Below are 224,117 nucleotides of genomic sequence, written 5' to 3' on the forward strand. Positions count from 1 at the left end.
CCACCCGGCCGAGCATCGCCCAGCCCACGCCCCTCCAGTCGACATCGCGGTGCTCGCGCACCACGGCGAGCAGCGCGTGACCCGAGGCGAGCAGGATGAGCGGCACCGGCACGAACGCCGGCTCCACGAGCGCGAGCAGCGGCGCCGCGATGAGGTTCATCCCGTAGCCGACCGCACCCTGCACGAGGGCTCCGAGCACGATCGTGAGCCCGGAGAGCAGGATCGCGAGGGTCACGGCGCCTCCTCACCCGGCAGCCTGCGACCCGTTCCCCACGCAGGCCGCGGGGAACGGGTCGGAGGCCACACGAGGCAGGGGATCAGGAGGTCATCTTCCGCAGGACGTACTGCAGGATGCCGCCGTTGCGGTAGTAGTCGGCCTCGCCCGGAGTGTCGATGCGCACCACGGCGTCGAACTCGGCCGTGGAGCCGTCGGACCGGGTGGCCGTGACCCTGACGGTGTGCGGTGTCCGGCCCTCGTTGAGCTCGGTCAGGCCGGCGATGTCGTAGGTCTCGGTGCCGTCGAGGCCCAGCGACTTGGCCGACTCACCCTCCGGGAACTGCAGCGGCACGACACCCATGCCGATCAGGTTCGACCGGTGGATGCGCTCGAACGACTCCGCGATCACCGCCCGCACGCCGAGCAGCCGGGTGCCCTTGGCCGCCCAGTCGCGCGAGGAGCCCGAGCCGTACTCCTTGCCGCCGAGCACCACCAGCGGAATGCCCGCGGCGGCGTAGTTCTGCGCGGCGTCGTAGATGAACGCCTGCGGAGCCCCGTCCTGCGTGAAGTCGCGGGTGTAGCCGCCCTGCACGTCGTCGAGCAGCAGGTTCCGCAGCCGGATGTTGGCGAACGTGCCCCGGATCATCACCTCGTGGTTGCCGCGCCGCGAGCCGTAGGAGTTGAAGTCCTTGCGCTCCACGCCGTGCTCGGTGAGGTACCGGCCCGCGGGCGAGTCCGCCTTGATGGCGCCGGCGGGGGAGATGTGGTCGGTGGTCACCGAGTCACCCAGCAGCGCCAGCACGCGGGCGCCGGAGATGTCCTCGACGGGCGCGGGCCGCGCCGCCATGCCCTCGAAGTACGGGGGCTTGCGCACGTAGGTGGACTGCGGGTCCCACTCGAACGTCTTGCCCTCCGGCGTCGGCAGTGACTTCCACCGCTCGCCGCCGTCGAAGACGTCGGCGTAGTCCTTGGTGAACATGTCCTGGGTGATGGACCGGTCGATGGTCTCCTGGATCTCCTGCGGCGTGGGCCAGATGTCGCGCAGGAACACGTCGTTGCCGTCGGCGTCCTGGCCGAGCGGCTGGGTCTCGAAGTCGAAGTCCATCGTCCCGGCCAGCGCGTAGGCGATCACCAGCGGCGGGGAGGCCAGGTAGTTCATCTTGACGTCGGGGTTGATCCGGCCCTCGAAGTTGCGGTTGCCGGACAGCACCGACACCACCGTCAGGTCGTTGTCCTGCACGGCGGCCGAGATCTCCTCGGGCAGCGGGCCGGAGTTGCCGATGCAGGTGGTGCAGCCGTAGCCGACGAGGTGGTAGCCCAGCTTCTCGAGGTAGGGCCACAACCCGGCCTTCTCGTAGTAGTCGGTGACCACCTGCGAGCCGGGCGCCATCGACGTCTTGACCCACGGCTTGGCCGTCAGGCCCTTCTCCACGGCGTTGCGCGCCAGCAGTGCGGCGCCGAGCATCACGGAGGGGTTGGACGTGTTGGTGCACGAGGTGATGGAGGCGATCACCACGGCGCCGTGGTCGAGCACGAACTCGCCGCGGTCGGCGGCCGAGACCTTCACCGGCTTGCTCGGGCGGCCGGACGCCCCGTTGGCGGCCGAGTGCGCCGGCACGGCGTCCTCGTCGGCGAAAGACAGTGACGGCGAGTCGCTGGCCGGGAACGACTCCTCCGAGGCCTCGTCCATCTTGGTGTGCGGGACCGGGTAGTTCTCCTCGACGTAGTCGTGCAGCGACTTGCGGAACGAGGACTTGGCGTCGGTGAGCTCGATGCGGTCCTGCGGTCGCTTCGGGCCCGCGATCGACGGGACCACAGTGGACAGATCGAGCTCGAGGTACTCGGAGTACTCCGGCTCGTGGCCGGGGTCGTGCCACAGGCCCTGCTCCTTGGCGTAGGCCTCGACCAGGGCCAGCTGCTCCTCCGAGCGACCCGTCAGCTTGAGGTAGCGCAGGGTCTCGTCGTCGATCGGGAAGATCGCGGCGGTGGAGCCGAACTCGGGGCTCATGTTGCCGATCGTGGCGCGGTTGGCCAGCGGCACGGCACCCACGCCGTCGCCGTAGAACTCGACGAACTTGCCGACCACGCCATGCCTGCGCAGCATCTCGGTGATGGTGAGCACGACGTCGGTGGCGGTGGCGCCCGGCGGGATCTCACCGGTGAGCTTGAAGCCGACCACCCGCGGGATCAGCATCGAGACCGGCTGGCCGAGCATCGCGGCCTCGGCCTCGATGCCACCGACGCCCCAGCCCAGCACGCCAAGGCCGTTGACCATCGTGGTGTGCGAGTCGGTGCCCACGCAGGTATCGGGGTAGGCCTGGCCGTTGCGCGCCATCACCGTGCGCGCGAGGTACTCGATGTTGACCTGGTGCACGATGCCGGTGCCCGGCGGGACGACCTTGAACTCCTCGAAGGCGTTCTGCCCCCAGCGCAGGAACTGGTAGCGCTCGCGGTTGCGCTCGTACTCGATCTCGACGTTGCGCTCGAAGGCGTCGGCGCGGCCGAACACGTCGATGATCACCGAGTGATCGATGACCAGCTCGGCGGGCGCGAGGGGGTTGACCTTGTCCGGGTCGCCGCCCAGCTCGGTGACGGCCTCACGCATCGTGGCGAGGTCGACCACACACGGCACGCCGGTGAAGTCCTGCATGATCACCCTGGCTGGGGTGAACTGGATCTCGATCGACGGGTCGGCCTGGGGGTCCCAGTCGCCGAGCGCGCGGATGTGCTCGGCGGTGATGTTCGCGCCGTCCTCGGTCCGCAGCAGGTTCTCGAGCAGGATCTTCAGGCTGTACGGCAGACGCTGGGAGCCTTCGACCTTGTTGAGGCGGAACACCTCGTAGGAGGCGTCACCCACCTTCAGCGTGTCTCGAGCGCCGAAGCTGTCCTTGCTGGCAGGTGCAGTCACGTCTAACTCCATGCGGCGGTTCGTTCGGGTATGAGGGCGAGTCTCGCGCACCCCCGTCGCGCCCGCAGAGGTGGGCTCGTTGACGCCCTGCTCGCCACAAACAGTACGCGTGTCCTTTTTTCGATTCAAGGGGAGGTGCCGCGAGGCCCGGCACCTTCACCGTGGTACCGGGCTCCGCGACGTGCCGCGCTACCCGGCGGACTCGAGGAACGCCTTCAAGTCCTCGGGTTGCATGCTCCGCAGGAACGTCATGCCCAGTTCGGTGAACGTGCGGAACGGGCTGACGTAGTGCGCGCCGTCGACCTCGGTGGTGACCACACCGAGGCCCTGCCGCATCACCCCGGCACCGAGGTTGGCGACGGCCTGCCGCGCCGCGGGCGGGATCGAGTCGTCGGCCTGGCCTGCCGCCATGGAGGCCAGCTGGTCGCCGCAGACCCGCTCGGTGGCGCCGTCGATCGTCGCCTGGTAGCAGTCGCCCTCCTTGCGCAGGGAGACCGTGCCCTGGCCGGGAATCTGCAGCTCCAGTGCCGTGACGGTCGCCCGGGTGCCGCCGGTCACCTCGCTCGTCTCGGTCTCCAGGCTGGTGATCTTCACCCCGCTCGGTTCCGGGTCACCCGCCGCGCGCAGCAGCACGGGGCCCACGTCGTGCAGCACGGCCAGCTCGTCCGGCGGCAGCAGCTCGATCACCCTCCGCAGGTCGCCGTCGAGCGCGGCCTGCACCGTCTGCTGGACGGCGGCGTTCGGCGAGTCGGCGCCCCTGGCGGGCAGCGGCTCCCTCGGCCACGACAGTCCCTCGGCACGCAGGCCGTAGTCGGCGATGCTGTAGAAGAGGCTCGGGTACCACTCGCCGTCCACCTGGACCGTGGCGATACGCACCGGCTCGCCGCCGGCGCGCACCATCTGCGAGATGTCGAGGGTCCTGCTCTGCCCGCCCTGCGGGAGGCCCTCCACATCGGCCTCGTCCAGCAGCGCGTCGAGATAGTCCTCGGTGAACGGCATGGCGGCCACGTCGGCGCTGACGGTCAGCGTCCCGCCGGTGAGCTTGGTGATGGTGAGGTGGTCGTTGACGCGCTCGGCCTGCTGCTCGTCGAAGCGCAGGTCGCGGGTCGTGACCTCGAGGCCGGTCAGCGCCTTCGGGTCGGCGTCCGGCTTGAGCACGCCCAGGCGCTTGAGCTCCTCGGTCGACTCCGCGACCGGGTCGGTGAGCAGGGCCGCCTCCGCGGGCGCCAGCGTGCTGAGCAGCCCCACGACGTCGCCGCCGCTCAGCGCGTTGGCGAGGTTCATCGCCGCCTCGTTGGGCGTGGCCGCGCCCGAGGCCGCCGAGTCGCTCTGGAAGAACGCGAACCAGGTGCCCACGCCCCCGACGGCCACGACCAGAGCCACGACGAGCCCGATCACCAGCCCGCGGCGGCTGCGGCGCGGCGGCGTGGGCGGCACGGGGTAGGCGCCCGGCGGCGGGCCGTACCCGCCGGGGCCCTGCGGTGCTGCCGCGCCCGGCCGCGTGGCGTACCCGGGCTGGGCGCCGTACGCGGGCGGGCCCGGGTACGGCTGCTGCTGCTGCGGTCCCCCCGGGTACTGCTGCGGCGGCCCTGGCGGCGGGTAGCCGCCGGGCTGCTGGGGCCACTGGTCTCCAGGGCCTGGCTGGGTCACGGTCACACACCTGCTCTTCCGGTGTCCTGGTCGTCCCGGCGCGCGGTGCCGAGCACCGTGAGCGCGCCGAGCAACGCGATGGTCATGCCTGCGGAGGTGACGGCAGGGCCCGTGGGCGTGACGCCCACGACCTCGCTCGCACCGGGGCCTTGGACGAGCACGACCACCCCCACGGTTCCCACGAGCAGGGCCAGCACGGCGGCGAGCGCCGCTCCGGTCCGCCGCCACCCCAGCACCAGCAGGCCCACGCAGGCCACGGCCAGCAGCGGCACCGTCAGCCACGCCCGCAGCAGCGCGCCCGCGAGCGCGTCGTCGCGCAGGACGAGCTGCTCGGCGATGCCCACGGCCTGGTAGCTGTTGCGCTCGGCCGCCCCCGACCGCAGCCACGGCAGGAAGGTGCCCGCGACCGCTGTCAGCAGACCCGCCGCGCAGGTCCCGGTGGCGGCGGACCGCGCCGCCGAGCGGGTGAGCGTCATCGGTGTACCCCCAGGTGTCGAGTGTCCGCCTGCCGATCCTCGCCGAGCCCTCCCGTGACCCCTCCGGTATCCCCCGGTACGGGGAAATGTGGCAGAAGATGCCCGGGTTTCGCCTGTGACATGTGGTGACGCTGTGGTGCAAGTGGCACAGTCTGATTGGACCAAAAGGGGAGGTGGAGGCTGTGCCGAACACGCGCATCGCGTCGCGCCGGCCCGCCGCGACATCCCGGCTCGCGGTGGGGACGCGCCGAGGGCTGGCCATCGGGGTGCTGGCCATGGTCGCCCTGCTGGGGACCGCCGGCGCCGGTGTGGCCGTCCCGCCGCCGCCGCCGAACCCGAGCGACTCGGAGCTGCGCGAGAGCCGCGAGGCCGCCGACGCCAAGGCCAGCGAGGTCGGCCAGCTGACCAGCCGCCTCGCGGAGGCGGAGTCCCGGCTGGCCGCGCTGCAGACCCAGGTCGAGCTGAAGATGGAGGAGGCCAACAAGGCCCGCGTCGACATGCTCACGGCCCGCGACGCGGCCGCCGAGGCCGAGCGCGAGGCGCAGGCCGCGCGCGTCGAGGCCGACGCCGCGGGTGCCGCCATCCGCAGGGCAAGGGGCCAGCTCGACCGGTTCGTCGCGGGCAGCTACCAGCAGGGCAGCACGATCGGCTCCCTCAGCGCCTACCTCGGCTCCGAGAGCCCGGACGACCTGCTGTCCAGGGCCCAGCTGCTGGAGGCGGTCAGCAGCAGCCAGCTCGACGCGCTCGAGGCGATGCAGCGGGCCCAGGTCGAGAAGTCCAACAAGGACGCGGCCGCCCGCAAGGCGCTCGAGGTGGCCAAGCAGCGCAGGGCCGAGGCCGAGCAGGCCAAGATCGCCGCCGACGAGGCCAGGGCCGCCGCGATCCAGGCGCGCGCGGGCCAGGCCTCGCGCACCAGCGAGCTGGAGGCCGAGAAGGAACAGGTCGAGCAGCAGCTGTACGAGGCGCAGTCGCAGGTCGACGGGCTGGAGGGCCAGCGCGCCCGCTACCAGAACTGGCTCGAGCAGAAGCAACGCGAGGAGGAGGAGCGCGCGCGCAGGGCCGCGATGGCCGCCGCGGCCAACAGCGGCGGATCGTCGGCCCCGGCGCCGGAGTCGCGGCCCTCGCCCTCGGCGAGCGCGACGGTGGAGGGCGTGATCGCGCGGGCGATGTCCCAGCTCGGCGTCACCTACGCGTGGGGTGGCGGCAACGCGTACGGCCCGACCTACGGCATCCGTGACGGCGGGGTCGCCGACAGCTACGGCGACTACATGAAGATCGGCTTCGACTGCTCCGGCCTGATGATCTACGCCTTCGCCGGGGTGCAGGCGCTGCCGCACTACAGCGGCTACCAGTACACCGCGGGGCGGCAGGTGCCGCTGTCGCAGATGCGGCGGGGCGACATGCTGTTCTGGGGGCCGAGCCGCGTGCACCACGTGGCGCTCTACCTCGGCAACGGGCAGATGATCGAGGCGCCCTACTCCGGCGGCTACGTCCGCATCGCGCCGGTACGCTACGGCGACATCATGCCGTACGCGACCCGACTGATCGGTTGACCGCCGCGCTGGCGGGCATCGTGCTCGCCGGTGGTGCCGCACGCAGGCTCTCCGGCGCGGACAAGCCCATGCTCGTGGTGGGCGGGACGACGCTGCTGCAACGCGCCGTCACCGCTCTGCGCGACGCCGCGGACATCGTGGTGGTCGGGCCCCGCCGCGACGCGGTCGGCGGCGTCCGCTGGTGCCGGGAGGACCCGCCGGGAGCCGGTCCCGTGGCGGCACTCGCGGCCGGGCTGCGCGACGTCGGCGCCGAGCAGGTCGCCGTGCTCGCCGCCGACCTGAGCGGCGTCACGCCTGACACCATCGCCCGGCTGCGTGCCGCCCTGGGTCCCGGAGCCGACGGTGCCGTGCTCGTCGACGACGAGGGGCGCCGGCAGTGGCTGATCGGCGTCTGGCGGACGGCGGCGTTGCGGGCCGCGCTGCCGGAGGAGCCCGCGGGAGCCTCCCTGCGCGCCACCCTCGGCGGGCTGTCCATTGTGGAGGTGGCGGCGGTGCCGGGAGAGGCCGCCGACGTCGACACTCCCGGCGATCTGCCTCCGGGTTGGCGGTGACGGCACCTTCACAGGGGTCATACCGGGCGGGCGGTTTGCTGGAACACACGGTCGCGATCAACCGTGCCCGGCCCAGCGGGTACGGTCACGCAACGTGGAGCGAAGCTCACCAGCGAGGAGGTTAGGTGTGACCGAGCCCGGCTACTCCGACGGCGCGGCGGCCCCGGCGCAACCGGGCACCCCGGCACGGGACGCGCAGCTGCTGGAGCGCACCGTGTTCGAGGTCAAGCGGGTGATCGTCGGACAGGACCGGCTCGTCGAGCGGATGCTGGTGGGTCTGCTGGCCAAGGGGCACCTGCTGCTGGAGGGTGTGCCCGGCGTGGCCAAGACGCTCGCGGTCGAGACCTTCGCCCAGGTGGTCGGCGGCTCCTTCTCCCGCGTCCAGTTCACCCCCGACCTGGTGCCCGCCGACATCCTCGGCACCCGCATCTACCGGCAGGCCAGCGAGAAGTTCGACGTCGAGCTCGGCCCGGTGGTCGCCAACTTCGTGCTCGCCGACGAGATCAACCGCGCGCCGGCGAAGGTGCAGTCGGCGATGCTGGAGGTCATGGCCGAGCGGCACGTCTCGATCGGCGGCCAGACCTTCCCGATGCCCGACCCGTTCCTGGTGCTCGCCACGCAGAACCCCATCGAGAACGAGGGCGTCTACCCGCTGCCGGAGGCCCAGCGCGACCGGTTCCTCTTCAAGATCGTCGTGGAGTACCCGACGGCGGAGGAGGAGCGCGAGATCGTCTACCGCATGGGCGTGACCCCGCCCGAACCGCACGAGGTGCTCAGCCCCGCGGAACTGGTGCGGCTGCAGGGCGTGGCCGCGCAGGTGTTCGTGCACCACGCGCTCGTCGACTACGTGGTGCGGCTGGTGCTGGCCACCCGCACGCCCGGCGAGCACGGCCTGACCGACGTCGCGGGCTGGGTGTCCTACGGCGCCTCGCCCCGGGCGAGCCTGGGCATCATCGCCGCCGCGCGGGCGCTGGCCCTCATCCGGGGCCGCGACTACGTGCTGCCGCAGGACGTCGTGGACGTGGTGCCCGACGTGCTGCGCCACCGGCTCGTGCTGTCCTACGACGCGCTCGCCGACGGTGTGCCGCTGGACCACATCATCAACCGCATCCTGCAGACCGTGCCGCTGCCGCAGGTGTCGGCCCGGCCGCAGGGCGGGACGGGACAGCCGGTCGCGGCAGGTGTGCCCGGCAGGTAGTGCCCGGTCATGAGTCCGATCAACGACGCGGGCGGACCCCGGCCCAGCTGGGCGCCGCCGATCCTGCGGGGCGATCGCCTCGACGCGGGCCTGCGCACCCTGGAGCTCGAGGTCCGGCGCCGCCTCGACGGCCTGCTGCAGGGCAACCACCTGGGCCTGGTGCCGGGACCCGGTTCCGAACCGGGGGAGGCCCGGCCGTACCAGCCCGGCGACGACGTGCGGCGGATGGACTGGGCGGTGACGGCCCGCACCACCACCCCGCACATCAGGGAGAGCATCGCCGACCGCGAGCTGGAGACGTGGGTGGTGGCCGACCTGTCGGCGAGCCTCGACTTCGGCACCGCCCTGTGCGAAAAGCGGGACCTGGTCGTGTGCGCGGTCGCCGCGGTCGCCCACCTCACCGGTGGCGGCGGCAACCGGCTCGGCGCGCTGCTGTCCAACGGGGCCGACACGGTCCGGCTGCCCCCGAGGGGCGGGCTGGCCTACGCGCGCAACGTGGTGCGTAAGGTCGCGGAGCTGCCGCGGGCGGCCGAGGGCACCCGTGGTGACCTGACCGAGCTGATCGAGCAGCTGCGCCGCCCGCCGCGCCGTCGCGGGCTGGCTGTGGTGATCTCCGACTTCCTGGGCGACACGACGTGGGAGCGTCCGCTGCGGGCGCTGTCGGCCCGGCACGACCTGGTCGCCATCGAGGTGCTCGACCCGCGGGACGTCGACCTGCCCGAGGTCGGCACCGTCGTGCTCGCCGACCCGGAGACCGGCAGGCAGCGGGAGGTGACCGCGAACGCGCTGCTGCGCAGGGAGTTCGCCGCCGCCGCGCAGGCGCACCGCGCCAAGGTCGCCAGGGCGGTGCGGCAGGCTGGCGCCGGGCACCTGGTGCTGCGCACCGACTCGGACTGGATCGCCGACATCGTGCGGTTCGCGGTCGCCCGCAAGCGCGGCTGGTCGGGGGCCGCCTCGTGAACGTGACCGGGTTCAGCTCTCCGTGGTGGTTCCTGCTGCTGCTCGTGGTGGCCGCGGTCGTGGTCGGCTATGTGCTTGCGGCGCGGGCCCGCCGCAAGCGCACGTTGCGCTTCTCCAACCTGGCGATGCTGGAGCGGGTGGCTCCCCGCGGGCAGGGCTGGGTCAAGCACGTGCCCGCCGCCCTGCTCGTGGTGTCGCTGCTGCTACTCACGTTCGCGCTGGCGGGGCCGACGGCCGAGCAGAAGGTGCCGCGCAACCGGGCGACCGTGATGCTGGTGATCGACGTGTCGCTGTCCATGGAGGCCACCGACGTGCAGCCGTCGCGGCTCAAGGCCGCGCAGGAGGCCGCGCGGTCGTTCGCCGCGGGGCTGACCCCCGGCGTGAACCTCGGGCTGATCTCGTTCGCGGGCACGGCGACGGTCCTGGTGGCGCCCACCACCGAGCGCGACGGTGTGGTCAAGGCCATCGACAACCTCAAGCTCGCCCAGTCCACGGCCACCGGCGAGGGCATCTTCGCGGCGCTGCAGTCGATCGAGAGCTTCTCGGCGGTCGTCGGCGGCGCCGAGGGACCGCCGCCCGCGCGGATCGTGCTCATGACCGACGGCAAGCAGACCGTGCCGCAGGACGAGTACGCGCCGCGTGGCGCGTTCACGGCCGCCGGGGTGGCCAAGCAGAAGGACATCCCCGTCACCACGATCTCGTTCGGCACCTCCCACGGCACGGTGGAGATCGAGGGCAAGCAGGTGCCCGTCGAGGTCGACGACGAGTCGATGCGGGAGATCGCGCGGCTGTCCGGCGGCGACTTCTACAAGGCGGCCACCGCGGGCGAGCTCAAGGAGGTCTACGCCAGCCTCGGCGAGCAGATCGGCTACGAGACCAAGAACGTCGACTCGAGCAAACCGTGGGTGCTGCTGGGCACCATCGCGCTCATCGGAGCCGCGGGAAGCTCGCTGTTCATCGGCCAGCGGTTGCCGACCTGAGCCCTGGCCCCGGCGGCCCGCCTCGCCGGGTCAGGCCCCGGCGAAGCCGTGCTGGCGCCACGCCTCGTACACCACGATCGAGGCGGTGTTGGTGAGGTTGAGCGAGCGGGACGTGGGCAGCATCGGCAGCCGCAGCCGGTCGGTGACCCTCGGGTCGGCCAGCACCGGTTCGGGCAGCCCGGTCGACTCGGGGCCGAACAGCAGCACGTCGCCCTCGGTGTAGGCGACGTCGGTGTAGCGGCGGGCGGCCCTGGCGGTGAAGGCGTACACCCGGGCCGGGTTCAGCGCCTTCCACGCTGCCTCCAGGTCGGCGTGCACCTCGACGTGGGCGAGGTCGTGGTAGTCGAGCCCGGCGCGGCGCAGGTGCTTGTCCTCGAGGGTGAAGCCGAGCGGCTCCACCAGGTGCAGCTCACAGCCGGTGTTGGCGGCCAGCCGGATCGCGTTGCCGGTGTTCGGCGGGATCTCGGGCTGGTAGAACACTACCCGGAACACGGTATTCGATCTTCTTCCGTTCACTCGTCGGTCGCTCACGCGCCCCGCGCAGGCCATGTGGGGAAACAACCATCGTGCCTGGTTCCCGAATCCCCACCCCGGAGGTGTCCATGGTCGCGCGACCCCACCCTGTCTCCCGCAGAAGGTTCCTCGGTTGCGGCGGCGCCGGAGCCGCGGCCGTGCTGCTCGGCACCGGCGCGTGGAACGCCGCGGGCAGCTTCGCCGCGCCGGCTGGCCAGACTAACCCGTTCACGCTCGGCGTGGGCTCGGGAGACCCCGTGTCCGACGGCGTGGTGTTGTGGACCCGCCTCGCTCCGGACCCGTTCGCCGAGGACGGCACCGGCGGCATGCCGCGCAGGCCGGTGCGCGTCGAGTACGAGGTGGCGGTCGACGAGCGGTTCCGGGGCGTGGTGCGCCGCGGCAGCGTCGTGGCCACCCCGGAGCTGGGCCACTCGGTGCACCCGGAGATCCGGGGCCTCGCACCGGACCGCGAGTACTTCTACCGGTTCCGCGCCGGGTCGGAGCTGTCCATGGTGGGCCGCACGCGGACCACGCCGGCGGTGTGGGCGCAGCCGAGGGAGCTGAACTTCGCGTTCGCCTCCTGCCAGGCATGGCAGGACGGCTACTACACCGCCTACGACCACATGGCCGACGAGGACCTCGACCTCGTCGTGCACCTCGGCGACTACCTGTACGAGTACAGCGTGGCCCGCAACCGGCGGGGCGTGACCACGGACCCGAAGTTCCACACCGAAACCGTCGACCTGGCCCGCTACCGGCTGCAGTACGGCCTGTACAAGGCCGAGGAGCCGCTCCAGCGCGCCCACGCCCGCTTCCCGTGGATCATGACGATCGACGACCACGAGGTGGAGAACAACTGGGCAGGCGACGTCTCGGAGAACGACGAGGACCCGGCGACCTTCCGGCAGCGCAGGGCCGCGGCGTTCCAGGCGATGTACGAGCACATGCCGTTCCGGCACGCGCAGCTGCCGTCCGGGCCCGAGGTGCACCTGCACCGCAGGCTCTCCTACGGCAGGCTGGCCGACTTCACGATCCTGGACACCCGCCAGTACCGCGACGACCAGCCGTGCGGCGACGGCGCGTCGGCGTCCTGCACCGAGCGGCTCGACCCGGACCGGACCATCCTCGGCGCCGAGCAGCGGGACTGGGTGCTGGAGGGCTTCAGCCGTTCCCGGGCGCGCTGGCAGGTGCTCGGCAACCAGGCGCCGATGGGGCAGACCGACCGTGACCCCGGCCCCGCCACGGAGGTGTGGCTGGACCCGTGGGACGGCTACGCCGCCGAGCGCGACCGCGTGCTCGCCGAGGCGCAGGACCGTGGGGTGCGCAACCTCGTGGTGATCACCGGTGACCGGCACCAGAACTACGCGTGGGACCTCAAGCGGGACTTCGGCGACTCCGGTTCCGCCACGGTCGGCAGCGAGTTCGTCGGCACCTCCATCACCAGCGGCGGCAACGGCGCGGACATGACCGACCAGGGCCGCGCCTTCCTCGCCGCCAACCCGCACCTGAAGTTCTTCAACTCCCAGCGCGGGTACGTCCGGGTCAACGTCGACCGGCACCGGTGGCGCAGCGACTTCCGCGTGCTGCCCTACGTCACCACACCCGGGGCGCCGATCAGCACCCGCGCCAGCTACGTCGTGGAGGACGGAAGGCCCGGCGTCCAGGAGGCGTGACCGGCGCGCCTCCCCGCAAGCTCCCCAATGCCACATTCGTAGCGCTCAACGCTACGAATGCGGCATTGGTGGCGTTCAACGCCACCAATGCCGCATTGGGGAGTTCGGGGGAGTGGTGGGGTGGGTCAGGCCGTCGCGGCGTCGCGGGCCTTGACGAGCAGGTCGCGGATGTCGTCGCCGGGCCGGGTCGGCCGGTAGGCCGTGGTGTCCACCCACACGTAGCGGTTGCTGCCCTCCAGCACGAGCTCGGCGCCCCGGTGGATGCGGATGCCGAGCACGAGCGAGGTGGTGCCGATGTGCTCGATGGACAGGCTCACCACGAGTTCGTCCTCGAACCGGCACGGCCGCAGGTAGCGCAGTCCCGTCTCGGCGACCACCATGTCGACGCCGCGGTCGGTGATGTAGTTCGTGGAGCCGAACACCACCTTGTAGAACTCGAACGCCGCCATGTCGGCGTAGGCCAGATAGTTGGCGTTGAACACGATGCCCTGCTGGTCGCACTCGTGGTAGCGCACGGTCAGCGGCATCCGCACCACCGGCGCGTGGTCCTGATCAGCCATGCAGCGCACGGTACGCGGCCGCGGCACCCGGATGCAGCGGGACCGGCCCGGTGCCGATGAGACTGCGCACGTCGAGGTACTGCGTGCCCGCGGCCTGCGCGGGCACCAGATTCGCCGCCCTGCCCACCAGCACCCGCGTGACCGCGCCCGCGACGTCGGCGGGCAACCTCGGCGCGCACACCAGCAGGTTGGCCACGCCGATCGTCGCCACCGGGCCCACCCCGGCGTAGGCGCCACCGGGAACGTCCACCCGCTGGTACACCGCTCCGTAGCGGGCGCGCAGCGCGGGCAGCACACCGTCCAGCGGCAGCAGCGCTATCGGCACGGTCCGCGCCAGCTCGGCCAGTGCCGGGGTGGGCACGCCGCCCGACCACAGCAGGCCTTCGATCCGCCCGGTGCGCAGCGCGGCGACGGCGTCGGCCAGTGGCAGGTGCCGCACCCGCGCCGTCAGGTTCGCCTCGGCCAGCAGCCGCCGTCCGGCCACGGCGGCGCCCGACCCGCCCGCGCCGAGCGACACCCGCCGCCCGGCGAGGTCGGCGACCGTGCGCACCGGCCCGTCGGCGCGCACCACGAGCTGCAGGTAGTTCTCGTAGACGCGGCCGATGGCCCGCAGCGGGTGCACCCGCGTGAACGGGTCGCCTCCCGTGACGGCCGCCTGCGCCACGTCGGCCAGCGTGAGCCCCAGGTCGGCCCTGCCGTCCTCGACCCGGCCGATGTTCACCACGCTGGCCTCCGTGGCGACCGCCCGGCAGCGCAGGCGTGGTTCGACGCGGGTGATCTCGCCCGCCAGCAGCTCGGCGAAGGCCAGGTAGAACCCGCCGCGTTCCCCGGCCGCGATGGTCACCGGCCGCTCGGAGCCGTGGTAGTGACCGCCCGTCGCGCAGCCGGCCAGCGCGCCGGCGAGGCCGGCGAACCCGGCCAGTGCGGTCCTGCGGGTGAGCGTCACGGGTGCGCCCCCGGCAGCAGCAGGTGCACGGCCAGCCCGTGCGGGGTCACCGGTCGCAGCTCCAGACCGCCGTCGCGGGCCGTGAGCAGGCTCGACGCGATGGCGAGCCCGAGGCCGGTGCCGCGCGGCGCCGCCTCGCCACCCGCGCGCCAGAACCGCTCGGTGGCCCGTGCCAGTCCTTCGGCGTCGAGGCCCGGCCCGTCGTCGGCGACCACCAGCCGCACCCGCCCGTCCTCCCGCGTCGCACGCAGGGTGACCGTGGCGCCGTCGCCCGCGTAGTGGATGGCGTTGTCCAGCACCACGTCCAGCACCTGCGCCACGTCCGGCTCCGGCACCCCGGCAGGCAACGGTCCACCGCCGGGGTGCACCAGCCGGACGCCGGCCAGCTCGGCGGAGGGCTGCCAGGCGTCCACCCGGTCGGCGATCACGCCCCGCACGTCGCACGGCTCGGCCCGCTCCCCGCCCGCGGCCAGCCGGGTCGCGGTGCTCTCCGCCACCGCCAGCGCGAGCAGCCCGTCGGCCAGTGACTCGAGGCGCTCGACCTCGCCGACCGTCGCCTCGTAGGCGCGCCTGCCCTCGTCTCGCACCGCGGGCGCGAGCGAGTCGACCCGCAGCCGCAGTGCCGCCAGCGGGTTGCGCAGCTGGTGCGAGGCGTCGGCGACGAGCCTGCGCTGCTGCTCGGCCGACTCGGCCACCGCGTCGGACATCCGGTTGACCGAGACCGCGAGCGAGCGCAGCTCCTTCGGGCCGGCCTCGGCGGGCACCTCGGCCCTGCGGCCCGCGCTCACCGCCCGCACGCCGCGCTCCAGCGCGTGCAGCGGGCGCACCACCCACCGGGCGAGCAGCAGCGCCAGCAGGACGAACCCGACCGCGGCGGCCAGCGCGCCCGCGGTGATCGCCGCCCAGCTCCGGCCGACGTCGGCCGCGGCCGCCTCGACCGAGGCGCGCAGCACCACCGCGCCCGCCACGCGCGTGCCGGTGCCGACGGGACGCGCCAGCAGCACCGACCCGGACGACCACGGGGTGAGGGTCGCGGGCCGGGGCCCCGGCTGGTTGCGCAGCGCACCCTCCACGAGCGCGGGCACGCCCGCATCGCGCACCGACAGCCCCGCCTCGGCCAGCGGGCGGCGGCGGGCGTCCACCACGAGCACGCCCTCCCCGTACAGCTCGGCGTAGCGGCGTGCCTCGGCGGCCAGCGCGGAGGCGTCGCCGGAGTCCACCGCCTGCTGGGCGAGCACGACGAACCGGTCGATGTCGCCGTCCCGGCCGATGAGCAGCTGCTGGGTGCGCTCGGCGGCGGTGCTGGCCAGCAGCGGCGCGGCGAACGCGGCGACGGCGGCCAGCGCGAACCCCGCGAGGACGAGCGAAAGCCGGGTGCGCATCCTCAGCTGCCCAGCCGGTAGCCGAAGCCGCGGATGGTCGCGAGCAGGCCGGGCCTGCCCAGCTTGGCGCGCAGCTGCGTGATGTGCACGTCCAGCGAGCGCGACACCGCCAGGTAGGCGTCGCCCCACACCTCGTCCATGATCTGCTGCCTGCTCACCGCCGTGCCGGGCCGGGCGGCGAGCACCGCCAGCACCGCGAACTCCTTCGTCGTCAGCGGCACCTCCGCGCCGCCCGCGACGACCCGGCGGGCGCCGAGGTCGATCTCCACGTCGCCGACCCGCACCGGCCCGCCGTCTGCCTGCGCGCTCGCGCCCGCGCGGCGCAGCACGGCGTCCATCCGCGCCAGCAGCTCGGCGAGCCGCACCGGTTTGGCGAGGTAGTCGTCGGCGCCGAGCCGCAGTCCCCGCACGACCGAACGCTCGTCGCCGCGGGCGGTGAGCACCACGATCGGCACCGGCGACACCTGCCGGATCTTGCGCAGCACCTCCAGCCCGTCGGTGTCGGGCAGCCCGAGGTCGAGCAGCAGCAGGTCGGCGTCGCGGTGCCGGGTCAGCGCGTCGGAGCCGCGTGCCGTCCTGGTGACGCTGTGGCCGTGGGTCTGCAGGCTCTCGGCGAGCGCGCCCGCGACGCCCTCGTCGTCCTCGACGAGCAGTACCCGCACCCCGCACCTCTCCCGCTGTGTCGAACGCCATCCAGGGTTACCTGACAGTATCCGTGCGGCCCCCGCGACCCGAGCGCGCCGAACGGATAACCTCACGGCGGCAACTGCGAGGAGTTCGGCACGAGGAGTGTGACGTGGGACGGTCCGTACTGGTCACCGGGGGCAATCGCGGCATCGGGCTGGCGATCGCGCGCGGGCTCGCCGACGCCGGGCACCAGGTGGCGGTGACGCACCGGGGCTCCGGCGCACCCGAGGGCCTGTTCGGCGTGCAGGCGGACGTCACCGACTCCGAGCAGGTCGACGCCGCGTTCAAGCAGGTGGAGGAGCACCAGGGCCCGGTGGAGGTGCTGGTGTCCAACGCGGGCATCACCGACGACACGCTGCTGATGCGCATGAGCGAGGAGCAGTTCACCCGGGTCGTCGACGCGAACCTGACCGGCGCCTACCGCGTCGCCAAGCGCGCCTCCCGCAACATGCTGCGCGCCAAGTGGGGCCGCTTCGTGTTCATCTCGTCGGTGATCGGCCTCTCCGGCGGCGCGGGCCAGGTGAACTACGCGGCCAGCAAGGCGGGCCTGGTCGGCATCGCGCGCTCGCTGACCCGGGAGCTGGGCTCGCGCAACATCACGGCCAACGTCGTCGCCCCCGGCTTCATCGTCACCGACATGACCAACGAGCTCACCGACGAGCAGCGCGCGGCGGCGCTCGCGCAGATCCCGGCAGGCCGCTACGGCGAGCCGGAGGACATCGCGAACACCGTGCGGTTCCTGGCCTCCGACGAGGCCGGCTACATCAACGGTGCCGTGCTGCCGGTCGACGGCGGCCTCGGCATGGGCCACTGAGACCGACACCCGATCCACGACGTTTCTGGAGGACTTCTTGTCCGGACTGCTCGAAGGCAAGCGGCTGCTGATCACCGGCGTCATCACCGACGCCTCCATCGCGTTCCATGCGGCCAGGGTCGCGCAGGAGCAGGGCGCGCAGGTGGTGCTCACCGGCTTCGGCAGGCTCTCGCTCGTGGAGCGCATCGCCAAGCGCCTGCCCGAGCCCGCGCCGGTGATCGAGCTGGACGTGCAGAACACCGAGCACCTGGACACGCTGGCCGACCGGGTGCGCGAGCACGTCGACGGCCTCGACGGGCTGCTGCACTCGATCGCGTTCGCGCCGGCGAGCTGCCTGGGCGCACCGTTCCTGGACGCGCCGTCGGAGGACGTGGCCAAGGCGGTGGACGTGTCGGCGTACTCGTACAAGGCGGTCGCCAAGGCCGTGCTGCCGCTGCTGTCGCGCGGTTCGTCCATTGTGGGCATGGACTTCGACGCGCGCGTCGCCTGGCCCGCCTACAACTGGATGGGCGTGGCGAAGGCCGCGCTGGAGTCGGTGAACCGCTACCTGGCGCGCGATCTCGGCGAGCGCGGCATCCGGGTGAACCTCGTGGCGGCGGGTCCGGTGAAGACGATGGCGGCGAAGTCGATCCCCGGCTTCGAGGAGCTGGAGAACGGCTGGGGCGACCGCGCGCCGCTCGGCTGGGACACCACCGACCCGACCCCGGTCGCCAGGAGCATCTGCGCGGTGCTCTCGGACTGGCTGCCCGCCACCACCGGTTCCATGATCTGGGTCGACGGCGGGGTGCACGCCACCGGCCAGTGACCGGACGCGGCAGGGCTCACGGGACGGGCGCGGGAGCAGCCTCCGGCACCGCGCGCCGCTCCAGCAGGCGGGCGGCGGCCACCGCGGCGAGCGCGGCCACGGCGAACCCGGCGCTGACCCAGGCCACGCTCGGGTAGCCGAGGCCCGCGTCGATGGCAAGGCCGCCCAGCCACGGCGCCACGACGATGCCGGTGTTGAACGCGGTGACGTTGGTGGCGCCCGCCAGCGTCGGCGCCGCGCCCGCGAGGGTGAAGACCCGCGTGTTCAGCGACGGGTTGGTGAGGAAGCCGAGCAGCCCGAGCAGGAACACCGCGGGCACGGTCAGCACGGCGCTGGAGGCGCCGAGGGCCAGCGCGGCGAGCACCACCAGGCTGGCGATGAGTCCGGCAGCCAGCGTGGCCAGGGGACGGCTGTCGGCGAGCCGCCCGCCGACGGCGATGCCGATCAACGCTCCGAGGCCGAAGACCGCGAGCACCACCGGGACCCAGCGCGATGCCAGGCCCGTGACGTCGGTGAGCAGGGGAGCGAGGTAGCTGAACGTCGCCATCGTCGTCGCGCACGTGAGCGCGGTGATGCCCAGGGCGAGCCCCAGCGCGCCGCGGCGGTAGGCGCGGAGCTCGGCCCGCAGGTCCGGCCGCTGGGCGGCGCCGCCCGCGCGGGGCACGAAGGCGAGCACCCCGGCGAGCGCGAGCGTGGCGAGCGCGGCGACCGCCCAGAACGCGGCGCGCCAGCCGCCGCTCTGCCCGAGCGCGGTGCCCAGGGGCACGCCGAGGACGTTCGCGGCGGTGAGCCCGCCTGCGACCACGGCCATCGCGCGGCCCCGGCGATCGGCGGGCACGAGGCTGATGGCGGTGACGGCCGCGACAGCCCAGAATCCCGCGCAGGCCAGGGCGCACAGCACGCGGGTGGCGAAGAGCAGCCCGTAGCCCGGCGCGAGCGCGCCGATCACGTGGCCGAGGGCGAACACACCGAGCATGCCGAGCAGGGTGAGCTTGCGCGGCAGCCGGAGGGTGGCCGCCGCGAGCAGCGGGGCGCCGACGAGCATGCCCGCGGCGAACGCGGAGACGAGCAACCCGGCGTCGGGGATGCTGACGCCGAGATCGGCCGCCAGCGGTGGCAGCAGTCCGGCGATCATGAACTCCGACGTGCCCAGGGCGAAGACGCTCAGCCCGAGGACGAGGACGGCTGGTGGCACGGCGCTGGCCTCCTTGTTATGGATCGAACGGTTCAATATGTGGGCAGGGGTACGGGCCGGAGTGCGGCCGGGCCGGGTTCAGAGGGCTTGCAGCGCCACCGCGGCGACGTTTTCCAGTGCCGCGCGGCCGGATCCGTTACGCGACATCACGCGCAGGCCGCTGATCGTGGAGTGCACGAACTGCGCGAGCGCGAGGGGATCGGCGTCGCCGTCGATCTCGCCGGCGCGCTGGCCTTCCAGGACCACCTCGCGCAGCGCCTCGACGAACGTCGCGGTGTCGCGGCGCAGGTCCTCGGTGATCTCGGCGTCGCGCCCGCCGAGTTCGGCCGCCGTGTTGACGACGAAGCAGCCCCGGCGTCCCGGCGTGCACTCGTCCTCGACGACCCTGGCGAGCAGGTCGTGCAGGCGCTGCCGGACCGGGCCCTGCTGCCGCAGCAGCTCGATGTTGCGCCGCGTCGCCTGGGACATGTACTGGCGCAACGACTTCTGGAAGAGGGCGTGCTTGCTGGCGAAGGCGTTGTAGATGCTGCTGCGCGACAGCCCGGTCGCCTCGCACAGCTGTTGCGTCGACGTGGCCTCGTAGCCGTTGTCCCAGAACAGGTGCATGGCACGCTCGACGGCGGCGTGCTCGTCGAACTCCCGTGGCCGCGGCATGGCGTCACCTTATCAGGTTATGGACTGATCCATCCAAAACGATGGCCCGGATCTGCGTGGGGGCCGCCACAGGGCGAAGATGGAGACCGTGAACTACGACGCGCTGCTGTGGCTGTCCTTCGGCGGGCCCGAGGGCCCGGACGACGTGATGCCGTTTCTGGAGAACGTGACCAGGGGCAGGGGAGTGCCGAGGGAGCGGCTGGAGGAGGTCGCCGAGCACTACCGGCATTTCGGCGGCGTCTCGCCGATCAACCGGCTCAACCGGGAGGCCATCGCGGCGGTGGAGAAAGAGCTGGCGGCGCAGGGCATCGCGCTGCCGGTGTACTTCGGCAACCGCAACTGGGAGCCGATGGTCGAGGACACCGTCGCCCGCATGGCCGCCGACGGCGTCCGCCGGGCGCTCGTGTTTCCCACCAGTGCCTACGGCGGCTACTCGGCCTGCCGCCAGTACGACGAGGACATCGAGCGTGCGCGGGCCGCCCACGGCGAGGGCGCGCCGGAACTGGTGAAGCTGCGGCAGTTCTTCGACCACCCGCTGTTCGTCGGGGCGGTAGCCGATGCCGTGCGTGCCGCGCACGCCGAGCTGGGGCAGGACACGGGCGCGCGCACGGTGTTCACCGCGCATTCCGTTCCCACCAGCGCCGACGCGGCGTCCGGCCCGCCCGGCTCCGGAGGGCACCGGTACTCCCGGCAGGTCGCCGAGGCCGCCCGGCTCGTCGCTGCCGGGGCCGGTGTGGACGGCTACGACGTCGTGTGGCAGTCCCGGTCCGGCCCGCCGCAGGTGCCGTGGCTGGAGCCCGACATCGTCGACCACATCGACGCCCTGCACGCCGACGGTGTCCGCGCCGTGGTGGTGTGCCCGGTGGGGTTCGTCTCCGATCACCTGGAGGTGATCTGGGACCTCGACAACGAGGCTGCCGACCGGGCCCGCGAGCTGGGCATGGGTTTCGCCCGCGCCGCGACCCCGAACGGCGACCCGCGTTTCGCCGAGCTCGTGGTGGAGCTGGTCACCGAGCACACCGCGGGCGCGCCCGCGCGCAAGCTGTCGGACTTTCCCGCGGCCGGATGCACCGTCAACGGCGCCCCGTGCGCCGTGGGCTGCTGCGAGCCGGTCCGGCGCCCCTCGCGGGCCGGGTGAGCGGGCGCTACGACGACCGGTTGGCCTGATCGGCGAACGTGCGCACGGCCTCGTTCACCGCGGCGCAGCGCGCCGTGCGGATGGCGTCGGCAAGGGGCCGCAGCGCGTCCGCGCGGCGGTTGACCGCCGACGCCGACAGCGCGCCGCCCGGTTCGTCGGCGTGGGCGAGCCTCAGGATGGCGCCGACCTCCTCGGCCCGCTGCAGCACCCGTAGCGAGCGGGCAGGCATCCCGGGCGGCCAGTCCGGCCGTGGCCGGGAGCGCAGCGCCGCCGACAACTCGGCGCGCACGCCGGGCCGGTCGCTGGCCACGTCGAGCGTCTGCAGGGCGCCCGCGCTGTCGCGGATGGCGTCGGTGAGGCCGTGTTCGGCCTCGGCGAGCGACACGTGCTCGGGCGCCGGCTCGTTCGCCAGGCCGTAGACCGTCCAGCGCACGAGTCCCTCGGCGATCGGCTGGGGCACCAGCCCGTGCCGCAGCCCCGTGAGCACCACCGCCTCACCGGCACGCACGGCCGCCTCGGTGAACGGGCCACCACCACCGAGGCCGCGGACGTCGCCGGGCACGGGCAGCACGAGCCGGGCGCCGGTGGCGCCGGACCCGCGCAGCACGGCCAGCAACCGGGCGGGCGCCGCGGGCACGTTGCCGGTCACGGGCAGGTCGAACGACTCGCCCGCCGCGGCATCGGCGGCCACCACCTCGTGCGCCTCGCCCCACGCGAGCAGGGCGTCGAGCGCGTTGTCGGCTGCGGCGGCACCGTGCAGCCACGCCGAGGACCAGACGGCAAGGGTCGCGCTGGGACAACACACAGCGATCGAGAGTACCTGGAGCAGGTCCACGTCGACGTCGGCCGGATGTGTCAGTAGCGTCGAACACGTGACCGCTTCGCCACCCGCACCGCCGTCGGACCTGCCCCGCACCGCAGGCGCCCTGCGCGCCGCGGGCCACACGCCGCGCGGCATCCGCACCGAGATCCACGACAACCTGCTCGGCGCCCTGCGTGCGGGCGAGAACCCGTGGCCGGGCATCGTCGGCTTCTCGCGCACCGTGCTGCCCCAGTTCGAACGTGCGCTGCTCGCGGGCCACGACGTGGTCCTGCTGGGCGAGCGCGGCCAGGGCAAGACCCGGCTGCTGCGCACCCTGGCCGGGCTGCTCGACGAGTGGACCCCGGTGATCGAAGGCTCCGAGCTGGCCGAGCACCCGCTCGCGCCGATCACGCCCGCCTCCCGCCGGCGCGCCGCCGAGCTCGGCGACGACCTGCCCGTGTCCTGGCTGCACCGCAGCGAGCGCTACACCGAGAAGCTCGCCACGCCCGACACCTCGGTCGGCGACCTCATCGGTGACGTCGACCCGGTCAAGGTGGCCGAGGGCCGCAGCCTGGGCGACCCGGAGACGATCCACTTCGGGCTCGTGCCGCGTGCCCACCGGGGCATCGTGGCCATCAACGAGCTGCCCGACCTGGCCGAGCGCATCCAGGTGGCGCTGCTCAACGTCATGGAGGAGCGCGACATCCAGGTTCGCGGCTACACGCTGCGGCTGCCGCTGGACGTGCTGCTCGTCGCCACCGCCAACCCCGAGGACTACACCAACCGGGGCCGGATCATCACGCCGCTCAAGGACCGCTTCGGCGCCGAGATCCGCACCCACTACCCGCTGGACGTCGCCGCCGAGGTCGACGTCGTGAAGCAGGAGGCGCACCTGGTGGCCGAGGTCGGCGACCCGCTGCTGGAGGTGCTGGCGCGGTTCGTGCGCAACCTGCGCGAGTCCGCGGTCGTCGACCAGCGCTCCGGCGTGTCCGCCCGGTTCGCCGTCGCGGCCGCCGAGACGGTCGCCGCCGCCGCGCTGCGCCGTGCCGCGCTGACCGGGGAGCAGCCCGCCGTGGCCCGTCCGGTGGACCTCGACGCGGTGCCCGCCGTGTTGCGCGGCAAGCTCGAGTTCGAGCCGGGGGAGGAGGGCCGCGAGATCGAGCACCTCGTGCACCTGCTGCGCCGCGCGATCGCCGAGACCGCGCGCGAGCGCTTCGCCGGGCTCGACCTGCGCCCGCTGGCCGAGGCCGTGGCCGACGGCAACCTCGTGGCCACGGGCGAGCGGGTGCCCGGCAGGGACGTGCTGTCGGCACTGCCGGAGCTGCCGGTGCTGCACGAGGTCGCCCAGCGGGCCGGGGTGTCGGCCGACGAGCCGCCGGGCCGCATCGCCTCCGCCGTCGAGCTGGCGCTGGAGTCGCTGTACCTGGCGCGGCAGCTCGCCAAGGACGCCGACGACACCACGACGGTGTACGGGCCATGACCTCCCTGCCCGAGGGCTACAGCTACGGGCCGTACCACGACGGGCCCGACCCGCTCGCCTCGCCTGCCGACCTGCGCGAGGCGATGGACGAGATCGGCCGGGACGTCATGTCCGGGTCGTCGCCGCGCTCGGCGCTGGAGGAGCTGCTGCGCCGCGGCACCGCCCGCACCGCCGGGCTCGACGAGCTGACTCGCCGGGTGTGGCAGCGGCGCTCGGAGATCCAGCGCAGGCACTCCCTCGACGGCACGCTGCAGGAGGTGCGGCGGCTGCTCGACGAGGGGCTCGACGCCGAGAGGGCGGCACTGTTTCCCGACCCCTCCGACGACGCCCGGTTCCGCGAGGCCCAGCTGGACGCGCTGCCGCCGGGCACCGCCGCCGCCGTGCGCGACCTCGCCGGCTACGACTGGACCTCCGAGACCGGCAGGCAGAACTACGAGCGCATCCGCGAGCTGCTCGGCCAGGAACTGCTGGAGTCGCGGTTCGAGGGCATGAAGCAGGCGCTGCGCGGCACCACGCCCGAGGACGTCGAGCGGGTCAACCAGATGCTGGCCGACCTCAATGCGCTGCTGTCGGCGCACGCGCAGGGCTTCTCCGACGTCGACGAGCGCTTCGCCGAGTTCATGCGCCGCCACGGCGAGTTCTTCCCCGAGAACCCGCGCACCATCGACGAGCTGATCGACGTGCTGGCCGCGCGCTCGGCCGCCGCGCAGCGCATGCTGAACTCGATGACGCCCGAGCAGCGGGCCGAGCTGGCCGAGCTGTCGCAGCAGGCCTTTGGCGACCCGCGCCTCGCGCAACAACTGTCCACTCTGGACTCCCAGTTGCGGGCCCTGCGGCCGGGTGAGGACTGGACGTCCTCGGCGCGGTTCCGGGGCAACGACCCGCTCGGCCTCGGCGAGGGCGTCCAGGCGATGACCGACCTGGCGGAGCTGGACGCGCTGGCCGAGCAGCTGTCGCAGGCCTATCCCGGTGCCCGGCTGGAGGACATCGACCTGGAGGCGCTGGAGCGCCAGCTCGGCGACGACGCCGGCGTCGACGCGCGCAGGCTCGCCGAGCTGGAGCGTGAGCTGCGCGCGCAGGGGGTGTTCGAACGGGCTCCGGACGGCTCGCTGCGGCTGTCACCGAAGGCGTTGCGGCGGCTGGGGGAGACCGCGCTGGCCGACGTGGTCCGCACGCTGCGGGGCCGCACCGGCGAACGCGACACGACCTCGGCGGGCGCGGCGGGTGAGCCGACCGGCTCGACCAGGGCCTGGCAGTTCGGCGACACCCAGCCGTGGGCGGTGTCGCGCACCGTGCGCAACGCGGTGCTGCGCACGGCCACCGAGGGCAGCAGGGGTTCGGTGCGGCTCGACGTGTCCGATGTGGAGGTCGTGGAGACCGAGCACCGGTCGCGGGCGGCGGTGGCGCTGTGCGTGGACACCTCGTGGTCGATGGTGCAGGAGGGGCGCTGGCTGCCGATGAAGCGCACCGCTCTGGCGCTGCACCAGCTCATCTCGACCCGGTTCCGGGGGGATGCGCTGCAGCTCATCACGTTCGGCCGCCACGCGGCGCCGGTGGAGCTCAGTGAGCTGGTGGGGCTGGAGGGCGCGTGGGAGCAGGGCACCAACGCCCACCACGCGCTGCTGCTGGCCGGGCGGCACCTGCGCAGGCATCCCGACGCGCAACCGGTGGTGCTGATGGTCACCGACGGCGAGCCCACCGCGCATCTCGAACCGGACGGGCACGCGGAGTTCGACTACCCGCCGAGTCCGCGCACCCTGCTCAAAACGCTGTCCGAAGTGGACAGGATAGCGAAGCTCGGCGCGGCGCTGACCGTGTTCCGGCTCGGTGACGATCCCCGGCTGGCGCGCTTCGTGGACCTGCTCGCCCGCCGGTCGGGCGGCCGCGTGGTCACCCCCGACCTGGACGGCCTCGGCGCCGCCGTGGTGGGCGACTACCTGCGCACCCGCCGCCGCTGAGCCCGCCCCCCCACGCTCCCCAATGTGGCATTCGTAGCGCTGAACGCTACGAATGCGGCATTGGTGGCGTTCAACGCCACCAATGCCACATTGGGGAAACGCAAGCGCTCGGGAGCCGATCCGAAAGCAGCTACTTTCGTTACCTTCCCGTTGCTTGATCTTTTGGTTTCAGAGTGACTACCGTCACGCCGCACCAGGTGAACGGCCACCCGGGGGTTGGAGCGGTGAGGCAGGCGATGGCGGCTGTCAGCGAGTACGAGCGCGAGCAGGAGATCCTGCGCAGGCTCGAGGCGTCCGCGCGAGTCACCGTCGCCGACCTGGTGGACGTGTTCGACGTGTCGGCGGTGACCGTCCGCAAGGACCTCGACCTCCTGGAACGCCGGGGTCTGCTGCGCCGCATCCGGGGTGGCGCGGTGAGCGTCACCAACTCCGACGAGGGCGCCTTCGCGCTGCGCCTGCGCCACGCGCGCCGCGAGAAGCTCGCCATCGCCCGCGAGGCCGCCCGCCTCGTCGACGACGGCGACGTGATCGCCCTCGACAGCAGTACCACCTGCTACTACCTGGCCGCCGAGATCGCAGGCAGGCGCAACCTCGTGGTGGTCACCAACGGCCTCACCACCGCCATGCTGCTGCAGGAGCAGTCGAACGCCACCGTCGTGCTGCCCGGCGGCGTGATCCGCAGGGCATCGTCGTCGCTGGTCGGGCAGCTCGGCGACGTGCTGGAGGGCCGCGGCGCCATCCGCAAGGGTTTCTTCGGGCTACGCGGGCTGTCCACCGTGTACGGCCTGCTGGAGCTCGCCGAGGACGAGGCGTCGGCGAAACGCTCGCTGGCCGCCGTGTGCCTGCAGCGGTTCGGCCTGTTCGACTCGGGCAAGGTCGACCGCTTCGCCCCGTACCCGTTCGTCGCCCCCGCCGACATCACCGGGCTGATCACCGACGACGCCGTGGCGCACAGCACCGTGACCGCGTGGCGCGAGATCGGTGCCGAGGTCCACGTCGTGACCCCGGACGAGCAACCATGACGCCCCCATCCGCCCGCCGTTCGAGGAGGATTCCGTGACCCGTTCCCGCCGCCACGCAGGCCGCGCCGTGAAGGTGCTCGCCGGCGCGTCCGCCGCACTGCTCGCCCTCGCGGGCTGCACCCAGAAGAACACCGGCGGAGGTTCCGGCGGCGACGGCGGAGGGGGCGGCGGTGACGCGGTGCGCGTCGCGTTCGTCCCGAAGATCCAGGGCATCCCGTACTTCGAGGCCATGAACACCGGCGGCAAGCAGGCCGCGCAGGACATCGAAGGGCTCGAATGGGTCTACAACGGACCGACCAGCGCCGATCCCGCGTCGCAGACGCAGATCGTGCGGACGCTCATCCAGCAGCAGGTGGACACCATCGTCGTCGCGCCCAACGACCCGAACTCCATGGCGCCCGTGCTGCAGGAGGCCAAGAACCAGGGCATCACCGTCATGACCTCCGACACCGACGCGCCGGACTCCGTCCGCGAGGTGTTCGTCAGCCAGGCCAGTACCGAAGGCATCGGGCAGGCGCTGACCGACCAGCTGATGGAGGCGATGGGCGGTTCCGGCAAGTACGCCATCGTCTCCTGCGGCGAGACGGCGGAGAACCTCAACTCCTGGATCGAGGTGCAGAAGTCGTACACGGCCAGCAAGTACCCGGACGCCGAGATCGTGGACATCGTCTACGCCGGTGAGGACCAGGCCAAGGCCACGGCGATGGCCAAGGACCTGATGAACGCCAACCCCGACCTCAAGGGGCTGGTGGGCGAGTGCACGACGTCCGCGCCGGGCGTGGCGCAGGCGGTGGCCGAGGCCGGCAAGATCGGTGAGGTCTCCACCGTCGGGCTGGGCACCCCCAACAGCATGGCCGAGTACCTGAAGTCGGGCGCCTCGAGCGCGAGCGTGCTGTGGGACGTCGAGAAGCTCGGCTACCTCACCGCGTGGGCCGGCTACCACGTCAACCAGGGCAACGACCTGTCCGCGGAGCTGAAGAACGCCTCCGAGCTGGAGGGCGTCAGCTACGACTCGCAGTCCAAGGTCTTGCTGCTCGGCGACCCGCTGGTGCTGACCGAGCAGAACGTCGACGACTACGACTACTGATGGCCGCACAGCAGGGGGACGTGCTGCTCGACGTCGAGGGGCTCAGCAAGAGCTATGGCGCCGTGCGGGCGCTCGAGCAGGTGAGCGTGCGGGTCCGGAAGGGCAGCGTGCACGCCGTGGTCGGGGAGAACGGGGCCGGCAAGTCCACCCTGATCAAGATCATCTCCGGGGCGGAGCGGGCCGACGCGGGCACGCTGCGCTTCGCCGGGGAGCCGGTGACGGTGCCGGGCACGAACCAGGCGATGGACCTGGGCATCGCCACCGTCTACCAGGAGCCGCAGCTGTTCGCCGACCTGACCGTGGCCGAGAACATCTTCCTGGGCAGGGAGATCCGCCGCGGCGGCCGCATCGACTGGCGGGCACAGGCCGAGCGCGTCCAGACACTGCTGGACGAGCTCGGCCTGCCGAGGCACTACGCGCGACGGCAGGTGGGCGAGCTGTCCGTGGCCGCCAAGCAACAGGTCTCCATCGCCAAGGCCATGGCCCGCGAGGCGCGGCTGCTCATCCTCGACGAACCGTCGGCCATCCTCACCGACAACGAGATCGAGATCCTGTTCGATCTGGTGCGCAGGCTCGTCCAGCGCGGCGTCGCGGTCATCTACATCAGCCACCGGCTCGACGAGCTGTTCCGCATCACCGACACGGTCACGGTCATGCGTGACGGGCAGGTGGTGGGCACGTTCGGCACCGAGGACCTGTCGGTGCGCCAGATCGCCGAGCTGATGGTCGGCCACGAGCTGGACAACGGGCGCACCCACCGCGACCCGCCTGCGGGCGAGCCCATGCTGAGCCTGCGCGGCCTCGGCAGGGGTGAGGCGTTCCGCGACGTGGACGTCGACGTGGCGGCGGGGGAGATCGTCGCGCTGTACGGGCTGGTCGGCAGCGGCGCCGACGAGATCGCCGCGACGCTGTACGGCATCAAGCCCGCCACCGCCGGTTCGATCACCATCGGCGGCACGCCCGCGCGCATCCGCAGCCCGCGCGACGCGCAGCGCCACCGGCTGGCCATGCTGCCCGCCGACCGCAAGCAGCACGGTGTGTTCGCCATCCAGGACGTCGCGTTCAACATCACCACCGGCCATGCCCGCGGGTTCCGCCGGTTCGGCTTCCTCATGGACCGCGCCAGGGAGAACCGGGTCGTGCGGGAGCTGATGGAGCGGCTCGCGGTCAAGGCACCCGGGCCGCACACTCCCGTCGATGCCCTCTCCGGCGGCAACCAGCAGAAGGTGGTGCTTGCCAGGCAGCTCGTCGACCGGCCCTCCGTGCTGGTGCTGGAGGAGCCCACGCAGGGCGTCGACGTCGGCGCGAAGGAGGAGATCCACCGCCTCGTGGCCGACCTCGCCGCGCAGGGCACGGCGGTGCTGGTGGTCACCGCGGACCTGCCGGAGGCACTGCGCGTGGCCGACCGGATCGTCGTGGTGCGGCAGGGCACCACCACCGTCGAGTTCGACCCGGGCGCCCGCCAGGCCGACGTGCTGGCCGCCGCCGCGGGCGAGCTCAGCCAGGAGGGAGCGGGATGACCGCGCTCGACGAGCGGCCCCGGACACCGCGGCGCGGGCCCACCGGAGCGCTGGGCGGCCGGATCACCGGCCAGGAGCTGGTCCTCATCGGGGTGATCGCCGGGCTGTGGCTGGTGCTCGGCCTGGCGACCGACACGTTCTTCCAGGCGGGCACCCTCGGCAACCTCGCCTACGTGGTGGCGCCCATCGCGCTGGTCGGCATCGGCATGACGGTCGTCATCGCCAGTGGCGGCATCGACGTCTCGGTGGGCAGCGCCGTCACGGTGGTCACCGTCATCGTGGCCAAGCTGGTGCGCGACCAGGGTGCGTCGTTCGCCGTGGCGCTGCTCGTCGCGGTCGGGGCCGGCGCCCTGCTCGGGCTCACCAACGGCCTGCTGATCTCCCTCGGCCGCGTGCACGCCATCATCATCACCTTCGGCACGCTCAACCTGTTCCGCTTCATCGCGCTGCGCATCTTCGACTCCGAACAGGTCGCGGGCGTGCCCGGCACGCTGGCGTTCCTCGGCGGCGGCGGAGCGGGCCGGACGTGGAACGTCCCGCACGCGTTCCTGCTGATGCTGCTGCTGGCGGCGATCACCTGGTGGTTCATGCGCAACACGCCGAGCGGGCGGCACTACTACGCCATGGGCGGCGACCGCGCCGCGGCCCGGCTCGCCGGGGTGAACGTGCGCAGGCAGGAGATCCTGGCCTACGTGCTGACCGGCGTGCTCGTCGGGCTCGCCTCCACGGTGATCATCGGCGGCGGCGGGCTGATCGGGCAGAACGTCGGCGTCGGTATGGAACTGCAGGTGATCGCGGCCGTGGTCATCGGCGGCACCAGCATCATGGGCGGTCGCGGCACCGTGCTCGGCACCGTGCTCGGCGCGCTGCTGGTGGGCACCGTCAGCTCCGGCGTGACGATCCTGCACTGGCCCAGTCAGCTGACCAGCCTGTTCGTCGGCGTGTTCATCCTCGTGGCCGTTGGCACCGACGTGCTGCGTGAACGGGCGAGGAGGCGCGCATGAGCACCACCCGGACCGGGCAGGCGCCGGGGCGCGCCGGCAGCGTGCCCGCGCGGCTGCTGCGCGCCCTGGTCACCCAGCGGCTCGTGCTGCTCGTCGTGCTGCTGGCCGGGCTGATCGTCGTGATGAAGCTGCTGGAGAACGGTGGCTACCTGCTCGCGCCGTACAGCAGTGACTATCTCGCCGCGGCACTGATCGACGCCGTCCCGCTCGGCCTGCTCGCGCTGGCGGAGCTGGTGGTGATCGTGTCCGGGCGGGGTGGCATCGACCTGTCCGTCGGCTCGATGGTGAGCCTGACCGGGATGACGTTCGGCTTCGCGGTGGGACAGTGGGGCTGGCCGTTGCTGCCCGCCGCGCTGCTGGCCCTGCTGGCCGGCGGGCTGCTCGGCGCCGTCAACGGGTTCTTCGTCGCCGCGCTCGGCTTCCCGCCGCTCATCACCACGCTGGCGACCTACTACGCCTACAGCTCGCTGGCGCTGGTGAGCAACGGCAGCGCGCCCATCTCGACACCACGCATCCAGGAGCTGACGTGGCTGACGCAGCCGGTGGAGCTGCCGCTGTTCGGCCGGTACGTGCCCGACTTCCCGATGGGACTGTTCCTGTTCGCCCTGCCGGTGATCGTGCTGCTGTGGCTCAACGTCACCCGTGGCACCTACGGCCGCCAGCTCTACGCGATCGGCACCAACGACACCGCGGGCCGCTACGCGGGCGTGCCGGTGGCGTGGGTGCGCTTTCGCGCCTATCTGGTGTCCGGGCTGATCTGCGGGCTGGTCGCCATCGTCAACGTCTCGCAGTTCGCCTCCGCCCGGCCCGACGCGGGCACGGCGGGCAACGGCATGGCGCTGCCCGCGATCACGATCGCGGTGCTCGGCGGGGTCGCCATCACCGGCGGCATCGGACGCGTCGTCGGGGTGGTCGTGGCCACGGTGCTCGTGGTGTGGCTCAACGCCGGGATCCTGCTGTCGTTCGAGGGGTCCGAAGGCTCGCAGTACCAGCTGCTCGCGCTCGGCGGGGTGCTGGTCTTCGCCGCCGTGCTCAACGGGTTCGCGACCCGGCGCTACGGCGGCACGTCGTGACCGGGGCGGCGGTGGGCGTGAGCAACCCGGTCGGGGTGCACGGCCTGGTCTGGGTCGGAGGCTGGTCGCCGGAGCAGGCGCGGCGCGCGGTGGCGGGCTCGGCGGAGGCGGGGTTCGACCTCATCGAGCTGCCCGCGCTGGATCCGGCGTCGTTCGACGTCGCGCTGACCTCCCGGCTGCTGGCCGAGCACGGACTGTCCGCGGTGGCGAGCCTCGGGCTGGACGACGCCACCGACGTGTCCAGTGAGGACCCGGACGTGGTGCGGGCGGGCAGGCGCCGACTCGGCCACGCGCTGGCGCTGGTGCGCGATCTCGGCGGCGACTATCTCGGCGGGGTGGTGTACTCCAAACTCGGCCGCTACACCGCGCCGGTCACGGCCAGGGGGTGGGCCCACAGCGTCGAGAGCATCGCGTGGCTGGCCGACCGCGCCCGCGAGTCGGGCATCACCGTCGGCGTCGAGATCTGCAACCGCTACGAGACCAACGTGCTCAACACCGTCGAACAGGCCTTGGCCTTCATCGCCGAGACCGGGCGGTCCAATGTGGTCGCCCATCTCGACACCTACCACATGAACATCGAGGAGCGCTCGATGCGCGAACCCGTGCTGGCCGCCCACCGTGCGGGCCTGCTCGGCTACGTGCACGTCGGCGAGAGCCACCGGGGCCGGCTCGGTACCGGCACCGTCGACTGGGACGCCTTCTTCGGCGCCCTGCGCGAGGTCGGCTACCCGGGCGCCATCACGTTCGAGAGCTTCTCCTCGGCGGTGGTCCATCCCGCGCTGTCGTCGGCGCTGTCGATCTGGCGGGACACGTGGGACGACGGCATGCTGCTGGCCCGCGAGGCACGGGAGTTCCTGCGGCAGCGGCTCGGTCAGGACGGCTGAGCGCGGCGCGGGGTCGCGACGATCCGCGCGCCCCTGGCGGGCACCAGGGTGATGTTGCGGGCCTTCGGCCGCTCCGGCGCGGGGCGATCGGGCGCGATGTGATGACGGCTGAGCACGGCACGCAACACGATCGTGGCCTCCAGCAAAGAGAACCCGGCACCGAGGCAGCGCCGCACGCCTCCGCCGAAGGGGAACCACGTGCCCGCGGCCGGGCCGCCGTCGAGGAAGCGCTCCGGGCGGAAGGCCTGCGGATCCGCATGGTGGGCCGCATCGCCGTGGACCAGCGCGATCGACGGCATCACGGTGTGCCCCGCGGGGATACGGTAGCCACCGATCTCGATGTCGCGCGTAAGCTTGCGCGCCACCTCGGAGATCACCGGGTGCAGCCGCATGGACTCCTTGGCCACCGCCTCCAGGTAGGTGTCGTCGCCCTCGTCGGCGGCGCGGGTCGCGGCGGCGAGGAGCCGCGGGTCGCGGGCCAGCTCGTGCAGCGCCCACGCCAGTGCCGTCGCGGTGGTCTCGTGCCCGGCCAGCAGCAGGGTGATGAGCTGGTCGCGCAGCTCCGCGTCGGTGAGCCCGTCACCGTCGCCGGGCGCGGTCAGCAGCCGCGACAGCACGTCGCGCCGCTCGGCCAGGTCGCCTGCTGCACGCCGCTCGGCGATCTCGGCGTAGAGCAGGTCGTCGACGCGGCGCTGGGTGAGGGCGTAGCGGCGCCACGGTCCGTACCGCTGCAGCCGGGGGTTGTGCCAGCCGAGCAGGTCGACGGGCCCGACGTCGACGATGCGCCGCAGCAGGGTGCGCAGCTCGTCGAGCCGGGGGCCCTCGGCCACCCCGAACACCACGCGCAGGATGATCTCCAGCGTCACCGCCTGCATCCGGGTGTGCGAGGAGAACGGGGTGCCCGGCGGCCAGCGCCGCGCCTCCCGCGTGGCGAGGTCGGTCACGAGGTCGCGGTAGCCGCGCAGCGCGGCGCCGTTGAACGCGGGCATGAGCAGCTTGCGGGCCCGCAGGTGCACGTCCTCGTCGGTGAGCAGCACCGAGTGCGCGCCCATGGCGGGTTTGAGGATCACGTTGCCCTCGCCCGCGTGGAAGATCGCCGCCGAGCCGCCGAAGACGGCCCGGATGTGCTCGAGGTCGGCGAGCTGCACCACGGAGCGTTCCGGATAGATGCGCAGCTTGACGACATCGCCGTAGCGGCGGCGCAGCCGGGGCATCCAGCGGTGCCGGAACGAGCCGAACAGCACGGTCTGCACGGCCAGCGGCAGGCGCGGACCGGGTGGCGGCTGGGTCGCGGTGACCTGCTCGGTGCGGACGGCTGGCGGTGCGGCGTCGGTCGTCATCGGCCCTCCCCGGATCTACACGTCCGTTTTATACGCGCGTATAGATCGTGTGTCCACCCCCGCGATCGCACGGGTACGCTGAGCGCGTGAGCCATCGGGACGACCTGCTCGCCGCCGCGCGGCGGCTGCTGGAGGAGCAGGGGTACGCGCACATCACCACGCGCGACCTGGTGGCCGCCTCCGGCACCAACCTCGCCTCGATCGGCTACCACTTCGGGTCCAAAGCCGGCCTGCTCAACGCCGCCATCGGCGAGGTGTTCGAGGAGTGGACCGAGCAGCTGGCCGAGCTGGCCATGGCCGACCCCACCGCCTCGCCCGTGGAACGCGGGCACGTCGCCTGGGCGGCGATGCTCAACAGCCTGGCCAGCAAGCGCAAGCTGCTGCTGTCCTACGTCGAGGCCCTCGCACAGGCCGAGCGGGTGCCCGACCTGCGGGAGCAGTTCGCCGAGCAGTACCGGCGCTGCCGCGCCCGCGTCGCCGAGCTGGTGGCCGAGTCGCTGGGCGACGGCACGCCCGCCGAGGACCCCCGCTGCCGCGCGGTCGCCAGCTTCGTCATCGCGATCTGCGACGGGCTCTCCGTGCAGTGGCTGCTCGACGCCGACGGCGCGCCCACCGCGGAGGAGCTCATGGCCGGGCTGGCCGCGATGTGGTCGGCGTCCTTCCCACCAGCCGGGAAACCGGGGGAGCAGCGCGCTTAGGGTTGGGGTATGCAGACTTGGTCCTCGATTGCCGTGCCCCGTGTCCCCGGAACGCCCCGCCCGCTGCGGCTCTTCGACACCGCGAGCGGGCAGGTGCGGCCCACGGCGCCGGGCAGGGTCGCGAGGATGTACGTCTGCGGCATCACCCCCTACGACGCGACCCACCTCGGGCACGCGGCGACCTACCTGGCCTTCGACCTGGTGCACCGGCTGTGGCTGGACGCCGGGCACGAGGTGCACTACGTGCAGAACGTCACCGACATCGACGACCCGCTGCTGGAGCGCGCCGAGCGCGACCAGGACGACTGGGTAGTGCTCGGGATGCGCGAGACCGCGCTGTTCCGCGAGGACATGGAGGCACTGCGCGTGCTGCCGCCGCAGGACTTCATCGGAGCCGTGGAGGCGATCCCGGAGATCCTGGAGGTCATCGGCAAGCTGCTCGCCTCGGGCGCGGCCTACCGTGCCGACGACCCCGAGTACCCCGACATCTACTTCGACCGCTCGTTCACCGGCCGGTTCGGCTACGAGTCGCGCTACGACGCCGAGACCATGGCCGCGTTCTTCGGCGAGCGGGGCGGCGATCCCGACCGGCCGGGCAAGCGCGACCCGCTCGACGCCCTGCTGTGGCGGATGGCGCGGCCGGGGGAGCCGTCCTGGGAGTCGGAGTTCGGGCTGGGCAGGCCGGGCTGGCACATCGAGTGCAGCGCCATCGCCGCCAACCGGCTCGGCCTCGGCTTCGACGTCCAGGGCGGGGGCTCGGACCTGGCCTTCCCCCACCACGAGTTCAGCGCCGCGCACGCCGAGGCGCTCACCGGCGAGCACCCGTTCGCCCGGCACTACGTGCACGCCGGGATGATCGGTCTCGACGGCGCCAAGATGTCGAAGTCGAAGGGCAACCTCGTGTTCGTGTCGCGGCTGCGGGCCGACGACGTCGAGCCCTCGGCCATCCGCCTCGCGCTGTTCGCCGGGCACTACCGCAGCGACCGGGAGTGGACTCCGGAACTGCTCGGTGAGGCGCAGGCCCGGCTGGCCCGCTGGCGCCAGGCGGCGGCCCTGCCCTCCGGCCCGGCGGCCGAGGACACCATCGCCCGCGTGCGGGACCACCTCGCCGACGACCTGGACACCGCGCGGGCGCTGGCGGCACTCGACGCCTGGGCCGCCGAGGCGCTGCGCGGCCAGGGCGCCGACTCCGCCGCCCCCGCCCTGATCCGCGACACGGTGGACTCCCTGCTCGGCGTGGCGCTGTAGCCGTCCCTTGCCGGCGGATCCGTCAGCGCGTCCTCGGCAGATCTGTTAGTGCGTTGCTCGCGGTTCTGTTAGCGCGCTGTTCGCCCTGCCGCTGCCGGCCATGTGGCACCACCGCGCGTGACCGCGGCTCAGCCGAGCGCCAGTTCGGTGCCCTCCCATCCCCGCCGCAGCCAGCGGTCGTGCGAGGCCACCACCACCGCGCCGGGGGCCTCGGCCAGCGCATCGGACAACTCCTCCGCCAGCGCCAGCGAGATGTGGTTGGTCGGCTCGTCCAGCAACAGCACGTCCGGCGGGTCGGCCGCCAGGATGGCCAGGGCGACGCGGCGCCGCTGGCCGACCGACAGCGCCCCCACGGGACGGTCGAGGTCGCGGGGCGCGAGCAGGCCGAGCGCGTGCAGCGGCGGCGCCTGCGCGCCGGCCGCGGCGGCGTAGAGCTGCCGGGGTGAGCGGCGCGGGTCGGCGAACTCGACGTCCTGCTCCAGCAGACCCACTCCGATCCCGGGCGCGCGATGCACGGTACCCCTGGCAGGCGCGAGCCGCCCGGCCAGCACGGCGAGCAGCGTCGACTTGCCCGCGCCGTTGGGGCCGGTGACCAGCAGCCGGGCCGACGGCCCGACGTCCAGCGCGCCGAGCCGGAGCCTGCCGGGCACCTCCACGTCGCGCACGGACAGGGCGAGGCCGTCCTCGGGCGGGCGCCCGGTGAGCCTGGCCGCGAAGCGCAGCGGCTGCGGCGGCTTGCGCACCTGGGTCCGTTCCAGCTCGGCCAGCCGCTGCTGCGCGTTGCGCACCCGGCGCGAGATCTGCCGCTGCACCCGCCCGCCCTTGAAGTCGTAGGCCATCTTCGCGTTGTCGCGCGGCCCCCGGTGGTGGTTGATGTCGCGGGCGGTGACAGCCACGTCGTGCCGCAGCCGCCTCAGCTCCTCCTGCTCCTCGGCGTAGCGTTGCTCCCAGCGGGCGCGCTCGGCCCGCTTGGCCTCCAGGTAGTCGGAGTAGCGGCCGCCGTAGCGGGCGGGCCCGCCGAGCGCGGGATCCAGATCGACGATGTCGGTGCACACCGCGTCCAGGAACACCCGGTCGTGCGACGCGAGCACCACCACGCCGGTCAGCGCGGACAGGTGCCGCTGGAGGAACTCCATCGCCGCGTCGTCGAGGTGGTTGGTCGGCTCGTCGAGCAGCAGCGTCTCCGGCCTGCGGATGAGCAGCGCCGCGAGCGCGAGCCGGGCCCGCTGCCCGCCCGAGAGCCCGCCCAGCGGGCGGAACGGCTCGATGTCACCGAGCCCGAGTCCCGCGCACACCAGCTTGGCGCGCCGGTCGGCGTCCCACAGGTCGTGCGCCTGGGCCCACTCCAGCACGCGCCCGTACTCGGCGAGCGCCGCCTCGTCGCCGGGCTCCTCGGCAAGCCGCTCGGTGAGCGCGTCGAGCCGGGCAGCGGCCGTGCGGAACTCGGCCAGCGCGTCGTCCACGACGTCGCCGAACCGCGCGGAGGCGGCAAAGGGCAGCTCCTGGCGGAGGAACCCGACGTCCCCGCCGCCCTCGATGGTGCCCGCCTGCGGCTCGTCGAGCCCGGCCAGCAGCCGCAGCAGCGTGGACTTGCCCACGCCGTTCTCGCCGACGAGGCCGAGCCGGTGCCCGGCACTGGCGGTGAGATCGAGACCGGAGAACACGACGCGGTCGCCGTAGCCGAAGGCGAGATCGTGAACACGCAGATGCACAGCAGAACTCATGAAGCGACACCGACCCCAGGTAGCGAAAGGGACACCCGCCGGGCGATCGCCTCGGGCGCGGGTGAGGGCTCGGTGTCAGTGCTTCATGATGCCGCCAGGCTAGCGCGGGCCCGTCGCGGCGCGCCACCGGTTTTCTCGGACGCCCCGACGCGCGGGATACCGTGGACGGCGTGCCGAACCTGTACGCCACCAGCGACCTGCACGTGACACACCGCGGCAACGCGCCGCACGTGGAGAGCATCCGGCCGCAGACGCCGCAGGACTGGCTGCTGGTGGCCGGCGACGTCGGCGAGCGCATGGGGGCCGTCATCGACACGCTGGCGACCCTGCGCGACCGGTTCGCGACCGTCGTCTGGGTGCCCGGCAACCACGAACTGTGGACCACGGCCAAGGATCCCGACCAGCACCGTGGCCAGGCCCGCTACGACGAGCTGGTGCGCCGCTGCCGCGAGATCGGCGTGCTCACCCCGGAGGACGCGTTCCCCGTGTGGGAGCACGGGCCGCGCCCGCTGACCATCGCGCCGCTGTTTCTGCTCTACGACTACAGCTGGCGCACACCCTCCGCGCACGGGCAGCCACTGGAGGAGGCGATGCGCCAGGCCAGGGACGCCGGCATCGTGTGCACCGACGAGTACTTCCTGCACCCGGAGCCGCACGACAGCCGCGCCGCGTGGTGCGCGCAGCGGCTCGAGCTCAGCGAGAAGCGGCTCGCCGAGATCCCCGCCGACCACGGCACGGTCCTCCTGTCGCACTGGCCGCTGCACCGGCACCCCACCGAACCGCTGCGGCATCCCGAGTTCGCCATGTGGTGCGGCACCGACGAGACCGCCGACTGGCACGTGCGCTTCCGCGCCGAGATCGCCGTCTACGGCCACCTGCACATTCCCCGCACCACCCACCGCGACGGCGTCCGCTTCGAGGAGGTCTCCCTCGGCTATCCCCGCGAGTGGCGCAACCGCTCCCGCGGCGCCGTGCCCGTGCGCCGCGTCCTGTAGGCACCGCCGCGCAGCGCGAGCGCCGCCGGGGCCACCAGCACCAGCAGCGCGGCGGGCAGCAGGAAGCCCAGCGCGGCACCGTGGTGGTAGGGCGCGGTGAACAGCGCGGGCGCCGCCGACATCCCGAGAAACCGCATCGCCTGCACGATGGAGATCGCGCCGCCCCGGCCCCGCTCCTCACCGGCGAGCACACTGCTGTTGACGCCGACGATCACCAGCTGCGCGCACACTCCCGCCAGTGACCACGTCGCCGTGGCCACCGCCGCCGAGCCGCTCAGCCCGGTCGCCGCCACCAGCACCGCACCGCCCAGCAGCCCGGAGGCCGCCGCCCAGCGCGCTCCGTAGCGGTCGCACACCGCGCCGACCAGCCGGGCGGTGAGGAAACCGGCGATGCCGAACCCGGTGAGCGCCACCCCGCGCAGGCCCGCGCCGAATCCGAAGGCGTCCTGCAGCCGCAAGGCCACCAGGAACGTGATCCCGGACAGCGCCGCCCAGCCGACCAGCGCGACCAGGCCCGGCAGCACGATCGAGCGGCGCCACGAGTCCCGCAGCCGCGCCGGGGCACCCTGCGGCGGTGTGTCGGGCGGCAACGGGCACGCCGCGAGCACCGCCGCGACCACGGCGATACCGACGAACGCCCACCGCCAGGACGCCTCGGCGGCCAGCCCGCCCGCCAGCGGCCCCGACGTCTGGCCCAGCGCCTGCATCGCGCCGAACAGGCCGAGCACCCTGCCCAGCCGCTCCGGCGGCGTCGTGGCGCTGAGCTTGGCCATGAGCAGCGGCATCGTGAACGCGTTCGCCGCTCCCTGCAGCCCGCGCGAGCACTGGAACAGCCAGAACCACGGGGCGAGCGCCGCCGCCAGCGACGACACGGCATACACCACGTAGGCGACGCGCACCGTGCGGGCGGGGCCCCACCGCTCGCCGAGCGTGCCCGACACCAGCATCAGCGCGGCGAACGGCAACAGGTACACCGTCAGCGACGACGCCGCCGCGGCGGCCGACACGCCGAAACTGGAGCCCAGCTCGGGTAGCACCGGGGCCACGACGCCGCCGCCGAACGGGCCCAGCAGCGCGCCGACGTACAGGGCGGACCGGGTGCGCCGCGACCCGCCTGCCCCCGCGCTCAGCGGCCCGTGGAGCCGGGGCCGCCCGGCCTGCGGCGCCTCAGGTAACGCTCGAACTCGGCGGCGATCTTGTCCCCGCTGGCCTCGTCCAGGGTGATCTCGGCGTCGCCGCGCTCCTCCAGGGTGCGGACGTAGTCGCTGATCTCCTCATCCTCGTTGGCCATCTCGGTGACGGTGCGCTGCCACTCGTCGGCCTGCTCGGGCAGCGCGCCGAGCGGGATCTCCACGTCCAGCACGTCCTCGAGCTTGTGCAGCAGGGCCAGCGTGGCCTTCGGCGACGGCGGATGCGACACGTAGTGCGGCACCGCCGCCCACACCGACACCGCGGGAACGCCGTGCTGCACGCACACGTCCTGCAGCACGCCGGTGATGCCGGTGGGCCCCTGGTAACGGCTGCGCTCCAGCCCGTACCGGGAGGCGGCCTCGGCGTCGTAGGCGGTACCGGTGACCGGGACCGGGCGGGTGTGGGCGGTGTCGGCCAGCAGCGCGCCCAGCGTGACGACGGTGGACACCTCCAGCTGCTCGATGTGCTCCAGCAGCTCGGCACAGAACTTGCGCCACCGCATGTTCGGCTCGGGACCCTGCACCAGCACGATGTCGCGGTCGAGACCCTCGGGGCGGCAGACCGACAGTCTCGTCGTCGGCCACTCCACCCTGCGGGTGACGCCCTCCACCAGGCGCACGGTGGGCCTGGACACCTGGAAGTCGTAGTAGTCGTCCGGATCGACCTCGGCCAGTGGCTTGGCGTCCCAGTTGAGCTGGAGATGCTCGAGGGCCGTGCTCGCCGCGTCGCCCGCGTCGTTCCAGCCTTCGAACGCGGCCACCATCACCGGTTTCAACTCGGGCCGGCCGTCTGTCGCTTCGTCGGAGGGCGTGCTCACACAGCCCAGCCTACGACCCTCCGGCGGCGAGCGCGTACGCCGTAGGCTGGGTCCATGCCCACCCCTTTCACCTCGCCGTTGCTGGACGCGCTCGCGACCCGCGTCGTGGTCGCCGACGGCGCGATGGGCACCGCGTTGCAGGCGCGGGACCTCACACTCGACGACTTCGCCGGGCTGGAGGGGTGCAACGAGATCCTCAACGTGACGCGGCCCGACGTGGTGCGCGCCATCCACCGCGGCTACCTGGCGGCAGGCGCGGACGCGGTGGAGACCAACACCTTCGGGGCGAACTTCGCCAACCTCGCCGAGTACGGCATCGCCGAGCGCATCTTCGAGCTGGCCGAGGCGGGCGCCCGGCTGGCCAGGGAGGCCGCGGACGAGTTCGCGACCGCGCAGGCGTCCCGGTTCGTGCTCGGGTCGGTGGGGCCGGGCACGAAGCTGCCGACGCTGGGCCACGCGCCGTTCGCCACCCTGCGCGACGCCTACCTCGAGGAGGTGCGCGGGCTGCTCGCCGGCGGCGTCGACGCCGTGATCGTCGAGACCACCCAGGACATCCTGCAGACGAAGGCGTCGATCATCGCCGCGCACCGGGCGATGGCCGCCGAGGGCCGCCGGGTGCCGATCATCGCCTCGATCACCGTCGAGACCACCGGAACGATGCTGCTGGGCACCGAGGTGGGTGCCGCGCTGACGGCGCTGGAACCGCTGGGCATCGACGTGATCGGCCTCAACTGCGCCACCGGCCCGGCCGAGATGAGCGAGCACCTGCGGACCCTGTCCCGGCACGCCAGGGTGCCGCTGTCGGTGATGCCCAACGCCGGCCTTCCGGAGCTGGGCCCGGACGGAGCGGTCTACCCACTGGGCCCCGAGGAGCTGGCGGAGGCACTCACCGGCTTCGTCGACGAGTTCGGTGTCGGTCTCGTCGGCGGCTGCTGCGGCACCACCGACGAGCACATCCGGCAGCTGGTGGCGGCGCTGGCGCGGCGGCGGGCGGCGCGCCGCGACCCCACACCGGAGCCGGGCGTGTCGTCGCTGTACCAGGCGGTGCCGTTCCAGCAGGACGCCAGCGTGCTGGTGATCGGCGAACGCACCAACGCCAACGGCTCGAAGGCGTTCCGTGACGCCATGCTGGAGGGCCGCTACGAGGACTGCGTGGAGATCGCGCGGGCGCAGACCCGCGACGGCGCCCACCTGCTGGACCTCTGCGTCGACTACGTGGGCCGCGACGGCGCGGCCGACATGGCCGAGCTGGCCGGGCGGCTCGCCACGGCCTCGACCCTGCCGATCATGCTCGACTCCACCGAGCCCGAGGTGCTGCGTGCCGGGCTGGAGCGACTGGGCGGGCGGTGCGTGGTCAACTCGGTGAACTTCGAGGACGGTGACGGCCCCGGCTCCCGCTACCGGCGGGTGATGGAGCTGGTGCGCGAGCACGGCGCGGCCGTGGTGGTGATGTGCATCGACGAGGAGGGCCAGGCGCGCACCGCCGACTGGAAGGTCCGGGTGGCCTCCCGCACCATCGACGACCTCACCACCAACTGGGGCATGCACGTCGGCGACATCATCGTGGACTGCCTGACCTTCCCGATCTCCACCGGGCAGGAGGAGGTCCGCCGCGACGGCATCGAGACGATCGAGGCCATCCGCGAGCTGAAGCGCCGTTACCCGGGCGTGCGGACCACGCTCGGCATCTCCAACATCTCCTTCGGGCTCAACGCCGCCGCCCGGCAGGTGCTGAACTCGGTGTTCCTGCACGAGTGCGTCGAGGCGGGCCTGGACACCGCGATCGTGCACGCCTCGAAGATCCTGCCGATGGCGCGCATCCCGGACGAGCACCGGCAGGTCGCGCTCGACCTGATCTACGACCGGCGCCGGGAGGGCAGCGACCCGTACGACCCGCTGCAGGAGCTGATGCGGCTGTTCGAGGGCAAGACCGCGGCCTCCAGCCGGGCCTCCCGGGCCGAGGAGCTGGCAGGGCTGCCGCTGTTCGAGCGCCTGGAGCGGCGCATCGTCGACGGCGAGCGCAACGGCCTGGAGGCCGACCTCGACGCGGCGATGGCGGAGAAGCCGCCGCTGGAGATCATCAACGACACGCTGCTGTCCGGCATGAAGACGGTCGGCGAGCTGTTCGGCTCCGGCCAGATGCAGCTGCCGTTCGTGCTGCAGTCCGCCGAGGTGATGAAGGCCGCCGTGGCGCACCTGGAGCCGCACATGGAAAAGCAGGACTCCGGCGGCAAGGGGCGCATCGTGCTCGCCACCGTCAAGGGCGACGTGCACGACATCGGCAAGAACCTGGTGGACATCATCCTGTCCAACAACGGCTACGAGGTCATCAACCTCGGGATCAAGCAGCCAATCACGGCGATCCTCGACGCGGCGCAGGAGAACGGCGCCGACGCCATCGGCATGTCCGGCCTGCTCGTCAAGTCCACGGTGATCATGAAGGAGAACCTGGAGGAGATGAACTCGCGTGGCGTCGCGCAGCGCTGGCCGGTGCTGCTCGGCGGCGCGGCGCTGACCCGCACCTACGTGGAGAACGACCTGTCGGAGGTCTACCAGGGCCAGGTGCGCTACGCCCGGGACGCCTTCGAGGGCCTGCGGCTGATGGACGGCATCATGGCCGTCCGGCGTGGCGAGGCCCCGGTCGCCGACCCGCAGGAGGAGGCCAGGCGCGCCGAGCGCAGGGCCCGCCGCGAGCGGTCGCTGCGCATCGCCGAGAAGCGCAGGGCCGCGCAGGCCGAGCAGGAGCCGCTGCCCGGCGGCCGGTCCGACGTCGCCACCGACGTGCCGGTGCCCGTCCCGCCGTTCTGGGGCACCCGCGTGGTCAAGGGCATCCCGGTGGCCGACTACGCGAGCTACCTCGACGAGCGCGCCACCTTCCTCGGCCAGTGGGGACTCAAGGGCGTCAAGGGCGGGGCCGGGCCCACCTACGAGGAACTCGTCGAGTCCGAGGGCAGGCCCCGGCTGCGGTACTGGCTGGACCGGCTCGCCACCGACGGCATCCTCGCCCACGCCGCCGTGGTGTACGGCTACTTCCCGTGCGTGGCCGAAGGTGAGGACGTGGTGGTGCTCAGCGAGCCGCGCCCGGACACCGGCGAGGTGACGCGGTTCACCTTCCCACGGCAGAAGCGCGACCGGCGGCTGTGCCTTGCCGACTTCTACCGGCCCCGCGACCTGGCCGCCTCCGCCGGCCAGGTGGACGTGCTGCCGCTCACGCTGGTGACGATGGGTCAGCCGATCGCCGACTACGCGAACGATCTGTTCGCCCGCGACGCCTATCGCGACTACCTGGAGGTGCACGGCCTCGGCGTGCAGCTCACCGAGGCGCTGGCGGAGTACTGGCACCGCCGCGTTCGCCAGGAACTGCGTTTCGCGACCGGCTCCGCCGTTTCCGACGAGGACCCCGCCGATATCGAGGAATTCTTCCGCCTCGGTTACCGTGGCGCCCGGTTCTCACTCGGTTACGGGGCGTGCCCGAATCTGGAGGATCGCGCGAAAATCGTGGATCTGCTGCAGCCGGGCAGAATCGGCGTGAAATTGTCCGAGGAATTCCAGCTGCATCCGGAGCAATCCACCGACGCCATTGTCGCCCACCACCCCGAGGCCAAGTACTTCAACACGTGAGGAGAGACCGTGACTGAGCCGTCCGCTGTGGACGGTCCCGCCGCCGTGCTGTGGGACATGGACGGAACGCTCGTCGATTCCGAGAAGCTGTGGGATGTCGTGCTCTACGAGGCGGCGGGCTGGCTCGGCGGCGAGCTGGCCGCCGAACAGCGGGCCTCGCTGGTCGGTTCGAACATGGACACGACCGCCCGGTACCTGCTCGCCCACACCGGCAGGACGGTGACCGACGGCGCGATCGGCGAGGTGTCGGAGTGGATGCGCCGCCGCACCGCCGCGCTGTTCTCCGACGAACTGCCGTGGCGGCCCGGCGCGCGCGAGGCGCTGGTGTCGGCGCGCAGGGCCGGGTTGCCGTGCGCGCTGGTGACCTCCACCGAGCGTTCGCTGACGGAGCTGGCGCTGAACACGATCGGCCGCGAGTTCTTCGCCGTGACGGTCTGCGGCGACGAGGTGGACGGCCTCAACAAGCCGCATCCCGAGCCCTATCTGCGGGCCGCCCGGCTGCTCGGCGCCGACCCGGAGTCCTGCGTGGCGGTGGAGGACTCCCCGGTGGGCGCCGAGTCCGCGGTGGCGGCGGGCTGCACGGTGCTGGTGGTGCCCGGCGAGGTGGCCGTGCCGCCCGGCGTGCGGCGCACGTTCCGCACCTCGCTCGTCGGCGTGGACGCCCACACGCTCGCCGAGCTGGCCCGCGCGGTCTGACGGGCTCAGGGCAGCAGTTCCTCGCCGATGTCGGCCTGTTTGGTGCCCACGAGCGCCACGTAGTGCAGCGGGTTGCCGCGCACGTCGAGCCGGTGCCGGTAGCGCTCGGTCGCCCGGACGTGCAGCACGCCCGCGTCGCGGCACGCGGTGATGAGCCGGGCGAACCCGGAGGTGTCGTCGTCGGAGAGGAACCGGTCCTTGATGGTGAAGGCGATCCAGCCGCCGTCGGCGACGAGGTTGAACGCGGCGCGGAACGCCCGCGGTGGGATGTCGGCGTAGCCCAGCGCCGCGACGCACGACAGCGCGTTGAACCGGCACGCCAGCAACGTGTCGTGCTCGGCGGGCGACAGGGCCGTCAGGTCCGCCACGTGGTAGTCGTCGTAGACCTCGGGCCGGTCGCGCAGGGCCGCCTGTTTCGCCTCGGGCAGGATGTCGACGCCGACGAGGAAGCCCGCACCCACGGTGCGCAGCTGCTCGCCGACGAGGCCGTTGCCCGCGCCCAGATCCAGCACCCGCAGCGACGAGGCGGTGACGCCGTCCTGCTGGATCTGCTCCTTCAGGAGCTTGCCGACGACGTCGGGGGAGCGACAGTCCAAAATGTCATGGAAAAGCTGCTCGTAGAGTCCCGGAACCGCGAAGATCCGGTCGTAGTCGTGGAAGCGCATGCGCCGCCACTCGCCGTCGAGCAGAACGGAGCAGTACTCGGAATCCTGGTCGAACACGTCCGCCCGCTCGGGCAGCCGGATTTCGAGTTTCGTGCGATGCCGGATGGAAGGGCCGTCGTTTCCGTCGGGTAACTTCCTGTTGGCCATATCACAACCTTCCCGTGCTCGATTCGGTGCTGGGCCTTGCCAATTCAGCAAAGTGCATTCCGCGGGCCAAGTCAACCGATCCGGTGAGCAGCATGGGCCGCGGCGAACCCGGAGGCCAGCGGGTTACCGGCAGATGGAAGGATTCAGGCTCGTGAAGACCTTCGACGAGCTGTACGCCGAGCTGGCCGAACGCGCACGCACCCGTCCGGCGGGTTCCGGCACCGTCGCGGCGCTGGACGCCGGGGTGCACGCCCAGGGCAAGAAGGTGCTGGAGGAGGCGGGCGAGGTCTGGATCGCCGCCGAGCACGAGTCCGACGAGCGGCTGGCCGAGGAGATCTCGCAGCTGCTCTACCGTGTGCAGGTGCTGATGCTGGGTCGGGGAGTCTCGATCGAGGACGTGTACCGCTACCTGTGAGGGAGCGGGCAGGAAGAGGAGAGGGAGTCATGCTGCGTGTCGCGGTGCCGAACAAGGGGGCGCTGGCAGGTCCGGCGTCGGAGATGCTCGGTGAGGCCGGGTATCGCCAGCGGCATGAGCAGCGCGACCTGACCGTCCTGGACCCGGTGAACGAGGTCGAGTTCTTCTTCCTGCGCCCCAAGGACATCCCCATCTATGTCGGCTCCGGCGAGCTGGACCTGGGCATCACGGGGCGCGACCTGGCGCTGGACTCGGGCGCGCCGGTGGAGGAGGCGCTGGCGCTCGGTTTCGGCGGCTCGACGTTCCGGTACGCGGCTCCGGCGGGCCGGGACTGGAAGACCGAGGACCTGCGGGGCAGGCGGCTGGCCACGTCCTACCCGCGGCTCGTGCGGGACGACCTGGCCAGGCAGGGCATCGACGCCGAGGTGATCCGGCTCGACGGCGCCGTGGAGATCTCGGTGCAGCTCGGGGTGGCCGACGCGATCGCCGACGTGGTCGGCTCCGGCCGGACGCTGCGCCAGCACAACCTGGTGGCCTTCGGCGACCCGATCTGCGTGTCGGAGGCCGTGCTGGTGCACCGGGCGGGCAGTGAGGAGTCGAAGCCGGCGACGCAGCTCGCGGCCCGCCTGCAGGGCGTGGTGTTCGCGCAGCAGTACATGATGCTGGACTACGACTGCCCGCGGGAGCTGCTGGAGCAGGCCATGGCCATCACGCCGGGCCTGGAGTCGCCGACGGTGGCGCCGCTGGCACACCCCGACTGGGTGGCCGTGCGGGCCATGGTGCCGCGCAAGCAGGCCAACTCGATCATGGACGAGCTGGCCGCAGTGGGCGCCCGCGCGGTCCTCGCCTCGGACATCCGCTCCTGCCGCCTGTAGCTCCCCAATGTGGCATTGGTGCCGCTCAACGTGACCAATGCGGCATTCGCTCCATCCAGTGGAGCGAATGCCGCATTGGGGAGCTTGGGACTTGGGGGAGCGGGTCAGCGCGGGCGGGGGCGTTTGGGGAGCAGGTCGTAGAGCTTGCGGCGGGAGCCGTTGTCGTTGGCGCTGCGCGTGTCGGACACCTCGGCGATGAAGTCCTCGAAGATGAACTCCTGCTCCGCCTGCGGGGGCGGGCCGGTGACGTGGTTGCCGGTGATCGAGTCCAGCACCTGGGCGATCTGCCGGAACGCCACCGCCTGGATGGTCTGCGGCGCGAACGTCGTCACCGGGATGCCCCTGGCCGCGGCCTCGTTCATCACCACGCCCAGCGGCACGTGGGGCAGCACCGGGATGCCGAACTCGTGCAGCTCGTTGAGCGCGGCCACCGCGTAGCCCGAGATCGGCCTGCGATACAGCCCGGGAACCAGCCCGTAGTAGGCGATCGGTTCCCGCTGCACGGCCGACTCGACGTAGCTGATCTGCTCGCGCATCAGCCGCAGGGCCCGGATGCTCGTGCGATCGGGCTGCACGGGTACCAGCAGGCCGTGGGTGGCCACCAGCGCGTTGTTGGTGAGCACGTCCAGCGCCGGCGGGCAGTCGATGATCACGTGGTCGTAGTTGGCGAACTGGATCACCCGCGCCAGCTGCCAGCCGGGCACCCGGAACTGGTCGAGCCTGCGCACCAGATCGAACATCCCCGGCGCCGTCGGGATGACGTCGAACGCGCCGCCCGCGCCGATGTTGCTGCGCGGGTGCGACACGATCAGTTCCTCGACCGGGCCGCGCCACGTCTTCGTCAGGGCCTTGGCGAGGCTGGGCGCCTCCGGCGGGGCCTCGGGCAGCCCCAGCAGCTCCGTGGTCGCGTGACCCTGGGGGTCCAGGTCGATGAGCAGCACCCTGCGGCCGCGCTCCGCGAGCGCGGCGGCGGCGCCGACACTGAGCGCGGTCTTGCCGACCCCGCCTTTCTGGTTGACCACCGAGGTGATCTGCACTGTGCGCCAGCTCCCGGTCCTCGTCGTTTGCGAGCAGGTTAGTAGATCAGCGACAGCCACGCAGGGACGCGTGTCTCGCGCGTTTCACCGCCGCCGGACGAGCAGGGCCTGCGAGCCGTTGGCCACCTGCCCGGCCGCGTCGTGCAGGGTGCTGCGCGCCGTGCCCACCCCGTGCGGGCCGATCACGGTGGCGGCGTCGAGGCCGATCCACTCGCCGGAGGGCTCCCGCTGGACGTGCACGGTGAGCTCCGAGTTGATGAACAGCCAGGCCCGCCAGTCGAGCCGGTTGGACACGCCGTTGCCGGAGTCGGCCACGGTGAACAGCCGCTGCAGCGGGCTGGGTTTCTCGCCGTCGACGAGCGGCACCCGCTGCCGTGCCCAGACCGTGGCCGGACCCGGCCGGGCGATGTCGGCATCACCGGCCGAGCGCCACTCCATCGCGTCGAGATAGCCGCTGCCCCAGCCGGAGGGCCACGCGGCCTGCGGGCAGTCCTCGGCGGGTGGCAGCGCCGGCGCCGAGCCCGCGGCCTGCTCACTGGTGTCGGCCGTGGCCAGCCGCCACGCCGCCGCGCGCGCGACCGGCCTGCCGCCCGCGGTGAGTTCGGCCGACAGCAGCTCCACCGAGCGGCCGGGCCGCTCCGTCACCGCCCGCACGGCCAGCTCCGCCAGCGGGGCGGGCCCCAGGATCTCGATGGTGACCCTGGCCAGCATCGTCTCCCGCTCGGCCGGCAGCTCCTCCAACGCCCTGACCAGCAGCGCCGAGGGCGGCCCGAAGTGCTGCGCGTCCGGCGACCACGGCCCGGACGTGTGCTGCGTCGGCTGGAAACGGCCGCCGCCCAGCGGCAGGTAGAAGGCATCGGTCATGAATGGCTCCTCGGTGCCGGCCGGAGACGTCCCGGATCGGCGTTCGTCGATTCTGCTCCACCGGCCCCCGTGGTGGTACACGGCAAGCGGGCTCGCTCGGTGGGGAACACGCGCGCCGGGCGAGGGATTCCCTCAGTCCGCGCGGTCGAGCACGGACTCCTCGCCCGGATCGGGTTCGGGCCAGCCCGGGTACTCCGGCGGGGTGCCCCCGAACGAGGGGCAGCGCGCCTGGTGTGAGCACCAGCCGCACAGCTTGCTCGGGTTCGGCCGGAAGTCCCCGGTCCTTCCCGCCTTGAGGATCGCCTGCCAGATCGCCTCCAGCGTCCGCTCGAAGCGCACCAGCTCCGCCTCGTCCGGCGTGTACGCCAGCGCCTGCCCGTCGGTGAGGTACATCAGCTTCAGCTGCCGCGGCACGACGCCGCGCAGCCGCCAGAGCACCACCGCGTAGAACTTCATCTGGAACATGGCCTTGGCCTCGCCGATCTGCCTCGGCGCCGCGCCCGTCTTGTAGTCGACGACCCGGATCTCCCCGGTCGGAGCCACGTCGAGCCGGTCGATGTAGCCGCGCAGCAGCACACCGGAACTCAGCTCTGTCTCCACATGCAACTCGCAGGCCTCCGGTTCGAGCCTGCGAGGATCCTCCAGTCCGAAGTAGGCATCGACGAGCTCGCCGGCCGAACGCAGCCACGACTCCACCTCGCCGTCGTCGTCGCCCTCGAACAGATCGGTCCACTCCGGACAGTCGGAGGCGAGCTCGGTCCAGACGGGCTCGAGCAGCTCCTTGGCGCGCTCCGGCAGCCGCTGTTCGCGGGGCAGCGCGAACAGCCGCTCCAGCACGGAGTGCACGAGCGTGCCCCGCACCTGCGCCTTGGTGGGCACCTCGGGCAGCCGGTCCACGGCGCGGAACCGGTAGAGCAGGGGGCACTGCTTGAAGTCGCTGGCTCGCGACGGCGACAGGGCGGGGCGCCGCACGGGGACGGCGTCCTGCGCGGGGTCGGTGGTGGCCGGTGGTTCGGCGGTCGCTGTCGTCCTCGTCGCGTCTGCCATGCCCGGGAGCGTAGCGGTACGGTCCGACAACTCCGGGTAACCCGGTGGGCGGGTGGCGCGAAACACCCGGGCCCGGCACACGAGCGTCCCACACCCGACGTTCTACGCTCACCGGGTGGACGCGACGAGCGAGTACTCCCGGTCCACGTCCCGGCGCTCCCGGGCCGTGGACGGTGGCCTGCTGCTCTTCCGCGTCGACGGCGTGCCCGTGCTGCTCGCACCGTCCTGGTGGATCGGCTCGCTCATCATCGTCGTGCTCTACCAGCCGCTGGTCGGCAGGCTCCTGCCCGAGGCGAGCGCGGTGATGTCGTGGGCGCTGGCCGCGGCCTTCGCCCTGCTGCTCGGCCTTTCGGTGCTCGCTCACGAGCTCGGGCACTGCGTCGTCGCCCTTCGTCTCGGCATCCCGGTGCGCAGGCTGCGGCTGTTCCTGCTCGGCGGGCTGTCGGAGGTGGCGCGAACGCCGCGCAAGCCCGGCGAGGAGGGCCTGGTCGCGGTGGCGGGCCCGGTGGTGTCGGTGCTGCTCGCCGTGTTCTGCGGGCTGCTGCTGCTCGCCGTGCCGCCCGGCGGCCCGGTCTGGCTGCTCGTCGCGCAGTGCGCCGTGGCGAACCTGGCCGTCGGCCTGTTCAATCTCCTGCCGGGGCTCCCGCTGGACGGCGGCAGGCTCCTGCGGGCGGGTGTGTGGGCGGTCACCGGAACGCGCACCAAGGGCACGAAGGCGGCCGTGTTCGGCGGCGGCCTGGTGTCGGTCGGCCTGCTGGTGTGGGCGCTGTGGGGGCTCGCCGACGGCAGCGAGGACCGCTGGCTGCGGCTCGGCGTGTGCGTCGTGACGGCGTGGTTCGTGGTGCTCGGCGCCACCAGCGAGGTCGCTGCCGAGGGCAGGCGCAGCTGGCCGGAGGGCCTCAGCGTGGGCGAGGTGATGCGGCCGGTGCTGCAGCTGCCCGCGGAGAGCCCCGTGTCGGCGGCGCTGGCGGCGTCGGCGGGCAGGGGAGTGGTGCTGGTCCGCGCCGACGGGGTCGCGGCGGGACTGCTCGACGAGGCGGCGGCCGAACGGCTCGCGGGCGGCACGCCGAACGCGCCCGCAGAGTTGGCGGCGCAACCGATCCGGGCCGAGACCGTGTTGCTGCTCTCGGAGCCGGGCGAGGACATCGCCGAGCGGGTCCGCGAGGTGCCGACCTGGCAGTTCCTCGTGGTCGACGACGAGGGCAAACCGGCAGGGGTGCTGCACAGGGAGGACCTGCGGGCCGCGCTGTCGGCGCGCGGGAGGCGGACCGCCTGACGCGGCGTGGCGCGCGTCTGCGACGATCTCGTGTCGGCGTTCGTCGTGAGCAGGAGGTTCGGTGTCAGCAGGGCCGTTTCGTGCCGGTGACCGGGTGCAGTTGACCGATCCGAAGGGACGGCACTACACGATCGTGCTCGCCGAGGGCGCGGAGTACCACACCCATCGCGGGGCGCTGGCGCACGACGAGCTCATCGGCAAGCCGGAAGGCTCCGTGGTGACCTCGGCGGGGGGCACCACGTACCTCGCCCTGCGCCCGCTGCTGCCCGACTACGTCCTGTCGATGCCGCGGGGCGCGCAGGTCATCTACCCGAAGGACGCCGCACAGATCGTGATGTGGGGCGACGTCTTCCCCGGAGCCAGGGTGCTGGAGGCGGGCGCCGGTTCCGGCGCGCTGACGTGCTCGCTGCTGCGGGCCGTGGGGCCCGGGGGCAGCGTGACCTCCTACGAGGTGCGCGAGGACCACGCCGAGCACGCGGTGCGCAACGTCGAGCGGTTCTTCGGCGAGCGGCCCGCGAACTGGACGTTCGAGATCGGTGACGTGGCCGCGCACCGCGGCGAGGTCGACCGGGTGGTGCTCGACATGCTGTCGCCGTGGGAGGTGCTGCCCACGGTCGCGAAGAACCTGGTGCCCGGCGGAGTGCTCGTGGTCTACGTCGCGACGGTGACGCAGCTGTCGGCGGTGACGGAGGCGCTGCGTGAGCAGCAGTGCTGGACCGAGCCGCAGTCGTGGGAGACGCTGCTGCGGCCCTGGCACGTGGTGGGGCTCGCGGTGCGCCCCGACCACCGGATGGTCGCGCACACGGCGTTCCTGCTCACCGCACGGAGGCTGGCCGAGGGTGTGACGACGCCCCGGCCGCGCCGCAGGCCCAGCAGGGGCTAGTCACCCCGCGGGCCCGCGGCGCGCGGGGGTGGTCAGCCGGAGATGCACCAGCCACTGGACTTCTTGCTCGCCGAGTAGTCGCCCTCGCTGGTCCGGCCGCCCGCCGTGACCTTCATCGGGATCGTGGCGGTGTCGCCCGTCACCGTCACGTCCCCGTTGCGGGCGAAGTTCGCGTCCTGCGGCATCTGGCCCATGTCCACCGAGTCCGGCTTGCAGGCGACCGCTCGTGCCGCGTCCTCGTCGCGGTTGTTGAGCGCCTCGACGGTCCTGTCAGCGAGGTCCTCGACCGCGGCGATGTCGTCGGAGGACGCATCCCCGCCGGAGTCACCGGAGTCGCCGGAGCCGGGAACACTGACGGAGGGGTCCGGCACGCTCTGGCCGGGCACCTGGCCGCCGGGCTGGCTCGTCGAAGGCGACCCGGACTGGTTGCCGCCCTGGGCGTCGGCCTTGTCCTCGTCGTCGCCGCCCAGGAACAGGATCAGGGCGATCACGCCGCCGATGACGGCGACGGCGGCGATGGAAAGGCCGACGATCAGGCCGGTCTTCTTCTTCGGCGGAGGGCCTCCAGGGCCGCCGGGGCCTCCAGGGCCGCCGGGGAAGCCGCCCTGCTGCGGCCCGTACGGGCCGGGTTGGCCAAATTGTTGCGTTGGTCCCTGCCCGGGAAAGCCGCCCGGCTGCTGGTGTGGTCCACTGGGTGGGAACGGCCCTCCCGGTGGGCCCTGCGGGCCGGGTCCGCCCCACGGGCCCGGCTGCGGCCCGTACGGCCCTGGCTGCCCCGGCTGCCCGGGCTGGCCCGGCGGCTGCGGTGGGTAGGTCATCAACTGCCCCTTAGCGGTCACTTCCTGCGGAAACCCCAGGTCCACGAGGTGGACGAGGCACCGATCGTAACGGGCGTGCCACGGCGCCCGCTGGCGTCTCGCGCGAACGCCCGGTATGTCCGGATCGGAGACCGTGCACGCGGCGGAATTCGCGTCCCTGAGCGGGTTCCGAGTCAGCGGCCGGACGTGTGGGTACTCCCTCGCAGCCGCGCGACGCGCCGATCCTGTGATGCGGATAGGGCTTTTCATGTCGGTGATCGCCGGTACCGTGGATAAAAAGCATTCCGAGGAGGTGCCGAAATGCAACACGACCTTCCCGGAGGTCGGCACGAGGAGGCCGACTCTTCAGAACCGAGTGGGACCGGACCGGCGGGAGGCCCGACGAGCGAGCAGGCGCGGCAGATTCGTTTCCTCGAGGAGGAAGTCACCCTGCTCCGCCGCAAGCTCACGGACTCACCCCGGCAGAACCGAGTGCTCGAGCAGCGGCTCGCCGAGGCGACCGAGCGCGTGAGTCAGCTCACCGAGCGCAACAACAAGCTGGTCGAGACGTTGCGCGAGGCACGGAGCCAGCTGCTTGCCCTGCGGGAGGAGGTCGACCGGCTCGCGCAACCGCCGAGCGGGTACGGCGTGTTCGTCGCCGCCTACGAGGACAACACCGTGGACGTCTACACCGCGGGCAGGAAGATGCGGGTTTCCGTGTCGCCCGCGGTGGAGCTCGAGTCGCTGCGGCGGGGGCAGAGCGTCCGGCTGAACGAGGCGCTGACCGTCGTCGAGGGCGGCGGCTTCGAGAGCACGGGCGAGGTGTGCGCCCTGCGTGAGGTCCTGCTGCCCGACGCCGAGGGCGGCAGCTCGCGGGCGCTGGTCGTCGGACACGCCGACGAGGAGCGCGTGGTCTGGCTGGCCGACCCGCTCGCCGAGCAGACGCTCAAGCCGGGTGACTCCCTGCTGGTCGACTCCAAGGCCGGCTACGCGTACGAGCGGGTGCCGAAGGCCGAGGTCGAGGACCTGGTGCTGGAGGAGGTCCCGGACGTCCGCTACGAGGACATCGGTGGTCTCTACCGGCAGATCGAGCAGATCCGCGACGCGGTGGAGCTGCCGTTCCTGCACTCGGACCTCTACCTGGAGTACCAGCTCAGGCCGCCGAAGGGCGTGCTGCTCTACGGTCCTCCCGGTTGCGGGAAGACGCTCATCGCCAAGGCCGTCGCCAACTCGCTGGCGAAGAAGGTCGCCGAGGCGCGCAGCGGCGGCGACGCGGCGGACGCCAAGTCGTACTTCCTCAACATCAAGGGTCCGGAGCTGCTCAACAAGTTCGTCGGCGAGACCGAGCGGCACATCCGCATGATCTTCCAGCGGGCGAGGGAGAAGGCGTCGGACGGTACCCCGGTCATCGTCTTCTTCGACGAGATGGAGTCGATCTTCCGCACCCGTGGCAGCGGCGTGTCCTCCGACGTGGAGACCACGATCGTGCCGCAGCTGCTGTCGGAGATCGACGGCGTCGAGGGGCTGGAGAACGTGATCGTGATCGGCGCCTCCAACCGCGAGGACATGATCGACCCGGCGATCCTGCGGCCGGGCCGCCTCGACGTCAAGATCAAGATCGAGCGGCCGGACGCCGAGGGCGCGAAGGACATCTTCTCGAAGTACCTCACGCCCGAACTGCCGATACACGCCGACGACCTGCTGGAGTTCGGCGGCGACCGGCAGGCCACGATCGACGCGATGATCCAGCACACCGTCGAGCGGATGTACGAGGAGACCGACGACAACCGGTTCCTGGAGGTCACCTACGCCAACGGTGACAAGGAAGTGCTCTACTTCCGCGACTTCAACTCCGGCGCGATGATCCAGAACATCGTGGACAGGGCGAAGAAGTCGGCGATCAAGTCGGTGCTGGAGACCCAGCAGCCCGGTCTGCGGGTGCAGCACCTGCTGGACGCGATCGTGGACGAGTTCGCGGAGAACGAGGACCTGCCCAACACGACCAACCCCGACGACTGGGCGAGGATCTCGGGCAAGAAGGGCGAGCGGATCGTCTACATCCGCACGCTTGTCACCGGCAAGAACCAGGAGTCCGGCCGCGTCATCGACACGGCGACCAACACCGGCCAGTACCTCTGACGGCAGGGGAGTTCGAGACGGGGGCCGTTCCGGGCGCGACGCGCGGGAACGGCCCCCGTTCTCATGCCCGGTCGTAGGTGAGCACGAGCGTGCCGCTGTCGAGCGTGCGGGTCCCGGTGAGCGTGAACGGGGTGGGGGAGAACCCGGCGCTGAACAACGGAACGCCCGCGCCGGCGACCACCGGGTAGACCTTGAGCACCAGCCGGTCGATCTCCGGCAGTAGCGAGCCTGCCAGGCGGGCGCCGCCGATCAGGTAGATGTCCCTGCCCTGCTCGGCCTTGAGCGCGCGGACGTGCTCGGCCACGTCGCCGCTCACCAGTTCCACGGCCGGATCGGGTTGCTCGGCCAGTGTGCTGCTGACGACGTACTGACGCAGGTGGGGGAACGGGCTGGTCACGCCGATGCGCAGCGCGGGCTCGTAGGTCGCCCGGCCCTGGATGCCGACGTCGAAGTGCCGGTTGGCCGCGGTGACGCCCAGTTGCTCGCGCACGTGCGTGGGCAGCGTGTCGGGGAACTCCTCGGAGATGAAGCCCACGACGTCAGGGGTGACGGGAAAGAAGTCGGCGCTGCCGTCGGGGGCGGCGATGAACCCGTCGAGGGACATGCCGACGTAGTACACGAGCTTGCGCATCCGGATCTCCGTCAGTCAAACCACTCTAACCGTAGTGCTGTGAATGTAGTACTATGTCCGTAGTGGTGTCAACGGAGGTTCGGGAGGCTCGGGATGCGGCACAATCCCGCCAGGAGAGCAGCTCTGCTCGACGGGGCCATCGAGGTGCTCGCCAGGGAGGGCGCCCGCGGGCTGACGTTCCGGTCGGTGGACACGGAGGCGCAGGTCCCCCACGGCACGGCGTCCAACTACTTCGCCAACCGCGACGACCTGCTGATCCAGGTCGGACACCGCTGCTACGAGCGACTGGAGCCGGAGCAGGACGTGGTGGCGGCGGCGCTGGAGGGCCCGCGGGACCGCGGCCGGGTCACCGAGCTGATGCGCGACATCGTGGAGCGGTTGAGCGAGTTCCGTTCGGGCTACCTCGCGTTGCTGGAGCTGCGGCTGGAGGCCACGCGCAGGCCGGAGCTGCGCAGGCTGCTGACCGAGCGGATCCGGGCCGACGTGGAGGCCAACATCGACTTCCACGACCGGGCCGGGCTTCCGGGCGACGCGACCACGGTGGTCGTGCTGTACCTCGCGCTGAACTGGCTGGTGCTCGAGCGGCTGACGCTGCCGGGCGTGTTTCCCGAGCGGCCGGGCGAGGACCTGATCGCCGCCGTGGTCGAGCGCCTGCTGCCCGATCCGGCGCGCGAGTCAGATGTATAACGACCTATACTGCGCGGCATGACTGATGCGTCTCCGGAAACCCTGCACGCGCCGATCACCGCGGCCGACATCCTGGCCTGGCTGGAGAATGCCGCACTCGCCGTGGCGGCGGGGGAGGTGCCGGCGGACGAGCTGATCGCCTTGCTGGGGGAGCTGCGGCAGGCCTCGACGGCGTGTGCCAATGCCTCGGACTGGGCGTTGCTCGCCGCCAGGGAGGCGGGGGCGAGTCTGCGCCAGATCGCGCCCGTCTTCGGCAAGGGCTACGTCCGCGCGCCCGCGGCCCGCCTGGAGAAGCTGCACCGCGAGGTGCTGAGCTCCGAGCAGTTCCTCGAGCTCATGCGCCGTCGTCACCAGGATGTATAACGACCTATACGGCGCGGCTATGGGCGACGTGCCCGCCGCCCGTTACCGTGACCTTCGATGAACAACATCGCACGGACGGCGGTGGGCCTCGCCGCTCTCGGCAGACCTGCGTACATCAACGTCGGCAGGGTGGGGGAGCTGCCTGCCCAGCGGAATGTCGGCGCCATGCGGGCGGCGACGCATGCGGTGCTCGACGAGGCGTACGCCCGCGGGGTGCGGCGCGTCGACGCCGCCCGTTCCTACGGCAGGGCCGAGGAGTTCCTGGCGGACTGGCTGTCCGCGCGCGGGCACGGCGACGTGGTCGTGTCCAGCAAGTGGGGCTACGCCTACGTCGGCGACTGGCGGCCGGACGCCTCCGTGCACGAGGTCAAGGAACACTCCCTGGCGCGCTTTCGCGCGCAGTGGCGGGAGACGACGGCGCTGCTGGGCGGCGTGCTGTCGCTCTACCAGGTGCACTCGCTCACCGCGGACAGCCCGCTGTTCACCGATGAGCCGCTGCTGGAGGCGCTCGCGGGCCTCGCCGACGAGGGCGTGCGGGTCGGCTTCTCCACCTCGGGACCCGCGCAGGCCGACACCATCCGCAGAGCGCTGACGCTGGAGGTCGCGGGCAGGCGCGTGTTCACCGCCGTGCAGTCGACGTGGAACCTGCTGGAGCCCTCGGCCGGGCTCGCGCTGGCCGAGGCGCACGACGAGGGTGTGCTCGTGCAGCTGAAGGAAACCCTGGCCAACGGCAGACTCGCCGTGGAACCGCCGCCGGCCGTGGCCGCGCTGGCGAGGACCCGGCGCGTACGGCCGGACGCCATCGCGCTCGCCGCGGCCTACGCCGAGACGTGGGCGGACGTCGTCCTGGTCGGCCCCGCGAGCGTGGCCCAGCTCGCCGCCAACCTGGCGGGCGCCGAGCTGGAGCTCACCGACGCCGAGCTCGAGACGCTGGCCGAGCTGCGCGAGAGCCCGGAGGCCTACTGGGCCCGCCGCTCGGCGCTCGCCTGGCGATGACTAGTGTCTGGGCCCTGCCCGGAGCCGTTCGAGGGGACAAACAGGGGTGCGTCCAGCACGCAGGGTGATCATCGTCGCGGCGTTCACGGTGGCCGGCCTGACCGGCTGCGCCGATCGGCCGAACGACCTCGACACCTACTACGACGAGACGACGACCAGGGCCGCGCAGCCCCGCAGCGCGCCGTCCGCCACGGCGTCCCGGCCGGGGACGGAACCGGCGCCTGCCTCGCCGACCGTCGACGAGGTGGCGCTGGCGGAGACGGCCGGTGCCGCCGTGCTCACCGCCGAGGACGTGGCGGCGGAGGGCGTGCGGCCGGCGGCGCCGGCTCCGGTCGCCTCCGGCTGTCTCGCCGAGGTGCCTCGCGGGCTGTCGCCTGCGGGCAGCCGGGACGCCCGCTGGGAGTATCCGACGGGCTCGGCTCTGGAGCAGCTGGTGAGCGTGTATCCGGACGCCCGCGCGGCCGACGTGCTCGCGGCCCGCGTGCGCTGCGCGGGGCAGGAGCTGGCCGTGCCCGCGCAGCCCGGCATCGACGGCCAGAGCGCCTGGTGCGAGGGCGCGACCTGCGCCGTGCTGCTCGCGGGCGGCACGGTGCTCTCCGGCATCCAGGTGACGGCGGGCGACGCGCAGCGGGCGGCCGAGGCCGTGCGGCGACTCGCGCCGGTGGCGGCGGCGCGCCTGGCCGACAGCGCGGCCAGCCCCTGATCCGCGTCCGGCTACCTCTGCCTGCGGAACCACTCCAGGATCGCGAGCCTGCCGTCCGGGACCAGGGGACCGTCCGGGTCCTCCGCCCACTCGCGGAGCCGCTCCAGCGGCAGCCACTCGCCGCCGACGATCTCCTCCGGCTGGTGGACGACGGGGCCGTCCCAGCGCACCTCGAACGTGAAGTCGTGGCAGCGGATCGGCGGACGGCGGAACACCACCCGGAACAGCGGCCGCAGCGGGACGTCCCGGATGCCCAGCTCCTCGGCGAGCTCCCTCGCGGCGCACTGCTCCGGGGTCTCGCCGCTGGCGACCACTCCGCCCGCCCAGCAGTCGCACGCGGACGGGAACACGTCCTTGTCCGGCGCCCTGCGGTGCACGTAGACCCGCTCGCCGTCACCGGAACGGACCAGCACCATCGACGCGGCGTGCCACAGCCCCCGTGCGCGCATGTCGGCGCGGGTCGCGCTGCCGGTCACCGCGCCGTGCTCGTCGTAGATCGCAACAAGCTCGTCACCGCCCACCGGGGGATGGTCGCACGATGCACCGTAGGCTGGAGGACATGCGGCGGATCATGGGAACCGAGGTGGAATACGGGATCGCGGTCCCGGGCGACGCGACCGCCAACCCGGTGCTGACCTCCACCCAGGTGGTGCTTGCCTACGCGGCGGCCGCGGACATCCCGCGGGCCCGCAGGGCGAGGTGGGACTACGAGGTCGAGTCCCCGTTGCGTGACGCGCGCGGCTTCGACCTCGCGGGGCCGGGCCAGCAGGGCCACGACCCGGACGTGGAGGATCTGGGCGCCGCCAACGTCATCCTCACCAACGGGGCCCGGCTCTACGTCGACCACGCCCACCCGGAGTACTCGGCGCCGGAGGTCACCAACGCGCGCGACGGCGTGATCTGGGACAAGGCGGGGGAGCGCGTGATGGAGGAGGCGGCCATCCGGGCCGCCACCGTGCCCGGGCAGCCGCCGCTGCAGCTCTACAAGAACAACGTAGACGGCAAGGGCGCGAGCTACGGCACGCACGAGAACTACTTGATGGCCCGCTCCACGCCGTTCACCGCGGTGATCGCCGGGCTGACACCGTTCTTCGTCTCGCGCCAGGTCATCACCGGCTCCGGCAGGGTCGGCATCGGCCCGCAGGGCGAGGAGCCCGGCTTCCAGCTGTCCCAGCGCTCTGACTACATCGAGGTCGAGGTCGGCCTGGAGACCACGCTCAAGCGCGGCATCATCAACACGCGCGACGAGCCGCACGCCGACGCGGACAAGTACCGCAGGCTGCACGTCATCATCGGCGACGCGAACCTCGCCGAGTACTCGACGTTCCTCAAGCTGGGCACCACCGCGCTGGTCATCGACCTGATCGAGGCGGGGGTGCGGTTCGACGACCTCAAGCTCGACGAGCCGGTGCGTGCCGTGCACCAGATCAGCCACGACCCGACGCTGAAGGTGAAGGTCGAGCTGGCCAATGGCCGCAAGTACACCGGGCTCGACCTGCAGTACGCCTACCACGAGATGGTGGCGGCCCACCTGGAGCGGGAGGGCGCCGACGAGCAGTCGAAGGAGGTGCTGCGGGTCTGGGGCGAGGTGCTCGACGCGCTGGCGAGGGACCCGGCCGAGTGCGCCGACCGGCTCGACTGGCCCGCGAAGCTGCGCCTGCTGGAGGCCTACCGCGAGCGCGACCAGCTCGGCTGGGCCGCGCCGCGACTGCACCTGGTCGACCTGCAGTATTCGGACGTGCGCCTCGACAAGGGCCTGTACAACCGGCTGGTGACGCGGGGCTCGATGAAGCGGCTGGTCAGCGAGGAGGAGGTGCAGGCGGCGATCACGACCCCGCCGTCGGACACGCGCGCCTACTTCCGTGGCAGGACGCTGGAGAAGTACGCCACCTCCATCGCGGCCGCCTCGTGGGACTCGGTGATCTTCGACGTCGGCAAGGAGTCGCTGGTGCGGATCCCGACCCTGGAGCCGCTGCGGGGCACCAAGGCGCACGTCGGCAAGCTGCTCGACGAGGCCGCGACCGCGGAGGAACTGGTCGAGGCGCTGACCAGTTCCGAGTAGGCAGCCGGGGGCCGGGAAGATCACCGGAGGCCAACGAAACCCCCGAACGTCGGGGGCTCTAGGTAGGCTAGGACGTACCAGCCACACCGGGAGGCGAGTATGGCTCAGGAGAAGGTAGAGAAGCACGGCGGCGGCGACTCCGACGAGGATGTCGAGGCCGGCGCGCCGGCAGGCCAGGAACGCCGCGAGAAGCTCGGTGAGGACGTCGACACGATTCTCGACGAGATCGACGACGTGCTCGAGGAGAACGCTGAGGACTTCGTGCGTGCGTACGTGCAAAAGGGCGGTGAGTGAGCGGGGTCGGCCGATCCCATAAGCTTGCTGACCGGATTGCAGTCCCGCACCCTTCGTCGATGGGAACTACGAGCACGCATGGAACACACTCCGCGCAACTCGGGCTTCGCGCTGCCCCACGCCTACCTGTCGTCGACGACCTCGTCCTTCGTGGACTTTCTGCGCGTGCAGGCGCCTGACCTGCTGCCGAGCAAGCGCCCCGAGGGCGGCTTCGCGCCCGGCAGCGGGCTCGAGCCGCCGCACGGCACCACGATCGTCGCGTCGACGTTCAACGGCGGCGTGCTGATCGCCGGCGACCGCAGGGCCACCAGCGGCAACACCATCGCGTCGCGTGACATGGAGAAGATCCACGTCACGGACGCGTACTCGGCCGTCGGCATCGCGGGCACGGCGGGCATCGCGCTGGAGCTGGTCCGGCTCTACACCGTGGAGCTGGCCCACTACGAGAAGATCGAGGGCGTCTCGCTGTCGCTCGACGGCAAGACCAACAAGCTCGCCAACATGGTGAAGGGCAACCTCGACGTCGCGATGGCGGGCCTGGCGGTGCTGCCGCTGTTCGTGGGCTACGACATCGACGCGAGCGACCCGAAACGGGCGGGCCGGATCGTGTCGTTCGACGTGACCGGTGGCCGGTACGAGGAGCACGCCGGATATCACGCGGTCGGCTCGGGCTCGCCCTATGCCAAGTCGGCGCTGAAGAAGCTCTACGACCCCGAGGCCGACGCGGAGTCGGCGGCGCGCGCGGCGATCGAGTCGCTCTACGACGCGGCCGACGACGACACCGCGACCGGCGGGCCGGACCTGGTGCGCAGGATCTACCCGACCGTCGTCACCATCACGGCCGAACACGGCGCTGTGAAGATGCCCGAGGAGGAGACCTCGGCGATCGCGCAGACCGTCGTCGAGAACCGGGCCGAGCGGCCGGGCAGGCTCGGCTAGCGCCCGGACCGGCGGAGAAGAAGCCAGACCACCCTCGATCAGCACAGAGCGGAGCCAACGCCAGTGACGATGCCGCTGTACGCCTCGCCCGAGCAGTTGATGCGCGAGCGTTCCGAGCTTGCCAGGAAGGGCATTGCCCGGGGCCGGAGCGTCGTCGTGCTCAAGTACCGGAACGGGGTGCTGTTCGTCGCGGAGAACCCGTCGCCGACGCTGCACAAGGTCTCCGAGATCTACGACCGGATCGGCTTCGCCGCGGTCGGCCGCTACAGCGAGTTCGAGAACCTGCGCAAGGGCGGGATCCGCTACGTCGACCTGCAGGGTTACCAGTACGACCGCAGGGACGTCAGCGCCCGCTCGCTGGCCAACGTGTACGCCCAGACGCTGAGCACGATCTTCACCGAGCAGCTCAAGCCGTTCGAGGTGGAGCTGTGCGTGGCGCAGGTGGGCGCGAACACCGACGAGGACGAGCTGTACCGGCTCACCTACGACGGCTCGATCGTGGACGAGCCGAGGTTCATCGTGATGGGCGGGCAGGCGGACGCCATCAGCAGCAAGATGAAGGACACCTACGAGGCCGGCATGGAGCTGGCGGCCGGCCTGCGCGTGGCGGCGGAGGCTCTGCGTGCCCCGTCGAGCAACAGCTCCTCCGGCGGCAACGGTGACGGCGAGCCCGGCAAACTGGAGGTCGCCATCCTCGACCGCGATCGGCCGGGGCGGAAGTTCCGGCGGATCACCGGTGCGGCCCTGGACGCGCTCATGCCTGCCAAGACCGAGAAGGCCGCGTCGTCGGAGTCCGCCGAGCCCTCGTCAGGGGCCGAGGGCAACGGCGAGGAGCCCGGAAAGTCCGACGAGCAGGGCGGCGGCTCCTCGGCGGAGTAGCTGCTCACAGCCGGTAGATCGTGAGGGCGCTGGGCCGGGAGCGGAACCGGAACAGGGTGCCGAGCGGGCCGACCTCGCCGTCGGTGGCGACCCGGCGGTTGCCGTCGAGCAGTTCGACATCGAGTGCGGGCAGGTCGTACTGCCGGTAGACATGGCTGGCGTGGAGCGTCTTGGTCAGCACGGCGAGGACGAACCGGGCGCGTGAGTACGGCACGTCGGCGCGCAGATAGCGCACGTCGAGCAGGCCGGTGTCGAGTGCGGGGCGGCGGGACGGCCAGAATCCCTTGGGCGCGTAGGTGCCGTTGCCGACGAACACCATCCAGACGAGGCGTGGCTTGCCGTTCAACCGGACCCGCAGCGGGCGCGCGCGGCGCAGGGTGCGGATCGTCGCGATGGCCGCCGAGGGCCATTTGGGGTGCCGCTGCTGGATTTTCTCGCGCAACCGCACCATCTCGGGGTAGCCGCCGAGGCTGGCCGTGTTGACGAACCAGCGGCGCACCCGCTGGCCGTTGCCGGTGATCTCCACCTCGCCGAGGTCGATGCCGACGGCGGCGCCCGCCTCGGTGGCGGCGTCGGCGGCGGGCATCGAGCGGACGCCGACGTCGCGGGCGAAGTGGTTGAGCGTGCCGGCCGGGATGAGCGCCAGGGGCAGCCCGAAGTCGGCGGCGACGGCGGCCACCGAGGCGACGGTGCCGTCGCCGCCGGCGACGCCGAGCGCGCGCACGGAGCCCTCGCGGCGGCGGATCTCGGCGGTGAGCTGGCCTCGGATGTCCACGCCCTGGTCGGGGTAGAGCAGGGTGGCCTTGGGCCAGGCGAACCGGACCTCGGCGGTGGGGTCGACGTCGGCGTTGCCGGAGCCGGGGTTGACCACGGCGAGCATGTCCTCGCCGTCGCGCATGACGGGTGCCTCGGCGCGGTGCGCGGTGCGGCCCGGTGTGTCGGGGTGCAGGGGCCACCAGTGTTGGGTACCCAGACCTGCGGCGACGCCGAGCAGCGCGCCTGCGCCGACGTCGCTGGGCCAGTGCACGCCGGTGTGCACCCGGGAGTAGGCGACGGCGGCGCCGAGTGGCGCGAGCAGGGCTCCGGTCAGGGGCGATTCCATCGTGACGGCGGTGACGAACGCGGCGGCGGAGGCGGCGTGCCCGGACGGGAACGACGACGAGGTGGGCCGTTTGAGCAGCCTGCGGTGCTCGGGCACGGCCTCGGCGGCGGGTCGCCTGCGCGGGAACAGCGGCTTGCCGAGCAGGTTCGCGGTGGCGCTCGCGCCCGCGATGGCGGCCACGCCGCGCAGCGCGCCGCGCCGGGTGGAGCCCTTGCGGGTGGCCAGCACGGCGGCGACCGCCCACCAGAGGCGTCCCTTGTTGGCGGAGCGGGACAGCCTGGAGAGGGCGGCGTCGGCGCGCGAGGGCGGCAGCGCGGCGCTGCGGGCCATGAGCCTGCGGTCGCCGGTTCCCACCTGGCGCAGGCGCGTTCTGACGTGGGTCAACACGGTGTCCAACGGTACCGACACTGTCTCGACGCCGATTTCCTTCACCGTACTGCGGCGGTTAGCGCCTACCCTTGAAGGATGCAGCGGCGGATCTTTGGGATCGAAACCGAGTTCGGGGTCACCTGCACCTTTCACGGTCAGCGCAGGTTGTCCCCCGACGAAGTGGCGCGGTACCTCTTCCGGCGAGTGGTGTCGTGGGGTCGGTCCTCGAACGTGTTCCTGTCCAACGGTTCCCGGCTCTACCTCGACGTGGGCTCGCATCCGGAGTACGCGACCGCCGAGTGTGACGATCTGACGCAGCTGGTCACGCATGACAAGGCCGGCGAGCGGATCCTGGAGGACCTGCTGGTCGATGCCGAGCGGCGGCTGGCCGACGAGGGGATCGGCGGGGACATCTTCCTGTTCAAGAACAACACCGACTCGGCGGGCAACTCCTACGGGTGCCACGAGAACTACCTGGTCACGCGGGCCGGGGAGTTCTCGCGGATCGCCGACGTGCTGCTGCCGTTCCTGGTGACCCGGCAGCTGGTGTGCGGTGCGGGCAAGGTGCTGCAGACGCCGCGGGGCGCCGTGTACTGCCTTTCGCAGCGTGCCGAGCACATCTGGGAGGGTGTGTCGAGCGCGACCACGCGGTCGCGGCCGATCATCAACACGCGTGACGAGCCGCACGCCGATGCCGAGCGTTACCGCAGGCTGCATGTCATCGTGGGCGACTCGAACATGGCCGAGCCGACGACACTGCTGAAGGTCGGTACGGCGAACCTGGTGCTGGAGATGATCGAGCAGGGTGTCCAGTTCCGGGACTTCACGCTGGACAACCCGATCAGGGCGATCCGGGAGATCAGTCACGACCTGACCGGGCGCAGGCAGGTGCGGCTCGCGGGCGGGCGTGAGGCCTCGGCGCTGGAGATCCAGCGTGAGTACCACGCCAGGGCGGTGCAGCACGTGCAGACCAACGGCTCCGGGCCGACGGCCGAGCGGGTGGTCGAGTTGTGGGGCCGGGCGCTGGACGCGGTCGAGCAGCAGGACTTCTCAAAGATCGACACCGAGATCGACTGGGCGATCAAGCACCGGCTGGTGGAGCGTTACCGCAGCAAGAACAACCTGGACCTGTCGGATCCGAGGGTGGCGCAGCTGGATCTGGCCTACCACGACATCCGGCGGGGCCGCGGTGTGTTCGACCTGTTGCAGCGCAAGGGCCTGGTCAAGCGGGTGACCGACGACGGGGAGATCGAACTGGCGAAGGATACCCCGCCGCAGACCACGCGGGCCAAGCTGCGCGGCGACTTCATCGCCGCCGCGCAGGCGGCCGGGCGGGACTTCACGGTCGACTGGGTGCACCTCAAGCTCAACGACCAGGCGCAGCGCACCGTGCTGTGCAAGGACCCGTTCCGGGCGGTCGACGAGCGGGTGGAGCGCCTGATCAACTCGCTCTGAGCCCGCCGTCGCCCGGGTGTGCCGGCCGACACGCGGGGTGAGCCTCAGACCTGGACGGGTTTCCGTGGGTCTCGCGGCGCCGGTGGTGGCGTCTCGGTGAGGCCGATGCGGCGGTGGAGCCTGCGCAGCGGGCCCGGTGCCCACCAGGCGGCGCGCCCGAGCAGGCGGAGGCTTGCGGGAACCAGCAGGCCGCGGACGATGGTGGCGTCGACGAGGATGGCCAGGCCGGTGCCGATGCCGAACATCTGGATGAAGCTGACTCCGCTGGTGCCGAAGGCGAAGAAGCTCACCGCAAGCAGGACGGCGGCCATCGAGACGATGCGGCCCGTGCGGGACAGGCCGTCGACGGCCGCGTGGACGGTGCCGACCCCGTGGTCGTGGGCTTCCTTGATGCGGCTGAGGACGATCACCTCGTAGTCCATGGACAGGCCGAAGGCGATGCAGAACAGCAGCATGAGCATGCTGGTGTCCAGCGGCAGCGGGGTGAAACCGAGCACCGAGGACAGCCAGCCCTGCTGGAAGACCAGCACGAGCACGCCGAAGGTCGCCGAGAGGGCCAGCATGTTGAGCACGAGGGCGCGCAGCGGCTGGACGACGCTGCCGGTGAACAGGAACAGCAGCACGAACGTGGTCAGCGCGATGAGGCCCAGCGCGAAGGGCAGCAGGTCGGCGATGGCGGTGGTGCTGTCGAGCAGCACGGCGGCGTCACCGCCGACGAGTGTGTCCACGCCCCGTGGTGGGGGCAGGTCCCGGATGTGTTCGACCACCTGGCGCGCGGCCTCCGAGCGGGACTCCTCGGCGGTGAGGACGGTGTAGTGCTGGCCCTGGGCGGCGGGCTGCACGCCGGTGACGCCGGGCACGGCCGCGAGTCGTTCGGCGTAGTCGGCGGCGTCGGCCTGCTCGACGGGGCCGGTGGTGACCACCTGCACGGCGCGCGTGGTGTCACCGGGGAAGTCCTCCCGCAGGGTGTCTCCGACGATCCGGCTGGAGGCGGAGGTGGGCAGCACGCGCTCGTCGGGGGTGCCGAACTCGACCCGCAGCAGCGGGGCCGCGGCGAGCACGAGCAGCAGTACGGCGGGTGCCGCGATCAGCAGCGGCCTGCGGGCGGCGGTGCCGGCGACCCGGCCCCAGAAGCCGGACACGGTGGTCGGTGCGTGGCGCCGCCAGGGCAGCGCCCCGGCGTTGACGCGCGGGCCGAGGACGGCGAGCAGGGCGGGCAGGGTGAAGAGCGCGGCCAGCATGGCGATGAGCACGACGCCGATGCCCGCGTAGGCGAAGGAGCGCAGGAAGTACTGCGGGAACAGCAGCAGCGCCGACAGCGCGGCGGCCACGGTGATGGCGCCGAAGGTGACGGTGCGGCCCGCGGTCTGCACGGTGCGGACCACCGCGTCGCGGGTGGCCAGGCCTGCGCCGAGCTCCTCGCGGAACCGGCTGACCATCAGCAGCGCGTAGTCGATGGCGAGGCCGAGCCCGAGGCCGGTGGTGAGGTTGATGGCGAACACGGACACGTCGGTGAGCGAGCCGAGTACCGACAGTTCGGCGAACGTGCCGAGGATGGCGATGCCGCCGATGGCCAGCGGGAGCAGGGCGGCGACGACGCTGCCGAAGACGAGCACGAGCAGCACGAGGATCAGCGGGACGGCGATCGATTCGGCGATCAGCAGGTCGGTGCCGACTTGGTCGCTGATGTCGGCGCCGACGGCGGCGCCTCCTCCGAGGTCGACGCGGATGGGACCGTCGGTGCCGCGGTAGCGCTCGGCGAGGTGCTCCACGGCGCTGCGGCTGTCGCCCGCGTCGCCCAGGTCGTCGGCGAGGCGGGCGGTGACGAGGGCGTGGTCGCCGTCGGGCGACCGCAGCGGTGGGGCGCCGGTGCTGAAGTACGAGGTGACGCCGGTGAGTGCGGGTTCGGCGGAGAGCCTGCCGGTGAGGCGTTCGCCCGCCGCCCTGGCGGCGGGGTCGTCCACGGTGCCGGTGCCGGCGCTGACGACGAAGACGAGGTCGGCCGGGCCGTCGAAGCGGTCTTCGAGGGCGTCGGCGGCAAGGCTGGATTCGGCGGCGGGGTCGGCGAAGCCTTCCGCCTGCAGTTTGCCGAAGGCGGTGAAGCCGAGCGCACCCGCGCCGGCCAGGACGAGAACGGTGACCGCCAGCACCGCGCGGGCGTGGTCCGCGGCGAACCGGCCGATACGAGCGAACATGGCAACCCCAGTCATCGATGTTGACGCATGTAAACTTGGCAGGCGTTAACTTGCCACCGATGTACACGGGTGTCAACATTGCGCTGTGAGTTCCTCAGTTTCTGTTCGAGCCGGCTATCACCACGGCGACCTGCGCAACGCGCTCATCGAGGCCGCGGCGGAACTGGCCCGCACGGGCGGGCCGCAAGCCGTGACCATCCGCGCGGCCGCCAGGGCGGTCGGCGTCACGCCGACCGCCGCCTACCGGCACTTCTCGGGCCACGAGCAGCTGCTCGACGCGACCAGGGACGAGGCGATGCTGCGCATGTCGCAGGCGATGAACACGGAGCTGGCCTGCCGCCCCGAGGACACCGACCGTGTCACCAGGGCCCTGCGCGACCTCGCCGCGATCGGGCGTGGTTACCTCAACTTCGCGCTGGCTCAGCCGGGCCTGTTCCGCACGGCGTTCTGCCTCGACGCCAAGCCGCTGCCGCCGGTGGACGAGCAGGTCAACGACGGCCCGTTCCAGAAGCTGCTCACCGTGCTCGACGAGCTGGTCGACTGTGGTTACCTGCCCGCCGAGCGGCGTCCGATGGCGGAGTTCGCCGCGTGGTCGCTGGTGCACGGGATGGCCACGCTGCTGATCGACGGCGCGCTGAGCGACGCGGGGGAGGACGTCCGCAAGGAGGTCGTCGTGCGGTCGATGACCATCTTCGCCGAAGGTCTCGGCGGCGCAACGCTGACCCCCGAGCTGCGCGCGGCCGTGGCCGACGCCGCCCGTGGATGACGTGCGCGTGTCTGGCCGACACCTGCCCCGCGCCGCAGGGTACGCGAGCTAGGGTTGGCAAGGTGTCGACCGCCCGCGCCGAGCGCCTGGTCAACCTGGTGCTCGCACTCCTGTCCACTCGGCAGTACCTGACCGCCGAGCGGATTCGCGGGATCGTGCCCGGATACGCCGACGCCGCCACCGACGAGGCGTTCTCCCGCATGTTCGAGCGGGACAAGACCGAGCTGCGCGAGCTGGGCATCCCGCTGGAGACCGGGCGCAACTCCGTGTTCGACTCGGTCGAGGGCTACCGGATCGCGCGCCGCGACTACGAACTCGGCGAGATCGACCTGGCCCCCGACGAGGCGGCCGCCGTGGCGCTCGCCGTGCGGCTGTGGGACTCGCCCGAGCTGACCGGGCAGGCGCAGGGCGCGCTGGTGAAGCTGCGCGCGGCCGGGGTGGAGGTCGACGAGAACCCGTCCACGCTCGTGGAGCCGCGGGTGCACACCGAACCGGCGTTCGCCCCGCTGCTCGCGGCGGTGCAGCGGGGGCAGGTGGTGCGCTTCGACTACCGCCGCTCCGACTCTCCGGAGCGGCGCTCGCGCACGCTGGAGCCGTGGGGCGTGGTGTCGTGGAAGGGCCGCTGGTACGTCGTCGGGCACGACCGCGACCGCGCCGCGCCGCGCTGCTTCCGGCTCTCGCGCATCATCGGCGCGGTGAAGGCGGTCGGCAAGCCGGGCGCCGTGACCCGGCCTCCGGACGTCAACCTGCTGGAGTTCGTGGCGGGCACGACGCCGCACGATCCCTCGCCCGCCGCCACGGCGCGGCTGTGGGTGGCCGAGGGCCGGGCCGCCGGGGTGCGCAGACACGCCCGCGTGGTGGGCCGGATGACCGTCGGCGCCGACGACGGCGACGTGGTGGAGATCGACCTGTTCTACCCGGAAAGCGCCGCCGACTGGATCGCCGGGCACGGCCCCGACGTCGTCGTGCTGGAGCCGGACGTCCTGGCCAAGGCGGTGCAGGACCGGCTGGAGGCCGTCGTGCACGGGGAGCACGGATGAGCGGGTCGACCGAACGGCTGCCCCGGCTGCTGGCCCTGGTGCCCTACCTGCTCGCGCGGCCGGGCATCAAGATCGAGCAGGCCGCGCACGACTTCGACGTCAGCGCCAGGCAGCTGCGCAAGGACCTGGAGCTGCTGTGGATGTGCGGGCTGCCCGGCTACGGGCCGGGCGATCTGATCGACCTTTCCTTCGACGGCGACACCGTGTCGGTGACCTACGACGCGGGCATGAACCGGCCGCTGCGGCTCACCGGCGGTGAGGCCAGCGCGCTGGTCATCGCGCTGAAGGCGCTCGCCGAGACGCCGGGCGTGGTGGACACCGACGCGGTGCACAGGGCGATCGCCAAGATCGAGGCGGCCGCGGGCGATGCCCGGCCCTCCGGGGTCGTGGTGGGCCACGCGGTGCGCGAGCGGGAGGCCACCGCCCGGACCCGGGAGACGGTGCGTGCCGCGTTGCAGGCGGGCCGCGCGCTGCACCTGCGCTACTACACGGCGTCCAAGGACCAGGTCACCGAGCGCACCGTCGACCCGATGCGGCTGCTCATCGTGCAGGCCAACAGCTACCTCGAGGCGTGGTGCCGGCGCGCTCAGGCGGTGCGGATGTTCCGGCTGGACCGCATCGACCGGCTGGAGGTGCTCGACGAGCCCGCCCGGCCGCCCGCCGACGCCCGGCCGACCGACGTCTCCGACGGGGTGTTCACCCCCGACGAGAGCTACCCCGACGCCGAGCTCGTGCTGGATCCCGACACCCGATGGGTCGCCGAGTACTACCCGTGTGAGGAGCTCGCGGAGCTGGACGGCGGGCGGTTGCGCGTGCGGATGCGCTACGGCGACGAGTCCTGGATGGTGCGGCTCGTGCTGGGCCTCGGCGGCGGCGTCCGGGTCGAGAAGCCCGCCCAGCTGGCGCAAGCTGTCCGACAGCGGGCAGCCGACGCGCTGGCGCGGGCGCGTCACCTGCCCGTCACCTTGCCCCAGTAAACTCCTCGACGTGTTGTATGTGCTGAGCGTCGGGCTCGTTGCGCTCGGGATTCTCGTTCTCGGTATCGCCGCTGTCCGGATCGTGCGGGCCTTGCGCACGTACAGCCGGACGGCGAGCATGGTCTCGGCGAGTGCCCACGATCGTCTCGGCCTGCTGCGCGCGCGGTCGGCGGCGCTCAAGGTCGCCGTCGGCGAGCGGCGTGTTCGCTCGCGCACAACGGATGCACAGCCAGTACGATCGATCGTGAACGAGTAAGGGAGGCCACTGATGGGTGCATTGCAGCCGTGGCACTTGATCATCCTGGTCCTTGTCGTGGTTCTGCTGTTCGGCGCCAAACGGCTTCCGGACGCCGCGCGGTCGATCGGCAAGTCCATGAAGATCTTCAAGGCCGAGACCAAGGACATGCGCGGCGAGTCGGGCGAGTCCGACACGTCGGCCACCGACGCCGAGACCCGGCAGCTGACCGCGTCCTCCTCCGCGTCTTCCTCGACGGCCGCGCAGGCCGACGACAAGGACCAGCAGCTTGCCGATCTGCAGCGCCAGCTGAACGAGCTGAAGAGCCAGCAGCCGAACGGGACCGCGGACCAGGCCCAGAAGAACGTCAGCTGAACAACGGCCGTTTGGTCGCGAGAGAACGGAATTCTCCGTGACGGACTCCTCCGACAAGCGCCGGATGCGGCCGGGTAAGCGGCGGATGCGGAGCCGTCGGTACAACCCCGACGGCACGATGACGCTCATCGAGCACATCTACGAGTTCCGCCGTCGTCTCGGCTACGCGCTGCTGGCGATCATCGCCGGTGGCATCCTCGGGTTCCTGTGGTTCAGCAACCGGGTCGGTCCCATCCCGTCGCTCGGCGACCTGGTGACCGGCCCGTACTGCGCCATTCCCGCCGATCAGCGGTATCCGCGGGGCGAGCAGTGCCAGCTGCTGCAGACCGTGCCCTTCGAGGCCTTCATGATCCAGTTGAAGGTCGGCCTCACCGCGGGCGCGGTGCTGTTCGCGCCGCTGTGGCTCTACCAGCTGTGGGCGTTCATCGCGCCGGGGCTGTACTCGAAGGAGCGCAAGTACGCGCTGACGTTCGTCGGGTTCGCCAGCGTGCTGTTCGCGGCGGGCGCCGTGCTCGCCTACCTGATGGTGCCGCACGCCCTGGAGCTGCTGACCAACTTCGGTGGCGAGGCGTTCGCCACGTGGTTCACCGGTGACAAGTACATCTCGTTCGTGCTGTCGCTGCTGCTGATCTTCGGGGTGAGCTTCGAGCTGCCGCTGCTGATCATCATGCTCAACCGGGTCGGCGTGGTCCGTTACGACACGATGAAGAAGTGGCGGCGGGGCATCATCTTCATCCTGTTCGTGTTCGCCGCGTTCGTGACGCCCGCGGACCCGTTCTCGATGATCGCGCTGGCCGGTGCGCTGACGCTGCTGTTCGAGCTGGCCCTGCAGGTCACGCGCCTGCACGACCGCAAGCGCGACCGGCAGCGGCAGGACGAGGGCTGGGACCAGCTCTCCGACGACGAGGCCGCGCCGTTCGAGTACACGCCCAGCACGGTCGAGGACGAGCCGCCCGCCAAACCCAGCGCGGCGAGCAGCACCGACGACGTGACCTGATCCGGCCATGGGCGTGCATGCGGCGCTGGCCGTGCATCCCGCGTCGGGCAAGGGTGCGGCGGCGCGGATCGCGGGCAGTGTGGCCGCGCGGCTGCGCGAGCACGTGGACCGGCTGGACGTCCTCAGCGCGAACACGGTGGAGGAGTCGCGCGCGCTGATGACCGATGCGCGCGCCGCGGGGCTGGACGTGCTGGTGGTCGTGGGCGGTGACGGTGCCGCCCACCAGGCCGTGCAGTTCTGCGCGGGCACCGACGTCGCGCTGGGCGTCGTGCCCTCCGGCACCGGCAACGACTTCGCGAGGGCGCTCGGCGTGCCCGCCGATCCGCTGGCCGCGACCGAGACGATCGCGGCCGCGCTGGCGCAGGGCCGCACGCGCCGGATCGACCTCGGCCAGGTCGGCGGCACCTGGTTCGGCACCGTGCTCTGCGCGGGCTTCGACGCCATGGTCAACGAGCGCGCCAACCGGATGCGCTGGCCGTCCGGGCGGCGCCGGTACGACCTCGCCGTCGTCGCCGGACTGGCGGCACTGCGTCCACGGCCGCTGGTCGTGCGCACCGAGTCGGACCGGCTGGAGCTCGACGCCACGCTCGTGGCCGTGGGCAACACCGGCTGGTACGGGGGAGGGGTGCCGGTCTGCCCGGACGCGCGCCCCGACGACGGTGTTCTCGACGTGACCGTGGTGGGCAGGGCCACGCGGAGCCAGCTGCTGCGCATGCTGCCGACGCTGCGCACCGGGCGGCATCTGCGGCATCCTGCGGTGCGCACCCTGCGCGCGAGGGAGGTCAGCCTGTCGGGCAGCGACTGGCCCGCCTACGCCGACGGCGAGTCGCTCGGCAGGCTGCCGGTGTCCATCCGTTGTGCGCCGGAGTCGCTGACCGTGCTCGCCTAGCCTGCGCGCCCGTCCGAGCCCACGGTGACCTTGGGTACCTCCCCGGTACCGAAGGTGCCCTTCGGCTCGGCGCCGGACGGATCATCCCTCGCTGAGCGCCCGCCAGTGCAGCCGTTCCCGCTGCGCTTTCGGCAGCCGGGCCACCACGAGGTCGTAGGAGTCCTCGATCATGTCCCGCACCAGCTCGTCGGGCACGGACCCGTCGAGCACGACGGTGTTCCAGTGCCGCTTGTTGAGGTGGTAGCCGGGCGTGATGGCGGGGTGGGTTGCGCGCAGCTGCACGGCCAGCTCGGGCTCGCACTTGAGGCTCACGCGCAACGGCTCACCGCCCAGCGGGGCGATCGCGAAGATCTTGCCCGCGACCTTGAACACGCTGTTGCTCTCGTCGAACGGGAACTCCTCCCGGGCACCCGTGAACGCCAGGCACGCCGCCCTCAACTGTTGCGGAGTCACCCACCCAGCCTAAAGCTCCCCAATGCGGCATTCGCTCCACTGGATGGAGCGAATGCCGCATTGGTTCCACTCAACGTGACGAATGTGGCATTGGGGAGCTCCCCCCACCGCGGTTGGCTACCCGCCGCATGCGAGGACCTCGGGCGATGTGGAACCCTGGCGCCGTGGACTCATCCACTTCTCCCACGCCTGCCGAGGCCTACGCGGCCGCCCGGCGCCGCGGCAGGTACCCGCAGCTCGCCCGGTTCGCGGCCGAACTGTCGTTCGAGTTCGACGACTTCCAGGTGCGCGGATGCGAGGCGCTCGAGGACGGGCACGGCGTGCTCGTGTGTGCGCCCACCGGCGCGGGCAAGACCGTCGTCGGCGAGTTCGCCGTGCACCTGGCGCTGGCCGAGGGCCGCAAGTGCTTCTACACCACCCCCATCAAGGCGCTGTCCAACCAGAAGTACGCCGACCTGACGGCCCGCTACGGCTCCGGCAAGGTGGGCCTGCTCACCGGCGACACCGCCATCAACGGCAACGCCCAGGTCGTGGTCATGACCACCGAGGTGCTGCGCAACATGCTCTACGCGAACTCCTCGGCGGTGAACGATCTCGGCTACGTGGTGATGGACGAGATCCACTACCTCGCCGACCGCTTCCGCGGAGCGGTGTGGGAAGAGGTTATCCTGCACCTGCCCGAGTACGTGCGGTTGGTGGGCCTCTCGGCCACCGTGAGCAACGCCGAGGAGTTCGGCGAGTGGCTGGTGGCCGTGCGCGGCGACACCGCGGTAGTCGTCGACGAGCACCGGCCGGTGCCGCTGTGGCAACACATGCTGGTCGGCAACCGGCTGCTCGACCTGTTCGCCGGGGAGGAGTACGGCAAGCGCGGCGAGGCCAAGATCAACCCCACGCTGCTGCGCAAGGTCGAGGAGCTGGGGCGGATGCACGCGCCCGCCGGGCTCCGCGGCCCCCGCAACCGCCGTGGCGGGCCCCCGCAGCGCGGCCCGCGCTACCGGCCACCGTCCCGGGTGGACGTCGTGGAGCGGCTCGACCGCGCGGGGCTGCTGCCCGCGATCGTGTTCATCTTCTCCCGCGCGGGCTGCGACGCCGCCGTCGGCCAGTGCCTGCACTCGGGGCTGCGCCTCAACACGCCCGAGGAGATCGCGGAGGTGCGCCGCGTCGTGGACGAGCGCACCCGCGACCTGCCGGAGTCCGACCTCGGCGTGCTCGGCTACTGGGAGTGGCGCGAGGGCCTGGAACAGGGCATCGCGGCCCACCACGCCGGGCTGCTGCCCGCGTTCAAGGAGACCGTGGAGGAGCTGTTCGTCCGGGGCCTGGTCAAGGTCGTCTTCGCCACCGAGACCCTGGCGCTGGGCATCAACATGCCCGCCCGCACCGTGATGCTGGAGCGGCTGGTCAAGTACAACGGCGAGGCCCACGTCGACCTCACGCCGGGCGAGTACACCCAGCTCACCGGGCGCGCGGGCAGGCGCGGCATCGACGTCGAGGGGCACGCGGTCGTGCTGTGGCAACCGGGCGTGGACCCCCGCCAGGTCGCCGGGCTGGCCTCCACCCGCACCTACCCGCTGCGCTCGTCGTTTCGGCCGGGCTACAACATGGCGATCAACCTGGTCGGCCAGTTCGGTTCCCAGGAGGCCCGCGAGCTGCTGGAACAGTCGTTCGCCCAGTTCCAGGCCGACCGCTCGGTGGTCGGCATGGCGCGCCGCATCGAGCGCAACAAGGAAGCCCTCGCCGGCTACGCCGACGCGGTCCAGGGCGACTTCGACGAACTGCTGTCCTACGCCGAGCTGCGCAAGAAGATCTCCGACCGGGAGAAGCTGCTCGCCAGGCAGAACTCGGCCGCGCGCCGCGCCAAGACGGCCGAGTCGCTGGAGCGGCTGCGCAAGGGCGACGTGATCTCCGTGCCCGCGGGGCGCAGGGCCGGGCTGGCCGTGGTGGTCGACCCCGGTCTGGACCCGGTGCACGAGCCGCGGCCCGTGGTGGTCACCGAGGACCGCTGGTCGGGGCCGCTGTCGGTGGCCGACTTCCCCGCGCCGGTGGAGCCGCTGGGCCGCGTCCGGCTGCCCAGGCACGTCGAGCTGCGCTCACCGAAGACCCGGCGCGACATCGCCTCGTCACTGCGCAACACGGGCATCGACCGGCCGCAACGGCAGCGGCGCCGTTCCGGCGCGGGCGACGATGCGGAGCTGGCGTCGCTGCGGCACGAGCTGCACACGCATCCGGTGCACAGCCTGCCCGAGCGGGAGGCGAGCCTGCGCTGGGTGGAGCGCTACCAGCGGCTGGCCGCCGAGACCGCGCAGATCGAGCGCAAGGTGTCCGCGACGACCCACTCGCTGGCCAGAGCCTTCGACCGGATCCGGGCACTGCTGGCCGAACGCGGCTACCTCGGCGACGAGCGCGACGAGGTGACCGAGCACGGGCGCATGCTGGCGCGGATCTACAGCGAGTCGGACCTGCTGGCCGCCGAGTGCATCCGGCAGGGCGTGTGGGCCGGGCTCACTCCGCCGGAGTTGGCCGCCGTGGTGTCGGCCCTGGTGTACGAGGCGCGGCGGGACTCGGCGGCCGAGCCGAGGCTGCCGCAGGGTGGCGTGCCCAAGGCGTGGCTGGAGACAGCGCGGATCTGGACGGCCCTGGTGGACGACGAGCGGCGGCACCGGCTCGACACCACCCGGGAACCCGACGCCGGGTTCGCCTGGCCGGTGTACCGGTGGGCGCGGGGCGAGTCGCTGGAGAAGGTGCTCACCGCCGCCGAGGCCAACGGCCAGGAACTGTCGGCAGGCGATTTCGTGCGGTGGTCGCGGCAGGTCATCGACCTGCTCGACCAGCTCAAGGACGTGCTGGGCAAGGACGACCCGGTCGGCGGGGCGGCAGGCAAGGCGGTGCGGTCCCTGCGCCGTGGTGTGGTGGCCGCGGGCGAGGTGTGACACCGGCGTGCCCTTTGCGTGTGCCGCGGCGCGCTCTGTGGTTGGATCGCGACGACGCCCACGACACCGTGGCAGACAACGGATAGCTGGATTGGCGGAGGCAACACGATGAGCACGCCGTACGGAGGCAACGACCCTCAGCAGTGGGGGCAGCAGCCGCCTTCGGGTCCCCCGTCCGGTGGCTTCCCGAGCCAGGGCGGGTACGGGCAGCAGCCTCAGTACGGACAACAACCCGGTTACGGCCAGCAGCCGGGGTATGGCCAGTCCCAGCCGGGATACGGCCAGCAGCCCGGCTATGGCCAGCAGCCCCAGTACGGGCAGCCCGGCTACGACCCGGCGCAGTACGGGCAGCAACCGCAGTACGGGCAGCAACCGGGCTACGGCCAGGCCCCGCAGGGCTACGGGCAGCAGCCCGGTTACGGCCAGCCGCAGTACGGGCAACAGCCCTACGGCCAGCAGAGCCCCTACGGCGCGCCGCCGCAGCCGGAGGGGGAGAAGAAGTCCGGCAAGGGCCTGTGGATCGGCATCGGCGCGCTGGTCGTGGTGGTCGCCGCGGCCGCCGTGGTGCTGTTCTGGTGGCCGGGGCTGCTGGTGACCAAGGTCTTCGACAACGCGCAGGTGCAGCGCGACGTCCAGCGCATCCTCACCGAGAGCTACGGTGTGGAGGGCGTGCAGAGCGTGAGCTGCCCGGAGAACCAGGAGGTCGTGCCGGACACCACGTTCCAGTGCACGGTCACCGTCAACGGCCAGCAGCAGAACATCACGCTGGAGATCGTCGGCGAGGACGGGCGCTACAAGGTCGGCAAGCTCGAACCGCAGTAATTCGGTGGCACCCCTTGCCGGTGATCCGACAGCATCGGCACCCATGACCGACCACGTCACCCGGGTGCTGCGCGAGGACGAACTGCGTGCCGCGAACACCCTGTTCCGCGCCACCCTGCACGTCGGGCCGCCCAGCGACGACGAGTGGGACCGGCTACGTCCCGCCTACCAGCCGGGACGCACCCTCGGCGTGTTCGACGACGCGCTGATCGGCACGGCCCGGTCTCTCGACGCGGAGCTGACCGTCACCGGTGGCCGCGCCGTGCCGCTGGCCGCCGTCACCGGCGTCGGTGTCCGCGCCGACCGCACCCGGCGCGGCGTGCTCACCGAGCTGATGCGCGCGCAGCTGGCCGACCTCACCGAGCGCGGAGTCGTGGCGGCCACCCTGCACGCCAGCGAGGGCCTGATCTACGGCCGGTTCGGCTACGGCGTGGCCACGGTGGCGCGAGCCTGCACCGTGCGGCGGCGGCTCGCCCGGCTGCGCCCCGAGGTGCCCGCGGGCGGCGAGGTGGAGCTGCTGGGCGCCGACGACCCTCTCGGCAGCCTGCGGGAGACCTACGCGGCGCTGCCGCGGCGGGCCGGGATGATGAGCCGTCCCGAGCCGTGGTGGCGCGGCGCCGAGGTGTACCTGAGGCGGGGTGACGAGCCGCTGGTCGCCGCCGTGCACCACGGCACGGGCGGCCCCGACGGGTTCGTGCTCTACCGCGTGTCCCGCACCCCGGGCGCGCCGGCGACGCTGCGGGTGATCGATCTGCACTACGCCGACGCGGAGGCGTTCGCCGGCCTGTGGCGCTTCCTGCTGAACGTCGATCTGGTCGACGACATCGAGGTGGAGGAACGGCCGGTGGACGAGCCGGTCGAGCTGCTGTTCACCGATCCGCGCGCGTGCCGGGTGACCGCCGCGGGCGACGAGATCTGGCTGCGGCTGGTGGACGTGCCCGCCGCACTCGCCACCCGCGAGTGGCATGGCGAGCCGCTGGTGGTCGAGGTGGACGACCCGATGCTGGCGGGCAACACCGGCCGGTATCACGTGGGGCCGGGCGGGGCGCGGCGCACCGAGGAGCCGCCGGATCTGCGGCTGGGTGTCGACGCGCTGGCCATGGTCTATCTCGGTGCGTGGCGGCCGTCGGCGCTGGCCCACGTCGGGCGGGCGTGGCTCGCGGGCGAGGACGCCGCGGCACGGGCCGACAGGTTGTTCGGCGCACGCACGCAGGCGTGGTGCGGTACCTTCTTCTGACCTGTTGCACGATCAACTTGTCGGGGTGTCCGGTCTTGCGGGTACGCGCTGTGGTGTTGCTGCTGCTGTCGGCTGTGCTGCTGCTGGGGGCCTGCGACGACAGCAGAGGCAGGATCGACCCCGGGGACCCCACGACGCCGGCCGGCTCCACCGCGACCGCGGCGCCGAGCACGGCGAGCAGCGCGAGCGAGGCACCCGCCCCGACGACCTCGCTGTCCCGCGTTCCGCGGCTGTTCGACCCGCAGTCCATGCAGCAGTCGGTGCAGCAGGTGCTCAGCCAGGCCTACGGCATCGAGGGGGTCGAGTCGGTCAGCTGCCCGGCCGGGCAGCGGGTCGAGGTCGGCACGACGTTCGACTGCAGTGCCCGCATCGACGGGGAACAGAAGCTGGTCGCCATCACCGTGCGCACCGCCGACGGGCGCTACGAGGTCGGCCGGCCCCGGTAGCCGGTCACGACTGCGCGGGCAGAGCCGCCAGCAGCCGCTTCACCGAGCCACCCAGGTTCCAGCGCTGCGCCAGCTCCTCCACGCGCTGCGGGTCGGCCGGTGCCGAGGGCACCCGGTCGTCGCGCGAGAACACCACCGGCGCGTCCGGCGCCACCCTGACCACGGTCGGCGCGGCGACGAGGTAGTCGGCCGCCTCGTTGAGGCGCACCCGCGTCTTCAGCGGCAGCTGCGGGTCCTCCTGCCGGGCCGCCTTGACCAGGGCCTCCAGCGAACCGAACTGGCTGATGAGCTTGGCGGCGGTCTTCTCGCCGATCCCGGCGACGCCCGGCAGCCCGTCCGACGGGTCGCCGCGCAGCATCGACATGTCCGCGTACGCCGGACCCGCGGTGGGCTCCGGCACGCCGTAGCGGGCTGCCACCTCGGCGGGGCCGAGAACCTCCGCCTTGGCCCAGCCCTTGCCGACGTAGATCACCGACACGGGCGTGGGGTCGCTGCGCACCAGCTGGAACAGGTCGCGGTCGCCGGTGATGACCTCGACCGGGTCGACGGCCTCGCGGGCGGTCAGGGTGCCGATCACGTCGTCGGCCTCGAAGCCCGCGGCCTCGGCGGTGGCCAGCCCGACGGCCTCCAGCAGCTCCAGGATGATCGGCACCTGCGGCGTCAGGGTGTCGGGCACCTCCTCGACGTCCAGGCTGCCCGCGGGCTGGGGCTCGGCGACGCGGTGCGCCTTGTAGCTGGGCAGCGCGTCGACCCGGAACTGGGGCCGCCAGTCGGCGTCGAGGCAGGCCACGAGCCGTGCCGGGCGGCGGTCGGTGAGGATCCGCGCCACCGTGTCGGCGAAGCCGCGTACCGCGTTCACCGGGGTGCCGTCGGGCGCGGTCATCGAATCGGGCAGCGCGAAGTAGGAGCGGAAGTACAGGCTCGCCGCGTCGAGCAGGGCCACAGGTGCGGTCGTCACCCGCCTAGCGTGCCATGCTCGGTGGGTGACGTTGGTGCAGAACCCGGTGTTCGCGAAGCTGTTCCTGCGGCTCGGCGCGCGCAACGAGGCGCGGGGGCTTGCCCGGCTGCGGCAGGAGCTGCTGGCCGGCCTGGCCGGCACGGTCGTCGAGGCAGGTCCGGGCACGGGACTGAACTTCCCGCACTACCCGGACACGGTCGTCCGGCTCGTGGCCGTCGAGCCGGAACCCACGCTGCGCGCGGCGGCCACCGACGCGGCACGCCGGGCTCCGGTGCCGGTCGAGGTGGTCGAGGGCACGGCGGAGCGGCTGCCCGTCGCGACCGGCACGGCCGACGCGGTGGTGATCTCGGGGGTGCTGTGCTCCGTGCCGGACCCGCGGGCCGCGCTGGACGAGTTCCGCCGCGTGCTGCGACCGGGCGGGGAGCTGCGGTTCCTGGAGCACGTGCGGGGCACCGGGGTTCGCGGCCGCTGGCAGGACCTCGCCGACGTGGTGTGGCCCCGGCTCATGGGCGGCTGTCACCCGAACCGGGACGCGCTGGCGGCGCTGCGCGAGGCGGGCTGGCAGCCGGTCCGGCGGCGTGAGCTGACGTTCCCGCCGGGAGCGCGGGTGTCGGTGGTGGCACCCCGCGTCCTGGGTGTCGCCCGGGTCGCCGACACCGGCGACCGGTGACGGCGGCCGAGCCGGATCGTGTCCTAGGCTCATGGTCATGTCCCGCCGATCCCTGCACACACCAGCTCCCGACGCCGCCAGCCTGCGCGCCCGCATCGACCGGGCCCGCGGGGCCGCCGCCGACGCGAACACCGACGCGCTGCTGATCGCCCCCGGGTCGGATCTGCGCTACCTCATCGGCCAGGCGGGCGGCTCGTTCGAGCGGCTCACCACTCTCGTGATCCCGGCGGCCGGTGACGGCGTGCCCGCCCTGGTGCTGCCGAAACTGGAGGCGCCCGGCTACGCGGACGTCCCGACCGACGAGCTCGGCGTCGACGTGCTCACCTGGGTCGACGGGGAGGACCCGTACCGCCTCGTGGCGGGCCGGCTCGGCAAGCCCGGCCGCGTGGCCGTCAGCGACACGATGGCGGCGCTGCACGTGCTGGGCCTGCGGGACACCGTCGGCGGCGAGCAGCGGCTCGCGGGCCCGATCCTGCGCGAGCTGCGCATGCGCAAGGACGCCACGGAGATCGCCGGGCTGCGCAAGGCGGGCCAGGCGATCGACCGGGTGCACGCGCGGATGGGCGAGTGGCTGCGGGCCGGGCGGACCGAGGCCGAGGTGGGCGCCGACATCGCCGCGGCGATCGTGGAGGAGGGGCACACGGCGGCCGAGTTCGTCATCGTCGGCTCGGGCCCCAACGGCGCCAGCCCGCACCACGACGTGTCGGACCGGGTGATCGAGCGCGGCGACATCGTGGTGGTCGACATCGGCGGACCGATCCCGGAGGGCTACAACTCCGACTCCACCCGCACCTACGCCGTGGGCGAGCCGCGCGACGCCGATGTCGCCGGGACCTACGAGGTGCTGCAGCGCGCCCAGCACGCGGCGGTGGCGGCCGTGCGGCCGGGGATCAGCGCTCAGGACGTCGACGCCGCGGCCCGCGACGTGATCGCCGAGGCGGGCTTCGGTGAGTACTTCATCCACCGCACCGGCCACGGCATCGGGCTCGACGTGCACGAGGAGCCCTACATCGTCGGGGGCAACGACCTGCCGCTGGAGCCGGGGATGGCGTTCTCCGTCGAGCCGGGCATCTACCAGGCGGGCCGGTGGGGGGCGCGGATCGAGGACATCGTCGTCGTCACCTCCGACGGCGTCGAGCCGCTCAACGCGCGGCCGCACGAGCTCGTCGTGCTCGACTCATGACCGGACCGGTGCTGGAGCCGCTGGACCAGGCGATCGTGCGGGAGCTGGCGGCCGACGGCAGGCGCAGCTTCACCGACCTGGCCGAGCGGGTGGGGTTGTCCGTGTCGGCGGTGCACCAGCGGGTGCGCAGGCTGGAGCAGCGCGGCGTCATCCGGGGCTACACGGCCAAGCTCGACGGCGAGCAGATCGGGTTGCCGCTGACGGCGCTGATCTCGCTCACCCCGAACGACCCGGCCGCGCCGGACGACTACCCGCAGCGGCTGGAGCACATCCGCGAGATCGAGTCGTGCTACTCGGTCGCGGGCGACGAGTCCTACATCCTGCTGGTGCGGGTCGCCTCGCCGCTGGCGCTGGAGGACCTGCTGCGGCGGATCAGGGAATCGGCGAAGGTCTCCACCCGCACCACCGTGGTGCTGTCGACGCCGTTCGAGGGCCGTTCACCCACCCTGTGAGGGGCTTACAGCGGGTACGATAAAAGGTATGGCAACACGGAAGGTGACGCTGTCGCTGGACGCGGGAGCGCTGGAGTTCGCGGAGCGGGCGGCCAAGGCCCACGGTGTGTCCGTGTCGTCGTGGCTGTCGAAGGCAGCGCGCCGGGAGGCCGTGCGCACCGGCTACCGCCCGCACGGCGCCGCGCAGGCCGAGGGCGCGGCCCGGCACGACGAAGCGGAGATCGCGGCCGCGCTGGAGGACCTGCGTGCGGAGGGGTGAGGTCTGGACCTATCACCCTCCCACTCAGCCGGCGCGAGCGCGCGCGGTGCTGCTGCTGTCCTCGGACGGCGTGAACGAGTCCGAGCGGCCCTGGCTGCTGGGCACCGAACTGCTCGAGAAGGACCCGCAGGACATCCTCGGCGTGGCGATCGACGCCCGGTTCTGGGTGTCCACGCTGAACCTCACCCGCATCTACCGGCCCTGGCTGGACCGCCGCATCGCCGAGATCGGCGCCGACGTGCAGGAGCAGATCGACAGCGCCCTGCGCGCCGCGCTGGACCTCTGAACCCGGGGATGCGACACAGGGCACGTTTCCGCGCCCCCGCACGGGGAAGACCGTGCTGGTGCCCAGAGACGTCGGCGCCGAGCTGCGGCGCACTGCCAGGGAGACCTTCGGCTGGCCCGAGCTGCACGACGACCAGCTGACCGCGATGACCCGCCTCGTGGAGGGCCGCGACGTGCTCGTCGTGATGCCGACCGGTGCGGGCAAGTCCGCGATCTACCAGGTGCCCGCGATGGTGCTGGACGGGCCCACGGTGGTGGTCTCGCCGCTGACGGCCCTGCAGCGCGACCAGGTCGGGCAGATCGCCGACAGCGACGCGCCCGACGCGGTGGCGGTGAACTCGGCCCAGCCCGCGCGCGCGAGCGACAACGCGTGGGAGGCCGTGGGTGACGGTGACGCCGAGTACCTGTTCCTCGCCCCCGAGCAACTGGCGAAGGAGGAGGTGCTGCGCTCGCTGGCGCGGCTGCGGCCGAGCCTGTTCGTGGTGGACGAGGCGCACTGCGTGTCGGCGTGGGGCCACGACTTCCGGCCCGACTACCTGCGGCTGGGCCAGGCCATCGAGCGGCTCGGCCATCCGCGCGTGCTCGCGCTGACGGCGACCGCAGGCGGCCCCGTGCGGGACGACATCGTGCGTCACCTCGGCCTGCGCGATCCGGTGCGGGTGGTCTCCGGCTTCGACCGCCCCGGCCTCTACCTCGCCGTCTCGGCCGTGGCGGCCGAGGAGGACAAGTCCGCGGCGCTGCTCGACTGGGTGCGCGAGGCCGCGATGCCCGGGCTCGTCTACACCGCCACCCGCAAGGACAGCGAGCGCTATGCCGGCGAGCTCGCCCGGCACGGGCTGCGCGCGGCCGCCTACCACGCGGGAATGAAGGCCGCCGACCGCAAGCGGGTGCACGACGACTTCCTCGCCGACCGGCTCGACGTGGTCGCGGCGACGTCGGCGTTCGGGATGGGCATCGACAAGCCGAACGTGCGGTTCGTGGCGCACATGTCGGTGCCCGAGTCGCTGGACTCCTACTACCAGCAGATCGGCCGCGCCGGCCGGGACGGCGCGCGGGCCGACGCGCTGCTGTTCTACCGGCCGGAGGATCTGGGGCTGCAGAAGTTCCTCACCGCGCGGCGCCTCGACGCCGAGGGCATCCGGGAGGTCGCGCAGACCCTGCGGGACAACGGGGAGGCGGCCACGCCGCACGAGGTCGACGCGGAGGTGGACCAGTCGCACCGGCGTGCCATGAACAACCTCAACCTGCTGGAGCAGAGCGGGCAGGTGGAGGTGACGGCACAGGGCCGGTTCAGCTACGACGGCGACGACCCGGAGCGGGCCGCCGAAGACGCGGCGGAGGTGTCGCAGCGCCGCAGGCAGCTCGACCACTCGCGGATCGAGGTGCTGCGCCAGTACGCCGAGGCGCGCTCCTGCCGCCGCCAGTTCCTGCTCGGCTACTTCGGCGAGGTGCTGGAGCGGCCCTGCGGATTCTGCGACACGTGCGACGCCGGGACCGCCGGGGAGGAGCTGCCCGCCGATGACGCCTTCCGGCCGGGCACCGCCGTCCGGCACGCCGAGTGGGGCCCCGGCCAGGTCGTGCACCGCGCGGCGGACACGGTGACCGTGCTGTTCGAGCAGGTGGGGTACCGGTCGCTGTCGGTGCCCACGGTCCGTGAGCGCAGCCTGCTCACGGAAATGTGAGCCGGAGCGGCCACGCCGGCAGGCTCCCCAATGCGGCATTCGCTCCACTGGATGGAGCGAATGCCGCATTGGGGAAGTTCAACGTGACGAATGTGGCATTGGGGAGCTTGGGGCCACGGCGTCAGGGTTGGGTCGGGGAGGGGGCGGCGTGCAGGTTGCCGTCCTCGCCCTCCAGGCAGGCGGCCCTGGCGTCGTTGGTGCCGAGGAACTCGCTGAGGCAGCGGCCGAGTTGCGCGTGCCCCCGGGCGTTGGGATGGAACGACTCCTGGGTGGCGTGGCTGGCGCGCTCGGCGTCGGTGAGGTTGTCCCAGTCGACGGTGAACCGGGTGAACCACTCGCTGCTCGCGTCCGCGCCACCCGAGCACGCCTCGTGCCCCTCGCCCGCACGGGAGAGGTCCAGAAAACGGACGCCGGTGGCCTCGGCCGCCTCCCGCAGCCCTTCCGAGAGCTGCACGGCGCCGGTGTTCTTCACCCAGCGCAGGTCCTCGACCCGGAACGGGCAGCCGTTGAGGTTGCGCAGGTTCTCCGGGATGCCGGGGCTGATCGGCGCGGCGTAGGACTGCAGCACCAGGTCGTAGTCCTCGCGGTCGTAGCCCGCCTCGCGCAGCACCTGCTGGATGTCCTCCAGCGCCGCCGTCACCTTCGGCACCATGGCGTCGATGCGGGCCTGCCAGTCTTTCTTGATCCGCTCGCTGCAGGGGGCGCCCTCGGCCATGAACCACGCCGTGAAGCACTCGGAGATCAGCCGGGAGAAGTGCGGATCGTCGTTGGCGCCCACCGCGACCACGACGGCGCTGACCCGGTGGTCCTTGACCAGCTCGGCCAGCTGCCCCGCCTGGGACGGTTCGGTCCACTGCTTGACGTCACCGAGGCCGACCTGCGCCGACGGCGCGCCGGAGCAGCCGAGGTTCACCGACTCGACGATGCTGGTGAGCTTGATCCGGTGCACGAGCGCGTGCGGGGAGCGGTGACACCAGTTGCCGTTCTTGCCGTCGGTGCCGGGGGTGTAGTCACCCGCGCCCTCGCCGGAGATGGTGCTGTCGCCCAGCGACACCACGGTGAGCGGGCCCCGTCCGGGAGGGCCGGGCCGCTCGGAGGGCTGCTGGGGGTTTCCGCCGGTGAACACGAACATGCCGACGAGCACGGCGATGGCGGCGAGTGCGGTCGCGGCGAGCCACCAGCGAAGTCTGGACATCCCCGCCGAGTCTACAAAAATCGGTGGCGAGCTGCGGGGCAGCCGTGCCTAGAGTGACCGGGTGCGCGACCAACAGCAGGTGCTCATCTTCGACGCCGACGACACGCTCTGGGAGAACAACGTCCTCTTCGAGCGCGTGATCGACGACTTCCTCGACTGGCTGTCGCACCCGACGCTCGACCGCGACGAGATCCGCCGGATCCTCGACGACATCGAGCGCGCGAACTGCGCCGTGCACGGCTACGGCGGCACCGTGTTCCTGCGCAGCCTCGCCGACTGCCTGACCCGGCTGCGGGAACGGCCCGCGACGCGGGAAGAGCTGCGGCGCATCGACGAGCTGGCCGCGGCGTTGATCGAGGGCGACGTGGAGCTGATTCCCGGTGTGGCCGACACGCTCGACGCGCTGGGGCAGCGGCACGAACTGCTGCTGCTCACCAAGGGCGACACCGCCGAGCAGCAGCGCAAGATCACCGCGTCGCGTTTGGAGCGTCATTTCGCCGGTGTTCACATCGTCGCGGAGAAGACCGTCGAAACCTACGCCGAGCTGGCGCGGCAGCGCTCGCTGCCCGCCGAGCGGACGTGGATGATCGGCAACTCGCCGAAGTCCGACATCCTGCCCGCCCGCCAGGCGGGGCTCGGGGCGGTGTTCATTCCCAACGCGAACACGTGGGTGCTCGAGCACGCCGAGATCCACGCCGAGGACACCCGGCTGCTGCGCCTGGACACGTTTCCCGAGCTGCTCCACCACTTCTAGTCCGTATTCGTCCACAACGGACACTGTCACGCGGCGGTGAGGACGCCGTCGGCCAGCCGCAGGGCACGGTCGGCGATGGCGTGCACCCGCGGGTCGTGCGTGGCCACCACCACGGCCGCGCCCTCGTCGGCGCAGCGGCGCAGCAGCGCGAGCACGGCAGGGACGGTCCCGGCATCGAGATGCGCGGTCGGCTCGTCGGCGAGCAGGACCCGGGGCCGGCCGGCCGCGGCGCGAGCGAGCGCCACCCGCTGCTGCTGCCCGAACGACACCTCCTGCGGATAGCGGGAGGCGAGCCCCGCGACGCCGAGGTCGGTGAGCAACGTGGCGACCCGCTCGTCCACCTCGGCCGGGGCGAGCTGGTCGCGGCGCAGGCGCAGGGGCAGGGCGACGTTCTCGGCGACCGTCAGCTCGCCCGCGAGGCCGAGCGCCTGCGGCAGCACGGCGCAGAGATGCCACGGCGGCTCCCCGGCCACGGGCCTGCCGTCGAAGAGCACCGTGCCCGCGTCGGGGTGGTCGAAGCCGCACAGCAGCGCCAGCAGCGAGCTCTTGCCCGAGCCGGACCGGCCCGACACCGCCACCAGCTCGCCGGCGTGCACGCTCAGCTCCAGCCCGCGCAGCACCTCGACGGCGCCACCAGGGTGGTGAAACCGGCGCCGCAGGCCGCTGACCCGCAGCGCGGCGTCCCCGTCAGCCGCCGGCACCGTCGACCACCTCCTCCAGTCTGCCGTCGCGCAACCGCGCCACCCGTGCCGCCAGCCCGATGAGCCGTTCGTCGTGGGACGTCACGAGCACCGCGAAGTCCTGGTCCACCAGGTACCGCAGCGTGTCGAGCACCTTCTCGGCCGACGCGTCGTCGAGCTGGGAGGTCGGCTCGTCGGCGAGGATCACCGACGAGCGGCGGGCAAGCGCGCAGCCGAAGGCCAGCCGCTGCTGCTGCCCGCCGGACAGTGCCGGGACCCGCCAGGGGCCGGTCCCGGACAGGCCCAGCGGGGCCAGCAGGAGCTCCGGGTCGCAGGGGTGCCCCGCCGACTGCGCCGCGGCACGCAGGTTGTCGCCCACGGTCAGGTGCGGCAGCAGGTTGTCCGCCGGGTTCTGAAAGATCAGCCCGAGCTGCTCGCGGCGCAGTGCGCGGCGCCGCCGATGGGACAGGGCGCCCGTGTCGAGACCGGCGAAGGTCAGCTCGCCCCGCACCGGGCGGTCGAACAGGCCCAGCACGCGCAGCAGAGTGGATTTGCCGGAGCCGGAAGGGCCCGCCAGGACCGTGAGCCCGGTGCGGGGGATGTCCAGTGTCACCCCGGCCACGCCGGTGACGGTCCCGGCGGGGGTGCGGTAGTCGACGCCGATGTCGCGCAGGCGAAAGATCGGGGGAGGTTCACGCACGCAGCAGCTCCGCGGTCCTGGCGAGGCGCACCGAGCGCATCGCGATCCAGCCGGCCAGCGCCACCACCAGCACGCCGACCACCAGCACGGACCCCACGAACGGGGCCAGGTTGGGCAGTCCGGAGCCCGGCGGCAGCCACCGGGCGGGGTCGAACCGGCGCACCGACACTCCGGCCACGGTGATCCCGGACACCACGCCGGTGAGCACAGCGAACGCGGCGAGCGCGCCCACCTCCACGAGATGGCTGCCCAGCAGCGCCCTCGGCCGCAGCCCCATCCGCAGTGCCAGCACCCCGGCCAGCGCGTTCTGCCTGCGCCGCACCTCCACGGCCACCAGCAGCGCCAGCACGGCCACGACGCCGAGCACCGCGCCCAGCACCGTGACGAACGAGAACGTCCAGCCCACGAGGTAGAACGGCAGCGCGTCGAGCGCGGTGGCCCTGCTCACGGCGTTCGGATGCGCCAGCCCCGCCTGGGCGAACGCCTGGGTGACCGTGCTCAGCGGCGCCGAGGACAGCACGGTCCAGCGCGGGATCGAGTCCAGCTGCTCCGCCGACAGCGAGGCGCGGGAGACGACATAGCCGGGCTGCGAGCCGATCAGCGGGAACATCTCCAGGTCCGCGACGGCCCGGGCGTCGGGAAGGCCGGGCAGCTCGGTGCTCTGCCCGGGCGTGTGCCCGATCCGCAGCGCCGGAACCGTCCCGGCGGCGCCGCCGCCGAGCCGGTCCAGCAGCGCCCGCGTCTGCTCGGCGGGCAGGTGGCCCGTCCACGCCGCGTCCTGGAAGGTGGCCGGGTCGACGACCAGCACGACACTGCCGGTGCCGGTCAGCTGACCGACCACCGTGCTGCGATGCCGGATCGGCTCCGGAAGCGGCACCTCGCCCCTGCCGACCGTCGGCTCGGTGTCCACCCGGGTGTCGGCGCCGACGAACATGCCGGACTTGTCCCGCAGCGCCTGCTGCTGCCCGGCCGCGATCGACGTGCCCACGGCGAGCGTGCCCACCGCGAGCACCCCGATGACCAGCACACCCGTCACCGGCGCCCGTGCGCCGGCCAGCCTGCGGATCGCCAGCTGCAGCGGCGGCCGCGACCACAGCCGCACCCGGTGCGAGGCGCGCAGGGCCAGCCACGCCACGCGCGCGGCGAGCAACCCGACCGTCAGCACCACCGACACCGGGTAGGTCAGGGCGATCGGATCGACCTGTGGCAGCGGGTCGGCGGCGCCCGAGGTGCCCCCATAGGCGGAGAGCCTGTTCCAGCCGAGCACGGCGAAGCCCGCCGTCGCCAGCTCCCACGGCAGCAGCGCGAGCAGCCGCAGACCGCGCCGCCGCTGCGCGGCTCTGCTGAGCTGGAACTCGCGGTGGACGCGCACGGCGACGACACCGGCGAGCAGCAGCACCGACAGCGCCAGCACGCCGAGCCCGGCGGCAGCGGCCAGCCACGGGCGGTCGGCGTCGAGTGGCCCCGGAGGTCCATACCAGGGCAGCAGCACGCGGGCCAGCAGCATCCCGGCCAGCCCGCCGCCCAGCAGTGGCAGCCCCAGTTCGGCCACCGCCAGTGCCCCGAGCGCCACCGGCCCCGAGCCACGCGCGCACAGCAGCCGCACCTGCGCGTGCCTGCGCTGGTACCACTGGAGGCCGACCGTGCCGACGCCGGCGCAGCCGACGAGCACGCTCAGCACCGCCAGCGGCAGGATCGAGAACGCCACGTTGCCCTCGGCCTGCTGGGCGATCTCCGCCGACCGCTCGAACGGCACCCCGCCGGGCAGCACGTCGCCGAGACCCCGACGGGTGAGGTCGTCGCGGACGGCGGTGATGAGCGCCTCCGACCGTTCGACCCGATCCTCCGCCTGCGCGAGCGTGGCGGGTGGCGGAGCCTCGAAGGTGATGCTGAGCCGTTCCAGCACCGTCGTCTCGGTGGTCGCCGCGTCGAACGCGGCCCGGTCGGTCGCGAAGATCACCGAGCCGGTGAGGGTGTCGACCAGCCGGTTCTGCACGGCGAGGTCCTGCACCGAGCACCAGTAGCGGGGCGCCGGGTTGTAGAGGTCGGCGTAGATGCCGGTGACCGGGGGCAGGGCGCCCCGCTGGCCGCGCGTGCCGAGGCCGATGTGCTCCGACCGGGCCAGATCACGCCCCATCCACAGCCCGCTCGCGCGGCTGCCCTCCAGCAGCCGCAGGTGATCCAGACCGCCGTCCCGGTAGGCCAGCCGGGTCCGGTAGGTGGTGCCGTTGAACTCGGTGTCGCGGTTGACGCCGGTGAACAGCGACACCACCGGCGTGCCGAAGCCGTGCTCGGCGGCATGCCGCTCGACGGCGCCCACCAGCACGGGCACCTGAGACCGCTCCACCCTCGGCTTGGTGAAGACCGGCCCGTAGGCGTCGGGACACACCTTGTCGGTCTGGTAGCGCACGGTGGCGCCCGCCGCGGCGGAGGAGTGCAGCACCGCCGCGGCGGCGAGGAAGCACGTCAGCAGCGCCGTCACCGCGGCGACGACGAGCGTGAGTGGACTGGACAAGGCCGCCCGCGGCGCCCGGCGCCACGGCAACGTCAACGGCGTCGTGATCGCCCCCCAGAGCCTGCGCATGGCTCAGCACGCTACCCGACCGGGTGAGCGCAGGGAGGCCCTTCGCGGGGCGGCAGGTCGTGCCCGCCCCGCGAAGGGCCAGCCTCCCGGGGCTCAGGCGCCGTGGTCGGACCACCACCGGCGGCCTGCCGCGGGCAGCGTCGAGATGGGGTCGTAGTACGGGTAGCGGCGGCGCAGCGCGTCCGGGTCGTCGTGCTCGATGCCGGTGCGGTAGTTCTTCGTCCAGTACGAGATGCCCTTCTCGCGGTCGTACTCGGCGAGCTGGTGCACCCAGCGCTTGCCGACGTAGGGCACGTCGCACACGATCCGCGGCGTGGCATAGCCGGGCAGGTAGCCCATGATCGCGTGCTGCAGCTCCTGGGCCTCCCACACGGCCAGCCGCCAGTGCTCGGCGTTGGGGATCATGTCGCACAGGTAGAAGTAGTAGGGCAGGATGTTCGCCTCGCCCTGCAGCGCGAAGCACAGGTCCAGCAACGCCTCCGGGGTCGCGTTGACGCCGCGCATCAGCACGCCCTGGTTGCGGACGTCGCGGACGCCGACCTCCAGCGCCGTGCGGGCCGCCTCGGCCACCAGCGGCGTCACCGACTGCACGTGGTTGACGTGGGTGTGGATGGCGAGGTTCACGCCACGCCTGCGTGCCGTGCCCGCCACGCGGGCCAGTCCCTCGACCACCTTGGGTTGCAGCCAGTGCTGCGGCAGCCCGGCCAGTGCCTTGGTGGCCAGCCGGATGTCGCGCACCGTCTCGATGTCGAGCAGCCGCATCAGGAACGCCTCCAGCTGGTGCCACGGCACGTTGGCCACGTCACCGCCGGAGACCACCACGTCGCGCACGCCGGGCGTGCGCCTGAGGTAGTCGATCATCGCGTCCTGCCGGTCCACCGGCTTGAGCGTGAGCTTGTGCTTGTCCACCTGCTCGGTGGAGTTGCCGACCAGGTCCATGCGCGTGCAGTGCCCGCAGTACTGCGGGCACGTCGACAGCAGCTCGGCCAGCACCTTGGTGGGGTAGCGGTGGGTCAGGCCCTCGGTCACCCACATCTCGGCCTCGTGCAGCGAGTCGCGCTCGGAGTGCGGGTGGCTCGGCCACACCGGGTCGCGGTCGCTGCGCACCGGAAGCATGTAGCGGCGGATCGGATCGGCGTAGAACGCGTCGGTGACCTTCTGCGGGTCGGTGCCCGCGTGGGGCGCCATCGTGTTGAGCATCTGCGGCGGCAGCAGCATCGACATCGTGGCCATGTCGCGCTGGTCGGCGGCGAGATCGTCGAAGAACCGGTCCTCGACCAGATCGCCCAGCACCGCGCGCAGCTGGCGCAGGTTGCGCACGCAGTGCACGCGCTGCCACTGGGCGTCCCGCCACTCGGCCTCGGTGACGTCCCGCCAGCCGGGGAAACGGCGCCAGTCGGGCTCGACCAGTTCCGCACGGCGGTAGTCGTAGGGCTGGTCGTGCAGTTCGGTAGCAGGTTCCTGGGTCGCAGTCACTTCTGCTCCTCCGGTTGGGTACGGCGTGAAAATATCCTGTCATACTCAGCCCAGAACGCAAATCCTCCCGTAGCTGAGGGCCTGGCAGACTCGGTGCCGTGAGCACCAGCAACACCACGCTGCTCGTCGGCGGACGCATCTACTCACCGGCCTCCCCGGACGCCACCGCTCTCGCGGTCACCGACGGCACCGTCACGTGGGTCGGCCAGGACGGTCCCGGCCGCGCGCTGCACCCTGGCGCCGAAGTGGTCCCGCTCGACGGCGCCTTCGTCACCCCCGCCTTCGTCGACGCCCACGTGCACGCCACCGCCACCGGCCTGCACCTCACCGGGCTCGACCTCACCGGCGTCACCGACGCCGCCGGGCTGCTCGCCGCGGTGGGCGCGGCCGCCACCCCCGGCGAGGTGCTGCTCGCCCACGGCTGGGACGACTCCGCCTGGACCAGCCCCCGCCTGCCCAGTCGCACCGAGCTCGACGCCGCCGCCGGGGGAGCCGCCGTCTACCTCAGCCGCGTCGACGTCCACTCCGCCCTCGTCTCCACGGCGATGCTCGACCTGGCTCCCGGGGCCCGCGCCGCCGAGGGCTTCTCACCCGAAGGGCCGCTCACCGGCCAGGCCCACCACCACGTGCGGGCCGCCGTGCGCGCCGCCGTCACCCCCGCGCAGCGCCGCCGCGCCCAGCAGGCCTTCCTGCGCGCCGCCGCCGCCGCGGGCATCGCCGTCGTCCACGAGTGCGCGGGCCCCGACATCTCCGGCGAGCAGGACCTCACCGACCTGCTGGCGCTCGCCGCCGAGGGCGGCACCTGCGACGTCGTCGCCTACTGGGGCGAGCTGGGCGCCGTCGACACGGCCAGCAGGCTCGGCGCCCGCGGCCTGGCAGGCGACCTGTTCGCCGACGGCGCCCTCGGCTCCCACACCGCCGCGCTGCACCAGCCCTACGCCGACCGGCCCGGCACCACCGGCCTGCGCTACCTCGACGCCGCCGCCGTTGCCGACCACCTCGCGGCCTGCACCGAGGCCGGGCTGCAGGCCGGCTTCCACGTCATCGGCGACGCCGCCGTGGCCGAGGTCGTCGAGGGCTTCCGCCTGGCCGAGAAGACCCTCGGGCAGCGCGCGCTCGCCGGCGGCAGGCACCGCCTCGAACACGTCGAGATGATCGACGCCGACCAGGCCCGCGCCCTCGCGGGCTGGGGCGTCACCGCCTCCATGCAACCCTTGTTCGACGCGGCCTGGGGTGGCCGGGACGGCATGTACGCCACCCGCCTCGGCGCCGACCGCGCCTCCGGGCTCAACCCGTTCGCCACCCTCGCCGCGCACGGCGTGCCGCTGGCCTTCGGCTCCGACGCGCCCGTCACCCCGCTCGACCCTTGGGCCGCCGTGCGCGCCGCGGTGCACCACCGCACCCCCGGCGCCGGCATCTCACCCCGCGCGGCCGTCAACGCCCACACCCGCGGCGGCCACCGGGCCGCGGGCGCCAACGACCCCAGCATCGGCAGCCTCGTCCCCGGCGCCCCCGCCCACTACGCCATCTGGGACGCCGCCGAACTGGTGGTCGCCACCCCGGACTCCCGCGTGCAGCGCTGGTCCACCGACCCCCGCGCCGGCGTGCCCGGCCTGCCGCCACTCGAGCCCGGCGCGCCGCTGCCGCGGTGCCTGCGCACGGTCCGATCGGGACAGGTGATCCACGACGAGTTCACCCGGACCCCGTAAGGTTGAGCAGGTGACGACCGCGGCCAAGGCGCCACCCGCCGACCCGCCCGACGAGCCCGCCACCCGGCGGCGCTCGCTGTTGCCCGTCCTCGCCCGGCTGGGGCTCAGCGCGGGCTCGGGGGCCGTGCTCTACCTCAGCTTCGCCCCGCGCCCGCTGTGGTGGCTCGCGCCGCTCGCCTTCGCCGGGCTCGGGCTGGCCCTGCACGGGCGCCGGTCCTGGGGCAGCGCGGGCTACGGCCTGGTGTTCGGGCTCGTGTTCAACCTGCTGCACCTGCGCTGGATCCAGGACTTCCTCGGCACCGACTTCGGCCCGGCACCCTGGCTCGGGCTCAGCACGGTGCTGGCCGTCTACATCGGAGCCGCGTGCGCGCTCATGCCGTGGGTGTCCCGCCTGCCCGCCCCACCGGTGTGGCTGGCGCTGGTGTTCCTGCTGCAGGAGTTCGCGCGCTCGTACTGGCCTGCCAACGGGTTCCCCTGGGGTCGGGTCGGGTTCAGCCAACCCGAGGGCGCCTACCTGTCACTGGCCTCGGTCGGCGGCGCGCCCCTGGTCGGCTTCGCCGTGCTCGTGTCCGGCTTCGGCCTCGCCTGGCTCATCGTGCGCGTGCGCGAGCACGGCCCGCGCATGCCCCGCGCCTGGCTCGCGCCCGCACTCGCCGTGCTGCTACCGCTGTGCGCGGGCCTGGCCGTGTGGCCGACCGTGGGCACGGCCGCGCAGACCGGCACGCGCACCGTGGCCGTCGTGCAGGGCAACGCACCCAACGTCGGGCTGGGCCTGCTCGGCCGGCGCGAGACCATCCGGGCCAACCACCTCGCCGAGAGCCGGCGGCTCGCCGAGCGCATCCGCTCCGGCGACGTGGCCCGGCCCGACCTGGTCGTCTGGCCGGAGACGGCCACCGACGTGGAAGGCGGCGACGATCCCGCCGTCGACGCCGCGGTGGACGCCTTCGGGGCTCCCGCGCTCATCGGCTCGCTGTACGAGGCGCCGGACGGCAAGACCGAGAACGCCGTCGTCGCGTGGCGGCCGGAGGCCGGTCCGGGACAGCGCTACGTCAAGCAGGAACTGGTGCCCTTCGCCGAGTACGTGCCGATGCGCACCATCGCCAGCTGGTTCACCCCGTTCGTCGGCAAGACCAGGGACATGCGCTGGGGGAGCGGGCCCGGTGTGTTCGACATCGCGGGCACGCAGGTAGGCACCACCATCTGCTACGAGGCCGCCTACGACTACCCGGCCCGGGACGCGGTCAACGCCGGCGCGCGACTGCTCGTGGTGCCGACCAACAACGCCTGGTACGGCGACGGGGAGATGACCCACCAGCACCTGGCGATGTCGCGCATGCGGGCGGTGGAGCACGGCAGGGCGGTGGTGGTGGCGGCCACCAGCGGGATCAGCGCGATCGTCGCCCCCGACGGCAGCGTGACCCAGCAGACCAGCACCTACACCGCCACCTCGCTGGTGGCGCAGGTGCCGCTGCGGCAGCAGACTACGCTGTCGGATCGACTCGGTGCGTGGACCGGGTACGTGCTGGTCGGAGCAGCTCTCGCCGCGGTGCTCACCGGCCTGGTGCTGCGACGGCGAACGACATGACAAGAGAGGGAGCTCTATGGCGGAGGGGACACAGCGCAGGGACGAGACCGACCCGGTGCTGGTGATCATCCCGACCTACAACGAACGGGAGAACCTCACGCCACTGCTGCGGCGGCTGCACGCCGCCCTGCCGCAGGTGCACGTGCTGGTGGTCGACGACGGCAGCCCCGATGGCACCGGTGAGCTCGCCGACGAGCTGGCCGCGGCGGACGAGCGCATCAACGTGCTGCATCGCACCGAGAAGGCCGGGCTCGGCGCCGCCTACATCGCCGGGTTCCGCTGGGGGCTGGCGCGCGACTACCGCACGCTCGTCGAGATGGACGCCGACGGCTCGCACGCACCGGAGGACCTGCCCCGGCTGCTCGACGCGCTCGGCGACGCCGACCTCGTCATCGGCTCCCGGTACGTGCCCGGCGGCGCGCTGGTCAACTGGCCACTGCGCCGGGAAGTCCTTTCACGCGGCGCGAACCTCTACTCGCGGATCCTGCTCGGCGTGGGCGTCAACGACATCACCGCCGGTTTCCGCGCCTACCGGCGCGAGGTGCTCGGCAAGCTCGACCTCCACGACGTCGCCTCGGCGGGCTACTGCTTCCAGATCGACCTGACCTGGCGCACCATCCAGGCCGGCTTCGACGTGGTGGAGGTGCCGATCACGTTCACCGAGCGGGAGATCGGGGAGTCCAAGATGAGCGGCGACATCGTCCGCGAGGCCGCCCTCCGCGTCGCCGTGTGGGGCCTGCGCCGCCGCGCAGGCCAGCTGCGTCGCCTGCTGGGCCGCTGACCCTCGCCCGGCCCCGAGCCGAAGGGCACCCTGGGTGCACAGGGTGTACCCGCGGGCACCTTGGGCACGGCGCCTGCGCGCCGGGCTGCCTTCGTGAGCACGGCGAGAACAGGCCAGAGCCCCCGTGGCGGGAGGTCACGGGGGCTCTGGCCGTTCGGTGGGAGCGGAGAGTGGCCTTGGGGGCTACGCGCTGCGGGTGCCCCGGCGTCCCTTCAGCTCGGCGAGCCGCTCGTTGAGCAGCTCTTCGAGCTCGGGAATGGAACGCCGCTCGAGCAGCATGTCCCAGTGCGTTCTCGGAGGCTTGACCTCCTTGGGCTCCGGCTGCCCGCCGTCCACGATCTCCGACTCGCTGCCGTGCAAACGGCACTCCCACACGGTGGGGATCTCGGCGTCGTCGGAGAACGGCACCTCGAACTCGTGGTTCTTCGGGCACGCGTAGCGAACGGTGCGCCGAGGGGCGAGGTCGTGATTGCGGTCGGTCTCGTAGCTGACCGCTCCCAACCGGCTTCCACGAAGAACACGGTCGGCCATGATGGGTCCTTTCAGTCGACTCCCGGGCAGGAGCCAGGGCGATGCTCACCCTGTGCAACGACAGGCCGGTCCGTTGAATTCCCAACAAACCATGTCGTTACTCACGTTGGGCTGCGTCACCCTCGGGAACAGCTTTCTCTAGTGGGAGACGATCGGCGCCTCCCTGTGACGCGCAAATGCCTCTCTTCTTGGGGATATCCCCCAGTCGGGCTAGAGCGAGTCGCCACTCAGGTCAGCCGGAACTGGCCCTGCCGGAACTCCGCCGGTCCCGGTTCGCCGCTGCGGAAGTGGCCACGCCAACGTACCCGGTAACGGAGTGTAGCGGAGTCGGTCCGTGCGCGTGTCGGCGGCAAATTCACCTCAGCGGTGGACGCCCCGCGCGCACACCGTGTCCCGGATCGGCGCGTGGAATCGCCCGGAGCCGTGCCGCCCTTCCCGCCCGGGTGGTCACCGGTTCACCGGCGGAACCTCTGCCGGAGCAGCGAGATCCAGCTCTGCTGGGCCCCCGATCTGGCCCGGCGACCGAGTTCCTTTCCGGGTAATGCGTCCAGCAGCAGATCGAGGTCGGCCGTGTAGACGGCCAGCTCGATCTGCCTGCCGGCAAGGTGCCCCATCAGTATCGTGTCGTCCTGGGTCGGCCCGCCGCGCTGATGCGGACGCCGCAACCGGGTGACCACGAGGTCCGTGAGGTCCATCGGGCCGCTACTGCCGCGCTCGTCGACCCACACGGTCCGGTCCGAGCCGAGGGCGATGGTGCCCCAGGTCCACGGAGGCGGGTCGCCCTCACCCCGGCCCCAGGCGCGGACCCGCAGCTTCGCCGGACGCCCCTGGGCCACCGCCCGATGCCGTTCCCGGGACCTGCTGCGGCGGGCGGCGCGCCGGAGGGCAACGAAGCCGATGAGAATCAGGAAGAGCACCACCTCGGCGGCCACCTCGCCGTACGGCATCCCGGCCCCACCCGTTCCGCTCGACCCGCGTCTCAGAGCACCGACGGCGCCGTGTTGCCCGCCGCCGCGATGGCCCTGCGCACCGGCACCAGCGCCACGAAGATGAACCCGAGCACGAAGAAGACGATGAGCGCGATGATCGCGTACCGGAACGAGCCCGTCGCGTGCCCGACACCGGCGAACAGCAGGGGACCGAGCCACGACGTGCCCCGCTCGCCGATCTCGTACAGCGAGTAGTACTGCGCTTCCTTGCCCGGCGGGATCATCTGGCTGTACAGCGAGCGCGACAGCGCGTTGGTTCCGCCGAGCACCAGCCCGATCCCGGCGGCCACGGCGTAGAACTGGAACTGCGCCCGCTCCTCGATGAAGAACGCCGCGGTGATCACCACGATCCACACCACGAGGCTGCCCAGGATCGTCTTCTTCGCGCCGAAGCGGCGCGCGATCAGCCCGTGCGCCATCCCGCCGAGGTAGGCGACGAACTGGATCACCAGGATCGTGGCGATCAGCACCTCGTCACTGAACCGCAGCTCCTCCTTGCCGTACTGCGCCGACACGCTCACCACCGTGGAGATGCCGTCGGTGAACACCAGGTAGGCCCCGAGAAACGCCAGCGTCAGCGGGAACGCCTTCGCCGCACGCACCGTCGCGCGCAGCTCGGCGAAGCCGGCCGTGACCACCGACAACCCCCGCTCGCCGCCGTGCGGCCGCTGGTGCTCGTGCAGCCTGCGCAGCGGAATCAGCGTGAACAGCGCCCACCAGATGCCCGAGCTGAGGTAGCAGATCCGCACGGCCGTCGACTCACTGACACCGAACGCGTCGCGGCTGAGGTAGAAGGCGAGCTGCACGGCCAGCGCCACGCCGCCGCCGAGATAGCCGAACGCCCAGCCGCGGGCCGAGACCTCGTCACGCTCGTCCGGGGTGGCGATGTCCGGCAGGAACGAGTAGTAGGTGACGATCGAGGCGCCGTAGCCGATGTTGCCGATCACGTACAGCACCAGGCCGAGCTCCCAGCGGCCCTCCGCGACGAAGAACAGCAGCGCCGAGGCGGCCGCGCCCAGGAAGGCGAACATCCCGAGGATGCGCTTCTTGTACTGGCTGCGGTCGGCGATGGCGCCGGTGATGGGCAGCACCAGCACCTGGATCACCGTGGCCGCCGCCAGCAGGTAACCCCACAGCGAGCCCGCGGGGAAGGCAAGGCCGAACAGGCTGATGTCGCAGTTGACGAGGTTGTCGTCGGCACCGCCGGCGTCGACGCAGGCGTTGGGGCCGTTCCTGGCGACGTCGGCCTTGGCCGCGTCGGCGGCGACCGAGCTCATGTAGAGGGCGCCGAACACGGTGATGACGGACGTGTAGAAGGTGGAGTTCGCCCAGTCGTAGAAGTACCAGCCGCGCTGTTCCCGCTTGCGGTCGCGGACGTCGGCCGCCGGAACGGGCCCCTCCGGCGTCGTGGTCATGCCAGGCTCCTCGGGCCTCGATCGACAGGGTGAGCGGAGAGTACTTGCCGGGCCAGGCCACACCGCAGCAGGGCAGGCCGATCGTGTCCGTTTCGGTGCCGACGGCACGCCGCCCGCGCGGAACCCGGCGTGTCGCTCATAACGTCCCCCATCTGTGGTATGAGATACTGACGTTTTTGCTGTGACTCTTGTGACTCATTGTCCGGTTTGCTTACTGTGCAGCCATGGACAGACGGTGGGCCGGTACGGTGACGCGGCTGGTCACGAGAGTGCTGCTCGTGGCGGTGGCCGTGCTCGGGGTGCAACTCGCGACGAGCGCGCCCGCGGGCGGCGACCCGTCGTGGAGTGAGTGGGCCAAGCTGCGCATGTGCGAGTCCACGAACCGCTATCAGGTCAACACGGGCAACGGCTACTACGGTGCCTACCAGTTCGACCTGCCCACCTGGCGCAGCGTCGGAGGCCAGGGCAGACCGCATCAGGCCAGGCCTGCCGAGCAGGACTACCGGGCCCTGTACCTGTACCGGATGCGCGGCTGGCAGCCGTGGGAGTGCGCGGGCAAGGTCGGCCTGCGCAACGACCGCGACGCCCGCAGCAAGCGCAAGCCGACCTACGCCGAGTCGGCCTACATCGGCGGGGGAGGGCAGGCGAAGCCCACCGCGCCGAGTGGCCCTGGCCGCAAGCCCGCGTGGCCTGGAGTGGTCTACGCCTACGGCGACTGCGCGCCGCAGCTGCGGGCCTTCCAGCTGCGGATGAACGCCTTTGGTTACGACTTCCAGGGCACCGGGTGCTACTACCAGGAGACCAAGCGGGCGGTGCTTGCGCTGCAGCGCGCGAACGGCATCAGGGACTCCGGACGACTCGGACCGAAGACCTGGCACGCCGCCTGGGAGGGCAAGGCGCCCCGCTGACCCGCCCGGATTCCTGACCCTGCTCGCCAGGTCGCGCGTCTGCGGCGAGCCGAAGGGCACCCTGGGTACCCACGGTGTACCGAAGGGCACCTTGGGCTCGGCCACGGCGTTGAATGGTGCGGGGCGCTAGCTCGCCGCGCCGGTGCCGGTTCCCGGCCACGCTCCGCGCTCGACGAGCACGTCGCGCAGCAGATCCGGCCGGTCGGTGACGATGCCCTGCACACCGAGATCGAGCAGCGCCCGCATCTCGTCCTGGTCGTTGATGGTCCACGTGTGCACCTCGACACCCGCCTTGCGCGCGGACCGCAGGAACCCCTTGTCCACAATGGTCATCGGCCCCTGGGTCACCGGGACCTGCGCCATCGCACCCCGGCTGAGGAAACCCAGGCGGAGGAACGGCACCCAGCCGTTGGCCCACAGCACCGCCACCGAGCGCGGACCGAGTGAGGTGATGAGCCTGCCGCCGCCGAGCTTGCGCAGCCGCGCGAGCCGCGCGTCGGAGAACGCCGCGGCCGCGACGCGGTGGAAGGCGTCGGTGCGCCGCAGCACGCGCAGGAACGGCTCGACCGCGTCGCCCGCCTTGACGTCGACGTTGAAGAACGCGTCCGGCAGTTCCTCCAGGACGTCCTCCAGCCGCGAGATCGGGGCCGTGCCACCGACCTTGGCCCTGCGCACCGCCGACCAGGTCTGCCGGGCGATCGGTCCGGTGCCGTCCGTGGTGCGGTCGAGCAGCGCGTCGTGGTGCACGACGACGACACCGTCGGAGGTCGCGTGCACGTCGGTCTCCACGTAGTGGTAGCCCTCGGCGACCGCGCGCCGGAAGGCGGGCAGGGAGTTCTCCAGACCGGCCAGGTCGCCGACGTGCCAGCCCCGGTGCGCGAACGCGCGCGGCAACGGCGTGGCCAGGTACGGGTGTGGCGAGAGCACGTCTCCAGTGTGCCTGCCCGGCGTGGCCCCGGCATGAGCGCAGGATGGCGGGCTAGGGTCTGGCGGGTGAGCGAAGTGGCAGAGCAGACCAATCCGTCACGTGACGAATTGGCGCAGCTGCGGAAGCCGGTGCCGAAGCACTGCGGGTGGTGCGGCCGCAGGCTCGAACAGGGTACGACGGTGGGGCGCAGGCGCCGCTACTGCGGGCAGTCCTGCCGCCAGCGCGCCTACGAACGGCGGGCGGCCGTCCAGCGCACCGGCCTGCCCGAGGACGCTGTGGTGCTGTCCGACACCGAGCTCGCGGTGCTGCAGGACCGGCTGTTCCAGCTGCGGTGTGCCGCCGAGGACGTGGTGACGGCGGCCGAGGACGGCGCGGGCGCGGGCGAGCTGCGCCGGATGGCCGCCGAACTGGCTCGCTCGGCCAGGGAACTCGAACAACTCCGCTGAACCCCGCCGGTTCGACGTCCAGCCAGTCCGCCACAAAACGTCACGGTGACGAAAACAGAGGCCGGGTACGGTGGCGGGGAAGGGCTCTGCCGTGCCACCGCGCACCGCGTTCCGCGTGGACACGGCGACTTCCATGTTGCTGATGACCAGGCGGCAGTGCGGGGCGCGAGCCGCCACGTGTGCATCACGGCAGTGAGAGCCAAGGGGCCGGGCGCGCCGCAAGCCGTCGCGACCCGGCGACGACCTCCTGCAGGTGCGTCACCGTGGCGCCGATAATGTACATTATGTCAAGTAAGCCTGGACCTGGCTCCCCGCGCTACGCTCGCTCGAACACGAGGTCGAAGTCCTTGCGCCAGGTCGCTCCGCGATCGTCGGACGCCTCCCAGCGGCCTGCGATCCGGTCCGGCCCCACGTCGGCGACGAACCGCTGGAACATGTCGGGATCTTCGCGGCTCAGGCACCACCGCGCGCCGTCGAACGTCATGGCGTACACCCGGCAGGTTCCCCGTTCGTCGTGGTACAGCGCCGTGTAGGCGTCACGCACGTCGCTGCGGCCCAGCACCAGCACCATCTCGCTCGTGGCCTTGCCGACCTCGCCCGCCATCGTCCAGCGGAACACCACGAACGCGTCGCCGAGCCACTCGCCCGTCGCCGACCCTGGCACCTCGCGGCCGGGCGGCTCGAGAAACCACGCGTCGCGCAGCGTCGCCCGCCACGATCCGACCAGGACGTCCAGCCGTTCCATGGCCTCGTTGCGCATCGTCGCCTCCTCGAAAACGCGAACATGGCTTCGTTCTGCAGCGAATACGGCCAGAATGGACCCTGATCGCACCAAGGAGAACACGATGGCCAAGTACCTGCTGTTGAAGCACTACCGGGGCGCGCCCGCATCCGTCAACGACGTGCCCATGGACCAGTGGACGCCCGAGGAGTTTTCCGCCCACGTGCAGTACATGCGGGACTTCGCCGCGCGGCTGGAGAGCACCGGTGAGTTCGTCGAGTCCCACGAGCTCTCCCCCGAGGGCACATTCGTCCGATACGACGGCGAGGGGCGGCCGCCGGTCACCGACGGCCCGTTCGCCGAGACCAAGGACCTCATCGCCGGCTGGATGGTGATCGACGTCGAGAGCTACGAGCGGGCGCTGGAGCTGGCCGGTGAGCTGTCCGCGGCGCCCGGTGCCGGCGGCAAGCCGATTCACGAGTGGCTCGAGGTGCGCCCGTTCTACGGCGTGACCCCGACCGCCACGGAGTGACCGACCGTGGACCAGGCCCTGCTGCGCGCCCTCATCCCCACCGTGATCGGCGTGCTCGTCCGCCGCGGCGCCGACTTCGCGGCAGCCGAGGACGCCGTGCAGGAGGCGCTCGTCGAGGCGATCCGGGTGTGGCCGGAGAACCCGCCGCGGGACCCGAAGGGCTGGCTGGTCACCGTGGCGTGGCGCAAGTTCCTCGACGCCGCCCGGGCCGAGGCCTCCCGGCGGCAGCGCGAGGTGCGTGTCGACGCCGAGCCCCTGCCCGGCGAGGGCGAGGCGGTGGACGACACGCTCCAGCTGTACTTCCTGTGCGCGCACCCCTCGCTGACGCCGGCCTCGGCCGTCGCGCTCACCCTGCGCGCGGTCGGCGGCCTGACCACGCGGCAGATCGCGCAGGCCTACCTCGTGCCCGAGGCGACCATGGCCCAGCGGATCAGCAGGGCCAAGCGCACCGTCTCCAGCGTGCGGTTCACCCAGCCCGGCGACGTCGGCACCGTGCTGCGCGTGCTCTACCTCGTGTTCAACGAGGGCTACTCCGGCGATGTCGATCTGGCCGGCGAGGCGATCCGGCTCACCCGCCAACTGGCGGCCAGGATCCACCACGAGGAGGTCGCGGGGCTGCTGGCGCTCATGCTGCTGCACCACGCGCGGCGCCCGGCGCGTACCGCTCCCGACGGAAGCCTCGTGCCGCTGGCCGAGCAGGACCGCAGCCTCTGGGACACCCGCCTGATCACCGAGGGCGTCGACGTGCTCCAGGCAGCGCTCGCCCGCGACCGTCTCGGCGAGTTCCAGGCCCAGGCGGCCATCGCCGCACTGCACGCCGACGCCCGGACAGCCGAGGAGACCGACTGGGTGCAGATCGTCGAGTGGTACGACGAACTGGTGCGGATTACCGGCAGCCCGGTGGCCCGCCTCAACCGGGCGGTCGCGGTCGGCGAGGCCGACGGCGCCCGAGCAGGCCTGGCCGCGCTGGAGGGGCTCGACCCCGCCCTGCCCCGCTACAGCGCCGCGGCGGCCTACCTGCACGAGCGTGACGGCGACCTGGTCACCGCGGCGCGGCTCTACGCCGAGGCCGCCCGTGCCGCGCCCAACCTCGCCGAACGAGAGCACCTCACCCGGCAGGCCGCCCGGCTCAACACGGGGCTGCGCCGGTGACCGGGTGCTACCGGCCGTCCCGCCGCTCGTAGGTGCGGCGCACGCTGGTGCCGTTGCTGAGATCCGCGCCGTAGACGTGCAGGGTGACCGCGACGGTGTCGCCGGTGTTGCGGACACGGTGGATGTCGTCGGGCGGGGCGACGCCGCTGACGGATCCGGCGGGCCGGTGTCTCTCGCCGACCTCGACCAGGCGGTCGCCGTCGATGTCGTACAGGGTCTCGGTCTCGGTTCCCTGCAGCACCGCGAACGAGCACCACACCAGGTGGTCGTGGATCTCCGTCACCTGACCCGGGCGCCATACCACGGCGGACACCGAGAACGACGCCTCGGCGTGCAGGGTGTGGCGGGTGTAGCCGTCGGGTGAGCCGGCTCGTTCGGCCGGGGTGAGCAGGTCGGTGCCCGGTGCCGTCTCCTCGAGGACGGTGGCGACCTGCCGGGCGATCGCCTGCGGCGGTGACTGCCGCCGGGCGTGTGGGCGGATGCGCTCGACCAGCTCGGCCAGGCCGGGCCTGGGTGGCGTGTCGGTGGGGGTGGTCAGTTGTTCGGTCATGCCTCGATGCTCGTCCGGCGGCGGCATGACGTCCAATGCCAATCGAGACCGTGTGTGATAAGCGGAGTTGATGCGTCCGCGTATTCGTGCGCAGAGGGTGAGCGGTTTGTCTGCCAGACTGGGCGCATGCGCGCTGACCGGCTCGTCGCGACCCTGCTGCTGATGCAGGCGCGCGGACGGGTCACGGCGGCGGAGCTGGCCGAGGAGCTGGAGGTGTCGGTCGCGACCGCGCGGCGCGATCTGGAGGCCCTGTCCTCGGCGGGCGTGCCGGTGTATCCGCAGCCGGGCCGCGGCGGCGGATGGTCCCTCGTCGGCGGCGCCCGCACCGACCTCAGTGGACTCACGGCCGGCGAGGCGCAGGCGCTGTTCCTGCTCGCCGGTCCGGCCGCGACGGCCTCCCCCGCGGTGAAGTCGGCGCTGCGGAAACTCGTGCGCGCGTTGCCGGGCACGTTCCGCGCGGACGCCGAGGCCGCGGCCGAAGCGGTGGTGGTCGACCCCTCGCGCTGGGGCCAGGGCCCGCGGACGGAGCGGCCCCGCGTGGTCGAGACCCTGCAGGATGCCGTGGTGCGCAGGCGCAAGGTCCGCTTCGGCTACGCCAACCGGTCGGGCGTGCGCAGCGAACGGCTGGTGGACCCGTGGGGCCTGGCCGACAAGGACGGCACGTGGTATCTGCTGGCGGGCACGGACTCCGGTCAGCGCACGTTCCGCGTCGATCGCATCAGCGCCGCCGAGGTCACCGCGTTGCCCGCCGATCGGCCCGCGGAGCTGGAGCTGTCCGAGCAGTGGCAGCGGGTCGTGGACGAGACGGAGCGGCACCGCTCGCTGGTGTCGGCGACGATCCTGTTTCCCGCGCGGTTTCTGCCGGTGCTGCGGGACCACTTCGGACGGCACTGCGCGGTCGAGGAGGACCTCGGCGACGGGCGGCTGCGGGTGCGCGTGGCGGCGCACACTCCCCTGTCGGTCGCCGAGCAGCTGGCGGGCTGGGGTGCGCACGTGGAGGTGCTGGAGCCCGAGGCGGTGCGGGCGGAGCTGGGCCGGATCGGGGCGGAGCTGGTCGCCCGCTACGCGTAGTAGCCGTCGACCGGTGTGCGGGCCTCGTCGTGCAGGGCCGGTCCCTCCGCGGGCACGGCCGGGAAGTCGCCGCCCGGCTTGAGCGCCAGCAGCTGTTCGGTGGACAGGGCGAAGACCACCCGGCCCAGGCCGGAGCGCTGGATGGCGCCCGTGCACATGCCACACGGCTGGCAGCTGGTGTACATCGTGGCGGCGGCCGCCTCGGCCGGATCCAGCTCCCTGGCCGCCCACCTGGCCAGTTTCAGTTCGGGGTGCGCGGTGATGTCGTCGTCGGTGAGCGAGCTGTTGCGCTCCTCGGCCAGCACGCGCCCGTCGGCATCGGCCAGCAGTGACCCGAACGGCGGGTTGCCTCCTGCCCTGGCCTCCCCCGCCAGCGCGATGGCCCGGCGCAGCAGTCTCTCGTCCTCGGGTGTCATGGCCGCTCCCCAGCTGTCGTGGTCAGCTCAGGGTACCCGCGCGGAAGGTGACCTGGGCCACGCGTGGACCCGGGCCGCTACTGGCCGGTAGACAATGGCGGGGTGCCTGCAGTGGCGGGAGGAACCGTGGAGCAACCGTTGTTCGGCTCGGTCGACGAGGTCGTCGAGCGACTCGCCGGAGCCGGATACCTGGCGTCGACCGCCGTGGCCACCACGGTGTTCCTCGCCGACCGGCTCGGCAAGCCCCTGCTGGTCGAGGGCCCGGCCGGGGTCGGCAAGACGGAGCTGGCGCGGGCGCTGGCGGCCGCCACCGGCAGCGCGCTGGTCCGGCTGCAGTGCTACGAGGGCATCGACGAGTCCCGCGCGCTGTACGAGTGGAACCACGCCAAGCAGCTGCTGCGGATCACCGCCGCCAGGGACGAGCACTGGCAGGACACCCGCGACGACGTGTTCAGCGAGGAGTTCCTGCTCTCGCGGCCGCTGCTCACGGCCATCCGCAACGCCGAGCCCACCGTGCTGCTCATCGACGAGACCGACAAGGCCGACGTCGAGATGGAGGGCCTGCTGCTGGAGGTGCTCGGCGACTTCCAGGTCACCGTGCCGGAACTGGGCACCATCACCGCCACCCGCAGGCCGTTCGTGTTGCTGACCTCCAACGCCACGCGGGAACTGTCCGAGGCGCTCAAGCGGCGCTGCCTGTTCCTGCACCTCGACTTTCCCGAGCCCGAGCTGGAGCGCGACATCGTCACCCTGCAGGTGCCGGGCCTCGACCAGCGCCTGACCGAGTCGCTGGTCCGGGTGGTCGGCGCGCTGCGGGGGATGGACCTGCGCAAGGCCCCCTCGATCGCGGAGACGGTCGACTGGGCGCGCACGCTGCTCGCTCTCGGCGCCGAGGTGCTCGACGAGCAGGTCGTGCACAGCACGCTCGGCGTGTTGCTGAAGTACCAGTCCGACCACCGCAAGGCGGCGGCGGAGCTGCGGCTGGACCGCGTGCTCGGCTCGGCGACACCGTGAGCACGGGCGCGCGGCTGGTGGAGTTCGTCGGCGCCCTGCGGGAGCGCGGGATCGGCGTCGGCCCTGGTGAGACGGTCGATGCCGCCGCGGCGGTGGACGTGCTCGGGCTGGCCGACCGCGGGCAGCTGCGGGAGGCGCTGGCCGCCACGGTGCTGCGCCGCTCGGGCCAGCGGGCGGTGTTCGACGCCGTGTTCGACCTCTACTTCCCCGCCGCCGTGGGGAGGTCCGAGGCCGCGTCGCCGCCTGCGTCCACTGTGGAGGAGCTGCGCGAGGACCTGGTGCGGGCACTCGCCGAGGGAGACGAGGAGGCGCTGCGGGCACTGGCGGCGAGTGGGGTCGACGCCTTCGGCCGCTACGGTTCCTTCGGTGAGGCCGGCCAGGGCGGCGACGGCGGTTCGGGTGGCGGCGGCCGTGGGCTGAGCGGCTGGTCGGCCCACCAGACGCTGTCCGCCGTGCGCCCGGACGCGTTGCTGGCCCGGGTGCTGGCCGCGATGCGGCAGTCCTCCCCCGGCGCCGGTGCCCTCGGCGCCGCGCTCGCCGAGGGCGAGGCCCGCGCGCGCCTGGCCACCTTCCGTGAGCAGGTGCAGGCCGAGGCCCGTCGCCGCACGGCCGAGCTGCGCGGCCGGGACCGCATCGCCCGCCACGCCGTGCCGCCGCAGCTAGACCTGGTGAGCTTCACCAGCGCGACCCGTGAGCAGTTGGCGCAGCTGCGCCGTACGGTGCGGCCGCTGTCGCGCAAGCTCGCCACCCGCCTCGCCGCGCGCAGGCGCAGGGCCGGCCGGGGCCAGATCGACCTGCGCCGTACGGTGCGGCGGTCGCTGGCCACCGGAGGGGTGCCCCTGCGTCCCGTGTTGCGGCGCCGGCGGCCCGGGCGGCCGGAGCTGGTGCTGCTGTGCGACCTTTCCGGTTCGGTGGCCGGGTTCGCCCAGTTCACGCTGCTGCTGATGCGGGCACTGGGTGACCAGTTCAGCAAGGTCCGCAGCTTCGCCTTCGTCGGCCTCACCGACGAGGTGACCGAGCTGGTGGCCGCGGGCGAGGCCGAGCCGGACGAGCTGGCCACCCGCATCCTCCGGACGGCGCGGCTCACCAGGTGGGGCATGAGCAGCGACTATGGCGAGTCGCTCGGCACGTTCATCGAGGGCTGGCCGGACGCGGTGGGCCCGCGCACGAGCGTGCTGATCCTCGGCGACGCGCGCACCAACGGCGCCGACCCCAACCTGGCGGCCCTGCGCCGGATCGCCGAACGGGCCCGCCACGTGCACTGGCTCAACCCGGAGCCGGAGGCGCTGTGGGGCACGGGCGACTCGGCCGCACTGCGTTACGCCCGCATCGTGCCGATGCACGAGTGCCGCAACGCCCGGCAGCTGGCGCAGCTGGTGGCCGAGCTGGCCCCGTGACCGCTCACCGCGCTGGAAGGGCTGGCGGGCGCTGCCGTGCTGGCCGGTGACGCTCGGCGGGCGGCGCGCCTGCTCGGCGAGGCGGCGCGGCAGCGGGCCGAGGTCGGTGTGCCGTTGCCGCCCGCCGAGCGGGACGATGTGAACCGGATCGCCGCCGCCGTGCGGGCGGCGCTGGGCGACGAGGCCGAGGAGCTCGGGGTTAGCCCTCCGGGTTGAGCGCGCCGGCGTAGCGGGCGCGCGCCAGCTCCAGCTCCTCGGGCGTGAGTTCGATGTCCAGTGCGCGCAGGGTGGCGTCGAGGTCGGCGGGGGCGACGGAGGTGGTGTCGCTGCTGCCGTCGGGACGCTCGACGACGAGCTGGTCGCCGATGAGTTTGCGGCTGCGGCCGGGCTCGAGCCGGAACGCGACGAGGCGGCCGGTGAACGGCGAGTGCGGGTGGGTGGCGACGTAGTGGTTGAACACCTCGTAGTCGATGGGCCGCTGCGGGGTCTCGTCGAAGGCGTGCACCGGCTCCCAGCCCTGCGGTGTCTGCTTCTCCAGCGTCCACACCCGGCCGTCGCGCAGCAGCCGGTGCGGCCAGCCACCCTGGTCGACCACGGCCCCGTCGCGCAGTGGCATCGGGTAGAGCACGCTGGCGCCGAAGCCGACGTCGGCGAGGAAGTCGGTGCCGTCGGCGTGCACGACGAGGTTCATGTGGGTCTGCGGGCCGGACTTGTGCGGCTGCACTCGCGCCGTGCAGCGGGTCACCCGGTAGCCGAGCCGTTCCAGGGCGGCGGCGAAGAGCAGGCCGTGCTCGTAGCAGTAGCCGCCGCGCCGCCGGTGGACCAGCTTGCCGGTGATCGCGCCCAGCTCGAGGACCGGTGAGCGCTCGAGCAGCGGGTCGATGTTCTCGAACGGGATGGTGCGCACGTGGGCTTCGTGGAGGGCGTGCAGCGCCTCCGCCGAGGGTCTGGCGTGCGGCTGTTCGATCCTGGCGAGGTAGGCGTCGAGGTCGAGGTCGGCGACGTGCCAGACGTCGGTCTGTGGTTGCGATGCGGGTGTCGTCACGGTCATGCGTGGAGCCTCACACCTCCAGTGTGCTCGAGGTCAAGCCCCGGCACATTTATGTAGTTGCAGTACACAACTTTTTTCCGTAGGCTGGAGACGAACCCCGTTCGTCCGAGAGGAGCCGTCCCACGTCCGCGCCCGCCATGACAGCCACCGCGCCCGCGGCACCCGCCGAGCCGATGACCCGCCGACAGGTCCGCCGAGCCTTCTCCGGCCTGCTGCTCGCCCTGCTCGTGGCGATCCTGTCCTCCACCATCGTCTCCAACGCCCTGCCGACGATCCTGGCCGACCTCGACGGCACCCAGAGCGAGTACACCTGGGTGGTCACCGCGATGCTGCTGACCTCAACGGCCACCACCCCGATCTGGGGCAAGCTGTCGGATCTGTTCAGCAAGAAGCTGCTCTACCAACTGGCCATCGTCATCTTCACCGCGGGTTCGGTGCTCGGCGGCATCGCCCAGTCGATGCCCGAGCTCATCGGCTTCCGGGCGTTGCAGGGCGTGGGCATGGGCGGCCTGCAGGCGCTCATCCAGGCCGTCATGGCCGCGATGATCGCTCCGCGCGAGCGTGGCCGGTACTCCGGCTACATCGGCGCGACCTTCGCCGTCGCGACCGTCTCCGGTCCCCTGCTGGGTGGCGTCCTCGTCGACTCACCGCTGGGCTGGCGCTGGTGCTTCTGGGTCTGCGTGCCCATCGCCGTGCTCGCGTTCGTGGTTCTCGGCAAGACCCTGCACCTGCCGGTCGTGAAGCGTGAGGTCAGGATCGACTGGGTGGGCGCCACCTTGCTCGTCGGCGGTGTCGCGCTGCTTCTGGTGTGGATCTCGCTGGCGGGCAAGGACTTCGCGTGGCTGTCCTGGACCACGGCGGCCTTCGTGGGCGGGTCACTGCTGATGCTCGGCCTGGCCGTGTTCACCGAGACCCGCGTCAGCGAGCCGGTGATCCCGCTGCGCCTGTTCCGCAACCCCGCGTTCGGCCTCACCGTGCTCGGCACGCTGGCCGTGGGCACCGGCATGTTCGGCGGCGCCGTGTTCCTGGCGCAGTACTACCAGATCGCGCGCGGCTACTCCCCCACCCACGCCGGGCTCATGACGCTGCCCATGGTGCTCGGGCTGTTCCTCTCCTCCACGATCACCGGGCAGATCGTGTCCCGCATCGGGCGCACCAAACCGTTCCTCGTCGCGGGATCGATCCTGCTGCTCGCCGGGCTGGGCCTGCTCAGCACCATCGACCACGACACCAACCTGGTGTGGATGGGTGTCTTCCTGGCGCTCATGGGCGTCGGGGTCGGCGCCCTCATGCAGAACCTCGTCCTGGTCGCCCAGAACACCGTCGGCATGCGCGACATCGGCTCGGCCACCGCCGCGGTCACCTTCTTCCGCACCCTCGGCGGCTCGGCGGGCGTCTCGGCGCTCGGCGCGGTGCTGGCGAGCCAGGTCTCGGGCAACATCACCGCGGCGCTGTCCGCGCGGGGCATCCCGGTGGGCGGCGCCGTCAACGACGGAGGCGGCACCCTCGACCTGGCCGCCCTGCCCGCACCCGTGCGCGAGATCGTGCGCGCCGCCTACGGCGACGCCACCGGCACCATCTTCGGCATCGCCGCGATCGTCGCCGTGGTGACCCTGCTGGCGGTGCTGCTGCTCAAGGAGAACCCGCTGCGCGCCACCCTGGACCTGGAACCGGCGCCGGAGCCCGCCGCGGACGGCGCCGAGCGCGGCGACCGCGCCGCCGGTCCCGCGGCCGAGGCGCCGCCGCTGGCACTGCACGGCGTGATCCGGGCAGGCGACGCCCGCGCCGCCGACGTCTCGCTCACCCTCACCGACGCCAGCGGCGCCCAGGTCGATCTGCAGCGCACCGACAGCAGCGGCCGGTACCTGGTGACCGCACCCGCCCCGGGGCGCTACGTGCTCATCGCTGCCGCCGAGCGGCTCCAGCCCGTCGCCTGCACCGTCGAACTCGGCGCCACCCCGGTGCGCCGCGACCTCGAGCTGGCCGGGGCCGGCTCCCTCAGCGGGCGGGTGCGCACCTCGCACGGGCAGCCGGTGGGCGGCGCCACCCTCGTGCTCACCGACGCCCACGGCGACGTGCGCTCCACCGGGCTCAGCGGCGGGGACGGCTGGTACCGCTTCCCGGACATCGCCCCCGGCACCTACACCGTCGCCGTCACCGCCCGCGGGCACCGCCCGCTGGCCGTGCCGGTCGCCCTGGCCGACGGCGAGCACGGTGGCTGCGACCTTCACCTGCGGCCCGCAGGCCACGTCAGCGGTACCGTGCGATCCGAGCTGAGCGGGCGGCCGGTGCCCGAGGCCCAGGTGAGCCTGCTCGACGCGGGCGGCCACGTCGTCGGCGTCGCCCTCACCGACGCGGCGGGCCGCTACCGGTTCACCGACCTGGACCCCGGCGAGTACACCGTCGTCGCCAGCGGCTACTCCCCGTCCACCGCCACGCTCACCGTCGCGGGCGACGGCGGCACCGAGGGTGACCTGGCGCTGCGCCACGGCGAGCCCCGGCGCCGCTGCGCCCGCTCCGGTTGCCGGGAGCACGAGGCGGGATTACCGTCTGACACGGACGGTTGAGCCTCGAGCCGTGCCGGATCATCTCCGCCGCACCCGGCGGGACGGGCCCGGCCGGCTCGTCCCGGCCCCAGCGCCCGTCTCTCCGGGGCAAGCCCGGGAGCAGGCACATGACACAGCCTCGCTACAGCAGCTCGACAGCCGTGGCCGGCATCGACGGCTGCGGCGATCTCGCCGAGCAGGGACTCGGCGTCTATGTGCACCGGGTGGCCGCCGCGGCCGGGGTCGGCCCCGAGGCCACCTGCTGGGAACTGGCCGACCGCGAGGCGACCGCGTACGTGGCCCTGGACGGCTCGCCCGCCGGCTTCCCCGGCCGGGACGCCGCGCTGCTGTGGGACGACGTGCGCGGCTGGGCCGTGGTGCTGGAGGCCGGCTCCGATGCGGACCCGCTGATCCTGGCCTACCTCGGCGGCACCGATCCGCTGCCACCACCGGAGACCGTCGCCGGCTTCGCCAAACAGGTGCTCAGCGGCGGGCACCCCCCGCCGGGCCGGACGCGCCCGCCCCGCCACCACCGCCGCGACCTGCGGGCGCGCCTGCGCGGATTCCTGCCCGCCCGGTAGCGCGAACCCGCACGGAATCTCCGCACCGGCGGTGTCCTTCTCGGGCATGCTCGTTCGTCGTCAGGGTGTGTTCACCGAGGAGGTTCACCGTGCGATACCTGTTGCTCATCTGCGGCGACGAGACGGCGGCCGAGCACGCCGAGGACGGCTGCGAGGGCTGGTCGGAGGAGATGCTCGACCGGGGTGTGCTCGTCGGCGGCGGCGGACTGCGCCCGCCGACCGACGCCACCACCGTGCGCGTGAGAGACGAGGAACTGCTGCTCTCCGACGGGCCGTTCGCCGAGACCAAGGAACAGGTCGGCGGATTCTGCCTGATCGAATGCGCCGACCTCGACGAGGCTATCGAGATCGCGGGCAAGCACCCGGCCGCCACCTACGGGTCCATCGAGATCCGGCCCATGCTTGCCGGATGACCGCCGAGGTCCGGCGGGCGGTCGACGCCGCGTTCCGCGACGAGTGGGGCCGGCTGGTGGCCGCCCTCATCCGCAGCACCGGCGACTGGGACCTGGCCGAGGAATGCGCCCAGGAGGCCTTCGCCCACGCCCTGCGCACCTGGCCCCGCGACGGCATCCCGCAGCGGCCCGGTGCCTGGCTCACCACCACCGCCCGTCACCGGGCCGTCGACCGGCTGCGCCGTGAGACGGTCGGCACCGCCAAGCTGCGCGAGGCGGCGCTGGTGATCCCCGAGCCGGGCCCCGGCGACGGCGGTGTCCCCGACGACCTGCTCCGGCTGATCTTCACCTGCTGCCACCCCGCCCTGTCGCTGGAGGCCCGCGTCGCTCTCACCCTCCGAACGGTCGCCGGGCTCAGCACCGCCGAAATCGCCAGAGCACTGCTGGTCGGCGAGGCGGCCATGGCCAAACGGCTCACCAGGGCCAAGGCCAAGATCCGCCACGCGGGCATCCCCTATCGGGTGCCGCCCGCCCACCTGCTGCCCGAGCGCACCCCGGCCGTGCTCGGCGTGCTCTACCTGCTGTTCAGCGAGGGCTACGCGGCCAGCGTCGGCGCCCACCTGCTCCGCGGCGACCTGTGCGACGAGGCGACCCACCTGGCCCGCGTGCTCGCGGACCTCCTGCCCGGTGAGCCGGAGGTGCTGGGCCTGCTGGCGCTGCTGCTGTTGCACGACGCCCGCCGCGCGGCCCGCACCGAGCCCGACGGCCAGTTGGTGCCGCTGGAGGACCAGGACCGCACCGCCTGGGACCGCGCAGCCATCGCCGAAGGCCTGGCCGTGCTGGACCGGGCACTGCACCACCGCGCGCCCGGCCCATACCAGGTGCAGGCCGCCATCGCCGCCTGCCACGCCACCGCGGCCGACGCCGCCGACACCGACTGGGCCCAGATCGCCGCCCTCTACGGCTGTCTCACCCGCTGGCGGCCCTCGCCGGTGGTGGAACTCAACCGCGCCGTCGCCGTCGGCATGGCCGACGGCCCGGCCGCCGGGCTCGAGCTCGTGGCCGCGCTCGAGCGCACCGGCGCTCTCGCCGGATACCACCTGCTGCCCGCGACTCGCGCCGACCTGCTGCGCAGGCTCGGCCACCACGCCGACGCGGCCGCGGCCTACCGCGCCGCCCTCGAGCTGGCCCGCACCGACGCCGAACGGCACTACCTGCGCCGCAGGCTCGCCGAACTCACCCGATCTCCCGGAGGTAGCCACCGATGACCGGCACCGGAACCGACATCCGCACCCACGTCGCCGCCCAGCGCCACGAGCTGGCCGATCTGCTGGCCGACCTGCCTGAATCCACCTGGGACACGCCGTCGCTGTGCGCGGGATGGCGGGTACGGGAGGTCGTGGCCCACCTCGTCCTGCCGTTCCGCTACTCGATGCCCCGGTTCCTGGCCAGCCTGCTGCGGGCACGCGGCAACTTCGACCGCATGGCCGACCGCTGCGCCCGGCGCGACGCCGCCGCGCTCAGCACGCACGAGCTCGTCGCCGTCCTGCGCGACAACGCCGAGCACCCGTGGCAGCCACCCGGCGGCGGCCCGGCCGGCGCGCTGTCCCACGACGTCATCCACGGCCTCGACATCACCACCGCACTCGGCCACGGGCCGGCCCTGCCGCCCGAGCGCGTGCGGCTCGTGCTGGACAACGCCGGGCCCCGCCAGGTACGCCACTTCGGCACCGATCTGAGCGGTGTCGAACTGCGCGCCGACGACCTCGACTGGCGCTACGGTTCCGGAGCCCCGCTCACCGGCGCCGCGCAGGATCTGCTGCTCGTGCTGTGCGGGCGCAGGCTCCCGCCGGGCAGGCTCGCCGGGGAACCCGCGCCACGCTTCACCGCCACCTGATCAGCCGGCGGCGGCGCCGAACCACGCCGGCAGGTGGCCGACCAGGTCCCGCTGATCCTCACCGACCCACGCCACGTGGCCGTCCGGCCGCAGCAGCATCGCCGGCACCTCGAGCTCCTCGCTGACGTCGACGACGTGGTCGACCCGGTCCTGCCAGCCCGCCACCGAGAGCCGGCCGGTCTGATCCAGCAGCAGCCCGCGGCCGGTGCGCAGCTGCTCGTAGAGGCGGCCCCGCTTCAGCGGCACGTCCCGCATCCGCCTGCCGAGCAGGTCATGCCCCTCGCCGAAGTCGTAGCGGATGCCGGTCGCGATGATCTTCTCGGTCAGGTACCGGTTCACCTCCTCGAAGTCCATCAGCTCCGACACCAGCCGCCGCACCGCCTGCGGCCCCGGCTCGGTGGACATCAGCGTCATCTGCGCGCGCGTGTTGTCCAGCACGGCCGCGGCCACCGGATGCCGTTCCGAGTGGTAGGTGTCCAGCAGACCCTCCGGAGCCCAGCCCGCGACCTCCGCGGCCAGCTTCCAGCCGAGGTTGAACGCGTCCTGGATGCCGAGGTTGAGCCCCTGCCCACCGACCGGAGGGTGGACGTGCGCCGCGTCCCCCGCCAGCAGCACCCGGCCCACCCGGTAGCGCTCGGCCTGCCGGGTGGCGTCGCCGAAGCGGGAGAGCCAGCGTGGTGAATGCACCCCGAAATCGGTGCCGGCGACGGCATGCAGCCGCTGCCGGAACTCCTCCAGAGTCGGCGGGACCGCGCGATCCTCGGCCACCCCCTCCGCGGGCACGACGACGCGATACACCCCCTCCTTGCCGGAGGGGCCGACACCGAAGCGCTTCTCGGTCTCCCGTACCTCGGCCACCACGGCGGCCACCGTCTCCGGCGGCGCGGTCACCTCCATCTCCCCCAGCAACGTCTCGACCTGCGAGGGCTCGCCGGGAAAGCCGACACCGAGCAGCTTGCGCACCGTGCTGCGGCCGCCGTCACAGCCCACGAGGTAGCGGGCCCGCAACGTGGTCGGCGCCCCGCCGGCCAGTTCGACGGTCACCCCCTCGCCGTCCTGGTCCAGCCTGACCAGCTCGCACCCGCGCCGGACGTCGGCACCCAGCTCGGCGGCACGGTCGGCCAGCAGGCGGTCGGTGCTGGTCTGCGGGATGCCGAGCACGTAGCCGTGCGCGGTGTCCAGACGCTCGGGCGCGGGCTTGGCGATGCCCGCGAAGAAGCCCCCGAGCGGATACTTCCGGCCCTCCGCCAGGAACCGCTCCAGCAGACCGCGCTGATCCATCACCTCGATGCTGCGCACGTGCAGGCCCAGCGACCGGACCAACCCGGGCGGCGTCACGTCCTTCTCCAGCACGACCACCTCGACGCCGTGCAGCCGCAGTTCCGCGGCCAGCATCATGCCGGTCGGTCCGCCGCCGGCAACGATCACATCGATCACGACAATCCCCCGTTCGATCCGGGCCGGCTGTCGGCCCAGGCCGGAGATTCTGCGGCACGGCCCGGGCCTTGCCGCAAGACCCGGGGTGCGCTATATGTTGAAGGTGGCAGGGAGCCAGCACTCTCCCTGCCGTTGTCGTCTCCGGGGTCTCCGGCTCTTCGGTCCATCGTGGACGAACGGCCCCGCTGCCCGCGCTCACGCTCCGGCCGCAGGCTCCTCCGCGCCGGACGGCGATGCGGGATCACCGGCGTCCTGGTCCGGGGCGTCGGTGGCGCGGTCGGCCAGCAGCAGATCCACCCGCGCGTGTGCCTTCGCCAGCTGGTCCTCGGTCTCGGCGAGCCGGGCCCGCCCGGCGGCCCGGTCGGCCTCCGCGTGCTCGGCTCGCGCCTCGGCGAGCGTGCGGGCGGCCTGCTCGGCGGCCAGCCGCTCCCGCGCCCGGTCCAGCTCGCCCCGCGCCGCCGCCGCGTCGGCCCTGGCCTGCTCGGCTTCGGCGCGGGCCCGCTGCTGCTCGGTCTCGGCAGCCGCCAGCCTGGCGAGCGTGGCCTCCAGCCGCTCGGCGGTCAGTGCCTGCTCGGCGGTCAGTGCCCGCAGCTCCTCCCTGGTGCTCTCCAGCTGCCCGGCCACACTCGTGCGCTCGGCCAGCACCTCGTCCAGCCGCCCGCGCGCGACCCGCAGCTGCTCGGCCAGGTCGTCACGGGCCTGCGCGCTCGCGGCGGCAGCCGACTCCGCCGCGCCCCGCGCGCGTTCGTGCTGCGCCACCCGCGACCACGCGTCCCGCTGCGCCTGCTCCGCCTCGGCCGCCACCCGCTGTGCGGCCTTCTCGGCCTCCGTGCGCGCCGCGCGGTCGTCCCGGGCCTGCGCCAGCGCCCTGTCCCTGGCCCGCTCGGCCTGCTCGGCCCGGCGCACCGCGTCCTCGGCCTCCGCCCTGGCCGCGGCGGCCTGCTCGGTCGCCTCCCGCACCTGTGCCAGCGCACCCTCGCCGGCCGCGTCCAGCCGCGCGGTCATCTCCCGTAGCGCCTCCAGCACCGGCGTCGCGACCGGGCCGAACGCCTCCGCGGCCCGGCGCAGCTCGCCCAGCGGGTCCATCACCGCCGCCGTCTGAGCCGCCCTGCGCTGCCGCGACGCCGCGTCCGCATGCGCCTTGCAGCAGTACGACGACGGCCGCCCGCCCTTGCGCCTGCCCTGCTCGTCCACCGCGGGCGGTGGCAGCGGATTGTCACAGCCCTCCAGCGCGCACACCGGCTCCCCGGCGGCGGCCTCCGGCGCTCCGGCCTGGCCCATCACCTCGTTCGTCACGGCATCAGTTTCGCGCACGCCGTCGCATAACCAGTTTCGCGACACGCGCAACAGTGAAATCAGGGCACGCATAGGCACCGTGATAATGCCTCTTATAACGGTGGCGTCGCCGCACCGGGCGGGACCCGCCGGGCGTGGGCCTGTCGGTGGCGGCGAGCGGCGCCGTGAGCCCGCGCGGGCTCAGCTGCCGGTGCGGCTGGTCACCACTCGGTGACCAGCGGCGTGCCGGGTTCGCGCTGCCGCCAGGCCTCGGCGAGGCGGACGAGACGGGTGGGGGCGGCGATGCCGCGCACGGTGGCGATCCTGCCGCCCGCGAGCTCGAACGCCACGGCGCCGATGACCTGCTCGCCGAGGACGAAGAGGATGGCCGGGTCGCCGTTGAGGCGCGCGTAGTGGATGGCGGGCGTGCCGCCGGCGAAGCGCCTCTTCGCGGCTGTCGGCGTGAACCCGGCCCGCGCCACGGCGGCGATGCGCCGCGGGGTGTCGTACTCCAGCAGCGTCTCGGTCAGGCCCGCGCCGTCGGAGATCGCGGTCGCGTCGTCGGTGAGCAGCGCCACCAGCCGTTCGGCGCGGCCCGAGGACGCGGCTGCCAGGAACTCCTCCACGATCCTGCGGGCCGACGCCGGGTCGACGTCACCACCACGGCGGCGCGCGCCGGTGATGCGGCGCCGGGCCCGGTGCAGGTGCTGCTGGCTCGCGGCCTCGGTGATGGCGAGGATCCCGGCGATCTCGGCGTGGCTGTAGGAGAACGCCTCACGCAGGACGTAGACGGCTCGTTCCAGGGGCGACAGGCGTTCCAGGAGCATCAACACGGCCAGGGAAACCGATTCACGCTGCTCGGCGGTGTCGGCCGGGCCGAGCATCGGGTCGCCGTCGAGCAGCGGTTCGGGCAGCCAGGCGCCGACCGTGCGCTCGCGGCGGGCCTGCGCCGAGCGGAGCCGGTCCAGGCACAGGTTGGTGACCACCGTGGTGAGCCAGGCCTCCGGGACCGTGATCCGCTGCCGGTCGGCGGTCTGCCAGCGCACGAACGCCTCCTGCACGGCGTCCTCGGCGTCGGTGGCCGAACCCAGCAGCCGGTACGCCAGGGAGGCCAGCCGGTGCCGGCTGGCCTCGAACCGATCGGTGTCGAAGCGATCGGCGGCGGTGCGCTCCACGTCAACCACCCTAGAACCCGGCCGCTACGCGCTCGCCCGCTCGACGGGCACATCCCCCACTGCGGCCACGCGGCGCCTGCGCTGGGGCAGGCCGAAGGTCGGGTGCCAGATGGTCCACAGCGCGATCCTGTTGATGCCCTCCTTCACCAGCGCTGCCTTGCGGCCGGCCACATACCTCGGCTTGGCCTGCCCCCGCTCGTCGACCGGCTGCAGGATCCCGTCCCGCCGCCCGAGCGGGATGTGGTTGCCCGAGTAGACGAGTTTGACGGTGGTGATCTCGCGGCCGGTCAGCCGTCCCACGATGGCCTCGAAGGCCTGCCGCCCGGTGTAGCCGGCGGATCCGCAGGACATCGGCAGCGGCCTGCCGTTGTCGCCGATGGCGTGGACGCTGTCGCCGACGGCGTAGACCTGGGGGTGCGAAACCGACCGCATGGTGCGGTCGACGACGATCTGACCGCTCTCGGTGACCTCGAGGCCGCTGGCGGCGGCGAGAGGGTGCACCACGAACCCGGCCGCCCACACGGTGGCGTCCGAGACCAGGACGGTGCCGCCTGCGCAGCGCACCCCCGTCGCCTCGACGGCCTCGACGCTGGTGTGCTCCAGGACGGTGATGCCCAGCCGGTCGCAGATCCGCCGCAGGTGGCCGCGGGCTCCGGGCGCGAGCCGGGCGCCCAGCTCGCCGCGGGCGATCAGGGTCACCGCGAGACCGGGCCGGGCCTCGGCGATCTCGGTGGCCGCCTCGATGCCGGTCAACCCGTCGCCGACGACCAGCACCTTCCCGCCCTCACCTCGGTCGAGGGCGTCCAGGCGCTCGCGCAGGCGCAGTGCCGAGGGCCTGCCTGCGATGTCGAAGGCGTGTTCGGCCACGCCGGGCACGCCGCGGTCGGCGACGCGGCTGCCGAGTGCGTAGACCAGCGTGTCGTAGCCGAGCTCGCCGCCGCCGTCGGCGTCGGCCACGGCGACGACCCGGCGCTCGGGGTCGACCACGGTGGCCCGGGCCACCCGCAGCCGGATGCCCGTGCCCGCGAAGACGTCGGCGAGTTTGGGGGCCGTGACCGGGTGGCCGGCCGCGAGCTCGTGCAGCCGCAGCCGCTGGACGAAGTCCGGCTCGGCGTTGACGACGGTGATCTCGGTGTCCGCCGGGGACAGCCGGTGGGCCAGGTTCCCGGCCACGTAGGCCCCGGCATAACCGGCGCCGAGAACGACGATGCGGTGCTGGTGCTTCATGGGTTCCTCCTCGGTGCGCGTGCTCCCGGTGACTTGAGCGGGATGGCGCCCCGATTGCTGACAGCACCACGTATGGCGCGGGTCACAGTGAGCACCGCGGCGCCGCGACGGCGCGACGCGGGTCACGGAGCGGCCAGGGCGCTAACCTTCGCGGGTGGCCGTTGTGGACTGGTTGCTCGACGCGGACCCCGGCCTGCGCTGGCAGGTGCTGCGAGACCTGATGGACGCGCCACCGGGTGAGGTCGCCGCCGAACGCTCGCGCGTCGTCGCCGAGGGCTGGGGCGCCCGGCTGCTGGCGCTGCGCGACCGCGACGGCCAGTGGGCGGGCGGCGCCTGCTTTCCCGCGGGCTTCGACTTCGACTTCTCGGCCGGTCAGCCGTGGACCGCGACCCTGCCGACGCTGACGTTGCTGCGCGAGCTGGGCGCCGACCCCTCCGCCGCGCCGATCCGGGAGACCATGGCGCTGGTGCGGGACAACTGCCGGTGGGAGCACGCCGGGCAGCGGTTCTTCGACGGCGAGGTCGAGCCGTGCATCAACGGGCGGACCGTCGCACTCGGCGCCTACTTCGGCGTGGATGTCGACGGCATCGTCACCCGCCTGCTCGGCGAGCAACTCGCCGACGGTGGCTGGAACTGCGAGGCGGAGAACGGCTCGCTGCGTTCGTCATTCCACTCGACCCTCTGTGTGCTGGAGGGGTTGCTGGAACACGAGTGGGCGACCGGCGGCACGGCGGCGTCGGCCACGGCGCGATGGCGCGGTGAGGAGTACCTGCTGCGGCGGAGGCTGTTCCGGCGGCTGAGCACGGGCGAGGTCGTCGAGCCCGCGTGGCTGCGCTTCTCGTTCCCGTGCTGGTGGCACTACGACGTGCTCCGCGCGCTGGACTACTTCCGCGCCGCGCGGCGGCCTGATCCCCGCCTGGCCGAGGCGATCGGCCTCGTGCGCTCGGCGCGGCGGCCGGACAGGTCCTGGCTGCTGGAGAACACGCACCGGGGCGCGGTCCATTTCGCCATGGAGGACGGGGACGGCAGGCCCAGCCGGTGGAACACGCTGCGGGCACTGCGGGTGCTGGACTGGTACGAGCGCGGCGCGCGCTAACCGTCCCTGCGGCGGGCGCGCGCGGCCGCCGAGCGGGGCGGTTCGGCGCGCATGTGGTCGCGCACCCTGGTCATGACGTCGCCGAGTGCCCGCACGTCCTCACCGGACAGGGGCGCGAACAGCAGGCGCCGGGCCACCTCGACGTGGCCGGGCAGCACCTGGTCGACCCGCTGCCTGCCGGCGTCGGTGATGGTCACCAGGGTGGCCCGCTCGTCGTCCGGGCTGGGCCCGCGCGTGACGAGCCCCGCCTTCTCCAGCAGCCCCGCCTGGTAGGTCAGGCCGCTGCGGCTGTAGACGACGCCGTCGGCGAGTTCGGTCATCGTCAGCTGTCCCTGCGCGTCGGTCAGCCGCGCCAGCAGCTGGAACTGCACGTAGCTGAGGTCGCCGTCGGCGCGCAACTGCTGCTCCACCGCGTGCTGGAGCAGGCTGACGGACTCCATGAGCACGAAGTAGGTCGCCAGTTGCTCCGGTCCGAGGCCCTCGGTGTCGGCCATCCGCCCACTGTATCGCTGTGAATTCGAAGTATTCCCGGACCCGGCCGTGACCATCGTCATGCTCGCACCACTGGTGCTTCGAATTCGAAGCAGCGTACTGTCGGCCCCATAGTTCGAATTCGAAGCAACTCGGAGGTAGTGACATGAAGGCGATCCGGTTCCACCGCTACGGCGGCAGTGACGTCCTGGCCTACGAGGACGCGCCCCGCCCCGTGCCCGGCCAGGGGCAGGTCCTGGTGACCGTGGCGGCCACCTCGTTCAACCCCCTCGACGCGGCCCTCCGCGCCGGCTACCTGCACGACGTGTTCCCCCTGGAACTCCCGCACGTGCCCGGCATCGATGTCGCCGGGACCATCGCCGAGCTCGGCCCCGGTGTCGAAGGCTGGGCGGTCGGCGACGCGGTGATCGCGTTCCTGCCGATCAATGCCGACGGCGCGGCCGCCGAGCACGTGCTCGCGCCCGCGGAGGTCCTCGCGGCGGCTCCCACCACGGTCCCGCTCGCCGACGCGGCCGCCCTGCCCGCCGTCGGCCTCACCGCCTGGCAGTCCCTGTTCGAGCACGCACGGCTGCGGGCCGGGCAGGCGATCCTCGTCAACGGAGCGGGCGGGGCGGTCGGAGGCTACGCCGTCCAGCTCGCCGCCTCCGCCGGCGCCCGCGTCGTGGCGACCGCGAGCCCCCGCAGCGCCGAACGGGTGCGGGGCGACGGCGCCGAGCGCGTCCTCGACCACACCGCCACGCCCGTCACCGAAGCGGCAGGCGAACGGTTCGACGTCGTGCTGAACCTCGTGGCCACGACCCCCGGGGACACCGCCGCCCTGACCGGCCTCGTCGCCGACGGCGGGGTGCTCGTCAGCACCACCACCCCAGGGCCCGAGGACCCCACCCGCGGAGTGCGCAGCGTGCGCGTCCTCGCCCGCAGCGACGCCGCGCAGCTCGCCGAACTGGTGACCCGCGTCGACGAGGGACGGCTGGCCGTCCACGTCGCCGACCGGCGCCCGCTGACCGACCTCGCCGCCGTGCACGACCGGGCCGCCGCCGCGGGCCTGCCCGGCAAGACCGTCCTGCTCCCCGCCTGAGCACCGCACCACAGACACCGGAAAGGAACACCATGACCACCGCATTCGACCCGGTCGACCTGGCCGGCCGCAAACTGGCCAACCGCATCGCGATGGCCCCGATGACCCGCAGCCGCGCCTACGGTCCCGGCGGCGCTCCCACCGAGGCCACCGCCACCTACTACGCCCAGCGCGCCACCGCGGGGCTGATCGTCACCGAGGGCATTCAGCCGTCGGTGGTCGGCCAGGGCTACCCCGACACCCCCGGCCTGCACTCCGAACAGCAGGTCGCCGCGTGGCGCGCCGTCACCGACGCCGTGCACGCCCAGGACGGCGTGATCTTCGCCCAGCTCATGCACACCGGGCGCATCGGGCACCCCAGCCTGCTGCCCGACGGGCTGGTCCCCGTCGCGCCCTCCCCCTTCCCGGCACGCGGGCAGGTCTTCACCCGCCAGGGCCCGCAGGACTTCGTCACCCCGGCCGGGCTCGACGCCGCAGGCATCGGCAGGACCATCGACGACTTCGCCCAGGCCGCGCGCAACGCCATCGCCGCGGGCTTCGACGGCGTCGAGATCCACGGGGCGAACGGCTACCTGCTCCACCAGTTCCTCGCCCCCAACACCAACCGGCGCACTGACGCCTGGGGCGGTTCCGTCGAGGGGCGCGTCCGCCTCACCGTCGAGGTGGCCACGGCGGTCGCCGACGCGATCGGCGGTCACCGCACCGGGCTGCGCATCTCGCCCGGCAACCCGTTCAACGACATCGCCGAGACCGACCCGGCGGACCGCGAGGCGACCTACACGACCCTGGCCGCCCGGCTGGCACCGCTCGAGCTGGCCTACCTGCACCTCGCCGAGGGCCCCGACCGGGACCTGACCGCCCGGCTGCGCGCCGGCTGGCCCGGCACGCTCGTGCTCAACCCGTTCACCCATCCCGAACCCACCGGGCCGGAGGCGCTGGACCTCGTCGCGGACGGCACCGCCGACGTTCTCGCCTTCGGAGCGCTGTTCCTGGCCAACCCGGACCTGCCCCGCAGGCTCGCGGCCGGAGGCCCCTACAACGTCCCCGATCGCGCCACCTTCTACGGCGGCGACGAGCGCGGCTACACCGACTACCCGGCCCTGCCGGACTGAGTGGCACCCGCGCGCGAATCCGGTGTCCCGGCCGCGACCCGGCGGCCGGGACACCGCGCTTGGCGGGTCAGCCGGTGGTCGGGAAGTGGAACGCGGCGGCCTCCGCCGAGCGCGTCACATGCGGCCACCGGGTGGTGACCACCTTGGCGCGCGTGTAGAAACGCACGCCCTCCGGACCGTGGATGGGGCTGTCGCCGATGAGCGAGTCCTTCCAGCCGCCGAACGAGTAGTACGACATCGGCACCGGGATGGGCACGTTCACCCCGATCATCCCGACCTTGACCTCCCGCTGGAAGCGGCGCGCGGCCTCACCTCCGGCCGTGAAGATCGCCGTGCCGTTGCCGTAGGGGTTGTCGTTGATGACCCGGATGGCCTCGTCCACGGTGTCCACGCGCACGATCGCCAGCACCGGGCCGAAGATCTCCTCCCGGTAGGCGGCCATGTCCGGGGTGACCCGGTCCAGCACCGTCGGGCCGACGAAGAAGCCGTCCTCGTGCCCCTCGACGGTCACCCCGCGCCCGTCGACCACCACGGTGGCGCCCTGCTCGGCGCCCTGCGTGACGGCCGCGACCACCCGCTCCCGGGCGGCCCTCGTGATCACCGGGCCCATGTCGCTGGCCGGGTCCTGCCCGGGGCCGACCTTCACCTCGCGAGCCTTGCGCTCCAGCACCTCCACCAGCGCGTCCCCTGCCGCGCCGACCGCGACCCCCACGGAGACGGCCATGCACCGCTGCCCCGCCGAGCCGAACGCCGCCGCGGTGAGGTGGTCGGCCGCGAACTCCAGATCGGCGTCGGGCAGCACCACCGCGTGGTTCTTCGCCCCGCCGAGGGCCTGCACCCGCTTGCCGCCGGCGGTGGCGCGCTCGTGCACGTACCGGGCGACGGGGGTCGAGCCGACGAACGACACCGCCGCGACGTCCGGGTGGTCCAGGATCGCGTCCACCGCCGTCTTGTCACCGTTGACGACGTTGAACACGCCCTCGGGAAGGCCTGCCTCGGCGTAGAGCTCGGCGACGAACGCCGACGCCGAAGGGTCCCGCTCGCTGGGCTTGAGCACGAACGTGTTTCCCGTGGCGATCGCGATCGGATGCATCCACAACGGCACCATGATCGGGAAGTTGAACGGCGTGATCCCCGCGACCACCCCCAGCGGCTGCCGGAAGTTGTGCACGTCCACGTCGCGCGAGACCTGGTCGGAGAAGCTCCCCTTGAGCGCGTCGGCGATGCCGCACGCGTACTCGACGACCTCGCGGCCGCGCACGATCTCGCCGCGCGCGTCGTCGACCACCTTGCCGTGCTCGCTGGAGATCAGCCGTGCCAGCTCGTCCTCGTGCCTGACCAGCAGCTCCCGGAAGGCGAACATCACCTTCGTGCGCTGCGCCAGCGACGAGTCACCCCACGAGTCGAAGGCCTTGCTCGCCGCGGCCACCGCCGAGTCCACATCGGCGGGCTCGGCGAGCAGCACAGCGGCCTGCTGGGCTCCGGTGGCCGGATCGTGGACGGGCGCCGTGCGGGTCGATCCCGCCGCCGTGGCGGCGCCGTTGATCCAGTGCTCGATCGTTTTCACGCTGCTCCTACAGGTAGTGACGCTGGGACCGCTTGGCGGCGGCGTAGGTCTCGTGGGCCTTGCGCGTGGAGTCCAACTCGGACACTTCGCTGACCGGCACGTCCCACCACGCCGAGCCGGGCGGGTTGGGTCCGAACGGGTCGGTCTCGACGTGCACGACCGTGGTCGTGGAACCGGCCTTCGCCTGGGCGATCGCCGCCGTGAACTCGTCCACGGTAGACGCGGTGAGCACGGTCGCGCCGAGGCTGGCGGCGTTGGCGGCGAGGTCGACCGGCAGCACGGCGCCCTCCAGCAGGCCGGACTCCTCGCTGCGGTAGCGGTAGGACGTGCCGAACCGCTGCGAGCCCAGCGACTCCGACAGCGAGCCGATCGAGGCGAAGCCGTGGTTCTGCACGATCACGATGATCACCTTGAGCCCCTCGGAGACCATCGTGACGATCTCCTGCGACATCATCAGGTACGAGCCGTCGCCGACCAGCACCACGACCTCGCGGTCGGGCGCGGCCAGCTTCGCCCCGACCCCGGCGGCCACCTCGTAACCCATGCAGGAGTAGGCGTACTCGACGTGGTAGGCCTTGGGGTCGCGGGCCCGCCACAGCATCTGCAGGTCCCCCGGCATCGACCCGGCCGCGTTGATCACCACGTCGCGGTCGTCGAGCGCGGCGTTGAGGGCGCCCAGGATCTCGGTCTGGGCGGGCTTGGGCCCGTGCCCCAGGTGGAAGCACTCCTCGGCCGTGCGGTTCCAGTCCTCGGCGAGCGTCCGCACGCGGGTGCGGTAGGCATCGTCGACGTGCCAGCCCTCCAGCGCCGCGTGCAGCGCCCGGATGCCGCGCCGCGCGTCGGCCAGCAGCATCTCGGCGGAGTGCTTGGCCGCGTCCAGCCGCGCCACGTTGAGGTTGACGAACGTGACGCCGGGATTGCCGAACACGGTGTGCGAGGCGGTGGTGAAGTCGCTGTAGCGGGTGCCGATGCCCAGCACCACGTCGGCCTCGGCCGCCAGCGCGTTGGCCGCGGAGGTGCCGGTGGAGCCGAGGCCGCCGACCGCGCACGGGTGGTCCCACGGCACGGCGCCCTTGCCCGCGTGGGTGTCGGCCACGGGAATGCCGGTCGCCGCGGCGAAGCCCCGCAGGTCCTGCTCGGCCTCCGAGTAGACGACGCCGCCGCCCGCCACGATCAGCGGTGCCGAGGCGCCGCGCAGCAGCGCGACGGCGCGGTCCAGGGCGTCGCGTTCCGGCTCGGGACGGCCCACGTGCCACACGCGGCGGCGGAAGAAGTCCTCCGGCCAGTCGTAGGCCTCGGCCTGCACGTCCTGGGGCAGCGACAGGGTCACCGCGCCCGTCTCCACCGGGTCGGTCAGCACGCGCATCGCCGCCAGCGCGGCCGGGATCAGCTGCTCGGGGCGGGTGATGCGGTCGAAGTACTTCGACACCGGCCGGAACGCGTCGTTGACGGTGACGTCGCCGCCGCGGGTGTCCTCCAGCTGCTGCAGCACCGGATCCGGGTCGCGGCCGGCGAACATGTCGCTGGGCAGCAACAGCACGGGCAGCCGGTTGGTGGTCGCCAGTGCCGCACCGGTGATCATGTTCGTGGAACCCGGGCCGGTGGAGGCGGTGCAGGCGAAGGTCTGCAGCCGGTTGCGCATCTTGGCGAACGCCGTCGCCACGTGCACCTGGCCCTGCTCGTTGCGGGCGAGGTAGTAGGGCAGGTCCGCCTCGCCCGTGCGGGCGGCCTGCAGCAGCGCCTGCCCCAGCCCGGCGACGTTGCCGTGGCCGAAGATGCCCCACACGCCGGGGATCAGGCGCTGCTCGACGCCGTCGCGCTCGGAGTACTGGCTGGCGAGGAAACGCACCAGCGCCTGCGCCGTGGTCAGTCTCATCGCCGCCTCCCTGCGGTGCCGAAGGGCAGGCGCGGGTCCACGTCCTGCGACTCCCACGTCTGGCGCACCCAGCCGTGCGCGGGGTCGTCACAGATGAGCCACGCCCGCTCCTGCCCGGGGCCTGCCATCACGTTGAGGTAGTAGAGGTCGTAGCCGGGCGCGGCCATCGAAGGGCCGTGCCAGCCGTGCGGGATCAGCACCACGTCGCCCGTGCGAACCTCGGCCAGCACGTCGATCGGCCGCTCGGCGGTGCCGTACACCCGCTGGTAGCCCATGCCGTCGCGGCCCACCTCGAAGTAGTAGATCTCCTCCAGCACGCTCTCGCCCTCGCGGGCCTCGTCGTGCTTGTGCGGCGGGTAGGACGACCAGTTGCCGCCCGGCGTCAGCACCTCGCACACCAGCAGCTGGTCGGCGTCGAAGGTGTGCGGCAGGCAGTAGTTGTTGACCTGGCGGCTGCAGTTGCCCGCGCCCCGCAGCTCCACCGGCACGTTCTCGGCGGGCCCGTAGCGGGCGGGCAACCGCCGCTGCGTCCTGGCCGAGGGCAGCGCGAAGCGGCCGGTGCCCGTGATCGTGGCCTCGGCGTCGCAGGGCAGGTAGACGAAGTCGGTGACCGCGTCGAACACGCCCGTGCGCCCGGCAAGGGTGAACGTCTCGCCGTCCACGCCGACCGTGCCGCTGCCCGACAGGGGCAGCACGAGCGTCTCGGCGTCGCCGGTGGCCACGGTCCGCGTGCCGCCGTCCAGTTCGAGCACCCGCAGCCCCGAGTGGCCCCAGCCCGCCGACTCGGGTGTGACCACCAGGCTGAACGGTCCGTCGGCGGTGCTTCCCGCCTCGCGATACAACGTCATAGCAACCCCACTGCCGTGTCGACTGCCTTGGCGACATCGCCGTCGTGCGGATAGAGCAGCGACCGTCCCACCACCAGACCCTGCACGGTAGGCAGGGCCAGCGCCCGCTGCCAGGCGGCGAACGCCGCGTCCGGGTCCTTGACCTCCCCGCCGAGCAGCACGGCAGGCAGGGTCGAGGCCGCCAGGACCCGCTCCATGTCCTCGACCACCGGCAGCTTGAGCCAGGTGTAGGCCGAGGTGCGGCCGAGGCCGGAGGCGATGGTGATGGAGCGGATCACCGCCTCCGGGGACAGGTCGTTGCGCAGGCGCCCTTCGGTCCAGGTGGACAGGAACGGCTCGACCATCGCGATCAGCCTGCGGTCGGCGAGCGCGTTGACCGCCAGCGCGGTGTTCTCCAGCACGCTCGGCGTGGCGGGGTCGTCCAGACAGATGCGGGTGAGCATCTTGCCGCCGTCGAACCGCATCCGTTCCAGCGCCTCGGCGTCGTAGCAGGCGAAGCGGTCGTCGATCTCGAAGCTCGAGCCGGCCAGCCCGGTGCGGTTCATCGAGCCGATCACGGTCTTGCCGTCGAGCACCCCGAGCAGCAGCAGGTCGTCGACGACGTCGGCGGTGGCCAGGACACCGGTGACGCCGGGGCGTTCCAGGGCGAGGCAGAGCCGCTCCAGCAGCTCGCCGCGGTCGGCCATCGCCAGCGGGTCGCCGCCGACGGCGGTGGCGCCGCGGGCCGGGTGGTCGGCGGCGATGATCATCGTGCGGCCCTTGTCGTTGAACGGCGACTTGGCGCGCACCCGGTTGGCGGCCGCCTCCGCGACCGCCTCCGGATCGTGGACCCGTTTCGCGACGATCCGGCGCACCGTCGTGGCGCGCGACTCCCGGTCAGACACCGCCCGTCTCTCCCAGCTTCCGCAGTACCTCGTCCTCGGTGGGCATCGCGTCCGAGCAGGCCAGCTCCCCGGCGACGATCGCCCCTGCGGCGTTGGCGAAGCGCATGATCCGCCCGGTGTCCCAGCCCGCCAGCAGCCCGTGGCAGAGCGCGCCGCCGAACGCGTCGCCCGCGCCGAGGCCGTTGACGACCTCCACCGGGACGGGCGGCACCTCCACCGAGCCCGTGTCGTCCACCGCCAGCACGCCCCGGGGGCCCTGCTTGACCACGGCGAGCGAGATGCCCCTGCCGCGCAGTTCCGCCGCCGCCTGACGGGGCTCGCGGGTGGCGACCGCGGTCTCGCACTCGTCGAGGTTGCCGACGGCGACCGTCACGTGGTCGAGCGCCTTGCCCACCCACTCGCGCGCCTGCTCCCGGGAGTCCCAGAACATCGGCCGGTAGTCCAGGTCGAGCACGGTGATCGCGGTGCGGCCGCGGGCCTCCAGCGCCGCGAGCGTGGCCGAGCGGCTCGGTTCCTGCGAAAGGCCGGTGCCCGTGACCCAGAAGATCTTCGCCGCCCGGATGGCGTCGAAGTCCAGGTCGTCGGCGGAGAGGTCGAGGTCGGGCGCCTTCGGATAGCGGTAGAAGTAGAGCGGGAAGTCGTCGGGAGGAAAGATCTCGCAGAAGGTCACCGGCGTCGGCAGGTGCTCCGCCGTGCCGACGAACCGGTCGTCGACGCCGTAGCCGGTGAGGGCCCGGTGGAGGAAGCGGCCGAACGGGTCGGCGCCGGTCTTGGTGACCACCGCGCAGTGCAGGCCGTGGCGCGCGGCCGCGACGGCGACGTTGGTGGCGCTGCCGCCGAGGTACTTGCCGAACGAGGTGACGTCCTCCAGTCCGACACCGGTCTGCAGGGGATAGATGTCCACCCCGATCCGGCCCATCGTCACGAGGTCGAACCGTGCGGTCATCGTCGTCCCTCCTGCGGTGCACCTGTCTGCGGGGAGCAGGTGTGCAGTCCGCACCCTGCCAAGCCTCGCGGACTTTTGTCAAGACATAACGACATTAGGTGATCAGGACTCTTCGGGCCCGTCGGGTAGGCTCATCGGATGAACTCGAGTCTCCCGGTCCAGCCCCAGGCCGGTGCCCGGAGCTGGGATCCTGCCCGCGACATCGTGGTGAACCCGGACAGCCCCGAGCCGCTGTACTCGCAGATCGCGAACCAGATGCGGGCCGCGATTGAGGACGGCAGGCTGCCCGCGGGCGGGCGGCTCGACAACGAGGTCGAACTGGCCGCGCGGCTGCGCCTGTCCCGGCCGACCATCCGCCAGGCCATCCAGTCGCTGGTCCACCAGGGGCTGCTCGTGCGCAAGCGCGGCGTCGGCACCCAGGTGGTGCGCACCAAGGTCGCCCGGCCGCTGCGGCTGAGCAGCCTGTTCGACGACCTCGCCCACCTCGGCAAACAGCCGGAGTCGACGGTGCTGCTCAACCGGGTCGAGCCCGCCGGTGCGGAGGCGGCCGAGCTGCTCGAGGCCCCTGGTCTCGACCGCGTCCGGCGGCTCAGGCGCGTGCGCTCGACCGGCGGGGAGCCGCTGGCGGTGATGAACAACTACCTGCCCGACGGCATCATCGACCCCACCGACGAGGAGCTGCGCGAGAGGGGCCTCTACGAGCTGCTGCGGGTCGCCGGGGTGCGGCTGCACGCGGCCCAGCAGGCCATCGGCGCCCGGCTGGCCACCGCCGAGGACGCCGGCCTGCTCGACGAGGAGCCCGGCTCGGCGCTGCTCACCATGCAGCGCACCACCTACGACGACACCGGCCGCGTCGTCGAGTACGGCTGGCACGTCTACCGCGCCTCCCGCTACACGTTCAACCTGTCGCTGACGAACGGTCCGCAGTAGCGGTGGGCCCTGGCGGCCACCGCACGCCAGGATGGTGGGCGCGCAGGTTCACCGCCGCGAGCGCCACCGTGCGCTCGATCCGGCCGCGCCGCGTCTGCGGCCGCTTCGCCGCGGCGATCCAGGCCAGGATCAACCTGCGCGACGACGGCGGGAAGGCGGCGAAGTGCTCGCCTGCCACGGGGTCGTTTCCCAGGGCCGCCCGCAGATCCTCCGGCACCGTGAGTGCGTCGGCCTCGGGCACCGCCTCCCAGGTGCCCGCGGCCTTGGCCGCCTCGATGGCCCGCAGGCCCGGCTCGGCCATCAGGCCACGGTCGATCATCCGCGCGGCACGCTCCCGGTTCACCCTGCTCCAGGTACTGCGTGCCCGGCGCGGGGTGAACCGCAGCAGCGGGCCACGCGCGTGGCTGTCGATCCAGCCGAAGCACAACGCCTGCTCGATCGCCTCGTCGTAGCGCGGCCCCGGCGCCCCGGTGTCCCGCCTGCGCACCGCCAGCCAGATCTCCCGCTCGGTGGCGCAGTGGCGGGCCAGCCACGCGCGCCACTGCGCCACCGAGTCCACCTCGAGTGCCGGCATGTCACTGCCCCCGCGTGGCCAGGACGTCGAGGTAGTGCTGGTTGAACATGAGGCCGAGCAGGTTGCCGAACGGGTCGCGCACCGAGGCCGTCACGAACCCCGGACCCCGCTCGACCGGCCCCTCGTGCACCGTGGCGCCGTGTGCCACCAGCCGCTCGACGGCGGCCTCGATGTCGTCGACGTGCCAGTTCGCCAGCGCTCCCCCGATCTCGCGAGAGTGGCCCTCCGGCGCGTACCTGCGGTCGAGGATGCCGAACTCGTGCAGGTAGTCGCCGAGCCGGAACTCGACGTAGGCAGGCGGACCCTCGACCGGGCGCACGAAGTACGGCCGCATGCCGAACAACTCGGCGTACCAGTCGGCGGCCGCCCGCACGTCGTCGGCGAAGAAGGTGGTGGTGCTGAGTCCTCGCAACATCGGTTCTGTCCCTTCGTTTCCGGTGTGTCGATGAGAACCATGCTGCCCGCCAAAGTGCTCACGGCCTGACCACTTTCCGGGACATGCTATTTTGGGCATCTGCCCAAGAACAGGGGGGAGTCGATGGAGATCGTCGCGCGCAAGGGGCCGCCGACCGGGGTGGCGAGGCTGCTGTTCCGGCTGCCCGTTCACGTCTACCGGCTCGGCCTCGGCAGGTTGTTCGGCAGCAGGCTGATGCTGCTCACCCATCGGGGCCGCAAGACGGGCAGGCAGCGGCAGGCCGTGATCGAGGTGGTCGGCGGCGACGCCACGACCGGCTACCTGGCCTGCTCCGGCTTCGGCCGGGGCGCCGCGTGGTACCGCAACGTGCTCGCCGAGCCGCACGTGACCATCCAGGTCGGCAACCGCAGGCTGCCGGTGCGCGCCGAACCGCTCACCGAGGAGCAGGGCGCCGAGGCCATGGCCGCCTACGCGCGCAGGCACCCTCGCGCCGCCCGGAAGCTGTGCCGGCTGCTGGGCTTCGCCGTCGACGGCTCCGCGGCCGACTACCGCGAGGTCGGCCGCCGCCTGCCGTTCGTCCGCTTCGTCCCGGGGCCGTGAGTCCCACCGCACGCGGGCGCCAGGCCCGCGAGAAACTGCTCACCGCCGCGGTCCAGCTGGTCGGCGAGGTCGGGTGGAACGCCGTCAGCACGCGCCTGCTGGCCGAGCGCGCGGGCGTGCTGCCCGGGGTCGTGCACTACCACTTCCCGTCACTGAGCGCGCTGCTGCGCGAGGCCGCCGTCGGTGTGCTGCGCGACGTGCTCGCCGGGGTGCGGCCCGCGCTCGACCGCGCGGCGACACCCGAGGACGGGCTCGCCGCCCTGTTCGGCCTGCTCGACGACCACACCGGCCACGACCCTGCCTCGCTGGTGGTCGTCGAGGCGTACCTGGCGGCCACGCGCGATCCCGAACTGCACCGGGCGCTGCGCGAGCTGGTGACCGAGTTCCGCCGCGATGTCGCCGCGTGGCTGGCCGCCCACGGGCACGACCGCCCCGAGCAGACCGCCTCCGTGCTGGCCGCCACCGTGGACGGCATCCTGCTGCACCGCCCGCTCAACCCGCAGCTCGGCACGCAGGATGTGCTGCCGGTGCTGCGCAAGCTGCTGGCCCCCGGCTGAGCGGCGGCGGCGTGTCCCCGCTCGCCGTCAGACCGCCGCCTGCGCCTGCGCGGCCCGCTCCAGCAGCAGGGACCGCTCCCGCTCGTTGCGGGTCAGCGCCGCAGCGCGCTCGAACTCCTCCCGCGCCTCGGCGTGCCTGCCGAGCCTGACCAGGAAGTCGCCGCGCACGGTCGGCAGCAGGTGGTACTTCGCGAGCGAAGGCTCCGTGACCAGCTGGTCGACCAGCCGGAGCCCGGCCTCCGGGCCGAACGCCATCGCCAGCGCCACCGCGCGGTTGAGCTCCACCACCGGCGACGGCGTCACCACCGCCAGCCGCTCGTAGAGGGCGGCGATGCGCTCCCAGTCGGTCTCCTCGGGAGTGCGCGCACGCGCGTGGCAGGCGGCGATGGCTGCCTGCAGTGCGTACGGGCCCAGCTCGTCGGTGAGCGCCACCGCCCGCTCCAGCGCGGCCAGGCCACGCCGGATGAGCAGCTGGTCCCAGCGCCCGCGATCCTGCTCCAGCAGCAGGATCGGCTCGCCGCTGGCGGTGGTCCGGGCGCGGGCGCGGGAGGCCTGGATCTCCATCAGCGCCACCAGGCCGTGCACCTCGGGCTCCTTCGGCGCCAGCTGCGCGAGCACCCGCCCCAGCCGCAACGCCTCCGCGCACAGCTCCGGGCGCATCCAGTCGTCGCCTGCCGTGGCCGAGTAGCCCTCGTTGAAGACCAGGTAGATGACCTCCAGCACCGACGACAGCCGCTCGGCCAGCTCGGCGCCCTGCGGCACCTCGAACGGCACCTGCTTCTTCGTCAGGGTCCGCTTGCCCCGCACGATCCGCTGCGCGATCGTCGGCTCCGGCGCCAGGAACGCCCGCGCGATCTCGTCCGTGGTGAGCCCGCCGAGCAGCCGCAGCGTCAGCGCCACCCGCGCCTCGGTGGACAGCACCGGATGGCAGGACGTGAACACCAGCCGCAGCAGGTCGTCACCGATGTCCTCGAGCTCCGGCTCCGGCTGTGTCGAAGCCTGCCTGCTCTCCAGGTCCCGGCCGATCTCCTCGACCTTGCGTTCCAGCCGTTCCTGCCTGCGGAACTGGTCGATGGCCCTGCGTTTGGCCACGGCCATGAGCCAGGCGCCCGGGTTGTCCGGCACGCCCGACTCCGGCCATTGCTCCAGCGCCGCCACCAGCGCGTCCTGCGCCAGTTCCTCGGCGACGCCGATGTCGTGCACCATCCGCGCGAGCCCCGCGATGAGCCGGGCGGACTCGATCCGCCAGACCGCATCGATGGCGCGCCGGGCGTCGGTAGCTGCCGTCACAGCGCCAATCTAGAGCAGCGGGCGCCGTGCCGGTCAGGGTTCGGTGCGGGTCAGTCCTGGCCGCGCTGCGCGGCCATCTGCTCGCGGAGCCTGTCCTCCTGCTCCTGCAGCTCCGGCGTGAAGTTCTCGCCGAAGTCCTCGGCCTCGGCCACCCTGCGGATCTCGATCTCTCCGCCCGGCCCGAACGGCACGCGGCGCGCCCATTCGATCGCCTCGTCGAGCGACTTGACGTCGATGATCCAGTAGCCGGCGATCAGCTCTTTCGTCTCGGTGAAGGGGCCGTCGACCACGGTGGTCTGGCCCTTGCCGCTGAACTGGACACGGGCGCCGAGACGGCTCTCGCGCAGACCGTTGCCGTCGAGCATCACGCCGGCCTTGACCAGTTCCTCGTTGAACTTGCCCATCTCGGCCAGCTCCTGCTCCGTGGGCAGCGTGCCGTCCTCGGACTCGGGTGAGGCCTTGACCAGCATCATGAACCGCATTGTGGATCTCCTCGTCTCGGGTACCGGGCCGCCCCGTTGCCGGCCCGCGTACACACGCGTCGAACATGCCCCCGACGAATCGACACGGTCGGGCCATCTTTTCCGACTCTCTCGCGCCGCGACAAGGCACAATCAGCGCACCATGATCGACACCCCCGGATCCGCCGAACTGACCACCCGGTCGGATGAGCGGGCGGCGCTGGCCGAGGCCGTGGAGCTGCTGCCCGCGCTGCCCCCGGCCGACCCGATGGACCGCTACGCCGTCCGGCACGTCACCATGCTGTGGCTGAGCGTGGACAAGAGCGAGCACACGCGCCGCGCCTACTACGCCGACCTCGCCGCCTGGCTGTCGTGGTGTGCGCGGACCGGGCTCGACCCGCTGCGCGCCCGCCGCGCCGACGTCGACGCGTGGAAGCAGACGCTGACCGTCACCGGCCGCGACGGCCTGCCCCGCCCCGCCGCGCCGTCGACCGTGGCGCGCACGCTGGCCGGGGTGTCGAGCTGGTACCGCTACCTGCAGTCCAACGACGTCACCGACACCAACCCGATCGGCGCGGTGACCAGGCCCAAGCGGGCGAAGACCTCTCCCCTGCCCGCACTCGACGAGCACTCGACGGCCACGCTGCTCGACCACGTCGAGAGCAGGGCACGGCGCAACGACACCGAGGCGTCCTGGCGCGACGCCGCGCTCGTCGCGCTGCTGTTCTACACCGGACTGCGCGTCTCCGGCCTCACCGGTGCCACCGTGGCCGACCTCGGCACCGACGCCGGGCACACGATCCTGCGCTACACCGGCAAGGGCGGGCAGCGCGACCTCGTGCCGTTGGTGGCGCCCGCCGTGCGCCCGCTGGCCCGCTACCTGGCGCTGCGCGGCGACCGCGAGGGCCTGCCCCCGGAGCGGTTGACGGGGCCGCTGCTGGCCACCACCCCGCACCCGCACGATCCGCGCAAGCCCGGCGGGAAGCCGTTGCGGCAGCGGGACGTGTGGCAGGCGTTGCGCCGGTTCGCACGCCAGGCGGGCCTGCCCGCCGCGGGCAGCATCTCCCCGCACACGGCGCGGCGCACCACCGGCACCCTGCTGCTCGCGCACAACGTGCCCGTGCAGAAGGTGCAGGACCTGCTCGGCCACGCCGACATCCGCACGACGCGCGACCGCTACGACGCCCACCGGCACAAGCTGGACAGCTCACCGGCGCACACGCTCGCGCAGATCCTCGCCGAACACCGCGACGGCTGACCCGCCAAAGCCACCCCCTGCCGAGCCACCCGCAGCCGATGTCGTGGGTCCGCGGGCGAGCCGAAGGGCACCGTGGGCACGCATCGGGTACCCGAGGTGCCCTTCGGCTCGCCGGCGGGTCACCCCGCGCGGGCGGACCGGGTGGGCCGGCACGGTGCTAGCGCGGCGCCGTCGCGCCCAGCACCACGCCGTCGCTCTCCAGCAGCCAGCTGCCGCACACGCACCGGCGGTAGCTCACCTGGCCCCTCGCCATCGGATGCACCGAGGCGGCAGGCGTCGGCAGTTCGGTCACGGGCCACCCGCAGCGCGGGCAACGCTGGTCGTCCATGCCGCCATCGTGGTGTAATCTCTTAATGGACTTCAACCCTTACGGCGGCACGGCGGCCCGGGTCGCGGCCGCGCTGGTGAACGCCGCCCCCGCGCCCGCCGCCGACCTGGTCGCGATCATGCGCGGCGAGGGAATGCGCATCACTCACCTCACCGGCAGCCAGGCGCGGGGCGTGGCCGCCTGGGCGCAGCGGCTGCGGCCCGTGTTCGAGGAGACCGACCTGCATCGCCGCGTCGAGCTGGTCAACACGCTGCTCGCCGACTCCGCGTGCAGGCCCTACATCTCCCGGCACGACGGCTACCCGCCGCACATCCACTACTCCGGGCACCACGACGACCAGCTGCGCCGCGTCGAGGCCTACACCGCGGGCGGGCTGGCGCACCTGGTGTGCGACGACGCGGGCCGCATGGGCCGCTGTTCGCGCGAAGGCTGCCCGGTGGTCTACGTCGACACCTCCCGCAACGGCAGGCGCCGGTTCTGCTCCACCCGGTGTGCGACCCGCGTGCACGTCGCCGAGCACCGCGAGCGCCAGCGCGTGTGACGGGCCACAGCGGCGGCGTCGCTAGAGTGCCGGTCATGATCCACCGCTTCGTCGCCCTGGGAGACTCGTTCACCGAAGGCGTCGGCGACGACGACCCCGCCTGCCCCAACGGCGTGCGCGGCTGGGCCGACCGTGCCGCCGAGCAACTGGCCCGGCACGATCCCGGCCTCGCCTACGCCAACCTCGCCATCCGCGGCAGGCTGCTGCCGCAGGTGCTGGCCGAACAGCTCGACCCGGCACTGGCGATGCGGGCCGACCTGGTGACCCTCTACGCGGGCGGCAACGACCTCATGCGGCCGAGGGCCGACGTCGACGCCCTCGCCGAGGCCTACGACGTCGCCGTCGGCAGACTCGCCGGCACCGGTGCCACCGTCGTGCTGTTCACCGGCGTCGATGGCGTGGAGGACCCGCTGTTCCGGCGGATGCGCGGGCGCACCGCCATCTACAACGAGCATGTGCGACTCATCGCCGCCCGCCACGGCACGCTGCTGGTGGATCTCTGGGCGATGCGGGAGCTGCGCGACCGGCGGCTGTGGTCGGCCGATCGCATCCACCTCAACTCGCTCGGCCACACGCTCGTCGCGGCCAGGGTGCTCGCCACGCTGGGTGTCGAGCACACGATCACCCCGCCCGCGCTCGGGCCCCGCCCGGTGGTCACCGCGGCGCAGCGGCGTGCGCAGAACCTGCACTGGGCGCGGGAACACGCGATGCCCTGGATCGGCCGCAGGCTGCGGGGCGAATCCTCCGGCGACACCCTCACCGCCAAACGCCCTGCCCTGTCCCCCGTCACCCTCACCCGGTGAACGACCGCCGCGGACGGTGCGGCAAGCGAACCGAGCCGAAGGTGACCTTGGGTGCATCCTGTGTACCCAAGATCACCTTCGGCTCGTCGCCGGGCGACCTCCGGGCGGGAGCCGGAACGGCGGGCGTCAGGACAGCTCGGCGAGCAGCGCCACCAGGCGCGTGGTCACGCCCGAACGCCAGCCTCCGCCCATGATCCTGCGTGCCGTCTGCTCGAACTCGTCGTCCGGGTCGAAACCCTCATGGGAGACGAACAGCCGGGTGCCACGGCCCTCCGGTTCCAGCCGCCAGGTCACCGTCCACGTCTCACCCCAGCTGATCTTGAGCAGTCGCTCCGGATCCACCTCCAGCACCTCACACGGCACCGGCCCGCCCGCGAACCCGGCCGCGGGCTTCGGATCGGCGTGCAGGTGGAACCGGTGTCCTGCCACCGGCTTGATGTCGTTCGGCATCAGCCACCGCGCCAGCAGGTCCGGTTCGGTCAGCGCCCGCCACACCGCACGCGGCGGGTGGGCGAGGAACTGGTCGACGTGGACGGCGGTGACGTCCTCGCTCACAACGGCTCCTCGTCCAGCAGATCACGCAGCCCGGCGAGCTTCTGTCGCCAGAACCGTTCGTAGGGCGAGAGCCAGTCCGACACCATGCGCAGTGGCTCGGCCTCCAGCGAGTAGAGCCGGTAGCGCCCGCTCCTGCGCTCGCTGACCAGCCCGGCCTCGCGCAGTACCCGCAGGTGTTCCGACAGGCTCGGCCTGCGCATATCGAAGTGCTCGGCCAGCTCCTGCACCGGTTTGGGCCCGTCGAGCAGCAGCCGCAGCACATCGCGCCGCACGGGGCTGGACAGTGCGGCGAACACCTCGTCGGTCTGGGCCATCACCCGCCATTATTCACCCGGGGGCGATCGCCGAACGCACTCGGCTGCAGCAGTGAGATCTGGTTGCCGTCGAGGTCGGTGAAGGCAAGCTGCCTGCCCCACGGCATGTCCCGCGGCTCACTGGCCTCCACACCGGACTCGGTGAGCCTGGCGAACGCCGCGTCGACGTCGTCGGAGTGGAACTGCAGGTGCACCGGGCCGCCGAACGCCCGGCCGTCGACCTCGAAGTCGACCAGCACCACGCCGCTCTCGGCGCCCTTGGGGGCCACCATGACGAACTGCCCGTGCGGCCCCGCGAAATCGGCCTGCAGGTCGAAGCCGAGTGTGTCGAGATAGAAGCTCTTCGCTCGCTCGTGATCGGCGACAGGCACCGACACGAACTGCAGTTTGGTGATCGTCATGCCCTCGATAATAGGTAGGAAATCTCCTACCTGTCTAGAGGCGGTTCGACGAAACAGGGGTGCCTCCCGCGCCATGGCTGCGGGAGGCACCCCTGATGCGGCGAGCGGAGCCGCCGTCACTGCTGCCGCGGCGGACCGCCGAACGGCGGACCCTGCGGCGGGTACTGCCCGCCCTGCGGCGGGTTCTGCGGACCCGGCTGCGGCGAGTACGGCCCCGGCTGCTGCTGCGGAGGCTGCTGCGGCTCCTCCGCGGCCTGCTGCGGCGACTGGGGCGGCTGCGGTGGCTGGGCGGGCGGCTCACCGCGCAGTGCCGACAGCGCCGACGGGGCCGGCGACGGGGACGAGGTGAGCGGGCCGGGCACCTCCTGGCGGGCCACCTTCTCGGCCTCCCGCACCGCCTCGGCGACCTTCGGGTCGGGGGCGGTGTCGAACCAGCTGGCCACCTCTTCGTCGTCCAGCCGCGGCATCTCGGTGCGGTCGTCCTTCGGCGGCTCGTAGCGGAACACGCCGTCCTCGCCGGGGGCGCCGAGCTGCCGGGCGAAGCCCTCCAGCGCCTTGCCGTAGTCGCTGGGCACCAGCCACACCTTGTTGGCGTCGCCCTGCGCCATCTGCGGCAGCGTCTGCAGGTACTGGTAGGCCAGCACCTCCGGCGTCGGCCTGCTGGCCTTGATCGCCGCGAACACCTTCTCGATTGCCTTCGCCTGGCCCTGCGCCTGCAGGTAGCGGGCGGCCCGCTCACCCTGCGCCCGCAGGATGCGCGACTGCCGCTCCGCCTCCGCGGCCAGAATCGCGGCCTGTTTGGACCCTTCGGCCGCGAGAATCTGGCTCTGCTTCTGGCCTTCCGCCGTCTTGATCGCCGACTCCCGCTGACCCTCCGCGGTGAGGATCATCGCGCGCTTCTCGCGGTCGGCGCGCATCTGCTTCTCCATGGAGTCCTGAATGGACGGCGGAGGATCTATCGCCTTCAGCTCGACCCGCGCCACGCGGATGCCCCACCGGCCCGTGGCCTCGTCGAGCACACCTCGCAGCTGCTGGTTGATCTGGTCCCGCGAGGTCAGCGTGTCCTCGAGGCTCATGCCACCGACCAGGTTGCGCAGCGTGGTGGTGGTGAGCTGCTCGACACCGACGATGTAGTTGGAGATCTCGTACACCGCCGCCCGCGAGTCGGTGACCTGGAAGTAGACGACCGTGTCGATCGAGACCGTCAGGTTGTCCTGTGTGATCACCGGCTGCGGGGGAAACGACACCACCTGCTCGCGCAGGTCCACCCGGGCACGCACCTTGTCGAGGAACGGCACCAGGAAGTTCAGGCCGGGCGAGGCGACGGTCTTGAACCGGCCGAGCCGCTCGATCACCGCCGATTGTGCCTGTGGCACCACCATCAGCGCCTTCGCGACCGTGACGACCACGAACAGCGCGAGGATGGCGACAACAATTATCGCTGTCGTCGACAAAACACACTCCCCTTATCTGTGTAGCTTCGTGTTCCCGGCCATCACGGCTCTGCCGACACGACGGCGGTCGCCCCCGCGATCTCGACGACCGTCACCGTGGTACCAGGCTCAATGACGTGGCCCTCCGCGATGCTGCGGGCGGACCACACGTCTCCGGCCAGCTTCACCTGTCCACTGTGCGAGTCCACAGTAGACAACGTCAGTGCCGATGCCCCGACGAGGGCGTCGGTGTTGGTCTTGACTCCCGGTCCGGAGAGGAAGCGGCGTTTCAGCGCGGGTCTGGCGAGCACGAGCAGGCCGATCGAGGCGACGGCGAACACGGACACGTCCACGAACACGTTGCCGGACAAGGCGGCCGAACCCGCACCCGCGAGTGCCCCCAGGCCGAGCATGAGGAGGACGAAGTCGCCGGAAAGGACCTCGGCCACGATCAGGCCGACTCCGACGATGAGCCAGATGAGCGCTGCCATGGGCCCATGCTCCCAGATCGTCACCGGTTCCACCGAGAAGATCACTGGACGTGATCCATGCGTGACCTTGCCGGGGAATGATCACTCGTCCTCGGCCGTCACGAAGTCGATCAACCGTTCGACCGCGCCGATGAGCGGCGTCTCCAGGTCGCGGAAGCTGCTGACGGCGGCGAGCACACGCTGCCAGCCCTCGTACGGCTCGCCCCAGCCGAGCGCGGCGCACACGCCGTGCTTCCAGTCCATGCCCCGTGGCACCGAAGGCCATGCCTTGATGCCCAGCGACGTGGGCTTCACCGCCTGCCACACGTCGACGTAGGGATGGCCGGTGACCAGCACGCCCGGATCGTCGATCCGCTCCACCAGTCGCGACTCCTTGCTGCCCGGCACCAGGTGGTCCACCAGCACGCCGAGCCTGCGGCCGGGACCGGTGCCGAACTCGGCGATCCGCTCGGCGAGCACGTCGACGCCCTCCAGCGGTTCGACGACCACGCCCTCCACCCGCAGGTCGTGGCCCCACACGCGCTCGACGAGTTCCGCGTCGTGCCTGCCCTCGACCCAGATCCGGGAGTCACGGGCCACCCGGGCACGCAGCCCGGCCACCTTCACCGACCCGGACGCCGACACCTCCCTGGCCCGCTCGGCAGCAGGCCTGCGCGCGGGCACCAGGGTCACCGGCCTGCCCTCCAGCAGGAAAGCGGCCGGCCCCAGCGGGAACACCCGGCGGTTGCCGTGCCGGTCCTCCAGCACCGCGCTGCCGTGCTCCAGCCGCACCACCGCGCCGCAGAAACCGCTCGCCGGGTCCTCGACCACCAGACCCGGCTCGGCGGGCACCTCGGGCACCTTCTTGCGCCTGCGCGGGCCGCTCAGCACGTCGTCATAGGAATGGGAGCGCACGGCAGCCGAACCTAGCGTTCCCGCGCGCCGCTGGCGTCCCGACGCGCCGGAGGTCCTCAGCCGGCCTCGCCGAGGCGCCGCTCGACCCCGTCGAGAATGCGCGCGAGACCGTAGGCGAAGCTGTCGAGGTCACCGTGGAAGGCGCCGGCGGCCCACACCCTGCGGACCTCGGGAAACTCCGCGGCCGTGACGTAGGTTTCCAGCAGCGGCTCGTGCCCGGCCCACCACTGCCGCTCGCTGACGCCGGTGCGCCGTTCGAGCTCCACGGCCTCCAGCGACCGGCGGGCCATCCCCCGCGTGTAGTTGTCGATGACGTCGACGGTGGCCACCAGCTCGTCCTCCGGGAGCCCGGTGACCGCGAGGCAGCGCAGCGCCGAGTCGAACCGGCGCAGGGTGTGGGGACCGAGCGGGTGCCTGCTGGAGGCCTGCAGGGTCCACGGATGGCGGTGGTAGACCGCCCAGTCCTCCGTGGCCCACGCCTCGGTCCTGGCCCGCCACGAGCCCGGCACCGTGTGCGGCAGGGCGCCCTCGGCGTCCACCGCGTCGAGCATCAGGCTCACCAGCTCGGCCTTGGCGGGCACGTACGTGTAGAGCGACATGGTGCCGACACCGAGGTGGTCGGCGACCTTGCGCATCGACAGCCCGGCCAGCCCGTCGGAGTCGGCGATCGCGATGGCCGCGCGCACCACGGTGTCCACGTCGAGCCCCGGCTTCGGACCGCGCCGCGATCCGCCGACGGCGCGCCACAACAGCCGCATGCCGCGGGTCAGGTCGCCAGGGCCGTCGGAGTCGCTCATCGGAGGTGATCATAGGACTGCGTGCGCTGTACGGAGTAGGCTGGCGACAACATCGTACGATGTACCGAGTTTGGGGGCTCGCATGACGATTCTGGTGACCGGCGCGACCGGCAACATCGGCCGGATGGTGGTCGACGAACTGGCAGACGGCGGCAGGCCGCTGCGCGCGCTGACGACCAACCCGGCCAAGGCCGCGCTGCCCGACGACGTCGAGGTGTTCGAGGGCTACCTCGGCAGGCCGGAGACCCTGAAGCCCGCACTGGAGGGCGTCGACCGGCTCTACCTGGCGCCCAAGCCGGAGACCGCGGAGACGGTCGCCGGGCTGGCCAGGCAGGCGGGCGTGCGCCACGTGGTCGCCCTGTCCTCGATCCTGGCGGGCGACGCCGACGACGAGTACGCCCGCACGTTCGCCGTCATCGAGCAGGCCGTGCGCGACGCCGGGCTGGCGTGGACGTTCCTGCGCCCCGGCGCGTTCATGGAGAACACGCTCGACTGGGCGCCGTCGATCCGTGCCGAGAGCGTGGTGCGCGCGCCCTTCCCGCACGCCACGGACACGCCGATCGCGATGCGCGACATCGCACAGGTCGCCGCCCTGGCACTCACCGGCACGGGCCACGAGGGCCACGCCTACCGGCTGAGCGGCCCCGAGGCGCTGACCATCCCGCAGCAGGTGCGCGCCATCGGCGAGGCGCTCGGGCGTGAGGTGCGCTACGTCGAACTGAGCAGGGAACAGGCCAGGCAGCATTGGATCGGCGAGGGCGTGGAGCCCGACGTCGCCGACTGGCTGCTCTCCGGCGGCGACGACATGCGCACGGAACCCGAGCCCGGGTTCCGGCAGGCCACCGGCCGGACCGGCACCACCTACGCCGAGTGGGCCCGGCGCAACGCCGCGAAGTTCCGCTGAGCGCGAACACCGGGGTGCCCAGCGCCGGACGTGCTCAGAAGAGCGGCCACGGGATCGCGCGCCAGTCCTCGGCCGGCGCCGGGAACACCCCGTCGGCGAGCAGCGCGTCGGCGCGGGCCGCCACCGCGCGCACCTCGGCGGGCGTGAGCAGCTCGGCCAGCGCCTCGCCCAGGTCGTGGTCGACCGCCCAGCGCAGCTTCCGCAGCTTGTCGATCGCCTCGCCGGGCAGCGGCTCCCCCGCCCAGCCCCACAGCACGGTGCGCAGCTTCGGGTCGGTGTGCAGGCAGATGCCGTGGTCGACGCCGTAGACCCGGCCGTCGGCACCGTGCAGGACGTGGCCGCCCTTGCGGTCGGTGTTGTTCACCACGACGTCCAGCACCGCCAGCTCGCGCACACCAGGACTGTCGGCGTGCGCGAGCACCGCGGGTTCCCCCAGCCGGTCGTGCGCGTGCAGCACGACCCGCCAGCCTTCGGGCAGCTCCTCCGGCGCGCACACGTCGACGAGGTCGTCCTCGGCGGTCTCGACCCACAACTGCACCATGCCCTCGCCGAACGGGCCGTCACGCAGCACCGTCGGCGGCACGCTCGCCAGCTCCGCCGCCTCCGCGATCAGGTACGTCGCGACCTCGCGGCCCGCCAGCGTGCCGTCGGGGAAGTCCCACAGCGGGCGCTCGCCCCGCACCGGCTTGTACACCGCGTTCGCGCTGAGCCCGTCGAGCTCGACCGAACAGAACAGCGTGACGTTGGACGCGTCAACCAGCCGCCCCTCCACGTCGAGACGCCCGCGCGCGACGAGTTCCTTCGCCGCGGGGTCGGCCGGGTCGAGGTGTCGGGCAGGCACCGCCGTCAGCTCTCGTCCTCGTCGGCGGCGTCGGTGAGCTCGGTGTTGCGGCGGTAACCGTTCTGCCGCGGGCAGATGTGGCCCGCCGGGTCCAGCGGTTCGCCGCAGAGCGGGCAGGGCTTGCGTCCGGCGTTGACCACCCGGTCGGCGCGCGCGGCGAACGCCCGCGCGGCCACGGGGCTGAGGAACACCCGCACCGCGTCGGGGCCCTCCTCGGTGTCGTCGAGCACGACCGTCTCGTCGACCTCGCCCTCGGTGATGGCCAGCAGCTCGATGACCACGGCCTTGCTCTCGGCGTCCCAGCCGAGGCCCATGGTGCCGACCCGGAACTCCTCCTCGACGGGGACGTCGAGCGGGTCCATGTCGAGCAGGTCGTCGGGCACCTCCTCGGGCACGTCGGCGCCGAAGCGGCTGGCGATCTCCTCGAGCAGCGAGCTGAGCCGCTCGGCGAGCACGGCGACCTGCTGCTTTTCGATGGTCACGCTGATCGTGCGGGAGTTCTCCGACGCCTGCAGATAGAACGTGCGGTCGCCGGGTTCCCCGACGGTTCCGGCGACGAAGCGGTCGGGTTGACGGAAGACGTGAATGACACGAGCCATGGCACTTACGACCCTAAGCCAACTTCCAAGATCAGGCTCGTCCGGGGCGACCGGTGAGTCCCGGACGCCGGGAATAAGGTGGCGCCATGCCCCGCACCACACCCTACGGAAGCTGGACGTCGCCGATCCGGGCGGCCGACGTCGCCGCCGCCGCGGTGACGCCGGACTGGCTCGATGTCGTCGACGGCGACGTGTGGTGGGCCGAGGCGCGGCCGGCCGAGGGCGGCAGGGTGGCGCTGGTCCGCGACACCGGCGAGGCCGTCGAGGAGGTGCTGCCCGCGCCGTGGAACGCGCGCAACCGCGTTCACGAGTACGGCGGGCGGCCCTGGCTGGCCGTGGGCGGGGTTGTGGTGTTCACGCACTGGGACGACCAGCGGGTCTACGCGCGCGAGCCGGCCTCCGGTGAGGTCCGTCCGCTGACCCCGGAGCCCGCCGAGCGGCACGGCGTGCGCTACGGCGATCTGCGGCCGGGTCCCGAAGGGGAGGTGTGGGCGGTGCGGGAGGCCAGCACCGGACCCCGGCGCACCGACGTCACCCGGGACCTGGTGGCGATCCCGCTCGCCGGGGGCGAGCCGCGTTCATTGGCGGCGAGCCATCACTTCCTCACCGCGCCACAGCTGTCGCCAGACGGGCGGCACGCGGCGTGGCTCGGCTGGAACCATCCGGCGATGCCCTGGGACGGCACGCAGCTGTGCGTGGCCGAGGTCGGCGCCGACGGAACCTTCGGGGCGCACCGGGTGCTCGCGGGCGGCCCGGACACGGCGGTGTGCCAGCTGCGCTGGGAAGGGCCACGGACACTGCTCGCGCTGGCCGACCCGGACGGCTGGTGGAACCTGCACCGCGTCGGTCTCGACGGCCACGTCACCAACCTGGCGCCGGTGGAGGCCGAGCTGGGCGGTGCGCTGTGGAGGCTCGGCGCGCGCTGGAGCGCGCCGCTGGGCGGCGGGCGGCACGCCGTGCTCGACGCCGGGCGGCTGGCGGTGCTCGACGAGGCCACCCGGTCGCTGACGCCGGTGGCGCCCGAGCTCACCGCGTGGTCGCCGTCGCTGGCGGTGAGCGAGGGAGGCGTCGTGGGCATCGCCGCGGGGCCGCGCCGCGACACGGCTGTCGTGCACGTCGATCTCGCCGACGGCACCCTCACGGAGCTGACCGCACAGCCGCCGCTGCCCGCCGCCGGGTACCTGCCGACGCCGGTCGAGCGGGTGTTCCACACCGCCGAGGGCGAGCCGATCCCGGCCTACGTCTACCCGCCGGCCAATCCGGACCACGCCGCGCCCGGCGGCGAGCTGCCGCCGTACCTCGTGCACGCCCACGGCGGCCCCACCGGACGGAGCCACCCGGTGCTCTCGCTGGAGTTCGCCTACTTCACCAGCCGGGGCATCGGCGTGGTCGCCGTCAACTACGGCGGCTCCACCGGCTACGGGCGGAGGTTCCGGGATCGGCTGCGGGAGCAGTGGGGCGTGGTCGACGTGCAGGACTGCGCGGCGGTCGCCGAGGCGCTCGTCGCCGAGGGGATGGCCGACCCGGAGCGGATCGCCGTCCGGGGCGGCAGCGCGGGCGGGTTCACCGCGGCCGCGTCGATGACCACCGTGCGCACCTACCGGGCCGCGACGATCAAGTACCCGATCCTGGACCTGGAGCCGTGGACCGGGCAGGGCGGCGAGACCCACGACTTCGAGTCGCGCTATCTCGACGGGCTCGTCGGTCCGCTGCCGGACGCGGCCGACCGGTACGCGCAGCGCTCCCCCATCAACCACATCGACACGCTCGCGGGTCCGGTGCTGCTGTTGCAGGGGCTGGAGGACGAGATCTGCCCGCCGGAGCAGGCGCAGCGGTTCGTGGAGTCGCTGCGAGGCACTGGGCTGGCGCACGCGCACCTGACCTTCCCCGGCGAGCAGCACGGCTTCCGCCAGGCGGCGACCATCGTGGCCGCGCTGGAGGCCGAGCTGGCCTTCTACGGTCAGGTGTTCGGCTTCGCCGCGCCCGGCGTGCCGCCGGTGGATCTGCGGCGATGACCCGGCTGCCCGTGCTGCGGCGCGGCGACACCGTGGCGCTGGTGGCCCCTGCGGGCCCGGTCAAGGCCGAGCTGCTGGAGGCAGGGGCCGCGCGGCTCGCCGCGCTGGGCCTGCGGGTGGAGGCCGACGACGGCGTGCTCGCGCGCCACCCTCGGTTCGGTTACCTCGCCGGCGAGGACACCCACCGCGTGGAGGCGTTCCAGCGGGCATGGCTGCGGCCCGACGTCGCCGCCGTGTTCGCCGCCCGCGGCGGGTACGGCTGCCAGCGGATGCTCGACCTCGTGGACTGGGCCGCGCTGCGGGCCGCCGGACCGACGCTGTTCTGCGGGTCCAGCGACACGACCGCGTTGCACGCCGCCGTGTCCGTCCATCTCGGACTGCCGAGCTTATTCTGCCCGATGCCGGCCTCGACGCACTTCGACGCCGTGGCGGCCGCACATCTGGAACAGGCGCTGTTCGCGCCGCCCGCTGGGCGTGTGCTCACGGGCCCGGACGCCGAGACGCTGGTGCCGGGCCGGGCGGAGGGCACGCTCGTGGGCGGCAACCTGAGCCTGCTGGCCGCGGGGCTGGGCACGCCGGAGCAGGTCCGGGCCGAGGGTGCGCTCGTGCTGCTGGAGGACGTCGGTGAGCAGCCCTACCGCATCGACCGGCTGCTCACGCAGTTGCTGCGCGCGGGCTGGTTCGCCGGCGTCGCCGGGATCGTGCTCGGCTCGTGGACCGGATGCGGGCCGCAGGACGACGTCCGTGCCGTGCTGCTCGACCGGCTCGGACCGCTCGGCGTGCCGATGGTGGCGGGTTTCGGGTTCGGTCACCACCAGGGTGCGCTGACCGTCCCGCTCGGCGTGCGGGCCGTGCTCGACGCCGGCGCGGGGACCCTTAGCCTGACGTGATGCGGTTGCCCCAGCAGCAGGCCAGGCACCGGTTCTCGGCGGCGCGCGTGGCCCGGCTCGCCACGTGTGGCGACGACCGCGTGCCGCACCTGGTGCCGGTGACGTTCGCGATGCCGGACGACCATCGGATCGTGTTCGCCGTGGACGCCAAGCCCAAGACCAGCACCAACCTGCGGCGGCTGCGCAACATCGCCGCCAACCCGCACGTGTCGCTGCTCGTGGACCATTACGCCGAGGACTGGACGGCCCTGTGGTGGGTGCGTGCCGACGGCGTCGCGACCGTGCTCACCGGGGACGCCGACCGGGGGCGGCCGCTGGCCGCGCTCGCCGCCAAGTACCCGCAGTACTCCGGCACGCCGCCACAGGGTCCCCTCGTCAGCATCGCGGTGACCACCTGGCGCGGCTGGTCCGCCGGGTGACCGGACGCCCGCCCGCGCGGGTCAGCCGGAACGGGGTCAGTCGGAGCGGGGAAGGCGCCGCCAGGCGGCGATCAGGCCCAGCGGGTCGGGCCGCAGCAGCGAGGCGGCGCCGTAGAGGCTCGCCGCGACGACGGCGGCGATGAACCACCAGTCGTAGAGGCTCTGCTCCCCCGTCGGGTAGTAGACGAGCACGAGGAACATCGAAACGCCCACGACGGCGGCCAGGTGCAGCCGCCGCCACGGGAACGCCGAGAGGATCACGAAGCCCCACGTCAGGTACCACGGCAGGGTCGGGGGCGCGAGGATCGCCACCGACAGTAGCGCGAACGCCATCCGCAGGATCGCCTCGGTGCCGCCGTGCCGCGCCAGCCACCACTGCCGCACCACGAACGCCGCCAGCAGTGCCCAGCCGATGAGGCGCGCGACGGTGATGAACGGCGACGGCTGCACGTCCACCACCACGTTCACCATGGTGTAGATGATCTCGCCGACCCCGCTCGGGAAGTTCAGCCAGTTGACGATCAGCTGCGGGGCCTGCAGCCCGGTGATCCAGCCGAGGTTGAACGAGCCCAGCGACACCCAGGTGCCCGCGACGAACACCGCGCCGAAGATCCCGAGTGAGGGCACCACCGCCCTGACGAACCGCCTGGGCAGGCTCCTGTCATCTGGCAGGTGGTTGGCCCAGACCCACACGAGGAACGGCAACGCCACCGCCGCCGTGGGTTTGATCAGCATCCCCACCGTGACCAGCACGATCGCCAGCGCGTGCTTGCGCTCCAGCGCGGCGAGCACACCGATGGTGAGGAAGCCGAGCATGAGCAGGTCGTTGTGCGGGCCACCGACGAGGTGGATCACCGTCATCGGGCTCGCGATGGCCAGCCACATGGTGACCGGCAGGTTGCCGCCGAGGTGCCGCACCAGCCGCGGCAGCGCCCACAGCATGCCGGCCAGCCCGGCGAGCAACAGCACGCGCGTGACGATCACGCCCGCGATCATGTTGTTGCCGGTCACCGACACGATGCCCTTGGCGACGAGCAGGAACAGCGGACCGTACGGTGCCGGAGTGGTCTGCCACAGCGGGTGGACGTTCTGCACGACGTCCGGCAGCACGTCCAGGGCCGCGGGGCCGTAGGCGTAGGGGTCGAGCCCGTGCAGCAGCTGCGCGCCCTGCCCGAGGTAGGAGAAGACGTCCCTGGTGAACAGCGGTGGCGCGACGAGCAGGGGGCCCATCCAGCACAGCGCGGCGACCACGATCGGCCTGCTGCCGATGCGGCGGGCCAGCACGTAGCGGCCGAGCCGCACCCACGCCCACACGACCAGCCCGAAGCCGACGTACAGCAGGGCGGTGGCCAGCGCCTTGCCGTGCCCGAACCGGATCCACGACAGCGGGCCCGTTCCCAGGACCGGGTCGTTGACCAGGACGCCGCCCGCGCCGAGGGAGGCGAGCATCAGGACGACGCTGCCGACCACGCCGAGCGCGATCGTGCGGTACGGAAAGCGCGCGGGCTCGCCGACACCGGGGTTCTCCGGTGTCTCGGAAGGCCGGTCCACTGTGGTACCGGCGTTCGGCACGGGGTCGGTGGTGGTCGCCATACTGAGCTTCGAGGTTACACATCGCGTTCACGCGCTTTCGCCGTACCCATGGACAACGCCGCCGAGCAGAGGCACGCACCGTGCCCGAGGTGACCTTGGGTGCATGTTGTGTGCCCACGGTGCCCTCCGGCTCGTCGCCGGACGCTAGGTTGGCGGCCATGCGGATCATGATCTCGGCCGACATGGAGGGCGCCACCGGCGTCACCTGGACCGACGACGTGGTGCCCGGAACCGAGCAGTGGCAACGCTTCCGCAGGCTGTTCACCGGCGACGTCAACGCCACCGTCGCCGGGCTCTGCGCCGGCGGGGCCACCGACGTGCTCGTCAACGAGGCGCACTCGTCGCAGCGCAACCTGCTGCTGGAGGAGCTGGACCCCCGGGCGAGGATGCTCACCGGCAGGCACAAGCCGCTGTCGATGATGGAGGGCATCGACAGCGGCGTCGACGGGGTGGTGTTCCTCGGCTACCACGCGGGCGCCGGCTGCGACGGCGTGCTCTCGCACACCTACCTGCCCAACCAGATCACCGGCGTGTGGCTCGACGGCGCCCCCGCGGGTGAGGGCGGGCTCAACGCGGCGCTGGCGGCCGAGTACGGCGTGCCGGTGCTGCTGGTCAGCGGTGACGACAAGGCCTGCGCCGAGGCCGCGGAGTACGCGCCGGACGCGGCACGCGTGGCGGTGAAGGAGTGCGTGAGCCGCTACGCCGCCATCTGCCTGCCGCCCGCGGTGACCTGCGCCCGGCTCACCGAGGCGGCCACGAGCGGGATGCGGCGAGCCGGGCGCGCCGAGGCCGCGCGGGCGGCGCACCGGATCGAGGTCGAGTTCGACGCCAGCCACCTCGCGCAGGCGGCGGCCGTGGTTCCCACGGTGGAGCAGACCGGCGTGCGCACGGTCGGCTTCGACGCACCCGACATGACCGAGGCGATGAAGGCCTTCAAGGTGGTCACCGCCATCGCCGACGGCGCGGTGCAGGGCAAGTACGGCTGAACGGTTGCTCCCGTCGGGTTAACGTTCGCCTCGCGGCAACGGGGCGGCGGGCTTACCGTCGACGGTGGTGAGCTACTACGACGGATACGGCGAGGGGCACCGCGAGCCCGGCACCCCGAAGGTCGCCGCGCGCACGTTGTGGGCGGGCGGGCTCGCCACCGCGCTCGTCGCCGCACTGGCCGGGGTGGTGGCCACGCTCGTGGTCACCGGTGTGTTCGGCATCCCGGTGATCGCGCCCAGCAACGCCCAGGGCGGTATCGACTACATCGGTGCCTTCTGGCTGGCCGGCTTCGGCGCGGTGGGCGGGCTGCTGGCCACGGCGGTGGCGCACCTGCTGTTGCAGGTGGCACCGCGGCCCATGGCGTTCTTCGGCTGGATCATCGCGCTCGTCACCGTGGCGCTGATGGTGTGGCCGTTCACGGTCGGCGAGCAGCTGCGGGTGCAGATCGCCAGCGCCGCCGTCTACCTGCTGCTTGGCATCGTGATCGGCTCGCTGGTGAGCAGCATGTCCACCAGGGCGCTGCGGCCGCGCACCGGCGCCTGACGGCCCGGCACGCCACTAGGGTGAGGCTGTGGCGCCCAGTGAGTTCTTCACCTCTTTCGAGGACGGCGATCCACATCCGGGCACGGGGCAGCGGCTGCGCGTGCACGTCGGCGACGGGCCCGTCGACCCGCTCGCCGCGCTCCCGAAGGCAGGCAACACCGGCGCGCGGGCACTGCACTACGCGACGTCGGTGGCGGGCCAGGCCCGGGCGGGGCTGTTCGCCGTCGACGTGCCGGTCACCGCCGACACCGAGCTGTCCTACGTCGTGCTGCCCGAGTCCGACGGCGCCCCGCCGTCCTACCGCAGCACCCACGTCACCGTGGACGTCGAGTTCACCGACGGCAGCACACTGAGCGAGCTGCTGCCCCCGGCGACCGCGCGGGCGCAGGGCGAGTCGAAGCGGCTCTACGTCGACCAGTGGAACCTCGTCCGGCACCGGCTCGGTGACGTCGCCGCGGGGCGCACCGCGCGCGCCCTCGTGCTCGTCACCGACGCGCCCGGCGAGGGCGAGCTGACCGGCTGGCTCGACGACCTGCGCCTCGGCGAACGCCCGCTGCCACAGCGAGAACCCGTCGACCAGGTGCGCACCACCCGCGGCACGCACTCCGGCCGACGGTTCTCCCGCGGCAACTGCCTGCCCGCCACGGCGGTGCCGCACGGCTTCAACTTCTGGACGCCCGTCACCGACGCCGGGGCGCTGGACTGGCCGTACCGCTATGCCGATCGCGCCATCCAGGCGTTCGCGCTCAGCCACCTGCCCAGCCCGTGGACCGGCGACCGGAACACCTTCCAGGTGATGCCGGGCGACGGCGCGGTGACGGCGGGCCGCAAGGCCAGGGCACGCGGCTTTTCCCACGCCGACGAGACCGACGCGCCCCATCACTACCGGGTGCGGCTCCACGGCGGGATCACCGCGGAGATCGCACCGGCCGACCATGCGGCGATCCTGCGCTTCACCTTCCCCGACGACGACGGCTGGCTGCTGTTCGACAACACCCGCAACCGGGGTGGCCTGCGCCTGCATCCCGCGCGCCGCACCGTCACCGGCCACACGTGGGTCCGCAGCCGCGCCTCGGCGGGCGCGCGGCGCATGTTCGTGCACGGCACCGTAGACGAGCAACCGATCGACGGGGCCACGCTGCGCCGTCCGCCGTGGCGCACCGTCACCGGCTACCTGCGCTTCGCCGCGCGCACGGTGACGCTGCGCCTGGCGACCTCGCTGCTCAGCCTCGACCAGGCGCGCCGCAACCTGGACGCCGAGGTCGGCGTGCCGCTGAGCTTCGACGACGTCCGCGAGCGTGCCCGGCAGCAGTGGGCGGCGCTGCTCGGCAGGGTCGAGGTCGACGGCGCGAGCGAGGACGAGCTGACCACGCTCTACTCCTGCCTGTACCGCATGTACCTGTACCCGAACTCCGGGCACGAGCACACCCCCGGCGGCGTGCGGCACGCCAGCCCTGCGGTCCGCAGCCGCAGGCCGAGCACCCGCACTCGTACCGGCGCGGCCGTGCGCGAGGGCACGATCGCGGTCAACAACGGCTTCTGGGACACCTACCGGACCACGTGGCCCGCCTACGCGCTGCTCACGCCCACCGTCTGCGGGCAGCTGCTCGACGGGTTCGTCCGCCACTACACCGAGGGCGGCTGGATCCCGCGCTGGTCCTGCCCCGGCGCGGCCGACGCGATGGTGGGCACCGGCTCGGACGCGGTCTTCGCCGACGCCTACCTCAAGGGCGTGCGGGGCTTCGACGTGCGCGCCGCCTACGAGGCCGCGCTGCGCAACGCGACCGTCACCCCGCCCGGACGTGCCGTGGGGCGCACGGGTCTCGGCGAGTCGATCTTCCTGGGCTACACCCCCACCTCGACGCGGGAGGGGCTGTCGTGGACGCTGGAGAACTGCGTCGGCGACTTCGCCCTCGCCCGCTGGGCGCGGGCGCTCGGCGAGGACGACGACGCCGAGTACCTCGCGGGCCGGGCCCAGCGCTACGTGCACCTGTTCGACGCGCGCATCGGGTTCTTCCAGGGCCGCACCCGGGGCGGTGACTGGCGGTGCGAGCCCGGCGCCTACGACCCGGCGGTGTGGGGCTACGACTACACCGAGACCGACGGCTGGAACATGGCGTTCAGCGCGCCGCACGACGGCGAAGGGCTCGCGGCCCTGCACGGCGGGCGCGCGGGGCTGGAGTCCGGTCTGGACACCTTCTTCGCGACCCCGGAGACGGGCACCCGGCCCGGCTCGTACCGCAGGGTGATCCACGAGATGACCGAGGCGCGGGACGTGCGGCTCGGCCAGTACGGGCACGCCAACCAGCCCTCGCACCACATTCCCTACGTGTACCTGCACGCGGGCGCGCCCGCGAAGACGCAGCGGATCGTGCGCGAGGTGCTGCGCCGCTGCTATCTCGGCAGCGACCTCGGCCAGGGCTACCCCGGCGACGAGGACAACGGCGAGATGTCGGCCTGGTACGTGCTCAGCGCGCTCGGGCTGTACCCGCTGGCGGTCGGCAGCCCCCGCTACGCGATCGGCTCCCCGCTGTTCCGCCGCGCCGTGGTGCACCTGGAGAGCGGGGGCGACCTGGTGGTCAACGCACCCGGCAACAGCGAGCGCAACGTGTACGTGCAGCGGTTGTGGGTCAACGGCTCCGCGCACGACGTCCCGTGGATCGACCACGACGTCCTGGCGGCCGGTGCCGTGCTCGACTTCGAGCTCGGGCCCCGGCCCTCGGCGTGGGGCGCGCCCGCCGGGCGGCCCCGCCGTCCCCGCCCGCCCACCGACCTGCCCGGCACGGCCCGCTGCTCCGACGGCACCGACGTCGCCCGGCTGCTCGACGACACCACCGCCACCGAGGTCACCTTCTCCTCGCCCGCCCCGGTCGTCGAGCACACCGCGCACGGCGCGGGCGGCGCCGTCAGCGTCTACACCCTCACCTCGGCGAGCACGGACGGCGACCCTCGCGACTGGACACTCGAGGGCTCCGCTGACGGTCTGACGTGGACGGTGCTCGACCGGCGCGCGGGCGAGACGTTCCGCTGGCGCAGGCAGACCCGCCCGTTCCGGGTGGCGCAGCCGCGCCCGCTGCGCCATCACCGGCTGCGGATCACCGCGGGCACCGGCCCGCGGGTGCGTCTGGCGCAGTGGGAGCTGCTGGCATGATCGCCGCGCCGCTCGACCGGCTGCGCGCCTCCGATCCCGGTCTCGTGCGCAGCAGGCTGGCCACCATGGCCGTGCTCGGCATCGCGGTCGCGGCGGCCGTGCTGGTGCCGCTCGGCCTGCCGTTGCCGGTGGTGCTGGTGGCCGCGATCGCGGCGATGATGTCGGCGTTCACCGTCAACGACCCCGAGCCGCGCGGGCAGGCGGTGACGCTGGCGCTGGGCTTCGTGGTGGGTGCCTGCGCACTGACGGCCGCCAGTTACGGCCAGGCGGTGCCGCCGGTGGACGGCGTGGTGTTCGTGTTGCTGATCTTCGTGGCGGTGTACGCGCAGCGGTTCGGCCCGCGTGGGATCGCGCTGGGGTCGCTGAGTTTCTTCCTCTTCTTCTTCGCCATGTTCCTGCAGACGCGGGTCGAGCAGGTGCCGGTGCTGCTCGGCGCGCTGGCCACCGGGCTGGCCGCGAACGCGCTCGTGCGGTTCGCGCTCCTGCCGCGCAGGGCCGAGCGGGAGCTGCTGAGTGTGCGCAGGGCGTTCCGGGCGCGGCTCGGTGCCGTGGCCAGCGCGGCGGCGAGCCACCTCGCCGCCGAGGGCTCTGCACGCTCGGCCACCCAGCTGCGCAGGGCCAATGCCCGTCTGCACGAGGCCGTGCTGCTCATCGAGGACGTCGCGGGCGACGTGCTGGACGCCCGGGCGGCGGCGATGCTGCGCAGAAGGGCGATCGAGGTGGAGCTGGCGGCACAGTGGATGACGATCAGTACCCGGCGCACCTGTGCGCGGGAGCTGTCGCCGCGGGTGCGCGACGAGCTGGTGACGCGGCTGCGGCGGTTCCGCTCGCTCATCGAACGTGACCCGCGTGAGCTGCCGGTGATCAGCGACACCGAGGAGTTCAGCAGGCTGCTGGTGTCGGGCAGCAGGCTCGCCGAGCGAGCCGAGCCCGGCGACGACCTGCGCGGGGCCATCGCCGAACTGGCACTGGCCGACGTCAACGCCCAGCGCATCGCCGAGCGCGACTACTCCGCCGAGACCGAGCACGCCGAGCAGCCACCGGAGGAGCCCGAGCGGACCCGGGTGTTCGCCTACGACAACCGCACGCGCAGCGCCATCCAGGCGGTGGTCGGTGGCGGGCTGGCCGTCGCCGGCGGGGAGCTGGTGGCGCCGCAGCGCTGGTACTGGGCGGTGCTGACGGTGTTCGTCGTCTTCCTCGGCACGTCCAGCGCGGGCGCGACCCTGATCAAGGGCGCGCGGCGGCTCACGGGCACGATCGTCGGCATCTTCGGCGGGGCGCTGTGCGCGCTGCTGGTGGCGGGCAACACCCCCGTGACGATCGTGCTGGTCCTGGCATGCGTGTTCGGCACGGCGTTCTTCGCGCGTGCCTCGCAGACCGCCATGGCCTTCTTCATCACCACCATGCTCGGCCTGCTCTACAGTCTGCTCGGCACGTTCAGCCTGGAGGTGCTGGGCGTGCGACTGGCCGAGACGGCCGTCGGCGCCGCCGCGGGCATCCTCGCGGCCGTGGTGATCGTGCCGGTGCGCACCCGCACCGTGCTGCTGGACGACGTCGCGGCCGCGCTGGAGGAGGTGCGGCACTTCACCACGCAGGCCGAGGCGCTGCTGTCCGGCCGGGAGAACGTCAACGTCATCGAGTGCTCGCGGGAGGTCGACCGCGCCGTCGAGCGATTGCGCGCGACCGTGGAGCCGCTGACTCACCCGATCAACCTGCGCGGCGCTCGCCGCGACTACGGCTGGTACGTGCTCAACACGCTGGAGGCCATCGCCTTCCGTGTGCGGCACATCGCCGCCCGGGCGCAGCCGGGCCTGCTGGCTCTCGACGACCGCCTCGGCGTCCTGAGCGGACGGATCACCGGAAACGTGGACGTGCTGCTTCGGGTCATCCGCTCCCCCGGCCACCACGTGCTCGCCGAGGCGGGCGAGGACGCGCGGGGTGACATCGCCGACACCGCCGACACCGGGGAGGCCAGGGCGGTGCTGTCCAGCCTCGCCAAGCTGGACGAGGCCGTGCTGGCGCTGGGCAGGGCCTTCGACATCGGCGCTCAATCGGTTCAGGTGAGGCGACGCACCCGTCCGGACGCTCGTCCGGCCGATAGCATCCCCGGTACAAGCACGGAACCCATCAGCAGGAGAACGTTATGACCCAAGCCCCTGTCAACGTCACCGTCACCGGCGCGGCCGGCCAGATCGGCTACGCGCTGCTGTTCCGCATCGCGTCCGGTCAGCTGCTGGGGCAGGACAAGCCGGTGAGGCTGCGGTTGCTGGAGATCCCGCAGGCGGTGAAGGCGGCCGAGGGCACCGCACTCGAGCTGGAGGACTGTGCGTTCCCGCTGCTGAACGGCATCGACATCTTCGACGACCCGAAGCAGGCGTTCGAGGGGGTCAACATCGCGCTGCTGGTCGGCGCCCGCCCCCGCACCAAGGGCATGGAGCGTGGCGACCTGCTCGAGGCCAACGGCGGCATCTTCAAGCCGCAGGGCGAGGCGATCAACGCGGGCGCCGCCGACGACGTGAAGGTGCTCGTGGTCGGCAACCCGGCCAACACCAACGCGCTCATCGCGCAGTCGCACGCGCCCGACGTGCCCGCCGAGCGGTTCACCGCCATGACCCGGCTCGACCACAACCGGGCCATCGCCCAGCTGGCGAAGAAGCTCGGCGTCGCGGTGTCCGACGTCACGAAGCTCACCATCTGGGGCAACCACTCGGCCACCCAGTACCCGGACATCTTCCACGCCGAGGTCAAGGGCGAGAACGCCGCCGCGGCCGTGAACGACCAGAACTGGCTGGAGAACGAGTTCATCCCGCGCGTGGCCAAGCGCGGCGCCGAGATCATCGAGGCCCGCGGCGCGTCGTCGGCGGCCTCCGCGGCCAACGCCGCCATCGACCACGTCTTCGACTGGGTCAACGGGACCCCGGACGGCGACTGGGTGTCGATGGGCATCCCGTCCGACGGCTCCTACGGTGTGCCCGAGGGCCTGATCTCGTCGTTCCCAGTCACGACGAAGGGCGGCACCTACGAGATCGTGCAGGGCCTGGAGATCGACGAGTTCTCCCGCACCCGCATCGACGCCTCCGTCAAGGAGCTGTCCGAGGAGCGCGACGCCGTCACCAAGCTCGGCCTGGTCTGATCCGCCGCCCGCCGATGGGGAGGCGGGAGTCTACTCCGCCTCCCCACCGGCGGGCGCGGCGCTCGGCCCGCTCGTCCGGACCGCCGAGCCACCCCGCCGCGCCCTTGGCCGCCTCGACCGGCCCGCTCGCCTGTCCCCAGAGTGCCGCAGTCACGTGTCCCGAGTGCAGAACTCGCGGGCCTGAGTGCAGAACTCGCGGGCCTGAGTGCAGGACTCGCGGGGCTTTCAGGCTCCGGTGAGGCCTCGGCGCCGCAGCAGGGGCTCGATCTCCGGATCGCGGCCCCGGAACGCGCGGAACGCCTCCATCGAGTCGACGCTGCCGCCCCTGCTCAGCAGTTCCCGGCGGAACGTCTCGCCGTTGGCGCGGGTCAGCCCGCCGTGCTCGCGGAACCACTCCACCGAGTCGGCGTCGAGCACCTCGCTCCAGATGTAGGAGTAGTACCCGGCGGCGTAGCCGCTGGAGAAGATGTGCGCGAAGTAGGTGCTGCGGTAGCGCGGCGGCACCGTCTCCAGTGCCACACCCGCCTTCTCGAGTGCCTCCGCCTCGAACCGGGCCACGTCGTCGACGTGCTCGCCCGCGCCGAGGGTGTGCCACGCCAGGTCCAGCAGCGACGCGGCCAGGTACTCCGTGGTCGCGAACGCCTCGCCGTACTGGCGCGACTCCTCCAGCCGCGACACCAGGTGCGCGGGCAGCGGCTCGCCGGTGCGGTGGTGGCGGGCGTAGTTGGCCAGCACCTCCGGCCACAGCGCCCACATCTCGTTGACCTGCGAGGGGAACTCCACGAAGTCACGCGGCACGTTCGCCCCGGAGAACGTCGGGTAGGTGACGTCGGAGAGCAGGCCGTGCAGGGCGTGACCGAACTCGTGGAACGCGGTGGTCACCTCGTCGTAGGTCAGCAACGCCGGCTCGCCCGCGGGTGGCTTCGCGATGTTGAGGTTGTTCACCACCACCGGGCGCTCGCCGAGCAGCCGGGACTGCTCCACGAAGTTGTTCATCCACGCACCGCCGCGCTTGGAGTCGCGCGTGTAGTAGTCGCCGAGGAACAGGCCCAGCGGGCCGCCGTCGGCGTCGCGCACCTCGAACACCCGCACGTCGGGGTGGTAGACGGGCAGGTCGTGCCGCTCGGTGAAGGTGATGCCGTAGAGCCGGTTGGCGGCGTAGAACACGCCGTCGCGCAGCACCCGCTCCAGCTCGAAGTAGGGGCGCAGCTCGGCGTCGTCGATGTCGTAGCGGCGCTTGCGGACCCGCTCGGCGTAGAACGCCCAGTCCCATGGCCGCAGCGTGAAGTCCTCACCGGACTCGGCGATCTCCCGCTGCAGCTCCGCGGCGTCGGCCTTGGCGTTGGCGACGGCCACGGGGGCCAGCCGGTGCAGCAGGCCGAGCGCGGCGTCCGGCGTGCGCGCGGTCTGGTCCTCGATGACGTAGGACGCGTGGTGCGGATGGCCCAGCAGCGCGGCGCGTTCGGCACGCAGGGCGGCGATCCGCGCCAGCACGGCCGAGGTGTCGTGCTCGTTGCCGCGGGCGCCACGCGAGGTGGCGGCGCGGTGGAGCCGTTCCCGCAGTGCCCGGTTGGCCAGCGACGCGAGGGCGGGCTGGCCGGTCGGCAGCACGAGCTTGAGCAGGTACCTGCCCTGCTCGCCGCGTGTGGTGGCCGCCTCGGCGGCAGCGGCGATCGCGTCCTCGGCGAGCCCGTCCAGCTGCTCCGCGGAGTCGACCAGCACGGCGAGGTCGTTGGTGTCGGCGAGCAGGTTGTTCTGGAAGGTCGTCGACAGCGACGACAGTTCCTCGTTGAGCTCGCGCAGGCGCCGCTGCTCGGCCTCGGGCAGCCCGGCGCCTGCGCGCTGGAAGTCCAGGTGGTAGCGGCGCAGCAGCCACGCCGACTCGGGGTCGAGGCCGAGTGAGCCGCGCTGCTCGTACAGCGTCTCGATGCGGGCGAACAGCGTGGGGTTCAGGTGGATCGCGTCGGCGTGCGCGGCCAGGCGTGGCGCGATCTCGGTGTGCACCCGCTGCCGGGCGTCGGTGCTGTCGGAGGCCACCAGGTTGAAGAACACCGACGACACCCGGCCGAGCAGCCTGCCGGAGCGCTCCAGCGCCACGATCGTGTTCTCGAACGTCGGCGGCTCCGGGGACGCCGCGATGGCCTCGACCTCCGCCGCCTGCTCGGCCATCCCGGCCTCGAAGGCGGGCAGGAAGTGCTCGTCGGCGATCGCGCCGAACGGCGGCAGCCCGTAGGGCAGCTCGCTCGGCGCCAGCAGCGGGTTGTCGTCGGTCACGAGCGGTCCTCCCTTCCCGTGGTGCCCCCGACGTCGGCGTCGGAGGACAGTGGCTTCTTCCTGCCGCGGCGCCGCTTCGGCTCCGGGGGCACGACCCCGGCGAGGTCGCCGCTGTGGTCGTTGACGCGCAGCACGAACGGGCGGGTCTCGGTGTAGCGCACCACCGACAGCGACGCCGGGTCGACGACGATGCGCTGGAAGCCGTCCAGGTGCTGGCCGAGCGCGTCGGCGAGGATGGACTTGATCACGTCGCCGTGACTGCACAGCAGCCACACCGCGTGGTCGCCGTGCTCGGCGGCGATGCGCGCGTCGTGCTCCCGCACGGCGGCCACCGCGCGGGCCTGCACGGCCGCAAGGCCCTCCCCGCCGGGAAACACCGCCGCGGACGGGTGGGCCTGCACCACCCGCCACAGCGGTTCCTTCGCCAGGGTCTTGAGCTCCCGGCCCGTCCACTCCCCGTAGTCCACTTCGGACAACCGGGGCTCGGAGCGGCGGTCGAGGTCGCGGGCCTTGGCCAGCGGGGCGAGCGTCTGCTTGCAGCGCAGCAGCGGCGAGCACACCAGCTCGGCCAGCGGCACCCCGGTCAGCCGCTGCACCAGCGCCTCGGCCTGGGCGCGGCCGGTGTCGTCCAGCCCCACCCTGGGGCTGCGCCCGGCCAGGACCCCGGAGCCGTTCGCCGACGAACGGCCGTGCCTGAGCAGGATGACGGTTGCCACGTGACCAGACTACGGGTTACGGGCTCGGCACCGGCCCGGCGTCCGGGTCGAGGACGCCGGTGAACACCAGCACGTACAGCAACACGCCGAGCGCCACCCGGTAGATCACGAAGGGCAGGAAGCTGTTGCGCTTGATGTAGGACATCAGCCACGCGATCACCAGGTAGCCCACACCGAACGCGGTCACCGTCGCCAGGATGGTGGGACCCCAGGCCGGTCCCTCGCCCTCGCCGATGCTGGCCAGCTGGTAGCCGCCGGATGCCAGCACCGCGGGCACGGCGAGCAGGAACGAGTACTCGGCGGCGTCCGCGCGCCGGTAGCCGAGCAGCCGGCCGCCGGTGATCGTGCCACCGGAGCGCGACACGCCCGGAATCAGCGCCAGCGCCTGGAAGAAGCCGAACCACAGGCCGTGCCGCACGGTCAGGTGGTCCAGATCACGGTCCTGGCGGCCGAAGCGGTCGGCGAGCAGCAGCAGGATGCCGAAGAAGATCAGCGTGGTGGCGATCAGCCGCAGGTCGCGGAACGCGTGCTCGATCTCGTCCTCGAACAGCAGGCCGAGCACCCCGATCGGGAGCGTGCCGACGATGATGAGCCAGCCCATCCTCGCGTCCGGATCGTGCCGGTACTCCCGTTTGTACAGTGACCGGAACCAGTGCGTGAGGACGCGGCCGATCTTCTTGCTGAAGTACAGCAGCACGGCCGCCTCGGTGCCGATCTGGATCACCGCGGTGAACGCCGCGCCCGGGTCGTCCCAGCCCGCGAACGCGGCCACGACGCGCAGGTGCGCGCTGGAGGAGATCGGCAGGAACTCCGTCAGCCCCTGGACCAGGCCCAGAATCAGTGCCTCGAACCAGCCCATCACGCGGCCCCGGACAGCTCGAGCGCGGCCACGGCCGTGCGCAGCGCCCCGGCGGCGCCGTCCGGATCGGGCAGGTAGGGCGCCACGGTGAGCGTGGTGACCCCGGCCTCGGCGAAGGCGGCCATCCGCTCGGCGATGCGCTCCTTCGGCCCGAGCAGCGAGGTGGCGTCGATGAACTCCAGCGGCACCGCCGCCATCGCGCCCTGGTAGTCCTTGGCCAGGTAGCGCCGCTGCACCTCGGCGGCCTGCTCCTCGAAGCCCATCCGGCACGCCAGCCGGTTGTAGAAGTTCTGCTCCCTGCTGCCCATGCCCCCCACGTAGAGGGCGGCGTAGCCACGGACGGCGTCGGCGCAGGCCTTCCAGTCCTCGCCCGGGACCAGCGGCACGGTCGGCGCGATGTCGAAGCTCTCCAGGGTGCGGCCCGCCTTCTCGGCGCCCGCCCGCACGTGGGCCAGCTGCTCGCCCGCGTGGGCGGGTGAGAAGAACACCGGCAGCCAGCCGTCGGCGATCTCGCCGGTCAGCTCCAGGTTGCGGGGCCCGATGGCGGCCAGGTAGGTGGGGATCGTGTCGCGCACCGGGTGCACGGTCAGCGCGAGCGCCTTGCCGGGCCCTTCGGGCAGCGGCAGCTGGAAGTGCCTGCCCTCGTAGCGGACCCGTTCCCGGCGCAGGGCGAGGCGGACGATGTCGACGTACTCGCGGGTGCGGCCGAGCGGGGACGCGAACCGGACACCGTGCCAGCCTTCGGACACCTGCGGTCCCGACACGCCGAGGCCCAGCCGGAACCGGCCGCCGGACAGCGAGTCGAGGGTCGCCGCGGTCATCGCCGTTGCCGCGGGGGTCCGCGCCGGGATCTGCAGCACGGCGCTGCCGACGTCGATGCGGGAGGTCTGCGCGGCGATCCACGCCAGCACGGTCGGCGCGTCCGAGCCGTAGGCCTCGGCGGCCCACACGACCGCGTAGCCGAGTTCGTCGGCGTGCTTGGCGAGCGCCAGGTTGGACGCGTCGTTGCCCGCGCCCCAGTATCCGAGATTCAGTCCCAATCGCACGGTCGCCGACACTATCGGGCGGTTGATCACGACCTCACGCGCCCGGCCAACCACCCCCCGACGAGGCGCTTTGTGCCGCTGTGTTGAATTGGACCATGGAACGTCGCCCGCTCGGCAGCTCCGGCCTGAAGGTGTCGCGCATGGCGCTCGGCACCATGTCCTGGGGCACCGTGACCGACGCCGAGGAGGCCGCCAACCAGCTCGTCGCGTTCGTGGACGCGGGCGGCACCCTGGTGGACACCGCCGACATCTACGCCGAGGGCGAGGGCGAGCGCATCCTCGGCTCCCTGCTGGGCGACCTCGTGCCGCGCGAGGATGTCGTGCTCGCCACCAAGGCGGTCGCCCGGCGCACCGAAGGCCCGTTCGGCGGTGGCGCCTCCCGGGGCGCTCTGCTCACCGCGCTCGACGGGTCGCTGCGCAGGCTCGCCACCGACCACATCGATCTGTGGCAGCTGCACGCGTGGGACGGCTCGGTGCCGATCGAGGAGACCCTCTCGGCGCTCGACCACGCCGTCGACAGCGGCAAGGTCCGCTACGTCGGCGTTTCCAACTACGCGGGCTGGCAGCTGGCGACCGCCGCGTGCGGGCTGCGCCGGTCGAGGCTCGTCTCCACCCAGGTCGAGTACTCCCTGCTGGAACGCGGCATCGAGCGGGAGGTGGTGCCCGCGGCAGAGCATCACGGCATCGGGCTGCTGCCGTGGGCGCCGCTCGGCCGGGGGGTGCTCACCGGCAAGTACCGCACGGGCACGCCCGCGGACTCGCGCGGCGCGTCACCGGACTACGCGGGCTACGTCGAGCAGCACCGCACGGAACGGGCGAGCCGCATCGTCGAGGCCGTGACCACCGCCGCCGACGGGCTCGGGACCTCGCCGCTGGCGGTGGCGCTGGCGTGGGTGCGCGACCGGCCCGGCGTGGTGGCGCCCGTGGTCGGCGCCCGCGACACCGGTCAGCTCTCGGGCTCGCTGGCCGCGGAGGAGCTGACTCTGCCCACCGCCATCCGCGCGGCGCTCGACGACGTCAGCGGGCTGGAGTTCGGCTATCCGGAGCGGTGGCCGAGGTAACGCCACGGGGCTGGCGGCAGCGTCGCTCACCGGCGGTAACGTGGAGACAACCTGCCCGTCCCTCTCTGCGGAGGATCCAAACTCGTGCGTCGGGTCGCCGTCGTCGCCGCGGTCGCGGCAGTCCTGCTCACCGGCTGCTCCTCCACCGGCGGTGGTGACGAGCTCCAGGTGGTGGAGGACCCGGTGGCGGCGGTGGCGGCCACCTCGCCGTCCCCGCAGCGGGAGCCTGCCGGGACGGTGCTCGCCCAGCGCGGTGAGGTGACGGCGATGGCCACTGCGGGGCGCACGCTGGCGGTCGCGCTCGCGGAGCCGCCGTCGGTGCTGCTCTACGACCTGGACGCGCCCCGCGCCAAGGCCGTGTCGGTGCCGCTGCCCTCCGCCGTGGAGGAGCTCACGGCCCACGGCGACGAGGTCCTGGCCACGCTGCCGCGTTCCGGCGAGGTGGCGCGGATCGCGGTGCCGTCCGGCACGGTGCGCACGGTTCCGGTGCGCGGCAGGCCCGCGGGCGTGGCCGTGGGCGAGGACGGGCGGCTGCTGGTGGCCGTCCGGGACCGCAAGGCCGTGGAGGTGCTGGAGGGCGGCCGCGTCACCAAGACGATCACCAGCGACCTCTACAGCGCCGACGACGTGCTGACCACCGGGGGCAGGGCGGTCGTGCTGGACCGGCTGCGCACCGCGGTGTTCGACGTGGACGTCGAGCAGGGCACCGTCAACGAGGGGCTGCGCGCGGGGATGGGCGCCACGAACGCGGTCGTGGACTCCTTCGGCCGGGTGCTGGTCGCCGACACGCGCGGCGGCGGGCTGCTGGCCTTCTCGACCGATCCGCTGCTGCTGCGCCAGCGCTACCCCGTCGCGGGGGGCATCTACGGCATCGCCTACGACGCCAGGCGCCACCTCGCGTGGGTGACGCTGACCGGTCGCAACGAGGTCGTCGGCTTCGACGTGCGGGGCGGTGAACCGACGGAAAAGTACCGGCTGCCCACCGTTCGGCAGCCGAATTCGGTTACCGTCGACGAACAGACGTCACGGGTCGTCATCGGCTCAGCAGCCGGGGAAGGGATCCAGGTGATCACTCCATGACGAATGTGGAAGCGGTGGTCGACGAGGACTGGGAATACCGCCGGGTGCAGCTGCCGCCGGGCGTGTCGCGGGTCTCCGCGACGGTGCAGTTGTCCATCCAGGCCGAGTTCTCCGGATGGGAGCTGTCGAACGTCAGGCTCTACTCGGACGGCACCCGGAGAGTGTGGCTGCGCAGGCGGCGCACGCTGGCCGCGGCGGGCCTGCCGGGCCTCATGACCTAACGGACCGGACGAACCGCTCCCCCGTCGCACGCAGGTAGTCCCGCAACTCGGCGGGGGCGAGCACAGTGAAGTCGGCTCCCACGGCGGTGAGCACGAGAGCCGGCCATTCGAAACTGTCGACGTTCATCTGCAGGCGGCAGGCCTGCTCGCCACGCGGCCGCACGGTGCCCCAGTGCGACACGACGCGCTCGACCGTCGCCGCCGGGGCCTGGATCTCCACCTCCACCCGGTACTGCGTGGGCACGGCCGCGAGCTGTTCCCGGACGAACGCGGCCGCGTCCGGCGCGGGCAGCTCCCGCTGACGGAACCGCGCGCCGGTCGGTACCGGATCCCGCAGCCGGTCGACGCGGAACGTGCGCCAGCCGTGCCGCTCGGCGTCCCACGCCACCAGGTACCAGCGCCGCCCCAGCGACACGAGCCGATGCGGCTCCACCAGCCGGGACGACTCCTGCCCGTCGCGGGCGGTGTAGGCGAAGCGCAGCCGCTCGTCGTCGCGGCAGGCCTGTGCCAGCACCGTCAGCGCCGTCGCGTCCACGGTCGGGCCGCCGCCCAGCGGCGCGGGCACGGTGTAGGTCTGCAGCGCGTCGAGCCTGCGCCGCAGCCGCGGCGGCATCACCTGCACCACCTTGGACAGGGCTCGCACCGAGGTCTCCTCGATGCCGTCGATCCCGCCGCTGGCCGCGCTGCGCAGCCCGACCGCGATGGCCACCGCCTCCTCGTCGTCGACCAGCAACGGCGGCATCGCCGCGCCCGAGCGCAGCTGGTAGCCGCCTGCCACGCCCCGGCTGGCGTCGACCGGGTAACCCAGGTCGCGCAGCCGGTCGATGTCGCGGCGCAGGGTCCGGTCGCTGACCTCCAGCCGTTGCGCCAGCTCGCTGCCCGGCCAGTAGCGATGCGTCTGCAACAGGGACAGCAACCGCAGCATCCGCGCACTCGTGTTCGCCATGGGATCCACATTGCCTTCTATTGAGGTCAGAAACTGGCCGCAAGCAACCCTAGCGTGAGTCCCATGACCGAGACGATGATCCGCACGAGCGGTTTGACCAGGCACTTCACCGTGAAGAAGCAGACGGTCGAGGCGGTGCGCGGGCTCGACCTGCACGTGGGCAAGGGCGAGCTGGTGGCGCTGCTCGGGCCCAACGGCGCCGGGAAGTCCACCACGCTGCGCATGCTGACCACCCTGCTGCGGCCCACGGCGGGCACGGCCGAGGTGGCCGGCCACGACGTCACCGCCGACCCGCGCGCGGTGCGGTCGGCCATCGGCTACATCGGCCAGGGCAACGGCGCCGGGCACAGCCAGCGGGTCCGCGACGAGCTGCACAGCCAGGGACGCGCGTACGGCATGAATGCCGCGGCGGCACGGACGCGGGCCGCCGAGCTGATCGGCTCGCTGGACCTGGAGGCCTTCGCCGACCGCGTCGTGTCCTCGCTCTCGGGTGGCCAGCGCAGGCGGCTCGACATCGCGATGGGCCTGATCCACGCACCCGAGCTGCTCTTCCTCGACGAGCCGTCGACCGGGCTGGACCCGCAGAACCGCGCCAACCTCGCCGAGCACGTCCGCCGGCTGCGCGCCGAGCACGGCACGACGATGGTGCTCACCACGCACTACCTGGAGGAGGCCGACCAGCTCGCCGAGCGGGTCGTGGTCATCGACCACGGGCGGGTGATCGCCGACGACACCCCGGAACGGCTGAAGTCCGCGTACGCGGGCGACCGGATCACCCTGCGCTTCGACCATGATCGTGACGCCGCCAGGGCCAGGACCTGCGTGCTCGGCATCGCCGACGGCGCCGTCACCGATCTGACCGGCGCGACGCTCCAGGTGCGCCTCGACGGCGGGGCCGAGCTCGCGCCGAAGCTGCTGCGGGCACTGGACGACACGCTCGTGCCCGTCGCCGCCGTCGAGGTCGCCAGGCCCACCCTCGACGACGTGTTCCTCAACCTCACCGGCCGCAGCCTCCGCGAGGAAGCCGCCACCGGGTCCGAGCAGAAGCTGGAGATCGCCGCATGAGCACCTTCGTGTCCGACACCGCCACCGTCTTCAGCCGCGAGCTGCGGCCGGTGCTGCGCAACCCGTTCTCGGTGATCTTCTCGATGCTGCAGCCGCTGGTGTTCCTGGCGCTGTTCACGCCGCTGCTGCCGGACGTGCTCGGCAGCGACGGCTCGGCGCTGCAGTGGTTCGTGCCCGGCATCGTCGTGATGTCGTGCCTGTTCGGCACGTCGGCCACCGGCTCGAATCTGCTGTTCGAGATCCAGACCGGCTCCCACGAGCGGATGCTGGTCTCCCCGCTCGGGCGGCCCTCCCTGATCGTCGGCAGGGCGCTCAAGGAGATCGTGCCGATGTTCGTGCAGACCGCGATCATCGTGGTGGCGACCATCCCGTTCGGCTTCGAGCTGCACCTGGCCGGCGCCCTGCTGGGCCTGGTCATCCTCGCCGTGTTCTGCGTCGGCCTCGGCGCCCTGTCCTACACGCTGGCGCTGGCGTCGAAGAACCAGGAGTGGATGTTCTGGGCGGTGCAGCAGACGCTGATCTTCCCGCTGCTGCTGCTCGCCGGGATGCTGTTGCCGGTGGACAACGGCCCGGCCTGGCTGCGCACGGCGGCCGACTTCAACCCGCTGACCTACGTGGTGGACGCCGAGCGCGCACTGTTCAACGGGGAGATCCTGTCGGGCACCGTCGCCGGTGGCGCCGTCGCGGCCGTTGTCGTGGCGGCGCTGGGCCTGCTCGTGGGCACCAGGGCGATGCGCAGGGTCAGCGCCTGACCCCGCCCGGTGCCGGCCGCCCATGTCGGTGTGTTGGCCGCCTGCGGCCGACCCGGCGACGCGAGCCGCCAACACGCGCGTCACCCGCTTGCCCGGGTCCGTGCCTGCGCCACGAAGGCACGGACCCTGGCGGTCTCCGCGGCCCGCCGCCACACCAGGCCCCACTCGAGGGGCGGCGCGTCGGTGAACGGCAGGAAGGCCAGGGTGGGCCGGGCGAAGTAGGCGGCGGCGTGGGCGGCCACCGGGCACACGCCGTCCCCGGCCGCGACAAGGGCGAACACCTCCTGCACGGTGGCGGCGGCGGGACCGCGCGTGATCGGCGCGCCCGTCGGGGTCAGCCACGGGATGTCCGCGGGCTGTGCGGCAGCCGTGGGCCACGCGGCGTGCAGCACGGTGTCCCTGGCCAGGTCCTCCAGCGACACGGCCCGGCGGCGGGCGAACGGGTGCCGCGACGACACGGCCAGCAGCAGCGGTTCGGTGTGGACCACCGGGCCCGTTTCGAACCCGGCGACGTTCACCGGCAGGGCCGTGACCAGCACGTCCGCCTCGGCCCGGCGCAGCGCGTCGAGCGGGTCGGCGAACGGCGCCTCCCGGACCCTGACCCGGCAACCCGGCAGGCGCCGCCGGAACCGCTCCAGCAGTTCGCCGATGAGATCGGCCACGGCGGGCGCCTCGAACGCCACCCGCAGTTCGCCGTCCGTGCCACGGCCCGCGGCGACCGCCGTGGCCAGCGCGGTCTCGATCTGCCGGTGCGCGGGCAGCAGGTCGTCGCGCAGCCGCCGCCCGATCGGCGTCAGCTCCACCCGCCTGCTGGTGCGGTCGAACAGCGGCGCCCCGATCTGCCGCTCGGCCTGTTTGATCGTCTGGCTCACGCGGGCCTGGGACAGGCGCAGACGCTCGGCGGTGCGGCCGAAGTGCAGCTCCTCGGCCAGCGTCAGGAAGACCTCGATGTCCCGCCGCTCCATGCCCCACCCCTGCCTCGATAAGCCTCGCTTATGGATTGTGGCACGATCCGTCGTTGTTCGGGTCCCGCGCACCGGCGACGGTGGACGCATGACGACATCGCACGCCTCCGCCCCGACGCTGATCCGCGCCACCGGCGCCGACGAGCTGTCCGACGCTCCCGGCAGCGTCATCACGCTGCTGGCCGACTCGGACACCACCGGGAGCGCCCTCACCACCAACAGGGCCGCCCTGCAGCCGGGAGCCGCGGGCGCACCACCGCACTTCCACACCCGCGCGACCGAACTGCTCTACGTGCTCGGCGGCAGGCTGCAGGTTCTCGCGGGCGAGGACCTGCACACGCTGGAGGCGGGCGAGGCGATCTCGCTGCCGCCCGAACTGCCGCACGCCTTCGCCCCCGCCGAGGATTGCGCCGCCGAGCTGCTCGTCGTGTTCAGCCCGGGCATGGACCGCTTCGACTACTACCGGCTGCTGCACCGCGTGCACCGGGGCGAGGCCGACCCCGCCGAGATCGCCCGCTCGGCCGAGCGGTTCGACAACCACTACGTCGACAGCCCGGTGTGGCGGGAGGCGCGGGCGCGTGTTGGCCGTTCGTGATGTGTGTTGGCCGTCCGTGCGCACTCGGACAGCTCGCCGGCGACACAGGCGGCCAACACACCGGGCGGGATCACGCCGTGAAGTGCACCCCGGTGAACCTCCGGCGCCATGCGCTCACCTCGGCGCCGACCGCGCGCGGATCGGAAGCGGGGTCCAGGCCACGGGCGAGGAACGCGGCCAGCGCGGGCATGTCCGCCTCGGTCATGCCGCGCCGGACGATCTCCGGCGTGCCCAGCCGCAGCCCGTTGAGATCTCCCTCCACCGGCTCGGCGGGCAGTCCGATGCCGCACGCGAGCAGGTTGGCCTCCCGCAGCCTCCGGGCGGCCGCCTGACCTCCGCCGTAGCGGCCGGCGAGGACGGCGAACTGATGCGACGTGGTGGCACCGCGCTCGGCGGCGAAGACGGGCACCCCGAGCGCGGTCAGCTCCGCGGCCAGCCGCCGCGCCGTGGCCACCATGCACTCGGCGTAGGACCGGCCGGCCACCTGCCAGTCGAGCAGCGTCACCGCCAGCGCCGCCGTCGTGCCCGCGTCGAAGTTCGCCGTCAGCCCCGGGTGGGCGATCTCCTCCACCCGTTGCGCGAGCCCGGGGTCGTCGGTGAGCAGCAGCCCGCCCGCCGGGCCGCCGAGGCTCTTGTAGGTGCTCATGGTGAGCAGGTCGGCGCCCTCGGCCAGCGGTGAGGGCCACTGCTCCCCGGCGATCATCCCGCACAGATGCGCCGCGTCGAACAGCACGCGCGCCCCCACGCCGTCGGCGATGTCACGGATCGCGGCCACCGGGTGCGGGAACAGATTCAGGCTGCCGCCGATGGTGATGAGCGCGGGGCGCACCTCGGCGGCCAGCTCCCGCAGCGCGCCGACGTCCACGGTGTAGCCACCGGCGGCGACCGGTGCGGGCACGATCCGCAGGCCGTACAGCCCGGCCGCACCCGCGTCGTGGTGCGTGACGTGCCCGCCGACGGCGGCGGGCGGCGCGATGATCGTGTCCCCCGGCCGGCAGGTGGCCAGGAACGCGTAGAGGTTCGCCAGCGCGCCGGACCCCACCCGCACTTCGGCGTAGCGGGCGCCGAACACCTGCGCGGCCAGCTCGGCGGCGATGATCTCGATCTGCTCGATGGCCTCCAGGCCGGTCTCGTACTTCTCCGCCGGGTAGCCGAGGGAGGGCCGCGAGCCGAGCCCGGCCGACAGCATCGCCTCGGCCCGCGGGTTCATCACGTTGGTGGCGGGATTGAGGTTCACCGCCTCGGCGTCGTGGATGCGCTGGTTCTGCGCCACCAGCCGGTCGAGTTCGGCGAGCGTCTCGAGCGCGCCCCGCCCCGCCGTCGCCTCCGCGACCGAGCGGACCCGCTCGTCGCTGTGCGGCGGCAGCCACGGCCGGGAGGCGAGGGAACGGGGCATGGGCGTCTCCTTCGGGATCTACGGCGCGACCTCGCCGTAGGGTACGAGCCGCACCGGGCCGAGCAGGCCGCAGTCCCGGCAGCTCACGCCGCCGCCGTCGACGTCGGGTCGCTGCCCGGGCGCCAGTACGGCACCGGTTCCGGCGTCAGGTGCTGTGAGCGTGGAAATCGCTGGCCGCGTCACCGGGCGCGCCGGTAGGCTGATCTTGGCTCCTCATCCCTTGCAGCCCACTGCGCGTCCCGCCGACGGCACGAGCGCCGGCCCGGACGCGGTCCCTCTCACCCGTACGACTCGAGGAGCCGCTTGTGTCCGCCCCTGCCATGCCGCGGAAGCTGACCGCGATCACCCGCTCGCCCGTTCGCGACCTGCTCACTCTCACCCAGCGCCCCGAGGTGATCTCCTTCGCGGGCGGGTTGCCCGCGCCGGAGCTGTTCGACCTCGGCGGCTGGCAGGCCGCCTTCGGCCAGGCATTGAGCGAGGCCGCCGGCAGGCGCAACCTGCAGTACGCGCCCACGGAGGGTGACCCGGCCCTGCGGGCGGCGGTGGCCGCCCGGCTCACCCGCCGCGGACTGCCCACCAGCGCTGACGATCTCCTCGTCACCACCGGCTCGCAGCAGGCGCTCACTCTGCTCGCCTCCGCGCTGCTCGATCCGGGTGCGGTGGTCGCCGTGGAGGAGCCGACCTACCTGGCGGCACTGCAGAGTTTCCAGGCGGCGGGTGCGCGGATCGTGCCGGTGGCGAGCGACGCCGACGGACTCGATCCGGATGCGCTGGCCAGGGTGATCGAGCGGGAGCGGCCCACCCTGTTGTACCTGGTGCCGACCTTCGCCAACCCGACCGGGCGCACGCTCACCGCTGAACGACGGCAGGCCGTTGCCGCGCTCACCGCCACCCACGGCGTGTGGGTCGTGGAGGACGACCCCTACAGCGAACTGCGGTACCAGGGCCCCGCGCTCCCGCCGCTGGCCGCGGCGCCGTCGGCGGGCGCGCACGTCGTCTACGTCGGCAGCTTCTCCAAGATCGGCTCTCCGGGTATGCGGCTCGGCTGGCTGCGGGCGCCCACGTCGCTACGCCCCGCGCTGACCGTCGCGAAGCAGGCCGCCGACCTGCACACCTCCACAGTGGACCAGGCCGCGGCCGCGATCTACCTCGCCACTCGCGATCTCGACGCGCACGTGGACACGCTGTGCGCCGCCTACCGGGCACGCAAGGACGCGATGGTGGCCACAGTGGACGATGCCATGCCGGACGGCACCGAGCGCACCGATCCGGGCGGCGGCATGTTCGTGTGGCTGCGGCTGCCGAGCGGCGTCGACGCCGAGTCCCTGCTGCCTGCCGCGCTGGAGCGTCATGTGGCCTTCGTGCCGGGGGTGCCGTTCTACGCGGGCACGCCGGACCGCACGACGCTGCGGCTGTCGTTCACCACGCACACGCCGGAGCGGATCGCCGAAGGCATCGGCAGGCTCGCCGGGGCACTGCGCCGGTCGTGAGCCGTCAACCGGCCAGGGCCCGGTAGTGGTAGGCGCACGCCTCGGTGAAACCCATCCGCGCGTACAGCCGTAGCGCTGGGTCGTTGTCCCGCTCGACCTGGAGGTAGAGGCCGCGGCAGCCCAGCCCGGCCGCCCAGTCGGCGAGGACGCCGACGACGGCGCGTCCCGCTCCCCTGCCGCGTGCCGGCGGCAGCGTGGCCATGCCGAACAGCCCGGCCCAGCCGTCGTCGGCGACCGCGCGGCCCACGGCGATCACCGTGTCGCCGCCGAGCACGCAGACGAAGGCGCTGGGCAGGCGCACCCTGCTGAGCAGATCCCGCTCGGCGCGCGGATCACCACCGTGGCCGTGGACCTCCTGCCAGGCCTCGAACCAGGCGGGGGCGGGCGTGCCGCTCACCTCCACCCGCAGCCCGGACGGACGCGGGCGCGTCCGGACGTCGGCGGTCCGCGCCGTCTGCAGGGACATCGGGCCGGTCCGTCGGTAGCCGCGCCCGGCCAGCTCCGGGTCGAGGCCGTCCGGGCAGGCGCCGGGGGTGATCTGGAACCGTGCCAACGCGCCGAAGCCCGCGTAGAACGCCTCGGCGGTCGCGATCCGGCGCGGGAGGTCGGCCGGGTCGGCCCGCCCGTGCGGCAGGACCGTGCCCAGCCACCACGACGCGGTCGTGGTGTGGCGCAGCCACCAGTCCCCCACCCGCTCGACGTGCTCGGCGGGCAGCGCCCTGGCGACGCGCTCCTGCAGGCTCCGCACCAGATCCGGGCTCCGTGACGCCGACGGCACCGGCATGACTGACTCCTCCTCGCGCCCGCTCGGTCACGGAGAACATTCTTCCGGGCCGCGGGACTGTGATGCTGCCGGGCATCGACCGCGGCGGCCTTGACAACCATTAGAACGCTTGTTCGAATCGTGGGGTCAGTCAGGGGAGTGCACGTGAACCAACCAGCTCGGATGCCCTGCCGGTGGTGGCGGCGGGACGTCAGCTCGACACCGACCCGGCCGGTCTGGACGCCCGCCGATGGGCCGCCCGAGGCCTTCCGGCCCGTGGACCCGCCGCAGTGGGTCTGGGTGAACCTGCGCCCGGCGTTGCGCAGCGACCCGTTCTCGTACTACGACGACGCGCCCGACGGGTTGCAGTATCGCTACGAGGTCAAGGGCCTGCTGCGAGGCTGGATGCCTGCCGTCGACGGCGCGCCACTCGGAGTGGTGAGCTACCAGTTGCTGACCGCCGACCAGCAGTGGCGCACGGTGGTGACGGCGTTCGTCCCACAGCACCTGATCCGCTACCGCGCCCGCACGGGCAGGGAACTGCTCTGAGTCAGACCACGACGACCCGGAACGCGTGCACGCACCACGGTCCCTCGTAGCTGGTCATCCAGAGGTTGGTGGAGTAGCCGTCGACCTGCCGGCCGCCTGCCGTGCCGCGCAGGTAGACCTGGACGGAGTCGATGCCCGCGGCACGTCCGTCGATCGTCGGATCGATCCGCAGCTCCGGCCGGTGGCCGATGAGCTCGTCGACGTCCGCGGGTGTGCTGATCCCGTCCGCGCACAGCCTGCACTTCGCCGCGGCCGCGTCGCCGGAGTTGACGTCGTCGAGGAAGGTCTGCATCGCGGCCAGTGCGACCCGGTCGACCGGCTTTCCGCCCGCGGTGGGACCGTCCTGGCCCGCCGGGCTGCTCGGCGGCTCGCCGGTGGGTAGCCCGGCGGTCGGCTGTCCGGTGGTCGGTTCGGCGGAGGACGAGCTGACAGGCCGTGCCGGCAGTGGGCCTGCCTGGTTCGTGGTCTCCTCGCCGAGGAGGAACCCCGGTGCGACGAATCCGGTGATGCCGAGGGTGCCCAGCGCCAGCGCCACCATCGTGACCACGGTGGCGATCGCTCCGGTCTTCTTCCGCGGTGGCGCGCCGAAAGCGCCGTGCTCTCCGCCGTACTGAGTGGACGGACCGTGACCGCCGTAACCGGGACCGGGCTGCGTGGGCATGCCGTAGGGCTGCTGCCCTCCATACGGCTGGTGTCGATGACTCATCCGGCCCCCGCCTCGTCGTTGGCACCTTCGACGGCGAGCGGGCGGGCATCGTTCCCGTCCCATCCTGGCACGTGTCAGTCCGGCAGCAGCGGCACCGAAAGGCCCTGGTCGCGGCCCAGCAGCGCGGCGCGGGTGACGGCCGCCGAGCCGAAGCGGTTGCGCACCGAGTCGAGTGCGGAGTCCAGCCTTCCTGCCGCGTGCTCGTCGAACGGCAGCACCAGCTGCACGGCATCGTCGTTGTCCAGGTTGGACAGCGAGACACCGATCAAGGTGAGCCCCTCGCGGTCGATCAGCGGCCGCACCGTGGCCAGCAGCCCCCGTGCGGTGGCCAGTATGGTCTCGGTGCCTGCGGTGGCCTCGGTGAGCGTGTGTGACCGGGTGGCGCGGGTGTAGTCGGCGAAACGCAGCCGCAGCACCACCGTGCGGCACACCCGGTGTGCGGACCGCAGCCTGCGGGCGAGCCGGTCGGTGAGCCCGGCGAGGATGGCGTCCAGCTCGTCCGGCGAACGGTAGCGGCTGCCGAGTGCCCGCTGCGCGCCCATCGACCGGCGCCGCCTGCCCACCTGCACGGGCCGCGGGTCGCGGTTGTGCGCCAGCGCGTGCAGGTGCCTGCCCGCGCCGCGGCCGAGCATCGACACCAGCTGGGCCTCGGAGAGCGTCGCGACCTGCCCGACGGTGGTGATGCCCCGGTCGCGCAGCTTCGCCGAGGTGACCCGGCCGACACCCCACAGCCGTTCCACCGGCAGGGGATGCAGGAACGCCAGCTCGCCGTCGTGGGGCACCACCAGGAGCCCGTCGGGCTTGGCGACGCCACTGGCCACCTTGGCGAGGAACTTGGTCCTGGCCACGCCGACCGTGATGGGCAGGCCGACCCGTTCGGCGACGTCCCTGCGGAGCCGGGCGGCGATCCGGCTGGGGCTGCCGGAGATGCGGGCGAGCCCGCCGACGTCGAGAAACGCCTCGTCGATCGAGATGCCCTCGACGATCGGCGTGGTGTCGCGGAACACCGCGAACACCGCCTTGCTGGCCTCGGAGTAGGCCGACATCCTCGGCGGCACCACCACCGCGTGCGGGCACAGCCGCCGTGCCTGCCCGCCGCCCATCGCGGTGCGCACGCCGTAGGCCTTGGCCTCGTAGCTGGCGGCCAGCACGACTCCCCCGCCGACGATCACCGGCCGCCCGCGCAGCCGGGGATCGTCGCGCTGCTCGACCGACGCGTAGAACGCGTCCAGGTCGGCATGCAGGATCGGACCCTCGGTCGACACGAACACATGTTCGCATCGGGCACCGACAGTTCCGTCACCTCGCCGGTGTCGTCACCTGCGGAAGCGGGCGACGACCTCCTGGATAGCCGGGCCCGTCGCCGAGGCGGCCTGCGCCCAGGACTCGAACTCGAGCGTCGCGGCGAAGTCCCCGGTCTTGGCGATGCCGACCGCGGACTTGATGTCGCGGGCCAGCGCCGGATCGAGCTCGGCCCACCGGACGGCCAGCTCGGTGGCCCTGGCCAGCGGGTTGTCGGCGAGCTCCAGCGCCACACCCTCGCGGACGGCCGTCTCGCCGTCGAGCGCACCGCCGTCGAGCAGCAGCGCCAGCGCCTTCTGCGGTCCGAGCGCGTCGACCAGGAAGTACGTGCAGCCTCCGCCGGGGTGCAGACCGATGCGGGAGAACGTGGCCGCGAAGGACGCCTTCGGCCCCGCGATCCGCACGTCGCACGCCATCGCGAGGTTGAGCCCGGCGCCGACGGCCGCGCCCTGCACGGCGGCGACCGTGGGGATCGGCAGCTCCCGCAGCCGCAGGAAGCTGTCGTAGACGCGGTGCAGGTGGCTGCGGATCTCGCCGACCGGCCGGTCGGCGGCGGAGCCGAACAGGGCGGGCAGGTCGGCGCCCGCGCAGAACGCGCTACCCTGCCCGGCCACGACCAGGGTGCGGGCGCCGGGCGAGGCGCCGACCTTCGCGATCGCCTCGCCCAGCTCCGCGCACATCGCCTCGTCGAGGCAGTTGCGCCGGTCCGGGTCCGTCAGCGTCAACGTCCACCGGCCCGCGTCCTCGGTCAGCTCCACCTTGCCCATGCCGCTCCCTTGGCTCGCCTGCGTCCCGGCCATCGTGCCAACCGCGTCCGCCGTCGACGCGGGTGGTGCCCGTGGCGGCGGTCCAGAAGGAGAAACCGCGCACCCTGCGCGGCGAGGGTGGCCCAGCGTGTCCCCGGATACGCGCGGCCCTGTTCAGGCCACCCCGCGGGCCTGCCGGCTGGTTGTGTTGGTGCCGCAAACCTGTACCGACTTCGAAGGGCAAGCGAACATGTCAGCAGTCATCACCACCAGCCCGCTGGCCGGCCGTGTCGCTCTCGTCACCGGAGCCTCCAGCGGCATCGGCGAGGCCACCGCGGAACGGGTGGCAGCACTGGGCGCCAAGGTCGCCGTGGCCGCCCGCCGCAAGGACAACCTCGACGCCCTCGTGGCCCGCATCGCCGCTGCGGGCGGCACCGCGCTGGCCCTCCCGCTCGACGTCACCGACCGGGATGCCGTCACCGCGGCCGCCGAGCAGATCACCGACCAGCTCGGCCGGGTGGACCTGGTGTTCAACAACGCGGGCGTCCAGCTGATCTCCTCGATCGAGGATCTGCAGGTGGACGACTGGCAACGCCAGATCGACCTCAACATCACAGGCGTCATGAACGTCATCGGCGCCTTCGTGCCCCACCTCACCGACGCCGCGGTGGCGGGCGACCCCGCTGACCTGATCACCACGTCCTCGATTGCGGCGACCCGGGTCCTGGAAAAGTTCTCGATCTACTCCGGGACCAAGGCCTACGTCAGCCAGCTCACCCGGCTACTCCGCGTCGAGCTGGGCCGCAAGATGGTCAGGGTGGCCACGATCGAACCGGGCATGGTCGACACCGAGTTGCCCGACCACGTCACCGACCCCGACGCCAGCACGCTGATGGCCGACCTGATCCACGACATCGACGTCCTCAGCCCGGCCGACGTCGCCGAAACCGTCGCATTCATCGCCTCGATGCCCCGGCACGTCAACCTTACCGAGATCACCATCCTGCCCACCGCCCAGGCTGTCTGAGCGGCTCAGCGGGGATTGGTCACGGCGTATCCTCTTCACCGGCGGCTGCCGGCGGGGTGTGCAGGACGCGCTGCCCGGCCACGGCCAGGATGCGCGCGCCGGGCGGCTCAGCCGTAGACGACGCGGGTGGTGCCCGTGGCGGCGGTCCAGATGATCGAGCCGTGCTGGAAGTCGCTGCGCCTGCCGCCGCTGACCGCGTACTCGTCGGTCACCGGATAGCCGAGCCTGCCGCCTTCCCAGCCCAGCGACGCCCACCGGGTGAGGATCGCCCCGTGCACCTCGTGCGCCCCGCCGGCCGGGCTCCAGTAGATCGAGCCGCCCTGGAACTGGTTGAAGCGGCCGACGCCGTCCGGGCAGCGTCGCTCGTCGGTGCGCGGGAACCGCAGGAACCCGTTGACGGTGCGCAGGCCCGCGTACTTGCCCATGATCGCGCCGTGCACCTCGTGGGCGCCGGTGTCGCGGTGCCAGTAGATGCGGCCGCGCTGGAACCACTGCACCGCGCCCGTGCCCGCCGTCGTGGCCGTCAGCTGGCCGGTGCGGGGAGCCCGCAACGCGGAGTTGCCCGCACCGAGCGCGGAGTACTTGGCGCCGATGGCGCCGCTGGTGACCGACCGGTTCGGTGTGGTGAAGCCGTAGCCCATGCCGCGCAGCGTGGAGATGATCCGCGGCAGCGCGGCGGTGTCGGTGGACTCGTTGCTCAGGTGCATCACGATCGTCGTGCCCGGAACCGTGTAGCGGCGCACCCGGTCCAGGATCGTCTCCACGCTGGCGCCCTGGTAACCGGTCGTGTCGTAGGTCCAGTCGTAGCTGATGTAGTAGCCACGGGCCGCCAGGTCCCGGTTGATGCCCGCGTCGAGGTAGCCGTCCCGGTACGGGGCACGGAACCAGCCGCCGGAGGTGTGGCCGATCCGGTTGAACGCGGCTTCGGCTCTGTCGAGCTGCGACCACCGTTGCGCCCGTGTCAGGTCCGTGAAGTACGGGTGGTCGTAGCTGTGGTTGATGAGCTTGTGCCCCGCGGACAGCAGCGCCCGCGCCTGCGCCGGGTACTTCTCCACGTACCGGCCGGTGAGGCCGAATCCGGCGGTGATGCCGTTCTGCCGCAGGATCCGCAGCACCGTGGTGGGGTCGCCGGGACTCCACCAGTCCGCGTCAAAGGTCAGCGTGACCACCTTCCGCGTGGTGTCGGCGGCGCGGGTGAACACCTGCGCCGAGCCGGGAGCGGCGTCCACCGCCTGTGCCGCGGGGGCCAGTGTGCCTGCCAGAAGTGCCACCGCCGCGAGAACCCCGCCTCGCCGCAGCATCCGTGCCCCGTGCATCGCCATCACTCTCCTGTCAGCCCGCCGACAAGCTCAGCGTGCGTTTCCGCAGCCTGTTGAGCTGGGGCCGAAGGTCGCTGGTGCGCGTGCCGAAGGTCCCGCGGTGGGGCCTGCACCAAGGCCGATCCGGGTGCGGGCGGGCTTACCGGTGGCGCCGGCCGTGCCCAGACTCGGGTAGGTGTCCATCGACAACGCCACGACCGCCAGGGGCAGCGACTACTCGCGACTCGCCCGCCGGATCTCCGAGGCGGGGCTGTTCCGCCGCCGCCCGCTCTACTACCTCCTGCGCTTCGGCCTCGTCGGCGCCGCCTACGCCGGTGGCCTTGCCCTGTTCCTGACCCTCGGCGACTCCTGGTGGCAGGTGCTCGTGGCGGCCGGGTTCGCCGTGCTGTTCGGCCAGGTGGCGTTGCTGGCGCACGACCTGGCGCACCGCCAGGTGGTCCGCACGCGCAGGCCCACCGAGATCGCCGGGCTGGTCACCGGCAACCTCGCCATCGGCCTGAGCTACGGCTGGTGGATGGACAAGCACACCCGCCACCACGCCAACCCCAACCACGAGGAGCTCGATCCGGACGTCGCGCCGGACATCCTGGTGTGGTCGGGCAAGCAGGCTCGCGAGAGCGCCGGGCTCGCGCGGTTCGTCGGGCGGTGGCAGGCGTACCTGTTCTTCCCGTTGCTCGCCCTGGAGGGGCTCAACCTGCACGTGTCCGGGTTCCGGGCGCTGGCGTCCCCGAGGCTGAGGCGGCGCGGGGCCGAGGCCGTGCTGCTCGTGACGCACGTGCTCGCCTACCTCGCCGTGCTCTTCCTGGTGCTCTCCCCCGGCAAGGCTCTGGTGTTCCTCGCCGTGCACCAGGGGCTGTGGGGGCTCTACCTGGGTTCGATCTTCGCCCCCAACCACAAGGGCATGGTGATGCTGCGCGGTGACGAGCGGCCCGACTTCCTCCGCAGGCAGGTGCTCACCTCACGCAACGTGCGCGGCGGCCGGTTCACCGATGTCGCGCTCGGCGGGCTGAACTACCAGATCGAGCACCACCTCTTTCCCAGCATGCCGTCGCCGCACCTGCGCCGGGCACAGCCGATCGTGCGGGACTACTGCGCGGAGATCGGCGTCCCTTACCACGAGACCGGCCTGCTCGCCTCGTACGGCGAGGCGCTGCGGCACCTGCACAGCGCGGGCGCGCCCCTGCGCCAGGACCGCAAGACCGCTACCCGCTGACCAGCCGTTCCCGGATGTCGGCCGCCGCGTCGTGCAGGCATTCCAGCAGCAGGCGCGCCGTCGGGCCCGGTGTGCGGTCCCGGGGCAGGGTGACGCCGACCCTCCTGCTCACCGACGGCAGCGTCGAGGGCAGCAGGGACAGCTTGTCGTCCTCGGCGGCGACCAGCATGGGCATCGCGGCGATGGCGTCGGTCTCGGTCAGCAGCGTGTGCAGGATGGGGTTCGACGTGCACTCGACGCGGTCGGCGGGCAGCGGCACGCCCTCGGCGAAGAACACGTTCTCGATCTCCCGCCGCAGCGCGGTCTCCCGCACCGGCAGGATCCACGGGTACCCGAGCAGGTCGGCGATCGAGGGCGCGGGCAACTCCTGCGCCGGGTGGCCCGTGCGGGTGACCAGCCGGATGGCCTCGTCGTAGAGGCGCACCTGGCTCAGCCGCGCGTCGTCGGCGGGTGGCGCGAGCCTGCCGACCATGAGGTCGATCCGCCCGCCGAGCAGGTCCAGGTGCAGCACGTCCGGGGTGGCGTCCTTGACGACGACGGTGACGTGCGGCCGCTGCCGCTTGAGCCGGGCGATGGCCCTCGGCAGCAGAACGGTGGTGCCCGCCAGGTGGGTGCCGACGGTGACCGTGCCGACCTTGGCCTCGCCGAGTTCGGCGACGTGCTGGCCCGCCTGCCGGATCTGGGCCAGCACCGCCCGCGCGTGCTCGACGAACGCGCTGCCGTAGATGGTGAGCTCCACGCCGCGCGGTCCGCGGTCGAACATCCGGGCGCCGAGGATCGTCTCCAGCTCCCGCAGGCCGCGGGTCACCACCGGCTGGGTGACGTGCAGGTGCTCGGCCGCCCGCACGACGCTGCCGTGCTCGGCGATGGTCGTCACCATCACGAGGTGGCGCAGTTTCAGCCGTCCGTCCAGCAAGCCGTCGGGTTCCATGCCGGTCACCGTATGTCCGCACCGCTATGCCGGGGAAACCCTGACGTCACGAACGGCTATCGGACGCCATGCCCGCCCGGGCATGGCGGCGAGCGGAAATGTCATTGGTCCGGCATGCCCGGCTGCGAAACCATCAAGGGTGGCGCATTCGTCGACGCCGCCGAACCAGCCGAGCGGAGGACACGGCCGTGAACGACATCAACCCGGTCATCAACTTCCCGAAGTGGATCGCCGAGAACGAGCACCTGCTCAAACCGCCGGTGAACAACAAGCAGCTGTTCGCCGACGCCGGCAACTTCATCGTCATGGTGGTGGGCGGCCCCAACCAGCGCACCGACTACCACGTCGACCCCTACGAGGAGTGGTTCTACCAGTACCGCGGCACCATGCACGTCGACATCATCACCGACGAGGGCCCGCGCTCGATCCGCATCGGCGAAGGCGAGATGTGGCTGCTGCCCGCCAACGTGCCGCACTCGCCGCAACGCCCGGAGGCGGGCTCCATCGGCCTCGTCGTGGAGCGCATCCGCGAGGAGGGCACGCTGGAGAAGTTCCAGTGGTACTGCCCTCGCTGCCATGCACTGGTGCACGAGGTGGAACTGCAGGTGCGCAGCATCGTGGACGACCTGCCACCGGTGTTCGGCCGGTTCTACGCCGACGAGCAGGCCAGGACCTGCCCGTCCTGCGGTCACCTGCACCCCGGGAAGGGCTGACACGGTGGCCGACACGACGGTCATCGACGTCCACACGCACTACGTGCCCCGCGGCTGGCCGGACCTCGGCGCCGGCCTGCCGTGGCTGCGCCTCGACTCCGAACGGGAGGCCACCATCATGCTGCGCTCGGCCGAGTTCCGGCGGATCCGCAGCACCTCGTGGGACGCCGAGGCGCGGCTGGCCGACATGGCCGCCGACGGCGTGGACGTGCAGGTGGTGTCCCCGACGCCGGTGTTCTTCAGCTACACCCGCCCCGCGGGCGAGGCGGCCAAGGTGGCGCGCATCTTCAACGACCTCGCCCTCGAGATCTGCGCCCCGGCGCCGGAGCGGTTCCTGCCGTTCTGCCAGGTGCCGTTGCAGGATCCGGACGCCGCCTGCGCGGAGCTCGACCGCTGCCTCGCCGCCGGGCACCGCGGTGTGGAGATCGGCAACCACGTCGGCGACGCCGACCTCGACGACGACGGGGTGGTCACGTTCCTGCGGCACTGCGCCGACGCCGGCGCCCCGGTGTTCGTGCATCCGTGGGACATGCCCAGTTCGCCGCGGCTGGAGCGGTGGATGGCGCGCTGGCTGACCGGAATGCCCGCCGAGACGCACCTGTCGCTGCTCGCCCTGATCCTCGGCGGTGTGTTCGACCGGCTGCCGCGCTCGCTGCGGCTGTGCTTCGCCCACGGCGGCGGCTCGTTCCCGCTGTGGGTAGGCCGGATGGACAACGCCTGGCGGTGCCGCCCCGACATCGTGGGCACCTCCGAGTTCCCGCCGTCGCACTACCTCGATCGCTTCAGCGTCGACAGCGTCGTGTTCGACGAGCGCGCGCTGCGCCTGCTGGTGGACACGATGGGTGACGAGCGGGTGCTGCTCGGCAGCGACTACCCGTACCCGCTCGGGGAGCGGCCCGTCGGCGCGGTGGTGCGCGGGGCAGGGTTTCTCACCGAGCGGCAGCGGCACCGGCTGCTCGGCGGCAACGCGGCCACCTTCCTCGCCGGCGACTGACGGGCCGTCGCCACCCCGCCCGGGGTGTCGGAGATCGGCCATCCGGGTAAGCCGGAGCGCCGATCGAGGGAGGTGCTGGTGAGCGGAGCCTGGCCGCTGGGCTGGAGCATCGCCATCTTCGTGGTCGCCGCCGCGGCAACCGTGGCCTGCGGGGTCAGGCTCACCGCATTGGGTGACGCGCTCGCCGACCGCACTGGCTGGGGCGAGGCGCTGTTCGGGGCCGTGTTCTTCGGGTTGGCCACCTCGCTGTCGGGCATCGTGATGACCGGTGTCAGCGCGGCCGCGGGCAACGCCGAACTGGCCTACGGCAACGCCGTGGGCGGCATCGCCGTGCAGACGCTGGCGATCGTCGCGGCCGACGCCGCCTACCGGCGGGTGAACCTGGAACACGCGGCGGCGTCGGTGTCGAACCTGATGTTCGGCTCGTTGCTGACGGTGCTGCTCAGCTGCGCGCTGCTCGCGGCGTTCAGCCCGGACGTGACGGTGCTGGGCATTCACCCCGCGTCGGTGGTGATGGTGGCGTTGTATGTGGGCGGGCTCAAGCTCATCCAGGACCAGCACACGCCGATGTGGCGTGCGGTGCGCACCCGCGAGACCAAGCAGGACACTCCCGAGGAGCACGGCAAGCTGGACGGTCGCCGTGGTGCGTCGCTGTGGGCGGAGTTCGCGCTGATCGCCGCGGTGGTCGTGGTCGGTGGCTGGGCGGTCGCGCGCGCCGCGGAGGGCATCGTCGCCGCGACCGGGTTGTCGGCGGGCCTGGTCGGCGCCCTGTTCATGGGACTGGCCAACGCCTTGCCGGAGACGGTGACGGCCGTCGCGGCGGTGCGCAGGGGCGCCATCACGCTCGCCGTCGCCGCCGTCATCGGTGGCAACAGCCTCGACGCCCTCAACCTCGTCGTCGGCGACATCGCGTTCCGCGAAGGCTCGCTGTTCCACGCCGCGACCCGCGACGAGCTGTTCCTCACCGGCTCCGCGTTGCTGATGACGACGGTGCTGGTGAGCGGGCTGCTGGTGCGGCAGCGGGGCGGCTGGTGGCGGCTCGGCTTCGACGGGATCATCCTCGTCGCCGTCTACGTCACCAGCGTCCTCGTCCTCGCCTTCTGACCACCTCGCCGAAAGCTCCCCAATGCCACATTCGTAGCGTTCAGCGCCACCAATGCGGCATTCGTAGCGTTGAGCGCCACCAATGCCGCATTGGGGAGCTTGGTGGGGCCGGGCAGGATGGGGCCATGAGCACGTTGATCGACTGGCCGGTTCCCGATCCGGTGTTGCCGCCGTCCGTGGACCCGGCGCTCGCCGACGCCGCCGTCGCGGCATCGCGGGCCTACGCGCGGGCGCGGCTGGCCCACACCCGCGCCGAGCTGGCCGACGAGGTCGCCGAGGGCGCCGACGGCACGCCCACGATGCTCGTCGACCGGCTGGTGGAGGACGCCATCGCCGAGACCGCGGAGCGGCACCGCGTGAACCTGCTCAGCGAGGAGGCCGGGTTCGTCGACCGCGGCTCCGCGGTGACGCTCGTGGTCGACCCGATGGACGGCTCGGCCAACGCCGCGGCCGGTGTGCCGCTGTGCTGCTTCGGCGGGGTGCTGGCCGTCGACGGCCGCGCCACCGAGGCACTGACCACCTGGCTGGACACCGGCCGCGCCTGGCACGCCGTCGCCGGAGAGCCGACGCCCTACCGCACCACGGGCCGCGCGGCGGCCGCCGGGGCGTCGGTGAGCCTGCTGCGCCCCAAGCCGGGCAGCCGCGACCCGTGGTGGCGGGTGGCCACGCAGGCCGGCCGGGTACGCATCCTGGCCAGCACCGTGCTGGAGTCGGCGCTGGTCGCCGAGGGCGCCATCGACGCCTTCTGCGACCCCGGTTCCGACACTCACCGGATCGTGGATCTTGCGACCGCACTGGTCACCGTCCCGGCGGCGGGCGGCGCGGTGCTCGACGCGCTCGGCAGGCCGCTCGAGCTGGACCCGGACCTGACCCGCCGCTGGTCGGGCGTGGTGGCGGCGAGCCGTCCGCTGGCCGACGAGCTCGCCGCGCTGATCGCCGGCTGACGGCGGATCACGCCGCGCGACCCTAAGCTGCACGGCATGGCGAAGTACTTCGACGTGCACCCGGACAACCCCCAGCCGCGCGCGATTCGGCAGGTCGCCGACATCGTGCGCGCCAACGGGCTGATCGCCTACCCCACCGACTCGTGCTTCGCCCTCGGCTGCAGGCCGGGCAATCCGGACGGGGTGGAGCGCATCCGGCAGATCCGCCGCCTCGACGACCGGCACCACTTCACCCTGGTCTGCCGGGACTTCGCGCAGCTCGGGCAGCTGGTGCACATCAACAACGCCGTGTTCCGCGCCATCAAGGCGGCCACACCGGGCAGCTACACCTTCATCCTGCCCGCGACCCGCGAGGTGCCGCGCAGGCTGCTGCATCCCAAGAAGAAGACGGTCGGTGTTCGCATCCCCGACCATGTCACCGCGCAGCTGCTGCTTGCCGAGCTGGGTGAGCCGCTGCTGTCCAGCACCCTGCTGCTGCCCGGCGAGGAGGAGCCGCTGACGCAGGGCTGGGCGATCAAGGAGGAGCTCGACCACGTGCTGGACGCGGTGATCGACTCGGGTGACTGCGGCACCGAGCCCACCACCGTCGTCGACTTCTCCTCGGACGAGCCGGAGGTCGTGCGGGTGGGCGCCGGTGACCCCGCCCGCTTCGAGTGAGGAGGATCCGCCGCCCATGTCCGAGACCTTCACCGGTTACGACGCGCTGAGCTTCGACTGCTACGGCACGCTGATCGACTGGGAGACCGGCATCGCCTCGGTGATCGGCCCGTGGGCGCGGCGCTTCGACCCCGCGCTCACCGACGAGCAGGTGCTCACGGCCTACGCCGAGCAGGAGGCGCGCGTGGCCAGGGAGCATCCCGCGATGCTCTACCCGGACGTGCTGGCGGAGGCGTTCCGCGCCACCGGCGCCCAGCTCGGTCACCCGGTGAGCGACGAGGACGCGCGGCGTCTCGGCACGTCGGTGCCCGACTGGCCGGCCTTTCCCGACTCGCACGACGCGCTGGTGGCGCTCGGTGAGCGCTATCGGCTGATCATTCTGTCCAACGTGGACCGGGAGAGTTTCGAGGGCAGCCGCAGGCGGCTGGACGTGCGCTTCGACCACGTCGTCACCGCACAGGACGTCGGCACTTACAAGCCCGCGCAGCGCAACTTCGACGTGCTCACGCGCTACGCCGACGAGCACGGCCTGCGGCTGTTGCACGTGGCGCAGAGCCTGTTCCACGACCACGTGCCCGCCAAGCGGGCCGGGCTGCCCGGCGTGTGGATCAACCGGCGGCACGACCGGCCGGGCTGGGGCGCGACACCCGACCCGCGTCAGGACGTCACGCCGGACTGGGAGTTTCCGTCCCTGGCCGCGTTCGCCGCCGCCGCGACCCGGTGAACATATACCCGAGGGGGTATAGTGACGGCATGGAACTCGGAATCAGCATCCGGCTCGCCACGTCCTTCGCCGAAGCCGTCGAGCGCACCAGGGCGGCGCTCGCCGAGCAGGGCTTCGGCGTGCTCACCGAGATCGACGTGCGCGCCACCCTGAAACAGAAGCTCGACGAGGACATGGAGGACTACCTGATCCTCGGCGCCTGCAACCCGCCCCTCGCCCACCGGGCGCTGGGCGTCGACCGGCAGATCGGGCTGCTCCTGCCGTGCAACGTCACCGTCCGCGCCGACGGGGAGGCCGTCGTGGTCGAAGCGCTCGACCCCCAGGTGATGGTCGAGGTCACCGGGCGACCCGGGCTCGGGCCCGTCGCCGACGAGGCCAGCCGCAGGCTACGGGCCGCGCTCGACGAGCTCCGCGCGTCCGTGCCCACGGCCTGAGACTGCGCCTACGCTCGCGGACGTAGGCCAGGAACACGCTTGCCGGCCGACGACGCGACCCGGTGCCGCGCCGCACGATGGGCGGCATGAACAGTCCCGTCGAAACCACCGCGCTGACCAAGCGCTACGGCGACCTGACCGCCGTCGACCAGCTCGACCTGACGGTCCGCGCCGGTGAGGTGTACGGCTTTCTCGGGCCCAACGGCGCGGGCAAGACCACGACCCTGCGCATGCTGCTCGGCCTCATCCGTCCCACGTCGGGCTCCATCCGACTCCTCGGCCGCGACCCGGGCGCGGGCCACCTGGACCGGGTCGGCGCGCTCATCGAGGGTCCGTCCTTCTACCCGCACCTGTCCGGCCGCGACAACCTCAGGGCGCTGGCCTGCCACGCGGGCGTCGGCGCGTCCCGCGTCCACACGGTGCTGCAGATCGCCGGGCTCACCGACCGCGCCAAGGACCGGTACAACACCTACTCGCTGGGCATGAAGCAGCGGCTCGGCCTTGCCGCCGCGCTGCTGAAGGACCCGGAGCTGTTGATCCTCGACGAGCCGACCAACGGGCTCGACCCGGCGGGCATGGCCGACATCCGTGCGACCATCCGCAGGCTCGCCGACGACGGCCGCACCGTACTGTTGTCGAGTCACCTGCTCGGCGAGGTGCAGCAGATCTGCGACCGCGTCGGCATGATCTCCGACGGCAGGCTCGTCGCCGAGCTCTCGGTGTCCGAGCTGGCGTCGGCGGGACTGCGGATCGTCGCGAGCCCGCTCACCGAGGCCCACGAGTGCCTCGGCGCGCTCGTGGGCGCCGACCACGTGCACAGCGACGGCGAGGCCCTGTATCTCGACGCGCCCGGCGACGCCGCGGCGCGGATCAACGCCGAGCTCGTCCACTCCGGACTCGCGGTGCACGAGCTGCGCGTGCGCGAGCCCGATCTCGAACAGACCTTCCTGGAGCTGACCGGAGGTGGCCGCCGTGCCGACTGACATCCGCGCCGAGATCATCAAACAGATCCGCCGCCCCGCACACTGGCTGCTGCTGGCCGTCGCCCTCGTGCTCACACTTACCTTCGCCTACCTCATCCCCTACCTCGGGCTCAGCGGCCGCACCGAGGGCCCGGGCAGCGCACGCGGGCTGGACGCGATGCTGCCCGCCGAGTTCGTCGGCAGCACCGTCGCGGGCACCCCGGTGTTCCTCGGCGCGCTCGCCGTGATCTTCGGTGTGCTGGTGGCGGGCAGCGAGTACGGCTGGCAGACGTGGAAGACCGTGTTCACGCAGGCGCCGTCGCGGCCGCGGGTGTTCGCCGCGAAGGTCGTCGTGACCGCTGCCGGAACGCTGCTGCTCGTGGTGACGCTGCTGGCGGCGGGCGCGGCGGCCAGCGCGGCCGTCGCCGGGCTGCAGGACGCGCCGCTCGACTGGCCGTCCCCGGGCGAGCTGCTCACGGGCGCGGCCGCGGGCTGGCTCATCACGACCATGTGGGCGATGCTCGGCGTGTTCCTGTCGGTGGCGCTGCGCGGTGTGGCGCTGCCGATCGGGCTCGGCCTGGTGTGGCTGCTCGCGGTGCAGAACCTGCTGTCGGCCGTCGCCGCACCGCTGCTGGACTGGATCGCCGACCTGCAGCGGGCGCTGCCGGGGCCGAACGCGGGCTCGCTCGTGGCGGCCCTCGGCGCGCCGGAGGGCGCACCGGGTGTGTCGGCGCTGACCGGCGCAGGCCACGCGACGCTCGTCCTCGCCGCCTATCTCGTGGGGTTCACGCTGCTCAGCGGATGGCTGCTGCACCGCCGCGACATCACCTGAGACGCCCGGCGTTGCGGGGCCCGCGACGTCACCGCGCCGACGCGCCGGTGATGTTGCGGGCCATCCCCCCGAAGACGACGGCATGAAACGGCGAGATCGCCTTCCAGTACAGGTGCCCGGCCAGCCCGCGCGGCACGAACAGCGCCCGCTGCCGGTACACCGAGCCGCCACCCTCCCCCGGCTCGACGGACAACTCCAGCCAGGCCCGCCCCGGCAGCCGCATCTCCGCTCGCAGCCGTAGCAGCCGGGGCCGCTCCAGCCGCTCCACCCGCCACCAGTCCAGCGCCTCGCCCACGTGCAGCCGCCGCGGATCACGGCGGCCACGGCGCAGCCCGGCACCGCCTGCGAGCCGGTCGATCCAGCCACGCACCGACCAGGCCAGCGGAAAGGAGTACCAGCCGTGTTCGCCGCCGATCGCCTCGATCACGTCCCACAGCCGCTCCGGCGCCGCCCCGGTCCGCTGCTCGCGCACGTCCTCGTACAGGGTGCCGCCGGACCAGTCCGGATCGGTCGGCATCGGATCCGACGGCGCACCCGGCGTCGCCGCGTCCGACCAGCGGGTCGGCACGTCGGCGCGGCGAACGCGCGCCAGTGCGAGCTCGATGGCCTCCTCGTAGTGGGTGAGCCCGCGCCGCGGGTCGGGGATGTAGTCGGCGATCGCGCGGTCGTGACACACCACCTCGTGCACCAGCGACTCAATGAGCGGCACGGCGATCGAGCGGGGCACCGGCGTCACGAGGTTCACCCACTGCGCCGACAGCCACGGCGTCAGCACGGGCACCGGCACCACGATCCGCCGATGCAGCCCCGCGACCACGGCGTAGCGGCGCATCATGTCCAGGTAGGTCAGCACGTCCGGCCCGCCGATGTCGAAGCCGCCGCTGATCCTGCTGGGCATGGCCGCAGCGTGCACGAGGTAGTGCAGCACGTCGCGCACGGCGATCGGCTGGATCCGGTTGTGCACCCAGCGCGGGGTGACCATGGCGGGCAGCCGCTCGGTGAGATAGCGCAGCATCTCGAAGCTCGCCGAGCCCGAGCCGAGGATCACCGCGGCCCGCAGCACCACGGTCGGCACGCCGGAGTCGAGCAGGATGCGGCCGACCTCGGCACGCGAGTCCAGATGGCCGGACAGCCGCCCGGTGTCCGGGGTGATGCCGCCGAGGTAGACGATCCGGCCGGCGCCCGCCTCGCGGGCCGCGCGGGCGACGATCCCCGCCGCCCTGCGATCGATGTCGGCGAAGTCACGCTGGTTCAGCGAGTGCACCAGGTAGTAGACGACGTCCTGACCCTCCACGGCGGCGGCCACGCTGCCGTGGTCGGTGACGTCGCCGCGCACCACCTCGGCCCGGCCGGCCCAGTCCACCTCGGCCAGCTTCTCCGGGGTGCGCGCGACGGCACGCACCGCGTGCCCGGCCGCGAGCAGTTCGGGGACGAGCCTGCCTCCGATGTAGCCGGTGGCGCCGAACACCACGCATCGCAACACCCGGGGCCTCCCTTTCGCGCGAACGGACCCACTGGGCTCAGCTAACCACCGGCCACGGCGGCTCGCTCGTCGTCGCGGACCACCAGGTGGGCGACGTTGCGGCGCTGACTCCGTTGCCCGACGAGCCGAAGGGCACCGTGGGTACGTGCGGTGTACCCACGGTGCCCTTCGGCTCGTCACCGGTGCTTGCTGCGCCAGGCGGGGATGCCGAGCGCGATGAGCCGCAGCCGCTTCTCGGCGGTGTGCATCGTCTCCTCGTCGCGGCCCGGCCCGCTGTCGAGCAGTTCCAGAACGGTGTCGAGCATGGCCGTGACGATCAGCTCGGCCAGCATGTGCAGGTCCTCGGTGCTCCAGTCGCGCAGCGCGTCGAGCCGCGCGAGGTCCACCGCCAGTTCGCGGGAGAGCAGCTTCAGCTCGACCTCGATGGCCCGCCGCACCGGACCGGTGCCTCCGTAGCGCTCCCTGGTGACGAACCGGAAGTGGTCCTCGTGGGCACGCACGTGCCGGGCCAGCGTGCGCACCGACGAGCGGATCACGCCGGTCGTGGTGCTCGGCTCGGTGCGGGCGGCCCGGATCATCGTGCGCAGCGTGCGCATCGACTCCTCCACGAGCGCGACACCGAGGTCGTCCATCGACGCGAAGTGCCGGTAGAACGCGGTCGGCACGATCCCGGCCCGCTTGGTCACCTCACGGAGGCTGACGCCGGAGAACCCGCGGTCGATCAGCAGCTCCAGCGCCGCGTCCAGCAGCGCCCGCCTGGTCCGCTCCTTGCGCTCGTGCCGAGCGCCCTGTTCCGCCCTCACGGCGTTCAGCGTACGTCCGTCCACGTTGTCGGCCACCTCACATTGCGTCCCGTGGCGCCGTCGCCCACCATTGAGTGTACACGCGTTCACTACTGGAGGCGGTATGGCACGGCTCACGGCCCTCGCCGAACGACTGCTCACGCCGCACGGCCTCGACCGCTACCTGGAGCTGATCGACCCGATGCTCGTCCGCCGCGAGATTCGCGGCGAGGTGACCGACGTCCGCAGGCAGACGGCCGGCACCGCGACGCTGACCCTGCGGCCGAGCCGGGCGTGGCCGGGCTTTCGCGCCGGACAGCACGTGCGCGTCACCGTCGACATCGACGGTGTGCGGCGCACCCGCTGTTACTCCCCCGCGTGCTCGCAGTACGGCGGGCTGCTGGAGCTGACCGTCAAGGCCGAGCCGCACGGTCTGGTGTCCCGGCACCTGCGGGACGCCGCCGTGCCGGGCATGGTCGTCGGACTGTCCGAACCGGACGGCGACTTCGTCCTGCCTGCCCGGCGGCCCTCCCGCGTGCTGCTGATCAGTGGCGGCAGCGGCATCACGCCGGTGCTGTCGATGCTGCGCACGCTCGCCGACGAGAACCACGACGGCGAGGTCGTGTTCCTGCACTACGCCCGGCAGGCGAAGGACGTGCCCTACCGCGCCGAACTGGCCGCGCTGGCCGAGCGGCCGAACATCACCGTGGCGCTCGCCTGCACCCGGTCGGACGACGGTGACCTGCGCGGCCGCTTCAGCGCGGAGCAGCTGGGCGCCGTGGCGCCGTGGTACCGGCACGCGCCCGCGTACGCCTGCGGCCCCGCGCCGCTGCTGGAGGCGGTCGGCGCGCACTACGCCGCCGAGGGCCTGAGTGAACAGTTGCACACTGAAGCGTTCACCGCGGCCCTGACCGTGCCCGATCCGGCGGCCGCGGGCGGGCGCGTCCGCTTCACCCGCAGCGGCGCGGAGACCGAGAACTCGGGCAGGCCACTGCTGGAACAGGCCGAGGAGGCGGGGCTGCGCCCCGAGCACGGCTGCCGGATGGGCATCTGCCTGTCCTGCACCCAGCTCAAGGCCAGCGGCACCGTGCGCGACATCAAGACCGGCGCCGTCTCCGGCGAGGAGGACGAGCAGATCCAGCTCTGCGTCTCCGTGCCGGTCGGCGACGTCGACATCCACTGCTGACGACCGACGACGAGGAAAGAGACCCGCCATGACAGGACTGCAGGACCGGCTCACCCCCGAGCAGGTCGAGGAGTTCGGCCGCGAACTGGACGAGCTGCGCCAACGCATCGTGGACGACCTCGGCGAGGACGACGTCGCCTACATCAAGCGGATCATCAAGACCCAGCGCGGGCTGGAGGCCGCGGGACGTGCCCTGCTGTTCGCCGGGTTCTTCCCGCCCGCCTGGCTGGCCGGGGTCGGCGCCCTGTCGCTGTCGAAGATCCTCGACAACATGGAGATCGGGCACAACGTCATGCACGGGCAGTACGACTGGACCCGCGACCCGGCGCTGAGCTCGCAGCGCTTCGAATGGGACAACGTGGCCCCGGCCGAGAACTGGCGCCACTCGCACAACTACATCCACCACACCTACACCAACATTCTCGACAAGGACCGCGACGTCGGTTACGGGATCCTGCGGATCGACCCCGACCAGAAGTGGCACCCGTACTACCTCGGCAACCCGGTGTACGCGGTGCTGACCGCCCTGTTCTTCCAGTGGGGCGTGATGCTGCACGACCTGGAGGTCGACCGGCTCGTCAAGGGCGAGCGCACGTGGTCGGAGTTCGCCGACGTGCGCGCCCGCATCGTGCGCAAGGCCGCCCAGCAGCTCGGCAAGGACTACGTGCTGTTCCCGCTGCTCACCGGGCCGCTCGCGCCGCTGACCCTGGCGGGCAACGCGTCGGCGAACCTGGCGCGCAACCTGTGGGCGTTCGCGGTGATCTTCTGCGGCCACTTCCCGTCCGACGTCGAGAGCTTCACCGAGGAGGAGACCGAGCGGGAAAGCCGCGGCCAGTGGTACCTGCGGCAGATCCTCGGCTCGGCCAACCTCACCGGCGGGCCGCTGTTCCACGTCCTCACCGGCAACCTCTCGCACCAGATCGAGCACCACCTCTTCCCGGACATCCCGTCCCGGCGGTACCCGATGATCGCGCCGCAGGTGCGGGCGATCTGCGCCAAGTACGGCCTGCCCTACCACACCGGGCCCCTGCACAAGCAGCTGTTCTCGGTGGCCAAGAAGATCGTCCGGCTGGCCTTGCCCGGCAGCGGGCGCGCGGCGGATCCGGAGCCCACTACGCTGGAGCGCGACCGGGACCTCAAGGCGGCGTAGGGCGGACACATGGTGGGTCGGTTCGAGAGCGGCAAGGACACCGTGCAGGTGCTGACCGAGTCGGCGGCCACGCACATCGGCAACATCGCCGGCATTCTGACAGGCGCGGTGCGCGACGTCGCCAGGGAAACGGGTGACTGGCTCACCGACCTCATCGAGATGCGCGAGGCCGCGGCCAGGGCACGCGACGACGAGACGGGCCGGCCCGCCGACTGACGCCCGCGAGTCCTGCGCTCAGGCCCGCGAGTCCTGCGTTCACGCCCGCGAGTTCTGCGCTCAGGCCCGCGAGTCCTGCGCTCGCGCCGCCTCTATCTCTTCGCGCGTATATGATCGGGCTGTAATGTATCGGCGCATGGACGTGTTCGAGGCGGTGGCCGAGCCGAGCAGAAGGGCGCTGCTGGACGCCCTCGCCGAGGGTGAGCGGTCGGCGGGCGAGCTGGTCGCCACACTGCCGCAGCTGACCCAGCCCGCGGTGTCACGGCACCTGCGGGTACTGCGCGAGGTCGGCCTGGTCGAGGTGCGGCCCGACGCGCAGCGCCGCATCTACGCCCTGCGGCCGGACGGGCTGGTCGAGATCGACCGCTGGATCGGCCGCTATCGCCGGTACTGGGCCCGGCACCTCGACGCGATCTCCGAGCACCTCGCCGCCGCCCAGTCACGGGAGGAGCCGGGCGGTGAGTGAGCACGACGGTGAGCTGACCATCGACGGCGAGCAGGCCGTGCTCACGTTCGTCCGCCGCCTTCCCTACCCCGTCGAGGCCGTGTGGGCGGCCATCGCGGACCCACGGCACCGGGCGGCGTGGTTCGGCGAGACCACCCTCGACGGCCGCGCCGGCGGCACGATCGACATGGTGCCGAAGGAGCCGCCCACGCCGGACGCCGACAAGCGCATGACGGGCCGGATCCTCGTGTGGGAGCCGCCGCACGTGCTGGAACACGAGTGGAGGCAGGCCCTCGTCGGCGACAGCGTCGTCCGCTACGAGCTCAGCCGTGACGGCGACGGCACGCTGCTGCGGTTCACCCACCGCGGACTGCGCGTGTCCAGGGCACGCGGCTTCCTGCCGGGCACGCACGCCTACCTGGACCGGCTCGCCGCCCACCTCGCGGGCGCCGAGCTGCCCGGCTGGGTCGCGCGGTACCGGGCGCTCGCCCCCGGCTACCGGCGGGCGACCGCGGCCCGCTGACATCGTCTGAGGACGTGTGACGACGAGGCGCGCCCGGCCCCGCTCACTAGAGCTACGCTACAGCCATGACCACGGCGAAGGGCACCGGCAGGCGGGCGGAGAAGGCACGGCAAACCCGGCAACGGATGCTCGGCGCCGCGCACGAGCTGTTCGTGGACCAGGGCTACGGCGCCACGACTCTGCAGCACATCGCCGACCGGGCCGGCGTCGCGGTGCAGACCATCTACTTCACCTTCGGCAACAAGCGCTCCCTGCTCAAGGAACTGGTCGACGTCACGATCGCGGGCGACGACGAGCCGCTGGCCACGATGGAACGGCCGTGGTTCCGGCAGGCACTGGCCACCGAGACGGCGCAGGAGCACCTGCGCGCTCACGTCGCGGGCGCGCGGGCGATCCTGCACCGCGTCGGGCCGATCATGACCGTGTTGGCGAACGCCGCCGCGACCGATCCGGAGGTGGCGGCACTCTGGCCGCAGGAACCCGACCCACGGTTCGTCGTGCAGCGCACGGCGGCGGCGTCGCTGATGAGCAAGCCCGGCGCGCGCACCGGCGTCTCGGTGGACCACGCGGCCGACGTGCTCTACGGCCTGCTCGGCACCGAGGTGTACCAGATCATGGTGCGGGAGCGCGGCTGGTCACCCGAGCGGTGGGAGGACTGGACCCTGCGCATGCTCCGCCACGAGCTCTGCGCGGACTAACGCCGCGCTACGCCGGACAATGGTGCCACAGCCGGACATCGTGCGGCGCCAGGCGTTCCGGCAGGTCCGCGAACGCGGGAAGCTGGTCGAGATGGTGCACGCCCGCCGGCAGGCGGCCGGTGAGCAACTGCTCGGTGACGCGGGCGGCCACGAGACCGGTGATGCGGCTCTGCGCGTGGCCGGTGACGGCGTAGGTGGCGTGCCACGGACCCCGGACGGCCTCGGCGCGCACGGCGAACCCGTCACCGCCCACGTGGACGCGCGTCAACGCGCCCGTGAACGCCCGGAGCACGCGCGGGCGGCGTGTCACGCGCGCAAGGCCGGTGCTGCGCAGGCCGAACAGCACCGCGGTCAGCGTGGCCGAGTCCAGGCACAGGCGCGTGGTCACGTCGGCGACGCCGAGCGTCCGGCGCAGGGTGTGCTGGTCGGAGAACGGGAACGGGTGGGCGGTGCGCCTGCCGTAGCCGGGCAGGGCGACGCGGGCGCGCCGGGCGGTACCGCGTGGGGCGGCCAGCCCGGCCAGCGTCCACCGCACGGCGTCGGCACCGTGCCGCTCCCCCGCGCCGAGCAGGACGGTGAGATCCACCCGGTCCGCGCCGCCGAGCTCGTCGTGGGCGCGGCGGGCGAGCACGTTGGTGAGTCCCGGCGCGAGCCCCACGCTGAGCACGGCTGTCGCTGCGCGCCGCTCGGCCAGCGGGCCGAGCCGTTCCACACCCGCCAGCAACTCCGGCGAGGCGCCGACGTCGACCACGTGCACGCCGCGCTCCAGGCAGGTCCGCGCGAGCCCGGCATCGGGTGGCTCCACGGCGAGCACGACCGCGGTGACGCGGTACTGGTCGAGCGCGTGGACGACGGCGTCGCGCTCGGCGAGGTCGAGCCGTACCGCCCGCGCGCCCGCCGCCGCGGCCGTCTCCCGTGCCGTGACGACGTTGCGTCCCGCGCACAGCACCCGGCGGCCGAACCTCGCGCCGAGCGCGCCGGTGATGGTGGCGCCCACCGCGCCGTATCCGCCGAGGACGAGGATCGTGCCGCCGTCCGTGTCCGCCATGGTGTCCTGCTCGTCGGTTGACCAAATTTCGCTAGAGTGCGACTCTAGCATTGGTCACTAGAGTTGTCATTTAGCGAAAGGACCGACTATGTCCGTCATCCGGATCACCCGCTTCACCGCCGACCCGGCCCGCGCCGAGGAACTGGCCGGCACCCACGCGACGCTCGTCGCCGCCGTCCGGGCCGCCTCACCTGGCCCCGCGGAGGCGCGCCTGGCCAGACTGGACGAGCACACCTGGATGTCGGTGTGGCGCTGGGACTCGGCGGAGGACGCGGAAGCCACCTCCGCTGCCGCCGCGAGCCTGCCCGAGCCGAGAGCCGCGTTCGCGCTCGTCAGCGACCCGACCGCCGAGCAGGGCGAGATCGTCGACGAGCGCTGAACGCAGGACTCGCGGGCACGAACGCAGGACTCGCGGGCACGAACGCAGGACTCGCGGGCCTGGACGCAGAACTCGCGGGCACGAACGCAGGACTCGCGGGCCTGGACGCAGAACTCGCGGGGTTAGGCGGGCGGTTCCTTCAGGAAGGCCAGCGTGGTCACGACGACCGCCTCGGTCATCCGCGACAGGGTCGGCTCCGGTTCCGGCGCGAACAGCGGCGAGTGGTTCGCGGGCACGCTCGTGGCGAGTGTGCCCGCGGCCTCGGCCTCGGCGTACCGGGCGGCGTCGGTGCCGCCGACGAACCAGAAGCAGTAGGGCACGCCGATCGCCTCGCCCAGCAGGCCGAAATCCTCGCTGCCCATCATCGGCTCCGCGTCGGTCACGCCGTCGTCGCGCCAGTGCCCGGCCAGGGCGCCCATCGCCTGCCGGGTCACCTCCGCGTCGTTGACCAGGCGCGGGAACCGCGACAACTCGGTGATCCGCGGCTGCGGCGCACCCGACGCGGAGGCCTCGGCGTGGACGATGCGCCGCAGCGCCTCCAGGACACGCTCCCGCACCGGCTCGTCGAACGTCCGCACGTTGAGCGTGAACAACGCCGAGTCCGGGATGATGTTCTCCTTGGTGCCGCCCAGCATGCGGCCCACGGTGACCACCGCCGACGAGGCCGGGTCCACCTCCCGCGCGACGACCGTCTGCACGCGGGTGATCGCGTGGGCCACCTGCACGATCGGGTCGATCGCGTTCTGCGGCTGCGAGCCGTGCGCACCGCGGCCGAACATGGTGACCTCCCACGAGTCCGCCATGGACGCCGTGGTGCCGGGGCGGCAGCGCACCTCACCCGCGCGGCCCGGGGTCACGTGCTGGCCGAGCACCACCTCGGGGCGGGGAGCCCGGTCCCAGAGGCCGTCGGCCACCATCGCCCTGGCGCCCTGCGCCGTCTCCTCCCCCGGCTGGAAGATCAGCACCACGGTGCCCGCCCACGCGCCGCGGCTGCGTGCCAGCAGCGCGGCGCCGGTCAGCAGCGCCGCCGCGTGCGTGTCGTGCCCGCAGCCGTGCATCACCCTGGTGGCCGAGCCGTCCGGCAGTACACCGTCCACCGTGGAGGCGTAGTCGAGGCCGGTCTGCTCGGCGATCGGCAGGCCGTCGATGTCGGCCCGGAACGCGACGACGGGCCCTGGCCCGTTCTCCAGCACGCCGACCACCCCCGTGCCACCGCACCGGAACGCCGGTATGCCCAGCCCGGTGAGCCGCTTCTCGATGAGGGCGGCGGTGCGGTGCTCCTGCATGGACAGTTCGGGGTGGGCGTGCAGGTGGCGGTACAGGGCGGTCAGGTCGTCGCGCAGGTCTTCGAGTCCGGACAACACGGTGGTGGCGCGGCTGGTCATGCGCTGGCCTCACTCTTCTCGTCGGCGGCGGTGTCGGCGGTGGTCGCGGATCCGCCGCGGTCGCGCAGCAGCAGGGAGAGCGCGACCGCGAGCACGACGCAGACCACCATGGCGTAGGCGGAACTGGACGGCACCAGCGCCACGAGCAGATACACCCCGGCGGCACCGCAGGCGAGCGCGATCACCCGCGTGCGGTTCTGCCCCGCGGACAGCACGGCCTGCACCAGCACGGGGCCGAGGATGGCGGGCACGATGTAGCCGAACACCTCGGTCACCGACGGCGGGATGAGCGAGGCCAGCCACGTGCCGAGCAGGCCGACGAGCAGCAGCAGCGACACCAGGTGCACCACCGCGGCGCCGATGATCGCGGTGACCGCCGCGATCTCGGCCTTCTTCGTGCCGTGGCGAGCGCCGATGGCCGACTGTGCCGCCAGGGCCGAGGGCAGCAGCTTGTTGGCGATGTTGCCGATCATGAACGCCTGGTAGCTGGCCGCCGAGCCGAGCATCGGGTAGTAGGTGATCGGCTCGCTGAACCAGAACACCCCGAACACCACGGCGACCGCCACCCACGCCTGCGTCACCGGGCCCCAGCCCGGCCAGTAACCCTCGCCGAACATCAGGTACAGCGGACCGGCGAGGGAGATGACGAGGCCGGCGAGCATCGTGGCCCGGCCCCACCGGCTGGTGGTGCGGTCGAATCGTTCGATGGAGGCGTCGGTCATCGCGGTTCCCTTCCGTCCTCGGGCGATGCGGTCACAGGGCGACGGCCGCGGCGCCGAGCGCGGCGGCCACCGCGACCCCGACCGACCACTCCCTGATCCATGCCTTGCGCCACCGGGTCGCGGCCAGGTGCAGCAGCACCATCACCAGCGCGCCGGTGACGAAGGTGACCAGGTGTACGGCGGACTTGTTCACCTCGGTCAGGCCGAGGTAGGTGAACGCCGAGATCATGGCCGCACCGGGCACGATGGACATCACCATGGGATTGACGGCGCGGATGCGACGGTCGGCGCGGCTGAGTATGGGCGTGAAGACAAGCGTGCTGACCATCCACGCGGCACCGGCGACGCTCATCGTGAAGAACACCAGCGCGAAGGCACGGTCGTCGTAGCCCGCGCCGCCGAGTTCGATGCCCGCGGTCTGCGCCGCCGACTGGGCGGCGACGGTCTCGAAGCTCGCCGAGCCGATCAGCCCGATGCGGACGAGCACCGCGGGTGTGCCGAAGACGGTCAGCAGGCTCACGGCGACCACCACCACCGCCAGCGAAGGGCCGACGGCGACGAGCGCGCCGGTGCGAAACGCCGTGCGCAGCTCGCCGGGGGTCATTCCGGCGGCGGAGGCGGCGCGGCGGGCGGCGCGCAGGTAGATGAAGGACTGCAGGCCGATCACGAGGAAGACGCCGAGCGCGGCGGCCCACAGCACCGGCGAGTTGACGATGGGTGGAGTGTTCACAGTGGACTCTCCCTGGGTTGGGTTCGGTCGGTGAGATCCGGCCTGCGCCGCCCGTATCCCGTTGCCTGTTCGAAGGCGTGCCCCGCCTGGAGCACCCGCAGGTCGGCCCGGTGGGGCCCGACGATCTGGAGCCCGACCGGCAGCCCGGAGGCGGTGAACCCGGCAGGCACCGACAGCGCGGGCGTGCCCGCCGCCGACACGAGGTAGCAGGCACCCATCCAGCCGAGGTAGTCCGGCTGCTCGACGCCCGCGACGACCCGCGGGTACTCCAGGCTCACGTCGAACGGCAGCACCTGGCACACCGGCAGCAGCAGCACGTCGTAGCGGGTGAAGAACTCGCGGATGCGGTGGTACAGCTCGGTGGCCAGCGCCTCCGCCCTGGCCACGTCCGATCCGGACAGTGCCCTGCCCTGCTCGACGTTGTGCCGCAGCGACGGCTTGACCTCCTCCGGCCGGGTGTCGACCAGCGCACCGTGGGCGTGGGCGAACTGCCAGGCCCGCAGCGTGCGGAACACCTCGTCGGCTCCCGTGAAGTCGGGGCAGTCCTCGGCGACCGCGCAGCCGAGGTCCTCGAAGACCTTCACGGCGGGCGTGAGCACCTCCAGCACCTCCGGCTCCACGGCCACCCGGCCGCCCAGGTCCGGCGACCAGGCGACGCGCAGCCCGGTGAGGTCCCGTCCGAGCGGTGGCCGGAACGTCGAGCCCGGTTCGCCGAGTGCGATCGGGCTGCGGTCGTCCGGGCCCGCCAGTACCGACAGGGCCAGCGCCGTGTCCTCCACCGTGCGCGCCATCGGCCCCTGCACGCCGAGCCGGGAGAACCCGAGCGGCGAGGGCCAGCTCGGCACCCGGCCGGGCGAGGGCCGCAGCCCGACCACGTTGCAGAAGGAGGCCGGGTTGCGCAGGGATCCGCCCATGTCGCTGCCGTCGGCGATCGGCTGGAGGCAGCACGCCAGCGCGGCCGCCGCCCCGCCGCTGCTGCCTCCCGCGGTGCGGGTGCGGTCGTAGGGGTTGCGGGTGACGCCGAAGACCGGGTTGAAGGTGTGCGAGCCCGCGCCGAACTCCGGGGTGTTGGTCTTGCCGATCGTGATCGCGCCCGCCGCCCGGAGCCGCTCGACCACCAGGTCGTCGTGGCCGGGCACGTGGTCGGCGAACACCGGGGAGCCGAAGGTGGTCCGGATGCCCGCCGTCAGGTGCAGGTCCTTGTGCGCCACCGGCAGCCCGTGCAGCGGGCCGGGCCGCTCACCGCGTGCGACGCGCTCGTCGGCGGCCTTCGCCTCGGCGAGCGCGCGCTCGGCGGTGAGCGTGACGATCGCGTTGACGGCCGGGTTGAGCCGGTCGATGCGCTCCAGGTGGGCCCGCACGAGCTCGACGGCGCTGAGCTCGCCCGACCGCACGGCGGCGGCCTGGTCCACGGCGGTGAGCAGGCAGACGTCCTCGCGCACGGCACTGACCTCCGGATGGCTCGGCCTCGATGGGAAACCAGAGTGAGCGGGCATCGGTTTTCAGACAAGAGGCGTTGCGGATCTGACGGAATCAGCCAAGAATCTGGCGGATGGCCACCGAGGTGACGCAGCTGGACACGCTCGACAAGCGGATCATCGCCGCGCTGCAGCTCGACGGCCGCGCCTCCTGGCACCGGATCGCGCGCGTGCTGGGCGAGCCGGAACGCACCGTGGCGCGCCGGGGAGCCCGGCTGCTGGCAGGGGGCAAGGTCGTCGTGCACGGCCTGGCCCGGCACGGCGACATGGCCGTCCTGCGGCTGCGCTGCAACCCCGGGATGCTCCGCGTGGCCGCCACCGCGATGGCGCGCCGCGCCGACACGACGTTCACCTACCTGATCACCGGCTCGGCCGACTGCGCGGTGGAGATCAGCTGCCCGCCGCAGTCGTTCGAGTCACTGCTGCTCGACGAGCTGCCCAGCACGCCGGGCCTCGTGTCGTGCTCGACCAACCCGTCGCTGCGTTACTACCGGTCGGTGCACCAGTGGCAGCCGGACCTGCTGACCGCCGAGGAGATCGCCGAGCTGGACCCGGTGGCCCCGGTCAGCACCGGGCCCGGCGCCCAGTCCTACAGCAAGGACGAGCAACTGCTCGTGCGGCTGCTCGCCGAGGACGGCAGGCGGCCCGGTGAGGAACTCGCGGCACTGTCCGGGTTGTCCGAACCCACCGTGCGCAGGCGGATCGACACCATGCGCAGGCAGGGCAGGCTCCTGCTGCGCGCGGTGGTGGAGCCCGCGCTGCTGGGGCTGCCGCTGGAGGCGCTGCTGTGGGTCAAGGCGCCGCCCCGGTCGGTCGACACCGTCGGCGAGGCGCTGCTCGCCTCGCCGACCGTGCGCTACGCCGTGGCGCTGGCCGGCGAGTACCAGCTGCTCGTGCACGTGGCCACCACCGACATCCGGGCGCTGCACGAGTTCGTCACCACGAGCGCGTGGGTGGACGATGTGGACTCGGTGGAGACGGCGATGATCGTGGCGGCGCCGAAGCGCACCGGGGTGCCGCACCCGTCGCTGCGCTCGCCCTCGTGAGCCGTGCTGGCCGTCCAGAATGTCGTGGGCCGACACACCGGTCAGGAGGCGAGGCCGAGTTTGCCCGCCAGGTGTCCGATGTAGCCGGTGACGTCCTCGGCGGAGCGGTCCGGCAACCCGAACAGCACCTCGGTGACACCCGCGGCCTCCCACTCCGCCAGCACGCCCGGATCCGGTTTCCCGGCGAGGGCGACCACCTGCGGCTCGCCCGCACGCCCCTCGGCCTGCCAGCGCTCCCGCAGGCTGCGCACCCCGTCACCGATGTCGCGGTCGGCCGGGGTGGTGATCCAGCCGTCGGCGTGGCGGGCGATCCACTCGAACGTCCGCGCGGTGCCACCCGCGCCGAGCAGCACGGGCACCCCGGCGCCGCGCACCGGCTTCGGCCACGCCCAGCACGGGCCGAACTTGACGTACTCGCCCTCGAAGGCCGCCTCCTCCTGGGACCACAGTGCCCGCATCGCGCCGAGGTACTCCGCCAGCACGGTGCGGCGGCGTCCCCGGTCGACGCCGTGGTCGGCCAGCTCCTCGGCGTTCCAGCCGAACCCGGCGCCCAGCACGACCCGCCCTCCGGAAAGGTGGTCGAGACTGGCGATGGTCTTGGCCAGAGCGATGGGGTCGTGCTCGGCAGGCAGTGCCACGGCCGTGGACAGGGTGATCCGCGTGGTCACCGCCGCCGCCGTCGCCAGCGCAACCCAGGGGTCGAGGGTCCTGGCGTAGCGGTCGTCGGGCAGGTCGGTGGTGCCGGTGGTCGGATGGATCGACTCGCGGCGCACCGGCATGTGGGTGTGCTCGGGCACCGCCACCGAGTCGAAGCCGGCGTCCTCGGCGGCCCTGGCCACCTCGGCGGGCGTGCCGCCCCGGTCACTGGTGAACAACACAACGCCGTACCGCACCGGACGTCCCTTCCGCTGGTTTGTGCCATTACCGGCCACAAGTAGAACATGTTTCAGTTCTGAGCGGAACACCTTACGGGCGCGCGGCCTGTAACGGCCGGGGGGACGCCCGCGACCCTATGCACACGTGACCCCGCAGGGTTCCGTCCGGACAGGCCGCACCGCCGTCCCCCCGCAGCGGCAGGGGCGGCCTGTCCACCCCCCACGTCCCGCGCTCAGCACGCCCGGTAGCGGTGGCCGGCCTCGCCGTGGGCGACCAGCAGCCGATCGCGCAGGATCGTCGAGCGCGGCGTCCGCGGATCGGCACAGACCTCGCCGAAGGGGCGCTCGAGGGTGTCCGGATACTCCACGTCGAGCACGCGCTGCCCGTAGACGTCGGTGTAGGCGGCGCACTCGTCGTGGGCCGCGCATTCCTCGGCGATGGCGAAGTCGAAGCCGGCCTCCTGCCGGGCTCGCGCGCTGAGCTCCGCCGCGTTCTTCTGCCCGGCCAGCAGCCCATGCTCATGGGCGATCCCGGCGAGCAGCCGCGCCAGCCGCAGGTTGTCCCCGGCCGTGAGCGCGCCCGCCGAGCGGGTGTAGGAGTCGAGGTTGTCGAACTCCACGGCCGCGTAGCCCGCGGCAGCGCACGCGGCGACCGTCTCGCCGACGATCGCGGCGATGCGCTCCCGCGAGCGCGCCCCGGAGGTGTCCAGGACCAGCTCGCCGGGCCAGTCCGGATCGGCACGCGGTCGGCCCCGAGCATCGGAGAGCACCAGGTCCCGCCGCTGCTCCAGCCAGCGGGCCCGGTCCTGCGGCTGGCTCTGGAACCCGTTGACATAGCACACGTTGAACAGCCCGGCGGCGGGCTCGGCCGTGCTGTCCCGGACCACAACGGCGGCCCCGCGCGGCGGCGGGTACGCGCCACCCAGCTGGTAGTCGAACGCCGCGCCCTCCGGCAGTCGCGGCTGCTCGCCGGGCGCGCTCCCGCCGCACCCCGCGATGAGCACCGTCAGCGCCGCCACCGCCACGACCCGCATCCGCACCGCGCCCACCCCCTCGATCGTCACACCGGCGCAACACGAGGCGCCGTTGATCGCAATCTTGCCGTCCGAACCTGTCCTCCCCGTCCCCAGGAGGTCACCGTTGGCACCCGTACCGCCCACCGACACCGAACTCGACACGCTGATCCGTGCCCGCCTTGCCGTGCTCGGGATCGATCTCGACCAGCTCCCGCCCGGCACCACGCCGGACCCGGACACCGGCGCGCCGGGCCGCGACACCGCGCTGGCGTCGCTGCGCGCGTTCCTGCGCGGCACCGTGCAGACCCTGGCCGCCTACCGGTTCGACGGCGACGACGCACTCGCCCAGCAGGTCGCACCGCCACAGCTGTACCCGTCCATCGCGACCGCCTGGACACGCTCGTGACCGGCCCGCTCGACCGCAGCGTCGACCGCCGCGCGTTCCTGGCCCGCACGGCGGCGCTCGGCGCGCTGGGCGCCGCCGGCTCCGTGGCGCTGCCCGCCGTCACGGCCGCCACCCCGTCGGCCGGGGCCACCACCGCCGACGTGGAGCCACGGCCCGAGGCACTGACCGATCCGGCCGAACTGACCGTCGCCGAGGCGGCGACGCTGATCCGGCGCGGGAGGCTGCGCCCGGAGACCCTCGTCGAGGCCTACCTCGACCGGATCGCCGCCCACGACGGCACGTACCAGGCGTTCAACCTGGTCCGCGCGGAGCGCGCGCTCGCCGAAGCCCGCGCGGCGGGCACGCGGGGCCGCGGCGCGCTGGCAGGCATCCCACTGGCGATCAAGGACAACTACTTCACGGAGGGCACGCTCACCACCGCCAACTCCCTGCTGCTGCGCGACTTCGTCCCGCCCTACGACGCCACGTCCGTGGCCAGGCTGACAGCGGCCGGCGCGATCGTGCTCGGCAAGACGCAGATGGGCCCCCTGGCCACGACCAGGGCCACCACCCCGGACGGCCGGGTCACCACCGTCAACGCGTGGGCGCCCACCCGGCCCGAGGTCAACCCCGGCGGCTCCTCCACCGGCACGGCCACCGCCGTGGCCGCGAGGCTGGCCGCCTCCGGCACCGGCACGCAGACCGGCGGGTCGATCACCGCGCCGTCCAACGCGCAGAACCTCACCGGGCTCAAACCGACGATGGGCCGCGTGTCGTTGTACGGCATCGTGCCGCTGACCTACACCCGTGACCATCCGGGCCCGCTGGCCAGGGACGCGCTCGACGCGGCGATCCTGCTGCGGGCGATGGCGGGACCCGACAGCCACGACCCGCGCACCCAGGGACTCCCCGGTGTGCCCGATCTGGTGCGGGCGGCCACGCCCGTCCGGCAGCGAGGCCGGGTGCGGCTGCGGTGGCCGACCCGGATCGGGGTCATCCCCGGCTACGCCCAGGGCGGCTCGGAGAGCGCGGCGGCCCGCGCCGCGTTCCTGGACACCCTGGCCGGCATTCCCGGTGCCACCGTGGTGGACGTGCCGCTGCCCGCCGAGTGGGAGCTGCTCACCGGCAGCGCCTTCAACAACGTCCGGCTGCCCGAGCGCAGCGAGCCGTTCCTGCCTCAGCTGCGCACCGACCTGCGCGGATTCGGCGTGTCGGTGCTCGGCTGGCTGCAGGGCGCCCTGCTCGGCGCCGACGAGTACGTGCTGGGCCAGCGCGCCAAGCTGCTCCTGCTGGAACGCGTGCTCGGCGACCTGTTCGCCCGGTGCGACGTCGTCGTGCAGACCGGACCGGTGCCGTTCGACATCCTCGGCCTTCCGGAGCTGGCCCTGCCGATCGGGTTCTCGGCCGACGGCCTGCCGCTGGGTACCATCCTCGGCGGGCTGCCCTTCGGCGAGGACCGGCTGTTGTCGGTCGCCGCCGCCTACCAGGCCGTCACCGGCTGGCACCTGCGCAGGCCCGCCGACCCAGCTCCGCGGCGGGCGGCGGCCCTCGCCAGGACCGCGCCCGCCGCGCACCGGCTCGACGCGGTGGAGGCGGCCGAGACGACGCAGTGAGCCGGGAGCGGATCAGCGCTGCCGGGTCAGCAGGTCGACGACCCGCTCGGCGAGCGCCTCGGTGTCCTCCTGGGTCGGGTTCAGCACCAGATCCGGCGACTCCGGGGCCTCGTACGGGTCGTCGACGCCGGTGAACCCGGTGATCTCGCCCGCCCGCGCCCGCGCGTAGAGGCCCTTGGGGTCACGCGCCTCGCACACCTCGATCGGCGTGTCGACGAACACCTCCACGAAGGGCAGCCCGGCGGCCTCGTGTGCGGCGCGGGCCCGTTCACGATCCTCGCGGTACGGGCTGATCATCGACACCACGGCGACGATCCCGGCGTCGGCGAAGAGCTTCGCCACCTCGCCGACGCGGCGGACGTTCTCGGTGCGGTCGGCCGCGCTGAAGCTGAGGTCGCTGTTGAGCCCGTGCCGGAGGTTGTCGCCGTCGAGCAGGTAGGCCGCGTGCCCCTCGGCGATGAGCCTGCGCTCGACCTCCACGGCGATGGTGGACTTGCCCGCGCCGGAGAGGCCGGTCAGCCACACGGTGCCGCCCTTGGCCGCCCGGTCCTCGCGCCCGACGCGCGTCGGCTGCCAGACCGCGCCCCCGTCGCGCAGGGCGGGCCCGGTGATCATGCCCGCGGCGACGGTGTTGTTGGTGGTGTCGTCCACGAGGATGAACCCGCCGGTGAACCGGTTGCGCCGGTACGGGTCGAACAGCAGCGGCTGGCGCGTGCGCAGTTGCACGCGGCCGATCTCGTTGAGCGCGAGCGCCTCGGCCGACTCGTCACGGTGCAGCGTGTTGACGTCGAGCCGGTAGTCCAGCGCCTGGATCTCGGCGGTGGTGGCGCGCGTGGTGTGCCGGATGGTGTAGGTGCCGCCCGGCTTGAGCGCACCGCCCTCGCTGAGCCAGCACACCAGCGCGTCGATGTCGTGGCCCGCGCTGGGCCGGTTGCCCGGACGGCAGATCATGTCGCCCCGGGAGATGTCGATGTGGTCGGTCAGCTCGACCGTGACCGCCTGCGGTGGGAACGCCTCCTGCACCGGTGTGCCGCCGGGACCCCAGATCGCCTTGATGCTGGTCGTGAACCCGGACGGCAGCACCATCACCTCGTCGCCGGGCTGCAGCACGCCGCCCGTGACGGTGCCCGCGTAGCCGCGGAAGTCGGTGCCGTAGTCGCGGATGACGTACTGCACCGGGAACCGGGCGTCGATGAGGTTGCGGTCGGAGGCGATGTGCACCTGCTCCAGGTGGTGCAACAATGAACTGCCCTCGTACCACGGCATGCTGGCGCTGCGGTGCACGATGTTGTCGCCGTGCAGCGCCGAGATCGGGATGAACGCCATGTCGTGGACGTCGAGTTTCGCGGCGAACTGCGAGAACTCCTCGCGGATCTCCTCGAACCGCTCCTGCGACCAGTCGACGAGGTCCATCTTGTTCACGCACACCACGAGGTGCGGGATGCCCAGCAGGCTGGCGAGGAAGGCATGCCGCCGCGACTGCTCCAGCACCCCGTTGCGCGCGTCGACCAGGATCAGCGCCAGGTCCGACGTGGACGCGCCGGTGACCATGTTCCGGGTGTACTGCACGTGACCCGGCGTGTCGGCGATGATGAACTTGCGCCGGGGCGTGGCGAAGTAGCGGTAGGCGACGTCGATGGTGATGCCCTGCTCGCGCTCGGCGCGCAGGCCGTCGGTGAGCAGAGCGAGATTGGTGTAGTCCTCACCGCGTCGCTTGCTGACCTCCTCCACGGCGGCCAGCTGGTCATCGAACAGCGTCTTGGAGTCGAACAGCAGCCTGCCGATGAGCGTGGACTTGCCGTCGTCGACGCTGCCCGCGGTGGACAGCCGCAGCATCTCCTGGACCATCAGAAGTAGCCTTCCCTCTTGCGATCTTCCATGCCCGCCTCGGAGATGCGGTCGTCGGCTCTGGTGGCGCCGCGCTCGGTGAGCCGCGTGGCGCTGACCTCGGCGACCACGTCGTCCGCCGTGGCGGCGGACGATTCGACGCAGCCGGTGCAGGTGGCGTCGCCGATGGTGCGGAAGCGCACGGTGGCCTCGTAAGGCTGCTCACCGTCGAGCAGCGTGAGGAACCGGGTGTTGGCCAGCAGCATCCCGTCGCGCGCCACGACCTCGCGCCGGTGCGCGTAGTACAGCGGCGGCAGCTCGATGTTCTCGTCGCGGATGTAGGACCAGATGTCCAGTTCGGTCCAGTTGGACAGCGGGAACACGCGGATGTGCTCGCCCTTGCGGTGCTTGCCGTTGTAGAGGTTCCACAGCTCGGGCCGCTGGCCGCGCGGGTCCCACTGGCCGAACTCGTCGCGGAAGCTGAACACGCGCTCCTTGGCGCGGGCCTTCTCCTCGTCGCGGCGGGCGCCGCCGAACACCGCGTCGAAGCCGCCCTCCTTGATGGCCCGCAGCAGGGTGCCGGTCTGCAGCCGGTTACGCGAGGCGCGGGGGCCGGTCTCCTCGACGGCGCGCCCGGCGTCGATGTCGTCCTGCACGCTCGCCACCAGCAGCTGCACGCCCAGCCGCTCGACGGTGGCGTCGCGGTAGGCGATCACCTCGTCGAAGTTGTGGCCGGTGTCCACATGCAGGATCGGGAACGGCGGCGGCGCGGGCCAGAACGCCTTGGCCGCGAGGTGCAACATCACCACCGAGTCCTTGCCGCCGGAGAACAGCAGCACCGGGCGCTCGAAGGTCGCCGCCACCTCGCGGATGATGTGCACCGACTCGGCCTCGAGAACCCGCAAATGGGTCAATTCGTACGCAGTGGTCACGTGGGGCCAATCTCTCGAACACGGCAGGAACACAACGCTTGTGTTCCGGCCAGGTCACGACGGACAGCCGATGCTATAGGAGCCCCCTGTGCGGGCTCGACGAGGAGGGGCCTCGGGAGCCTCACCGCGGGTCGGTCGCCAGCACCGCCATGGTGATGACGTCGTGCCAGCGGCCGTCCCAGCGCTGCGCCTGCCTGCGCACCCCCTCGGCGACGAAGCCGCACTTCTCGTAGACACGGCGCGCCCTGGGGTTGAAGTCCAGCACCTCCAGCTCAACGCGGTGCAGCCCGACCACGCCGAACGCGTGGTCGAGCACCAGCCGCGTCGCCTCGGTGCCGTAGCCGCGCCCGAACACCTCCGGACCGGTGAGTGCGATGCGGTAGCACATCGAGGCGTTGGCCGGATCCAGCTCGTTGAGCACGGCCTCGCCGAGCACGCGGCCGTCCGCGGCGCGCACGATGGCCCAGTCGGCCCGGTCGGCGTGCTCGGCCCGGGTGGCCACCCACTGCCGCACCTGCTCGGGCGTGGCCTTGGCGTGCGTGCCGGTCAGCCGCATCGTCTCGGGGTCGGTGAACATCGGCCACAGCCCCTCGAAGTGCTCGCTGCCCAGCGGCTCCAGCCGCACGCGCGGCCCTACGAGCACCGGCTGGTCGAGAAACGGTTCGGCGTCGATCACGGGGGCCGATCGTGCCATCCACCACCCTCGGCACGCCTCACGGGCGGCCGGGCAGCAACTCCCGCACCTGCTCCTCCAGCACCGCGCGCAGCTCAGCGTGGTCGGCCAGCTCGGCGAAGTCGCCGCCGAACACCTCGCGGACCGCGAGCAGCCCGTCGACGATCGCCTTGCCCGCCGCGCGCTCTCCCGCCGAGCCCGCCGCGGCCCGCAGCCGGTCGGCCAGCGGGTCCTCGAGCGGCAGCGGCCTGCCGTCGCGGTCCCTGCCCACCGCCACGTAGACCATCCATGCGGCCACGGCGCGCGCGGCGTAGACCGGTGTCCGGCCCGCCGCCAGGCGGTCGCGGATCGTGCCGAGCAGCCGCAGCGGCAGCTTCTGCGAGCCGTCCATGGCCACCTGGGTGGTCCGGTGCCGCAGCGCCGGGTTGGCGAAGCGCTCGAGCACGTCGGCCACGTAGCCGGGCGCGTCGACGCCCTCGGGGACGGCGAGGGTCGGCAGCGCGTCGCGCTCCAGCAGGCCACGCGCGGCCTCGGCGATGTCCGGGTCGGCCACGGCCTGCGCGATCGTGTCGTGGCCGCGCAGCGCGCCGAGGTAGGCCAACAGGGAGTGCGTGCCGTTGAGCAGCCGCAGCTTCATCGTCTCGAACCGGCCGACATCCCCGGTGAACTGCGCACCGGCCCGCTCCCACTCCGGGCGACCCGCGGCGAAGTCGTCCTCGATGACCCACTGCCGGAACGGCTCGGCGACCACCGCGGCCTCGTCGGCCAGCCCCAGCCGGGCCGCCACCTCGGCCCGGTCCTCGGCTGTCGTCGCGGGAACGATGCGGTCGACCATCGTGCTCGGAAACCGGACATTGCTCGCGATCCACTCGGCCAGCGCCTCGCCGTCGGCCGGGGGCAGCGCGGCGCAGTGCTGCTGCACGAGCCGCCGCAGGGTCCGCCCGTTGGCGGTGAGGTTGTCGCAGCACAGCACCGTGACCGGCGCGCCGGATCCGCGCCTGCGCGCGTCCAGGCCACGCACCAGCCTGTCGACGACGGCCGCGTCCTTCGTGTAGCCCTTCTCGGTCACCGTCAGCGACACGATCCGCACGGCCGGGTCGCTGAACCGCTGCCGCAGCCGCTCCGGCTCCGCCTCGGCGAACAGCACGTCGCGCACCACGCCGACCACGCGGCAGTCCACCGCGTCCCGGCCGCGCTCCAGCACGCTGTACAGGCAGTCCTGCGGCCGCAGCTGGTCGGCGACGGTGGCCGAGCGCTGCGTCACGCCGCAGATGCCCCACTCGGCCGCGCCCGCGTCCTCGGTGAACACGGCCTGGTGCGCGCGGTGGAACGCCCCCAGCCCCAGGTGCAGGATGCCGACCCGCTCCGGGCGCGGTCCCGCGGCGTAGGTGGCCTCCGACAGCCGCCTCACGAGGCCACCTCCCGCGCCAGCATCGACCGGGTCTCGGCCAGCGTGGGCACGTAACCGGTGCCGCCCTGGCCGCGCACCGACAGCGCGGCTGCCGCGGTGCCCAGCCGGGCGGCGTCGAGCAGCCCGTCGCCGAGCGCGAGGCGAGCCGCGACCGTGCCGGTGAACACGTCGCCCGCCCCGGTCTGGTCCACGACCTCCCGCGCGGGCACGGCGGGCAACTCCGCCACACCGGCGCCGGTGTCGATGAGCACGCCCTGCGCGCCCCGGGTCAGCGCGACGGCGGGCGCGCCGAGCGCGCGCACCGCCGCCACGGCGTCCCGCGGCGACGCGCGCTCGGCCAGCCCCAGCAGCCGCCTGGCCTCCTCCGGCCACGACGGCGTCACCAGCTCGGCCCGCGGAGCGAGCTCGCGCAGCGTCCGCGCCGCCGAGGCGGCGTCGGTGAGCCGGGGCCGGAAGTTCGGGTCGTAGACGAACCGCCGGGCCAGTGCGGCGGCACGCAGCACGGCGGCGTGCGCGGTGGGCGACACGGCGGCGGCGATGCCGCTGGCCAGCACCACCGCGCTGCCCGCGACCAGCTCCTCCGTGACGTCCCCGGGACACAGCTGCGAGCCCGCGCTGCCGGAGCGGGCGTAGGCGAACTGGCGCTTGCCCTCCGGATCGATGTGCGTGAGGTACACGCCGTGCTGGCCCGGCACCCGCACCAGCGCGCCGGTGTCGATGCCCAGTTCGGCGATGCGGGCCACCAGGCCGTCGCCGAGCTCGTCGTCCGGGACCCTGGCCAGCAACGCGGTGCGCGCACCCGCGGCCGCCGCGGCGGCGGCCGCGTTCAGCGCGTCGCCGGAGAAGCGCAGCCGCACCAGCGTGTCGTTGCGCAGCGGCTCGGCCGCCGACAGCTCCACCAGCGGCTCGCCGAGCACCAGCACGTCGAAGCTCACCGGGCTCACCGGGCTCGCTGAGCTCACCATGGGTGCATCGTCCCGTCCTCCAGCCGGTTCACCGGCAGGTACGCAGGCTGGTAGGGATACCGGGCCGCGGCCGCCTCGTCGATGTCGACGCCGAGGCCCGGCTCCTCGCTCGGCTGCAGGTAGCCCTCGGCGAAGTGGTAGCCGTGGGGGAACACCTCGTCGGTGGCCTCGGTGTGCCGCATGTACTCCTGGATCCCGAAGTTGGGGATGCTCACGTCGAGGTGCAGCGCCGCGGACAGGCACACGGGCGAGAGGTCCGTGGCGCCGTGCGAGCCGCTGCGCACGTGGTGCAGCGCGGCCAGGTCGAAGATCCGCCGCAGGTGCGTGATCCCGCCCGCGTGCACCACGGTGCACCGGATGAAGTCGATCAGCTGGCCGCGGATGAGATCCGCGCAGTCCCAGATGGAGTTGATGACCTCTCCGACGGCGATCGGCGTGGTGGTGTGCTCGCGGATCAGCCGGAAGCCCTCTTGCAGGTCCGCGGGCACCGGGTCCTCCATCCAGAACAGGTGGTAGGGCTCCAGGCTCCGGCCCAGCCGCGCCGCCTCGACCGGGGTGAGCCGGTGGTGCACGTCGTGCAGCATCGCCAGCTCCGGCCCGAACTCCTCGCGTGCCCTGGCGAACAGGCGCGGCACGAAGTTCAGGTACTTCTCGGTGGACCAGACGTTCTCCTCCGGCGCGGAGCCCTTGGCCGGTTCGTAGAACATCTTGTCCGCGCTGACGCCGTAGGTGGAGGCGAGCCCGGGGACACCGCACTGCAGCCGCACCGCCCGGTAGCCGAGGTCGACGAAGCGGGCGGTTTCGGTGAGCACCTCGTCGACAGTCTCGCCGTTGGCGTGGCCGTAGACGGTCACGCCGTCGCGGCTGCGCCCGCCGAGCAGCTGGTACACCGGCAGCCCCGCGGCCTTGCCCTTGATGTCCCACAGCGCCGTGTCCACCGCGGCGATCGCGCTCATCGTCACCGGTCCGCGCCGCCAGTAGGCGCCCTGGAACAGATACTGCCAGGTGTCCTCGATGCGGTGCGCGTCGCGCCCGATCAGCAGCGGCACCACGTGCTCGCGCAGGTAGCTCTCCACGGCGAGCTCCCTGCCGTTGAGGGTCGCGTCGCCGACCCCGGTGATCCCCTCGTCCGTGGTGAGCTTGAGCGTGACGAAGTTGCGGCCGGGGCAGGTGACGATGACCTTCGCCTCGGTGATCTTCACGGTTCTGGTTCCTCCTTCACACGCGCCACCAGCTGGGTCGGGTTGACGAACCGCATCGCGATCACCAGCAGCACCAGCATCATCGCCATGTACAGCACGGCCATCGCGTCCACCGACTGCTGTGCCCGGATACCCGCCGCCGACATCGAGTAGAACAACGCCACGATGAGCGTCTGCGAGTCGGGACCCGCGGTGAGGAACGTCAGCTCGAACATGCCGACGGTGCGCACCAGCACCAGGATCGCGGCGGCGAGGATGCCGGGCACCAGCAGCGGGGTGAGGATGCGCAGGAACACCGCGCGCATCCCCGCGCCGCACATCCGGGCCGCCCGTTCGATGGCGGGGTCGATCTGCTCGATGAACGGCGTCATGGTCAGGATCACGAACGGCACCGACGGCACCAGGTTGGCGAGGATCACGCCGGAGAGGTTGCCCGCGAAGCCGAACTTGTAGAGCACGGTCGCCAGCGGAATGCCGTAGGTGATCGGCGGCATCAGGATCGGCAGCAGGAACGCCAGATACACCAGGCGCTTGCCGGGAAAGTCCCTGCGCGCCAGCACGTAGGCGGCCGGAACGCCGATCACCAGCGACAGCGCCACCACCGCCACCGACACCTCGACGGTGACGAGGATCAGGTCGGCGAGGCCGAACTGCTGCCAGGCGTCGGCGTACCAGTTGGTGGTGAAGCCCTCCGGGAACCAGCCGCCGAACCAGCGGGTGCCGAACGAGTTGACCAGCACCGAGCCGATCACACCGAGCAGCCCGACGAGGAAGAACGCCACCGCGCCCCAGGTGACCCACGCTCCCGGGCTGGCGACGAGCCTGCGCCGTGGCCGGGAACGGCCGGCGAGTCCGAGCGTGCTCATCCCTTACCTCCTGTCGCGCCGGTGTAGAACCGCGACCGCCACAGCAGCACCAGCGCGATCACGAGCAGCTCCACCGCGCCCATGATCATCGCGATGGTCGAGGCCATCGGGTAGTCGTACTGCTCGTAGGCCGCCTGGTACGCGGCGATGGAGATCACGCGCGTCTCCCCCGCCGGGTTGCCGACCAGGATCGCCGAGGGGAACACGCTGAACGCCAGCACGAACGTCAGGCAGAACGTGGTGGCCAGCCCCGGCATCAGCAGCGGGAACGTGATGTGCCGGAAGCGGTCCCACCACCCGGCGCCGAGCGTGGCCGCCGCGCGTTCCAGCGAGGGGTCGATCCCCGACAGGTACGACGAGATCAGCAGGAACGCGAACGGGAACCCGGTGATGATGAGCGAGAAGAACACGCCCCAGTAGTTGTTGATGAGCTGGACCGGCTCGTCGGCCAGGCCCAGCGAGATCAGGGTGCGGTTGAACCATCCCGCCGGCCCGAGGAAGTTCAGCAGCCCCTCGGCGGTGAGCACCGTGCCCAGGGTGATCGGCACGACCAGGACGATCATCAGCAGCCGCTTGCCGCGGAACCGGCCCCGCATCCGGTAGGCGATCGGCACCGAGGCCAGCACGTTGAGCAGTGCCGCCGGGATGGCCAGTCCGAGCGTCTTCCAGATCGTGTCGCGCTGGTAGGGGTCGCTGAAGAACCGCTGGTAGTCGGCGAACGGGCTGCCACCCTGCTGCGGCTGGAACGACAGCCCCAGTCCGTAGAGGAACGGGTAGACGAACAGCCCGATGATGAACACGATCGCGGGCACCAGCAGCAGCAGGTGGCTGTCGATGCCGCGTTCGGCGAGGCGGTGCCGCAGGCCGGGATCGGTGCGCCGCTGCGGCCCGTCCTGACCCGCCTCGGGCGGGGACACGACCGGCGCCGCCATCAGGCCGTCTCCTGTCCCGCCAGCACCGGCCGCCCGGCCGTGTCCGCGGGCTCCCCGGCCCGCGCCGTGTACTGCTGGGCGAACGCGAGCAGCCGCTCCACGGCGATGTCGAGCACGACCTCGTCGCCGGGTGCGAGGCGCCGCCCGGTGCGGATGTGCAGCCGCGTCCCACCCGCCGTGCGGGCCTCGACCGCCAGCTCGCGGCCCTGGTACTCGACCACCTCGACGGTCGCCTCGATCCGGTTCGGGCCGGCCGGGCTGCCCTCGGTGACCGTCACGTCCTCGGGCCGGACGGCGGCCACCGCCGCCGCGCCCTCGGGCAGGTCGCCGACCGGCGAGGCGAGCAGGCGCAGCCCGTCGCCCTCCACGGCCACGGCCTCGCCCGAGCGCGCACCCGCCGTGCACGGCAGCAGGTTGCGGTAGCCCATGAAGTCGGCGACGTGCCAGTTGGCGGGGCGGGTGTGCAGCTGTTCCGGGGTGCCGATCTGCTGCACCCGGCCGTCGCGCAGCACCACGAGCCGGTCGGCCAGTGACAGCGCCTCCTCCTGGTCGTGGGTGACGTAGACGGTGGTGAGGCCGAGGCTCTGGTGCAGCCTGCGGATCTCGGTGCGCATCTCCAGCCGCAGCTTGGCGTCCAGGTTGGACAGTGGCTCGTCCATCAGCACCAGTGACGGCTCCAGCACGATGGCCCTGGCGATGGCCACGCGCTGCTGCTGGCCGCCCGAGAGCTGTCCGGGCAGCTTGTGCGCGTGCTCCTCCAGCCGCACGAGCCGGATCGCCTCGTCGGTGCGCCGGTTCAGCTCCGGCTTGGACACCCGCCGCATCCGGAGTCCGAAGGCGACGTTGCGGCGCACCGACAGGTGCGGGAACAGGGCGTAGTTCTGGAAGACCATGCCGAACCCGCGCTTCTCCGGCGGCAGGACGTCGATGCGGGTGTCGTCCTGCCAGATGCTGCCCGCGGTCAGCGGCAGCAGGCCGGCCAGGCAGTTCAGCGCCGTCGACTTGCCGCAGCCCGACGGCCCGAGCAGGGCGATGAACTCGCCCTTGCCGATCTCCAGGTCGAGATCGGCCAGCGCGTCGTGCTTGCCGAACCTGCGCCCCACCCCGCGCAGGTGCAGGGTCGAAAACGAGGTCATTTCTCCACCTTCGCTCCGCCGATCTCCCGGTCCCAGCGGTCGAATGCCGCGACCATCGACTTGGTGTCCAGCGGTGTCTCCTTCGGGTGCTCGGCGATCAACCGGTCGTACTCGGAGCGGCCGTACTGCTTGATGACGTTCTGGCTCTCCTGCGGCGCCATGGAGATGTCCACGCCCCGTACGGCGGGGCCCGGGTAGAAGTAGCCCTCGTCGTAGGCCTTGGCCTGCTGCTCCTTGGTGAGCATGAAGCGGATCAGCTGCAGCACGGCGGCCTGCTGGTCGGTGGTGGCGCCCTTCGGGATCACCGCGTAGTGGGCGTCGGTGACCCAGTGGAATCCGTCGAGCGTGCCGACCTTCGCCTCGGCCGGGACGGTGCCCAGTGCCCTCGGGTTGATGTCCCAGCCGGTGGTGGTGAGGACGATGTCGGCCGTGCCGTTGGCGAGGTCGGTCATCGTCTGCGTGGTGCCCGACGGGTAGCGGTCGATGTAGCGGTTGAGCTCGGCCAGGTACTTCCACGTCTTGTCCCAGCCGTTGGCGGGATCCTTCGGGTCGGAGTCGCCGAGGATGTAGGGCAGGCCCATGAGGAACGTGCGGCCGGGGCCGGAGTTGGCGGGCCGGGCGTACTCGACCTTGCCGGGGTGCGCCTTGGCGTAGTCGAGCAGTTCCTGCGCGGTGCGCGGCGGGTTGGGCACGCGGTCGGGCAGATACTCGATGAGCGGTCCCGACGGGTAGTAGGTGACCGTGACGCCGTAGTCACCGGCGAGTTCCTGCATCGCGGCGGCCGGCTCCAGGTAGTCCCGCATACCGGGCAGGCGGTCGGCGTGCTCGGGCAGGATCTTCTGCCACAGACCCTGCTCGATGCCTGCGGACAGGCCGTCGTTGCCGGTGAGCACCAGCCCGATGTCCACGCGGCCCGCGCCCTGCTGCGACTTGATCTTGCCGATGAGGTCGGGCGCGGGTGCCTTGCTGTAGGTGACGCGCTCGATGATGTCGGGATGCTGCTCCACGAACTCGTCGATCATGCCCTGGGTGAGCTGCAGGTTGCCCGCCACATCGAGGATGTTGAGCGTCACCGGGCTCTCCGGCTTGTCCGGAACCGGCCCGGAGGCCTCCTGCGCGCCCTGCCGCTCGGGCGCCCCGCACGAGACGGCCAGCAGCGCGGCGGCGAGCACGCCGGTCAGGAGTTTCTTGCGCATCGATCGAATCCCTTCTCTCAGCCGGGCATCCGTTGACCGGCGGCCAGGACTTCGTGTCGTCGTTCAGTGCGCGCCGCGCCCGGTGGGCAGGGCGACGGCCGTGGTGTCCCTGACGAGCAGCTGTGCGGGCACCTCGCGGCGGGACGACGCGCGGACACCGGGCGTGGCCAGTTGCTGCAGCAGCAGCTCCACGGCCGCGCGCCCGCATTGCGCCTTGGGGATCGACACCGTGGTCAGCGCCGGGCTGAACATGGCCGACATGGGGATGTCGTCGATGCCGACCACGCTCAGCTCGCCCGGCACGTCCACGCCCCGCGCGGCGAGCCGGGTCAGCAGCCCGAGCGCGATGAGGTCGTTGTAGGCGATCACCGCGGTCACGTCGGCGGCGATGACCAAGTCGGCCGCCGCGACGCCCCCTTCGAACTGCGGGGGCACGTTGCCGATCTCCACCAGCTCGGCGTCCTCGGCGGCGACCGCCGTCCGCACCCCGCGCTGGCGCTCACGGTTGGACCAGCTGCTGCGGGGGCCCGCGACGTAGCCGATGCGGCGATGCCCCAGTGCGGCGAGGTGGGCCACCGCCTGACGCATGCCGTCGACGTTGTCGATGGTGATGGCGGGGATGTTCGATCCCCTGCGGTTGACGACGACGAGCGTCGAGCAGTCGGCTGCCTCCCGCATGTCGTCGGCGCTCATGCGCGGCGAGCACAGGATGATGCCGTCCACCTGTTTGGCCAGGGCCTTGACCAGGCCCAGCTCGGCCGAGGGGTCCTCGTCGGTGTCGGAGAGGAACACCGAGTAGTCGGCCTCGCGCGCCCTCGCCTGGATGCCCTTGACGACCTCCGGGAAGAACGGGTTCGCGAGGTCGGGCACGATCAGCCCGAGGTTGCCCGTGCGCCCGGTGATGAGCCCGCGGGCCGCCCGGTTGGGCAGGTAGCCCAGCTGCTCGGCCGCCCGCAGCACCAGTTCGCGCGTGCGGGGATCGACCAGCTCGGAGTTGGAGAACGCGCGGGACACCGTCGATGCCGAGACTCCCGCGGCCTTGGCCACGTCGCGGATCGTGACTGCCATGTCGGTGTTCCCGCTTCCGTCGAGGACGTGCACGGCGCACGTGCTCGCAGCAGCATGCAATCGTTTTCATCGATGTGTCAAGGGTCGGTCGAACATCCCTTGCGGCAAGGGAAACCCACGTGCAACCCTTTGCACACCCAACCTCACCGGGGAGGAAACCAGCTGATGGCCACACCGCTCGCCCCGCATCCCGACCGGGCGTTGCCCGCAGAGCCCGGCGTCCGGGCGATCGCCAGGAGGATCTACGCGCGGACGCGCTCGCTGCCGCTGGTCTGCATGCACGGTCATGTCGAGGCGCAGGTGCTGGCCGAGGACGAGCCGTTCGGCGACCCGGCGCAGCTGTTCGTGGTGCCCGACCACTACGTCACCCGGATGCTCGTGTCGCAGGGCATGCGACTGGAGGAGCTGGGGGTGCCGCGCCGCGACGGCGGGCCGGTCGAGACCGATCCCCGGCGCATCTGGCGCAGGCTGTGCGAGAACTGGCACCTCTTCCGGGCAACGCCGTCGCGCTACTGGCTGGAGCACGAGCTGGCCGAGGTGTTCGGCATCGACGTGCAGCCCAGCGCGCAGACGGCCGACGTGATCTTCGACCGGCTCTCGGCCGCACTGTCCACACCGGAGTTCCGGCCGCGGGCGCTGCTGGAGCGGTTCGGCATCGAGCTGATCTCCACCACCGACTCGGCGACATCGGATCTGCGCTACCACGCGATGCTGCGCGACGACGGGCTCGGTGACCGGGTAATCCCGACGTTCCGGCCGGACGCCGTGGTGCACGTGGGACACGATGCCTGGCGCAAGCAGGTCGAGCAGCTCGGCAGCCTCACCGGTGCCGACACGAGCGGTTATGCGGGCTTTCTCGAGGCACTGCGCAGGCAGCGCGAGACGTTCGCCGATGCGGGTGCGCTGGCCACCGACCACGGGCATCTGTCCACGGACACGACACCGCTGGAGGACTCCGAGGCGGCGCGCGTGTACGAGCGGGCGCTGGCGGGTGAGGTCACCGAGGCCGAGGCGCGGGCCTTCGCCGGGCACATGCTGTTCGTCATGGCCGGGATGTCGGTCGAGGACGGCCTGGTGATGCAGCTGCATCCCGGGGTGCTGCGCGACCACCACGAGCCGACGCACCGGGCGTTCGGCTCCGACCGGGGCTTCGACATTCCGGTGCCCGCCGAGTTCACCCGCGGGCTGCGCCCGGTGCTGGAAGCCTACGGGCATCACCCGAACTTCCGGCTGATCCTGTTCACTGTGGACGAGACCGTGTACAGCAGGGAGCTGGCGCCGCTGGCCGGGGCGTATCCTTCGGTGCGGCTGGGTGCGCCGTGGTGGTTCCTGGACAGCCCCGACGGCATGCGGCGGTTCCGGGAGCTGGCGACCGAGACGGCGGGCTTCTACAACACGTCGGGCTTCGTCGACGACACCCGCGCCTTCGCCTCGATCCCGGCACGGCACGACCTGGCCCGCCGGATCGACGCGGGTTACCTGGCCCGCCTGGTTGCCGAGCACCGGCTCAGCGAGGACGAGGCCACCGAGACGGCGGTGGACCTCGCCTACCACCTGCCCAAGCTCGCCTACCAGCGCCGCACCCCCTGACGCCCGCGAGTCCTGCGTCCAGGCCCGCGAGTCCTGCGTCCAGGCCCGCGAGTCCTGCGTCCAGGCCCGCGAGTCCTGCGTCCAGGCCCGCGAGTTCTGCATTGCTGGGTTTCGGGCGTCCGCTCCGAACCTGCGTGATGGAAGGTCTGCGCCGCGCGCAGGGAATTGCACCGCGGTGAGAAGGAACTCTATCCGGCCTGATCGCGGGTGGCGGGCCGGTAGCGCAGGTCGACCACGCGCAGGGGATCACCGTCGTGCACGCGGTGCCAGCGCACCGGCTCGATGCCGGGACAGTCGAACAGGCGGATGCCATCGCCGAGCATGACGGGCGCGAGGTGGACGTAGAACTCGTCGACGAGGCCCCGCTGCACGCACTGCCGGGCGATGTCGGCGCCGAAGACTTCCAGGTTCTTGCCGCCCGCGGCGTCGAGCCCGATCCGGACGGCCTCGGCGATGTCACAGGTGAGGAACGTGATGCCGGGGTCGGGCTTCGCGTCCTCCGGATGATGGGTGAGCACGAACACCGGGCCGTCGAAGGCTCCGCCGTAGGCCTGCTTCGACGGCTGGTCGCTGTGCTCGGCACCCGCATCGAAGCCTCGCCGGCCGGCGAGGATGGCGCCCAGGCCGGCCACCGACTCCTCCACGGTGCCCGGTGCCAGCGACATGCCGCTCGTCCAGTCCATCTCGTGGTTCGGGCCGGCGATGAAGCCGTCCAGGGACATCGACACGTGCCACACCACGTTGCCACGGCTCATGCGTTCCGCTCCTTTCCCGTCGCGTCGCCAAGGTGGACCGCGCAGCGAGCCGGAACTCATCGGTTGAGGCAGCACGGACGCTGTCGCGGGCCTGCCATCGAACGGAGACACGAAAGGGGCCTCGGCAACGCGGAACGCGGTCCGGCCCGTGGACTGGGGGCCAAAGGAACCATGTGACGGGCCTGCCCGGCCGATGCATTCCCGGAAGCTCTACGCGTCCACCCCGCGTGGCGGCTCGTGGGCCCGGACGGGCGGCGGGGTGCCGGTGAACGCCTCCACCTGCACCCGCGTGAGCTGGCCCGTGCAGCCCTGCGCCAGCCGGGACGTCCCGACGTCGCGGGTCAGCACGTTCGGGTTGCCGTGCACACACGTGGCGACCTCGGGTGCGCTCGGGTCGAACCAGGCGCCCGTCGACAGCTGCGCCACCCCCGGCCGCACCGCGTCGCTCAGGACCAGCCCGGCCAGTGCGCTACCGGTGGCGCTCGTGACGCGCACCAGGTCGCCGCCGGCCAGGCCGCGCGCGGCAGCGTCGTCGGGATGCAGGCGCAGCGGCTCCCGTCCGTGCACCTTCGCCTCGGCGCTCGTCGCGCCGTGGTCGAGCTGGCTGTGCAGGCGGGTCGCCGGGTTGTTGGCCACCAGCAGCAGCGGGAACTCTCCGTCTCCGAGCGGCTCGGCCAGTTCCTCCGGCGCGAGCCAGGCGGGATGGCCGGGACAGTCGGCGTAGCCGTAGGAGGCGATCTCCGCGGAGTACAGCTCGATCAGCCCACTCGGGGTGGACAGGCGGTGCCGCCGCGGGTCGGCGCGGAAGTCCTCGTACAGCACGTGCCGCGCGGGCTTTCCCGGCAGCTCGATCCGGCCGGCCTGCCAGAACGCGGCGAAGTCCAGGCCGGGGTCGAGTTCCCCGGGCAGGCGGGCGCGCCAGTCCTCGTAGAGGTGCTCGATCCACTCGCGCTCGCCGCGGCCGCCGGTGAACTCCTGCTCGACGCCCAGTTCGGCCGCCAGCGCCCGGAAGATCGCGAAATCGGAGCGGGCCTCGCCCAGCGGCGGCGCCACCCGGTGCATCGCGATGAGCGCGCTGTCCTGCCGGGCGCAGCCGAGGTCGTCCCGTTCGAGGGTGGTGGTCGCAGGCAGCACGAGGTCGGCGTGCCGGGCCATGGCCGTCCAGAACTGCTCGTGCGCGATCACCGTGTCGGGCCGGGCGAACGCCCGGCGCAACCGGGTCAGGTCCTGGTGGTGATGGAACGGGTTGCCGCCCGCCCAGTACACCAGCCGGATGCCGGGATAGCGGCGCCGCTGCCCGTCGAAGTCGTACTCCTGTCCCGGCTCCAGCAGCATGTCCGCCACCCGCGCCACCGGGATGTACTCCTCCACCGGGTTACGGCCCTGCGGCAGGGTCGGCAACGGATACGGCAGGCTGCCCTCGCCGACGCCCGCCGACGAGCCGTAGCCGTGGCCGAAGCCCCCGCCGGGCAGGCCGATCTGGCCGAGCACGCACGCCAGGGCGATGCCCGCCCACACCGGCTGCTCGCCGTGGCGGGACCGCTGCAGGGACCAGCTCAGCGTCACCATCGTGCGCCGTGCGGCCATCTGCCCGGCGAGCCGGACGATGGTGGCCGCGTCGATGCCGGTGAGCGCCGCCGCCCACGCCGCGTCCTTGACGACACCGTCGTCGGCACCGAAGAGGTAGTCCCGCAGCCGGTCGAAGCCGGTGCAGTGCGTGCGCAGGAAGTTCTCGTCGTGCAGCCCCCGGTCGACGATCGTCTGGCTCAGCGCCAGCAGCAGCGCCGTGTCGGTGCCCGGCACCACCGGCAGCCATTCGGCGTCCAGCTCCGCGGCCAGGTCGTCGCGCAGCGGGCTGATGAGCGTGAACCGGGCCCCGCGGGCCCGCGCGGCCCGCAGGTGACCCGGCACCGTGTGCCGGGCGGCGCCGCCCGCATTGACCTGCGCGTTCTTCGCCGGCATGCCGCCGACGCACACGAAGTGTTCGGTGTGCTCGGCGAGCACGGGCCACGACGTCGGGTTGTCGAGCGGTTCCAGGCCGCCGACGACGTGCCGCAGCAGCGGCGCCGACGCGCCGAAGCTGTAGTTGCCGACCGAGCGCACGCAGCCGCCGAGCACGTTGAGGAACCGGTGGATCTGGCTCTGCGGGTGGTGGAAGCGGCCCGCGCTGCCCCAGCCGTAGGAGCCGCCGTAGAGCGCGGTGTTGCCGAACGTGCGGCGGCAGCGGTCGAGCTCGGCCGCGGCGAGCTCGATGGCCTCGGGCCAGCTCAGCCGGACGTACTCGTCGTGGCCGCGCCTGCCGTCCGCCCCGGGGCCGCCGTCGAGCCAGCCTCGGCGCGCGTAGGGGGCGAGCACCCGCAGCCGTTCGTCGAGCGCGGCGGGAATGTTGCGCAGCAACGGCGAGGGCGCCGGGTCCCGGGGATCGGGCCGCACGTCCAGCCCGTCGCCCGCGTAGGCGGCGTGGAACGGTCCCCAGTGCGCGCTGTGCGGCCGGTATCCCTCGATCACGAACCCATGATGCGCGATGGGCCGCGCTGCTACGGTGGCGCCCGTGCTGCGGGCGCTGTATCCGGAGATCGAACCCGATGACCGCGGACTGCTCGATGTCGGCGACGGGCACCGGCTTTACTGGGAGACCTGCGGCAATCCGGACGGCAAACCGGCGGTCGTGCTGCACGGCGGGCCCGGCTCCGGGTGCACGGCGGGGGCGCGCAGGTTCTTCGACCCCCGCGTCTACCGGATCGTGCTGTTCGACCAGCGCAACTGTGGCCGCAGCGTGCCGCATGCGAGCGAGCCGGACGTCGACCTCTCCACCAACACCACCTGGCATCTCGTCGCGGACCTGGAGCGGCTCCGGGACCATCTCGGCATCCAGCGGTGGCTGTTGTCGGGTGCGTCGTGGGGCTCGGTGCTGGCGCTGGTCTATGCGCAGCGGTATCCCGAGCGGGTCACCGAGCTGGTGCTGGCCGGAGTGGCCACCGGCAGGCGCAGCGAGACCGACCTGCTCACCCGCGGCCTCGGCGGCCTGTTCCCCGAGGCCTGGGCGCGGTTTCGCGCGGGCGTGCCGGAGTCCGAGCGCGACGGCGACCTCGCCGCCGCCTATCACCGGCTGCTGTTCGACGCCGATCCGGCCGTGCGCGCCCGTGCCGCGCGCAGCTGGTGCGACTGGGAGTGCGCAGTCATCCCGACCGCGCCGCCGAACCCGCGCTACGACGACCCCGACTTCCGGCTGGCATTCGCGCGGATCGTCACCCACTACTTCAGTCACGGCTCGTGGCTGCAGGAAGCCGCCGTGCTGGCCAAGGCGCATCGGCTGCGCGGCATCCCCGGCGTGATCGTGCAGGGCGAGCTGGATCTGTCCAACCTCAGCGGCACGCCGTGGCAGTTGGCAGCGGCCTGGCCCGGCGCCGAGCTGCTGTTCGCACGCGGCACCGGCCACAACAGCAGCTCCACCGAGGAGTCGCTGCGTGTGGAGGCCACCGACCGCTTCGCCGCGACATTCGGCTGAACCGTTCCGTGCGCCGCCGCGTATCCCCTGTCGTCGGGGCACTGTCGAGCATGGAACAGAGGACACATGCGACGTATGGCACCGACCGTGTTGATCGTGCTGCTGCTCGGCCTGCTGGCCGGCTGCGGTCCCGAGTCCGAGCAGGCTCCCCTCGACGGCGGCGGGACGGGAGGTGGAGGCAACGCCGCCGACGTCGCGTTCGCGCAGGCGATGATCCCGCACCACGAACAGTCGATCGAGCTCGCCGAGCTGGTTCCGCAGCGCCGGACGTCGGACTATGTGCGGGAGCTGGCGGCGGAGATCACGCGCAAGGAGACCGCCGAGATCGAGCGGATGGCCCAGTGGCTGCGTGCGTGGGGCGCGGCGGTGCCCTCCGCTGCCGACCACGCCGGGCACGCGATGCCGGGAATGCTGGCGCCCGGAGCCATCCCCGCACTGCAGGCGGCCCCGGACGACGCCTTCGAGCAGCGGTGGCTGCGGACCTTGGCCACTCACCTCGGTCACGGCATCGACATGGCCGAGAAGCTGCTCGCACAGGGCAGCCACCCCGGGACCCGGACGCTGGCCGAGAACATCGTCAACGCCCAGCAGGCCGAGGTGGCCACGATCAACGACCGCCTGGCGGCGGCCCGCGGCTGAGCGGCCCGCGTTCGCGCACCGGACGATCGTCGCGTGCTAGCCTCGAGGCGACGATCGTCCCGGACGAGCGCGTCGTACCCGGTCACGACAAGACGACGCAGTGATGTAGCAGCTCGATACGCATTGCTGTGGAGGGGTTTCCCGTGGCCTGGGTCGCGTTGATCGTGTCCGGTTTGTTCGAGACGGTGTGGGCGGCGGCGCTCAGCGTGTCGCGCGGACTCACCAAGCCGGTTCCCACCGTCGTCTTCGTCGTCGCCCTTGCGCTCAGCATGCTCGGCCTGGGCTATGCGCTGCGCACGATCCCGGTCGGCACCGGTTACGCCGTGTGGGTGGGCATCGGCGCGGTCGGCACCGCCGCCTACGGCATGGTGGCCCTGAACGACCCCGTGAGCGCGGGCCGCATCGTCTGTCTGGTGCTCATCATCGCCGGCGTGGCCGGGCTGAAGCTCCTGCACTGACATCCACTGTGGACTTCCGTCAGGCGCCGGTCCTGCCGTCCACCCGTTCGCGCAGCAGATCTGCGTGGCCGTTGTGCCGGGCGTACTCGCCGCACAGGTGCAGGTAGATCATGCGCAGCGAGAACGTCTCGCCGCCCACCTCCACGGTGTCGTCCAGTGACGCGCCCGCCACTGCCTTGTCGGCCAGCCTGATCTCGCTCACGAGCGCTGCGTAGTCCTGCTCGGCCCGCAACGGATCGAGCACGTCGAAGTCGGTGTCCAGCTTGCGGTCGGCATCGTGCAACGGCTCCACGGGTTCGCCCGCGAACCGTTGCCGCAACCAGATCCGCTCCACCTTCGCCAGGTGCCGCAGCAGGCCCAGCAGCGACAGGTTGGACGGCGGGACGGCGCGCTCGGCCAGTTGCCGGCCGGTGAGGCCCGCGCAGCGGTCGAGCAAAGTCGCGCGCTGCCAGTCCAGGTAGCCCCTGATCATGGGGCCGTCGTCACCACTGAGCGGCCCGCTCGGGCGTGCGACGGGCGGAGCGGTCCAGGTCATGGGACCCATCGTGCCCTGCGAGCCCGTCGGCGTGAACAGGGGCACCCGCCGCGCTGGTGTCCGCGCGTCCGGCGTCGGCGTTACCGGGAACACCCTGTTGGCATCGCCACACCTTTGCCAGGTTTAGCGCGCGAATTCGCAGGTAGCGTTGGCCGTCGGTCGCTGATGACCTTGAACGTGTGATCGTCTTCTCCGGGTCCTGTTGCTGCGGGCCCGTCTCGTAAGGGGTTGGACCGTGCGGCGAGAACTGCCGCTGATGCTGCGCGCGCTGCGTAACCACAACTACCGGCTCTGGGCCACCGCCGACCTGATCTCCGTCACCGGCACCTGGATGCAGGTGCTCGGGCTCAACTGGGTCGTGCTGGAGATGACCGGCTCCGCCACGTCCCTCGGGGTGTCCGTGCTGCTGAGCACCCTGCCCGCCATGCTGCTCGGCCCATGGGCGGGCTCGCTCGCCGACCGGTTCCCGCCGCGGCGCCTCGTGCTGGCGGCCGAGAGCACCCACCTGGCACTGGCGCTGGTGCTGGCCTACGTCGTGTGGCAGGGGCTGCCGCTGGGCGCCGTGTACGCGCTGACGGCCGCCTCCGGGCTCATCGGCACGTTCGGCGGTCCCGCGCTCGGCCGGTTCGCCAGCCAGGTCGTGCCTCGCGAGGA

At 72.5% G+C, this 224,117-nt stretch carries 224 protein-coding genes and 1 riboswitch (2 of these 225 only partly in view); of the genes, 123 read left to right on the forward strand and 101 right to left on the reverse strand.

Annotated elements, in window-relative coordinates; all coding sequences use genetic code 11:
- The 4 genes from BAY60_RS22290 to BAY60_RS22305 form a co-directional block, all read right to left on the reverse strand.
- Positions 1 to 235 carry the start of a sulfite exporter TauE/SafE family protein gene (locus tag BAY60_RS22290; protein WP_112283001.1) on the reverse strand. It extends 482 nt beyond the left edge of the window, so the window shows 235 of its 717 coding nt (coding positions 1-235); the start codon lies at positions 233 to 235; its stop codon lies beyond the left edge, outside the window.
- An 82-nt stretch (positions 236 to 317) separates the two neighbouring features.
- Positions 318 to 3,137: an aconitate hydratase gene (locus BAY60_RS22295; protein ID WP_211330422.1), complete on the reverse strand. Its 2,820-nt coding sequence runs from the start codon at positions 3,135 to 3,137 to the stop codon at positions 318 to 320.
- Positions 3,138 to 3,314: 177 nt separating this feature from the next.
- The gene (locus BAY60_RS22300) at positions 3,315 to 4,775 is read right to left on the reverse strand and encodes a flagellar basal body protein FliL (protein WP_112283527.1); all 1,461 of its coding nucleotides are present in this window, start codon (positions 4,773 to 4,775) and stop codon (positions 3,315 to 3,317) included.
- A 2-nt stretch (positions 4,776 to 4,777) separates the two neighbouring features.
- Entirely contained in the window at positions 4,778 to 5,251 is a 474-nt protein-coding gene (locus BAY60_RS22305) for a hypothetical protein (RefSeq protein WP_245992749.1), read from the reverse strand.
- A gap of 275 nt (positions 5,252 to 5,526) precedes the next feature.
- On the opposite strand from BAY60_RS22305, the gene BAY60_RS22310 reads away from it, so the two are divergent.
- From BAY60_RS22310 to BAY60_RS22330, 5 genes are all read left to right on the forward strand, one after another.
- A complete protein-coding gene (locus tag BAY60_RS22310) occupies positions 5,527 to 6,804 on the forward strand; it encodes an NlpC/P60 family protein (RefSeq protein ID WP_112283529.1) in 1,278 nt (425 codons plus the stop codon).
- Positions 6,801 to 7,355 carry a molybdenum cofactor guanylyltransferase gene (gene mobA, locus BAY60_RS22315; protein ID WP_112283003.1) on the forward strand — a complete coding sequence of 185 codons (555 nt, stop codon included), beginning with the start codon at positions 6,801 to 6,803 and terminating at the stop codon, positions 7,353 to 7,355. The genes BAY60_RS22310 and mobA overlap by 4 nt, the downstream gene beginning before the upstream one ends.
- A gap of 127 nt (positions 7,356 to 7,482) precedes the next feature.
- Positions 7,483 to 8,553 carry an AAA family ATPase gene (locus BAY60_RS22320; protein ID WP_112283004.1) on the forward strand — a complete coding sequence of 357 codons (1,071 nt, stop codon included), beginning with the start codon at positions 7,483 to 7,485 and terminating at the stop codon, positions 8,551 to 8,553.
- 9 nt (positions 8,554 to 8,562) lie between these two features.
- Positions 8,563 to 9,513, forward strand: a complete 951-nt coding sequence (locus BAY60_RS22325; RefSeq protein WP_112283005.1) for a DUF58 domain-containing protein — start codon at positions 8,563 to 8,565, stop codon at positions 9,511 to 9,513.
- Entirely contained in the window at positions 9,510 to 10,493 is a 984-nt protein-coding gene (locus BAY60_RS22330; protein ID WP_112283006.1) for a VWA domain-containing protein, read from the forward strand. The genes BAY60_RS22325 and BAY60_RS22330 overlap by 4 nt, the downstream gene beginning before the upstream one ends.
- A 30-nt stretch (positions 10,494 to 10,523) precedes the next feature.
- Here BAY60_RS22330 and BAY60_RS22335 read toward each other — a convergent pair whose 3' ends face one another.
- Complete coding sequence (locus BAY60_RS22335) at positions 10,524 to 10,985, reverse strand: tRNA (cytidine(34)-2'-O)-methyltransferase (protein ID WP_112283007.1); 462 nt, start codon at positions 10,983 to 10,985, stop codon at positions 10,524 to 10,526.
- A 110-nt stretch (positions 10,986 to 11,095) separates the two neighbouring features.
- Between BAY60_RS22335 and BAY60_RS22340 the strand changes: the two genes are divergently transcribed.
- Positions 11,096 to 12,679, forward strand: a complete 1,584-nt coding sequence (locus tag BAY60_RS22340) for an alkaline phosphatase D family protein (protein WP_112283008.1) — start codon at positions 11,096 to 11,098, stop codon at positions 12,677 to 12,679.
- Positions 12,680 to 12,804: 125 nt separating this feature from the next.
- On the opposite strand, the gene BAY60_RS22345 is transcribed toward BAY60_RS22340, so the two are convergent.
- From BAY60_RS22345 to BAY60_RS22360, 4 genes are read right to left on the reverse strand one after another with little or no spacing between them, the layout of a single operon-like run.
- Positions 12,805 to 13,239, reverse strand: coding sequence for an acyl-CoA thioesterase (locus BAY60_RS22345; protein WP_112283009.1), 435 nt, complete (start codon positions 13,237 to 13,239; stop codon positions 12,805 to 12,807).
- Complete coding sequence (locus BAY60_RS22350) at positions 13,232 to 14,185, reverse strand: TAXI family TRAP transporter solute-binding subunit (protein WP_112283010.1); 954 nt, start codon at positions 14,183 to 14,185, stop codon at positions 13,232 to 13,234. The genes BAY60_RS22345 and BAY60_RS22350 overlap by 8 nt, the downstream gene beginning before the upstream one ends.
- Entirely contained in the window at positions 14,182 to 15,567 is a 1,386-nt protein-coding gene (locus BAY60_RS22355) for a sensor histidine kinase (protein WP_112283011.1), read from the reverse strand. The genes BAY60_RS22350 and BAY60_RS22355 overlap by 4 nt, the downstream gene beginning before the upstream one ends.
- 2 nt (positions 15,568 to 15,569) lie before the next feature.
- On the reverse strand, positions 15,570 to 16,229 hold the full coding sequence (locus BAY60_RS22360; RefSeq protein ID WP_112283012.1) for a response regulator transcription factor: 660 nt from the start codon (positions 16,227 to 16,229) through the stop codon (positions 15,570 to 15,572).
- Positions 16,230 to 16,363: 134 nt separating this feature from the next.
- On the opposite strand from BAY60_RS22360, the gene fabG reads away from it, so the two are divergent.
- Both fabG and fabI read left to right on the forward strand, forming a co-directional pair.
- On the forward strand, positions 16,364 to 17,068 hold the full coding sequence (gene fabG / locus BAY60_RS22365; protein ID WP_112283013.1) for a beta-ketoacyl-ACP reductase: 705 nt from the start codon (positions 16,364 to 16,366) through the stop codon (positions 17,066 to 17,068).
- A 37-nt stretch (positions 17,069 to 17,105) separates the two neighbouring features.
- Positions 17,106 to 17,873 carry an enoyl-ACP reductase FabI gene (gene fabI / locus BAY60_RS22370; RefSeq protein ID WP_112283530.1) on the forward strand — a complete coding sequence of 256 codons (768 nt, stop codon included), beginning with the start codon at positions 17,106 to 17,108 and terminating at the stop codon, positions 17,871 to 17,873.
- 16 nt (positions 17,874 to 17,889) lie between these two features.
- Here fabI and BAY60_RS22375 read toward each other — a convergent pair whose 3' ends face one another.
- Both BAY60_RS22375 and BAY60_RS22380 read right to left on the reverse strand, forming a co-directional pair.
- Positions 17,890 to 19,068, reverse strand: a complete 1,179-nt coding sequence (locus tag BAY60_RS22375) for a Cmx/CmrA family chloramphenicol efflux MFS transporter (RefSeq protein WP_112283014.1) — start codon at positions 19,066 to 19,068, stop codon at positions 17,890 to 17,892.
- A gap of 78 nt (positions 19,069 to 19,146) precedes the next feature.
- A complete protein-coding gene (locus tag BAY60_RS22380; protein WP_112283015.1) occupies positions 19,147 to 19,722 on the reverse strand; it encodes a TetR/AcrR family transcriptional regulator in 576 nt (191 codons plus the stop codon).
- An 88-nt stretch (positions 19,723 to 19,810) separates the two neighbouring features.
- Between BAY60_RS22380 and BAY60_RS22385 the strand changes: the two genes are divergently transcribed.
- Complete coding sequence (locus BAY60_RS22385) at positions 19,811 to 20,860, forward strand: ferrochelatase (protein ID WP_112283531.1); 1,050 nt, start codon at positions 19,811 to 19,813, stop codon at positions 20,858 to 20,860.
- A gap of 7 nt (positions 20,861 to 20,867) precedes the next feature.
- Here the strand turns inward: BAY60_RS22385 and BAY60_RS22390 are convergent, their stop codons facing one another.
- Positions 20,868 to 21,665: a hypothetical protein gene (locus BAY60_RS22390; RefSeq protein WP_112283532.1), complete on the reverse strand. Its 798-nt coding sequence runs from the start codon at positions 21,663 to 21,665 to the stop codon at positions 20,868 to 20,870.
- Between the two features lie 67 nt (positions 21,666 to 21,732).
- On the opposite strand from BAY60_RS22390, the gene BAY60_RS22395 reads away from it, so the two are divergent.
- Genes BAY60_RS22395 through BAY60_RS22430 form a run of 9 tightly spaced genes read left to right on the forward strand, consistent with a single transcriptional unit; the run spans position 21,733 to position 31,690 of the window.
- Positions 21,733 to 23,142, forward strand: coding sequence for an ATP-binding protein (locus BAY60_RS22395; protein ID WP_112283016.1), 1,410 nt, complete (start codon positions 21,733 to 21,735; stop codon positions 23,140 to 23,142).
- The gene (locus BAY60_RS22400) at positions 23,139 to 25,100 is read left to right on the forward strand and encodes a VWA domain-containing protein (RefSeq protein ID WP_112283017.1); all 1,962 of its coding nucleotides are present in this window, start codon (positions 23,139 to 23,141) and stop codon (positions 25,098 to 25,100) included. The genes BAY60_RS22395 and BAY60_RS22400 overlap by 4 nt, the downstream gene beginning before the upstream one ends.
- Before the next feature lie 24 nt (positions 25,101 to 25,124).
- Complete coding sequence (locus BAY60_RS37265) at positions 25,125 to 25,277, forward strand: hypothetical protein (protein ID WP_170160507.1); 153 nt, start codon at positions 25,125 to 25,127, stop codon at positions 25,275 to 25,277.
- Between the two features lie 59 nt (positions 25,278 to 25,336).
- The gene (locus BAY60_RS22405) at positions 25,337 to 26,122 is read left to right on the forward strand and encodes a DeoR/GlpR family DNA-binding transcription regulator (protein WP_146771066.1); all 786 of its coding nucleotides are present in this window, start codon (positions 25,337 to 25,339) and stop codon (positions 26,120 to 26,122) included.
- Positions 26,123 to 26,156: 34 nt separating this feature from the next.
- Positions 26,157 to 27,209, forward strand: coding sequence for an autoinducer 2 ABC transporter substrate-binding protein (locus BAY60_RS22410; protein ID WP_112283019.1), 1,053 nt, complete (start codon positions 26,157 to 26,159; stop codon positions 27,207 to 27,209).
- A complete protein-coding gene (locus BAY60_RS22415) occupies positions 27,209 to 28,729 on the forward strand; it encodes a sugar ABC transporter ATP-binding protein (RefSeq protein WP_112283020.1) in 1,521 nt (506 codons plus the stop codon). The genes BAY60_RS22410 and BAY60_RS22415 overlap by 1 nt, the downstream gene beginning before the upstream one ends.
- On the forward strand, positions 28,726 to 29,733 hold the full coding sequence (locus BAY60_RS22420; protein ID WP_112283021.1) for an ABC transporter permease: 1,008 nt from the start codon (positions 28,726 to 28,728) through the stop codon (positions 29,731 to 29,733). Before BAY60_RS22415 ends, BAY60_RS22420 begins: the two co-directional genes overlap by 4 nt.
- Positions 29,730 to 30,806 carry an ABC transporter permease gene (locus BAY60_RS22425; protein ID WP_112283022.1) on the forward strand — a complete coding sequence of 359 codons (1,077 nt, stop codon included), beginning with the start codon at positions 29,730 to 29,732 and terminating at the stop codon, positions 30,804 to 30,806. Before BAY60_RS22420 ends, BAY60_RS22425 begins: the two co-directional genes overlap by 4 nt.
- Entirely contained in the window at positions 30,803 to 31,690 is an 888-nt protein-coding gene (locus BAY60_RS22430) for a sugar phosphate isomerase/epimerase family protein (protein ID WP_245992750.1), read from the forward strand. Before BAY60_RS22425 ends, BAY60_RS22430 begins: the two co-directional genes overlap by 4 nt.
- Here the strand turns inward: BAY60_RS22430 and BAY60_RS22435 are convergent.
- A complete protein-coding gene (locus BAY60_RS22435) occupies positions 31,678 to 33,030 on the reverse strand; it encodes a cytochrome P450 (protein WP_112283023.1) in 1,353 nt (450 codons plus the stop codon). The two genes, BAY60_RS22430 and BAY60_RS22435, sit on opposite strands and share 13 nt — an antisense overlap.
- 86 nt (positions 33,031 to 33,116) lie before the next feature.
- Here BAY60_RS22435 and BAY60_RS22440 point away from each other — a divergent pair, with 86 nt between their 5' ends.
- Positions 33,117 to 33,728, forward strand: a complete 612-nt coding sequence (locus tag BAY60_RS22440) for a TetR/AcrR family transcriptional regulator (protein WP_112283024.1) — start codon at positions 33,117 to 33,119, stop codon at positions 33,726 to 33,728.
- Positions 33,729 to 33,737: 9 nt separating this feature from the next.
- Positions 33,738 to 34,976 (forward strand): cysteine--1-D-myo-inosityl 2-amino-2-deoxy-alpha-D-glucopyranoside ligase, encoded by a 1,239-nt coding sequence (gene mshC, locus BAY60_RS22445; protein ID WP_112283025.1) that lies wholly within the window; start codon positions 33,738 to 33,740, stop codon positions 34,974 to 34,976.
- A gap of 128 nt (positions 34,977 to 35,104) precedes the next feature.
- Here mshC and BAY60_RS22450 read toward each other — a convergent pair whose 3' ends face one another.
- Complete coding sequence (locus BAY60_RS22450; protein WP_112283026.1) at positions 35,105 to 36,700, reverse strand: ABC-F family ATP-binding cassette domain-containing protein; 1,596 nt, start codon at positions 36,698 to 36,700, stop codon at positions 35,105 to 35,107.
- Positions 36,701 to 36,870: 170 nt separating this feature from the next.
- Between BAY60_RS22450 and BAY60_RS22455 the strand changes: the two genes are divergently transcribed.
- Positions 36,871 to 37,695, forward strand: coding sequence for a metallophosphoesterase family protein (locus tag BAY60_RS22455; RefSeq protein ID WP_112283534.1), 825 nt, complete (start codon positions 36,871 to 36,873; stop codon positions 37,693 to 37,695).
- Here BAY60_RS22455 and BAY60_RS22460 read toward each other — a convergent pair.
- Both BAY60_RS22460 and BAY60_RS22465 read right to left on the reverse strand, forming a co-directional pair.
- Positions 37,635 to 38,825: an MFS transporter gene (locus tag BAY60_RS22460; protein ID WP_112283027.1), complete on the reverse strand. Its 1,191-nt coding sequence runs from the start codon at positions 38,823 to 38,825 to the stop codon at positions 37,635 to 37,637. The genes BAY60_RS22455 and BAY60_RS22460 overlap by 61 nt on opposite strands.
- Entirely contained in the window at positions 38,822 to 39,703 is an 882-nt protein-coding gene (locus BAY60_RS22465) for a PAC2 family protein (RefSeq protein WP_425466482.1), read from the reverse strand. Before BAY60_RS22465 ends, BAY60_RS22460 begins: the two co-directional genes overlap by 4 nt.
- A 54-nt stretch (positions 39,704 to 39,757) precedes the next feature.
- On the opposite strand from BAY60_RS22465, the gene metH reads away from it, so the two are divergent.
- Entirely contained in the window at positions 39,758 to 43,324 is a 3,567-nt protein-coding gene (metH, locus tag BAY60_RS22470) for a methionine synthase (RefSeq protein WP_112283029.1), read from the forward strand.
- Positions 43,325 to 43,333: 9 nt separating this feature from the next.
- Positions 43,334 to 44,020: an HAD family hydrolase gene (locus BAY60_RS22475; RefSeq protein ID WP_245992752.1), complete on the forward strand. Its 687-nt coding sequence runs from the start codon at positions 43,334 to 43,336 to the stop codon at positions 44,018 to 44,020.
- 5 nt (positions 44,021 to 44,025) lie between these two features.
- Here BAY60_RS22475 and BAY60_RS22480 read toward each other — a convergent pair whose 3' ends face one another.
- The gene (locus BAY60_RS22480; protein WP_112283030.1) at positions 44,026 to 44,832 is read right to left on the reverse strand and encodes a class I SAM-dependent DNA methyltransferase; all 807 of its coding nucleotides are present in this window, start codon (positions 44,830 to 44,832) and stop codon (positions 44,026 to 44,028) included.
- A gap of 151 nt (positions 44,833 to 44,983) precedes the next feature.
- Between BAY60_RS22480 and BAY60_RS22485 the strand changes: the two genes are divergently transcribed.
- Positions 44,984 to 45,247: a phosphoribosyl-ATP diphosphatase gene (locus BAY60_RS22485; protein WP_112283031.1), complete on the forward strand. Its 264-nt coding sequence runs from the start codon at positions 44,984 to 44,986 to the stop codon at positions 45,245 to 45,247.
- Between the two features lie 29 nt (positions 45,248 to 45,276).
- The gene (hisG, locus tag BAY60_RS22490) at positions 45,277 to 46,122 is read left to right on the forward strand and encodes an ATP phosphoribosyltransferase (protein WP_112283032.1); all 846 of its coding nucleotides are present in this window, start codon (positions 45,277 to 45,279) and stop codon (positions 46,120 to 46,122) included.
- A 104-nt stretch (positions 46,123 to 46,226) separates the two neighbouring features.
- On the opposite strand, the gene BAY60_RS22495 is transcribed toward hisG, so the two are convergent.
- From BAY60_RS22495 to BAY60_RS22505, 3 genes are all read right to left on the reverse strand, one after another.
- Positions 46,227 to 47,159, reverse strand: coding sequence for a ParA family protein (locus tag BAY60_RS22495; RefSeq protein ID WP_112283033.1), 933 nt, complete (start codon positions 47,157 to 47,159; stop codon positions 46,227 to 46,229).
- Between the two features lie 84 nt (positions 47,160 to 47,243).
- Entirely contained in the window at positions 47,244 to 48,023 is a 780-nt protein-coding gene (locus BAY60_RS22500) for a thioesterase family protein (RefSeq protein WP_112283034.1), read from the reverse strand.
- Between the two features lie 132 nt (positions 48,024 to 48,155).
- Positions 48,156 to 49,070 (reverse strand): RecB family exonuclease, encoded by a 915-nt coding sequence (locus tag BAY60_RS22505; RefSeq protein WP_112283035.1) that lies wholly within the window; start codon positions 49,068 to 49,070, stop codon positions 48,156 to 48,158.
- Between the two features lie 115 nt (positions 49,071 to 49,185).
- On the opposite strand from BAY60_RS22505, the gene BAY60_RS22510 reads away from it, so the two are divergent.
- Both BAY60_RS22510 and BAY60_RS22515 read left to right on the forward strand, forming a co-directional pair.
- The gene (locus BAY60_RS22510) at positions 49,186 to 50,346 is read left to right on the forward strand and encodes a site-2 protease family protein (RefSeq protein WP_245992753.1); all 1,161 of its coding nucleotides are present in this window, start codon (positions 49,186 to 49,188) and stop codon (positions 50,344 to 50,346) included.
- Between the two features lie 61 nt (positions 50,347 to 50,407).
- Entirely contained in the window at positions 50,408 to 51,229 is an 822-nt protein-coding gene (locus tag BAY60_RS22515) for a tRNA (adenine-N1)-methyltransferase (RefSeq protein WP_112283036.1), read from the forward strand.
- Between the two features lie 32 nt (positions 51,230 to 51,261).
- On the opposite strand, the gene BAY60_RS22520 is transcribed toward BAY60_RS22515, so the two are convergent.
- Complete coding sequence (locus tag BAY60_RS22520; RefSeq protein WP_170160508.1) at positions 51,262 to 52,047, reverse strand: flagellar basal body-associated FliL family protein; 786 nt, start codon at positions 52,045 to 52,047, stop codon at positions 51,262 to 51,264.
- A 300-nt stretch (positions 52,048 to 52,347) separates the two neighbouring features.
- Here BAY60_RS22520 and arc point away from each other — a divergent pair, with 300 nt between their 5' ends.
- A complete protein-coding gene (gene arc, locus BAY60_RS22530) occupies positions 52,348 to 54,165 on the forward strand; it encodes a proteasome ATPase (protein ID WP_112283037.1) in 1,818 nt (605 codons plus the stop codon).
- Between the two features lie 61 nt (positions 54,166 to 54,226).
- Here the strand turns inward: arc and BAY60_RS22535 are convergent, their stop codons facing one another.
- Positions 54,227 to 54,796 carry a dihydrofolate reductase family protein gene (locus tag BAY60_RS22535; protein ID WP_112283038.1) on the reverse strand — a complete coding sequence of 190 codons (570 nt, stop codon included), beginning with the start codon at positions 54,794 to 54,796 and terminating at the stop codon, positions 54,227 to 54,229.
- Between the two features lie 93 nt (positions 54,797 to 54,889).
- Here BAY60_RS22535 and BAY60_RS22540 point away from each other — a divergent pair, with 93 nt between their 5' ends.
- From BAY60_RS22540 to BAY60_RS37270, 4 genes are read left to right on the forward strand one after another with little or no spacing between them, the layout of a single operon-like run.
- Positions 54,890 to 55,483 (forward strand): TetR/AcrR family transcriptional regulator, encoded by a 594-nt coding sequence (locus BAY60_RS22540; protein ID WP_112283039.1) that lies wholly within the window; start codon positions 54,890 to 54,892, stop codon positions 55,481 to 55,483.
- Between the two features lie 18 nt (positions 55,484 to 55,501).
- Positions 55,502 to 55,846 (forward strand): hypothetical protein, encoded by a 345-nt coding sequence (locus BAY60_RS22545; protein WP_112283040.1) that lies wholly within the window; start codon positions 55,502 to 55,504, stop codon positions 55,844 to 55,846.
- A 57-nt stretch (positions 55,847 to 55,903) separates the two neighbouring features.
- The gene (locus BAY60_RS22550) at positions 55,904 to 56,842 is read left to right on the forward strand and encodes an aldo/keto reductase (RefSeq protein WP_112283041.1); all 939 of its coding nucleotides are present in this window, start codon (positions 55,904 to 55,906) and stop codon (positions 56,840 to 56,842) included.
- Between the two features lie 46 nt (positions 56,843 to 56,888).
- Positions 56,889 to 57,545: a hypothetical protein gene (locus BAY60_RS37270; protein WP_170160509.1), complete on the forward strand. Its 657-nt coding sequence runs from the start codon at positions 56,889 to 56,891 to the stop codon at positions 57,543 to 57,545.
- 11 nt (positions 57,546 to 57,556) lie between these two features.
- Here the strand turns inward: BAY60_RS37270 and BAY60_RS22565 are convergent, their stop codons facing one another.
- Complete coding sequence (locus BAY60_RS22565) at positions 57,557 to 58,066, reverse strand: NUDIX hydrolase (protein ID WP_245992754.1); 510 nt, start codon at positions 58,064 to 58,066, stop codon at positions 57,557 to 57,559.
- Between the two features lie 38 nt (positions 58,067 to 58,104).
- Here BAY60_RS22565 and dop point away from each other — a divergent pair, with 38 nt between their 5' ends.
- The 4 genes from dop (at position 58,105) to prcA (ending at position 61,719) form a co-directional block, all read left to right on the forward strand.
- A complete protein-coding gene (gene dop, locus BAY60_RS22570; protein WP_112283043.1) occupies positions 58,105 to 59,607 on the forward strand; it encodes a depupylase/deamidase Dop in 1,503 nt (500 codons plus the stop codon).
- A 99-nt stretch (positions 59,608 to 59,706) separates the two neighbouring features.
- The gene (locus BAY60_RS22575) at positions 59,707 to 59,901 is read left to right on the forward strand and encodes a ubiquitin-like protein Pup (protein WP_112283044.1); all 195 of its coding nucleotides are present in this window, start codon (positions 59,707 to 59,709) and stop codon (positions 59,899 to 59,901) included.
- A gap of 78 nt (positions 59,902 to 59,979) precedes the next feature.
- Positions 59,980 to 60,840 (forward strand): proteasome subunit beta, encoded by an 861-nt coding sequence (gene prcB / locus BAY60_RS22580; RefSeq protein WP_112283045.1) that lies wholly within the window; start codon positions 59,980 to 59,982, stop codon positions 60,838 to 60,840.
- A gap of 63 nt (positions 60,841 to 60,903) precedes the next feature.
- Entirely contained in the window at positions 60,904 to 61,719 is an 816-nt protein-coding gene (gene prcA, locus BAY60_RS22585) for a proteasome subunit alpha (RefSeq protein WP_112283046.1), read from the forward strand.
- 4 nt (positions 61,720 to 61,723) lie between these two features.
- Here prcA and BAY60_RS22590 read toward each other — a convergent pair whose 3' ends face one another.
- On the reverse strand, positions 61,724 to 63,151 hold the full coding sequence (locus BAY60_RS22590) for a bifunctional phosphatase PAP2/diacylglycerol kinase family protein (RefSeq protein WP_112283538.1): 1,428 nt from the start codon (positions 63,149 to 63,151) through the stop codon (positions 61,724 to 61,726).
- Positions 63,152 to 63,286: 135 nt separating this feature from the next.
- Here BAY60_RS22590 and pafA point away from each other — a divergent pair, with 135 nt between their 5' ends.
- Positions 63,287 to 64,645: a Pup--protein ligase gene (gene pafA, locus BAY60_RS22595; protein WP_112283047.1), complete on the forward strand. Its 1,359-nt coding sequence runs from the start codon at positions 63,287 to 63,289 to the stop codon at positions 64,643 to 64,645.
- A 44-nt stretch (positions 64,646 to 64,689) separates the two neighbouring features.
- Here the strand turns inward: pafA and BAY60_RS22600 are convergent, their stop codons facing one another.
- Complete coding sequence (locus BAY60_RS22600) at positions 64,690 to 66,840, reverse strand: MMPL family transporter (protein ID WP_112283048.1); 2,151 nt, start codon at positions 66,838 to 66,840, stop codon at positions 64,690 to 64,692.
- An 85-nt stretch (positions 66,841 to 66,925) separates the two neighbouring features.
- Here BAY60_RS22600 and BAY60_RS22605 point away from each other — a divergent pair, with 85 nt between their 5' ends.
- The 7 genes from BAY60_RS22605 to BAY60_RS22635 all read left to right on the forward strand — a co-directional run bounded on the left by BAY60_RS22605 (position 66,926) and on the right by BAY60_RS22635 (position 72,119).
- Positions 66,926 to 67,606: a TetR/AcrR family transcriptional regulator gene (locus BAY60_RS22605; RefSeq protein ID WP_112283049.1), complete on the forward strand. Its 681-nt coding sequence runs from the start codon at positions 66,926 to 66,928 to the stop codon at positions 67,604 to 67,606.
- A gap of 62 nt (positions 67,607 to 67,668) precedes the next feature.
- A complete protein-coding gene (locus tag BAY60_RS22610) occupies positions 67,669 to 68,646 on the forward strand; it encodes a helix-turn-helix transcriptional regulator (RefSeq protein WP_112283050.1) in 978 nt (325 codons plus the stop codon).
- Positions 68,643 to 69,623: a helix-turn-helix transcriptional regulator gene (locus BAY60_RS22615; RefSeq protein WP_112283051.1), complete on the forward strand. Its 981-nt coding sequence runs from the start codon at positions 68,643 to 68,645 to the stop codon at positions 69,621 to 69,623. Before BAY60_RS22610 ends, BAY60_RS22615 begins: the two co-directional genes overlap by 4 nt.
- Positions 69,624 to 69,633: 10 nt before the next feature.
- Positions 69,634 to 69,879 (forward strand): bacteriophage holin, encoded by a 246-nt coding sequence (locus BAY60_RS22620; RefSeq protein WP_112283052.1) that lies wholly within the window; start codon positions 69,634 to 69,636, stop codon positions 69,877 to 69,879.
- A gap of 12 nt (positions 69,880 to 69,891) precedes the next feature.
- Positions 69,892 to 70,233 (forward strand): Sec-independent protein translocase subunit TatA, encoded by a 342-nt coding sequence (gene tatA, locus BAY60_RS22625; protein WP_112283053.1) that lies wholly within the window; start codon positions 69,892 to 69,894, stop codon positions 70,231 to 70,233.
- Between the two features lie 64 nt (positions 70,234 to 70,297).
- On the forward strand, positions 70,298 to 71,230 hold the full coding sequence (gene tatC, locus BAY60_RS22630) for a twin-arginine translocase subunit TatC (protein ID WP_112283539.1): 933 nt from the start codon (positions 70,298 to 70,300) through the stop codon (positions 71,228 to 71,230).
- A gap of 7 nt (positions 71,231 to 71,237) precedes the next feature.
- The gene (locus tag BAY60_RS22635; RefSeq protein WP_112283054.1) at positions 71,238 to 72,119 is read left to right on the forward strand and encodes a diacylglycerol/lipid kinase family protein; all 882 of its coding nucleotides are present in this window, start codon (positions 71,238 to 71,240) and stop codon (positions 72,117 to 72,119) included.
- 81 nt (positions 72,120 to 72,200) lie between these two features.
- Here the strand turns inward: BAY60_RS22635 and BAY60_RS22640 are convergent, their stop codons facing one another.
- Positions 72,201 to 72,572: an MmcQ/YjbR family DNA-binding protein gene (locus tag BAY60_RS22640; RefSeq protein WP_112283055.1), complete on the reverse strand. Its 372-nt coding sequence runs from the start codon at positions 72,570 to 72,572 to the stop codon at positions 72,201 to 72,203.
- Positions 72,573 to 72,718: 146 nt separating this feature from the next.
- Here BAY60_RS22640 and BAY60_RS22645 point away from each other — a divergent pair, with 146 nt between their 5' ends.
- The 4 genes from BAY60_RS22645 (at position 72,719) to BAY60_RS22660 (ending at position 78,004) form a co-directional block, all read left to right on the forward strand.
- On the forward strand, positions 72,719 to 75,499 hold the full coding sequence (locus BAY60_RS22645; RefSeq protein WP_112283056.1) for a DEAD/DEAH box helicase: 2,781 nt from the start codon (positions 72,719 to 72,721) through the stop codon (positions 75,497 to 75,499).
- Between the two features lie 108 nt (positions 75,500 to 75,607).
- On the forward strand, positions 75,608 to 76,321 hold the full coding sequence (locus BAY60_RS22650; protein WP_112283057.1) for a DUF4333 domain-containing protein: 714 nt from the start codon (positions 75,608 to 75,610) through the stop codon (positions 76,319 to 76,321).
- A 43-nt stretch (positions 76,322 to 76,364) separates the two neighbouring features.
- Positions 76,365 to 77,558 carry a GNAT family N-acetyltransferase gene (locus tag BAY60_RS22655; RefSeq protein WP_112283058.1) on the forward strand — a complete coding sequence of 398 codons (1,194 nt, stop codon included), beginning with the start codon at positions 76,365 to 76,367 and terminating at the stop codon, positions 77,556 to 77,558.
- 35 nt (positions 77,559 to 77,593) lie between these two features.
- Positions 77,594 to 78,004, forward strand: coding sequence for a DUF4333 domain-containing protein (locus tag BAY60_RS22660; RefSeq protein ID WP_146771067.1), 411 nt, complete (start codon positions 77,594 to 77,596; stop codon positions 78,002 to 78,004).
- Between the two features lie 4 nt (positions 78,005 to 78,008).
- Here BAY60_RS22660 and BAY60_RS22665 read toward each other — a convergent pair whose 3' ends face one another.
- A complete protein-coding gene (locus tag BAY60_RS22665) occupies positions 78,009 to 78,962 on the reverse strand; it encodes a 5'-3' exonuclease (protein WP_112283060.1) in 954 nt (317 codons plus the stop codon).
- 25 nt (positions 78,963 to 78,987) lie between these two features.
- Between BAY60_RS22665 and BAY60_RS22670 the strand changes: the two genes are divergently transcribed.
- The 6 genes from BAY60_RS22670 to BAY60_RS22695 are packed head-to-tail and all read left to right on the forward strand — an operon-like array spanning position 78,988 to position 83,493.
- Positions 78,988 to 79,632, forward strand: a complete 645-nt coding sequence (locus tag BAY60_RS22670; protein ID WP_245992755.1) for a class I SAM-dependent methyltransferase — start codon at positions 78,988 to 78,990, stop codon at positions 79,630 to 79,632.
- Positions 79,633 to 79,669: 37 nt separating this feature from the next.
- The gene (locus BAY60_RS22675) at positions 79,670 to 80,815 is read left to right on the forward strand and encodes a M24 family metallopeptidase (protein ID WP_112283541.1); all 1,146 of its coding nucleotides are present in this window, start codon (positions 79,670 to 79,672) and stop codon (positions 80,813 to 80,815) included.
- Positions 80,812 to 81,267, forward strand: coding sequence for an Lrp/AsnC family transcriptional regulator (locus BAY60_RS22680; RefSeq protein WP_112283061.1), 456 nt, complete (start codon positions 80,812 to 80,814; stop codon positions 81,265 to 81,267). The genes BAY60_RS22675 and BAY60_RS22680 overlap by 4 nt, the downstream gene beginning before the upstream one ends.
- Positions 81,268 to 81,295: 28 nt before the next feature.
- The gene (locus tag BAY60_RS22685; protein ID WP_112283062.1) at positions 81,296 to 81,526 is read left to right on the forward strand and encodes a hypothetical protein; all 231 of its coding nucleotides are present in this window, start codon (positions 81,296 to 81,298) and stop codon (positions 81,524 to 81,526) included.
- Positions 81,513 to 81,812: a hypothetical protein gene (locus BAY60_RS22690; RefSeq protein WP_112283063.1), complete on the forward strand. Its 300-nt coding sequence runs from the start codon at positions 81,513 to 81,515 to the stop codon at positions 81,810 to 81,812. Before BAY60_RS22685 ends, BAY60_RS22690 begins: the two co-directional genes overlap by 14 nt.
- A gap of 52 nt (positions 81,813 to 81,864) precedes the next feature.
- The gene (locus tag BAY60_RS22695; RefSeq protein ID WP_245992756.1) at positions 81,865 to 83,493 is read left to right on the forward strand and encodes a RecQ family ATP-dependent DNA helicase; all 1,629 of its coding nucleotides are present in this window, start codon (positions 81,865 to 81,867) and stop codon (positions 83,491 to 83,493) included.
- Between the two features lie 121 nt (positions 83,494 to 83,614).
- Here BAY60_RS22695 and BAY60_RS22700 read toward each other — a convergent pair whose 3' ends face one another.
- Positions 83,615 to 84,688 carry a GDSL-type esterase/lipase family protein gene (locus tag BAY60_RS22700; RefSeq protein ID WP_112283064.1) on the reverse strand — a complete coding sequence of 358 codons (1,074 nt, stop codon included), beginning with the start codon at positions 84,686 to 84,688 and terminating at the stop codon, positions 83,615 to 83,617.
- 61 nt (positions 84,689 to 84,749) lie between these two features.
- On the opposite strand from BAY60_RS22700, the gene BAY60_RS22705 reads away from it, so the two are divergent.
- Entirely contained in the window at positions 84,750 to 85,442 is a 693-nt protein-coding gene (locus tag BAY60_RS22705; protein ID WP_112283065.1) for an HAD family hydrolase, read from the forward strand.
- A 26-nt stretch (positions 85,443 to 85,468) separates the two neighbouring features.
- Here BAY60_RS22705 and BAY60_RS22710 read toward each other — a convergent pair whose 3' ends face one another.
- From BAY60_RS22710 to BAY60_RS22725, 4 genes are all read right to left on the reverse strand, one after another.
- The gene (locus BAY60_RS22710) at positions 85,469 to 86,143 is read right to left on the reverse strand and encodes an ABC transporter ATP-binding protein (RefSeq protein ID WP_245992757.1); all 675 of its coding nucleotides are present in this window, start codon (positions 86,141 to 86,143) and stop codon (positions 85,469 to 85,471) included.
- Positions 86,130 to 86,822, reverse strand: a complete 693-nt coding sequence (locus tag BAY60_RS22715; protein ID WP_112283066.1) for an ABC transporter ATP-binding protein — start codon at positions 86,820 to 86,822, stop codon at positions 86,130 to 86,132. The genes BAY60_RS22710 and BAY60_RS22715 overlap by 14 nt, the downstream gene beginning before the upstream one ends.
- Entirely contained in the window at positions 86,815 to 89,406 is a 2,592-nt protein-coding gene (locus tag BAY60_RS22720; RefSeq protein ID WP_245992758.1) for an ABC transporter permease, read from the reverse strand. Before BAY60_RS22720 ends, BAY60_RS22715 begins: the two co-directional genes overlap by 8 nt.
- Positions 89,407 to 89,499: 93 nt before the next feature.
- On the reverse strand, positions 89,500 to 90,882 hold the full coding sequence (locus tag BAY60_RS22725) for a KamA family radical SAM protein (protein WP_112283067.1): 1,383 nt from the start codon (positions 90,880 to 90,882) through the stop codon (positions 89,500 to 89,502).
- Between the two features lie 98 nt (positions 90,883 to 90,980).
- On the opposite strand from BAY60_RS22725, the gene BAY60_RS22730 reads away from it, so the two are divergent.
- Genes BAY60_RS22730 through BAY60_RS22740 form a run of 3 tightly spaced genes read left to right on the forward strand, consistent with a single transcriptional unit; the run spans position 90,981 to position 94,957 of the window.
- Positions 90,981 to 92,591 carry an amidohydrolase gene (locus BAY60_RS22730; RefSeq protein ID WP_112283068.1) on the forward strand — a complete coding sequence of 537 codons (1,611 nt, stop codon included), beginning with the start codon at positions 90,981 to 90,983 and terminating at the stop codon, positions 92,589 to 92,591.
- Between the two features lie 10 nt (positions 92,592 to 92,601).
- Entirely contained in the window at positions 92,602 to 94,176 is a 1,575-nt protein-coding gene (gene lnt, locus BAY60_RS22735; protein WP_112283069.1) for an apolipoprotein N-acyltransferase, read from the forward strand.
- 16 nt (positions 94,177 to 94,192) lie between these two features.
- On the forward strand, positions 94,193 to 94,957 hold the full coding sequence (locus BAY60_RS22740) for a polyprenol monophosphomannose synthase (protein WP_112283070.1): 765 nt from the start codon (positions 94,193 to 94,195) through the stop codon (positions 94,955 to 94,957).
- A gap of 183 nt (positions 94,958 to 95,140) precedes the next feature.
- Here the strand turns inward: BAY60_RS22740 and BAY60_RS22745 are convergent, their stop codons facing one another.
- From BAY60_RS22745 to BAY60_RS22755, 3 genes are all read right to left on the reverse strand, one after another.
- Positions 95,141 to 95,488 carry an RNA polymerase-binding protein RbpA gene (locus BAY60_RS22745; RefSeq protein WP_112283071.1) on the reverse strand — a complete coding sequence of 116 codons (348 nt, stop codon included), beginning with the start codon at positions 95,486 to 95,488 and terminating at the stop codon, positions 95,141 to 95,143.
- Between the two features lie 455 nt (positions 95,489 to 95,943).
- The gene (locus tag BAY60_RS22750) at positions 95,944 to 96,435 is read right to left on the reverse strand and encodes a hypothetical protein (RefSeq protein WP_112283072.1); all 492 of its coding nucleotides are present in this window, start codon (positions 96,433 to 96,435) and stop codon (positions 95,944 to 95,946) included.
- A gap of 32 nt (positions 96,436 to 96,467) precedes the next feature.
- Positions 96,468 to 97,892 carry an MFS transporter gene (locus BAY60_RS22755; protein ID WP_112283073.1) on the reverse strand — a complete coding sequence of 475 codons (1,425 nt, stop codon included), beginning with the start codon at positions 97,890 to 97,892 and terminating at the stop codon, positions 96,468 to 96,470.
- 224 nt (positions 97,893 to 98,116) lie between these two features.
- Here BAY60_RS22755 and BAY60_RS22760 point away from each other — a divergent pair, with 224 nt between their 5' ends.
- Positions 98,117 to 98,800 carry a transglycosylase family protein gene (locus tag BAY60_RS22760; protein ID WP_112283074.1) on the forward strand — a complete coding sequence of 228 codons (684 nt, stop codon included), beginning with the start codon at positions 98,117 to 98,119 and terminating at the stop codon, positions 98,798 to 98,800.
- Positions 98,801 to 98,926: 126 nt separating this feature from the next.
- On the opposite strand, the gene BAY60_RS22765 is transcribed toward BAY60_RS22760, so the two are convergent.
- Positions 98,927 to 99,727 (reverse strand): glycerophosphodiester phosphodiesterase family protein, encoded by an 801-nt coding sequence (locus BAY60_RS22765; RefSeq protein WP_112283075.1) that lies wholly within the window; start codon positions 99,725 to 99,727, stop codon positions 98,927 to 98,929.
- A 66-nt stretch (positions 99,728 to 99,793) separates the two neighbouring features.
- Between BAY60_RS22765 and BAY60_RS22770 the strand changes: the two genes are divergently transcribed.
- Complete coding sequence (locus BAY60_RS22770) at positions 99,794 to 100,174, forward strand: hypothetical protein (protein ID WP_112283076.1); 381 nt, start codon at positions 99,794 to 99,796, stop codon at positions 100,172 to 100,174.
- Between the two features lie 316 nt (positions 100,175 to 100,490).
- Here the strand turns inward: BAY60_RS22770 and BAY60_RS22775 are convergent, their stop codons facing one another.
- Complete coding sequence (locus BAY60_RS22775; protein WP_112283077.1) at positions 100,491 to 100,934, reverse strand: hypothetical protein; 444 nt, start codon at positions 100,932 to 100,934, stop codon at positions 100,491 to 100,493.
- 85 nt (positions 100,935 to 101,019) lie between these two features.
- Between BAY60_RS22775 and BAY60_RS22780 the strand changes: the two genes are divergently transcribed.
- Positions 101,020 to 101,427, forward strand: a complete 408-nt coding sequence (locus tag BAY60_RS22780; RefSeq protein ID WP_211330423.1) for a YciI family protein — start codon at positions 101,020 to 101,022, stop codon at positions 101,425 to 101,427.
- 6 nt (positions 101,428 to 101,433) lie between these two features.
- Entirely contained in the window at positions 101,434 to 102,579 is a 1,146-nt protein-coding gene (locus tag BAY60_RS22785; RefSeq protein WP_112283079.1) for an RNA polymerase sigma factor, read from the forward strand.
- 7 nt (positions 102,580 to 102,586) lie between these two features.
- On the opposite strand, the gene BAY60_RS22790 is transcribed toward BAY60_RS22785, so the two are convergent.
- Entirely contained in the window at positions 102,587 to 103,129 is a 543-nt protein-coding gene (locus BAY60_RS22790; RefSeq protein WP_112283080.1) for a cysteine dioxygenase family protein, read from the reverse strand.
- Positions 103,130 to 103,255: 126 nt separating this feature from the next.
- On the opposite strand from BAY60_RS22790, the gene BAY60_RS22795 reads away from it, so the two are divergent.
- Positions 103,256 to 104,200, forward strand: coding sequence for a helix-turn-helix transcriptional regulator (locus BAY60_RS22795; protein WP_112283081.1), 945 nt, complete (start codon positions 103,256 to 103,258; stop codon positions 104,198 to 104,200).
- Here BAY60_RS22795 and BAY60_RS22800 read toward each other — a convergent pair.
- The gene (locus tag BAY60_RS22800; RefSeq protein ID WP_112283082.1) at positions 104,191 to 104,616 is read right to left on the reverse strand and encodes a nucleoside deaminase; all 426 of its coding nucleotides are present in this window, start codon (positions 104,614 to 104,616) and stop codon (positions 104,191 to 104,193) included. The genes BAY60_RS22795 and BAY60_RS22800 overlap by 10 nt on opposite strands.
- 126 nt (positions 104,617 to 104,742) lie before the next feature.
- Between BAY60_RS22800 and BAY60_RS22805 the strand changes: the two genes are divergently transcribed.
- The 3 genes from BAY60_RS22805 to BAY60_RS22815 are packed head-to-tail and all read left to right on the forward strand — an operon-like array spanning position 104,743 to position 107,243.
- Positions 104,743 to 105,630, forward strand: coding sequence for an AAA family ATPase (locus BAY60_RS22805; protein ID WP_112283083.1), 888 nt, complete (start codon positions 104,743 to 104,745; stop codon positions 105,628 to 105,630).
- Positions 105,627 to 107,027: a VWA domain-containing protein gene (locus tag BAY60_RS22810; protein ID WP_112283084.1), complete on the forward strand. Its 1,401-nt coding sequence runs from the start codon at positions 105,627 to 105,629 to the stop codon at positions 107,025 to 107,027. Before BAY60_RS22805 ends, BAY60_RS22810 begins: the two co-directional genes overlap by 4 nt.
- 36 nt (positions 107,028 to 107,063) lie before the next feature.
- On the forward strand, positions 107,064 to 107,243 hold the full coding sequence (locus BAY60_RS22815) for a hypothetical protein (protein WP_211330424.1): 180 nt from the start codon (positions 107,064 to 107,066) through the stop codon (positions 107,241 to 107,243).
- Here BAY60_RS22815 and BAY60_RS22820 read toward each other — a convergent pair.
- Positions 107,227 to 108,078, reverse strand: coding sequence for an arylamine N-acetyltransferase family protein (locus tag BAY60_RS22820; protein ID WP_112283085.1), 852 nt, complete (start codon positions 108,076 to 108,078; stop codon positions 107,227 to 107,229). The genes BAY60_RS22815 and BAY60_RS22820 overlap by 17 nt on opposite strands.
- A 137-nt stretch (positions 108,079 to 108,215) precedes the next feature.
- On the opposite strand from BAY60_RS22820, the gene BAY60_RS22825 reads away from it, so the two are divergent.
- The 5 genes from BAY60_RS22825 to BAY60_RS22845 all read left to right on the forward strand — a co-directional run bounded on the left by BAY60_RS22825 (position 108,216) and on the right by BAY60_RS22845 (position 113,494).
- Positions 108,216 to 110,645, forward strand: coding sequence for an MFS transporter (locus BAY60_RS22825; protein WP_245992759.1), 2,430 nt, complete (start codon positions 108,216 to 108,218; stop codon positions 110,643 to 110,645).
- A 107-nt stretch (positions 110,646 to 110,752) separates the two neighbouring features.
- A complete protein-coding gene (locus tag BAY60_RS22830) occupies positions 110,753 to 111,205 on the forward strand; it encodes a DUF6292 family protein (RefSeq protein WP_112283086.1) in 453 nt (150 codons plus the stop codon).
- A gap of 89 nt (positions 111,206 to 111,294) precedes the next feature.
- Positions 111,295 to 111,618, forward strand: a complete 324-nt coding sequence (locus BAY60_RS22835; protein ID WP_112283087.1) for a YciI family protein — start codon at positions 111,295 to 111,297, stop codon at positions 111,616 to 111,618.
- A complete protein-coding gene (locus BAY60_RS22840) occupies positions 111,615 to 112,865 on the forward strand; it encodes an RNA polymerase sigma factor (protein ID WP_112283088.1) in 1,251 nt (416 codons plus the stop codon). Before BAY60_RS22835 ends, BAY60_RS22840 begins: the two co-directional genes overlap by 4 nt.
- On the forward strand, positions 112,862 to 113,494 hold the full coding sequence (locus BAY60_RS22845) for a maleylpyruvate isomerase family mycothiol-dependent enzyme (protein WP_112283089.1): 633 nt from the start codon (positions 112,862 to 112,864) through the stop codon (positions 113,492 to 113,494). Before BAY60_RS22840 ends, BAY60_RS22845 begins: the two co-directional genes overlap by 4 nt.
- Here BAY60_RS22845 and rox read toward each other — a convergent pair whose 3' ends face one another.
- From rox to BAY60_RS22865, 4 genes are all read right to left on the reverse strand, one after another.
- The gene (rox, locus tag BAY60_RS22850) at positions 113,495 to 114,931 is read right to left on the reverse strand and encodes a rifampin monooxygenase (protein ID WP_112283090.1); all 1,437 of its coding nucleotides are present in this window, start codon (positions 114,929 to 114,931) and stop codon (positions 113,495 to 113,497) included.
- 195 nt (positions 114,932 to 115,126) lie between these two features.
- Positions 115,127 to 116,227 carry a coiled-coil domain-containing protein gene (locus tag BAY60_RS22855; protein WP_245992760.1) on the reverse strand — a complete coding sequence of 367 codons (1,101 nt, stop codon included), beginning with the start codon at positions 116,225 to 116,227 and terminating at the stop codon, positions 115,127 to 115,129.
- A gap of 200 nt (positions 116,228 to 116,427) precedes the next feature.
- Positions 116,428 to 117,381, reverse strand: coding sequence for a sigma-70 family RNA polymerase sigma factor (locus tag BAY60_RS22860; protein ID WP_211330425.1), 954 nt, complete (start codon positions 117,379 to 117,381; stop codon positions 116,428 to 116,430).
- 24 nt (positions 117,382 to 117,405) lie between these two features.
- Positions 117,406 to 118,608 carry an NAD(P)/FAD-dependent oxidoreductase gene (locus BAY60_RS22865; RefSeq protein ID WP_112283092.1) on the reverse strand — a complete coding sequence of 401 codons (1,203 nt, stop codon included), beginning with the start codon at positions 118,606 to 118,608 and terminating at the stop codon, positions 117,406 to 117,408.
- A 154-nt stretch (positions 118,609 to 118,762) separates the two neighbouring features.
- Between BAY60_RS22865 and BAY60_RS22870 the strand changes: the two genes are divergently transcribed.
- Complete coding sequence (locus BAY60_RS22870) at positions 118,763 to 119,704, forward strand: hypothetical protein (RefSeq protein ID WP_112283093.1); 942 nt, start codon at positions 118,763 to 118,765, stop codon at positions 119,702 to 119,704.
- Here the strand turns inward: BAY60_RS22870 and BAY60_RS22875 are convergent.
- Positions 119,701 to 120,198: a MarR family winged helix-turn-helix transcriptional regulator gene (locus BAY60_RS22875; RefSeq protein ID WP_112283094.1), complete on the reverse strand. Its 498-nt coding sequence runs from the start codon at positions 120,196 to 120,198 to the stop codon at positions 119,701 to 119,703. The two genes, BAY60_RS22870 and BAY60_RS22875, sit on opposite strands and share 4 nt — an antisense overlap.
- Before the next feature lie 143 nt (positions 120,199 to 120,341).
- Between BAY60_RS22875 and BAY60_RS22880 the strand changes: the two genes are divergently transcribed.
- A complete protein-coding gene (locus tag BAY60_RS22880) occupies positions 120,342 to 121,274 on the forward strand; it encodes an NADP-dependent oxidoreductase (RefSeq protein WP_112283095.1) in 933 nt (310 codons plus the stop codon).
- A gap of 32 nt (positions 121,275 to 121,306) precedes the next feature.
- Positions 121,307 to 122,386, forward strand: coding sequence for an alkene reductase (locus BAY60_RS22885; RefSeq protein ID WP_112283096.1), 1,080 nt, complete (start codon positions 121,307 to 121,309; stop codon positions 122,384 to 122,386).
- Positions 122,387 to 122,453: 67 nt separating this feature from the next.
- Here BAY60_RS22885 and BAY60_RS22890 read toward each other — a convergent pair whose 3' ends face one another.
- The 5 genes from BAY60_RS22890 to iolC are packed head-to-tail and all read right to left on the reverse strand — an operon-like array spanning position 122,454 to position 128,507.
- Positions 122,454 to 123,953 carry a CoA-acylating methylmalonate-semialdehyde dehydrogenase gene (locus BAY60_RS22890; protein WP_112283097.1) on the reverse strand — a complete coding sequence of 500 codons (1,500 nt, stop codon included), beginning with the start codon at positions 123,951 to 123,953 and terminating at the stop codon, positions 122,454 to 122,456.
- 7 nt (positions 123,954 to 123,960) lie between these two features.
- The gene (iolD, locus tag BAY60_RS22895; protein ID WP_112283098.1) at positions 123,961 to 125,829 is read right to left on the reverse strand and encodes a 3D-(3,5/4)-trihydroxycyclohexane-1,2-dione acylhydrolase (decyclizing); all 1,869 of its coding nucleotides are present in this window, start codon (positions 125,827 to 125,829) and stop codon (positions 123,961 to 123,963) included.
- Positions 125,826 to 126,677 carry a 5-deoxy-glucuronate isomerase gene (gene iolB / locus BAY60_RS22900; RefSeq protein ID WP_112283099.1) on the reverse strand — a complete coding sequence of 284 codons (852 nt, stop codon included), beginning with the start codon at positions 126,675 to 126,677 and terminating at the stop codon, positions 125,826 to 125,828. Before iolB ends, iolD begins: the two co-directional genes overlap by 4 nt.
- Positions 126,674 to 127,531, reverse strand: a complete 858-nt coding sequence (locus tag BAY60_RS22905; protein ID WP_112283547.1) for a Cgl0159 family (beta/alpha)8-fold protein — start codon at positions 127,529 to 127,531, stop codon at positions 126,674 to 126,676. The genes iolB and BAY60_RS22905 overlap by 4 nt, the downstream gene beginning before the upstream one ends.
- A 22-nt stretch (positions 127,532 to 127,553) precedes the next feature.
- A complete protein-coding gene (iolC, locus tag BAY60_RS22910) occupies positions 127,554 to 128,507 on the reverse strand; it encodes a 5-dehydro-2-deoxygluconokinase (RefSeq protein WP_112283100.1) in 954 nt (317 codons plus the stop codon).
- Positions 128,508 to 128,645: 138 nt separating this feature from the next.
- On the opposite strand from iolC, the gene BAY60_RS22915 reads away from it, so the two are divergent.
- Positions 128,646 to 129,437, forward strand: a complete 792-nt coding sequence (locus BAY60_RS22915) for a GntR family transcriptional regulator (RefSeq protein WP_112283101.1) — start codon at positions 128,646 to 128,648, stop codon at positions 129,435 to 129,437.
- On the opposite strand, the gene BAY60_RS22920 is transcribed toward BAY60_RS22915, so the two are convergent.
- Both BAY60_RS22920 and BAY60_RS22925 read right to left on the reverse strand, forming a co-directional pair.
- On the reverse strand, positions 129,406 to 130,011 hold the full coding sequence (locus tag BAY60_RS22920; protein ID WP_112283102.1) for a YdeI/OmpD-associated family protein: 606 nt from the start codon (positions 130,009 to 130,011) through the stop codon (positions 129,406 to 129,408). The two genes, BAY60_RS22915 and BAY60_RS22920, sit on opposite strands and share 32 nt — an antisense overlap.
- Position 130,012: 1 nt before the next feature.
- Entirely contained in the window at positions 130,013 to 130,426 is a 414-nt protein-coding gene (locus BAY60_RS22925) for a VOC family protein (protein WP_112283103.1), read from the reverse strand.
- 123 nt (positions 130,427 to 130,549) lie between these two features.
- Between BAY60_RS22925 and BAY60_RS22930 the strand changes: the two genes are divergently transcribed.
- Both BAY60_RS22930 and BAY60_RS22935 read left to right on the forward strand, forming a co-directional pair.
- Complete coding sequence (locus BAY60_RS22930; RefSeq protein WP_112283104.1) at positions 130,550 to 131,026, forward strand: nitroreductase family deazaflavin-dependent oxidoreductase; 477 nt, start codon at positions 130,550 to 130,552, stop codon at positions 131,024 to 131,026.
- The gene (locus BAY60_RS22935; RefSeq protein ID WP_112283105.1) at positions 131,023 to 131,583 is read left to right on the forward strand and encodes a TetR/AcrR family transcriptional regulator; all 561 of its coding nucleotides are present in this window, start codon (positions 131,023 to 131,025) and stop codon (positions 131,581 to 131,583) included. The genes BAY60_RS22930 and BAY60_RS22935 overlap by 4 nt, the downstream gene beginning before the upstream one ends.
- A 27-nt stretch (positions 131,584 to 131,610) precedes the next feature.
- Here the strand turns inward: BAY60_RS22935 and BAY60_RS22940 are convergent, their stop codons facing one another.
- Together BAY60_RS22940 and BAY60_RS22945 are read right to left on the reverse strand one after the other, a co-directional pair.
- Positions 131,611 to 132,882, reverse strand: coding sequence for an RNA polymerase sigma factor (locus BAY60_RS22940; protein ID WP_211330447.1), 1,272 nt, complete (start codon positions 132,880 to 132,882; stop codon positions 131,611 to 131,613).
- Between the two features lie 41 nt (positions 132,883 to 132,923).
- Entirely contained in the window at positions 132,924 to 133,355 is a 432-nt protein-coding gene (locus BAY60_RS22945) for a YciI family protein (RefSeq protein WP_112283107.1), read from the reverse strand.
- A 142-nt stretch (positions 133,356 to 133,497) separates the two neighbouring features.
- Between BAY60_RS22945 and BAY60_RS22950 the strand changes: the two genes are divergently transcribed.
- Positions 133,498 to 134,592 (forward strand): tyrosine-type recombinase/integrase, encoded by a 1,095-nt coding sequence (locus tag BAY60_RS22950; RefSeq protein WP_170160512.1) that lies wholly within the window; start codon positions 133,498 to 133,500, stop codon positions 134,590 to 134,592.
- A gap of 157 nt (positions 134,593 to 134,749) precedes the next feature.
- Here the strand turns inward: BAY60_RS22950 and BAY60_RS37275 are convergent, their stop codons facing one another.
- Positions 134,750 to 134,920: a hypothetical protein gene (locus tag BAY60_RS37275; protein WP_170160513.1), complete on the reverse strand. Its 171-nt coding sequence runs from the start codon at positions 134,918 to 134,920 to the stop codon at positions 134,750 to 134,752.
- Between the two features lie 25 nt (positions 134,921 to 134,945).
- Here BAY60_RS37275 and BAY60_RS22955 point away from each other — a divergent pair, with 25 nt between their 5' ends.
- Both BAY60_RS22955 and BAY60_RS22960 read left to right on the forward strand, forming a co-directional pair.
- Positions 134,946 to 135,461: a CGNR zinc finger domain-containing protein gene (locus tag BAY60_RS22955; RefSeq protein WP_112283109.1), complete on the forward strand. Its 516-nt coding sequence runs from the start codon at positions 134,946 to 134,948 to the stop codon at positions 135,459 to 135,461.
- A gap of 35 nt (positions 135,462 to 135,496) precedes the next feature.
- Positions 135,497 to 136,264, forward strand: coding sequence for an SGNH/GDSL hydrolase family protein (locus BAY60_RS22960; protein ID WP_112283110.1), 768 nt, complete (start codon positions 135,497 to 135,499; stop codon positions 136,262 to 136,264).
- Between the two features lie 126 nt (positions 136,265 to 136,390).
- Here BAY60_RS22960 and BAY60_RS22965 read toward each other — a convergent pair whose 3' ends face one another.
- The 7 genes from BAY60_RS22965 to BAY60_RS22995 form a co-directional block, all read right to left on the reverse strand.
- Positions 136,391 to 136,819: an SRPBCC family protein gene (locus tag BAY60_RS22965; RefSeq protein ID WP_112283111.1), complete on the reverse strand. Its 429-nt coding sequence runs from the start codon at positions 136,817 to 136,819 to the stop codon at positions 136,391 to 136,393.
- On the reverse strand, positions 136,816 to 137,133 hold the full coding sequence (locus BAY60_RS22970) for an ArsR/SmtB family transcription factor (RefSeq protein WP_112283112.1): 318 nt from the start codon (positions 137,131 to 137,133) through the stop codon (positions 136,816 to 136,818). The genes BAY60_RS22965 and BAY60_RS22970 overlap by 4 nt, the downstream gene beginning before the upstream one ends.
- Positions 137,133 to 137,534 carry a VOC family protein gene (locus BAY60_RS22975; protein ID WP_170160514.1) on the reverse strand — a complete coding sequence of 134 codons (402 nt, stop codon included), beginning with the start codon at positions 137,532 to 137,534 and terminating at the stop codon, positions 137,133 to 137,135. The genes BAY60_RS22970 and BAY60_RS22975 overlap by 1 nt, the downstream gene beginning before the upstream one ends.
- Before the next feature lie 116 nt (positions 137,535 to 137,650).
- Entirely contained in the window at positions 137,651 to 138,916 is a 1,266-nt protein-coding gene (locus tag BAY60_RS22980) for an SPFH domain-containing protein (RefSeq protein ID WP_112283549.1), read from the reverse strand.
- A gap of 113 nt (positions 138,917 to 139,029) precedes the next feature.
- On the reverse strand, positions 139,030 to 139,458 hold the full coding sequence (locus BAY60_RS22985; protein ID WP_112283550.1) for an NfeD family protein: 429 nt from the start codon (positions 139,456 to 139,458) through the stop codon (positions 139,030 to 139,032).
- A gap of 81 nt (positions 139,459 to 139,539) precedes the next feature.
- Positions 139,540 to 140,352: a DUF3097 domain-containing protein gene (locus BAY60_RS22990; protein ID WP_112283113.1), complete on the reverse strand. Its 813-nt coding sequence runs from the start codon at positions 140,350 to 140,352 to the stop codon at positions 139,540 to 139,542.
- Between the two features lie 56 nt (positions 140,353 to 140,408).
- On the reverse strand, positions 140,409 to 141,149 hold the full coding sequence (locus BAY60_RS22995) for a TetR/AcrR family transcriptional regulator (protein ID WP_112283114.1): 741 nt from the start codon (positions 141,147 to 141,149) through the stop codon (positions 140,409 to 140,411).
- Positions 141,150 to 141,231: 82 nt separating this feature from the next.
- On the opposite strand from BAY60_RS22995, the gene BAY60_RS23000 reads away from it, so the two are divergent.
- Positions 141,232 to 142,053 carry an NAD(P)H-binding protein gene (locus tag BAY60_RS23000; RefSeq protein ID WP_112283115.1) on the forward strand — a complete coding sequence of 274 codons (822 nt, stop codon included), beginning with the start codon at positions 141,232 to 141,234 and terminating at the stop codon, positions 142,051 to 142,053.
- A gap of 34 nt (positions 142,054 to 142,087) precedes the next feature.
- On the opposite strand, the gene BAY60_RS23005 is transcribed toward BAY60_RS23000, so the two are convergent.
- A complete protein-coding gene (locus BAY60_RS23005; protein WP_112283116.1) occupies positions 142,088 to 142,894 on the reverse strand; it encodes an SCO1664 family protein in 807 nt (268 codons plus the stop codon).
- A gap of 5 nt (positions 142,895 to 142,899) precedes the next feature.
- Positions 142,900 to 143,493: a DUF3090 domain-containing protein gene (locus tag BAY60_RS23010; RefSeq protein WP_112283117.1), complete on the reverse strand. Its 594-nt coding sequence runs from the start codon at positions 143,491 to 143,493 to the stop codon at positions 142,900 to 142,902.
- A gap of 86 nt (positions 143,494 to 143,579) precedes the next feature.
- Here BAY60_RS23010 and BAY60_RS23015 point away from each other — a divergent pair, with 86 nt between their 5' ends.
- The 3 genes from BAY60_RS23015 to BAY60_RS23025 are packed head-to-tail and all read left to right on the forward strand — an operon-like array spanning position 143,580 to position 146,817.
- Positions 143,580 to 145,508, forward strand: a complete 1,929-nt coding sequence (locus BAY60_RS23015) for a prolyl oligopeptidase family serine peptidase (protein WP_112283118.1) — start codon at positions 143,580 to 143,582, stop codon at positions 145,506 to 145,508.
- A complete protein-coding gene (locus BAY60_RS23020; protein ID WP_112283119.1) occupies positions 145,505 to 146,398 on the forward strand; it encodes a S66 peptidase family protein in 894 nt (297 codons plus the stop codon). The genes BAY60_RS23015 and BAY60_RS23020 overlap by 4 nt, the downstream gene beginning before the upstream one ends.
- Positions 146,398 to 146,817 carry a TIGR03668 family PPOX class F420-dependent oxidoreductase gene (locus BAY60_RS23025; RefSeq protein WP_112283120.1) on the forward strand — a complete coding sequence of 140 codons (420 nt, stop codon included), beginning with the start codon at positions 146,398 to 146,400 and terminating at the stop codon, positions 146,815 to 146,817. The genes BAY60_RS23020 and BAY60_RS23025 overlap by 1 nt, the downstream gene beginning before the upstream one ends.
- 36 nt (positions 146,818 to 146,853) lie before the next feature.
- Here BAY60_RS23025 and mptB read toward each other — a convergent pair whose 3' ends face one another.
- A complete protein-coding gene (mptB, locus tag BAY60_RS23030; RefSeq protein ID WP_112283121.1) occupies positions 146,854 to 148,410 on the reverse strand; it encodes a polyprenol phosphomannose-dependent alpha 1,6 mannosyltransferase MptB in 1,557 nt (518 codons plus the stop codon).
- A 158-nt stretch (positions 148,411 to 148,568) separates the two neighbouring features.
- On the opposite strand from mptB, the gene BAY60_RS23035 reads away from it, so the two are divergent.
- The 5 genes from BAY60_RS23035 to BAY60_RS23055 all read left to right on the forward strand — a co-directional run bounded on the left by BAY60_RS23035 (position 148,569) and on the right by BAY60_RS23055 (position 156,224).
- A complete protein-coding gene (locus BAY60_RS23035) occupies positions 148,569 to 149,396 on the forward strand; it encodes a M55 family metallopeptidase (RefSeq protein WP_112283122.1) in 828 nt (275 codons plus the stop codon).
- A 67-nt stretch (positions 149,397 to 149,463) separates the two neighbouring features.
- Positions 149,464 to 149,940, forward strand: coding sequence for a DUF6069 family protein (locus BAY60_RS23040; protein WP_112283123.1), 477 nt, complete (start codon positions 149,464 to 149,466; stop codon positions 149,938 to 149,940).
- A gap of 28 nt (positions 149,941 to 149,968) precedes the next feature.
- Positions 149,969 to 153,091: a GH92 family glycosyl hydrolase gene (locus tag BAY60_RS23045; RefSeq protein WP_112283124.1), complete on the forward strand. Its 3,123-nt coding sequence runs from the start codon at positions 149,969 to 149,971 to the stop codon at positions 153,089 to 153,091.
- A complete protein-coding gene (locus tag BAY60_RS23050) occupies positions 153,088 to 155,238 on the forward strand; it encodes an FUSC family protein (protein WP_112283125.1) in 2,151 nt (716 codons plus the stop codon). Before BAY60_RS23045 ends, BAY60_RS23050 begins: the two co-directional genes overlap by 4 nt.
- On the forward strand, positions 155,235 to 156,224 hold the full coding sequence (locus tag BAY60_RS23055) for a malate dehydrogenase (RefSeq protein ID WP_112283126.1): 990 nt from the start codon (positions 155,235 to 155,237) through the stop codon (positions 156,222 to 156,224). The genes BAY60_RS23050 and BAY60_RS23055 overlap by 4 nt, the downstream gene beginning before the upstream one ends.
- A 225-nt stretch (positions 156,225 to 156,449) precedes the next feature.
- On the opposite strand, the gene BAY60_RS23060 is transcribed toward BAY60_RS23055, so the two are convergent.
- The 4 genes from BAY60_RS23060 to BAY60_RS23075 are packed head-to-tail and all read right to left on the reverse strand — an operon-like array spanning position 156,450 to position 161,119.
- A complete protein-coding gene (locus BAY60_RS23060; RefSeq protein ID WP_112283127.1) occupies positions 156,450 to 158,498 on the reverse strand; it encodes a M3 family metallopeptidase in 2,049 nt (682 codons plus the stop codon).
- Positions 158,495 to 159,214, reverse strand: a complete 720-nt coding sequence (locus tag BAY60_RS23065; protein WP_112283128.1) for a histidine phosphatase family protein — start codon at positions 159,212 to 159,214, stop codon at positions 158,495 to 158,497. The genes BAY60_RS23060 and BAY60_RS23065 overlap by 4 nt, the downstream gene beginning before the upstream one ends.
- Positions 159,215 to 159,230: 16 nt before the next feature.
- The gene (locus tag BAY60_RS23070) at positions 159,231 to 160,073 is read right to left on the reverse strand and encodes an undecaprenyl-diphosphate phosphatase (protein WP_112283129.1); all 843 of its coding nucleotides are present in this window, start codon (positions 160,071 to 160,073) and stop codon (positions 159,231 to 159,233) included.
- Positions 160,073 to 161,119, reverse strand: coding sequence for an LLM class F420-dependent oxidoreductase (locus tag BAY60_RS23075; RefSeq protein ID WP_112283551.1), 1,047 nt, complete (start codon positions 161,117 to 161,119; stop codon positions 160,073 to 160,075). Before BAY60_RS23075 ends, BAY60_RS23070 begins: the two co-directional genes overlap by 1 nt.
- Before the next feature lie 95 nt (positions 161,120 to 161,214).
- Here BAY60_RS23075 and BAY60_RS23080 point away from each other — a divergent pair, with 95 nt between their 5' ends.
- The 3 genes from BAY60_RS23080 to BAY60_RS23090 all read left to right on the forward strand — a co-directional run bounded on the left by BAY60_RS23080 (position 161,215) and on the right by BAY60_RS23090 (position 163,481).
- A complete protein-coding gene (locus tag BAY60_RS23080; protein ID WP_170160515.1) occupies positions 161,215 to 162,180 on the forward strand; it encodes an aldo/keto reductase in 966 nt (321 codons plus the stop codon).
- Positions 162,181 to 162,264: 84 nt separating this feature from the next.
- Entirely contained in the window at positions 162,265 to 163,260 is a 996-nt protein-coding gene (locus BAY60_RS23085; RefSeq protein WP_112283130.1) for an NHL repeat-containing protein, read from the forward strand.
- Entirely contained in the window at positions 163,257 to 163,481 is a 225-nt protein-coding gene (locus BAY60_RS23090; RefSeq protein WP_112283131.1) for a DUF5703 family protein, read from the forward strand. The genes BAY60_RS23085 and BAY60_RS23090 overlap by 4 nt, the downstream gene beginning before the upstream one ends.
- Here BAY60_RS23090 and BAY60_RS23095 read toward each other — a convergent pair.
- On the reverse strand, positions 163,471 to 164,427 hold the full coding sequence (locus BAY60_RS23095; RefSeq protein ID WP_211330426.1) for a helix-turn-helix transcriptional regulator: 957 nt from the start codon (positions 164,425 to 164,427) through the stop codon (positions 163,471 to 163,473). The two genes, BAY60_RS23090 and BAY60_RS23095, sit on opposite strands and share 11 nt — an antisense overlap.
- Before the next feature lie 75 nt (positions 164,428 to 164,502).
- Here BAY60_RS23095 and BAY60_RS23100 point away from each other — a divergent pair, with 75 nt between their 5' ends.
- On the forward strand, positions 164,503 to 165,492 hold the full coding sequence (locus BAY60_RS23100) for an ABC transporter ATP-binding protein (RefSeq protein ID WP_112283554.1): 990 nt from the start codon (positions 164,503 to 164,505) through the stop codon (positions 165,490 to 165,492).
- Complete coding sequence (locus tag BAY60_RS23105) at positions 165,489 to 166,244, forward strand: ABC transporter permease (protein ID WP_112283132.1); 756 nt, start codon at positions 165,489 to 165,491, stop codon at positions 166,242 to 166,244. Before BAY60_RS23100 ends, BAY60_RS23105 begins: the two co-directional genes overlap by 4 nt.
- Before the next feature lie 80 nt (positions 166,245 to 166,324).
- Here the strand turns inward: BAY60_RS23105 and BAY60_RS23110 are convergent, their stop codons facing one another.
- The gene (locus BAY60_RS23110; RefSeq protein WP_112283133.1) at positions 166,325 to 167,209 is read right to left on the reverse strand and encodes a LysR family transcriptional regulator; all 885 of its coding nucleotides are present in this window, start codon (positions 167,207 to 167,209) and stop codon (positions 166,325 to 166,327) included.
- An 88-nt stretch (positions 167,210 to 167,297) separates the two neighbouring features.
- Between BAY60_RS23110 and BAY60_RS23115 the strand changes: the two genes are divergently transcribed.
- On the forward strand, positions 167,298 to 167,804 hold the full coding sequence (locus BAY60_RS23115; RefSeq protein WP_112283134.1) for a cupin domain-containing protein: 507 nt from the start codon (positions 167,298 to 167,300) through the stop codon (positions 167,802 to 167,804).
- 70 nt (positions 167,805 to 167,874) lie between these two features.
- Here BAY60_RS23115 and BAY60_RS23120 read toward each other — a convergent pair whose 3' ends face one another.
- A complete protein-coding gene (locus tag BAY60_RS23120; protein WP_112283135.1) occupies positions 167,875 to 169,200 on the reverse strand; it encodes a serine hydroxymethyltransferase in 1,326 nt (441 codons plus the stop codon).
- A gap of 305 nt (positions 169,201 to 169,505) precedes the next feature.
- Between BAY60_RS23120 and BAY60_RS23125 the strand changes: the two genes are divergently transcribed.
- Positions 169,506 to 170,690, forward strand: coding sequence for an aminotransferase-like domain-containing protein (locus BAY60_RS23125; RefSeq protein WP_245992761.1), 1,185 nt, complete (start codon positions 169,506 to 169,508; stop codon positions 170,688 to 170,690).
- Positions 170,691 to 170,694: 4 nt separating this feature from the next.
- Here BAY60_RS23125 and BAY60_RS23130 read toward each other — a convergent pair whose 3' ends face one another.
- Positions 170,695 to 171,474: a GNAT family N-acetyltransferase gene (locus BAY60_RS23130; RefSeq protein ID WP_112283137.1), complete on the reverse strand. Its 780-nt coding sequence runs from the start codon at positions 171,472 to 171,474 to the stop codon at positions 170,695 to 170,697.
- Between the two features lie 144 nt (positions 171,475 to 171,618).
- Here BAY60_RS23130 and BAY60_RS23135 point away from each other — a divergent pair, with 144 nt between their 5' ends.
- A complete protein-coding gene (locus BAY60_RS23135; protein WP_245992762.1) occupies positions 171,619 to 172,002 on the forward strand; it encodes a hypothetical protein in 384 nt (127 codons plus the stop codon).
- Position 172,003: 1 nt separating this feature from the next.
- Here the strand turns inward: BAY60_RS23135 and BAY60_RS23140 are convergent, their stop codons facing one another.
- The 3 genes from BAY60_RS23140 to BAY60_RS23150 form a co-directional block, all read right to left on the reverse strand.
- A complete protein-coding gene (locus BAY60_RS23140; RefSeq protein ID WP_146771069.1) occupies positions 172,004 to 172,708 on the reverse strand; it encodes a hypothetical protein in 705 nt (234 codons plus the stop codon).
- A gap of 74 nt (positions 172,709 to 172,782) precedes the next feature.
- A complete protein-coding gene (gene dinB / locus BAY60_RS23145) occupies positions 172,783 to 173,973 on the reverse strand; it encodes a DNA polymerase IV (protein WP_211330427.1) in 1,191 nt (396 codons plus the stop codon).
- 51 nt (positions 173,974 to 174,024) lie between these two features.
- Positions 174,025 to 174,777, reverse strand: a complete 753-nt coding sequence (locus BAY60_RS23150; RefSeq protein WP_112283140.1) for an enoyl-CoA hydratase — start codon at positions 174,775 to 174,777, stop codon at positions 174,025 to 174,027.
- Positions 174,778 to 175,006: 229 nt separating this feature from the next.
- Here BAY60_RS23150 and BAY60_RS23155 point away from each other — a divergent pair, with 229 nt between their 5' ends.
- Positions 175,007 to 175,783, forward strand: a complete 777-nt coding sequence (locus BAY60_RS23155; protein ID WP_112283141.1) for an SDR family oxidoreductase — start codon at positions 175,007 to 175,009, stop codon at positions 175,781 to 175,783.
- A gap of 107 nt (positions 175,784 to 175,890) precedes the next feature.
- Here the strand turns inward: BAY60_RS23155 and BAY60_RS23160 are convergent, their stop codons facing one another.
- Positions 175,891 to 177,105: a polysaccharide deacetylase family protein gene (locus BAY60_RS23160; protein WP_112283142.1), complete on the reverse strand. Its 1,215-nt coding sequence runs from the start codon at positions 177,103 to 177,105 to the stop codon at positions 175,891 to 175,893.
- A 178-nt stretch (positions 177,106 to 177,283) separates the two neighbouring features.
- On the opposite strand from BAY60_RS23160, the gene BAY60_RS23165 reads away from it, so the two are divergent.
- Positions 177,284 to 178,315 carry a fatty acid desaturase family protein gene (locus BAY60_RS23165; protein WP_112283556.1) on the forward strand — a complete coding sequence of 344 codons (1,032 nt, stop codon included), beginning with the start codon at positions 177,284 to 177,286 and terminating at the stop codon, positions 178,313 to 178,315.
- Here the strand turns inward: BAY60_RS23165 and BAY60_RS23170 are convergent.
- Positions 178,305 to 179,246 (reverse strand): LysR substrate-binding domain-containing protein, encoded by a 942-nt coding sequence (locus BAY60_RS23170; protein ID WP_112283143.1) that lies wholly within the window; start codon positions 179,244 to 179,246, stop codon positions 178,305 to 178,307. The two genes, BAY60_RS23165 and BAY60_RS23170, sit on opposite strands and share 11 nt — an antisense overlap.
- A 188-nt stretch (positions 179,247 to 179,434) precedes the next feature.
- On the opposite strand from BAY60_RS23170, the gene BAY60_RS23175 reads away from it, so the two are divergent.
- The 9 genes from BAY60_RS23175 (at position 179,435) to BAY60_RS23215 (ending at position 186,610) form a co-directional block, all read left to right on the forward strand.
- Positions 179,435 to 179,959, forward strand: a complete 525-nt coding sequence (locus BAY60_RS23175) for a 3-hydroxyanthranilate 3,4-dioxygenase (RefSeq protein WP_112283144.1) — start codon at positions 179,435 to 179,437, stop codon at positions 179,957 to 179,959.
- A 4-nt stretch (positions 179,960 to 179,963) separates the two neighbouring features.
- The gene (locus tag BAY60_RS23180; protein ID WP_112283145.1) at positions 179,964 to 180,953 is read left to right on the forward strand and encodes an amidohydrolase family protein; all 990 of its coding nucleotides are present in this window, start codon (positions 179,964 to 179,966) and stop codon (positions 180,951 to 180,953) included.
- Between the two features lie 78 nt (positions 180,954 to 181,031).
- Positions 181,032 to 182,057 (forward strand): sodium:calcium antiporter, encoded by a 1,026-nt coding sequence (locus tag BAY60_RS23185; protein WP_245992763.1) that lies wholly within the window; start codon positions 181,032 to 181,034, stop codon positions 182,055 to 182,057.
- Between the two features lie 125 nt (positions 182,058 to 182,182).
- The gene (locus BAY60_RS23190) at positions 182,183 to 183,001 is read left to right on the forward strand and encodes an inositol monophosphatase family protein (protein ID WP_112283146.1); all 819 of its coding nucleotides are present in this window, start codon (positions 182,183 to 182,185) and stop codon (positions 182,999 to 183,001) included.
- 36 nt (positions 183,002 to 183,037) lie between these two features.
- The gene (locus BAY60_RS23195) at positions 183,038 to 183,658 is read left to right on the forward strand and encodes an L-threonylcarbamoyladenylate synthase (protein WP_112283147.1); all 621 of its coding nucleotides are present in this window, start codon (positions 183,038 to 183,040) and stop codon (positions 183,656 to 183,658) included.
- 16 nt (positions 183,659 to 183,674) lie between these two features.
- Positions 183,675 to 184,382, forward strand: coding sequence for a haloacid dehalogenase type II (locus BAY60_RS23200; protein WP_112283148.1), 708 nt, complete (start codon positions 183,675 to 183,677; stop codon positions 184,380 to 184,382).
- A 29-nt stretch (positions 184,383 to 184,411) separates the two neighbouring features.
- Positions 184,412 to 184,816 carry a DUF302 domain-containing protein gene (locus tag BAY60_RS23205; RefSeq protein WP_112283149.1) on the forward strand — a complete coding sequence of 135 codons (405 nt, stop codon included), beginning with the start codon at positions 184,412 to 184,414 and terminating at the stop codon, positions 184,814 to 184,816.
- 86 nt (positions 184,817 to 184,902) lie between these two features.
- Entirely contained in the window at positions 184,903 to 185,799 is an 897-nt protein-coding gene (locus tag BAY60_RS23210) for an ABC transporter ATP-binding protein (protein WP_112283558.1), read from the forward strand.
- Positions 185,789 to 186,610: an ABC transporter permease gene (locus BAY60_RS23215; RefSeq protein ID WP_112283559.1), complete on the forward strand. Its 822-nt coding sequence runs from the start codon at positions 185,789 to 185,791 to the stop codon at positions 186,608 to 186,610. Before BAY60_RS23210 ends, BAY60_RS23215 begins: the two co-directional genes overlap by 11 nt.
- Before the next feature lie 28 nt (positions 186,611 to 186,638).
- On the opposite strand, the gene BAY60_RS23220 is transcribed toward BAY60_RS23215, so the two are convergent.
- Together BAY60_RS23220 and BAY60_RS23225 are read right to left on the reverse strand one after the other, a co-directional pair.
- Entirely contained in the window at positions 186,639 to 188,090 is a 1,452-nt protein-coding gene (locus BAY60_RS23220) for an SDR family oxidoreductase (protein ID WP_112283560.1), read from the reverse strand.
- Positions 188,091 to 188,269: 179 nt separating this feature from the next.
- Positions 188,270 to 188,932 carry a TetR family transcriptional regulator gene (locus tag BAY60_RS23225; RefSeq protein WP_112283150.1) on the reverse strand — a complete coding sequence of 221 codons (663 nt, stop codon included), beginning with the start codon at positions 188,930 to 188,932 and terminating at the stop codon, positions 188,270 to 188,272.
- 67 nt (positions 188,933 to 188,999) lie between these two features.
- Here BAY60_RS23225 and BAY60_RS23230 point away from each other — a divergent pair, with 67 nt between their 5' ends.
- From BAY60_RS23230 to BAY60_RS23255, 6 genes are all read left to right on the forward strand, one after another.
- Positions 189,000 to 190,061 carry a ferredoxin reductase gene (locus BAY60_RS23230; RefSeq protein WP_112283151.1) on the forward strand — a complete coding sequence of 354 codons (1,062 nt, stop codon included), beginning with the start codon at positions 189,000 to 189,002 and terminating at the stop codon, positions 190,059 to 190,061.
- Between the two features lie 28 nt (positions 190,062 to 190,089).
- Positions 190,090 to 191,211, forward strand: coding sequence for a fatty acid desaturase family protein (locus BAY60_RS23235; RefSeq protein WP_112283152.1), 1,122 nt, complete (start codon positions 190,090 to 190,092; stop codon positions 191,209 to 191,211).
- A gap of 9 nt (positions 191,212 to 191,220) precedes the next feature.
- Positions 191,221 to 191,427 (forward strand): hypothetical protein, encoded by a 207-nt coding sequence (locus BAY60_RS23240; RefSeq protein WP_112283153.1) that lies wholly within the window; start codon positions 191,221 to 191,223, stop codon positions 191,425 to 191,427.
- Between the two features lie 136 nt (positions 191,428 to 191,563).
- Positions 191,564 to 191,893, forward strand: coding sequence for an ArsR/SmtB family transcription factor (locus BAY60_RS23245; RefSeq protein ID WP_112283154.1), 330 nt, complete (start codon positions 191,564 to 191,566; stop codon positions 191,891 to 191,893).
- Positions 191,886 to 192,395: an SRPBCC family protein gene (locus BAY60_RS23250; RefSeq protein WP_112283155.1), complete on the forward strand. Its 510-nt coding sequence runs from the start codon at positions 191,886 to 191,888 to the stop codon at positions 192,393 to 192,395. Before BAY60_RS23245 ends, BAY60_RS23250 begins: the two co-directional genes overlap by 8 nt.
- Positions 192,396 to 192,460: 65 nt before the next feature.
- Positions 192,461 to 193,093, forward strand: coding sequence for a TetR/AcrR family transcriptional regulator (locus tag BAY60_RS23255; RefSeq protein ID WP_112283156.1), 633 nt, complete (start codon positions 192,461 to 192,463; stop codon positions 193,091 to 193,093).
- 7 nt (positions 193,094 to 193,100) lie between these two features.
- Here BAY60_RS23255 and BAY60_RS23260 read toward each other — a convergent pair whose 3' ends face one another.
- Positions 193,101 to 194,141: a saccharopine dehydrogenase family protein gene (locus BAY60_RS23260; RefSeq protein ID WP_211330429.1), complete on the reverse strand. Its 1,041-nt coding sequence runs from the start codon at positions 194,139 to 194,141 to the stop codon at positions 193,101 to 193,103.
- 88 nt (positions 194,142 to 194,229) lie between these two features.
- Here BAY60_RS23260 and BAY60_RS23265 point away from each other — a divergent pair, with 88 nt between their 5' ends.
- Positions 194,230 to 194,520 carry an antibiotic biosynthesis monooxygenase gene (locus tag BAY60_RS23265; RefSeq protein ID WP_112283157.1) on the forward strand — a complete coding sequence of 97 codons (291 nt, stop codon included), beginning with the start codon at positions 194,230 to 194,232 and terminating at the stop codon, positions 194,518 to 194,520.
- Positions 194,521 to 194,642: 122 nt separating this feature from the next.
- Here BAY60_RS23265 and BAY60_RS23275 read toward each other — a convergent pair whose 3' ends face one another.
- The 4 genes from BAY60_RS23275 to BAY60_RS23290 are packed head-to-tail and all read right to left on the reverse strand — an operon-like array spanning position 194,643 to position 198,799.
- Positions 194,643 to 195,905 carry an amidohydrolase gene (locus BAY60_RS23275; protein WP_112283158.1) on the reverse strand — a complete coding sequence of 421 codons (1,263 nt, stop codon included), beginning with the start codon at positions 195,903 to 195,905 and terminating at the stop codon, positions 194,643 to 194,645.
- Positions 195,902 to 196,627 (reverse strand): hypothetical protein, encoded by a 726-nt coding sequence (locus tag BAY60_RS23280; protein ID WP_211330430.1) that lies wholly within the window; start codon positions 196,625 to 196,627, stop codon positions 195,902 to 195,904. Before BAY60_RS23280 ends, BAY60_RS23275 begins: the two co-directional genes overlap by 4 nt.
- A 31-nt stretch (positions 196,628 to 196,658) precedes the next feature.
- Positions 196,659 to 197,357: a DUF5058 family protein gene (locus tag BAY60_RS23285; protein ID WP_112283159.1), complete on the reverse strand. Its 699-nt coding sequence runs from the start codon at positions 197,355 to 197,357 to the stop codon at positions 196,659 to 196,661.
- Entirely contained in the window at positions 197,354 to 198,799 is a 1,446-nt protein-coding gene (locus tag BAY60_RS23290; protein WP_245992765.1) for an amidase, read from the reverse strand. Before BAY60_RS23290 ends, BAY60_RS23285 begins: the two co-directional genes overlap by 4 nt.
- A 110-nt stretch (positions 198,800 to 198,909) precedes the next feature.
- On the opposite strand from BAY60_RS23290, the gene BAY60_RS23295 reads away from it, so the two are divergent.
- Positions 198,910 to 199,881: an Lrp/AsnC family transcriptional regulator gene (locus BAY60_RS23295; protein WP_112283161.1), complete on the forward strand. Its 972-nt coding sequence runs from the start codon at positions 198,910 to 198,912 to the stop codon at positions 199,879 to 199,881.
- A 41-nt stretch (positions 199,882 to 199,922) separates the two neighbouring features.
- On the opposite strand, the gene BAY60_RS23300 is transcribed toward BAY60_RS23295, so the two are convergent.
- Positions 199,923 to 200,774, reverse strand: a complete 852-nt coding sequence (locus BAY60_RS23300) for an LLM class F420-dependent oxidoreductase (RefSeq protein WP_112283162.1) — start codon at positions 200,772 to 200,774, stop codon at positions 199,923 to 199,925.
- A 215-nt stretch (positions 200,775 to 200,989) separates the two neighbouring features.
- Positions 200,990 to 201,820 (reverse strand): endo alpha-1,4 polygalactosaminidase, encoded by an 831-nt coding sequence (locus BAY60_RS23305; protein ID WP_245992766.1) that lies wholly within the window; start codon positions 201,818 to 201,820, stop codon positions 200,990 to 200,992.
- A gap of 76 nt (positions 201,821 to 201,896) precedes the next feature.
- Between BAY60_RS23305 and BAY60_RS23310 the strand changes: the two genes are divergently transcribed.
- Both BAY60_RS23310 and BAY60_RS23315 read left to right on the forward strand, forming a co-directional pair.
- Positions 201,897 to 202,178: a hypothetical protein gene (locus tag BAY60_RS23310; RefSeq protein WP_112283163.1), complete on the forward strand. Its 282-nt coding sequence runs from the start codon at positions 201,897 to 201,899 to the stop codon at positions 202,176 to 202,178.
- Entirely contained in the window at positions 202,175 to 203,770 is a 1,596-nt protein-coding gene (locus BAY60_RS23315; RefSeq protein ID WP_211330431.1) for an amidase, read from the forward strand. The genes BAY60_RS23310 and BAY60_RS23315 overlap by 4 nt, the downstream gene beginning before the upstream one ends.
- A 12-nt stretch (positions 203,771 to 203,782) precedes the next feature.
- Here the strand turns inward: BAY60_RS23315 and cysC are convergent, their stop codons facing one another.
- From cysC to BAY60_RS23370, 11 genes are all read right to left on the reverse strand, one after another.
- Positions 203,783 to 205,618, reverse strand: a complete 1,836-nt coding sequence (gene cysC, locus BAY60_RS23320) for an adenylyl-sulfate kinase (RefSeq protein ID WP_112283164.1) — start codon at positions 205,616 to 205,618, stop codon at positions 203,783 to 203,785.
- Entirely contained in the window at positions 205,618 to 206,529 is a 912-nt protein-coding gene (gene cysD, locus BAY60_RS23325; protein ID WP_170160517.1) for a sulfate adenylyltransferase subunit CysD, read from the reverse strand. Before cysD ends, cysC begins: the two co-directional genes overlap by 1 nt.
- A 121-nt stretch (positions 206,530 to 206,650) precedes the next feature.
- A complete protein-coding gene (locus tag BAY60_RS23330) occupies positions 206,651 to 207,223 on the reverse strand; it encodes a GNAT family N-acetyltransferase (RefSeq protein WP_112283166.1) in 573 nt (190 codons plus the stop codon).
- A 19-nt stretch (positions 207,224 to 207,242) separates the two neighbouring features.
- Positions 207,243 to 208,613 (reverse strand): mannitol dehydrogenase family protein, encoded by a 1,371-nt coding sequence (locus BAY60_RS23335; protein WP_211330432.1) that lies wholly within the window; start codon positions 208,611 to 208,613, stop codon positions 207,243 to 207,245.
- A complete protein-coding gene (locus BAY60_RS23340; RefSeq protein ID WP_170160518.1) occupies positions 208,610 to 209,578 on the reverse strand; it encodes a PfkB family carbohydrate kinase in 969 nt (322 codons plus the stop codon). The genes BAY60_RS23335 and BAY60_RS23340 overlap by 4 nt, the downstream gene beginning before the upstream one ends.
- Complete coding sequence (gene manD / locus BAY60_RS23345) at positions 209,572 to 210,780, reverse strand: D-mannonate dehydratase ManD (RefSeq protein ID WP_112283167.1); 1,209 nt, start codon at positions 210,778 to 210,780, stop codon at positions 209,572 to 209,574. Before manD ends, BAY60_RS23340 begins: the two co-directional genes overlap by 7 nt.
- The gene (locus tag BAY60_RS23350; protein WP_112283168.1) at positions 210,777 to 211,646 is read right to left on the reverse strand and encodes an ABC transporter permease; all 870 of its coding nucleotides are present in this window, start codon (positions 211,644 to 211,646) and stop codon (positions 210,777 to 210,779) included. Before BAY60_RS23350 ends, manD begins: the two co-directional genes overlap by 4 nt.
- Positions 211,643 to 212,581, reverse strand: a complete 939-nt coding sequence (locus BAY60_RS23355) for an ABC transporter permease (RefSeq protein ID WP_245992799.1) — start codon at positions 212,579 to 212,581, stop codon at positions 211,643 to 211,645. Before BAY60_RS23355 ends, BAY60_RS23350 begins: the two co-directional genes overlap by 4 nt.
- Entirely contained in the window at positions 212,578 to 213,714 is a 1,137-nt protein-coding gene (locus BAY60_RS23360) for an ABC transporter ATP-binding protein (RefSeq protein WP_112283170.1), read from the reverse strand. The genes BAY60_RS23355 and BAY60_RS23360 overlap by 4 nt, the downstream gene beginning before the upstream one ends.
- Positions 213,711 to 214,910, reverse strand: a complete 1,200-nt coding sequence (locus BAY60_RS23365) for an extracellular solute-binding protein (protein WP_112283171.1) — start codon at positions 214,908 to 214,910, stop codon at positions 213,711 to 213,713. Before BAY60_RS23365 ends, BAY60_RS23360 begins: the two co-directional genes overlap by 4 nt.
- A gap of 63 nt (positions 214,911 to 214,973) precedes the next feature.
- On the reverse strand, positions 214,974 to 215,978 hold the full coding sequence (locus BAY60_RS23370) for a LacI family DNA-binding transcriptional regulator (RefSeq protein WP_112283566.1): 1,005 nt from the start codon (positions 215,976 to 215,978) through the stop codon (positions 214,974 to 214,976).
- A 165-nt stretch (positions 215,979 to 216,143) separates the two neighbouring features.
- Between BAY60_RS23370 and uxaC the strand changes: the two genes are divergently transcribed.
- Positions 216,144 to 217,568, forward strand: a complete 1,425-nt coding sequence (uxaC, locus tag BAY60_RS23375; protein WP_112283172.1) for a glucuronate isomerase — start codon at positions 216,144 to 216,146, stop codon at positions 217,566 to 217,568.
- 188 nt (positions 217,569 to 217,756) lie between these two features.
- On the opposite strand, the gene BAY60_RS23380 is transcribed toward uxaC, so the two are convergent.
- Together BAY60_RS23380 and BAY60_RS23385 are read right to left on the reverse strand one after the other, a co-directional pair.
- Positions 217,757 to 218,323, reverse strand: coding sequence for a dihydrofolate reductase family protein (locus BAY60_RS23380; RefSeq protein WP_245992767.1), 567 nt, complete (start codon positions 218,321 to 218,323; stop codon positions 217,757 to 217,759).
- A 210-nt stretch (positions 218,324 to 218,533) separates the two neighbouring features.
- Positions 218,534 to 220,831: a molybdopterin-dependent oxidoreductase gene (locus BAY60_RS23385; protein WP_112283174.1), complete on the reverse strand. Its 2,298-nt coding sequence runs from the start codon at positions 220,829 to 220,831 to the stop codon at positions 218,534 to 218,536.
- Positions 220,832 to 220,847: 16 nt separating this feature from the next.
- Between BAY60_RS23385 and pip the strand changes: the two genes are divergently transcribed.
- The 3 genes from pip to BAY60_RS23400 all read left to right on the forward strand — a co-directional run bounded on the left by pip (position 220,848) and on the right by BAY60_RS23400 (position 222,928).
- Positions 220,848 to 221,831 carry a prolyl aminopeptidase gene (gene pip, locus BAY60_RS23390; protein ID WP_112283175.1) on the forward strand — a complete coding sequence of 328 codons (984 nt, stop codon included), beginning with the start codon at positions 220,848 to 220,850 and terminating at the stop codon, positions 221,829 to 221,831.
- A gap of 75 nt (positions 221,832 to 221,906) precedes the next feature.
- Positions 221,907 to 222,470 (forward strand): DUF305 domain-containing protein, encoded by a 564-nt coding sequence (locus BAY60_RS23395; RefSeq protein ID WP_112283176.1) that lies wholly within the window; start codon positions 221,907 to 221,909, stop codon positions 222,468 to 222,470.
- A 41-nt stretch (positions 222,471 to 222,511) separates the two neighbouring features.
- Positions 222,512 to 222,572: riboswitch (guanidine-III (ykkC-III) riboswitch) on the forward strand.
- A gap of 41 nt (positions 222,573 to 222,613) precedes the next feature.
- The gene (locus BAY60_RS23400) at positions 222,614 to 222,928 is read left to right on the forward strand and encodes a DMT family transporter (protein ID WP_112283177.1); all 315 of its coding nucleotides are present in this window, start codon (positions 222,614 to 222,616) and stop codon (positions 222,926 to 222,928) included.
- 19 nt (positions 222,929 to 222,947) lie between these two features.
- On the opposite strand, the gene BAY60_RS23405 is transcribed toward BAY60_RS23400, so the two are convergent.
- Complete coding sequence (locus tag BAY60_RS23405) at positions 222,948 to 223,463, reverse strand: mycothiol transferase (RefSeq protein WP_112283178.1); 516 nt, start codon at positions 223,461 to 223,463, stop codon at positions 222,948 to 222,950.
- A gap of 235 nt (positions 223,464 to 223,698) precedes the next feature.
- Between BAY60_RS23405 and BAY60_RS23410 the strand changes: the two genes are divergently transcribed.
- On the forward strand, positions 223,699 to 224,117 hold the 5' end (the start) of the coding sequence (locus BAY60_RS23410) for an MFS transporter (protein WP_245992768.1). 838 nt of this gene lie beyond the right edge of the window; the window shows 419 of its 1,257 coding nt (coding positions 1-419); its start codon is at positions 223,699 to 223,701; the stop codon falls past the right edge of the window.

The sequence above is a fragment of the Prauserella muralis genome (assembly GCF_003202285.1).
Lineage (GTDB): Bacteria > Actinomycetota > Actinomycetes > Mycobacteriales > Pseudonocardiaceae > Prauserella_B > Prauserella_B muralis.

Coding starts and splice junctions, on each gene's coding strand:
- BAY60_RS23380 (WP_245992767.1), bottom strand. CDS start 218,323: ATGAGCCGTGGCAACGTGGTGTGGCACGTGTCGATGTCCCTGGACGGC.
- BAY60_RS22925 (WP_112283103.1), bottom strand. CDS start 130,426: ATGTTGCGAGGACTCAGCACCACCACCTTCTTCGCCGACGACGTGCGG.
- BAY60_RS22995 (WP_112283114.1), bottom strand. CDS start 141,149: ATGAGCGACTCCGACGGCCCTGGCGACCTGACCCGCGGCATGCGGCTG.
- iolD (WP_112283098.1), bottom strand. CDS start 125,829: ATGAGACTGACCACGGCGCAGGCGCTGGTGCGTTTCCTCGCCAGCCAG.
- BAY60_RS23330 (WP_112283166.1), bottom strand. CDS start 207,223: ATGGCACGATCGGCCCCCGTGATCGACGCCGAACCGTTTCTCGACCAG.
- dop (WP_112283043.1), top strand. CDS start 58,105: ATGCGGCGGATCATGGGAACCGAGGTGGAATACGGGATCGCGGTCCCG.
- BAY60_RS22795 (WP_112283081.1), top strand. CDS start 103,256: ATGCGCGCTGACCGGCTCGTCGCGACCCTGCTGCTGATGCAGGCGCGC.
- BAY60_RS23020 (WP_112283119.1), top strand. CDS start 145,505: ATGACCCGGCTGCCCGTGCTGCGGCGCGGCGACACCGTGGCGCTGGTG.
- mptB (WP_112283121.1), bottom strand. CDS start 148,410: ATGGCGACCACCACCGACCCCGTGCCGAACGCCGGTACCACAGTGGAC.
- BAY60_RS22960 (WP_112283110.1), top strand. CDS start 135,497: ATGATCCACCGCTTCGTCGCCCTGGGAGACTCGTTCACCGAAGGCGTC.
- BAY60_RS23200 (WP_112283148.1), top strand. CDS start 183,675: ATGTCCGAGACCTTCACCGGTTACGACGCGCTGAGCTTCGACTGCTAC.
- BAY60_RS23120 (WP_112283135.1), bottom strand. CDS start 169,200: ATGCCCCGTTCCCTCGCCTCCCGGCCGTGGCTGCCGCCGCACAGCGAC.
- uxaC (WP_112283172.1), top strand. CDS start 216,144: ATGGCCACACCGCTCGCCCCGCATCCCGACCGGGCGTTGCCCGCAGAG.
- BAY60_RS23350 (WP_112283168.1), bottom strand. CDS start 211,646: ATGAGCACGCTCGGACTCGCCGGCCGTTCCCGGCCACGGCGCAGGCTC.
- BAY60_RS23000 (WP_112283115.1), top strand. CDS start 141,232: ATGACGATTCTGGTGACCGGCGCGACCGGCAACATCGGCCGGATGGTG.
- BAY60_RS23265 (WP_112283157.1), top strand. CDS start 194,230: ATGTCCGTCATCCGGATCACCCGCTTCACCGCCGACCCGGCCCGCGCC.
- BAY60_RS23150 (WP_112283140.1), bottom strand. CDS start 174,777: ATGGGCAAGGTGGAGCTGACCGAGGACGCGGGCCGGTGGACGTTGACG.
- BAY60_RS23010 (WP_112283117.1), bottom strand. CDS start 143,493: ATGGCTCGTGTCATTCACGTCTTCCGTCAACCCGACCGCTTCGTCGCC.
- BAY60_RS22880 (WP_112283095.1), top strand. CDS start 120,342: ATGAAGGCGATCCGGTTCCACCGCTACGGCGGCAGTGACGTCCTGGCC.
- BAY60_RS23210 (WP_112283558.1), top strand. CDS start 184,903: ATGAACAGTCCCGTCGAAACCACCGCGCTGACCAAGCGCTACGGCGAC.
- BAY60_RS22700 (WP_112283064.1), bottom strand. CDS start 84,688: ATGTCCAGACTTCGCTGGTGGCTCGCCGCGACCGCACTCGCCGCCATC.
- BAY60_RS22750 (WP_112283072.1), bottom strand. CDS start 96,435: ATGCCGTACGGCGAGGTGGCCGCCGAGGTGGTGCTCTTCCTGATTCTC.
- BAY60_RS22875 (WP_112283094.1), bottom strand. CDS start 120,198: ATGGCCGACACCGAGGGCCTCGGACCGGAGCAACTGGCGACCTACTTC.
- BAY60_RS22780 (WP_211330423.1), top strand. CDS start 101,020: ATGGCCAAGTACCTGCTGTTGAAGCACTACCGGGGCGCGCCCGCATCC.
- BAY60_RS37275 (WP_170160513.1), bottom strand. CDS start 134,920: ATGGACGACCAGCGTTGCCCGCGCTGCGGGTGGCCCGTGACCGAACTG.
- BAY60_RS22480 (WP_112283030.1), bottom strand. CDS start 44,832: ATGGCCAACAGGAAGTTACCCGACGGAAACGACGGCCCTTCCATCCGG.
- BAY60_RS22500 (WP_112283034.1), bottom strand. CDS start 48,023: ATGACCGATGCCTTCTACCTGCCGCTGGGCGGCGGCCGTTTCCAGCCG.
- BAY60_RS23070 (WP_112283129.1), bottom strand. CDS start 160,073: ATGGGCTGGTTCGAGGCACTGATTCTGGGCCTGGTCCAGGGGCTGACG.
- BAY60_RS23035 (WP_112283122.1), top strand. CDS start 148,569: ATGCGGATCATGATCTCGGCCGACATGGAGGGCGCCACCGGCGTCACC.
- BAY60_RS22310 (WP_112283529.1), top strand. CDS start 5,527: ATGGTCGCCCTGCTGGGGACCGCCGGCGCCGGTGTGGCCGTCCCGCCG.
- BAY60_RS22600 (WP_112283048.1), bottom strand. CDS start 66,840: ATGTTCGCTCGTATCGGCCGGTTCGCCGCGGACCACGCCCGCGCGGTG.
- prcB (WP_112283045.1), top strand. CDS start 59,980: ATGGAACACACTCCGCGCAACTCGGGCTTCGCGCTGCCCCACGCCTAC.
- BAY60_RS22955 (WP_112283109.1), top strand. CDS start 134,946: ATGGACTTCAACCCTTACGGCGGCACGGCGGCCCGGGTCGCGGCCGCG.
- BAY60_RS22865 (WP_112283092.1), bottom strand. CDS start 118,608: ATGAAGCACCAGCACCGCATCGTCGTTCTCGGCGCCGGTTATGCCGGG.
- BAY60_RS23295 (WP_112283161.1), top strand. CDS start 198,910: ATGGCCACCGAGGTGACGCAGCTGGACACGCTCGACAAGCGGATCATC.
- BAY60_RS22945 (WP_112283107.1), bottom strand. CDS start 133,355: ATGCGGTTCATGATGCTGGTCAAGGCCTCACCCGAGTCCGAGGACGGC.
- hisG (WP_112283032.1), top strand. CDS start 45,277: ATGCTGCGTGTCGCGGTGCCGAACAAGGGGGCGCTGGCAGGTCCGGCG.
- BAY60_RS23365 (WP_112283171.1), bottom strand. CDS start 214,910: ATGCGCAAGAAACTCCTGACCGGCGTGCTCGCCGCCGCGCTGCTGGCC.
- BAY60_RS22615 (WP_112283051.1), top strand. CDS start 68,643: ATGAGCGGGTCGACCGAACGGCTGCCCCGGCTGCTGGCCCTGGTGCCC.
- BAY60_RS22575 (WP_112283044.1), top strand. CDS start 59,707: ATGGCTCAGGAGAAGGTAGAGAAGCACGGCGGCGGCGACTCCGACGAG.
- BAY60_RS22675 (WP_112283541.1), top strand. CDS start 79,670: ATGTCCCGCCGATCCCTGCACACACCAGCTCCCGACGCCGCCAGCCTG.
- BAY60_RS23050 (WP_112283125.1), top strand. CDS start 153,088: ATGATCGCCGCGCCGCTCGACCGGCTGCGCGCCTCCGATCCCGGTCTC.
- BAY60_RS23130 (WP_112283137.1), bottom strand. CDS start 171,474: ATGCCGGTGCCGTCGGCGTCACGGAGCCCGGATCTGGTGCGGAGCCTG.
- BAY60_RS22885 (WP_112283096.1), top strand. CDS start 121,307: ATGACCACCGCATTCGACCCGGTCGACCTGGCCGGCCGCAAACTGGCC.
- BAY60_RS23230 (WP_112283151.1), top strand. CDS start 189,000: ATGGCACGGCTCACGGCCCTCGCCGAACGACTGCTCACGCCGCACGGC.
- BAY60_RS22760 (WP_112283074.1), top strand. CDS start 98,117: ATGGACAGACGGTGGGCCGGTACGGTGACGCGGCTGGTCACGAGAGTG.
- BAY60_RS23205 (WP_112283149.1), top strand. CDS start 184,412: ATGGAACTCGGAATCAGCATCCGGCTCGCCACGTCCTTCGCCGAAGCC.
- BAY60_RS22825 (WP_245992759.1), top strand. CDS start 108,216: ATGACAGCCACCGCGCCCGCGGCACCCGCCGAGCCGATGACCCGCCGA.
- BAY60_RS22985 (WP_112283550.1), bottom strand. CDS start 139,458: ATGGCAGCGCTCATCTGGCTCATCGTCGGAGTCGGCCTGATCGTGGCC.
- BAY60_RS22590 (WP_112283538.1), bottom strand. CDS start 63,151: ATGGCCCGCAGCGCCGCGCTGCCGCCCTCGCGCGCCGACGCCGCCCTC.
- BAY60_RS23015 (WP_112283118.1), top strand. CDS start 143,580: ATGCCCCGCACCACACCCTACGGAAGCTGGACGTCGCCGATCCGGGCG.
- BAY60_RS22790 (WP_112283080.1), bottom strand. CDS start 103,129: ATGACCGAACAACTGACCACCCCCACCGACACGCCACCCAGGCCCGGC.
- BAY60_RS22800 (WP_112283082.1), bottom strand. CDS start 104,616: ATGACACCCGAGGACGAGAGACTGCTGCGCCGGGCCATCGCGCTGGCG.
- BAY60_RS23280 (WP_211330430.1), bottom strand. CDS start 196,627: ATGACCGACGCCTCCATCGAACGATTCGACCGCACCACCAGCCGGTGG.
- BAY60_RS22680 (WP_112283061.1), top strand. CDS start 80,812: ATGACCGGACCGGTGCTGGAGCCGCTGGACCAGGCGATCGTGCGGGAG.
- BAY60_RS22345 (WP_112283009.1), bottom strand. CDS start 13,239: ATGGCTGATCAGGACCACGCGCCGGTGGTGCGGATGCCGCTGACCGTG.
- BAY60_RS23405 (WP_112283178.1), bottom strand. CDS start 223,463: ATGACCTGGACCGCTCCGCCCGTCGCACGCCCGAGCGGGCCGCTCAGT.
- BAY60_RS22635 (WP_112283054.1), top strand. CDS start 71,238: ATGGGCGTGCATGCGGCGCTGGCCGTGCATCCCGCGTCGGGCAAGGGT.
- BAY60_RS22755 (WP_112283073.1), bottom strand. CDS start 97,892: ATGACCACGACGCCGGAGGGGCCCGTTCCGGCGGCCGACGTCCGCGAC.
- BAY60_RS22920 (WP_112283102.1), bottom strand. CDS start 130,011: ATGCCGGCACTCGAGGTGGACTCGGTGGCGCAGTGGCGCGCGTGGCTG.
- BAY60_RS22520 (WP_170160508.1), bottom strand. CDS start 52,047: ATGACCTACCCACCGCAGCCGCCGGGCCAGCCCGGGCAGCCGGGGCAG.
- BAY60_RS23110 (WP_112283133.1), bottom strand. CDS start 167,209: ATGGAGCGGCGGGACATCGAGGTCTTCCTGACGCTGGCCGAGGAGCTG.
- BAY60_RS22980 (WP_112283549.1), bottom strand. CDS start 138,916: ATGGTGGTGCCACAGGCACAATCGGCGGTGATCGAGCGGCTCGGCCGG.
- BAY60_RS22415 (WP_112283020.1), top strand. CDS start 27,209: ATGGCCGCACAGCAGGGGGACGTGCTGCTCGACGTCGAGGGGCTCAGC.
- BAY60_RS23170 (WP_112283143.1), bottom strand. CDS start 179,246: ATGGAACCCGACGGCTTGCTGGACGGACGGCTGAAACTGCGCCACCTC.
- BAY60_RS23100 (WP_112283554.1), top strand. CDS start 164,503: ATGATCCGCACGAGCGGTTTGACCAGGCACTTCACCGTGAAGAAGCAG.
- BAY60_RS22820 (WP_112283085.1), bottom strand. CDS start 108,078: ATGACCGTGACGACACCCGCATCGCAACCACAGACCGACGTCTGGCAC.
- BAY60_RS22325 (WP_112283005.1), top strand. CDS start 8,563: ATGAGTCCGATCAACGACGCGGGCGGACCCCGGCCCAGCTGGGCGCCG.
- BAY60_RS22400 (WP_112283017.1), top strand. CDS start 23,139: ATGACCTCCCTGCCCGAGGGCTACAGCTACGGGCCGTACCACGACGGG.
- iolC (WP_112283100.1), bottom strand. CDS start 128,507: ATGACCGCACGGTTCGACCTCGTGACGATGGGCCGGATCGGGGTGGAC.
- BAY60_RS22550 (WP_112283041.1), top strand. CDS start 55,904: ATGAACAACATCGCACGGACGGCGGTGGGCCTCGCCGCTCTCGGCAGA.
- BAY60_RS23160 (WP_112283142.1), bottom strand. CDS start 177,105: ATGGCGATGCACGGGGCACGGATGCTGCGGCGAGGCGGGGTTCTCGCG.
- pip (WP_112283175.1), top strand. CDS start 220,848: ATGGGCCGCGCTGCTACGGTGGCGCCCGTGCTGCGGGCGCTGTATCCG.
- iolB (WP_112283099.1), bottom strand. CDS start 126,677: ATGACGTTGTATCGCGAGGCGGGAAGCACCGCCGACGGACCGTTCAGC.
- arc (WP_112283037.1), top strand. CDS start 52,348: ATGCAACACGACCTTCCCGGAGGTCGGCACGAGGAGGCCGACTCTTCA.
- BAY60_RS22840 (WP_112283088.1), top strand. CDS start 111,615: ATGACCGCCGAGGTCCGGCGGGCGGTCGACGCCGCGTTCCGCGACGAG.
- BAY60_RS23360 (WP_112283170.1), bottom strand. CDS start 213,714: ATGACCTCGTTTTCGACCCTGCACCTGCGCGGGGTGGGGCGCAGGTTC.
- BAY60_RS22340 (WP_112283008.1), top strand. CDS start 11,096: ATGGTCGCGCGACCCCACCCTGTCTCCCGCAGAAGGTTCCTCGGTTGC.
- BAY60_RS22405 (WP_146771066.1), top strand. CDS start 25,337: ATGGCGGCTGTCAGCGAGTACGAGCGCGAGCAGGAGATCCTGCGCAGG.
- BAY60_RS23260 (WP_211330429.1), bottom strand. CDS start 194,141: ATGGCGGACACGGACGGCGGCACGATCCTCGTCCTCGGCGGATACGGC.
- BAY60_RS22830 (WP_112283086.1), top strand. CDS start 110,753: ATGACACAGCCTCGCTACAGCAGCTCGACAGCCGTGGCCGGCATCGAC.
- BAY60_RS22420 (WP_112283021.1), top strand. CDS start 28,726: ATGACCGCGCTCGACGAGCGGCCCCGGACACCGCGGCGCGGGCCCACC.
- BAY60_RS22915 (WP_112283101.1), top strand. CDS start 128,646: ATGAACTCGAGTCTCCCGGTCCAGCCCCAGGCCGGTGCCCGGAGCTGG.
- BAY60_RS22650 (WP_112283057.1), top strand. CDS start 75,608: ATGAGCACGCCGTACGGAGGCAACGACCCTCAGCAGTGGGGGCAGCAG.
- mshC (WP_112283025.1), top strand. CDS start 33,738: ATGCAGACTTGGTCCTCGATTGCCGTGCCCCGTGTCCCCGGAACGCCC.
- BAY60_RS22450 (WP_112283026.1), bottom strand. CDS start 36,700: ATGAGTTCTGCTGTGCATCTGCGTGTTCACGATCTCGCCTTCGGCTAC.
- BAY60_RS23115 (WP_112283134.1), top strand. CDS start 167,298: ATGACGACATCGCACGCCTCCGCCCCGACGCTGATCCGCGCCACCGGC.
- BAY60_RS23025 (WP_112283120.1), top strand. CDS start 146,398: ATGCGGTTGCCCCAGCAGCAGGCCAGGCACCGGTTCTCGGCGGCGCGC.
- BAY60_RS22380 (WP_112283015.1), bottom strand. CDS start 19,722: ATGCCGCGGCCACGGGAGTTCGACGAGCACGCCGCCGTCGAGCGTGCC.
- BAY60_RS23255 (WP_112283156.1), top strand. CDS start 192,461: ATGACCACGGCGAAGGGCACCGGCAGGCGGGCGGAGAAGGCACGGCAA.
- BAY60_RS23275 (WP_112283158.1), bottom strand. CDS start 195,905: ATGACCAGCCGCGCCACCACCGTGTTGTCCGGACTCGAAGACCTGCGC.
- BAY60_RS22740 (WP_112283070.1), top strand. CDS start 94,193: ATGGCGGAGGGGACACAGCGCAGGGACGAGACCGACCCGGTGCTGGTG.
- BAY60_RS23235 (WP_112283152.1), top strand. CDS start 190,090: ATGACAGGACTGCAGGACCGGCTCACCCCCGAGCAGGTCGAGGAGTTC.
- BAY60_RS23155 (WP_112283141.1), top strand. CDS start 175,007: ATGTCAGCAGTCATCACCACCAGCCCGCTGGCCGGCCGTGTCGCTCTC.
- cysC (WP_112283164.1), bottom strand. CDS start 205,618: ATGGTCCAGGAGATGCTGCGGCTGTCCACCGCGGGCAGCGTCGACGAC.
- BAY60_RS22970 (WP_112283112.1), bottom strand. CDS start 137,133: ATGGCCCAGACCGACGAGGTGTTCGCCGCACTGTCCAGCCCCGTGCGG.
- BAY60_RS22720 (WP_245992758.1), bottom strand. CDS start 89,406: ATGCGCAGGCTCTGGGGGGCGATCACGACGCCGTTGACGTTGCCGTGG.
- tatA (WP_112283053.1), top strand. CDS start 69,892: ATGGGTGCATTGCAGCCGTGGCACTTGATCATCCTGGTCCTTGTCGTG.
- BAY60_RS23240 (WP_112283153.1), top strand. CDS start 191,221: ATGGTGGGTCGGTTCGAGAGCGGCAAGGACACCGTGCAGGTGCTGACC.
- BAY60_RS22545 (WP_112283040.1), top strand. CDS start 55,502: ATGACTGATGCGTCTCCGGAAACCCTGCACGCGCCGATCACCGCGGCC.
- BAY60_RS23140 (WP_146771069.1), bottom strand. CDS start 172,708: ATGAGTCATCGACACCAGCCGTATGGAGGGCAGCAGCCCTACGGCATG.
- BAY60_RS22685 (WP_112283062.1), top strand. CDS start 81,296: ATGGCAACACGGAAGGTGACGCTGTCGCTGGACGCGGGAGCGCTGGAG.
- BAY60_RS23195 (WP_112283147.1), top strand. CDS start 183,038: ATGGCGAAGTACTTCGACGTGCACCCGGACAACCCCCAGCCGCGCGCG.
- BAY60_RS22645 (WP_112283056.1), top strand. CDS start 72,719: ATGTGGAACCCTGGCGCCGTGGACTCATCCACTTCTCCCACGCCTGCC.
- BAY60_RS22535 (WP_112283038.1), bottom strand. CDS start 54,796: ATGCGCAAGCTCGTGTACTACGTCGGCATGTCCCTCGACGGGTTCATC.
- tatC (WP_112283539.1), top strand. CDS start 70,298: ATGCGGCCGGGTAAGCGGCGGATGCGGAGCCGTCGGTACAACCCCGAC.
- BAY60_RS22305 (WP_245992749.1), bottom strand. CDS start 5,251: ATGACGCTCACCCGCTCGGCGGCGCGGTCCGCCGCCACCGGGACCTGC.
- BAY60_RS23340 (WP_170160518.1), bottom strand. CDS start 209,578: ATGGTGAGCTCAGCGAGCCCGGTGAGCCCGGTGAGCTTCGACGTGCTG.
- BAY60_RS23370 (WP_112283566.1), bottom strand. CDS start 215,978: ATGGCAGTCACGATCCGCGACGTGGCCAAGGCCGCGGGAGTCTCGGCA.
- BAY60_RS22950 (WP_170160512.1), top strand. CDS start 133,498: ATGATCGACACCCCCGGATCCGCCGAACTGACCACCCGGTCGGATGAG.
- metH (WP_112283029.1), top strand. CDS start 39,758: ATGCCCACCCCTTTCACCTCGCCGTTGCTGGACGCGCTCGCGACCCGC.
- BAY60_RS22435 (WP_112283023.1), bottom strand. CDS start 33,030: ATGACGACCGACGCCGCACCGCCAGCCGTCCGCACCGAGCAGGTCACC.
- BAY60_RS23095 (WP_211330426.1), bottom strand. CDS start 164,427: ATGGCGAACACGAGTGCGCGGATGCTGCGGTTGCTGTCCCTGTTGCAG.
- BAY60_RS22775 (WP_112283077.1), bottom strand. CDS start 100,934: ATGCGCAACGAGGCCATGGAACGGCTGGACGTCCTGGTCGGATCGTGG.
- BAY60_RS22540 (WP_112283039.1), top strand. CDS start 54,890: ATGCGGCACAATCCCGCCAGGAGAGCAGCTCTGCTCGACGGGGCCATC.
- BAY60_RS22295 (WP_211330422.1), bottom strand. CDS start 3,137: ATGGAGTTAGACGTGACTGCACCTGCCAGCAAGGACAGCTTCGGCGCT.
- BAY60_RS23055 (WP_112283126.1), top strand. CDS start 155,235: ATGACCCAAGCCCCTGTCAACGTCACCGTCACCGGCGCGGCCGGCCAG.
- BAY60_RS22425 (WP_112283022.1), top strand. CDS start 29,730: ATGAGCACCACCCGGACCGGGCAGGCGCCGGGGCGCGCCGGCAGCGTG.
- BAY60_RS22355 (WP_112283011.1), bottom strand. CDS start 15,567: ATGCGCACCCGGCTTTCGCTCGTCCTCGCGGGGTTCGCGCTGGCCGCC.
- BAY60_RS23245 (WP_112283154.1), top strand. CDS start 191,564: ATGGACGTGTTCGAGGCGGTGGCCGAGCCGAGCAGAAGGGCGCTGCTG.
- BAY60_RS22745 (WP_112283071.1), bottom strand. CDS start 95,488: ATGGCCGACCGTGTTCTTCGTGGAAGCCGGTTGGGAGCGGTCAGCTAC.
- BAY60_RS23395 (WP_112283176.1), top strand. CDS start 221,907: ATGGCACCGACCGTGTTGATCGTGCTGCTGCTCGGCCTGCTGGCCGGC.
- BAY60_RS22930 (WP_112283104.1), top strand. CDS start 130,550: ATGGAGATCGTCGCGCGCAAGGGGCCGCCGACCGGGGTGGCGAGGCTG.
- BAY60_RS23105 (WP_112283132.1), top strand. CDS start 165,489: ATGAGCACCTTCGTGTCCGACACCGCCACCGTCTTCAGCCGCGAGCTG.
- BAY60_RS23090 (WP_112283131.1), top strand. CDS start 163,257: ATGACGAATGTGGAAGCGGTGGTCGACGAGGACTGGGAATACCGCCGG.
- BAY60_RS23080 (WP_170160515.1), top strand. CDS start 161,215: ATGGAACGTCGCCCGCTCGGCAGCTCCGGCCTGAAGGTGTCGCGCATG.
- BAY60_RS22505 (WP_112283035.1), bottom strand. CDS start 49,070: ATGGCAGACGCGACGAGGACGACAGCGACCGCCGAACCACCGGCCACC.
- BAY60_RS23190 (WP_112283146.1), top strand. CDS start 182,183: ATGAGCACGTTGATCGACTGGCCGGTTCCCGATCCGGTGTTGCCGCCG.
- pafA (WP_112283047.1), top strand. CDS start 63,287: ATGCAGCGGCGGATCTTTGGGATCGAAACCGAGTTCGGGGTCACCTGC.
- BAY60_RS22845 (WP_112283089.1), top strand. CDS start 112,862: ATGACCGGCACCGGAACCGACATCCGCACCCACGTCGCCGCCCAGCGC.
- BAY60_RS22655 (WP_112283058.1), top strand. CDS start 76,365: ATGACCGACCACGTCACCCGGGTGCTGCGCGAGGACGAACTGCGTGCC.
- BAY60_RS22975 (WP_170160514.1), bottom strand. CDS start 137,534: ATGACGATCACCAAACTGCAGTTCGTGTCGGTGCCTGTCGCCGATCAC.